221 protein-coding genes, 2 tRNA genes, 2 other RNA genes and 1 pseudogene (1 of these 226 running past the window's edge) are annotated in these 222,866 nt (G+C 62.8%); 123 read left to right on the top strand and 103 right to left on the bottom strand.

Going from position 1 to position 222,866, the window contains the following annotated elements:
* Positions 1-211, bottom strand: partial view of a hypothetical protein gene (locus AC1Q67_RS08700; RefSeq protein WP_492234434.1) — the 5' portion only. 59 nt of this gene lie to the left of the window's left edge; 211 of the gene's 270 nt are visible here — the first part of the coding sequence; the start codon lies at positions 209-211; its stop codon lies off the left edge, out of view.
* A 138-nt stretch (positions 212-349) separates the two neighbouring features.
* Positions 350-1,165, bottom strand: a complete 816-nt coding sequence (locus AC1Q67_RS08695) for a creatininase family protein (protein WP_492234435.1) — start codon at positions 1,163-1,165, stop codon at positions 350-352.
* A 97-nt stretch (positions 1,166-1,262) separates the two neighbouring features.
* On the opposite strand from AC1Q67_RS08695, the gene AC1Q67_RS08690 reads away from it, so the two are divergent.
* Genes AC1Q67_RS08690 through AC1Q67_RS08670 form a run of 5 tightly spaced genes read left to right on the top strand, consistent with a single transcriptional unit; the run spans position 1,263 to position 5,631 of the window.
* Complete coding sequence (locus AC1Q67_RS08690; RefSeq protein WP_492234436.1) at positions 1,263-2,282, top strand: ABC transporter substrate-binding protein; 1,020 nt, start codon at positions 1,263-1,265, stop codon at positions 2,280-2,282.
* 19 nt (positions 2,283-2,301) lie between these two features.
* Positions 2,302-3,117 carry an ABC transporter ATP-binding protein gene (locus AC1Q67_RS08685; RefSeq protein ID WP_492234437.1) on the top strand — a complete coding sequence of 272 codons (816 nt, stop codon included), beginning with the start codon at positions 2,302-2,304 and terminating at the stop codon, positions 3,115-3,117.
* Positions 3,114-3,914 (top strand): ABC transporter permease, encoded by an 801-nt coding sequence (locus AC1Q67_RS08680; RefSeq protein ID WP_492234438.1) that lies wholly within the window; start codon positions 3,114-3,116, stop codon positions 3,912-3,914. The genes AC1Q67_RS08685 and AC1Q67_RS08680 overlap by 4 nt, the downstream gene beginning before the upstream one ends.
* The gene (locus tag AC1Q67_RS08675; protein WP_492234439.1) at positions 3,914-4,897 is read left to right on the top strand and encodes a 2-hydroxyacid dehydrogenase; all 984 of its coding nucleotides are present in this window, start codon (positions 3,914-3,916) and stop codon (positions 4,895-4,897) included. The genes AC1Q67_RS08680 and AC1Q67_RS08675 overlap by 1 nt, the downstream gene beginning before the upstream one ends.
* Positions 4,898-4,899: 2 nt before the next feature.
* Positions 4,900-5,631, top strand: coding sequence for an AprI/Inh family metalloprotease inhibitor (locus AC1Q67_RS08670; RefSeq protein ID WP_492234440.1), 732 nt, complete (start codon positions 4,900-4,902; stop codon positions 5,629-5,631).
* 2 nt (positions 5,632-5,633) lie between these two features.
* On the opposite strand, the gene radC is transcribed toward AC1Q67_RS08670, so the two are convergent.
* The 4 genes from radC to AC1Q67_RS08650 form a co-directional block, all read right to left on the bottom strand.
* On the bottom strand, positions 5,634-6,356 hold the full coding sequence (radC, locus tag AC1Q67_RS08665) for a RadC family protein (RefSeq protein WP_492234441.1): 723 nt from the start codon (positions 6,354-6,356) through the stop codon (positions 5,634-5,636).
* Positions 6,357-6,481: 125 nt separating this feature from the next.
* The gene (map, locus tag AC1Q67_RS08660) at positions 6,482-7,306 is read right to left on the bottom strand and encodes a type I methionyl aminopeptidase (RefSeq protein ID WP_024574491.1); all 825 of its coding nucleotides are present in this window, start codon (positions 7,304-7,306) and stop codon (positions 6,482-6,484) included.
* Positions 7,307-7,435: 129 nt separating this feature from the next.
* Positions 7,436-8,164 (bottom strand): DNA/RNA nuclease SfsA, encoded by a 729-nt coding sequence (sfsA, locus tag AC1Q67_RS08655; RefSeq protein WP_492234442.1) that lies wholly within the window; start codon positions 8,162-8,164, stop codon positions 7,436-7,438.
* On the bottom strand, positions 8,164-9,477 hold the full coding sequence (locus AC1Q67_RS08650; protein WP_492234443.1) for a mechanosensitive ion channel family protein: 1,314 nt from the start codon (positions 9,475-9,477) through the stop codon (positions 8,164-8,166). Before AC1Q67_RS08650 ends, sfsA begins: the two co-directional genes overlap by 1 nt.
* Before the next feature lie 261 nt (positions 9,478-9,738).
* On the opposite strand from AC1Q67_RS08650, the gene AC1Q67_RS08645 reads away from it, so the two are divergent.
* The gene (locus tag AC1Q67_RS08645) at positions 9,739-11,535 is read left to right on the top strand and encodes a potassium/proton antiporter (RefSeq protein ID WP_492234444.1); all 1,797 of its coding nucleotides are present in this window, start codon (positions 9,739-9,741) and stop codon (positions 11,533-11,535) included.
* A 6-nt stretch (positions 11,536-11,541) separates the two neighbouring features.
* On the opposite strand, the gene AC1Q67_RS08640 is transcribed toward AC1Q67_RS08645, so the two are convergent.
* Together AC1Q67_RS08640 and AC1Q67_RS08635 are read right to left on the bottom strand one after the other, a co-directional pair.
* Complete coding sequence (locus AC1Q67_RS08640; RefSeq protein ID WP_492234445.1) at positions 11,542-12,327, bottom strand: ABC transporter ATP-binding protein; 786 nt, start codon at positions 12,325-12,327, stop codon at positions 11,542-11,544.
* Positions 12,324-13,346 carry a FecCD family ABC transporter permease gene (locus AC1Q67_RS08635; protein WP_492234446.1) on the bottom strand — a complete coding sequence of 341 codons (1,023 nt, stop codon included), beginning with the start codon at positions 13,344-13,346 and terminating at the stop codon, positions 12,324-12,326. The genes AC1Q67_RS08640 and AC1Q67_RS08635 overlap by 4 nt, the downstream gene beginning before the upstream one ends.
* Before the next feature lie 71 nt (positions 13,347-13,417).
* Here AC1Q67_RS08635 and AC1Q67_RS08630 point away from each other — a divergent pair, with 71 nt between their 5' ends.
* Entirely contained in the window at positions 13,418-14,290 is an 873-nt protein-coding gene (locus tag AC1Q67_RS08630) for an ABC transporter substrate-binding protein (RefSeq protein ID WP_492234447.1), read from the top strand.
* A 5-nt stretch (positions 14,291-14,295) separates the two neighbouring features.
* Here AC1Q67_RS08630 and modC read toward each other — a convergent pair whose 3' ends face one another.
* The 4 genes from modC to mepA all read right to left on the bottom strand — a co-directional run bounded on the left by modC (position 14,296) and on the right by mepA (position 17,634).
* On the bottom strand, positions 14,296-14,967 hold the full coding sequence (gene modC, locus AC1Q67_RS08625) for a molybdenum ABC transporter ATP-binding protein (RefSeq protein ID WP_492234448.1): 672 nt from the start codon (positions 14,965-14,967) through the stop codon (positions 14,296-14,298).
* 1 nt (position 14,968) lies between these two features.
* On the bottom strand, positions 14,969-15,664 hold the full coding sequence (gene modB, locus AC1Q67_RS08620) for a molybdate ABC transporter permease subunit (protein ID WP_492234449.1): 696 nt from the start codon (positions 15,662-15,664) through the stop codon (positions 14,969-14,971).
* Between the two features lie 9 nt (positions 15,665-15,673).
* Positions 15,674-16,498, bottom strand: coding sequence for a molybdate ABC transporter substrate-binding protein (gene modA / locus AC1Q67_RS08615; RefSeq protein WP_492234450.1), 825 nt, complete (start codon positions 16,496-16,498; stop codon positions 15,674-15,676).
* Positions 16,499-16,689: 191 nt separating this feature from the next.
* Positions 16,690-17,634 carry a penicillin-insensitive murein endopeptidase gene (gene mepA, locus AC1Q67_RS08610; protein WP_492235685.1) on the bottom strand — a complete coding sequence of 315 codons (945 nt, stop codon included), beginning with the start codon at positions 17,632-17,634 and terminating at the stop codon, positions 16,690-16,692.
* A gap of 362 nt (positions 17,635-17,996) precedes the next feature.
* Here mepA and AC1Q67_RS08605 point away from each other — a divergent pair, with 362 nt between their 5' ends.
* Positions 17,997-20,210: a putative bifunctional diguanylate cyclase/phosphodiesterase gene (locus AC1Q67_RS08605; RefSeq protein WP_492234451.1), complete on the top strand. Its 2,214-nt coding sequence runs from the start codon at positions 17,997-17,999 to the stop codon at positions 20,208-20,210.
* 130 nt (positions 20,211-20,340) lie between these two features.
* Here AC1Q67_RS08605 and AC1Q67_RS08600 read toward each other — a convergent pair.
* A pseudogene (locus AC1Q67_RS08600) lies at positions 20,341-20,535 on the bottom strand (YegP family protein); the annotation flags it as partial.
* A gap of 808 nt (positions 20,536-21,343) precedes the next feature.
* Between AC1Q67_RS08600 and AC1Q67_RS08595 the strand changes: the two are divergent.
* Both AC1Q67_RS08595 and AC1Q67_RS08590 read left to right on the top strand, forming a co-directional pair.
* Complete coding sequence (locus AC1Q67_RS08595; RefSeq protein ID WP_492234452.1) at positions 21,344-21,832, top strand: Panacea domain-containing protein; 489 nt, start codon at positions 21,344-21,346, stop codon at positions 21,830-21,832.
* Complete coding sequence (locus AC1Q67_RS08590) at positions 21,832-22,575, top strand: hypothetical protein (RefSeq protein WP_492234453.1); 744 nt, start codon at positions 21,832-21,834, stop codon at positions 22,573-22,575. The genes AC1Q67_RS08595 and AC1Q67_RS08590 overlap by 1 nt, the downstream gene beginning before the upstream one ends.
* 4 nt (positions 22,576-22,579) lie before the next feature.
* Here AC1Q67_RS08590 and lepA read toward each other — a convergent pair whose 3' ends face one another.
* Positions 22,580-24,385, bottom strand: a complete 1,806-nt coding sequence (gene lepA, locus AC1Q67_RS08585; protein ID WP_492234454.1) for a translation elongation factor 4 — start codon at positions 24,383-24,385, stop codon at positions 22,580-22,582.
* 152 nt (positions 24,386-24,537) lie between these two features.
* Between lepA and AC1Q67_RS08580 the strand changes: the two genes are divergently transcribed.
* Entirely contained in the window at positions 24,538-26,253 is a 1,716-nt protein-coding gene (locus tag AC1Q67_RS08580; RefSeq protein ID WP_492234455.1) for a glycosyltransferase family 39 protein, read from the top strand.
* A gap of 175 nt (positions 26,254-26,428) precedes the next feature.
* On the opposite strand, the gene AC1Q67_RS08575 is transcribed toward AC1Q67_RS08580, so the two are convergent.
* The 5 genes from AC1Q67_RS08575 to AC1Q67_RS08555 all read right to left on the bottom strand — a co-directional run bounded on the left by AC1Q67_RS08575 (position 26,429) and on the right by AC1Q67_RS08555 (position 30,445).
* Positions 26,429-26,743 carry an HPr family phosphocarrier protein gene (locus AC1Q67_RS08575; protein WP_024574475.1) on the bottom strand — a complete coding sequence of 105 codons (315 nt, stop codon included), beginning with the start codon at positions 26,741-26,743 and terminating at the stop codon, positions 26,429-26,431.
* Complete coding sequence (locus AC1Q67_RS08570; protein WP_002713595.1) at positions 26,740-27,141, bottom strand: PTS sugar transporter subunit IIA; 402 nt, start codon at positions 27,139-27,141, stop codon at positions 26,740-26,742. The genes AC1Q67_RS08575 and AC1Q67_RS08570 overlap by 4 nt, the downstream gene beginning before the upstream one ends.
* Before the next feature lie 207 nt (positions 27,142-27,348).
* On the bottom strand, positions 27,349-27,795 hold the full coding sequence (locus AC1Q67_RS08565; RefSeq protein ID WP_492234456.1) for an HPr kinase/phosphorylase: 447 nt from the start codon (positions 27,793-27,795) through the stop codon (positions 27,349-27,351).
* Positions 27,792-29,621 (bottom strand): stimulus-sensing domain-containing protein, encoded by a 1,830-nt coding sequence (locus tag AC1Q67_RS08560; protein WP_492234457.1) that lies wholly within the window; start codon positions 29,619-29,621, stop codon positions 27,792-27,794. The genes AC1Q67_RS08565 and AC1Q67_RS08560 overlap by 4 nt, the downstream gene beginning before the upstream one ends.
* 122 nt (positions 29,622-29,743) lie before the next feature.
* The gene (locus AC1Q67_RS08555) at positions 29,744-30,445 is read right to left on the bottom strand and encodes a response regulator transcription factor (RefSeq protein WP_024574472.1); all 702 of its coding nucleotides are present in this window, start codon (positions 30,443-30,445) and stop codon (positions 29,744-29,746) included.
* Positions 30,446-30,689: 244 nt separating this feature from the next.
* Here AC1Q67_RS08555 and AC1Q67_RS08550 point away from each other — a divergent pair, with 244 nt between their 5' ends.
* From AC1Q67_RS08550 to AC1Q67_RS08525, 6 genes are all read left to right on the top strand, one after another.
* Complete coding sequence (locus AC1Q67_RS08550) at positions 30,690-31,424, top strand: HugZ family pyridoxamine 5'-phosphate oxidase (protein ID WP_492234458.1); 735 nt, start codon at positions 30,690-30,692, stop codon at positions 31,422-31,424.
* 415 nt (positions 31,425-31,839) lie between these two features.
* Entirely contained in the window at positions 31,840-33,456 is a 1,617-nt protein-coding gene (locus AC1Q67_RS08545; protein WP_492234459.1) for a phosphoenolpyruvate carboxykinase, read from the top strand.
* 83 nt (positions 33,457-33,539) lie between these two features.
* Positions 33,540-33,749: a TOBE domain-containing protein gene (locus AC1Q67_RS08540; protein WP_492234460.1), complete on the top strand. Its 210-nt coding sequence runs from the start codon at positions 33,540-33,542 to the stop codon at positions 33,747-33,749.
* Between the two features lie 7 nt (positions 33,750-33,756).
* Positions 33,757-34,830, top strand: a complete 1,074-nt coding sequence (locus AC1Q67_RS08535; protein ID WP_492234461.1) for an iron ABC transporter substrate-binding protein — start codon at positions 33,757-33,759, stop codon at positions 34,828-34,830.
* Positions 34,827-35,849 carry a FecCD family ABC transporter permease gene (locus AC1Q67_RS08530; RefSeq protein ID WP_492234462.1) on the top strand — a complete coding sequence of 341 codons (1,023 nt, stop codon included), beginning with the start codon at positions 34,827-34,829 and terminating at the stop codon, positions 35,847-35,849. The genes AC1Q67_RS08535 and AC1Q67_RS08530 overlap by 4 nt, the downstream gene beginning before the upstream one ends.
* On the top strand, positions 35,849-36,622 hold the full coding sequence (locus AC1Q67_RS08525) for an ABC transporter ATP-binding protein (protein ID WP_024574464.1): 774 nt from the start codon (positions 35,849-35,851) through the stop codon (positions 36,620-36,622). Before AC1Q67_RS08530 ends, AC1Q67_RS08525 begins: the two co-directional genes overlap by 1 nt.
* 3 nt (positions 36,623-36,625) lie before the next feature.
* Here the strand turns inward: AC1Q67_RS08525 and AC1Q67_RS08520 are convergent, their stop codons facing one another.
* Complete coding sequence (locus tag AC1Q67_RS08520; protein WP_492234463.1) at positions 36,626-37,477, bottom strand: acyl-CoA thioesterase; 852 nt, start codon at positions 37,475-37,477, stop codon at positions 36,626-36,628.
* 160 nt (positions 37,478-37,637) lie between these two features.
* Here AC1Q67_RS08520 and AC1Q67_RS08515 point away from each other — a divergent pair, with 160 nt between their 5' ends.
* Entirely contained in the window at positions 37,638-37,856 is a 219-nt protein-coding gene (locus AC1Q67_RS08515; protein WP_024574462.1) for a hypothetical protein, read from the top strand.
* Positions 37,857-37,870: 14 nt separating this feature from the next.
* Here AC1Q67_RS08515 and AC1Q67_RS08510 read toward each other — a convergent pair whose 3' ends face one another.
* Positions 37,871-38,362 (bottom strand): GDSL-type esterase/lipase family protein, encoded by a 492-nt coding sequence (locus AC1Q67_RS08510; protein WP_024574461.1) that lies wholly within the window; start codon positions 38,360-38,362, stop codon positions 37,871-37,873.
* Positions 38,363-38,552: 190 nt separating this feature from the next.
* Between AC1Q67_RS08510 and AC1Q67_RS08505 the strand changes: the two genes are divergently transcribed.
* Positions 38,553-38,984: a hypothetical protein gene (locus AC1Q67_RS08505; protein WP_492234464.1), complete on the top strand. Its 432-nt coding sequence runs from the start codon at positions 38,553-38,555 to the stop codon at positions 38,982-38,984.
* 6 nt (positions 38,985-38,990) lie between these two features.
* Here AC1Q67_RS08505 and AC1Q67_RS08500 read toward each other — a convergent pair whose 3' ends face one another.
* The 3 genes from AC1Q67_RS08500 to pyrE form a co-directional block, all read right to left on the bottom strand.
* Positions 38,991-39,779, bottom strand: coding sequence for a DUF2865 domain-containing protein (locus tag AC1Q67_RS08500; RefSeq protein WP_492234465.1), 789 nt, complete (start codon positions 39,777-39,779; stop codon positions 38,991-38,993).
* A gap of 176 nt (positions 39,780-39,955) precedes the next feature.
* Entirely contained in the window at positions 39,956-41,383 is a 1,428-nt protein-coding gene (locus tag AC1Q67_RS08495; RefSeq protein ID WP_492235686.1) for a sodium:proton antiporter, read from the bottom strand.
* Between the two features lie 84 nt (positions 41,384-41,467).
* On the bottom strand, positions 41,468-42,031 hold the full coding sequence (gene pyrE, locus AC1Q67_RS08490; RefSeq protein WP_492234466.1) for an orotate phosphoribosyltransferase: 564 nt from the start codon (positions 42,029-42,031) through the stop codon (positions 41,468-41,470).
* A gap of 110 nt (positions 42,032-42,141) precedes the next feature.
* Here pyrE and AC1Q67_RS08485 point away from each other — a divergent pair, with 110 nt between their 5' ends.
* The gene (locus AC1Q67_RS08485; RefSeq protein WP_492234467.1) at positions 42,142-42,768 is read left to right on the top strand and encodes a glutathione S-transferase family protein; all 627 of its coding nucleotides are present in this window, start codon (positions 42,142-42,144) and stop codon (positions 42,766-42,768) included.
* A gap of 3 nt (positions 42,769-42,771) precedes the next feature.
* Here AC1Q67_RS08485 and AC1Q67_RS08480 read toward each other — a convergent pair whose 3' ends face one another.
* The 3 genes from AC1Q67_RS08480 to AC1Q67_RS08470 all read right to left on the bottom strand — a co-directional run bounded on the left by AC1Q67_RS08480 (position 42,772) and on the right by AC1Q67_RS08470 (position 47,767).
* The gene (locus tag AC1Q67_RS08480; protein ID WP_492234468.1) at positions 42,772-43,392 is read right to left on the bottom strand and encodes a LysE family translocator; all 621 of its coding nucleotides are present in this window, start codon (positions 43,390-43,392) and stop codon (positions 42,772-42,774) included.
* Positions 43,393-43,415: 23 nt separating this feature from the next.
* A complete protein-coding gene (gene polA / locus AC1Q67_RS08475) occupies positions 43,416-46,502 on the bottom strand; it encodes a DNA polymerase I (RefSeq protein ID WP_492234469.1) in 3,087 nt (1,028 codons plus the stop codon).
* 206 nt (positions 46,503-46,708) lie between these two features.
* Complete coding sequence (locus tag AC1Q67_RS08470) at positions 46,709-47,767, bottom strand: acyltransferase family protein (RefSeq protein ID WP_492234470.1); 1,059 nt, start codon at positions 47,765-47,767, stop codon at positions 46,709-46,711.
* A gap of 152 nt (positions 47,768-47,919) precedes the next feature.
* On the opposite strand from AC1Q67_RS08470, the gene AC1Q67_RS08465 reads away from it, so the two are divergent.
* From AC1Q67_RS08465 to AC1Q67_RS08455, 3 genes are all read left to right on the top strand, one after another.
* The gene (locus AC1Q67_RS08465; RefSeq protein ID WP_492234471.1) at positions 47,920-49,230 is read left to right on the top strand and encodes a UDP-glucose dehydrogenase family protein; all 1,311 of its coding nucleotides are present in this window, start codon (positions 47,920-47,922) and stop codon (positions 49,228-49,230) included.
* Positions 49,231-49,334: 104 nt separating this feature from the next.
* Positions 49,335-51,806: an ATP-dependent helicase HrpB gene (gene hrpB, locus AC1Q67_RS08460; RefSeq protein WP_492235687.1), complete on the top strand. Its 2,472-nt coding sequence runs from the start codon at positions 49,335-49,337 to the stop codon at positions 51,804-51,806.
* Between the two features lie 131 nt (positions 51,807-51,937).
* Entirely contained in the window at positions 51,938-52,477 is a 540-nt protein-coding gene (locus AC1Q67_RS08455; protein ID WP_492234472.1) for a TIGR02281 family clan AA aspartic protease, read from the top strand.
* 96 nt (positions 52,478-52,573) lie between these two features.
* Here AC1Q67_RS08455 and AC1Q67_RS08450 read toward each other — a convergent pair whose 3' ends face one another.
* Positions 52,574-53,176, bottom strand: coding sequence for a DUF938 domain-containing protein (locus tag AC1Q67_RS08450; protein ID WP_492234473.1), 603 nt, complete (start codon positions 53,174-53,176; stop codon positions 52,574-52,576).
* 146 nt (positions 53,177-53,322) lie between these two features.
* Here AC1Q67_RS08450 and AC1Q67_RS08445 point away from each other — a divergent pair, with 146 nt between their 5' ends.
* A complete protein-coding gene (locus tag AC1Q67_RS08445) occupies positions 53,323-54,822 on the top strand; it encodes a phosphomannomutase/phosphoglucomutase (protein ID WP_492234474.1) in 1,500 nt (499 codons plus the stop codon).
* A gap of 55 nt (positions 54,823-54,877) precedes the next feature.
* Here AC1Q67_RS08445 and AC1Q67_RS08440 read toward each other — a convergent pair whose 3' ends face one another.
* The 6 genes from AC1Q67_RS08440 to AC1Q67_RS08415 all read right to left on the bottom strand — a co-directional run bounded on the left by AC1Q67_RS08440 (position 54,878) and on the right by AC1Q67_RS08415 (position 59,986).
* The gene (locus AC1Q67_RS08440; protein ID WP_492234475.1) at positions 54,878-55,762 is read right to left on the bottom strand and encodes a LysR family transcriptional regulator; all 885 of its coding nucleotides are present in this window, start codon (positions 55,760-55,762) and stop codon (positions 54,878-54,880) included.
* 8 nt (positions 55,763-55,770) lie between these two features.
* Positions 55,771-56,811, bottom strand: coding sequence for a YeiH family protein (locus AC1Q67_RS08435; RefSeq protein ID WP_492234476.1), 1,041 nt, complete (start codon positions 56,809-56,811; stop codon positions 55,771-55,773).
* A gap of 152 nt (positions 56,812-56,963) precedes the next feature.
* Positions 56,964-57,473 (bottom strand): Lrp/AsnC family transcriptional regulator, encoded by a 510-nt coding sequence (locus tag AC1Q67_RS08430; protein ID WP_024574445.1) that lies wholly within the window; start codon positions 57,471-57,473, stop codon positions 56,964-56,966.
* 92 nt (positions 57,474-57,565) lie between these two features.
* Positions 57,566-58,522 carry a sugar kinase gene (locus AC1Q67_RS08425; RefSeq protein WP_492234477.1) on the bottom strand — a complete coding sequence of 319 codons (957 nt, stop codon included), beginning with the start codon at positions 58,520-58,522 and terminating at the stop codon, positions 57,566-57,568.
* Positions 58,523-58,604: 82 nt separating this feature from the next.
* A complete protein-coding gene (gene nudC / locus AC1Q67_RS08420) occupies positions 58,605-59,546 on the bottom strand; it encodes an NAD(+) diphosphatase (protein WP_492234478.1) in 942 nt (313 codons plus the stop codon).
* Positions 59,547-59,566: 20 nt separating this feature from the next.
* Positions 59,567-59,986, bottom strand: a complete 420-nt coding sequence (locus AC1Q67_RS08415) for an HIT domain-containing protein (protein ID WP_024574442.1) — start codon at positions 59,984-59,986, stop codon at positions 59,567-59,569.
* A gap of 238 nt (positions 59,987-60,224) precedes the next feature.
* On the opposite strand from AC1Q67_RS08415, the gene ffs reads away from it, so the two are divergent.
* The 6 genes from ffs to AC1Q67_RS08385 all read left to right on the top strand — a co-directional run bounded on the left by ffs (position 60,225) and on the right by AC1Q67_RS08385 (position 64,390).
* Positions 60,225-60,321: signal recognition particle sRNA small type (gene ffs, locus AC1Q67_RS08410), an RNA gene on the top strand.
* An 88-nt stretch (positions 60,322-60,409) separates the two neighbouring features.
* Positions 60,410-62,275 (top strand): DNA polymerase III subunit gamma/tau, encoded by a 1,866-nt coding sequence (locus tag AC1Q67_RS08405; protein ID WP_492235688.1) that lies wholly within the window; start codon positions 60,410-60,412, stop codon positions 62,273-62,275.
* A gap of 74 nt (positions 62,276-62,349) precedes the next feature.
* Positions 62,350-62,670 carry a YbaB/EbfC family nucleoid-associated protein gene (locus tag AC1Q67_RS08400; RefSeq protein WP_492234479.1) on the top strand — a complete coding sequence of 107 codons (321 nt, stop codon included), beginning with the start codon at positions 62,350-62,352 and terminating at the stop codon, positions 62,668-62,670.
* Between the two features lie 36 nt (positions 62,671-62,706).
* Positions 62,707-63,312: a recombination mediator RecR gene (gene recR / locus AC1Q67_RS08395; protein WP_492234480.1), complete on the top strand. Its 606-nt coding sequence runs from the start codon at positions 62,707-62,709 to the stop codon at positions 63,310-63,312.
* Positions 63,313-63,330: 18 nt separating this feature from the next.
* Complete coding sequence (locus AC1Q67_RS08390; RefSeq protein WP_492234481.1) at positions 63,331-63,753, top strand: hypothetical protein; 423 nt, start codon at positions 63,331-63,333, stop codon at positions 63,751-63,753.
* 67 nt (positions 63,754-63,820) lie between these two features.
* Positions 63,821-64,390, top strand: a complete 570-nt coding sequence (locus tag AC1Q67_RS08385) for a GDSL-type esterase/lipase family protein (protein ID WP_492234482.1) — start codon at positions 63,821-63,823, stop codon at positions 64,388-64,390.
* A 3-nt stretch (positions 64,391-64,393) separates the two neighbouring features.
* On the opposite strand, the gene AC1Q67_RS08380 is transcribed toward AC1Q67_RS08385, so the two are convergent.
* Together AC1Q67_RS08380 and AC1Q67_RS08375 are read right to left on the bottom strand one after the other, a co-directional pair.
* A complete protein-coding gene (locus AC1Q67_RS08380; protein ID WP_492234483.1) occupies positions 64,394-65,761 on the bottom strand; it encodes an AmpG family muropeptide MFS transporter in 1,368 nt (455 codons plus the stop codon).
* A 174-nt stretch (positions 65,762-65,935) separates the two neighbouring features.
* A complete protein-coding gene (locus tag AC1Q67_RS08375; RefSeq protein WP_492234484.1) occupies positions 65,936-67,144 on the bottom strand; it encodes a DNA recombination protein RmuC in 1,209 nt (402 codons plus the stop codon).
* Between the two features lie 172 nt (positions 67,145-67,316).
* On the opposite strand from AC1Q67_RS08375, the gene def reads away from it, so the two are divergent.
* From def to truA, 3 genes are read left to right on the top strand one after another with little or no spacing between them, the layout of a single operon-like run.
* Positions 67,317-67,832, top strand: a complete 516-nt coding sequence (gene def / locus AC1Q67_RS08370) for a peptide deformylase (protein ID WP_024574435.1) — start codon at positions 67,317-67,319, stop codon at positions 67,830-67,832.
* Between the two features lie 13 nt (positions 67,833-67,845).
* Positions 67,846-68,778: a methionyl-tRNA formyltransferase gene (gene fmt, locus AC1Q67_RS08365; RefSeq protein WP_492234485.1), complete on the top strand. Its 933-nt coding sequence runs from the start codon at positions 67,846-67,848 to the stop codon at positions 68,776-68,778.
* On the top strand, positions 68,778-69,515 hold the full coding sequence (truA, locus tag AC1Q67_RS08360; protein WP_492234486.1) for a tRNA pseudouridine(38-40) synthase TruA: 738 nt from the start codon (positions 68,778-68,780) through the stop codon (positions 69,513-69,515). The genes fmt and truA overlap by 1 nt, the downstream gene beginning before the upstream one ends.
* A 110-nt stretch (positions 69,516-69,625) precedes the next feature.
* Here truA and AC1Q67_RS08355 read toward each other — a convergent pair whose 3' ends face one another.
* From AC1Q67_RS08355 to rpmH, 12 genes are all read right to left on the bottom strand, one after another.
* Positions 69,626-70,186, bottom strand: a complete 561-nt coding sequence (locus tag AC1Q67_RS08355) for a phosphorylase family protein (RefSeq protein WP_492234487.1) — start codon at positions 70,184-70,186, stop codon at positions 69,626-69,628.
* An 11-nt stretch (positions 70,187-70,197) separates the two neighbouring features.
* Complete coding sequence (gene dapE, locus AC1Q67_RS08350; RefSeq protein ID WP_492234488.1) at positions 70,198-71,352, bottom strand: succinyl-diaminopimelate desuccinylase; 1,155 nt, start codon at positions 71,350-71,352, stop codon at positions 70,198-70,200.
* 6 nt (positions 71,353-71,358) lie between these two features.
* On the bottom strand, positions 71,359-71,631 hold the full coding sequence (locus AC1Q67_RS08345) for a hypothetical protein (RefSeq protein WP_492234489.1): 273 nt from the start codon (positions 71,629-71,631) through the stop codon (positions 71,359-71,361).
* 29 nt (positions 71,632-71,660) lie between these two features.
* Entirely contained in the window at positions 71,661-72,506 is an 846-nt protein-coding gene (dapD, locus tag AC1Q67_RS08340; RefSeq protein WP_492234490.1) for a 2,3,4,5-tetrahydropyridine-2,6-dicarboxylate N-succinyltransferase, read from the bottom strand.
* A gap of 273 nt (positions 72,507-72,779) precedes the next feature.
* Entirely contained in the window at positions 72,780-73,490 is a 711-nt protein-coding gene (locus tag AC1Q67_RS08335) for a pyrimidine 5'-nucleotidase (RefSeq protein WP_492234491.1), read from the bottom strand.
* Between the two features lie 172 nt (positions 73,491-73,662).
* Complete coding sequence (locus AC1Q67_RS08330) at positions 73,663-74,658, bottom strand: DUF1036 domain-containing protein (protein WP_492234492.1); 996 nt, start codon at positions 74,656-74,658, stop codon at positions 73,663-73,665.
* A 53-nt stretch (positions 74,659-74,711) separates the two neighbouring features.
* Entirely contained in the window at positions 74,712-75,611 is a 900-nt protein-coding gene (gene argB / locus AC1Q67_RS08325) for an acetylglutamate kinase (RefSeq protein ID WP_006022320.1), read from the bottom strand.
* Positions 75,612-75,693: 82 nt separating this feature from the next.
* Entirely contained in the window at positions 75,694-76,074 is a 381-nt protein-coding gene (locus AC1Q67_RS08320) for a DUF423 domain-containing protein (RefSeq protein WP_492234493.1), read from the bottom strand.
* Positions 76,074-76,739, bottom strand: coding sequence for a ribosome biogenesis GTP-binding protein YihA/YsxC (yihA, locus tag AC1Q67_RS08315; RefSeq protein WP_492234494.1), 666 nt, complete (start codon positions 76,737-76,739; stop codon positions 76,074-76,076). Before yihA ends, AC1Q67_RS08320 begins: the two co-directional genes overlap by 1 nt.
* Positions 76,740-76,909: 170 nt before the next feature.
* The gene (gene yidC / locus AC1Q67_RS08310; protein WP_492234495.1) at positions 76,910-78,751 is read right to left on the bottom strand and encodes a membrane protein insertase YidC; all 1,842 of its coding nucleotides are present in this window, start codon (positions 78,749-78,751) and stop codon (positions 76,910-76,912) included.
* Between the two features lie 53 nt (positions 78,752-78,804).
* A complete protein-coding gene (rnpA, locus tag AC1Q67_RS08305) occupies positions 78,805-79,152 on the bottom strand; it encodes a ribonuclease P protein component (RefSeq protein WP_024574423.1) in 348 nt (115 codons plus the stop codon).
* A gap of 44 nt (positions 79,153-79,196) precedes the next feature.
* Positions 79,197-79,331: a 50S ribosomal protein L34 gene (rpmH, locus tag AC1Q67_RS08300; RefSeq protein WP_008542748.1), complete on the bottom strand. Its 135-nt coding sequence runs from the start codon at positions 79,329-79,331 to the stop codon at positions 79,197-79,199.
* Between the two features lie 326 nt (positions 79,332-79,657).
* Between rpmH and AC1Q67_RS08295 the strand changes: the two genes are divergently transcribed.
* Both AC1Q67_RS08295 and AC1Q67_RS08290 read left to right on the top strand, forming a co-directional pair.
* A complete protein-coding gene (locus AC1Q67_RS08295) occupies positions 79,658-81,136 on the top strand; it encodes a sensor histidine kinase (protein WP_492234496.1) in 1,479 nt (492 codons plus the stop codon).
* A gap of 120 nt (positions 81,137-81,256) precedes the next feature.
* Positions 81,257-81,333 (top strand) — tRNA-Arg (locus AC1Q67_RS08290).
* A gap of 22 nt (positions 81,334-81,355) precedes the next feature.
* Here AC1Q67_RS08290 and AC1Q67_RS08285 read toward each other — a convergent pair.
* Positions 81,356-82,171 carry an IclR family transcriptional regulator gene (locus AC1Q67_RS08285; protein ID WP_024578204.1) on the bottom strand — a complete coding sequence of 272 codons (816 nt, stop codon included), beginning with the start codon at positions 82,169-82,171 and terminating at the stop codon, positions 81,356-81,358.
* A gap of 274 nt (positions 82,172-82,445) precedes the next feature.
* Here AC1Q67_RS08285 and AC1Q67_RS08280 point away from each other — a divergent pair, with 274 nt between their 5' ends.
* From AC1Q67_RS08280 to AC1Q67_RS08270, 3 genes are all read left to right on the top strand, one after another.
* Entirely contained in the window at positions 82,446-84,083 is a 1,638-nt protein-coding gene (locus tag AC1Q67_RS08280) for an MFS transporter (protein WP_492234497.1), read from the top strand.
* Between the two features lie 77 nt (positions 84,084-84,160).
* Positions 84,161-85,123, top strand: coding sequence for a carbon-nitrogen hydrolase family protein (locus AC1Q67_RS08275; protein WP_492234498.1), 963 nt, complete (start codon positions 84,161-84,163; stop codon positions 85,121-85,123).
* 5 nt (positions 85,124-85,128) lie between these two features.
* A complete protein-coding gene (locus tag AC1Q67_RS08270) occupies positions 85,129-85,746 on the top strand; it encodes a flavin reductase family protein (RefSeq protein WP_024574159.1) in 618 nt (205 codons plus the stop codon).
* Here AC1Q67_RS08270 and AC1Q67_RS08265 read toward each other — a convergent pair.
* From AC1Q67_RS08265 to AC1Q67_RS08255, 3 genes are all read right to left on the bottom strand, one after another.
* Positions 85,743-87,476, bottom strand: coding sequence for a bifunctional protein-serine/threonine kinase/phosphatase (locus tag AC1Q67_RS08265; protein WP_492234499.1), 1,734 nt, complete (start codon positions 87,474-87,476; stop codon positions 85,743-85,745). The genes AC1Q67_RS08270 and AC1Q67_RS08265 overlap by 4 nt on opposite strands.
* 60 nt (positions 87,477-87,536) lie before the next feature.
* A complete protein-coding gene (locus tag AC1Q67_RS08260; protein ID WP_492234500.1) occupies positions 87,537-88,361 on the bottom strand; it encodes a formate/nitrite transporter family protein in 825 nt (274 codons plus the stop codon).
* Positions 88,362-88,840: 479 nt separating this feature from the next.
* Positions 88,841-89,728, bottom strand: coding sequence for a transcriptional regulator GcvA (locus tag AC1Q67_RS08255; protein ID WP_024574161.1), 888 nt, complete (start codon positions 89,726-89,728; stop codon positions 88,841-88,843).
* Positions 89,729-89,840: 112 nt separating this feature from the next.
* Between AC1Q67_RS08255 and AC1Q67_RS08250 the strand changes: the two genes are divergently transcribed.
* From AC1Q67_RS08250 to AC1Q67_RS08240, 3 genes are all read left to right on the top strand, one after another.
* Complete coding sequence (locus AC1Q67_RS08250) at positions 89,841-90,056, top strand: DUF1127 domain-containing protein (protein ID WP_492234501.1); 216 nt, start codon at positions 89,841-89,843, stop codon at positions 90,054-90,056.
* A gap of 86 nt (positions 90,057-90,142) precedes the next feature.
* Complete coding sequence (locus AC1Q67_RS08245) at positions 90,143-90,784, top strand: GNAT family N-acetyltransferase (protein WP_492234502.1); 642 nt, start codon at positions 90,143-90,145, stop codon at positions 90,782-90,784.
* 113 nt (positions 90,785-90,897) lie between these two features.
* Complete coding sequence (locus AC1Q67_RS08240) at positions 90,898-92,181, top strand: acetyl-CoA C-acyltransferase (RefSeq protein WP_492234503.1); 1,284 nt, start codon at positions 90,898-90,900, stop codon at positions 92,179-92,181.
* Positions 92,182-92,184: 3 nt separating this feature from the next.
* On the opposite strand, the gene AC1Q67_RS08235 is transcribed toward AC1Q67_RS08240, so the two are convergent.
* The 10 genes from AC1Q67_RS08235 to tkt all read right to left on the bottom strand — a co-directional run bounded on the left by AC1Q67_RS08235 (position 92,185) and on the right by tkt (position 103,421).
* Entirely contained in the window at positions 92,185-92,634 is a 450-nt protein-coding gene (locus tag AC1Q67_RS08235) for a GNAT family N-acetyltransferase (protein ID WP_492234504.1), read from the bottom strand.
* 16 nt (positions 92,635-92,650) lie between these two features.
* The gene (locus AC1Q67_RS08230; RefSeq protein WP_024574166.1) at positions 92,651-93,679 is read right to left on the bottom strand and encodes a peptidoglycan -binding protein; all 1,029 of its coding nucleotides are present in this window, start codon (positions 93,677-93,679) and stop codon (positions 92,651-92,653) included.
* A gap of 13 nt (positions 93,680-93,692) precedes the next feature.
* Positions 93,693-94,688 (bottom strand): flagellar motor protein MotA, encoded by a 996-nt coding sequence (locus AC1Q67_RS08225; protein ID WP_492234505.1) that lies wholly within the window; start codon positions 94,686-94,688, stop codon positions 93,693-93,695.
* A gap of 294 nt (positions 94,689-94,982) precedes the next feature.
* Positions 94,983-95,774 carry an inositol monophosphatase family protein gene (locus AC1Q67_RS08220; protein ID WP_492234506.1) on the bottom strand — a complete coding sequence of 264 codons (792 nt, stop codon included), beginning with the start codon at positions 95,772-95,774 and terminating at the stop codon, positions 94,983-94,985.
* Between the two features lie 83 nt (positions 95,775-95,857).
* Positions 95,858-96,976 (bottom strand): tetratricopeptide repeat protein, encoded by a 1,119-nt coding sequence (locus AC1Q67_RS08215; RefSeq protein ID WP_492234507.1) that lies wholly within the window; start codon positions 96,974-96,976, stop codon positions 95,858-95,860.
* Between the two features lie 6 nt (positions 96,977-96,982).
* On the bottom strand, positions 96,983-97,663 hold the full coding sequence (locus tag AC1Q67_RS08210; RefSeq protein WP_492234508.1) for a thiamine phosphate synthase: 681 nt from the start codon (positions 97,661-97,663) through the stop codon (positions 96,983-96,985).
* 199 nt (positions 97,664-97,862) lie between these two features.
* Complete coding sequence (gene fba / locus AC1Q67_RS08205; protein ID WP_024574171.1) at positions 97,863-98,930, bottom strand: class II fructose-bisphosphate aldolase; 1,068 nt, start codon at positions 98,928-98,930, stop codon at positions 97,863-97,865.
* 59 nt (positions 98,931-98,989) lie between these two features.
* Positions 98,990-100,183 (bottom strand): phosphoglycerate kinase, encoded by a 1,194-nt coding sequence (locus tag AC1Q67_RS08200; protein ID WP_492234509.1) that lies wholly within the window; start codon positions 100,181-100,183, stop codon positions 98,990-98,992.
* A gap of 131 nt (positions 100,184-100,314) precedes the next feature.
* Positions 100,315-101,322 carry a type I glyceraldehyde-3-phosphate dehydrogenase gene (gene gap, locus AC1Q67_RS08195; protein WP_492234510.1) on the bottom strand — a complete coding sequence of 336 codons (1,008 nt, stop codon included), beginning with the start codon at positions 101,320-101,322 and terminating at the stop codon, positions 100,315-100,317.
* Positions 101,323-101,429: 107 nt separating this feature from the next.
* The gene (gene tkt, locus AC1Q67_RS08190) at positions 101,430-103,421 is read right to left on the bottom strand and encodes a transketolase (protein ID WP_492234511.1); all 1,992 of its coding nucleotides are present in this window, start codon (positions 103,419-103,421) and stop codon (positions 101,430-101,432) included.
* A gap of 268 nt (positions 103,422-103,689) precedes the next feature.
* On the opposite strand from tkt, the gene AC1Q67_RS08185 reads away from it, so the two are divergent.
* The 5 genes from AC1Q67_RS08185 (at position 103,690) to AC1Q67_RS08165 (ending at position 106,103) form a co-directional block, all read left to right on the top strand.
* A complete protein-coding gene (locus tag AC1Q67_RS08185; RefSeq protein WP_024574175.1) occupies positions 103,690-104,019 on the top strand; it encodes a DUF4164 domain-containing protein in 330 nt (109 codons plus the stop codon).
* On the top strand, positions 104,016-104,399 hold the full coding sequence (locus tag AC1Q67_RS08180) for a cell division protein ZapA (RefSeq protein WP_019195440.1): 384 nt from the start codon (positions 104,016-104,018) through the stop codon (positions 104,397-104,399). The genes AC1Q67_RS08185 and AC1Q67_RS08180 overlap by 4 nt, the downstream gene beginning before the upstream one ends.
* A gap of 75 nt (positions 104,400-104,474) precedes the next feature.
* Positions 104,475-104,634, top strand: a non-coding RNA gene (gene ssrS / locus AC1Q67_RS08175) — 6S RNA.
* A gap of 57 nt (positions 104,635-104,691) precedes the next feature.
* Positions 104,692-105,282, top strand: coding sequence for a 5-formyltetrahydrofolate cyclo-ligase (locus AC1Q67_RS08170; protein ID WP_492234512.1), 591 nt, complete (start codon positions 104,692-104,694; stop codon positions 105,280-105,282).
* A 2-nt stretch (positions 105,283-105,284) separates the two neighbouring features.
* Complete coding sequence (locus tag AC1Q67_RS08165; RefSeq protein WP_492234513.1) at positions 105,285-106,103, top strand: TIGR00282 family metallophosphoesterase; 819 nt, start codon at positions 105,285-105,287, stop codon at positions 106,101-106,103.
* 1 nt (position 106,104) lies between these two features.
* Here the strand turns inward: AC1Q67_RS08165 and AC1Q67_RS08160 are convergent, their stop codons facing one another.
* Positions 106,105-107,853, bottom strand: coding sequence for a methyl-accepting chemotaxis protein (locus AC1Q67_RS08160; RefSeq protein WP_492234514.1), 1,749 nt, complete (start codon positions 107,851-107,853; stop codon positions 106,105-106,107).
* Positions 107,854-108,072: 219 nt separating this feature from the next.
* On the opposite strand from AC1Q67_RS08160, the gene AC1Q67_RS08155 reads away from it, so the two are divergent.
* The 8 genes from AC1Q67_RS08155 to AC1Q67_RS08120 all read left to right on the top strand — a co-directional run bounded on the left by AC1Q67_RS08155 (position 108,073) and on the right by AC1Q67_RS08120 (position 114,480).
* Positions 108,073-108,819: a YebC/PmpR family DNA-binding transcriptional regulator gene (locus AC1Q67_RS08155; protein ID WP_006022281.1), complete on the top strand. Its 747-nt coding sequence runs from the start codon at positions 108,073-108,075 to the stop codon at positions 108,817-108,819.
* 217 nt (positions 108,820-109,036) lie between these two features.
* Positions 109,037-110,410 carry a magnesium transporter gene (gene mgtE / locus AC1Q67_RS08150; protein ID WP_492234515.1) on the top strand — a complete coding sequence of 458 codons (1,374 nt, stop codon included), beginning with the start codon at positions 109,037-109,039 and terminating at the stop codon, positions 110,408-110,410.
* A 39-nt stretch (positions 110,411-110,449) separates the two neighbouring features.
* A complete protein-coding gene (gene ruvC, locus AC1Q67_RS08145; protein ID WP_492234516.1) occupies positions 110,450-110,965 on the top strand; it encodes a crossover junction endodeoxyribonuclease RuvC in 516 nt (171 codons plus the stop codon).
* Positions 110,962-111,579: a Holliday junction branch migration protein RuvA gene (gene ruvA / locus AC1Q67_RS08140; RefSeq protein WP_492234517.1), complete on the top strand. Its 618-nt coding sequence runs from the start codon at positions 110,962-110,964 to the stop codon at positions 111,577-111,579. Before ruvC ends, ruvA begins: the two co-directional genes overlap by 4 nt.
* 7 nt (positions 111,580-111,586) lie before the next feature.
* Entirely contained in the window at positions 111,587-112,639 is a 1,053-nt protein-coding gene (ruvB, locus tag AC1Q67_RS08135) for a Holliday junction branch migration DNA helicase RuvB (protein ID WP_492234518.1), read from the top strand.
* Between the two features lie 246 nt (positions 112,640-112,885).
* Positions 112,886-113,338, top strand: coding sequence for a tol-pal system-associated acyl-CoA thioesterase (gene ybgC, locus AC1Q67_RS08130; protein WP_006022276.1), 453 nt, complete (start codon positions 112,886-112,888; stop codon positions 113,336-113,338).
* Positions 113,339-113,434: 96 nt separating this feature from the next.
* The gene (locus AC1Q67_RS08125) at positions 113,435-113,902 is read left to right on the top strand and encodes a nuclear transport factor 2 family protein (RefSeq protein WP_492234519.1); all 468 of its coding nucleotides are present in this window, start codon (positions 113,435-113,437) and stop codon (positions 113,900-113,902) included.
* 20 nt (positions 113,903-113,922) lie between these two features.
* A complete protein-coding gene (locus tag AC1Q67_RS08120; protein WP_492234520.1) occupies positions 113,923-114,480 on the top strand; it encodes a TetR/AcrR family transcriptional regulator in 558 nt (185 codons plus the stop codon).
* 94 nt (positions 114,481-114,574) lie between these two features.
* Here the strand turns inward: AC1Q67_RS08120 and AC1Q67_RS08115 are convergent, their stop codons facing one another.
* On the bottom strand, positions 114,575-115,219 hold the full coding sequence (locus tag AC1Q67_RS08115; protein ID WP_492234521.1) for a glutathione binding-like protein: 645 nt from the start codon (positions 115,217-115,219) through the stop codon (positions 114,575-114,577).
* Between the two features lie 87 nt (positions 115,220-115,306).
* On the opposite strand from AC1Q67_RS08115, the gene AC1Q67_RS08110 reads away from it, so the two are divergent.
* The 3 genes from AC1Q67_RS08110 to AC1Q67_RS08100 all read left to right on the top strand — a co-directional run bounded on the left by AC1Q67_RS08110 (position 115,307) and on the right by AC1Q67_RS08100 (position 117,286).
* Positions 115,307-115,966 (top strand): TetR/AcrR family transcriptional regulator, encoded by a 660-nt coding sequence (locus AC1Q67_RS08110; RefSeq protein WP_492234522.1) that lies wholly within the window; start codon positions 115,307-115,309, stop codon positions 115,964-115,966.
* 53 nt (positions 115,967-116,019) lie between these two features.
* Positions 116,020-116,679 carry a TetR/AcrR family transcriptional regulator gene (locus tag AC1Q67_RS08105; RefSeq protein ID WP_024574187.1) on the top strand — a complete coding sequence of 220 codons (660 nt, stop codon included), beginning with the start codon at positions 116,020-116,022 and terminating at the stop codon, positions 116,677-116,679.
* Positions 116,680-116,782: 103 nt separating this feature from the next.
* Entirely contained in the window at positions 116,783-117,286 is a 504-nt protein-coding gene (locus AC1Q67_RS08100; protein ID WP_492234523.1) for a DUF2852 domain-containing protein, read from the top strand.
* 198 nt (positions 117,287-117,484) lie between these two features.
* Here the strand turns inward: AC1Q67_RS08100 and AC1Q67_RS08095 are convergent, their stop codons facing one another.
* Positions 117,485-118,180 (bottom strand): DUF6498-containing protein, encoded by a 696-nt coding sequence (locus tag AC1Q67_RS08095; protein WP_492234524.1) that lies wholly within the window; start codon positions 118,178-118,180, stop codon positions 117,485-117,487.
* Between the two features lie 283 nt (positions 118,181-118,463).
* Between AC1Q67_RS08095 and AC1Q67_RS08090 the strand changes: the two genes are divergently transcribed.
* The 21 genes from AC1Q67_RS08090 (at position 118,464) to AC1Q67_RS07990 (ending at position 142,322) form a co-directional block, all read left to right on the top strand.
* Positions 118,464-119,447, top strand: coding sequence for a Na+-dependent transporter (locus tag AC1Q67_RS08090; RefSeq protein WP_492234525.1), 984 nt, complete (start codon positions 118,464-118,466; stop codon positions 119,445-119,447).
* A 316-nt stretch (positions 119,448-119,763) separates the two neighbouring features.
* A complete protein-coding gene (gene tolQ, locus AC1Q67_RS08085) occupies positions 119,764-120,477 on the top strand; it encodes a protein TolQ (RefSeq protein ID WP_024574193.1) in 714 nt (237 codons plus the stop codon).
* A gap of 37 nt (positions 120,478-120,514) precedes the next feature.
* Positions 120,515-120,967 (top strand): protein TolR, encoded by a 453-nt coding sequence (tolR, locus tag AC1Q67_RS08080; protein WP_492234526.1) that lies wholly within the window; start codon positions 120,515-120,517, stop codon positions 120,965-120,967.
* A 1-nt stretch (position 120,968) separates the two neighbouring features.
* Positions 120,969-121,907 carry a cell envelope integrity TolA family protein gene (locus AC1Q67_RS08075; protein WP_492234527.1) on the top strand — a complete coding sequence of 313 codons (939 nt, stop codon included), beginning with the start codon at positions 120,969-120,971 and terminating at the stop codon, positions 121,905-121,907.
* Positions 121,908-122,056: 149 nt separating this feature from the next.
* Entirely contained in the window at positions 122,057-123,376 is a 1,320-nt protein-coding gene (tolB, locus tag AC1Q67_RS08070) for a Tol-Pal system beta propeller repeat protein TolB (protein WP_492235689.1), read from the top strand.
* A gap of 188 nt (positions 123,377-123,564) precedes the next feature.
* Positions 123,565-125,886, top strand: coding sequence for a putative bifunctional diguanylate cyclase/phosphodiesterase (locus AC1Q67_RS08065; RefSeq protein WP_492235690.1), 2,322 nt, complete (start codon positions 123,565-123,567; stop codon positions 125,884-125,886).
* Between the two features lie 175 nt (positions 125,887-126,061).
* Positions 126,062-126,811, top strand: coding sequence for an N-acyl amino acid synthase FeeM domain-containing protein (locus AC1Q67_RS08060; RefSeq protein WP_492234528.1), 750 nt, complete (start codon positions 126,062-126,064; stop codon positions 126,809-126,811).
* Between the two features lie 255 nt (positions 126,812-127,066).
* Positions 127,067-127,558: a peptidoglycan-associated lipoprotein Pal gene (gene pal, locus AC1Q67_RS08055; RefSeq protein ID WP_024574199.1), complete on the top strand. Its 492-nt coding sequence runs from the start codon at positions 127,067-127,069 to the stop codon at positions 127,556-127,558.
* Positions 127,559-127,748: 190 nt separating this feature from the next.
* Positions 127,749-128,750, top strand: coding sequence for a tol-pal system protein YbgF (gene ybgF, locus AC1Q67_RS08050; protein WP_492234529.1), 1,002 nt, complete (start codon positions 127,749-127,751; stop codon positions 128,748-128,750).
* 155 nt (positions 128,751-128,905) lie between these two features.
* Complete coding sequence (gene tilS / locus AC1Q67_RS08045) at positions 128,906-129,949, top strand: tRNA lysidine(34) synthetase TilS (protein ID WP_492234530.1); 1,044 nt, start codon at positions 128,906-128,908, stop codon at positions 129,947-129,949.
* Between the two features lie 214 nt (positions 129,950-130,163).
* Positions 130,164-132,080 (top strand): ATP-dependent zinc metalloprotease FtsH, encoded by a 1,917-nt coding sequence (gene ftsH / locus AC1Q67_RS08040; protein WP_024574202.1) that lies wholly within the window; start codon positions 130,164-130,166, stop codon positions 132,078-132,080.
* A gap of 164 nt (positions 132,081-132,244) precedes the next feature.
* On the top strand, positions 132,245-133,456 hold the full coding sequence (locus AC1Q67_RS08035; protein ID WP_492234531.1) for a glycosyltransferase family 87 protein: 1,212 nt from the start codon (positions 132,245-132,247) through the stop codon (positions 133,454-133,456).
* 112 nt (positions 133,457-133,568) lie between these two features.
* Positions 133,569-134,333: an AzlC family ABC transporter permease gene (locus tag AC1Q67_RS08030; protein ID WP_492234532.1), complete on the top strand. Its 765-nt coding sequence runs from the start codon at positions 133,569-133,571 to the stop codon at positions 134,331-134,333.
* Positions 134,330-134,647: an AzlD family protein gene (locus AC1Q67_RS08025; protein ID WP_492234533.1), complete on the top strand. Its 318-nt coding sequence runs from the start codon at positions 134,330-134,332 to the stop codon at positions 134,645-134,647. The genes AC1Q67_RS08030 and AC1Q67_RS08025 overlap by 4 nt, the downstream gene beginning before the upstream one ends.
* A gap of 156 nt (positions 134,648-134,803) precedes the next feature.
* Positions 134,804-135,496 carry a TetR/AcrR family transcriptional regulator gene (locus AC1Q67_RS08020; protein WP_492234534.1) on the top strand — a complete coding sequence of 231 codons (693 nt, stop codon included), beginning with the start codon at positions 134,804-134,806 and terminating at the stop codon, positions 135,494-135,496.
* A 172-nt stretch (positions 135,497-135,668) separates the two neighbouring features.
* Positions 135,669-137,162: an FAD-linked oxidase C-terminal domain-containing protein gene (locus tag AC1Q67_RS08015; protein WP_024574207.1), complete on the top strand. Its 1,494-nt coding sequence runs from the start codon at positions 135,669-135,671 to the stop codon at positions 137,160-137,162.
* 69 nt (positions 137,163-137,231) lie between these two features.
* Entirely contained in the window at positions 137,232-138,464 is a 1,233-nt protein-coding gene (locus AC1Q67_RS08010) for an FAD-binding protein (protein WP_492234535.1), read from the top strand.
* A gap of 16 nt (positions 138,465-138,480) precedes the next feature.
* Complete coding sequence (gene glcF / locus AC1Q67_RS08005) at positions 138,481-139,848, top strand: glycolate oxidase subunit GlcF (protein ID WP_492234536.1); 1,368 nt, start codon at positions 138,481-138,483, stop codon at positions 139,846-139,848.
* Between the two features lie 41 nt (positions 139,849-139,889).
* Positions 139,890-140,297: a histone gene (locus AC1Q67_RS08000; RefSeq protein ID WP_492234537.1), complete on the top strand. Its 408-nt coding sequence runs from the start codon at positions 139,890-139,892 to the stop codon at positions 140,295-140,297.
* 398 nt (positions 140,298-140,695) lie between these two features.
* Positions 140,696-141,712 carry a TorF family putative porin gene (locus AC1Q67_RS07995; protein ID WP_492234538.1) on the top strand — a complete coding sequence of 339 codons (1,017 nt, stop codon included), beginning with the start codon at positions 140,696-140,698 and terminating at the stop codon, positions 141,710-141,712.
* A gap of 97 nt (positions 141,713-141,809) precedes the next feature.
* Positions 141,810-142,322 (top strand): HPP family protein, encoded by a 513-nt coding sequence (locus AC1Q67_RS07990; RefSeq protein WP_492234539.1) that lies wholly within the window; start codon positions 141,810-141,812, stop codon positions 142,320-142,322.
* On the opposite strand, the gene AC1Q67_RS07985 is transcribed toward AC1Q67_RS07990, so the two are convergent.
* Positions 142,319-144,061, bottom strand: a complete 1,743-nt coding sequence (locus tag AC1Q67_RS07985) for an ABC transporter ATP-binding protein/permease (protein WP_492234540.1) — start codon at positions 144,059-144,061, stop codon at positions 142,319-142,321. The genes AC1Q67_RS07990 and AC1Q67_RS07985 overlap by 4 nt on opposite strands.
* Positions 144,062-144,362: 301 nt before the next feature.
* Here AC1Q67_RS07985 and AC1Q67_RS07980 point away from each other — a divergent pair, with 301 nt between their 5' ends.
* Positions 144,363-146,027 carry an L-lactate permease gene (locus AC1Q67_RS07980; protein WP_492234541.1) on the top strand — a complete coding sequence of 555 codons (1,665 nt, stop codon included), beginning with the start codon at positions 144,363-144,365 and terminating at the stop codon, positions 146,025-146,027.
* Between the two features lie 166 nt (positions 146,028-146,193).
* Positions 146,194-146,589, top strand: a complete 396-nt coding sequence (locus AC1Q67_RS07975; protein ID WP_024574215.1) for an META domain-containing protein — start codon at positions 146,194-146,196, stop codon at positions 146,587-146,589.
* 7 nt (positions 146,590-146,596) lie between these two features.
* Here AC1Q67_RS07975 and AC1Q67_RS07970 read toward each other — a convergent pair whose 3' ends face one another.
* The 4 genes from AC1Q67_RS07970 to groES form a co-directional block, all read right to left on the bottom strand.
* On the bottom strand, positions 146,597-148,141 hold the full coding sequence (locus AC1Q67_RS07970) for a phytoene desaturase family protein (protein WP_492234542.1): 1,545 nt from the start codon (positions 148,139-148,141) through the stop codon (positions 146,597-146,599).
* A 35-nt stretch (positions 148,142-148,176) separates the two neighbouring features.
* Complete coding sequence (locus AC1Q67_RS07965) at positions 148,177-149,370, bottom strand: hypothetical protein (RefSeq protein ID WP_492234543.1); 1,194 nt, start codon at positions 149,368-149,370, stop codon at positions 148,177-148,179.
* 136 nt (positions 149,371-149,506) lie between these two features.
* Complete coding sequence (gene groL, locus AC1Q67_RS07960; RefSeq protein WP_024574218.1) at positions 149,507-151,156, bottom strand: chaperonin GroEL; 1,650 nt, start codon at positions 151,154-151,156, stop codon at positions 149,507-149,509.
* An 82-nt stretch (positions 151,157-151,238) separates the two neighbouring features.
* Positions 151,239-151,535, bottom strand: a complete 297-nt coding sequence (gene groES, locus AC1Q67_RS07955) for a co-chaperone GroES (protein ID WP_006022237.1) — start codon at positions 151,533-151,535, stop codon at positions 151,239-151,241.
* Positions 151,536-151,855: 320 nt separating this feature from the next.
* On the opposite strand from groES, the gene AC1Q67_RS07950 reads away from it, so the two are divergent.
* The gene (locus tag AC1Q67_RS07950) at positions 151,856-152,389 is read left to right on the top strand and encodes a hypothetical protein (RefSeq protein WP_492234544.1); all 534 of its coding nucleotides are present in this window, start codon (positions 151,856-151,858) and stop codon (positions 152,387-152,389) included.
* A gap of 60 nt (positions 152,390-152,449) precedes the next feature.
* On the top strand, positions 152,450-153,646 hold the full coding sequence (locus AC1Q67_RS07945) for an MFS transporter (protein WP_492234545.1): 1,197 nt from the start codon (positions 152,450-152,452) through the stop codon (positions 153,644-153,646).
* Between the two features lie 55 nt (positions 153,647-153,701).
* Here AC1Q67_RS07945 and AC1Q67_RS07940 read toward each other — a convergent pair whose 3' ends face one another.
* On the bottom strand, positions 153,702-154,472 hold the full coding sequence (locus AC1Q67_RS07940) for a protein phosphatase CheZ (RefSeq protein ID WP_024574222.1): 771 nt from the start codon (positions 154,470-154,472) through the stop codon (positions 153,702-153,704).
* A 290-nt stretch (positions 154,473-154,762) separates the two neighbouring features.
* On the opposite strand from AC1Q67_RS07940, the gene AC1Q67_RS07935 reads away from it, so the two are divergent.
* Entirely contained in the window at positions 154,763-155,590 is an 828-nt protein-coding gene (locus tag AC1Q67_RS07935) for a L,D-transpeptidase (protein WP_492234546.1), read from the top strand.
* 71 nt (positions 155,591-155,661) lie between these two features.
* On the opposite strand, the gene AC1Q67_RS07930 is transcribed toward AC1Q67_RS07935, so the two are convergent.
* The 6 genes from AC1Q67_RS07930 to AC1Q67_RS07905 all read right to left on the bottom strand — a co-directional run bounded on the left by AC1Q67_RS07930 (position 155,662) and on the right by AC1Q67_RS07905 (position 161,729).
* Positions 155,662-156,462 carry a DUF2076 domain-containing protein gene (locus tag AC1Q67_RS07930; protein WP_492234547.1) on the bottom strand — a complete coding sequence of 267 codons (801 nt, stop codon included), beginning with the start codon at positions 156,460-156,462 and terminating at the stop codon, positions 155,662-155,664.
* A gap of 242 nt (positions 156,463-156,704) precedes the next feature.
* The gene (locus tag AC1Q67_RS07925) at positions 156,705-157,562 is read right to left on the bottom strand and encodes a ChbG/HpnK family deacetylase (RefSeq protein ID WP_492234548.1); all 858 of its coding nucleotides are present in this window, start codon (positions 157,560-157,562) and stop codon (positions 156,705-156,707) included.
* A complete protein-coding gene (locus AC1Q67_RS07920) occupies positions 157,559-158,605 on the bottom strand; it encodes a glycosyltransferase family 2 protein (RefSeq protein ID WP_492234549.1) in 1,047 nt (348 codons plus the stop codon). The genes AC1Q67_RS07925 and AC1Q67_RS07920 overlap by 4 nt, the downstream gene beginning before the upstream one ends.
* Before the next feature lie 133 nt (positions 158,606-158,738).
* Positions 158,739-159,716, bottom strand: a complete 978-nt coding sequence (gene hisG, locus AC1Q67_RS07915) for an ATP phosphoribosyltransferase (RefSeq protein ID WP_492234550.1) — start codon at positions 159,714-159,716, stop codon at positions 158,739-158,741.
* Complete coding sequence (locus tag AC1Q67_RS07910; protein ID WP_492234551.1) at positions 159,713-160,855, bottom strand: ATP phosphoribosyltransferase regulatory subunit; 1,143 nt, start codon at positions 160,853-160,855, stop codon at positions 159,713-159,715. The genes hisG and AC1Q67_RS07910 overlap by 4 nt, the downstream gene beginning before the upstream one ends.
* A gap of 118 nt (positions 160,856-160,973) precedes the next feature.
* The gene (locus tag AC1Q67_RS07905; RefSeq protein ID WP_492234552.1) at positions 160,974-161,729 is read right to left on the bottom strand and encodes a 16S rRNA (uracil(1498)-N(3))-methyltransferase; all 756 of its coding nucleotides are present in this window, start codon (positions 161,727-161,729) and stop codon (positions 160,974-160,976) included.
* A gap of 164 nt (positions 161,730-161,893) precedes the next feature.
* Here AC1Q67_RS07905 and AC1Q67_RS07900 point away from each other — a divergent pair, with 164 nt between their 5' ends.
* Positions 161,894-162,598, top strand: coding sequence for a hypothetical protein (locus AC1Q67_RS07900; RefSeq protein WP_492234553.1), 705 nt, complete (start codon positions 161,894-161,896; stop codon positions 162,596-162,598).
* 25 nt (positions 162,599-162,623) lie between these two features.
* Positions 162,624-163,556: a 4-hydroxybenzoate octaprenyltransferase gene (gene ubiA, locus AC1Q67_RS07895; protein WP_492234554.1), complete on the top strand. Its 933-nt coding sequence runs from the start codon at positions 162,624-162,626 to the stop codon at positions 163,554-163,556.
* A gap of 3 nt (positions 163,557-163,559) precedes the next feature.
* On the opposite strand, the gene AC1Q67_RS07890 is transcribed toward ubiA, so the two are convergent.
* Positions 163,560-164,090, bottom strand: a complete 531-nt coding sequence (locus tag AC1Q67_RS07890) for a DUF6101 family protein (RefSeq protein WP_024574232.1) — start codon at positions 164,088-164,090, stop codon at positions 163,560-163,562.
* A 275-nt stretch (positions 164,091-164,365) separates the two neighbouring features.
* Here AC1Q67_RS07890 and AC1Q67_RS07885 point away from each other — a divergent pair, with 275 nt between their 5' ends.
* The 6 genes from AC1Q67_RS07885 (at position 164,366) to lpxK (ending at position 169,891) form a co-directional block, all read left to right on the top strand.
* On the top strand, positions 164,366-165,763 hold the full coding sequence (locus AC1Q67_RS07885) for a TldD/PmbA family protein (RefSeq protein ID WP_492234555.1): 1,398 nt from the start codon (positions 164,366-164,368) through the stop codon (positions 165,761-165,763).
* Positions 165,750-166,571, top strand: coding sequence for a 3'(2'),5'-bisphosphate nucleotidase CysQ (locus AC1Q67_RS07880; RefSeq protein ID WP_024574234.1), 822 nt, complete (start codon positions 165,750-165,752; stop codon positions 166,569-166,571). The genes AC1Q67_RS07885 and AC1Q67_RS07880 overlap by 14 nt, the downstream gene beginning before the upstream one ends.
* 61 nt (positions 166,572-166,632) lie before the next feature.
* Positions 166,633-166,881 (top strand): DUF4170 domain-containing protein, encoded by a 249-nt coding sequence (locus tag AC1Q67_RS07875; RefSeq protein WP_492234556.1) that lies wholly within the window; start codon positions 166,633-166,635, stop codon positions 166,879-166,881.
* On the top strand, positions 166,878-167,591 hold the full coding sequence (locus AC1Q67_RS07870; protein WP_024574236.1) for a lysophospholipid acyltransferase family protein: 714 nt from the start codon (positions 166,878-166,880) through the stop codon (positions 167,589-167,591). Before AC1Q67_RS07875 ends, AC1Q67_RS07870 begins: the two co-directional genes overlap by 4 nt.
* Positions 167,584-168,888, top strand: coding sequence for a 3-deoxy-D-manno-octulosonic acid transferase (locus tag AC1Q67_RS07865; RefSeq protein ID WP_024574237.1), 1,305 nt, complete (start codon positions 167,584-167,586; stop codon positions 168,886-168,888). The genes AC1Q67_RS07870 and AC1Q67_RS07865 overlap by 8 nt, the downstream gene beginning before the upstream one ends.
* Positions 168,881-169,891: a tetraacyldisaccharide 4'-kinase gene (lpxK, locus tag AC1Q67_RS07860; protein ID WP_492234557.1), complete on the top strand. Its 1,011-nt coding sequence runs from the start codon at positions 168,881-168,883 to the stop codon at positions 169,889-169,891. The genes AC1Q67_RS07865 and lpxK overlap by 8 nt, the downstream gene beginning before the upstream one ends.
* A 3-nt stretch (positions 169,892-169,894) precedes the next feature.
* Here lpxK and AC1Q67_RS07855 read toward each other — a convergent pair whose 3' ends face one another.
* Together AC1Q67_RS07855 and xseA are read right to left on the bottom strand one after the other, a co-directional pair.
* Positions 169,895-170,119: a DUF2093 domain-containing protein gene (locus tag AC1Q67_RS07855; protein ID WP_002713413.1), complete on the bottom strand. Its 225-nt coding sequence runs from the start codon at positions 170,117-170,119 to the stop codon at positions 169,895-169,897.
* Positions 170,120-170,213: 94 nt separating this feature from the next.
* Positions 170,214-171,674: an exodeoxyribonuclease VII large subunit gene (gene xseA / locus AC1Q67_RS07850; protein ID WP_492234558.1), complete on the bottom strand. Its 1,461-nt coding sequence runs from the start codon at positions 171,672-171,674 to the stop codon at positions 170,214-170,216.
* Between the two features lie 81 nt (positions 171,675-171,755).
* Between xseA and purD the strand changes: the two genes are divergently transcribed.
* The 3 genes from purD (at position 171,756) to AC1Q67_RS07835 (ending at position 174,516) form a co-directional block, all read left to right on the top strand.
* On the top strand, positions 171,756-173,033 hold the full coding sequence (gene purD, locus AC1Q67_RS07845; protein ID WP_492234559.1) for a phosphoribosylamine--glycine ligase: 1,278 nt from the start codon (positions 171,756-171,758) through the stop codon (positions 173,031-173,033).
* 125 nt (positions 173,034-173,158) lie between these two features.
* On the top strand, positions 173,159-174,067 hold the full coding sequence (locus AC1Q67_RS07840) for an alpha/beta fold hydrolase (protein ID WP_492234560.1): 909 nt from the start codon (positions 173,159-173,161) through the stop codon (positions 174,065-174,067).
* Complete coding sequence (locus AC1Q67_RS07835; protein WP_024574242.1) at positions 174,067-174,516, top strand: GNAT family N-acetyltransferase; 450 nt, start codon at positions 174,067-174,069, stop codon at positions 174,514-174,516. The genes AC1Q67_RS07840 and AC1Q67_RS07835 overlap by 1 nt, the downstream gene beginning before the upstream one ends.
* Before the next feature lie 120 nt (positions 174,517-174,636).
* Here AC1Q67_RS07835 and AC1Q67_RS07830 read toward each other — a convergent pair whose 3' ends face one another.
* Positions 174,637-175,083, bottom strand: a complete 447-nt coding sequence (locus AC1Q67_RS07830) for a nucleoside deaminase (protein WP_492234561.1) — start codon at positions 175,081-175,083, stop codon at positions 174,637-174,639.
* 163 nt (positions 175,084-175,246) lie between these two features.
* Between AC1Q67_RS07830 and AC1Q67_RS07825 the strand changes: the two genes are divergently transcribed.
* A complete protein-coding gene (locus tag AC1Q67_RS07825; RefSeq protein WP_492234562.1) occupies positions 175,247-177,385 on the top strand; it encodes a pseudouridine synthase in 2,139 nt (712 codons plus the stop codon).
* A 58-nt stretch (positions 177,386-177,443) separates the two neighbouring features.
* Positions 177,444-178,013, top strand: a complete 570-nt coding sequence (gene rsmD / locus AC1Q67_RS07820) for a 16S rRNA (guanine(966)-N(2))-methyltransferase RsmD (protein WP_492234563.1) — start codon at positions 177,444-177,446, stop codon at positions 178,011-178,013.
* A 145-nt stretch (positions 178,014-178,158) separates the two neighbouring features.
* Here rsmD and mutL read toward each other — a convergent pair whose 3' ends face one another.
* Positions 178,159-179,976, bottom strand: a complete 1,818-nt coding sequence (gene mutL / locus AC1Q67_RS07815) for a DNA mismatch repair endonuclease MutL (protein ID WP_492234564.1) — start codon at positions 179,974-179,976, stop codon at positions 178,159-178,161.
* Between the two features lie 308 nt (positions 179,977-180,284).
* Here mutL and AC1Q67_RS07810 point away from each other — a divergent pair, with 308 nt between their 5' ends.
* Positions 180,285-180,596 carry a hypothetical protein gene (locus AC1Q67_RS07810; RefSeq protein WP_492234565.1) on the top strand — a complete coding sequence of 104 codons (312 nt, stop codon included), beginning with the start codon at positions 180,285-180,287 and terminating at the stop codon, positions 180,594-180,596.
* 80 nt (positions 180,597-180,676) lie between these two features.
* Here AC1Q67_RS07810 and arfB read toward each other — a convergent pair whose 3' ends face one another.
* Both arfB and AC1Q67_RS07800 read right to left on the bottom strand, forming a co-directional pair.
* Positions 180,677-181,096 carry an alternative ribosome rescue aminoacyl-tRNA hydrolase ArfB gene (gene arfB / locus AC1Q67_RS07805; protein ID WP_024574248.1) on the bottom strand — a complete coding sequence of 140 codons (420 nt, stop codon included), beginning with the start codon at positions 181,094-181,096 and terminating at the stop codon, positions 180,677-180,679.
* Positions 181,097-181,142: 46 nt separating this feature from the next.
* On the bottom strand, positions 181,143-181,934 hold the full coding sequence (locus tag AC1Q67_RS07800; protein ID WP_492234566.1) for a sulfite exporter TauE/SafE family protein: 792 nt from the start codon (positions 181,932-181,934) through the stop codon (positions 181,143-181,145).
* A 95-nt stretch (positions 181,935-182,029) separates the two neighbouring features.
* On the opposite strand from AC1Q67_RS07800, the gene AC1Q67_RS07795 reads away from it, so the two are divergent.
* On the top strand, positions 182,030-182,920 hold the full coding sequence (locus tag AC1Q67_RS07795) for a LysR family transcriptional regulator (protein WP_492234567.1): 891 nt from the start codon (positions 182,030-182,032) through the stop codon (positions 182,918-182,920).
* Positions 182,921-182,939: 19 nt separating this feature from the next.
* Here AC1Q67_RS07795 and hisN read toward each other — a convergent pair whose 3' ends face one another.
* Positions 182,940-183,722, bottom strand: a complete 783-nt coding sequence (gene hisN / locus AC1Q67_RS07790; RefSeq protein WP_492234569.1) for a histidinol-phosphatase — start codon at positions 183,720-183,722, stop codon at positions 182,940-182,942.
* Between the two features lie 545 nt (positions 183,723-184,267).
* Positions 184,268-185,155 carry an N-formylglutamate amidohydrolase gene (locus AC1Q67_RS07785; protein WP_492234570.1) on the bottom strand — a complete coding sequence of 296 codons (888 nt, stop codon included), beginning with the start codon at positions 185,153-185,155 and terminating at the stop codon, positions 184,268-184,270.
* Between the two features lie 232 nt (positions 185,156-185,387).
* Between AC1Q67_RS07785 and cpdR the strand changes: the two genes are divergently transcribed.
* The 3 genes from cpdR to AC1Q67_RS07770 all read left to right on the top strand — a co-directional run bounded on the left by cpdR (position 185,388) and on the right by AC1Q67_RS07770 (position 186,486).
* A complete protein-coding gene (gene cpdR, locus AC1Q67_RS07780) occupies positions 185,388-185,750 on the top strand; it encodes a cell cycle two-component system response regulator CpdR (RefSeq protein WP_002713397.1) in 363 nt (120 codons plus the stop codon).
* Between the two features lie 105 nt (positions 185,751-185,855).
* A tRNA-Val gene (locus AC1Q67_RS07775) sits at positions 185,856-185,930 on the top strand.
* A gap of 328 nt (positions 185,931-186,258) precedes the next feature.
* Entirely contained in the window at positions 186,259-186,486 is a 228-nt protein-coding gene (locus AC1Q67_RS07770; protein WP_492234571.1) for a hypothetical protein, read from the top strand.
* Positions 186,487-186,588: 102 nt separating this feature from the next.
* Here AC1Q67_RS07770 and AC1Q67_RS07765 read toward each other — a convergent pair whose 3' ends face one another.
* Complete coding sequence (locus AC1Q67_RS07765) at positions 186,589-186,909, bottom strand: polyhydroxyalkanoic acid system family protein (protein WP_492234572.1); 321 nt, start codon at positions 186,907-186,909, stop codon at positions 186,589-186,591.
* A 135-nt stretch (positions 186,910-187,044) separates the two neighbouring features.
* Here AC1Q67_RS07765 and AC1Q67_RS07760 point away from each other — a divergent pair, with 135 nt between their 5' ends.
* Positions 187,045-187,242 (top strand): DUF3606 domain-containing protein, encoded by a 198-nt coding sequence (locus tag AC1Q67_RS07760; protein WP_492234573.1) that lies wholly within the window; start codon positions 187,045-187,047, stop codon positions 187,240-187,242.
* Between the two features lie 62 nt (positions 187,243-187,304).
* On the opposite strand, the gene AC1Q67_RS07755 is transcribed toward AC1Q67_RS07760, so the two are convergent.
* The 5 genes from AC1Q67_RS07755 to AC1Q67_RS07735 all read right to left on the bottom strand — a co-directional run bounded on the left by AC1Q67_RS07755 (position 187,305) and on the right by AC1Q67_RS07735 (position 190,988).
* A complete protein-coding gene (locus AC1Q67_RS07755) occupies positions 187,305-187,805 on the bottom strand; it encodes a tetratricopeptide repeat protein (protein WP_024574256.1) in 501 nt (166 codons plus the stop codon).
* A gap of 204 nt (positions 187,806-188,009) precedes the next feature.
* On the bottom strand, positions 188,010-188,378 hold the full coding sequence (locus tag AC1Q67_RS07750; RefSeq protein WP_492234574.1) for a CsbD family protein: 369 nt from the start codon (positions 188,376-188,378) through the stop codon (positions 188,010-188,012).
* 132 nt (positions 188,379-188,510) lie between these two features.
* Positions 188,511-189,335, bottom strand: coding sequence for an alpha/beta fold hydrolase (locus AC1Q67_RS07745; RefSeq protein ID WP_492234575.1), 825 nt, complete (start codon positions 189,333-189,335; stop codon positions 188,511-188,513).
* 296 nt (positions 189,336-189,631) lie between these two features.
* The gene (wrbA, locus tag AC1Q67_RS07740) at positions 189,632-190,231 is read right to left on the bottom strand and encodes an NAD(P)H:quinone oxidoreductase (protein WP_492234576.1); all 600 of its coding nucleotides are present in this window, start codon (positions 190,229-190,231) and stop codon (positions 189,632-189,634) included.
* A 58-nt stretch (positions 190,232-190,289) separates the two neighbouring features.
* Positions 190,290-190,988: a pirin family protein gene (locus AC1Q67_RS07735; RefSeq protein WP_492234577.1), complete on the bottom strand. Its 699-nt coding sequence runs from the start codon at positions 190,986-190,988 to the stop codon at positions 190,290-190,292.
* Positions 190,989-191,152: 164 nt separating this feature from the next.
* Between AC1Q67_RS07735 and AC1Q67_RS07730 the strand changes: the two genes are divergently transcribed.
* Both AC1Q67_RS07730 and AC1Q67_RS07725 read left to right on the top strand, forming a co-directional pair.
* On the top strand, positions 191,153-192,067 hold the full coding sequence (locus tag AC1Q67_RS07730; RefSeq protein ID WP_492234578.1) for a LysR family transcriptional regulator: 915 nt from the start codon (positions 191,153-191,155) through the stop codon (positions 192,065-192,067).
* An 84-nt stretch (positions 192,068-192,151) separates the two neighbouring features.
* On the top strand, positions 192,152-193,729 hold the full coding sequence (locus AC1Q67_RS07725) for a gamma-glutamyltransferase family protein (protein WP_492234579.1): 1,578 nt from the start codon (positions 192,152-192,154) through the stop codon (positions 193,727-193,729).
* A gap of 78 nt (positions 193,730-193,807) precedes the next feature.
* Here the strand turns inward: AC1Q67_RS07725 and AC1Q67_RS07720 are convergent, their stop codons facing one another.
* Together AC1Q67_RS07720 and AC1Q67_RS07715 are read right to left on the bottom strand one after the other, a co-directional pair.
* Entirely contained in the window at positions 193,808-194,131 is a 324-nt protein-coding gene (locus AC1Q67_RS07720; RefSeq protein WP_024574263.1) for a hypothetical protein, read from the bottom strand.
* 133 nt (positions 194,132-194,264) lie between these two features.
* Positions 194,265-195,008: a haloacid dehalogenase type II gene (locus AC1Q67_RS07715; RefSeq protein WP_492234580.1), complete on the bottom strand. Its 744-nt coding sequence runs from the start codon at positions 195,006-195,008 to the stop codon at positions 194,265-194,267.
* A gap of 58 nt (positions 195,009-195,066) precedes the next feature.
* On the opposite strand from AC1Q67_RS07715, the gene AC1Q67_RS07710 reads away from it, so the two are divergent.
* Positions 195,067-196,065 (top strand): tripartite tricarboxylate transporter substrate binding protein, encoded by a 999-nt coding sequence (locus AC1Q67_RS07710; RefSeq protein WP_492234581.1) that lies wholly within the window; start codon positions 195,067-195,069, stop codon positions 196,063-196,065.
* A 15-nt stretch (positions 196,066-196,080) separates the two neighbouring features.
* Here AC1Q67_RS07710 and AC1Q67_RS07705 read toward each other — a convergent pair whose 3' ends face one another.
* Positions 196,081-196,563, bottom strand: a complete 483-nt coding sequence (locus AC1Q67_RS07705) for a YbaK/EbsC family protein (RefSeq protein ID WP_492234582.1) — start codon at positions 196,561-196,563, stop codon at positions 196,081-196,083.
* A 42-nt stretch (positions 196,564-196,605) separates the two neighbouring features.
* Here AC1Q67_RS07705 and AC1Q67_RS07700 point away from each other — a divergent pair, with 42 nt between their 5' ends.
* Complete coding sequence (locus AC1Q67_RS07700; RefSeq protein ID WP_492234583.1) at positions 196,606-196,989, top strand: DUF3175 domain-containing protein; 384 nt, start codon at positions 196,606-196,608, stop codon at positions 196,987-196,989.
* Positions 196,990-196,994: 5 nt separating this feature from the next.
* On the opposite strand, the gene AC1Q67_RS07695 is transcribed toward AC1Q67_RS07700, so the two are convergent.
* Positions 196,995-198,314, bottom strand: a complete 1,320-nt coding sequence (locus AC1Q67_RS07695; protein WP_492234584.1) for a DUF3422 domain-containing protein — start codon at positions 198,312-198,314, stop codon at positions 196,995-196,997.
* 161 nt (positions 198,315-198,475) lie between these two features.
* The gene (locus tag AC1Q67_RS07690) at positions 198,476-199,246 is read right to left on the bottom strand and encodes an IclR family transcriptional regulator domain-containing protein (protein WP_492234585.1); all 771 of its coding nucleotides are present in this window, start codon (positions 199,244-199,246) and stop codon (positions 198,476-198,478) included.
* A 106-nt stretch (positions 199,247-199,352) separates the two neighbouring features.
* Between AC1Q67_RS07690 and AC1Q67_RS07685 the strand changes: the two genes are divergently transcribed.
* The 5 genes from AC1Q67_RS07685 to AC1Q67_RS07665 all read left to right on the top strand — a co-directional run bounded on the left by AC1Q67_RS07685 (position 199,353) and on the right by AC1Q67_RS07665 (position 203,608).
* Positions 199,353-199,829, top strand: coding sequence for a MaoC family dehydratase (locus tag AC1Q67_RS07685; RefSeq protein WP_492234586.1), 477 nt, complete (start codon positions 199,353-199,355; stop codon positions 199,827-199,829).
* Positions 199,830-199,845: 16 nt separating this feature from the next.
* Positions 199,846-200,295 (top strand): MaoC family dehydratase, encoded by a 450-nt coding sequence (locus AC1Q67_RS07680; RefSeq protein ID WP_024574271.1) that lies wholly within the window; start codon positions 199,846-199,848, stop codon positions 200,293-200,295.
* A 16-nt stretch (positions 200,296-200,311) separates the two neighbouring features.
* A complete protein-coding gene (locus tag AC1Q67_RS07675; protein WP_492234587.1) occupies positions 200,312-201,550 on the top strand; it encodes an FAD-dependent monooxygenase in 1,239 nt (412 codons plus the stop codon).
* Positions 201,551-201,598: 48 nt separating this feature from the next.
* Positions 201,599-202,579, top strand: coding sequence for a tripartite tricarboxylate transporter substrate binding protein (locus AC1Q67_RS07670; RefSeq protein WP_492234588.1), 981 nt, complete (start codon positions 201,599-201,601; stop codon positions 202,577-202,579).
* A gap of 63 nt (positions 202,580-202,642) precedes the next feature.
* The gene (locus AC1Q67_RS07665; RefSeq protein WP_492234589.1) at positions 202,643-203,608 is read left to right on the top strand and encodes a tripartite tricarboxylate transporter substrate binding protein; all 966 of its coding nucleotides are present in this window, start codon (positions 202,643-202,645) and stop codon (positions 203,606-203,608) included.
* Between the two features lie 88 nt (positions 203,609-203,696).
* Here the strand turns inward: AC1Q67_RS07665 and AC1Q67_RS07660 are convergent, their stop codons facing one another.
* Positions 203,697-204,725, bottom strand: a complete 1,029-nt coding sequence (locus AC1Q67_RS07660; protein ID WP_492234590.1) for an acyl-CoA desaturase — start codon at positions 204,723-204,725, stop codon at positions 203,697-203,699.
* A gap of 330 nt (positions 204,726-205,055) precedes the next feature.
* Here AC1Q67_RS07660 and ykgO point away from each other — a divergent pair, with 330 nt between their 5' ends.
* The 6 genes from ykgO (at position 205,056) to AC1Q67_RS07630 (ending at position 210,023) form a co-directional block, all read left to right on the top strand.
* A complete protein-coding gene (ykgO, locus tag AC1Q67_RS07655; protein WP_002713372.1) occupies positions 205,056-205,181 on the top strand; it encodes a type B 50S ribosomal protein L36 in 126 nt (41 codons plus the stop codon).
* 136 nt (positions 205,182-205,317) lie between these two features.
* On the top strand, positions 205,318-205,974 hold the full coding sequence (locus AC1Q67_RS07650; RefSeq protein ID WP_024574276.1) for a tetratricopeptide repeat protein: 657 nt from the start codon (positions 205,318-205,320) through the stop codon (positions 205,972-205,974).
* A gap of 112 nt (positions 205,975-206,086) precedes the next feature.
* Positions 206,087-207,055 (top strand): alpha/beta fold hydrolase, encoded by a 969-nt coding sequence (locus AC1Q67_RS07645; RefSeq protein WP_492234591.1) that lies wholly within the window; start codon positions 206,087-206,089, stop codon positions 207,053-207,055.
* 176 nt (positions 207,056-207,231) lie between these two features.
* On the top strand, positions 207,232-207,615 hold the full coding sequence (locus AC1Q67_RS07640) for a hypothetical protein (protein WP_492234592.1): 384 nt from the start codon (positions 207,232-207,234) through the stop codon (positions 207,613-207,615).
* Positions 207,616-207,779: 164 nt separating this feature from the next.
* Positions 207,780-208,181, top strand: a complete 402-nt coding sequence (locus AC1Q67_RS07635; protein ID WP_492234593.1) for a phasin family protein — start codon at positions 207,780-207,782, stop codon at positions 208,179-208,181.
* Between the two features lie 360 nt (positions 208,182-208,541).
* Positions 208,542-210,023: a DUF1254 domain-containing protein gene (locus AC1Q67_RS07630; protein WP_492234594.1), complete on the top strand. Its 1,482-nt coding sequence runs from the start codon at positions 208,542-208,544 to the stop codon at positions 210,021-210,023.
* Between the two features lie 16 nt (positions 210,024-210,039).
* Here AC1Q67_RS07630 and pyk read toward each other — a convergent pair whose 3' ends face one another.
* Positions 210,040-211,476, bottom strand: a complete 1,437-nt coding sequence (pyk, locus tag AC1Q67_RS07625) for a pyruvate kinase (RefSeq protein ID WP_024574281.1) — start codon at positions 211,474-211,476, stop codon at positions 210,040-210,042.
* On the bottom strand, positions 211,473-212,024 hold the full coding sequence (locus AC1Q67_RS07620; RefSeq protein WP_492234596.1) for a DUF1036 domain-containing protein: 552 nt from the start codon (positions 212,022-212,024) through the stop codon (positions 211,473-211,475). Before AC1Q67_RS07620 ends, pyk begins: the two co-directional genes overlap by 4 nt.
* Positions 212,025-212,298: 274 nt before the next feature.
* Here AC1Q67_RS07620 and AC1Q67_RS07615 point away from each other — a divergent pair, with 274 nt between their 5' ends.
* Complete coding sequence (locus AC1Q67_RS07615; RefSeq protein ID WP_492234597.1) at positions 212,299-212,601, top strand: DUF1244 domain-containing protein; 303 nt, start codon at positions 212,299-212,301, stop codon at positions 212,599-212,601.
* Between the two features lie 175 nt (positions 212,602-212,776).
* Positions 212,777-213,049, top strand: a complete 273-nt coding sequence (locus AC1Q67_RS07610; protein WP_024574284.1) for a DUF2312 domain-containing protein — start codon at positions 212,777-212,779, stop codon at positions 213,047-213,049.
* Positions 213,050-213,173: 124 nt separating this feature from the next.
* Here the strand turns inward: AC1Q67_RS07610 and mepK are convergent, their stop codons facing one another.
* From mepK to AC1Q67_RS07595, 3 genes are all read right to left on the bottom strand, one after another.
* Positions 213,174-214,805, bottom strand: a complete 1,632-nt coding sequence (mepK, locus tag AC1Q67_RS07605) for a peptidoglycan L,D-endopeptidase MepK (RefSeq protein WP_492234598.1) — start codon at positions 214,803-214,805, stop codon at positions 213,174-213,176.
* 419 nt (positions 214,806-215,224) lie between these two features.
* Positions 215,225-217,327, bottom strand: coding sequence for a L,D-transpeptidase family protein (locus AC1Q67_RS07600; protein ID WP_492234599.1), 2,103 nt, complete (start codon positions 217,325-217,327; stop codon positions 215,225-215,227).
* 332 nt (positions 217,328-217,659) lie between these two features.
* The gene (locus AC1Q67_RS07595) at positions 217,660-219,174 is read right to left on the bottom strand and encodes a sigma-54-dependent transcriptional regulator (protein ID WP_492234600.1); all 1,515 of its coding nucleotides are present in this window, start codon (positions 219,172-219,174) and stop codon (positions 217,660-217,662) included.
* Positions 219,175-219,328: 154 nt separating this feature from the next.
* Between AC1Q67_RS07595 and AC1Q67_RS07590 the strand changes: the two genes are divergently transcribed.
* From AC1Q67_RS07590 to AC1Q67_RS07575, 4 genes are all read left to right on the top strand, one after another.
* Positions 219,329-221,206, top strand: a complete 1,878-nt coding sequence (locus tag AC1Q67_RS07590) for a M3 family oligoendopeptidase (RefSeq protein ID WP_492234601.1) — start codon at positions 219,329-219,331, stop codon at positions 221,204-221,206.
* Between the two features lie 187 nt (positions 221,207-221,393).
* The gene (locus AC1Q67_RS07585) at positions 221,394-221,546 is read left to right on the top strand and encodes an aa3-type cytochrome c oxidase subunit IV (protein ID WP_024574289.1); all 153 of its coding nucleotides are present in this window, start codon (positions 221,394-221,396) and stop codon (positions 221,544-221,546) included.
* A gap of 71 nt (positions 221,547-221,617) precedes the next feature.
* Positions 221,618-222,745, top strand: a complete 1,128-nt coding sequence (locus AC1Q67_RS07580) for a Re/Si-specific NAD(P)(+) transhydrogenase subunit alpha (protein WP_492234602.1) — start codon at positions 221,618-221,620, stop codon at positions 222,743-222,745.
* The coding region (locus AC1Q67_RS07575; RefSeq protein ID WP_492238153.1) for a proton-translocating transhydrogenase family protein at positions 222,742-222,866 on the top strand (125 nt) is incomplete at its 3' end. The genes AC1Q67_RS07580 and AC1Q67_RS07575, both read left to right, overlap by 4 nt.

Here is a 222,866-nt window from a genome sequence, read left to right as displayed (position 1 = left end):
AGCCGCAGCGGCGATAGCCGTAATAGTCGTTGGCGTAAGCGTTGCTGGCAGCGGCGGCGAACAGCGCGCCGGCGGCGAGGCCGACACCGATGCCGACGCCATGGTGATGATGAAACTTGCCGGCGTGGGCTTCCTGGGTGGTGGCGGCGATGCCACCGGTCAAAGCGACAGCAGCAACAGCGAGGGCGGCAATCCTGGTCTTGATCGACATGAAACTCTCCATCCTTGTTTGGGGCAGTCCGTCTGGACCGCATGCCAATTGGTGGTGAGCTGACGGAATTCGGTTCGAAGATTCTTTTGAAAAATCGAAATCTCAAAAAATCAAATTAATTCAATATCTTGCGTGGCATCACGGCATTTGGGGCCGGTTTGAGAGCCGCGCAAGATCGAACCTGCGGACGTCGTCGAGCAATTCAACGAAGGCGCGCGCGCCATGTTCGATCAGCGCTGCGCCTTTCTCCGCCGTGGCTGTCGTGGCATCGCCGACCGCGCCCAGCGGATTGAGATCCTGCATTGCCCAGGCGAACGGTGCGGGGCGTCCTGCCGAAAGCCAGCGGAAGTCCTTCGTCATCTGTTTTTCTGCAGACTCGAAATTTGCCAGGCGGTCTTTTCTGACCTGATCGGGAAATGCCGCAAGCATGATCGAGGTTTCAACCGCGCCGCCATGAATCCCGAAACGCAATTCATCGGCCGGGAATAATCCGTCCGGCGCGCCGAACCGGCTCCAGCTTGTGGTCACCGCGAGCATCTGATGCTTGGCGCGCAGATCCTGCGCGATCAGCGCCATCGCGGCGCTGTTGCCGCCATGGCTGGTGACAATGACGAGCTTGCGGATGCCCGTTTGCGCGACCGTGTCGCAGAGCGCCATCCACTTGCTGAGCGCGACATCGGTCGTCAGTGTCTGCGTACCGGGATAGTCGGTATGCTCGGTCGAAATGCCCACCTGTTCGATCGGCAGAAACGTGACCGGCATTCTGTCGGGCACGATCGCGCGCACGCGGCCGAGATAGGCCTGCGCGATCAGGGTATCGGTCTCGAGCGGCAGATGCGGCCCGTGCTGCTCGGTTGCCGCGAGTGGCAAGACGGCGATCCAGTGTGCGGCATCGGTCTTGTCGATGCCGGACAGGTCAATTCCGGTCCAGTCATGCGGAGGCTTGGAGATCATCGTGCGCGGGTTTCTTCGAACAGGCGTTTCATTGAATCAATTAGCAGAGTAGCCTTGCGATGCCCATCATGGGCAAAACGCCCAACGGAGTCCAATGATGCCCCCCAGCCACTTGCTGCGCGCGTTTCTCGTCGGGATGGCGCTCGCCGCCGCGCCCGCATATGCGCAGGCGCCGGGGGGGCTGGACAAGGTGTCGTTCGGCACCAACTGGGTGGCGCAGGCCGAGCATGGCGGATTCTATCAGGCTGTGGCGGATGGCACTTATGCGCGTTACGGCCTCGACGTGACGATCGTTCCCGGCGGACCCAACGTCAACAACCGCATCCAGTTGATCGCCGGCAAGATCGAGTTCTTCATGAGCGCGAATACACTGCAATCGTTCGATGCGGTCGCGAACAACGTCCCCGTGGTCGCCGTTGCCGCGATTTTTCAAAAGGATCCGCAGGTTTTCCTGGCGCATCCTCAATCCAAGGTCACCAAACTGGAAGACCTCAAGCCGCTGACGCTGTTTGTCTCCAAAGAAGGGATGCCGACCTACTTCCAGTGGCTGAAATCCGAATACGGCTTCAGCGAGGAGAACGTGAAGCCCTACACTTTCAACGCGCAGCCGTTTCTTGCCGACAAGAACAGCGCAATGCAGGGCTATGTGACGTCCGAACCGTTCGCGGTCGAGAAGCAGGCGAAATTCAAGCCGACGGTGATCCTGCTCGCCGACTATGGCTTCAACGCCTATTCGACGCTGATCGAAACCAGAACCGCCTTCGCCGAGAAGAAGGCCGATCTGGTGCAGCGCTTTGTCGATGCGTCGGTGACCGGCTGGTACACCTATCTCTATGGCGATAACCGCGCCGGCAATGCGCTCATCAAGAAAGCCAATCCCGAGATGACCGACGATCTGCTCGCTTACTCTGTCGAGAAGATGAAGCAGTACGGCATCGTCGATTCCGGCGACACCTTGAAGGACGGCATTGGCGCGATGAGCGATGCGCACATGGCGCAGTTTTTCGGCAAGATGGTTCGCGCGGGAGTGACGCGGCGCGACATCGATTATCGCAAGGCCTACACCTTGCGCTTCGTCAACAAGGCTGTGGGTCTTAACCTGCGGCCGAAGAACTGACGGCGGCGGATTTCCCGGAATGTCCATCCTTGAAGCTGACGATACGCAGGGCAGGCCGCGGGGTGGCGCGGCAGTGTCGCTGCGCGGCGTCACCAAGGTCTACGACAACGGCGTTGCCGCCTTGGGCCCGCTCGACCTGACGGTTCGGGCGGGAGAATTCGTGTCGCTGCTCGGGCCGTCCGGCTGCGGCAAGTCTACGGCGCTGCGCATCATCGCCGGTCTGAGCGAGCCGACATCCGGCGCCGTGCAGGTCGCCGGGCGCGATGCGAGGGATCGTTCGCGCCACACTGTCGGCTTCGTGTTTCAGGAGCCGACCCTGATGCCGTGGGCGAGCGTGCGCGGCAATGTCCAGCTTCCGCTCGATCTGACCGATGCATCCCGCGCTGACGCAACAACGCGCGTCAATCAGGCGCTGGCTCAAGTCGGGCTCGCGGAGTTCGCGGAGGTCTATCCGCGCGAGCTGTCCGGCGGCATGAAGATGCGGGTCTCGCTGGCGCGGGCGCTGGTGACCGATCCGGATATTCTTCTGATGGATGAACCGTTCGCGGCGCTCGACGAAATCACGCGCTTCAAGCTGAACAACGACCTGCTCGCGCTCTGGCGCAAGCTGGGCAAGACCGTCGTGTTCGTGACGCATTCGGTGTTCGAGTCGGTGTACCTGTCGCAGCGCGTGCTGATCATGACATCCCGGCCCGGGCGCATCGCGCGCGAATTTCGCATCGATGCAGCCGAGCCGCGCGGCGAGGAATTCCGTACATCCGCGGAGTATGCAGCGCACTGCCGCGATGTGTCCGCGGCGCTCGCCAGGGCAAGTGGCGCGGGAGTTGCCCCATGACGGCGCGGGAGTCATCGCCGGCACGCTTGCTGAGAATCCTTCTGCCGCTGATCGCCCTGGCTGCAGGCGTTGCAGTCTGGGAGGCTGTGGTTCGCATCAACAATCTTCCGGTCTATGTGCTGCCCGCACCGAGCGTCGTTTTCACCACTCTCGTGCAGGACTGGCCGCTTCTGTTCGGATCGCTACTGACGACGCTGTCGACCACGGTTCAGGGGTTCATTGCGGCGGCGGTCGGCGGCATCGCGCTTGCGGTGTTGTTCAGCCGTTCGAAATGGCTGGAATATGCGCTGCTGCCCTATGCGGTGATCCTTCAGGTCACGCCGGTCATCGCGATCGCGCCGCTGCTGCTGATCTACCTGCCGCAGCATCTGGCTGTCGTGGTCTGCGCCTGGATTGTGTCCTTCTTTCCGGTGCTGTCGAACACCACGCTGGGGCTGAATTCGGTCGATCGCAATCTGCTCGGTCTGTTCGAACTGTACGGGGCCACGCGTACGCAGACCCTGCGGCGCCTGAAGCTGCCTTCGGCGCTGCCGCATATTCTCGGAGGTCTGCGGATCGCCGGAGGACTGTCGCTGATCGGCGCTGTGGTCGCCGAAATCGCTGCGGGCTCGGCCGGGGCCGGTTCCGGACTGGCCTACCGGATCGCCGAGGCCGGCTACCGGCTCAACATCCCGCGGATGTTCGCGGCGCTGCTGCTGCTCTCGATTGCCGGAATTGTCATCTATTTGGGTCTCTCGCTGGCCTCGTATCTTGTGCTACGACGCTGGCACGAAAGCGCGCTTGGAAAGGAAAACTAATGGCTGCGAACGGGTCTCAGGAAAAGATCGATGTGCTGGTGTACGGCCCTTCAAAGCCGGTCATCGATAACGGTTTTCCCGCGAACTTCGTTCTCCACAAATTCGAGAACCAGCGCGACCTTGGCCGGATGACCCCTGAAGTTGCGGACCGCATTCGCGGCGTCGCGGTGACCGGCCTGGTGCAGGCCGATGCGGAGATGCTGGCACGGTTTCCGAAGACCGAAATCGTGTCCAGCTTCGGGGTCGGTTACGACCATATCGATTCGAAATACGCTGCCGGGCACAACATTATTGTCACCAACACGCCGGACGTGCTGACCGAAGAAGTCGCGGACACCGCGCTCGGTCTGCTGATCGCGACATTGCGCGAGTTCATCAAGGCGGACCGGTATCTGCGGGCAGGGCATTGGACCACGAAGGGCTTTCCGCTCAGCCCCGGTTCGCTGCGTGACCGCAAGGTCGGCATGGTCGGCATGGGGCGCATCGGCCAGGCCATTGCGCGCCGCCTCGATGCATCGCTGGTGCCGGTGGTTTATCACTCACGCAATCCCGCGAAGGGCGTGAGCTACAAGCATTACCCGAACCTGATCGAGATGGCCAAGGACGTCGATACGCTGATCGCCATCACGCCCGGAGGTCCATCCACCGCGAAAATGATCAATGCCGAGGTGCTCAAGGCGCTCGGGCCGCGCGGCGTATTTATCAATGTCGCGCGCGGATCGGTGGCGGACGAAGACGCGTTGATCGCGGCGCTCAAGGACGGCACCATCATGGCCGCCGGTCTCGATGTGTTCGCGAACGAGCCGGAAGTGCCGGATGCATTGAAGGCGATGCAGAACGTGGTGCTGCTGCCGCATATTGCATCGGCCTCGATCACCACGCGCAATGCCATGGATCAGCTCGTGGTCGACAATCTCAAGCTGTGGTTCTCCGGCAAGGCGCCGTTGACCCCCATCGCGGAAACGCCGGTGAAAGGCCGCTGAGCATGCTTCGCGCTGCGCTGTCTGGACTCACGAAACGTCTGCTAATTGGGCGGGTTTGCCTGCTCGCATTGGCGGGAGTTCTCGTGATCGTACCGGACGCAGTGGCGCAGGACGCGCGTTCTCTCACCAAGGAAATGGTCGGAGAGTGGGAGTTGTCGACCGCAGGCCGCGACAAGACCTGCATTGTGACGCTGAAGAGCGATTCCACCCCGCAGGGCCTGAAGCTGGAGCTTGATAAGGGATGCAGCGCGGCGCTGCCCTTCACCAAGAGCATCGTGGCGTGGAGCGTAAAAGGACTCGACATCGTGCGGCTGCAGGATGCGGCGGGGCAATCGGTCATCGATGTGACCGAGGTCGAAAGCGGCATCTTCGAAGGCCTGCGGCAGGGCGAGGGCGTGTATCTCTTGCAGAATCTCGCGGCTGCGCGCGCCCTGTCGAAATCCGCCGATCAGCTGATCGGCGACTGGGCGATGGTGCGCGGCAGCGGCAAGGCGATCTGCGGATTGACCCTGACCAATACCGAAGCGACGACACCGGAGAATTTCGCGGTGTATCTAAAGCCGCGTTGCGATCCGCTGGTGACGACTTTCGCGCCGACCATATGGCGTATCGAGCGTGGCGAATTGCTGCTGCAGTCGGCGAAGGGCGAAATCTGGCGCTTCGAGGCCGACGACAACGCGCAGTGGCGGCGCATTCCCGACAGCGCCGATCCGCTGCTGCTGACACGGCAGTAGTTTTAAATCAGCCGCATTCCCTTCAAACTCGCATGCCCGTTCTTGCCGACGATGATGTGATCGTGCACCGAGATTCCAAGCGGGCTCGAAATCGACATGATCGATTTCGTCATCTGGATGTCGGCGGTCGATGGCGTCGGATCGCCGGAGGGATGGTTGTGCACCAGAATGATCGCGGTGGCGGACAGCTCCAGCGCGCGCTTGACCACTTCGCGCGGATAGACCGGCGTGTGATCGACGGTGCCGACCTGCTGCAATTCGTCCGCGATCAACTGATTGCGCTTGTCGAGAAACAGGATGCGGAACTGCTCCTTGTCGGCAAAGGCCATGGCGGCGCGACAATACTCGATCACGTTTGACCACGACGACAGCACGGTCTTTTCTTTGCTGATCTGCCCCTTCGCGACGCGGCTTGCGGTCGCCGCGATCAGCTTGATTTCGGTGATCGCGGAATCCCCGAGGCCGCTGACTTCCTTCAGGCGCAATTCCGGCGCGTGAACCACTTCGGCGAACGATCCGAATTTCCCGATCAGCGCCTTCGCCAGCGGCTTGACGTCACGGCGCGGCAGCGCGCGGAACAGCACCATTTCGAGCAGTTCGTAATCGCTCAGCGCATCAGCGCCCGCCTCGCGGAAGCGATCCCGCAGCCGTTCGCGATGACCATGATAGTGCGGCGCTTCGGAGAAGCCGGATGACGCGGACGGATCGTCGGATTTTGCGGGCATGACGGAATGCGTGCTCAAGTATGCTGCAAGCATCGCCGCGCCCGGCTGCATTTGCAACCGGGTTTATTCCAGTATCAAGAATCCTTGCTGAATGCGGATATGTCCATCCGCGCGAAGCCAGAGCGTCAGACCTTGTAAGGCGGCTTGTCCAGCTTGCCGGGGGAGAGCGTGAAGATTTCCACGCCGTCCTGGGTCACGCCGACCGAATGTTCGAACTGGGCCGACAGCGAACGGTCGCGGGTCACCGCGGTCCATCCGTCGGACAGCACCTTCACATGCGGCTTGCCGAGATTGATCATCGGCTCGATGGTGAAGAACATGCCGGGCTTCAATTCGACGCCCTCGCCGGGGCGGCCGACGTGAATGATGTTCGGTTCGTCATGGAACATGCGGCCGAGGCCATGCCCGCAGAAATCGCGCACCACGCTCATCTGCTGCGGCTCGACGAAGCTCTGGATGGCATGGCCGATGTCGCCGGTGGTGGCGCCAGGCTTCACGGCGGCAATGCCGCGCATCATCGCCTCATAGGTCACGTCGATCAGCCGCTCCGCACGGCGCGAAATTTCGCCGACGGCATACATGCGGCTCGAGTCGCCATACCAGCCGTCGACAATCATCGTCACGTCCACGTTGACGATATCGCCTTCCTTGAGGGGCCGGTCGCCGGGCATGCCGTGGCAGACGACATGGTTGATCGAGGTGCAGGTCGAATAGCGATAGCCGCGATACATCAGCGTCGCGGGATAGGCCTTGTGGTCGAAGGCGAACTTGCGAACGAAATCGTCGATCTGCGAGGTGAAGATCCCGGGGCGGACGATGGCGGCCAGTTCATCGAGACATCGCGCGACCAGGGCTCCGGCCTTGCGCATGCCGGCAAACGCCTGGGGGCCGTGCAGCTTGATCTGCCCGGTCTTTCGCAGCGAGGTTTCGGTGGCTTCGACGTAGTTCATGAGCGAATCTGGCTTGAAATCGAGGAAATTTGAGGGTGCATCCGCCCAATTTAATGGATGCAGCCCCCAGTGCAAGCCGCAGCATCCGCCGGGCTGCCCAGCCCTGTTTTCAGGGCATTTCTGCCCTGTTTAGGTCTCGATCGGAATGGAACGCCCCAGCCTGATATCGCGGTGGGTGAGATCGCATGTCCACGCAAGAGCCTCGACGCCAGCCAGCCGGGCCCTGTCGAAGGCGCGCGCATAGGCCGGATCGATGTCGCGCGCCAGTGCAAACGATTGGGCCGAGCCGATCTGGATCACGAACAGCATCACCGCGCGGGCGCCCGAAGCGACCATCTCCGCCAACTCGTCGAGATGCTTGGCGCCGCGTGCCGTTACCGAATCCGGGAACTCGGCGACGCCTTGGCGCCTCATGAGGTGCACGTTCTTGACTTCGACATAACAGGGTGGCCGCGAAGGATCTTCCAGCAGAAAGTCGATGCGTGAGCCCTTGCCGTTGATGGTGCGGCCGTACTTCACCTCGCGGCGAATGCTTGCATAGCCCGTCAATTCCGGAATCGCGCCGGCTGCGAGTGCTTCGGCGACCACCGGATTGGGATGCATGGTGTTGACGCCGGTCAGCTCAACACCGCTGCCGAAGTCCACCTCGATCAGTTCCCAGGAGTAGGGCAGCTTGCGCGCAAGGCTCGGCGACTTCGACAGCCAGACCCGCGCGCCTTCGGCCTGCAGGCCGGTCATGGCGCCGGGATTGGCGACATGCGCGGTGATGACGCTGCCGTCGGCGAGTTCGACGTCGGCGAGAAAACGCTTGTAGCGGCGGATCAGGGTCGCCGGCATCAGTTCGCTGGCGAAGCGCATCAGCTTTGCACGTCGACAACGGTTTCGACCGGCAGCGCGCCGCCGCGCACGCGGATTTCGCGCACGGGATACGGCACGCGGATGTTCTCGCTCTTGAAGGCGTTCCACAGCTTCAGCATCACCTCGCTGCGAATGTTGTCGGCGCCGACATCGAGGTCAGCCACCCAGAAGGTCAGCGAGAACTTCATGCCGGTTTCGGCGAACTCCGTGAGCAGGCAGTTCGGCGCCTTGAAGGTCGCGACGTTCGCGGTCTGGGTTGCGATGTCGATCGCGAGCTTGCACACCACATTCGGGTCGGCATCGTAGTTGGTCGCGAAGTTGACCTTCACCAGCATGTTCCTGTTGGTATAGGTCCAGTTGACCACCCGCTGGGTCACCAGATCTTCATTCGGAATCAGGATTTCGCGGCCGTCACCCGCCGCGACGGAAATATAGCGCGTGTTCATCGCGCTGATCTTTCCCGAACTGTCGCCGATGGTGATGAGGTCGCCGGGCTTCACCGACTTGTCCGCCAGCAGGATCACGCCGCTGATGAAATTGGCGACGATCTTCTGCAAGCCGAAGCCGAGACCGACGCCGATGGCGCCGGAAAACAGCGCAAAGGCGGACAGGTCGATGCCCGCTGCGCTCATGACCACTGCGAATGCGGCGACCATCAGCGCCAGGCGGACCATCTTGATCAGCAGCACCTGAACCGATGGTGTGAGATCGCGGGAGCGCGAAATGCGGGCTTCGAGGAAGTTGCCGAGGATGTTGACCAGCCATAGCGCGATGCCGAGAGACACCGCGACCTTCAGGACCAGCAGAGGGGTGACACGCAGCGCGCCGAGCGGGATCGCGACCGAGTCCAGCGCGGTCGCCACATCGTCCAGCTTGCCGATAATGCTCAGGGCGGCCACGATCCACGCTGCCACCGAGACCGCACGGACCACGAGTTCATTCCGGATCAGTCCCGTCGCCAGCCGGATGATGACCCACGCGGTCGCCAGACTGGCTGCGGTGGACAGCAGGTAGCCGTGCCGCATCACCTCGGCTTTCACGATGATGGCGCGGGAGATGCTGATCAGCAGCGCGAAGATGATCGTGCCTGCGCGGCTCATCAGGACACGGATCAGCGCGCGCAGCGGCGCCGGAAGCCCCATCGCCAGCGATGTCGGGTTCACCCGCGCGCGCAGGAAGCTCGCCAGAGCCAGTGACAGGCCCGCGGCGGCCAGGACGATGCCCGCCTGCATGTAGAACCAGGGCGATACGAGATAGGCCTCGGCGGATTTGATGCTCGCCTGCAGCGCCTGCTGGATATCATCCCATTCCATGGGCAACTCACCTCAAAAGGAGGCAGGCCGGTTTCGGCTGCCTTGGCTTCGATCTGGGGTCGATTCGATCACTGCGCCAGATTCCCACATTCCGCCGCTATGGGCGTGTGAGAATCCGGCGTGGGGCCGACTTAACACCAGCAAATCCGGCACAACAGGGAAGAGAACGACAAATCGGTTGGCGGCGGGCGGCGGCGACGATATTCATGAATTTGCAGGCATTTCGGGGCTCGTACCGATGCACGGAGAGACACACGGCTAATGGCATCCCTCGACTCGGTCAGTATTGCCATTCTGCTCGGCTCGGTCCTCGTGATGGCGGGCATCCTCTCGAGCCTCCTGGCGCTGCGCTTCGGCGCCCCATTGCTGCTGGTCTTCCTTTTTGTCGGTATTCTCGCAGGCGACAGCGGTCCCGGCGGCATCCGCTTCGATGACGTGCAATCGACCTATCTGGTCGGCTCGGTGGCGCTGGCGCTGATCCTGTTCGACGGCGGCCTGAAGACCCGCTTCCAGAGCATCCGCGCCGTGCTGGCGCCATCGGCGGCGCTGGCCACCATCGGCGTGCTTCTCTCTGCGCTGATTACAGCACCCGTCGCCAAATACGCGCTCGGGATCGGCTGGCCCGAGGCGCTGCTGGTCGGCGCTGTCGTGGGCTCTACCGACGCGGCCGCCGTGTTCCTTCTGGTGCACAGCCAGGGTCTTCGTCTGCGTCCTCGCGTCGGCGCGACCCTTGAGGTGGAATCCGGGACCAACGATCCGTTTGCGATCTTCCTCACCTTGATGCTGGTGGAATTCCTGTCGGTCGGCCAAAGCTCGGCGGGACATATCGTGCTTCAACTCGCACGCGAGAGCGTGCTCGGTGTGCTTTTCGGAGCCATCGGCGGCTGGCTTGTCGTATTCGCGCTGAATCGCATCTCCCTGCCGCAGGGACTGCATGCGCCCTTTGTGACAACCGCAGCACTGGTGATTTTCGGCGTGTCCCAGATCTCGCACGCGTCGGGATTCCTCGCCGTCTATCTCGCCGGCATGATCATCGGAAATCGCCCGACCCGCGCGCACAATTCCGTCGTGGCATTTCTCGACGCCGCGACATGGCTGGCGCAGATCGTGATGTTCGTGCTGCTCGGTCTCCTGGTTTCACCCGAGCGAACCCTGGCGACCGTGCTGCCGGCTGTCGCGGTAGCACTGGTGCTGATGCTGGTGGCGCGGCCGGTCGCGGTGTTTCTTTGCCTCGCGCCGTTCCCGTTCAACTGGCGCGAAAGGACTTTCATCGCCTGGGTCGGCCTGCGCGGCGCGGTCGCGATCTTTCTGGCCTCGATCCCAATGCTGGTCGGGCTGCCGAACGCGCAGGTGTATTTCGACGTCGCCTTCGTGGTTGTCATTATTTCGCTGCTGCTGCAAGGCTGGACCCTCGCTGCGGCGGCGCGTCGCCTGCATGTGGCGTTGCCGCGGGCTGATCGCGGGCCCCGGCGCGTCGAACTCGATCTGCCGGGACAGCTCGAACAGCAGCTTGTGGGTTATCCGGTCCGCGCCAACAGCCTGTTTCTGAAGCGCGGGCTGATCCCGTCATGGTCGAAGCCGACGCTGGTGATCCGCGACGAGAAGATTCTGTCGCCGGTCGAAGCCGAGCCGGTGGTCAAGGGCGATTACCTCTATCTGCTCGCGCCGCCGGAGAAAGCCGAGGCGCTGGATCGCTTCTTTGTCGACATGCCGGTGGTGCCGGCGCCGGACCCGCATCTGCTCGGCGACTTCATGATGCCTGGCGACGTGACCCTCAAGGATGTTGCCGATATTTACGGCGTCACCATCGCCTCCAGCGACGCGCATCTGACACTGGCGGATTATTTCGACATTCATCTCGATCATGCGCCCCGCGTCGGCGCGACCTTGCCGCTCGATTCCATTGTACTGGTGGCGCGGAGCATCGGCGGCAACCGGGTGAACGTGGTCGGTCTGCGGCTGCCGGAGGATGAGGAGCCGCCGGCCCCTGAACTGAGCCGCACCGCTGCCGCCAGACGCAAGCTGTCGCGGATCGGGACCCGGCTGCTCGGGAGCTGAGCCTGTTTAAAGTGCGCGGGACGGCAGCAGCAACGGTCCGTCCGGCGTCTCGACGCGGTTCACCGAGATGCCGAAGATCTCCGCAATGCGATCAGGTGTCAGTGCAAGCTGCGGGGTATCGTTGGCGACGATGCGGCCCTCGTTCATGATGACCACGCGATCGGCGAACCGCATTGCCAAAGCGAGATCGTGAATGATCGCAAGCACGGCGGTGCCGCCATGGGCGATCCGCTGAAGCAGATCCATGACAATCAATTGGTGGCGCTCATCCAGCGAGGTCGTCGGCTCATCTGCGATCAAGACCGACGCTTCGGTGGCGAGGGCCCGCGCGATGGCGACGCGCGCCCGTTCCCCGCCTGACAGTGTCGTAATCAGCCGCGAAGAAAACTCGCCGACAGCGGTTGCCTCGATGGCGCGCTCGATGGCGATCCGATCCCTGATGGAGGTCTGCGAGAACGGATCGGCATGAGGTTCGCGTCCGAGCGCAACGATGCTGTCCACCCGCATCGGCCAGTGAAATTCATGTCCCTGCGGAAGATAGGAAATGGCACGCGCCCGTGCGCGAGGCTGCATACCGTGCAGGCTGACGCCGTCGAAGGCGATTGAACCCTCCGTTCTCATCACACCGGCCACGGCGCGCGCCAGTGTGGTTTTGCCCGCGCCGTTCGGTCCGGCGAGAATTGTGAATTCGCCGGCATTCAAAGTCAGATCGGCATTGTCCACGATCCGGCGTGACCCACGGGTGACCGTGATGCCGGAAGCGACGAGGCGCGGGGCAGCATTCGGTTTCATTGCGTGCTGTCCTCCAGCGCGCGGCGCTCATGGAAGATCATCGCCAGGAAGAACGGCACGCCGATCAGCGCCGTCACCACGCCGATCTTGATCTCGATCACGGCGGGGATCAGACGCACCGCGATATCCGCCGCCATCAGCAGCGCCGCGCCCGCCAGTGATGCCGGCAGCAGCACGCGCGCAGGTTCCGATCCATAGAACCGCCGCACCAGATGCGGCGCGACCAGCCCCACGAAGGAGATGGCGCCAGCGACCGAGACGGCGGCGCCGACGCCGAGCGCGACACCGATCACCACCAGCACGCGCGTGCGCTCGACATTGATGCCGAGCGAGGCCGCGGCGTCTTCACCGAGCGTGAGCGCGCGAAAGGCTGTCGCGTTATACGCCAGCACGAACCAGCTCACGATCATGAAGGGTGCGGCAAGCCAGACGTGCTCCATGCTGCGATCGCGCAGCGAGCCGAGCAGCCAGAATGCAATCTCAAGCGCGATATATGGATTGGGCGCGAGATTGAGGATCAGGGCTATGGCTGCGCCCGCCAGACTGGCGAGCGCGAGGCCCGCCAGCAGCGTCACTGTCAGCGAGGCGCGGCGTCCGGCAATGGCGACCAGTGCGCCGACCGAGAGCAGTGCGCCCGCGATGCCAGCCAGCGGCACCGCCAGCGACAGCGCGTTGGCCAGCCCGAAGGCCATGATCGCCGCTGCCGCAGCCGCTGCCGCCTGCGGCGCGCCGAACAGCGACGGTTCGGCGAGAGGATTGCGCAGCAGGCCCTGCAACGACGCACCGGCCAGCCCGAACGTGGCGCCGATCAGCATGGCCAGGAGAGTCCTCGGCAAACGAATGTCGCGGACGATAATCGACGCTACGCCCTGATCGGAAAACAATGATGCGATGACCGTACGCGGCGAAAAGGATGCAGGCCCGGTCATCAGCGACAGCACGAACAGCACCGCCACCAGAACGGCGAGCGTCGCGGTCAGCAGGGATCCCTGAATATCGCCTCGGCTATCGCTCTTCATTGTGTTCCGGCATATCTCCACGGCAGAAGGGCCGCTGACGCAATACGATTGGCGTGGCATAACAGGCTGTCATGATCAAGAAAACCATCTTCGCGGGCCTGCTTGTTTGGGTCGTTTTTGCGGCGTTCTGCGGCAGCGTGCAGGATGTGCGTGCGGAGGGCTCTCCGAAGCGCATTGTGTCCTTCAATCTCTGCGCCGATCAGTTGCTGCTCGCGCTGGCCGACCCCGCCCAGATCGCGGGATTATCGCCCTATGCTGTCAATCCGCTTCTGTCGGTCATGACGGACAAGGCCGCGGCGTTTCCCCGTCTGGATTGGGACGCGGAGTCGGTCGTGAATCTCAAGCCCGATCTTGTGCTGGGCGGACCCAGCCATCGCCCGATCCATGCCATGCTGAGCGCGATGGGCATTCGCGTGGTGGATGTCGAACTGATCCGCAATCTCGCCGATGCACGCCGCCAGGCCATCGAGGTCGGAAAGCTTGTCGGTCATCCCGAGCGTGGCGAGGCACTGGCGCGGCAAATCGAACAGGCCGAGGCGAGGCTGTCGGCAGTCGCGTTGAAGCCGCCGCTGACGGCGCTGGTGATTCAGCGCGAAGGATACCGGGAAGGTCCGGCCAGTCTGGCATCGGGCATGCTGTCGATCGCCGGATTGCGGCCACCGCAACGCGAATCGGCAGGAGCGGGCGGTTTCATGTCGGCGCAGCAGGGCGGCTTCGTATCACTTGAGCACCTGCTCACTGACGGACCCGACGTGCTGGTTTTGCAGGACCCGCCGCGCGAGGCGCAGGATCAGGGCGCGCTGTTCATCACCCATCCGGCGCTGCTGGCGCGGTATGGCGCGAACCGGCGGATCGATCTCCCCGAGCGCTATACGCTGTGCGGCGGACCGCCGCTATTGCAAGGGCTCGACTATCTGGCGACGGCGATCAAGACGCTGAAGTAACGACCTCAGACCGCCGCTGGCAGAACCTCGATACCGCCGCTCGCGGCGATCTTGCCGCGCTTCAGGATGACCACATTGGTCGCCAGCCGCCGCATCTCGCCGGCATCGTGGCTGACAAACACCATCGGCACGCTGGCTTCATCGCGCAGCCGGACGAAGTAGGGAAGGATCTCCGCTTTCCGCTCCTCGTCGAGCGAGCCGAGCGGTTCGTCGAGCAGCAGCAGGCGCGGTTTCGCGAGCAGGGCGCGGCCGAGCGCCACACGCTGGCGCTCACCGCCGGAGAGTTGGGCGGGGCGCCGATTAAGCAGGTGTCCGATGTCGAGAAGGTCGACGGTATGTTTTTCGGCGGCGGCATCCGGATCGAGCTGGTTCATGCGCCGCCCGTAATCGAGATTCTGCCGGACGCTGAGATGCGGAAACAGCCTTGCATCCTGAAAGACGTAACCGATCCGCCGCCGGTGCGGAGGAATGTGCAGGTGCAAAGCCGTATCGTCGAGCGTTTCCCCGTCGAGCACGATGCGGCCGCGATCGGGCGTCACCAGCCCGGCGATCATGTTGATGATCGAGGTCTTGCCGGCGCCGGAATTGCCGAACAGCCCGGTCACCAGCCCATCGCTTGTGAAGGATGTTTCAAGCCTGAAATCGCCAAGCTGCTTTTCAATGTCGACGAGCAGCATATCAATAACCGTGCAGCCGCGCCGTCGCGCGACGCGCAAGAATTTCAGACGCGATCAGTGCGGCCATGGCAATTGCGATCGATACGATCACAAGCCGCAGCGCAGCCGTATCGCCGTCCGGGGTCTGGGTCAGCGAATAGATCGCCGCCGAGATGGTTTGCGTTTCGCCGGGAATGTTGGAGACGAATGTAATCGTCGCGCCGAATTCGCCGATGGCTTTGGCGAAGCCGAGCACCATGCCGGCCAGGATTCCCGGCAACGCAAGCGGCAGTGTGACAGTCAGGAACACGCGCCAGGGCGCGGCGCCGAGCGTGCTGGCCGCCTGTTCGAGCTTGCGGTCCACCGCCTCGATGGACAGCCGTATGGGCCGTACCAGCAACGGAAACGACATCACGCCGCAGGCAAGCGCCGCGCCGGTCCAGCGGAATGCGAACACGATACCGAGTGTGTCGGCAAGCCACGCGCCGACCAGGCCTTTACGTCCGAAGGTCAGCAGCAGCAGATAGCCGGTGACGACAGGCGGCAGCACCAGCGGCAGATAGATCAGCGCATCAAGCGCCGCCTTGCCCCAGAAGTTCCGCCGCGCCAGAAGCCACGCCACGGCGATGCCGAGGGGCGTGGCGACAAGTGTCGCAACGGCGGCGACCCGCAATGAGAGCAGGATCGCCGTCCATTCTTCGGCGGAGATTTCGGACACAGCGGCTTGTTACGATGTCGGCTTGATCAGAAAGGTGAAGCCGTACTTCTCGAAGATCGACTTCGCCGCCGCCGAACGAAGGAACGCGAGATAAGGCGTTGCGTCAGGTTTTGCACTCGCAGTCGCAGCGACCGGATAGATGATCGCCGGATGCGAGTCCGCCGGGAAGGCGCCGATGATCTTCACGCCGGGTTCGACCTTGGCGTCGGTCTCATACACGATGCCGAGATTGGCTTCGCCGCGCGCCACCAATGCGAGTGCCGCGCGCACGCTCTCCGCCATGGCAAATTTTGGCTCGGCCGCCTGCCACGACCCGAGCTTCTCCAGCGCCGCCTTGGCGTATTTGCCGACCGGCACGGCCTTGACGTCGCCGGTGGCGATCCTGCCGTCGCCCGCGAGCTTGGCGAGATCGAAGCCCTGTCCGATCGTGACCGTCGTGAGCTTGGAATCGTTCGGAACGATCAGCACGATCTTGTTGCCGAGCAGATTGACGCGGCTCGGTTCGCTGATGGTCTTCTTTCCCGCGGAGTAATCCATCCAGTCGGTGTCGGCCGAGATGAAGATATCCGCCGGCGCGCCCTGCTCGAGCTGCTTGGCGAGCGCGGAGCTTGCAGCATAACTTGAGATCACTTTGACGCCGGTCTTGGCGGTGTAAGCGGCATTGGCTTCATCCAACGCATTCTTCATCGAGGCCGCGGCGAACACGGTCAGGGTCTTGCCCTGCACGGCCGCCGGTGGTGCGCCCGCCGGCTTCGCGTCCCGCGCATAAGCCATCGAGAACAGCGGCGCGCAGACAAGCGCGGTCACAACGAGAAAACGGGACATAAAGGTCATTGGGCGCTCCATAGCGGGACGCGCGCAATAGCGCGCGCAAGCCGGCTTTGATCAATTCATCTGACGACAAGCGGAAGCGCCGTTCCGGCAACCCCGGCAGCGCGCAGCATGCTGGAGCATCGTTCGCCCGGACAATATCAGGCGTGGTCGCTGCGTAAAGTCCCGGATCGCTACCCGGTTACGAACTCAGGCTATTTTGCGTCCGGGGCCTGAAGAACCTGCCGGCATTCGGACGGCAGGTTTGCGAGCGTGAGCGGCGGCTTCGGTTTGGGCGGCTTCGGCGGCGGCTTGGGATGCAGCACCGCGTCGCTGAACCAGTAGGCGAGGTCGCCTGCGCTGCAACCCTCACCGTCGGCCGGTGGCGTCTGTGCCTCGCAGTTGGCGCTGCCCGGAGGGCATTTCATGCGGATATGAAAATGGTAGTCGTGCCCGTACATCGGGCGCACTTTGGACAGCCAGCTCCGGTCGCCTTTCGCCTCCCGGCACAGCGCTTTCTTGATCGCGGCGTTGACAAAGATGCGCTCGACCTGCGGCTCCTGCGCAGCGGCGCGAATGACCGTAAGATGTGTCGGCGTCCAGGTGCTGGGATCGATATCGAGTCGATCTTTCCGCACCATCATGACGGCGGATGTTTCTTCGCGCTCCTCGCGGGAGAACTGACGGTTCGGCATCGGCGTCAGCCAGATGTCGGCATCGAGTCCGATCTGGTGGCTTGCGTGCCCGGTGAACATCGGCCCGCCGCGCGGCTGGGACATGTCGCCGACCAGAAGCCCCGGCCAGCCGGCCGTCTTCTGCGCTTTGATCGCCACGCGTTCGAGCAGGGCGATGAGATCGGGATGCCCCCAGTTTCGATTGCGCGACAGCCGCATGACTTGCCACGCCGATCCGTTGATCGGCAACGCGACCGCGCCCGCGATACATCCTTTGGCGTAAAAGCCGATGGCTTGCGGCGCGAGCGCAGCCGGCGCCAGCTTGCGGCCAAACAATTCCTTGGCGGCGATGTTGGGATCGTTGGGATTGGCCAGCGGCGGAAGCGGCTTGGGATTGACGCTGCCCTTGTCCTGCGCCTGTGCCGGACCTGTTACCACGAGAGCGGCCGACATCAGAGCGAGCGCGGCAATCATACGGAATCGCATCATGATTCTCTTATAGCGGAAGGCGGGCCCGGCGACGAGGAGGCGCGATTCTTAACCCGGCATTAGCCATGCCGGAGACTGACGCAAATTGATGCGCAATGCCACCCGCGCGGATATTCGTTGGGCAGATGGCGCATTGGAACCGAGGTATGACCGCGATCGCGGGCGAAAAGCGATTGCGCCCGCTGTAATGGGCGTTCTGTCCTGTCGTTTAAACCTGGATCACGCCTCGCAATTGAGCACCCTTGCAGACCGGTGCAGACGCGGCGTCCACTGAAAGTCGGCCAGCCCGCCAAAGGATACCAATTTTTCAGACACTTATAGCAAAACTGCTGCCCGCAGAATGCAAGGGATGCGGGGCAATGCCGATCAATCGGCCAAAACCAAAAAACAGGACCGGCAAGTCAGCGCTCACAAGGGGAAGATTATCGGTCCGCCGGCCCAAGGCCGCGCCGAAGCTGTCGCCCAAGGGTCGCAAGATCTCCGAGATCAGCGAGATCGTACGCAAGCGCGCGGAAGCCGAGGCGGCGATCGCTGATGCGGCGCGCTCCAACGCGCGTCTGCGCGAGGCGATCGATATTCTTCCGCAGGGCATCGTGTTTCTCGATGCCGAGGGGCGTTACATCCTCTGGAACAAGAAGTACGCAGAGATCTACAACAAGAGCGCCGACCTCTTTGAAGAGGGCGCGATGTTGCGTGATACCCTGAAGGAGGGCGTGGCGCGCGGCGACTATCCGGATGCGATCGGGCGCGAGGATGAATGGATCAACGAGCGGCTCGAGAAGCTTTATCATCCCGGTCATCGCCACGAACAAACTCTGTCCGACGGCCGCTGCATCCTGATCGAGGAGCGCCTCACCGGCGACGGCGGCGTGATCGGGCTGCGCGTCGACATCACCGAACTGAAACAGCGCGAAGCCTCGTTCCGTCTGCTGTTCGATGGCAATCCCGTGCCGATGATCGTTTGCGCACAGGACAGCGAGCGCATCATCAGCGTCAATGACGCCGCGGTCGCGCATTACGGCTACGCGCGCGAAGACTTCGAGAAGCTGAAGGTCTCGGACATTCAGGCCTTCGATCAGGCCTCACCCTGGACCGGCGAGCAGACCACCGAGGAACGCGCCGCGCGGACCTGGAAACACGTGAAGGCCGACGGCGCGCTGATCGACGTGGCGATCTATTCGCGCGCGCTGGTGTTCGAGGGGCAATCCGCGGTACTGCTGGCGCTGATGGACATCACCGAGCGCAAGCGCGCCGAGGCGCGGCTCGCCTTCATGGCGCAGCACGACGGCCTGACCGGACTGCCGAATCGCATGCTGCTGCGGCAGCGGCTGGATGAACTGCTGGCGCACACCCGCCGCAGCGGCGACAAGGTCGCGGTGCTGTTTCTCGATCTCGACAACTTCAAGGCCATCAACGACGCGCTGGGTCATGCGATCGGCGACAAGCTCCTGAAAGGCGTGACCAAGCGCCTGCGCTCCTCGCTGCGCGAGGAAGACGCGATCGCGCGCCTCGGCTCCGACGAATTCGCCATCGTTCAGGCCGGCGTGAACCGTCCCGAGGAAGTGGCATTCCTGGCGCGGCGCCTGATCGACGCCATCAGTGAGCCCTATCTGTTCGAGGGCCACACCATCATCAGCGGCGCCTGCATCGGCATCGCGATCGCGCCCGGCGACGGCGACGACGCCGAGAAGCTGCTCAAGAACGCCGACATGGCGCTGTCGCGCGCCAAGAGCGAAGGCCACGGCACATTCAGCTTCTTCGAGTCAGAAATGGATGCCCGTGCGCAATCGCGCCGCCGCATCGAAATCGATCTGCGCGCGGCGATCGAGAACAACGTTCTGCAGCCGCATTATCAGCCGCTGGTCGATCTCAAGACCGGGCGCATCACCGGCTTCGAGGCGCTGGTGCGCTGGCCCGATCCGGAGCGCGGCATGATTCCGCCGGTGGAGTTCATTCCGGTCGCGGAAGAAACCGGCCTCATCAACGCGGTTGGCGGGCTGATGCTGCGCCGTGCCTGCATGGACGCGGCGCGCTGGCCGGATGATGTCCGTGTCGCCGTCAACCTGTCGCCGCTGCAGTTCCGCGTCGGCAATCTTCTGTCGGTGGTGATGGATGCGCTGAAAACATCCGGCCTGTCGCCGAAGCGGCTTGAACTCGAAATCACCGAAACCCTGTTGCTGGAAAAAAGCGATCAGGTGCTGGCGACGCTGCATGCGCTGCGCGCGCTCGGCGTGCGGATTTCGATGGACGATTTCGGCACCGGATACTCGTCACTGAGCTATCTGCGCAGCTTCCCGTTCGACAAGATCAAGATCGACCGCTCGTTCGTGCGCGATCTCGGCTCCAATCAGGATGCGCAGGCCATCGTCCGCTCGATCATCTCGCTCGGCATGGGTCTTGGCGTGACCATCACCGCGGAAGGCGTCGAGACCGAATGCGAATTGGCCTGCCTGCGCGCGGAAGGCTGTCACGAGGGACAAGGCTTCCTGTTCAGCCGCGCCCGGCCGAATGTGGAGATCACCGCGCTGCTGCAGGCCCAGCGCAACGCGACTGCCAGCGCGCGCGTGGCATGACGCAGCCTGTCGGCACTTCCAATAAAAAACCCCGGTGCTGAGCCGGGGTTTTTCTTTGCGATGATCGATCGCAGAAAAATCACTTCTTCTTGGACTTCTTCTTTTTCTTCGCAGGCTTGGCCTTCGGCGCGGCTTTCACCTTCGAGACGTCGTCGATTTCGGCCTTGGCGACATGCTTCACGATCGACTTGATCGTGCTCTTGGCGGATGCCTTGTTGGAATAGCCTTCCGAGGCGAACATCTTCTCGCCGTTCGGCGCGCGGAAGCGAAAGCGGAATTCGCCGGATTTGTCCTTGTAGATTTCAAACTTGTAGGATGCTGCCATCACTGTCTCCGATGGTTGAAAATTCGAGTCATGCGCACCGTCGATGGACGGTTGCGAAGAGTCAAGCGCGGCTCGCGCTTTTCTCCCCATCGCGCACCCAACAGATTCGACTTGAACGGGCGATGAACGGTGAGTGGCGACCGCGCAAGCGGGAGTCATGCGCGGTGTCACAATTCGTCGCTCGCGCGATTATTCTCAGAGATTGCAACGAGCTATCGCGAGGAGAGATCGTGCGCTCGTCATTGCGAGGAGCGAAGCGACGAAGCAATCCATGTTTCCTTCAAAGGAGTGGATTGCTTCGCTCCGCTCGCAATGACGACAGAGCGAGAACGGCGCCTGAGACTTTCTGTCTTCACGACAGGGTGGTCTACCCGCGAAGGCACGCAGTGACATCCGCTTCACCTGAGGGCGCGGACGACCCGGTCCCGTTTTCATTTACTTTTGAAGAAGAAATGGAGCGCCGGGAGGCGCCAGGGGTGTGCGAGACCCCTCTTGACGAGCCTTTGCGAGAGGCTCGTCCGCGTGCCGTGACGAGAACGGATTGCGAGTCCGTCTCGCGAGGCGCGCGCGTCACAACATCGATGGGGTTGCGAAGCCCACCGCGCGGACGCTGCGCCTCCCGGCGCTCCACCATCCGCACCCCGACATGATGGGGGGCGGCTGCGGTGCTCATCCCTCCGCGTCATGAGCGCGGGAGGATGTGATAGGAATATAATCAGATAGAGGTCAAAGTCAAACATATTTGCGTGGCGCCGATGCAACTAACGAATTAGCACTAACTTACGCCCTGACCTGATTCGAGGTCGTCATGTCTTACGATGTTCGATCAATTTCAAATTACGTGCTCGACATTGCGGATCGAGAAGGCAGGACCGTATCGAATCTGAGCATGAACAAAGTCGTTTTCTTTTTGCATTCTTACTATTTATTGGAATTTAGAAAGCCGCTGGTCTCTGCAAAAATTGAGGCTTGGGAATACGGCCCAGTATTTCGTGAACTCTATCGCGAGTTCAAATCATTTGGCGACCAGCCGATTTTGGGGCGTGCACACCGAATCAATCCCGAATCAGGCGAGCGAGAAGTCTGCAGTTATGAATTATCTAACGAAGACAAGTCTTTCTTGGAGCCTGTTGCCAGTCGTTATGTAAGGTTGTCTGCAAGCACGCTCGTTACCATGTCGCATGTTCCGGGAGGGCCGTGGGATCAAGTGTGGAATCAAGGTACAAAGGGGCAAGCGTCAATGCGAATCTCCGATGAGATGATTCTGGCATGCCACCGGGCTGCTGCGAGGCATTAATGGCTAAAGACTACGCAAAGTTACTCAGGAAGTTGGATCGTCCACCCTCGGGACCCAACTGGGTTCGGTTCATTCACGATGATCCTATTCGAACCGCAAAAGCGATTCTCGCTTTTCTTTTTGGAATTCCGCCGTTCACTTATCAAGGGGCATACAGGGCTGCAAAAGATAGGATTGAGTGGGGGATCAGTGACGAAGCTGCTATCCAAGTCGCGCTTGCTAAATGTTCTCCCATTGGCAGGGCGCACAATGAAGCTTTGATCCGCGCTTTTTTGCGTTATGCGCGTGAGCGGAACTATGCGACCCAGAATCCTATTGGGTTCGAAAACGGGGCATTCAGAATTTCGAGAGGTGTCGTCGTTCCGGTCGCGCCGCTTTCGATCATTAGAGAACATAAGAAGTTTGTTCCGATCTTTATGTGCGGTTGGAGCGCCCTCGCATTAACGCTTCGGCAGCGCCGGCTTTTGATGACGGTCTATGAAGACTCGTTCCTTTCTCTGACGGACTATCAGCAGTCCCCAGCCGAGGTACTTTTCTTTCCTCGAATTGATGCCTCGTCTAAAGAGCGAGAATCGGAGGTTTGGCATCGAGGCGACTATGATTTGCTGAGCCAGCGTGAATTGGATGAGAGCGTAGAGATTTTCTTACTCGCCCGCGAAATCGTCAGAAATCAACTCACTACAGAAGCCGAAGCTCTTAGGACGAGAGCCCATAGGGACGGTTCGTCAGAAGACGGATCGTAGAACTTCAGCTATCCACCTTCAGCGCGGCAATGAAGGCTTCCTGCGGGATGTCGACCTTGCCGAACTGCCGCATCTTCTTCTTGCCTTCCTTCTGCTTCTCCAGAAGCTTGCGTTTGCGCGTGATGTCGCCGCCGTAGCACTTCGCGGTGACGTCCTTGCGCAGCGCGCGCACGGTCTCACGCGCGATCACCTTGCCGCCGATCGCCGCCTGGATCGGAATCTGGAACATGTGCGGCGGGATCAGCTCCTTCATTTTCTCGACCATGGCGCGGCCGCGGCCTTCGGCGCGGGTGCGATGGACCAGCATGGAGAGCGCGTCCACCGGCTCGTTGTTGACGAGGATCTGCATCTTCACGAGATCCGCCGGCTTGTAGTCGGTCAGGTGATAGTCGAACGAGGCATAGCCCTTCGAGACCGATTTCAGGCGATCGTAGAAATCGAACACCACTTCATTGAGCGGCAGTTCGTATTTCACCATGGCGCGGGCGCCGACGTAGGTCAGCTCCTTCTGGTTGCCGCGGCGCTCCTGACAGAGCTTGAGCACGCTGCCGAGATATTCATCTGGCGTGAGGATGGTGGCTTCGATCCACGGCTCCTCGATTTCCTTGATCTGCGTCACATCCGGCATGTCGATCGGATTGTGAATCTCGATCTCGGTGCCGTTGTTGAGGTGCATCTTGTAGATGACGCTGGGCGCCGTCGCGATCAGGTTGAGATTGAACTCGCGGGAGAGGCGCTCCTGAATGATTTCCAGATGCAGCAGGCCGAGGAAGCCGCAGCGGAAGCCGAAGCCCAATGCAGCGCTGGTCTCCATTTCGAACGAGAAGCTTGCGTCATTGAGCCGCAGCTTGCCCATGGCGGCGCGCAGCGTCTCGAAATCGTCGGCGTCGACCGGAAACAGGCCGCAGAACACCACCGGCACGGCGGGCTTGAAGCCCGGCAGCATTTCGGTGATCGGCTTGCGGTCGTCGGTGATGGTGTCGCCGACGCGGGTATCGGCAACTTCCTTGATCGCCGCGGTGATGAAACCGATCTCGCCGGGGCCGAGTTCGTCGACATTGACCATCTTCGGTGTGAAGTAGCCGACGCGCTCGACGTCGTAGGCGGCGCCCGTGCCCATCATGCGCACGCGCTGGCCCTTCTTCAGGACGCCGTCGACAACGCGGACCAGAACCACGACGCCGAGATAGACGTCGTACCAAGAGTCGACCAGCAGCGCCTTCAGCGTCGCGTCGCGGTCGCCCTTCGGCGGCGGCAGGCGGGTGACGATGGCTTCCAGCACGTCGGGAATGCCGAGGCCGGTCTTCGCCGAGATCATCACCGCTTCGGAAGCGTCGATGCCGATCACGTCCTCGATCTGCTGCTTGACCTGTTCGGGCTCGGCGGCGGGAAGGTCGACCTTGTTCAGCACCGGCACGATTTCGAGATTGGCGTCGAGCGCGTGATAGACGTTGGCAAGCGTCTGCGCTTCGACGCCCTGCGAGGCGTCGACCACCAGCAGCGCGCCTTCGCATGCCGCCAGCGAGCGCGAGACCTCATAGGCGAAGTCGACGTGGCCGGGCGTGTCCATCAGGTTGAAGATGTAGGTTTTGCCGTCCTTGGCCTTGTAGTTGAGGCGGACGGTCTGCGCCTTGATGGTGATGCCGCGCTCGCGCTCGATGTCCATGGAATCGAGCACCTGCTCCTTCATCTCGCGCGCCTCCAGTCCGCCGGTGGTCTGGATCAGCCGGTCGGCGAGGGTGGACTTGCCATGGTCGATATGGGCGACGATGGAGAAGTTGCGGACGTTGGAAATAGGGCTCGTTGTCATGGGCGCGGGATAGCATCCGGGCTGCAAAGCGGCAACAAAATTGGGCTGTTCCGCGGCGTACTTCCGCAGAAATCGCAATGATTTGCTGTTGCCGTCGCGGGCTTGGCGCTGCTAGCAAACACCAGCAATCACAGCCGACACGGGTCACTGGAATGTCCGATGCTTCTTCGACCGAGATAGGCCGCCGAACCGGAAAAAATCCCGGCCCGCGCACCGGACTGCGATCCCGCCAGAAGGCACGGTTGCGCCATGTGCCGGTCACGCGCCGCGTGGCGGCCTGGATCGCGGCCGCCGCCCACGATCCGGCGACCTCGCTCAAGTTCGTCATCGGCTTCGCGGTGGCCCATGCGCTGCTCTGGACCATCATCCTCACCGCCCTGAAGGCCGCGCAGGACGTCCACATGGATGTCGCCGAGGCGTATGCCTGGGGCCAGAAATTCCTGCTCGGCTACGGCAAGCATCCGCCGCTGGCGGGATGGATCGCGGGCGTCTGGTTCCGGATTTTCCCCGTCACCGACTGGGCGACCTATGCGCTGGCGATGACGGTGACCGGCATCGGTCTTGTACTCTGCTGGCTGATCGCGGTGCGCGTGGTCGATCATCGCCGCGCGATGTTCACGGTGGCGATGCTGGCGCTCTATCCGATCTTCACCTTCAAGGGCTTCAAGTACAATCCGGACCTGTTGCAGCTCGTGACGCTGCCGCTGTTCGTGCTGGCCTATCTCGAGGCGTTCCAGAAGCGCACGGTGATGTCGGGCATCTGGCTCGGACTCGCCGCCGCGCTGGCGCTGATGACCAAATACTGGGTGCTGACCATGATCGGCGCCGCCGGTCTGGCGGCGCTGATTCATCCGGACCGGATGCGCTTCTTGCGCTCGCCGGCGCCGTGGGTGGCATTCGCCGCGTGCTTCGTGGGCATGCTGCCGCATCTGTGGTGGCTGAAGCAGGTGGATTTTGCGCCGCTGATCTACGCCGACGATGTCTATAGCGGGCGTACATTCGGCACCACGCTGCGGCTGGCGTCGATCTATCTGGTGCACAATCTCGGCCTGCTGCTGCTGCCGGTGGCGTTCGCCGCCATCGCGCTGGCGTGGAAGCTGCAATGGTGGAAATCGATCCGCACCAAGGGCGTCTTTCGCGAGTTCGCCGATTCAGCGGTTCGCCCGTGGATGCGGGGGCCCAATTCCGGCGTGTACCTGACGCAGGCGCGCAACATCTGGATCATCCAGATCATCGTCGCCCTGGTGCCGCCGGTCGCCGCCGTGGTGTTCGGCATCTACATGAAGACCGACTGGGGGATTTCGCTGTTCTTCCTGGTGCCGCTGGCGCTGGTCGCGCTGCCTGCGCTGCGCGTCACGCAGATGGCGCTGATCCGGCTGATGCTGATGTGGCTGTCGTTCACCCTCGTCATGCTGCTGATCTCGCCGATCATCGCGGCGCAGACCGTGCGGCGCGATGGCGATGCTGGCGTTCCGTTCGCGCCGAAATCCGAGTTCGCGCTGCAACTGACCGAGGCGTGGCGCGCGCGCTTCAACAAACGCTGGGCCGTGGTTGCGGGCACCACTGAAATCGGCGAGCCGCTGACATTCTACAGCCCCGACCATCCGGCGCCGCTGACGCCGCGCGAGGTCTGGGGCTCGGGCCTCACCAGTCTCGACGCGGCAAAGCGGCTCGGCTTCATCGGCATCTGCGACACCAAGGATCTCGAGCTTCACAAGTGCGAGGCATGGATGGCCGAGAACGCACCGAACGCGGAGCGCGTCGATCTTACCTCACGGCGCTATTTCCACGGCAAGGCGGGTCCGGCGGTGAAATGGAAGATCTGGATCGTGGCTCCGGAACGGCCGGACGAAGAGGACGATCAGTAGATCGCCAATCTGATTCCGTCATTGCGAGGAGCCATTAGCGCGTTTACGCGCGCCTTCGACGCGCTATGGCGACGAAGCAATCCAGTTTTCTTGAAAGATGGATTGCTTCGCGAAGCCTGTCATCGGGCCGGTGAAGCCGGACCCGTTGGCTCGCAATGACGAAGAAGTGCGAGAGCTAGCCTGCTTCTTCCTCGCCGAACTTGTTGGCGAGCAGTTCGGTGATGGCGTTCATCGCGGCCTCGGCTTCGCGGCCCTTGGCGGCGACGGTGATCGTGGTGCCGATCCCGGCCGAGAGCATCATCAGGCCCATGATCGAGGTGCCGCCGACGCTTTCGCCGTTGCGCGTCACGGTCAGCTCGGCGTCGAACTTTTCCGCCGTCTGGACGAATTTCGCTGAAGCGCGCGCGTGAAGGCCGCGCTTGTTAATGATGGGAAGTTCTCGGACGATAACGCCGGCAGACGAGGACGTATGCTCCGGCGCGGTGCTCATTTCCCGGCGAGCACTCTGCTGGCGATCGTCACGTACTTGCGGCCGGCTTCCTGAGCGGCGGCGATCGCGTCGGGCAGCGGCTTGTCGTCGCGCACCTTGGCGAGCTTGACCAGCATCGGCAAGTTGATGCCGGCCAGCACTTCGACCTTCGGACGGCTCATACAGGAGATCGCGAGGTTCGACGGCGTGCCGCCGAACATGTCGGTGAGAATCGCAACGCCATCGCCGCTGTCCACGCGCTTGACGGCTTCGATAATATCGCTGCGACACAGATCGGCATCGTCTTCGGCGCCAATCGTGATCGCTTCGATTTGTTTTTGCGGACCCATCACGTGCTCAAGCGCGGCCTTGAACTCGTCGGCAAGACGCCCGTGGGTCACCAGTACTAGACCAATCATTCAGAACTCCTCGCGGGCGCTTTGATGCACCGCACGAAAGGGCCACATGTTGACCATCCAGAGCCCCGGCGCAAGGGGGGATCTTGCCGCGTACCCCCTTAAAAAGGGTGTCCGCGCTGGCCGTCGTCAGTGGCGAGGGTAAGGCTTATATGGCGACCAAAGGGGTGCCAGCAATCAGCAGAAGGTCGCGAGTTCGCTTTTGAAACCTTAAACTGTCGTAAGGAACGCCACCACCAGGGGGAGGGCGCTATACCCTCCCGCCACCGGGATTCGCGCGATTTCCAGCCCGGAAACCCGTGTTTTCAGGGCTTCCGGCGGCGGCAGGCGCTCGGCGTCGGCGGCGTCGAGATCCACCACCAGCCCGACGCGGCCTTCGGCCGCAAAGCCGATGGTCCTGATCCCGAGGCCGCGGATTTCGATCATTCCAGCCAGTTCCGGCACACCGCGGACAATCAATTGGCCGCCGTGGTCCGTCAGGCGAACCCGGTCATCGCCGATCAGGGTGGTAAGGGGCAGCTGTCCCGCGCGCCCGGCCAGAATCAGATCGAACGCCAGCCGGGACTTGCCGGAGCCTGAGGGTCCGCGAATCAGGACGGCGCGGTCGCCGACCAGCACCGCGGAGGCATGGATGCTTGCATCGGCGCCCGTCGTCATATGGCGGGCAGCCGGACCGTGAAGCGGGCGCCGGCAATGCGGGCATCGCCTTCGGCATCGAGCGGACCGGCGCGGTTTTCCGCCCAGATGCGTCCGCCATGGGCTTCCACGATCTGTTTGGAGATCGACAGCCCGAGGCCGGAGTTCTGGCCGAAGCCCTGATGCGGCCGGTCGGTGTAGAAGCGCTCGAAGATTTTCTCGAGCGCGCCGGGCCGGATGCCGGTGCCGTCATCGTCGATCACGATCTCGATCTCGGATTTGAGGCGGCGGCAGACGATGCGGACCTTGCTGCCCGGACGCGAGAACGATTGCGCGTTGCTCAGGAGATTCGAAATCACCTGACCGAGCCGCGAGTCGTGTCCCGGCACCGAGAAGCTGTCGGTGGGCTTGCCCTCGAAGCGCGCTTCGACGGTGACCTCGGTGCCGTGCTGGGTTTCGTTGGCGACCGAGACCAGCGTGTTGAGCAGACGGCGCATATCGACCGGCTCGACATCCTGCCGCTGCAACTCGGCATCGAGACGGCTGGCGTCGGAAATGTCGGAGATCAGGCGGTCGAGCCTGCGCACATCGTGTTCGATCACAGCCAAGAGCCGCGAACGGCTGTCGTCGGATCGCGCCAGCGGCAGCGTCTCGACTGCCGAGCGCATCGATGTCAGTGGGTTCTTCAGTTCGTGCGCGACATCAGCGGCGAAGCGCTCGATGCCCTCGATGCGGTTGTAGAGCGCATCGGTCATGTCGCGCAGTGCGCGCGACAGATGGCCGATCTCGTCGCCGCGCGAGGTGAAGTCCGGAATCTCGACGCGGGTCTTGATGCGGCGGCGGACGCGCTCGGCGCTGTCGGCGAGACGGCGCATCGGACCGGCAATGGTCGAGGCGAGCAGCAGCGACAGCAGGATCATCACGCCTGCCGCGATGCCGAACACCTTGAGGATGGCGAGGCGCTCTGCGGTCACGAGCTGGTCGATGTCGTCGCCCTGGGTCGAGAGCATCAGCGCGCCGTGGACCGCGCGGAAACGCTGCACCGGCACCGACACCGAGACGATCACTTCGCCGCGGTCGTTGATTCGCACCATGCTGCCCTTGCGGCCGTCGAGCGCCTGCTGGACTTCCTGATAGCCGTTGCCGTTTTCCGGTCCGAGTTCGCGGTACAGCGGCAGGTCGCCGCGGTTGAGCCAGGTGCGGATCGCGATCATGGTCTTTTCGGCGAAGCCCGGCTTTTCGGCATTCGGCGGCGCCAGTTCGAAGCGCATGACGTCGCCTCGGCCGTAAAGGTTGCGGCTGTCGAGCACCAGCACGCCGTCGCGATCATAAATGCGGGCGCGGGTCTTGGTCGGCGAAATCAGCCGCCGCAGCACCGGCGCGACACGCTCGGGGTTGATCGGGAAATCGATGTTGCTCAGCGTTTCGTCGCTCGGGCCGTAGGTCTCGCCGGGCTTCAGATCCAGCAGACGTTCCGGGTCGACGGTGATGGCGTTGGTCTCGACCGTGGCCGAGGCGGCTATCGCGCCCGAGATGATTTCGGCCTGCACAAGGAGACTCTGCGCGCGCGCGTCGATCAGGCCGGCGCGGAATTGCGACAGATAGAGGATGCCGGCCAGCATCGCGCACAGGCCGATCAGGTTGAGCGAGACGATGCGGCGGGTGAGGCTCGAGAAGGTCAGCGCCGCGAAATAGCGCCCGGCGCGCTTGATCAGATCGAGCGGGCTGCGCCAGCCGCGGCTCGTCGTCTCGGCCGCCGATTCGGCAGGCGCGTCGACGACCGGAGCAAGCGGCGGAGCACCGGCTTCGTCATCGTCGTCGCGGTCATGCTGCGTTCGATCAAGCAATGGCTAGACGCCCGATTGTTCGGTTCGAGATCGGCCAATTATAGCAATCAACCGGCATGCGAGCGACCCGTCACACGGCGCGGTCGCCGGATCAGTTCCGTCCGTGGCGCATGCCGGAACGATCAGGTTTCCTTGAAGCGATAGCCGACGCCGTACAGGGTTTCGATCATCTCGAAATCGTCGTCGGCGGCCTTGAACTTCTTGCGCAGGCGCTTGATGTGGCTGTCGATGGTGCGGTCGTCGACATAGACCTGATCGTCATAGGCCGCATCCATGAGCGCGTTGCGGCTCTTCACCACACCGGGCCGCGTCGCCAGCGCCTGAAGAATCAGGAATTCGGTGACGGTGAGCGTCACCGGTTCATTCTTCCAGGTGCAGGTGTGGCGTTCGGGGTCCATGCGCAGCAGCCCGCGCTCGAGCGCCTTGGCGTCCATTTCCTTCGGCGCGGCGGCGGCGTCTTTCGGCACCGCGCGGCGCAGCACCGCCTTGACGCGCTCGACCAGCAGGCGCTGGGAGAACGGTTTGCGGATGAAATCGTCGGCGCCCATCTTGAGGCCGAACAGCTCGTCGATTTCCTCGTCCTTGGAGGTGAGGAAAATCACCGGCAGGTCCGACTTCTGGCGCAGCCGGCGCAGCGTTTCCATGCCGTCCATGCGCGGCATCTTGATGTCGAGGATGGCAAGGTCCGGCGGGCTTGTCTTGAAGCCGTCGAGCGCCGATGCGCCATCGGTATAGGTCATGATCCGGTAGCCTTCGGCTTCCAGCGCGATCGAGACCGACGTGAGAATGTTGCGGTCGTCATCGACCAGGGCGATTGTGGGCATGGACCTGCTTTCCAAATCGATAGTTTCGGGCGTGGCGACTGTTTACTGACCGGACAAGACCGGACGCCGTGAAATAAGGCGTTCGCTTGGGTGCCAACGAGCAATGCAAGCTGGGCTGAAATGTGACCGAGTTCCCAGCGCGCACGAATTGCGAACCGTGAGCCCCTATATAAACTTGGAACCCACCGAAATAACCCCTTATCGCCGGAAAAAAGCCCCGTTAACCAATGAATTCAGGCCATCCATGGACCCCTCCGTACACGTCAAACCGGCCCGTCTGACCCGTTCGCTGCTCGGCCGCAGCCGTCAGGGGGCGCTGGCGACGTTGATGCCCGGGAGCGGCGATCCCTATTGCTCGCTGGTCAATGTCGCATCAATGCCGGACGGGTCTCCGGTCCTGCTGATCTCGCGGCTTGCGATCCACACCATGAATATTCTGAACGATCCGCGGGTTTCGCTGATGCTGGACGAACGCGTGCCCGGCGATCCCCTGGAGGGCGCACGCATCATGCTCGCCGGGGTCGCCGAGGAAGTGCAGGGCGACGACGCTGAGCTGGCACGGTGGCGCTATCTCGCGGCTCATCCCTCGGCTGAGGATTTCGTCGGCTTCAAGGACTTTTCGTTTTTCCGCATTGTGCCTAAGGACGTGCATCTGGTGGCGGGCTTCGGCCGCATCGTCGATATCGCACCGAAGGATTTCCTGACCGATCTCACCGGTGCCGAGGCCATGCTCGAAGCTGAGCCGGACATCGTCGCGCACCTGAATGCCGATCACGCCGACACGATGAATCTCTATGCAACGAAGCTGCTTGATGCCGGCGCGGGCGCATGGCGCTGCACCGGCTGCGATCCCGAGGGCCTCGACATGCAGGATGACCGGCGCACCCTCCGGCTCGATTTCCCGCAGCGGATCACCACGCCAGGCGCGCTGCGGCAAATGCTGAAGGTGTTGGCCGACCGGGCGCGGGCAGGCGTGTAACGAGCGGCCTGCTCGCGCGGTCTGGCGCAGTTATTTACGGATGTACCGCGATGGCGGAAATCTCCACCTTCGCATCCAGCGGCAGCCGCGCGACCTCCGGCGCGCAGGGATGGGAACAAGGTCGCCCTCCAGCGGCATCGCGCCGCGCCGTCTGCGCTCTGCCGCACTGCGGCAGGCTCGCGGAATACCTGTCCCGCCGCGTCACGCCCCTCGCAAGCCCGTGAAATTCAACCTGTTTTCGGCAGGGCCCGGCGATCTTTACCGCAATATGACGGATCGACTTGGCAAGCTGTGCGTTGGCCACTAATAAGTCGCCGGATTGAGGCCCGGGAGTTATGATCCCCGGCATCCGCGACAGGGGCGTTTGGCGACAGCCGCGCGAAACGATACGCGGTCTTTGTGGGAGATTCTTAAAGTGCAAGAGACGGGTGTGCGCAACGGTGCCTTCGGCGCCGACAAATTCGGTTTCAAAAATCTCAAACAGGTGAACTGGAATCTCGGCACAGCGCCGCTCTACGAGCACTCGCTGCGCAACAATGAAGCCGAGCTGTCCGCCGGCGGCGCGCTTGTCGCGGAAACCGGCGTCTTCACCGGGCGCTCGCCGAAAGACAAGTTCACGGTGCGCGATGCGCTCACCGACAAGACCATGTGGTGGGGCGGCAACCAGTCGATCACCTCAGAACAGTTCGAAGCCCTGTATCAGGACTTCCTCAAGCACTGCGAAGGCATGACCCTCTTCGCGCAGGATCTCTACGGCGGCGCCGATCCGAAATTCCAGATCAAGACGCGCGTGTTCACCGAAATGGCGTGGCACTCGCTGTTCATCCGCACGCTGCTGCGCCGCCCTGAAACGGCTGAGCTTGCCAGCTTCGTGCCGGAACTCACCATCATCGACCTTCCGAGCTTCCGCGCCGATCCGAAGCGCCACGGCTGCAAGTCCGAGAACGTCGTCGCCATCGACTTCACCCGCAAGATCGTTCTGATCGCGGGCAGCCAGTATGCCGGCGAAATGAAGAAGTCGGTGTTCACTACGCTGAACTACTTCCTGCCTGCGCAGGGCGTGATGCCGATGCACTGCTCGGCCAACGTCGGCCCGAACGGCGACAGCGCGATTTTCTTCGGCCTTTCCGGCACCGGCAAGACCACGCTCTCCGCTGATCCAAACCGCACGCTGATCGGCGACGACGAGACCGGCTGGGGTCCGGACGGAATCTTCAATTTCGAAGGCGGCTGCTACGCCAAGACCATCAAGCTGTCGCGCGAGGCCGAGCCTGCGATCTATGACGCCAGCATCTGCTTCGGCGCCGTGCTCGAAAACGTCGTGCTCGATCCGCTCACCCGCGAGCCTGACTTCGACGACGGCTCCAAGACCGAGAACACCCGTTCGGCCTATCCGCTCGAGGCGATCCCGAATGCCTCGCGCACCGGCCGCGCCGGTCATCCGAAGAATCTGGTGATGCTCGCCGCCGACGCGTTCGGCGTGATGCCGCCGATCGCCAAGCTGACCCCGGCGCAGGCGATGTATCACTTCCTCTCGGGCTACACCGCGAAGGTCGCGGGCACCGAGCGCGGCCTCGGCAACGAGCCGGTGCCGGAATTCTCGGCCTGCTTCGGCTCGCCGTTCCTGCCGCGCGATCCCGCCGAATACGGCAAGCTGCTGAAGGAACTGATCGCCAAGCACAACGTCGATTGCTGGGTGGTCAACACCGGCTGGACCGGCGGCAAGTACGGCGTCGGCAGCCGCATGCCGATCAAGGTGACCCGTGCGTTGCTGACCGCAGCGCTGAACGGCTCGCTGCGCAACGCCCAGTTCCGCACCGACAAGTATTTCGGCTTCGCGGTCCCGACCGCGCTGGAAGGCGTGCCGACCGACATTCTCGATCCGGTCAACACCTGGAAGGACAAGGCCGAGTTCGACAAGACCGCGCGCGCGCTGGTCGGCATGTTCCAGAAGAACTTCGAGCAGTTCGAAAAGCAGGTCGACGCGGACGTCCGCGCCGCCGCTCCCGAGGTCAAGCTCGCCGCGGAGTGAGTTCCTTCATACCGGTTTTGAACATATAAAAGGGCGGCTCACGGGCCGCCCTTTTTGTTGCCCCGTCACACGGAGATCACGGAATGAAGATCAGCGCGCGCAATCAGCTCAAGGGCAAGGTCGTCGCCATCGATCACGGCGTCACCACCAGCCATGTGAAGATCGACATTGGCGGCGGCGTTATCGTGACATCGGCCATCACCAGGACCTCGGTTGAGGAGTTGAAGCTCGAAGTCGGCAAGCAGGCCTACGCCATCGTCAAGGCGAGCGACGTCATGGTGGGCATCGACTGAGGCAGCCATGATCCGCATCGAGCGGCGATCGTTCGTGGCCGGCGCCAGCCTGATGCTGCTGGCGCGGCCGGCGCGCGCCGCGCGCACGGTGACGGATTCCGCCGGTCGAAGCGTCGAATTGCCGGATCGTATCGACAAGGTGTTTGCGGCCGGCGGCCCGGCCTCGGTGGTGGTCTATGCGATGCGGGCCGAAACCATGGTGGGCTGGCCGCGCGCGCTTCGCGCCGAGGAGCGTCCGTTCATTGCACCAGCACAGCGCGATCTGCCGGAGGTCGGTTTGCTCACCGGACGCGGCGACACCGCCAATGTCGAGACCGTGCTGAAGATCAGGCCGGATCTGATCGTGGACTACGGTTCGGTGCGGCAGACTTTTGCATCGCTGGCCGACAGCGTGCAGCAGCGCACCGGCATTCCCTATGTGCTGGTCGACGGGCGCTTTGAATCGACGGCATCCTCGTTCCGGCTGCTCGGCACTATCTTTGGCATGCCGGAGCGCGGCGAGGCGCTTGCAAAGTATTCTGACGATTTGTTCAAGAGTCTCTATACGACGCTTGCGGGAATTCCCGAGGATCAGCGTCCGCGTGTCTATCTCGCGCGCGGGCCGGATGGGCTGGAGACAGGACTTCGCGGCTCGATCAACACCGAGATCATCGAACGGGCCGGCGGGCGCAACGTCGCCGATGCGCAGGATCAGCGGCGCGGGATTGCCAATGTGTCGTCCGAACAGATTCTCGCGTGGAATCCGGACGTCATCATCACATGGGATCGCAACTTCCACGACAAGATCGCCAAGGGCGGCGATCCGCTGTGGCAGGGCCTCAAGGCGGTGAAAGAGGGCCGCGTCTATCTAGCGCCGACCGCGCCGTTCGGCTGGATCGACCGGCCGCCGTCGATCAACCGGCTGATCGGGCTGCGCTGGCTTGCCAATCTGTTTCACGGCCCGCGCTTTCCGTTCGATATCCGGCAGGACACGCGCGCGTTCTACAAGCTTTTCTATCATGTCGATGTCACTGATCACGATCTCGATACATTGATTGCATGGGCGGACGGCAAGCCGCCCTCAATCCCGGCGCGCCGATGACGGCACAGCGGACGGCATCGCGAGTCTCTTGGATCATTCCCGGTCTCGCAGTGCTGGCCGTTGCTGCCGCTGCGATCGGTCTGACCGTCGGCGCATTTCCTGTCACGCTCGACGGCTTTTTCCGCGCGCTATCGAACGCATGGTCGGGCGATCTGCCACAGACCGCCGAGCAGCGCGTGCTGTTCGGCATTCGCGGCCCGCGCGTGCTGGCAGGCCTGATCGTCGGGGCTTCGCTCGCAGGCGCGGGCGTCGTCTATCAGGGGCTGTTTCGCAATCCGCTGGTCTCGCCCGATGTGCTCGGCGTCTCGGCAGGCGCGGGCCTCGGCGCGGTGATCGGCATTTTCCTGTCGCTGCCGGTGTTCGCGATCCAGATGCTTGCCTTCGGCGGCGGCCTAGCGACGGTGGGGCTCGTCTATCTGATCGCGGTGGCTGTGCGCGGCCGCGATCCCACTCTGGTGCTTGTGCTCGGCGGCGTGGTGGTCGGCGCGCTGGCAGGCGCGGCGATCTCGCTGCTGAAAATTCTGGCCGACCCTTACGATCAGCTTCCTGCGATTACCTTCTGGCTGCTCGGCAGCCTCGCCAGCGTGCGCGGGGGCGATCTGTGGAATGTCATGCCGGCGGTCGCGATCGGCCTCGTGCCGCTGGTGCTGCTGCGCTGGCAGATCAACGTGCTGTCCCTCGGTGACGAGGAGGCCAAGTCGCTCGGTGTCGAATCCGGCCGGTTGCGCGTCATCGTCATCGCAGCAGCGACACTGATCACCGCGAGTGTGGTGGCGATCTCGGGCGTGATCGGCTGGGTCGGTCTGGTGATCCCACACATCGCGCGCATGCTGGTCGGCCCAAACTTCGAGCGGCTGCTGCCCGCGGTGATGCTGATGGGCGCGAGCTATCTCGTGCTGGTCGATACGCTGGCGCGGTCGCTGGGACGCATTGAAGTGCCGCTTGGCATCCTCACCGCAGTCGTCGGCGCGCCGTTCTTCCTGTGGCTGCTGTGGCGCGGCCGGCACGGGTGGTCGTGATGCGTCTCATCGCCCGCGATCTCGCATTCGGTTATCCCGAGCGGCCTGTTGGCCGGAATTTGAATCTGACCGTCGAGACCGGTGAGGTGCTGTGTCTGCTCGGACCGAACGGCTGCGGCAAGACCACGCTGTTCAAGACCTTGCTCGGGCTGCTGCGTGCACAGGGCGGCCGCGTGTCACTTGGCGACGATGCGCTGTCAGATCTGCCGCGTGCGGAGATTGCGCGCCGCATCGCCTATGTGCCGCAGGCGCAGGACACGGCGTTTCCCTACACCGCGTCCGATCTGGTGCTGATGGGCCGGGTCGCGCATCGCGGCGTGTTCGCGGCGCCGACGAAGGAAGACCGGAAAATCGCACAGGACTCGCTTGCCGAACTCGGCATCGCCGAGCTTGCGTCGCGCGAGGTGACGACACTGTCCGGCGGGCAGCGCCAGCTTGTGATCGTGGCGCGGGCGATGGCGCAGGCCGCGCCCCTGATCGTGATGGATGAGCCGACCGCCAGTCTCGACTTCGGCAATCAGGTCGCGGTGCTGGCTGAAATCCGCAAACTCACGGCGCGCGGCACCGGGATCATTCTCTCCACCCACGACCCCGATCAGGCCTTCGCGGTGGCGAGCCGCGTGGCGCTGATGCAGGACGGTGTGATCGTTGCGCAGGGAACGCCGCTTGAAGTGCTCACCGCCGCACGGCTCAAGGCCGTGTACGGTGTCGATGTCACGGTGGAGCGGCTGGCCGGCGGGCAGACGGTCTGCGCGCCGGTCTATCCGCGCTGATGCTTACGCCTTGAAGTAGACGGTCTGCGACGTGGTCGCGAGCAGGCGTCCGCCCGGGCTCCACAGCTCGCCGGTCTGGTCGCTGAAACTCTTGTGAAAACTCCTCGCGTCGGCGGCGCCGAGCACCACGGTGGTGTCTTCGGCCGCGAGATCCGCCGCATCGGCGTGAAACATGGTCGTCATGGTCACCGTGCCGATCGGCACGATCTCGCCGCGGACATGAAAGATTCGCGCGAAGAAGGTGTCGCACATCGACAGCAGCGACAAAAAGTCGATGCGCCGGGGCAGCGCGTCGCTGAGCCACATTCGCGAATAGGGGCTGCCGAGGGGCTCGCGCAGCCCCTTGCCGTAGCCCGGCGTGCCTTCGACGAAACGAAACCGGTATTGCCGCACCCACGGTGAGATGCCGCTGTCCGGCAACGGTTCGATCGTGTCGAACGGTGGTGCGGGCGGCATCTGCGCGGGCTGGTGCGACCATGACGGACGACGGACCGCGAACACCGCGGTCATGAACGCCGCGACCTCGCCGCCCTGCGACAGCTCGATCATCCAGTGCTGGGTCGAGCGGGTCGCTTTCATCAGCCGCGCAGTCAGGTCGAATGTGCCGCGCGCCACCGGCGCGCACAGGTTCACCGTCACCGACAGCGGATCGCCGGTGCATTCCGGCTGCGCCATGACCGCGCGCAACATGGTCGCGGCGGTGGTGCCGCCAAACGGGCCGACGAATGCGAAGTAATCCTCGCTCGCGGTGCCGCGCCAGCGGCCGTCCATATTGATGGCCTGCGTGGCGCGGTCGAAAGGATGGATAGCGTTCGAAGTTTTATTGGCGGTTGTCTCAGGCGTCTTCTCAAGCATCGAGGGCTCCCAGCTTTGCTGCCGGAAGTGTTCACAGGATTGCCGCGCGATTCAATGACGTGGGAGGTAACGGCGGGCGCTAGAGGGACTCAGGCCCGAGCCGTCATAATATAACCCAGTCGCAAGGCGTGCTATTCTGACTTCAAAACGGGAGGTTCAGATGGCGGATATCGACGGCATCAAGATCGCCAATCTCACGCACGACTTCGTGACGAAGAAGTCGTTTGTCGGATTGGTGTGGGAAAGCGACGCCAGCAAGTCATTGGGGCTGGAGGTGCCATTCTGCTGCAGCCCGGAGCAGCTTCCGGCTGAAGCCGAAAAAGCCGTGCGCAAGCTCTCTCATGAACTCGCTTCGATCCCCATCATGGTTGTGCCTTAAGAGGGGATCGCCGGTCAGCGGATGGACGCAGCGAGTTGTTGTGCGACCTTGCGATGGCCATCTGCCGTCAGATGAATTCCGTCGGGTTGCCGCAGCCCGCTGCGAAGAGCCGACCATACATAGCTGTCAGCCTCGATAATGCGGATGCTGCGGGCATGCAGCCGCTTTCGGATTTCAGACCTGTTGGCAGCAGCTTCCGCTTCGCTGATACCCTTCCGGCGATCGTTGCCGCCGATCTGAAGGATGACGATCCTGGTTCCGTCCGGCGCCGCGCTCGACAATCGCGCCAGCATGCCGCCGGTCGTATCGCCGCTGATGCCCGCGTTGCTCACCGACATCGGCCGGCCCTTCGCGCGCAGAAGTTCCTGCAGGACGGCTGGAAAGGCCGACGACGCGCCGACGCCGTATCCGGCGGTGTTGCTGGCGCCGAGCGCAACGATCTGGGCATTCGACGCCGTGGTGGAGGCAAACGTCAGCAGAACGACAAGGATCAGGCTTCTGAACATGGTCGACGCCCTTTCGCTGAATCAGCGGTGCGATAGTAGCGCTGGTCGGGTTCCCGGAAAATCATCTCCCCGGAGGAAACTGCAATCCCGGAACAAATTAAGAACACTTTAGCAAGTCATTGATATATCATTGTGATTCGGTCCCTGCGGGCCACCACATCTAGGGTCTGTCATCGGTCTTGAGGACTACATGTCCAATATCGCTTTCGACAACACGGCGCTGACGCGCATCGCGGACTTCGCCCGGACGCTTTCCCGTCTTCATGCCGCCGCCCGCACGCGGCTGGTGGACGACGATCATATCGACCGCGAGTTCAACGCGGTCTGCATGTCGGTGTGGGGCTACACCACCGACGATTTCAGCGACGATCTGTTCTCGCTGAAGGATCATGAATTTCTCGACACGCTGGACGAGGCACGGGCGCGCATCTTCGCCGCCGAACACGGCTACGATCTGGTCGATGACACCGGCATTCTCGCCGACTGGTGGGGCTATTGCTGGATGATTCTAGCCGAACATCGCGGCCTGCTGACGCCAGAGATCAAGGCGCGGGCGCGGATGGAGATGGAAGAGAAGTATCTCGCTGCGCCGAATGTGATCGGCGTCATTGTCGGGCGGTGAGTTCTTTTACATCCGCGCGCGAGGCTTCGGCGCGACTTTCGGCATGACGGCGTCCGGCGCCATCGGTTGGGCATATTTCGGTTCAGGCACCGATCCGGTGACATCCTGTGACGAGTATGTGTCTTCCGGAATTTCAGCTGCGACCGGCGCGACTTTCATTTCCCCGAGCCGCGCGCGCAACTCCGATGTCAGGCCCGGATAATTGTTCACCGGCGTGAACTGCGCGATCTGGCCGTTGGCGGAACTGGTGCCGGAGTAGGCCACAAGACCGTTCGAGGTTGCGACAATGTCGCCGGGGCGCAATGTGGTGTCGAGCGACAGATCGACCGGCGCGAGACCCGCGGGATCGCGGCCGTTGCAGGTGCAGTCGGCCTTCAGCGCCTTGCGGTAGGCGAAGGCGTTGGGCGTATCGACATAGCGCTCGCCCATGTTGCCGACGGCGTAGTCGATGCTGTTGCCGGAATAGACCTTGGTTGCGCTTGCCGGGCAGAACGACTGGCACATCTGCGCGGGCGTGCCGCCGCCGCGCGAGGTCAGCGGAAAATAACGGCCGTCGCAGGTCCGCACGCAATAGGTGGTGAAGCGTCCGCCGGGTGAAGCCGACGGTGCGGGTGCAGGATTCGGAGTGGACAGGCCGAACGGATCGGCGAAGGCATTGCTCGGCGGCTGTTGCTGCTGAGGCTCCTGCCGCTGCGGCTTGTCACCGCCGAACAGGAAATCGAAAATGCCGGCGGAGGCCGCGTGGGGCGCAAGCGCCACGGGCATTGCCAGCATGACAGTGAGAACAAGCGTCATGCGGCGCCGCACGCGCGAAATACGCAACTCTGTACGCAACACGGACTGCCCCACTCACGCAACGCTGACGCCTGCGGCAACTTCATGCCGCAGCGTCAACGACCTTAATGCGTGATGGTAAACGCCGAGTTAGGGAGCGGCTTTGCGCCGAACAATTGTGCAGACGGTGGTCGCGCTCACGGCCTGAAAAACAGGAACGTCGCCAGCACGAAAGTCGGCACCAGCACCAGCATCGACCACACCATATAGCCGAAAAAGCTCGGCATTTTCACGCCGGCCTGCCGCGCGATGGCATAGACCATGAAGTTCGGTGCGTTGCCGATATAGGTGTTGGCGCCCATGTAGACCGCGCCGGACGAAATCGCGGCCAGTGTCGCGGCCTTTACTCCCATCAAAACCTGCGGATCTCCGCCGGCGAGCTGGAAGAACACCAGATAGGTCGGCGCATTGTCGAGGAACGACGACAGGATACCGGTCAGCCAGAAATAGGCGGCGGCGTTGTTGCTGCCGTCGGCGTTGGTGACGAGGCCGAGCAGCGCGGCGAACGGGCCTTGCGCCCCGGCCTGCAGCATCGCCATCACCGGCACGATGCAGATGAAAATGCCGGCGAACAGGATCGCCACTTCCTGGATCGGTCCCCACGAAAACCCGTTGGCCTCGCGGTCCGACTTTTGCGTCAGCGCCATGGAGGCAATCGCAACCACGACGAAGATCGCATCGCGCAGCAGGTCCTGAATTTCGAGATCGACGCCGGCGATGTGGAAGGAGATTCCGGGCTTCCACTGTGCGCTCATCAGGATGGCGGCGATGATGACCGCGATCAGTACGAGGTTGATCTTGCCGTGAAGCCTGAGCGGCGAGTCCGGCGTCGGGTCTTTCAGTTTGGTGAACCGGCCCTCGCGGTGATGCACGTAAAGATCGATCACCATGAAAATCGCGAGCACGATCCCGCCGACCACCAAGGTCTCCTGCCACAGGTGTTTCGTGGTCCAGAAGAAATCGACGCCCTTGAGGAAGCCGATAAACAGCGGCGGGTCGCCGAGCGGCGACAGCGCGCCGCCGATATTGGCGACGAGGAAAATAAAGAACACCACGACATGCGCGTTGTATCGCCGGTCATCGTTGGCGCGGATCAGGGGGCGGATCAGGATCATCGCGGCACCTGTCGTGCCGACGATGCTGGCCATCAGCCCGCCGACGGCGAGCAATACGGTGTTGGTGAACACGCTGTCGTGCAGGTTGCCTTCGAGATAGATGCCGCCCGCGACGACGAACAGCGCCAGCAGCAGCAGGATGAAGGGCATGTATTCAAGCAGCGCCGTGTGCGCGAGTGTCGTCATGACGGTGTGAACATCGGCGGTGGCGAACAGTGGAACGACGATCAGCGCCGCCCACAGCGCGGTGAACTTGCCGTAGTGATGCTCCCAGACGTGGGGGTAGAACACCGGACCCGTGGCAATACACAAAAGAATGCCGACGAACGGCAGCGCCCAGAGGACCGAGAGCTTCGCGCCATTCAGCCCTTCGGCGGCGAAGGCCGGCGCGGGGAACAGAGCAAGGGCGAGGGCGGCGGCAGCAAACCCGAAGCGGGCGCGGCGGGTGATAGCCCGTGGCAGGCGCGCATTGGTGTCAGTCAAAAATACCTCCTCGTCGCCCTCGCTCCCGCAGGCAGGGCGAGGGCGCAGATGTCAGCTCTTGAGAAATTCGCCCGCCTTGTAGAGCGCGCGGAACGGAATGCCGGCTTCGGCGAATGCTTCGGTTGCGCCTTCGTCCCGGTCGACCATGGTGAACACCAGCACCACCTCGCCGCCGGAATCCTTCACCGCATCCACCGCCTTGATCGCCGAGCCGCCGGTGGTGGTGACGTCCTCGACAATGACAATGCGCTTGCCGGCGAGGCTTTCATCCTTGGCGAGGCCTTCGACCGCGAGTCGCGCGCCATGTTCCTTCGGCTTCTTGCGCACGAAGAACGCGGCGATCGGATTTCCTTTCAGCCATGACAGCTGCGCGATCGCGCCTGCGATCGGCACCGCGCCCATTTCAAGCCCGCCGATGTAATCGATCTTGTCGTCCTTCAGCGCATCCAGCGACAGTTCGGCGAGCAGCGCCGCGCCTTCGGGGTCGAGCATGGTGGGCTTCAGGTTGAAGTAGAAATCGCTCTTGCGGCCGGAGGCCAGCGTGATTTCCCCGCGCCCGAACGAGCGCTTGCGGATGATGTCGGCGAGGCGGGCGCGGGACGCTGATTTGGACAAGGCAATCTCTTCAAGCTAAGGGGAATTTCGCGGATTTTACGGCTTGCGGCGTGGACATTCCACAGCGGATCGCTCACCGTCAACAGCGCAAGACCAACAAAAGGCGGCAAATGACCATCGACTTTTATGCCTGGAATACGCCGAACGGCCGCAAGATCAGCGTTGCACTCGAGGAAATGGGTCTGCCCTACAAGGTGCACCCCATCAACATCTCCAGGGACGAGCAGTTCGCGCCGGATTTCCTCAAGATCAGCCCGAACAACAAGATTCCTGCCATCATCGATCCGGACGGCCCGCACGGCAGGCCGGTCAGCATCTTCGAGTCGGGCGCGATCCTGCTGTATCTCGGCGAGAAGACCGGACGGTTCCTGCCGAAGGATCTGGGCGAGCGCATTCCGGTGCTGGAATGGCTGATGTGGCAGATGGGCGGCTTCGGGCCAATGCCCGGCCAGGTGCATCATTTCATCGCACTCGAAAACGAGCAGGATCGGCGCTACGGCCTCGAGCGATTTTCAAAGGAAACACGCCGGCTTTATGGCGTGCTGGATCGCCGGCTCGAGGGGCGCGAATTTGTCGCGGACAGGATTTCGGTCGCCGACTTTGCGATCATCGGCTGGGCATGGCGGCATGAGCGTCACAAGGTCGCGCTCGAGGATTTTCCGAACGTGAAGCGCTGGTATGCGGCGATGATGGCGCGGCCGGGGGTCAAGCGCGGCTTTGAGGTGAAGCTGGGATAGATCTCAGCGGCTGGTGCTCAGCGCGAACCAGACGGCGATGGCAGCCAGCAGCACGGCGAGGACGCGGCGAACCGTACGGCGCAGCCCGGGTGTGGCGATCACACTCTGGAGCTGCGAGGCCAGCAGAACGATGATGAGATGGATCGCGGTGGCGATGCCGACGTAGATCGCCGACAGCATCAGTGTCTGCGCCGCCACCGAGCCTTTGCCGATCTGGATGAAGTCCGGCAGCACGGCGACATAGAAGACCGCGGCCTTCGGATTGAGAAGGTTGGTGATCAGTCCGCGCCGGAACGCGGTCCACGGACCTATCCCGCCCTCGACGGCTTCCGGCGCGACGTCGCGCTCGGCCGCCCACGCATCCCATGCAAGCCAGAGCAGATAAGCGACACCGCCCCAGCGTAGCGTCTCATAGAGAAATGCCGAATTGTCGATGACCGCGCTGAGGCCGAGCGAGGCCGCTACGCCATAAACCGAGAGCCCGAGTGCAATTCCGGCAACGGCTGCGATGCCTGCCCGCACGCCTTGCGAGAGCGACAGCGCCGCAAGATAGGCCATGTTCGGGCCGGGCGTGATCTCGATGACAAAGCATGTCAGCGCGAAGGCGAGCAGGGATGTGGACAATCGCTATGACCTCGCGCCGGCCATCAATGCGCCTCGTCCCAGTTGCTGGCGGCGCGTGCATCGACCTGCAATGGCACCGAGAGCGAAACCGCCGGGAATGGCGCGTCCTGCATCACATGCTGGATCACCGGCAGCGTCCTGGCCACCTCGTCCTCGGGCACCTCGAAGATCAGTTCGTCGTGGACCTGCAGCAGCATCTGCGCAGAGAGCTTTTTCTCGGCGAGTGCGTCTTCCATCCGGATCATGGCGCGGCGGATGATATCGGCGGCTGAGCCCTGCAGCCGCGCGTTGATCGCGGCGCGCTCGTTGAACGAGCGGATCGAGGGATTGCTCGCCTTGATGTCCGGGTAGTGGCATTTGCGGCCGAAGATGGTTTCCACGTAGCCATGCTCGCGGCAGAAATCGCGCGTCGCATCCATGTAGGCGCGGATGCCTGGGAAGCGCTCGAAATACTTCTTGATGTAAGCGCCGGCTTCCTCGCGCGGAATGCCGAGCTGGTTGGCGAGGCCGAACGCCGAGATCCCGTAGATGATGCCGAAGTTGATCGCCTTGGCGCGGCGGCGCACTTCTGCGGGCATGTCCTTGATCGGCACGCCGAACATTTCGGACGCGGTCATGGCATGGATGTCGAGCTTGTCGTGAAACGCCTGCTTCAGCGACGGAATATCCGCGATCTCTGCTAGCAAGCGCAGTTCGATCTGGGAGTAATCCGCCGAGACGAGCTTGTGGCCCTTGGTGGCGATGAAGGCCTTGCGGATCTTGCGGCCGTCCTCGGTGCGCACCGGGATGTTCTGGAGATTCGGCTCGTTGGACGACAGCCGTCCGGTGGTGGTCGCGGCCAGCGCGTAGGTCGTGTGCACGCGCTGGGTTTGCGGATTGACGTATTCGGGCAGTGAATCCGTGTAGGTCGATTTCAGCTTGGTGACCTGCCGCCACTCAAGAACGCGCGCCGGAAATTCGTGTCCGGCTTCGGCCAGTTCATCGAGAATCTGCGCGGAGGTCGACCATGCGCCGGTCTTGGTTTTCGCGCCCCCCGGCAGGCCCATCTTGCCGAACATGATGTCGCCGAGCTGCTTGGGGCTCCCCGGATTGATCGGCTCGCCGGCCATTTTCTGGATGTCGGCTTCGACCCGCGCAGCGGTCTGCGCGAACTCGCCGGACAGGCGCGACAAGACCTGTCTGTCGATGGAAATGCCGCGCCGCTCCATGCGCGCGAGCACCGACACCAGCGGCCGCTCCAGCGTCTCGTAGACAGTGTTGACGCGATAGGCCATCAGGCGCGGTTTCAGCACACGCCACAACCGCAGCACGATGTCGGCGCGCTCTGCGGCGTATTCCGTCGCCTTGTCGACCGGCACCTGATCGTAGCTGATGCGGTTCTTGCCGCTGCCGATCAATTCGCCGAAACCGATGGCCTTGTGGCCGAACCAGCTTTCGGCCAGTGACTCGTAATCGTGCTTGGCGCGGCCGGCGTCGAGCACATAGGAAATCAGGATGGAGTCTTCGAGCGGCGCCATCTCGATGCCGTGCTGCGCCAGCACCACGCTATCGAACTTCAGATCGTGGCCGATCTTGAGAACGCCCGCGTTGGTGAGCAGCGGTTTGAGCGCAGCCAGCGCATCGGCCGCCTTGATCTGGTCCGGCGCAAGTCCGCCCGCAAAGAGACCCGAGCCGTCGCCGGGCTTGGTGTGCGCAAGCGGCACGTAACAGGCCTCGTTGATCCCGGTGGCCAGCGAGATGCCGCAGATTTCCGCCTGCATTGGGTCGGCGGTCGATGTTTCGACGGTGATGGCGACCTGACCGATGTCGAAGGCGCGCGCGACCCAGCGCTGCAATTCGTCCACGGTCTTGATGGTCGCGTATTTGGCGCGATTGAACTTCGCGCTGCGCGCTTCCTCGGCGCGCGCATCGGCCAGCGCTTTCGGCGTCTGAGGGCCATTGGCGGATGCCGCGGCCTGCTTCGGCTGCGACCCGCTCCACTGTCCGGCGTTGGACGTTTTCTCGGCCGTCCCGCGCGCGAACAGATCAGGCTCGCCGCCGAGCGGCGGCGTCTTGGGTGAATCGGCTGCGACATCGACGGGCGCGAACGAGCTTTTCATGCTGGCGTCGGCTTCGACGTCCGACGGATCAATCTGCGAATACTCTGCAACACGCCGCGTCAGCGTGGAAAATTCCATCGCTTTCAGGAAGGCGATCAGCTTGCGCGAATCCGGCTCGTGCACCGCAAGATCGTCCAGCGGCACGTCGAGCTTCACGCGGTCATCGAGCTGGACGAGCTTCTTCGAGATGCGTGCCTTGTCCGCGTTCTCGATCAGTGCCTCGCGCCGCTTCGGCTGCTTGATCTCGGGGGCGCGCTTGAGCAGCGTTTCGAGATCGCCATATTCGTTGATGAGCTGGGCCGCGGTCTTGATGCCGATGCCCGGCACACCGGGGACGTTATCGACCGAGTCGCCTGCCAGCGCCTGCACCTCGACCACCTTCTCGGGCGGCACGCCGAATTTCTCGATCACTTCGGAAATGCCGATGCGGCGATCCTTCATAGTGTCGTACATCGACACGCAGTCAGTCACGAGCTGCATCAGGTCCTTGTCGGACGAGACGATGGTCGCGGTCGCGCCGCGCTCGCACGCTTCGCGCACATAGGTCGCGATCAGGTCATCGGCCTCATAGCCGGATTGTTCGAGGCAGGGTAGGTCGAAGGCGCGCACGGCTTCTCGGATCAGCCCGAACTGCGGAATGAGATCGTCGGGGGCCGGGGCGCGCTGCGCCTTGTATTCTGGATAGAGCTCGTTGCGGAACGTGACTTCCGACTTGTCGAAGATGATGGCCAGATGCGTCGGCCGGTTGTCCGGCGGCATGTCGCGCATCAGCTTCCACAGCATGTTGCAGAAACCGAGCACGGCGTTGACCTGCAAGCCGTCGGACTTGCGGTTCAGCGGCGGCAGCGCGTGATAGGCGCGGAAGATGTAGCCCGAGCCGTCCACCAGAAAGACATGATCGCCCTTGGCGGGGGTCTTTGCGGCTGGCGCGCTGGCGGCGGGTTTCGTGGCGGCAGGCTTTTCAGCCTTTGCGGCGGATGACGTTGCGGGCGTTGCGGGCTTTTTCGGCATGGCCGCAACTTAAGGATTTTGGCTGCGAATAACACCCCTCCACGGGACAGATGCGCACTGGAAATTTCGATGTTGCGCTCACAAATCGCGTCGTCCCCGCGCAAGCCGGGACCCATAACCACTGAAGGTCAGGAAAATCGCGACAGGAACCGCTTGCTGAGGGAGTATGGGTCCCTGCCTGCGCGGGGACGACATCGTGGGTGGATTTACTCCGCCGCCTGCAATGTGGGGTGTGCTTGCTTCGGCGCGATCCAGAACATGGCAGGCCGCTCGAACAGGAAATTGAGCCCGGCGCGTTTGGCGCCCCACCACATCAGGAGCGCACCGACCACACCCGCGATGGTGTCGATCAGCGAGACGAGCCCGATGTCGGGCACGATGCCGGTCTTGAGCAGTACCACCCGCACGATCGCCATCGGCAGGAAGAAGGCCAGATAGATCACGATGGAATGCTCGCCACAGTAGCGCAGGAAGCCGAGCCAGTTGGCGCGGGCCAGCAGCGTTCCGGTGACGATGATGGCGCAGGCGCCGGCGAACCCGAGCGCGAGCGAAATCACCGGCCGGTCGCCGTAGCCCGCGAACACCAGAACGCCGTTGGCAACACTCCACGCCGCAAGGGCGATCAGCGCGGTGCCGGGCTTCTCGCGCGCACGGTCCGCCAGCACGAAGACATAGTTCGCAAACAGATAGCCGGAGTAGAAGTAGACAAAGCGCGCGGCGAACTCGTCGATCACGGTCCAGCCGGTGGCGACATGGGCGGTTTCAAGCGCGGCGGCGGCAAGCCAGATCACGATTGCAGGCACGCGAAGGGTGGCCTTGGTCACCACAAAGAAGATCGGCAGCAGATAGATGAACCACAGCGTGCCGAACGGCTCGATGAAAGATTGCAGATACATGACACCGACATGGGTCCAGCCCTGCTCGGCGGCGAACGCGGGGGCCTTGAAGGCGAACTGGATGCTCACCCACAGCACGTAGAAGTAGGCGAAGTGGACCACCTTGCGGTCCAGATAGGTGCGCCAGTCGCGGTTGATCACCCGCGCCAGGAACAGCCCCGAAATCAGGAAGAAATCCGGCATCCGGAACGGTTTTGCGAACTCGACCAGCAGATGCATGAAGCCCTGTTTGCCCGCGGCGGCCTCGACGCCCAGGGTCGAGTGCATCATCACCACCATGACAATGCAGATGCCCTTGGCATAATCGACCCAGTCGATCCGCTCGGAGGCGGGCGACGGGCGCGCGCCGGATGTGCCGTTGCTGCTCATGATGTCCCGTTTCGGTCCAGTGGCGCGCCATCCTGGGGCGCATGGGTTTCATTCTCCTTTATTCATACAAATGTTGTGCCCCATTCACGCCGAATTGCGCTAAAAGCCCCGCGAAACGAAACATTGTTAATGGGTTTTGGAGCGGGTGGTACATGCGGATTGCCATGATCGGCACGGGCTATGTAGGGCTGGTTTCGGGGGCCTGCTTCGCGGACTTCGGCCATCGCGTGACCTGCGTCGACACCGACGCGGGGAAGATCGATGCGCTTAACCGGGGCGAAATTCCGATCTTCGAGCCCGATCTGGACCGGCTGGTCGAGGCGTCCGTCAAGGCGGGGCGGCTCGATTTCACCACCGATATCGTCGGGCCCGTGGGCAAGGCGGACGCGGTGTTCATCGCGGTCGGCACGCCGTCACGGCGCGGCGACGGCCATGCCGACCTGACCTATGTGCACGCCGCCGCCCGCGATATCGCGAAAGCCTTGCAGGGCTTCACCGTCGTGGTCACCAAATCCACCGTGCCGGTCGGCACCGGCGACGAGGTCGAACGCATCATCCGCGAAACCAATCCGCAGGCCGACGTGGCGGTGGCGTCCAATCCTGAATTCCTGCGCGAGGGCGCGGCGATCCGCGACTTCAAGCATCCCGACCGCATTGTGGTTGGCACTGATGACGAGCGCGCACGCAAGGTGCTCGGCGAAGTCTACCGGCCGCTCTATCTCAACCAGGCGCCGATCATGTACACCGAGCGCCGTACGGCGGAGCTGATCAAGTACGCTGCCAACGCATTTCTTGCGACCAAGATCACCTTCATCAACGAGATGGCGGATCTGTCGGAGAAAGTCGGCGCGGACGTGCAGGAGGTTGCGCGCGGCATCGGTCTCGACAACCGCATCGGCCCCAAGTTTCTCAACGCCGGTCCCGGCTTCGGCGGCTCGTGCTTTCCGAAGGACACCCGCGCGCTGGTCAAGACCGCGCTGGACCATGATGTACCGCTGCGGATCGTCGAGGCGGTGCTTGCGGTGAATGACAATCGCAAGCGCGCCATGGCGCGCAAGGTCTCAACCGCGCTCGGCGGCAATCTGCGCGGCAAGACCATCGGTCTTCTTGGGTTGACGTTCAAGCCGGACACCGACGACATGCGCGAAGCGCCGTCGATTCCGCTGGTGACGGGTCTGCTCGATCTCGGTGCGAAAGTGCGCGCCTACGATCCCGCCGGGATGGAGCAGGCGAAGAGCGAGCTGCCGGATATCACCTATTGCGAGGATCCCTATGCCGTTGCCAAGGATGCCGATGCGCTGGTGATTGTCACCGAGTGGCGGCAGTTCCGCGCGCTCGATCTGAAGCGGCTGAAGCGCGAAATGGCCAATCCGGTGATGGTCGATCTGCGCAACATCTACCGCCGCGACGAGATGGAAGCGCTGGGCTTTACCTATGAAAGCGTCGGGCGCGGGGCGGTGTAGGCCCCGGCGTCATTGCGAGGAGCACTTGCGACGAAGCAATCCAGCTTTCCTTAGTGTGGATTGCTTCGCTTCGCTCGCAATGACGGATATATCTTGTCCCGATGATGAACTTCTCCACCCCTCTTCCCATCGATGCTGTTCTCGATGACCTGACGTCGACGCTCGCGCGCAGCAGCACTGCCGTGCTGGTCGCGCCGCCGGGCGCGGGCAAGACCACGCGCGTGCCGCTGGCGCTGCTGGATGCGGGCTGGGCCGGCAAGAAGAAGATCATCGTGCTGGAGCCGCGCCGGATCGCCGCGCGTGCCGCCGCCGAGCGCATGGCGCAGACCTTGGGCGAGAAGGTTGGCGAGACGGTCGGCTACCGCGTGCGGTTCGGCTCGAAGATTTCTCGTGCAACCCGGATCGAGGTGGTCACCGAGGGGATCTTCACCCGGCAGATTCTCGACGATCCCGAGTTGTGCGGCGTCGCCGCCGTGCTGTTCGACGAATTTCATGAGCGCTCGCTCGATGCCGACCTCGGCCTCGCGTTGGCGCGCGATGCGCAGACCGGCCTGCGCGAGGATCTGCGTATTCTGGTGATGTCGGCGACGCTCGATGGCGCGCGGGTCGCGAAGCTGCTCGGCGATTGTCCGGTGATCGCCAGCGAAGGCCGCGCGTTTCCGGTCGACACACGCTATCTCGGCCGCAAGCCGGATGTGCAGATCGAACGGCAGATGGCGGAGGCCATCGCCACGGCGCTGCGTGCAGATAGCGGTTCGGTGCTGGCGTTCCTGCCCGGCGCCGCCGAAATCCGCCGCACCCAGAATTTTCTCAGCGAGCGTGTCAGCGATCCCAACACCGAGATCGTGCCGCTGTTCGGCGCGCTCGATGCCGGCGTGCAGGATCGCGCGATTTCGCCGCCGCCGAAGGGGCAACGCAAGGTGGTGCTGGCCACCTCGATTGCCGAGACATCGCTGACGATCGAGGGCGTGCGCATCGTGGTCGATTCCGGGATGGCGCGGGTGCCGCGTTATGAACCCGACATCGGCCTGACGCGGCTTGAAACCATTCGCGCCTCGCGCGCCGCCGTCGATCAGCGCCGCGGCCGCGCCGGGCGCACCGAGCCTGGCGTGTGCTACCGGCTGTGGGACGAGCCGCAGACCGCATCGCTGGAGGCCTATACACGGCCCGAGATTTTGTCCGCCGATCTGTCGTCGCTGGTGCTCGACCTCGCGCACTGGGGCGCGGCCGATCCTTCGGCTCTCGCCTTCCTCGATCCGCCGCCGCTGCCGGCGCTGACCGAGGCGCGTGCCTTGCTACGTGAACTCAACGCACTCGATGAGGCAGGCCGCATCACGCCCGAGGGCAACAGTCTGCGCGCGCTGGCGCTGCCGCCGCGCCTTGCGCGCATGATCGTGGATTCGCATCGGCTCGGCTCTGGCGATGAAGCCGCGCTGATCGCTGCCATTCTCACCGAACGCGGCCTTGGCGGTGACAGCGCCGACCTCGATGCACGGCTGGATAACTTTCGCCGCGACCGCTCGCAGCGGGCGCAAAGCGCGCGGCAACTGGCGGATCGCTGGGCGAAGCAGGTTGCGGCGAGTGAACCGTTCGACGTCACAGATCGTTCACTCTCCACCGGTCTCATGCTCGCACTCGCGTTTCCGGATCGCGTTGCGCGCAATCGCGGCAACGGCTCGTTCGTGCTGGCCAACGGGCGTGGTGCGAGCGTTGAGCAGACTTCGGCATTGGCGAAATCGCCTTATATCGCCGTGGCCGAACTGACCGGCACGGCGGCGAACGGGCGTATCCTCTTGGCCGCGCCGATCACGCAAGGGGAGATCGAGGCGCAGTTCGCCGATCACATCCAGACTGACGATGAGATCACGTTCGATCGCGCCGCGATGGCGCTGCGTGCCCGGCGCAGGAAGAAACTTCACGCTATCACGCTGTCGGAGCAGACGCTGGCGGTGTCGCCATCGGCGGAAACGGGGCGGGTGCTGGCCAATGGTCTCGTCGCATTGGGATTGGATCGTCTGCCCTGGTCGAAATCACTGAAGCAGTGGCGCGACCGTGTGATGTTTTTGCGCGCGGCATCTCCAGAAGACTGGCCGGATTTGTCCGATAGCGCATTGATAGAGACACACGCGGATTGGCTGGTTCCTGCACTGTTCGACAAGACATCGCTGGCAAATTTTTCCGCAGGCGATCTGTCCGATGCGCTGATGAATCTGCTGCCGTGGGAGATGCGCGCGCGACTCGATCGCGAAGCGCCGACGCATTTCGAGGCACCGACCGGAACCTCGCTGCCGATCGACTATGAGGCCGAGCAGGGGCCGACCATTGCGGTGAGGTTGCAGGAATTGTTCGGGCTCAATGTCCATCCGTCGATCGCGAAGGGCAAAATCCCGCTGGTGCTGGAACTGCTGTCGCCGGCGCATCGCCCGGTACAGGTGACGCGCGATCTGCCGGGCTTCTGGCGGGGGTCCTATGCAGCGGTTCGCTCCGATCTGCGGGGGCGTTACCCGCGCCATCCCTGGCCGGAAGACCCGGCGTCCGCGCCGCCAACCCGCCGGGTCAAGCCGCGCGGAACGTGAGAATTAACGCTTCCCTCACCCTTATTTCGGAAAAAGCGGTCTTTGCGGACGCTGGGACGGTCATGCTTGCGCCCGCCGTCAGGAGGTTCGCGTAAGGTTCGCGCGGGACCGGGTGATGCAGGTGTAGGCGTATGCGTAACATCATGATTCTGGCGGCCCTGCTGATTGTGTTCGGCACGTCCATGGCGAAAGTCGCGGACCAGATGACGTCGCAAAAGGCGCAGGCCCATGCCGTCGACAAGTCGAAGGCCATGAACGCCTTCGCATCGGTGCAGCCGAAAACCACGGGCAATGCCGGCCTGCGGAGTGTCACCATTTCGCGCGACAGCCGGGGGCACTTCCAGACCGATGCGCGCGTCGATGGCCGGCGTCTTGGTTTCATGGTCGATACCGGTGCGTCGGTGATTGCGCTGAACGAGAGTTCGGCGGCGCTGATCGGAATCCGTCCGCGGCCCAGCGAATACACCGCGAATGTTTCAACCGCCAACGGCTCGATCAGGGCCGCACGCACCCGTCTCGCCATGGTCGATGTCGGCGGGCTCGTGGTACGCGACGTCGATGCGCTGGTGCTGCCCGACGACGCGCTGTCGGAAAATCTGCTCGGCATGTCGTATCTGTCGAAGCTTCGCCGGTTTGAAATGGCCGGCGGCAAGCTGGTGATGGAGCAATAGTTCGCTATATCGCGTCATTGCGAGGAGCACTTACGACGAAGCAATCCAGCTTCGTGCCTGCCGCTCTGGATTGCTTCGCTTCGCTCGCAATGACGACTATATCCGCCGAAACACCACGCTCAGATTGTTCGCCGGCATTTCAGTGATCGCCGGTGCCGAGAATCCCTCAGTCCGCGCCAGATCCGCGACAGCTTCCAGATCGCGCAATCCCCATTCCGGATTCCGGGACTTGAGACTGGCATCGAACGCTTCGTTGCTTGGCGCAGTGACCACATCCGCTCGCCGGTACGGTCCGTACAGATAGAGCGGCGCGCCGGTGCGCAGCAGTTTTGCCGCGCCGCGCATCAGGCCTGTCGTCGCCTGCCAGGGAGAAATATGGATCATGTTGATGCAGAGGATGGCGTCGGCGGCGGTCACCGGCCATTGCTCCGACGATGCATCCAGCTTCAGGGGTAACCGCACATTGGAAAGACCGCTGTCCTGCGTCCAGGCTTCGATGCTTTGCAAGGCGGCGTCCTCGGGGTCCGACGGCTGGAACGTCAGGCCCGGAAACGCCCGGGCGAAATGCACAACATGCTCGCCGGAGCCGCTGGCGATCTCAAGCACGAGTCCCGACGGGGGCAACACACCGCGCAGCACCTCAAGAATGGCGTCGCGGTTACGCAAGGTGGCGGGATACTCAAGGCGGCGGTCATTCATGCTGTGTTCAATCCGGACGCGGCATTAAGGCTGCTGCCAATATGCCGCATTTCATTCGTAAATGCTTGGCTCCCGCCTTTCCACGGTTCCAAGCATTCGCTAAAGCTGCTGGATATCGCCCGCCGCATTGTCACGAGGCCATCTGAATGTTTCCGAAGCCAAAGCCCGAACTGATTCCGAACACCTATGCCTATGAATCCGAGCCGATGGTGAAGGCCACGGGCTTCCGCGAATACGATGCGCGCTGGCTGTTCGGCAAGGAAATCAACCTGATGGGCATTCAGGCCCTCGGCATGGGCCTCGGCACCCTGATCGGCGAGATGGGCCAGAAGCAGGAGATGGTCACCGCGCACGATTTCCGCAGCTACTCCGCCTCGATCAAATACGCGCTGATCTCTGGCCTTCTGGCCTCCGGCTGCAAGGTTCATGACATCGGCCTCGCGGTGACGCCGATGGCATATTTCGCGCAGTTCGATCTCGACGTGCCGTGCGTCGCGATGGTGACTGCCTCGCACAACGACAACGGCTGGACCGGTGTGAAGATGGGCGCGAACCGCCCGCTGACGTTCGGGCCGGACGAAATGACCCGGCTGAAGGAGATCGTGCTCAACGCCGATTTCAAGCTGAAGCCCGCGGGCGGATATCAGTTTCACGAGAATTTCCCGGCGCGCTACATCGCCGATCTCACCAACCGCCCGAAGCTGAAGCGCAAGCTCAAGGTTGTTGTCGCATGCGGCAACGGCACCGCGGGCGCGTTCGCGCCGAAGGTGATGGAAGCGATCGGCTGCGAGGTAATCCCGCTCGATGTGGATCTCGATCACACCTTCCCGAAGTACAATCCGAATCCCGAAGACATGGAAATGCTGCACGCGATCCGCGATGCGGTGCTTGAGCACAAGGCCGATGTCGGCCTCGGCTTCGACGGCGACGGCGACCGCTGCGGCGTGGTGGACAATACCGGCGAGGAAATCTTCGCCGACAAGGTCGGCGTGATGCTGGCGCGCGACATGTCCGCGATTCACAAGAATGCGCAGTTCGTGGTCGACGTGAAATCGACCGGCCTGTTCGTCACCGATCCGGTGCTGGAGAAGCAGGGCGCCCACACCACGTACTGGAAGACTGGCCATTCCTACATGAAGCGCCGCACCCATGAATTGAAGGCGCTGGCGGGCTTCGAGAAGTCCGGCCACTTCTTCTTCAACGCGCCGGTCGGGCGCGGTTACGACGACGGCCTCGTCTCCGCGATCGCGGTGTGCGAAATGCTGGATCACGCGCCGGGCAAGACCATGGCGGACCTCAAGGACGCGCTGCCGAAGACCTGGTCATCGCCGACCATGTCGCCGCACTGCTCCGATGAGACCAAGTACGGAATCGTCGCGCAGGTGGTGAAGCATTTCGAGGATCAGAAGGCGAAGGGCGCCAAGGTCGCCGGCCAGCCGATCCGCGATCTGGTCACCGTCAACGGCGTACGCGTCACCTGCGAAGACGGAAGCTGGGGGCTGGTGCGCGCCTCATCCAACAAGCCGGAGCTTGTGGTGGTGGTCGAGAGCCCGGTCTCCGAACAGCGCATGCGCGACATGTTCGAGGCGATGGATTCGGTGCTGCGGACCCATCCGGAAGTCGGCGAGTACAATCAGAAGATCTGACGGAGCGTCATCTCCGCACGTCAGGCGCTGGTCACGATCGGAGCGGACCAGTGTTCTATCGGATGACTTCGATCAGCTTCGCAAATTCCTTCTCTGCCTGTGTCATGTGACGCTCCTTGTGGCGCAGCAGGAAGAAGCTACGGGATGGCAGCGGAACCTTGAGCGCGACGAGCGCTCCCGATGTCAGGGTGTTCGTTGCCACCAGTTTCGACAGGATCGTTGCTCCTGCGCCGGCGATCACGGCGCCGCGAACGGATTCGTTGGACGGCAATTCCAGGACGATGTTGATATCACGGGCCGCGAGACCGAGGCTCGCCAGCGCGGTTTCGAATATCTTGCGGGTGCCGGAGCCTTGCTCGCGCGCGACCCAGCGTACGGCCTTCAGCTCGGCGAGCTTCGGCGCGCGCTTCCCCGCCCAGGGATGCGATGCGCCCACCACCAGCACCAGTTCGTCTTCGCCGACGGCGCGAACCGATAGTGCGGGATCGTCGATTGCACCTTCGACAAGTCCGAGATCCGCGCGGCCGTTCTGCACCCACGAGGTCACCTGATCGGTATTGCCGATCTTCAGATCCAGCGTGATGCCGGGATAAAGGGAATGATAGCGGTGGATCACCTGCGGCAGCCAGTAATTGCCGACGGTCTGGCTGGCGGCGAGCGACAGCGACCCACGCTTCAGTCCGGCAAGATCCGCCAGCATCGCCTCGGCGGCGGCGGTGCGCGCCAGCACGGCGCGCGCTTCGGTCACGAACAGCCGGCCGGCGGTGGTCAGCCTGATATTGCGACCGACCCGGTCGAACAGCCGCACGGCGTGCCGCTCCTCAAGCGCGGCGATGGCCGCGCTGGTGGCCGACTGCGTCAGGTGGAGCGCTTCGGCGGCGCGCGTCATATGCTCCTGTTCAGCGACCGCGACAAAAATCCGGAGTTGCTCGAGTGTCATGCGATGTCCTATGTGGTGATCTTCACGAGCATCAGGCTGAATGCTGCGATGAAGAGGAAGGCCGCGGCGCCGAGCGCCAGTGGCCGCAATCCCTTGGCGCGCAGTTTGCCGATGTCGGTTTCGAGTCCCATCGCGGCCAGCGCCATCGAAAGCAGGACGGTCGTTGCGGTGACGATGATGCTTTTTGCCTCCGGCGGGATCGTAACAATGCTGTTGAGCCCGACCAGCGCGGCGAAGCCCAGCACGAACCACGGCATAGGCGCGCGGCCGCCCGCGCTCGTCACACCCGCCCTGCGGTTGGAGCGGTTTGCCATCAGCCCGAGGGCGATGACCATCGGCGCCAGCATCGCGACGCGGGAGAGCTTGGCGATGGTGCCGAACTCACCGGCCTGCCGGCCGTCCTGATATGCGGCAGCGACAACCTGCGCGATCTCGTGGATCGATGCGCCGCTCCACAGGCCGTAGGCGCGTGCGTCGAGATGCAGCAGTGCCGGCAGCAGCGGATAGACAAACATCGCGATCGAGCCGAACACCGTGACGCAGGCCACCGCATAGGCGACATCCTCGTCACCGGCGTTGGTCACGGTGTTGGTGGCGATCACGGCGGAAGCGCCGCAGATCGATGTGCCCGCTGCGATCAGTTCGGTGAGCTTCTTCTCCACACCCAGCAGCCGTCCGGCCCAGGTTGTGAAGACGAATGTCGCGACCAGCGTCAGTGCGATCACGGCGATACCCGCCGGGCCGACGTCCGCGATCTGCGCCGCGGTGAGTTGCAATCCAAGCAGGATGATAGCGAAGCGCAAAACCTTGCGGAGAGCAAAGGTCACGCCAGCCTTGGCGCGCAACGGTGTGCCGATGGCATTGTGAAAGACCATGCCCAGAACGATGGCGAGAATCAGCGGGCTGAATGTGCTGACGTCGGGCAGTTCGCGCAGGCCGAAGGCCGCCGCCGTAATGAGCGCGGTCAGCAGCAGGCCCGGCATGATCTCCGATGCAACCGGCACACGCTGATGATGGCTTTCCGTATCGGCAAGTGTTTGAGCAGTCATGGCCGAACTCCTTATTTCGGCCGAAAAATCGCAAATCGCTATCGATCAATCAAACTGATTATATCGGTAAATTCAATCGAGAAAATAGATTGTTCAGGACGCAGAAAGCCCGCCGGCGTTTCCGCAGGCGGGCTTTGTGAAATCCGTGCGGCTCAGGCGCCGGAGAGCGCCGGGACCGGCAGCGCCGTCACCGACTTGATCTTTTCCATCGCAAAGCGTGACGTGACGTTCTTCAGCGCCACCGCGCTGATGAGCTTCTTGTAGAAGATGTCGTAGCTCTGCATGTCGGCGACGACCACGCGCAGCATGTAATCGACATCACCGGCCATCCGGTAGAATTCCATCACCTCGGGCATGGCGCTGACGGCGTCGGCGAATTTCTTCAGCCAGGCGTCGGAGTGATCGCCGCTCTCCACCGAGACGAACACCGAAATCCCGAGGCCGATCTTGTTCTGATCGACCAGCGCGACACGGCGCAGGATAATACCTTCGGCTTCCATGCGCTGGATGCGCTTCCAGCACGGCGTCGACGACAGACCGACCCGGTCGCCGATTTCGGCCACCGAAAGGGAAGCATCGTCCTGGAGTACGGTCAGAATCTTGCGATCTATCGCGTCAAGGCGGCGCGGAGCATCAATAATTGCTACAGCAGCGTCAGACATTAGAAGAACTTTCTTCCATAATTGAGGGTTGCATACCTCATATATAGAAAATCATTCTCTGACAAGCCCAGATTTCCGGCTTTAGAGGGCCTCTATGCTGGGAGAGCGACCGTGCTGGAGGCCAAAAGGGTGTCGACCTCGGCGCGCTCCGGGGAGCCGAAGGCGCCTCCGAAGCGGGTGCATTTCAGCGCGGCCGTCGCCGAGGCGAATCGCATCGCCTGCTCGAGCGGTTGTCCTTCCGCCACGGCCAGCGTGAACGCGCCATGGAAGGCGTCGCCCGCACCCAGCGTATCGACGGTATGGACCGGGAAAGCCGGCATGTGTTTCGGCTCGCCCCTTTCGTCCAGCCACTCGACACCTCGGGCGCCGGACGTCACGCCGAGAAACGCGGGGGTCACCTGCGCGAGCCTGCGCAGCGCTGCGATATCGTCGCTCTCTCCGGCCGTCGCCCGCAGCGCCTCCGTCGAAAAGATGATGTGCGAGGCGACCTGCAGCAGTCCTTCACGCATCGACATGATCCGGTCGCCGTCAATGACGACGGGAATGCCGCGGCGATGGGCTTCCGCGCACACATCGGTGCCGAATTCCGCGCAGCGGCTTTCGATCAGAATGGCATCGCAGTCGGCGAGCAGCGTGTCCAATGGCGGCAGCGTCACGGTCCATAGTTTGGGATCGCGGAAGGTGGCGATGGTGCGCTCACCGCTCGGATCGATCAGCACGCTGGAGATCGGTGTGACCACGCCATCGACGACCACGAGGCCGCTGGTGTCGATCCCCTCACTTCTGAATTGATCATCGATGATGGCGTTGCTCGCCGCCAGCAGTCCGCCGATCGGGCCTGTCAGCAGAACACGCCCGCCGAGCCGCGAAATCGAAATGGCGGCGTTGGGCGAATTGCCGCCGGCCACCTCGACGAACTCGCTGGCATATTCTTTCTGGCCGCGCGCGGGCACTTCCGGCACGCGGAAAATAAGATCGCGCACCGGCATCCCGATACAGACGATACGTGGGGATGTCTTGGGTGATTGATGATGGATATTCACTGACACTGCGCCTCGCCGGAAATGCTCGTGATTGAGACAATCGATGACACGCCACGCGGTTCCCGTTCAAGGGAACCGTAAAAATCGGTCAGGCTGTTTCCTTGATCCAGTTCGCCAGAAGGTGGTGCGCGATTGCGACCGGATGAGGGCCCGTCAGGCCCTCGGGGTGAGTCCTGGCGAGCATCGCCACGGCCTCGTCACGGCTGAACCATCGTGCATCTTCGAGTTCGGTCTTGTCGACCACGATGTCGGTGGTGGTGGCGCGCGCGGTGCAGCCGATCATCAGCGACGATGGATAGGGCCACGGCTGCGTCATGTAATAGCGCACGTCGGTGCAGTGGATGCCGGCCTCTTCGAGAATCTCGCGCTGCACGGCGTTCTCGATGGTCTCGGCGGCTTCGACGAATCCGGCGAGGCATGACCACATGGTCGGCGGAAACTGCGACTGACGGCCCATCAGGCATTTGTCGCCCGCGGTCACCAGCATGATCACGACCGGATCGGTACGCGGAAAGTGTTCGGTCTTGCAGCTTGGGCAAATGCGCTTCCAGCCGCCATCCGCCATCGATGAGCGCGAACCGCAGTTGGCGCAGAAGCCGTGGCGCTGGTGCCAGCTCACCAGCGACTTCGCCATCGCGATGGTGGAGAGTTCGCGCGCCGGTATGGCGCCGCTTGCGGCAACCGCCCGCAGATTTTCCACGCCGACGTCCTGCCGGCCCATCAGGTTTTCGGCGGCGGTGGCGCTGATGCCCATGCCGAATATCGCCGCGCCTTCATGCAGCCCGAGAAAGATGGTGCCGGGATTGGCGCCGAACTTGTGCGCTTCCTCCAGCGTCAGCAGTGCGCGGGGACCATCGGCACCCAGGGTGACCACCAGCGAATCGCGATGAACCACATAGGCCCGCGCGTCGCGGTGGGTTTCCAGCGCGAACAGTTTCTCCGCGTCGGTGCGGATATGAGCGGCGCGGTCGATCGGATGCGACACGAAGCCGGGCTGTCCGAGCGGAAAGGGATTCTCTTTTGTTGTCATTGATTTCGGCTCTTTGAAAATCAGCTCAGCCAGATCTTGCGGCGAAGCGCTGCGATGAAGGTATCGACTTCCTGCGGATCGTGGGCCAGGGGCGGCACCACGCCCCAGACCGGCCGCGGCCATGCGGCATCCGAGGTCCGGCGTGCAATGATATGAACATGCAGCTGGGGAACGACGTTGCCCAGCGCCGCGATGTTCAGCTTGTCGGGCTTGGTGACCTCTTTCAGCGCCCGGGCCACGCGGTTGATCTCGGTCATGAGTTGCGCCTGTTCGATCTCGCTGAGGTCGATGATCTCGACTGTGTCCGGGCGGCGCGGCACCAGCAGCAGCCACGGATAATTCGCATCCTTGATGACAAGCACACGCGACAGCGGCAGATCGCCGATGTTGATGGTGTCTTTTTCAAGGGTGGAGTTGAGCGACCAGGCGGAGGCGGACATAGGGTTTCTGAACGTCGGATGCGGAACACGAGCGGTTCCGGCAATTTTGCAGAGTGCAGTGCTGCAAACAACACCTGTCATGCCCGGCTTTGCGCGGGGCTTCCATGCCTTTGTCATGCCGGGGCGGGACCCGTGGCCGCGGGGCCGGAAGGCGGGCCATTTTGCAAGCTGAAACAACGTGGTGCGAAGGCTTCCCGCGCGCTTGCTTTCCGGCGCTTTTGGCCCCAAATAGGGACCGGGAGATTGGCGGTGGACGAGCCACTCGCCAACCGGGTCAGGTCCGGAAGGAAGCAGCCCTAACGAGGTCCGGATCGGGTCGCTCGTCAGTCTCCTACTTCTCTTTTTTCGTGCGTCCGCAGCGGCGCAACGCGCGCCTGGTGCCTAGCGTGCTCAATCGCGGATCGATTGATGACCGATGCTGACATGGCTGGTGCTGATATGGCCGGCGCGATTGCGGACGATCAGCCCGGTTTCGAGCTCGGCGGAACGCCAGCCCCCTCGGCAGGTTCGGGGTCCGGCTATCGCGTGCTCGCCCGCAAATACCGTCCCGGCACATTCGAGGATCTGATCGGGCAGGAAGCGATGGTTCGCACCATCTCGAACTCGTTCGAGGCGGGGCGCGTTCCGCAGGCCTGGATTCTCACCGGTGTCCGCGGCGTTGGCAAGACCACGACCGCGCGCATCCTCGCCCGCGCTCTCAATTACGAATTGCCGGATGGCTCGGTGAAAGGTCCGACCATCCACATGCCGAAGATGGGCGTGCATTGCCAGGCGATCATGGAAAGCCGGCATATCGACATTCTCGAAATGGACGCGGCGTCGCACACCGGCATCGATGACGTGCGGCAGATTACCGACGGCGTGCGCTATGCGCCGTCGAGCGCGCGTTACAAGGTCTACATCATCGACGAAGTCCACATGCTCTCGGAGAAGGCGTTCAACGCCTTCCTGAAGACGCTGGAAGAGCCGCCCGAGCACGCCAAGTTCGTGTTCGCCACCACTGAAATTCGCAAGGTGCCGGTGACGGTGCTGTCGCGCTGCCAGCGCTTCGATCTGCGGCGCGTCGATTCGGATGTGCTGATGGCGCATCTGGCGAACATCGCCAACAAGGAAGGCGTTGCGACCGAACCCGAGGCGCTGGGTCTGATCGCGCGCGCCGCCGAGGGCTCGGTGCGCGATTCGCTGTCGCTGTTCGATCAGGCGATTGCGCATGCCGCTGGCACGGTGCGCGCCGAGGATGTGCGGCAGATGCTGGGTCTGGCCGATCGCACCCGCGTCATCGATCTGTTTCAGTCGCTGGCGAGCGGCGACATCGCGGCGGCCTTCAAGGAATTCCGCGATCAGTACGATACCGGCGCCGATCCGGTGGTGGTGCTCAGCGATCTTGCGGAATTCGTGAATTTCGTGACGCGGGTGAAAGTCGTTCCGGCGACGGCGGACAATCTGGCGCTGGGCGAAACCGAGCGCACGCGCGGCCGCGATTTCGCCGCCAAGCTTTCGATGCGGGTGCTGTCGCGGATGTGGCAGATGCTGCTCAAGGGCATCGCCGAGGTGCAGTCCGCGACGCGTCCTCAGGCGGCTGCCGAAATGGTGCTGGTGCGCATCGCCTATGTGTCCGATCTGCCGACGCCCGACGAGGCGATCAAGATGATCGATGCCGGCGGCGGTTCATCGCCGATGCCTGCCGGCAATGGTGCCGGTGGCGCTGCACCGCGCGCGCCGTCTGCTGCGCTTTCCTCAAGCGGCGATGACGGCTCGCAACTTCGCGCGGTGGGGTCGAGCACGCGGCCCGCACTCGACACCACGCCACGTCCGCAGATGAGCGTTCCTGCGCCGGCCCCGGTGGAAGCGGCGCCCGCGCGGCGGCTGAATACGTTCGCCGAGGTTGTCGCTCTGGCCGGCGAAAAACGCGATTTGCAGATCAAGTCCGCACTGGAATCCGACATGCGGCTGGTGCGGATGGAAGACGGACGGCTCGAGGTCGCGCTCGAGCGCAGCGCTGCGCGTTCGGTGATCAACGATCTGTCGCGCAAACTCGAGTTCTGGACCGGACGGCGCTGGACCGTGATCGTCTCCAACGAGGAAGGTCAGCCGACGCTGCGCGCGCAGGCGCAGGCGGCGAAGGAAAAGCTCACCGACGGCGTGCAGGCCGATCCGCGCGTGCAGGCCGTGATGTCGCGGTTTCCCGGCACGCAACTGGTGGAAGTACGGCGCATCGCGCCGGATACCGGTTCCGGCGCTGATGAGTCCGGACCGGTTGCGGCCGCCGAAGAAGACGACGATCTCTAGGGACATGATCCCGAAAAGTGGAAACCGGTTTTCGGACAAGATCATGTCCGGACATCAACGACAAAGGACCGTTCATGGCTGACTTTCTCGGTATGATGAAACAGGCAGCGCAGCTTCAGTCCAAGATGAAGGCGCTGCAGGATGAACTCGACACCATCGAGGTCGATGGCCTGTCCGGTGGCGGTCTCGTCAATGTGCGCATGACCGCCAAGGGCGAAGTGAAGGCCGTGAAGATCGATCCGTCGCTGATGAAGGCCGACGAGCGCGAGATTCTCGAAGACCTGCTGGTGACCGCGCACAACGATGCGCGCCGCAAGGCCGAAGCCGCCATGCAGGAAAAGATGCAGGCGCTGACCGGCGGCCTTGGCCTGCCGCCGGGGCTGGGTCTCGGCTAGAGCCGCGATGCGCCTTCTCAACGTGAAAATGCTCTGATGGTCTCCTCGGTCGCAGGTCCGGAAATCGAACGGCTGATCCAGTTGCTGGCGCGGCTGCCGGGGCTCGGCCCGCGCTCGGCGCGGCGCGCGGCGCTGCATCTGATCAAGAAGCGCGAAGCCCTGATGACGCCGCTGTCGGCGGCATTGCAGGTGGCGATTGACAAGATTCAGGTCTGCAACACCTGCGGGAATATCGACACACAAAATCCCTGCACGGTCTGCACCGACACGCGGCGCGATCCCTCGATTATCGTTGTGGTGGCGGATGTTGCGGATTTGTGGGCGCTCGAACGCGCTCATGCCACAAATGGATTCTACCACGTGCTTGGCGCCACACTGTCGCCGCTCGACGGCGTCGGCCCGCAGGATCTGACCATCGATGCACTGGTGCAGCGCGCGCTCGATCCGCGCGTCACGGAAATCATCCTCGCGCTGAATGCAACCGTCGATGGCCAGACCACGGCGCACTACATCACCGACCTGTTGCAGGAGGCCAACGTCAAAGTCACGCGGCTGGCGCACGGCGTGCCGGTCGGCGGGGAGCTTGATTATCTCGACGAAGGAACGCTGTCGGCCGCCATGCGGCAGCGGACACTGTTCTGAAACTCAATGGAAAACCGCATGATCTCCCGTCTGTCCGTGAATGCCCCGGCAAAATTAATCGCTGGCTGCACGGCCGTATGCCTTGCAGTTCTCACATCGTCCGGCGCGATGGCGCAGCAGAAAGCCAAGCCGATCAACACCGGTGAGGTCCTGTCCGGCGAACTGACCGCGATGCGTTCGGGACCGAAGAAGAAGCGCGTCATCACGTACCAGCTCACCAGCGAGCCGCGCCGGCTGCCGCCGCCGTCGGGCATGTGCAATCTGGAGACTGGTCCCGAAACATTTCAGATCGTGACCAACAGCGATGCAGAAGCTGCGGCGCTGAAGCCCTTTATCGGTAAAAGCATTGCGCTCAAGGCCAACGAGATTGCCTGTGCGCAGGCCGCCGGGCAGCTCAGCGATGCCATTGTCACAAAGTGGAGCGTCGTGACCAAGCATTGACGCGCTTGACGGTGTTTGGAAACCAGCCCTAGTCTGCTGATTTTAGACATCAGTTTTGGGGCGGGTCATGTCATTGCAGCGAAACCTGTTTGCTTCCTTTTTTCTTGCTGTCTTCTTTCTGGCGGCGCCTGCTGTTGTGCAGTCCGCCTGCGCGCAGGTGCAGGTCGCGGTGATCGGCGACAGCAACGTTTACGGCAAGGGCATCTCGCCCTCGGAGAATTACCCGAGCCAGCTTCAGGCCGCGCTCAATGCCCGGGGTCTGAATGTGAGCGTCAGCAATGGCGGCATTAATGGCGACACCAGTTCGGGCCTTGCGGGACGACTGGATTCAGCGGTGCCGTCAGGCACGCGCGTTGTGGTGATCTGGATCGGCATCAACGATATCAAGCGCGGCGTCAGCATGGCGGAAGTTCAGGCCAACGTCGCCGGTATCGTCAGCCGCCTGCGGGCGAAGGGGATCGACACCTATGTGATCCGGCCGCCGGTTTACAACGTGGCGGATCACAAGAACCCTGCGCTCATTGTCGGCGGCGGGGATGGGCATTTCAATGCGGCGGGCTACAGAAAGATGGTCGGCAAGACCATCGGGCCGGTTGCGGCGCTGGTCTCAAAGGCCGCGAAGAAGAAGGCCGCCTGAGCATTACGCCGCGATGGCTTCGCGCCGTGCCAGCGTCTTGAAGTGCCCGCGCCGCTGTAGCCACGCCAGCAGGATCAAGCTCGGCACCGCGACCAGCACGCTGAGCACGAAGAACGCCGGCCAGCCGGTGGCCTGCGCGACATAGCCCGCGCCCGCGGAGAGATAGGTTCTGCCGATGGCGGCGAAGGCGGTGAGCAGTGCGTACTGGGTCGCGGTGTGCAGCGGACTCTGACACAGCGATGACAGATAGGCGACGAAGATCACTGTGCCGATGGCGCCGGTAAAGTTCTCGACCGTGATCGCCAGCGCCAGCGCCCATTGATTGTGTCCGACAAAGGCCAGCCAGGCGAAGGCGAGATTCGAAATCGCCTGCAGCACGCCGCCGATCCACAGACACGCTTCCAGCGACCATGCGCGCGCGAGAAAGCCTCCGGCAAAGCCGCCGACCAGTGTCGCGGCAAGCCCGACGCCCTTGACGATGGCGGCATAATCGTTGCGCGTGAATCCAAGATCGATCACGAACGGCGCGGTCATGGTGCCGGAAAATGAATCCGTGAACTTGTAGAGGATCACGAAGGCGAGCACCGCCCAGACGTCCTTGCGGGTCAGGAATTCGGTAAATGCGCCGACGGCGGCGCTGACGACGCGGGAGATCGCGTTCTCACCGGAGGTTGCTGCTTCGGCGCGGCGCGACTGTTCGGGTTCGGTGGCGACAAGCGCCGCGATCATCCCGATCAGCACCATCGCGGCCATTGCGATGTAGCCCCACATCCACGCGATCGGCTTGGTCAGGCCGGTGCCTTCGAATGCACTGACCAGAAACAGCGCGCCGGCAGTGGAGATCAGCATGCCGACGCGGTAGGCGGCGACGTACGAAGCCATGCCGGCGGCCTGCTCGCTCTCCGGCAGGCTTTCGACGCGAAAGGCATCGACCACGATATCCTGCGTTGCCGACGCGGCCGCGACAAGCAGCGCACCGAGCGCAACATAGAATGGCGAGCGCGCCGGATCGGTCACCGCCAGCAGCAGGATCGCTCCGATCAAAAGCAGTTGCGCGAACACCAGCCAGCCGCGCCGCCGCCCGAGCAGGCGCGTCAGCAGCGGCACATGCAGCGCGTCCACCAGTGGCGCCCAGAGAAATTTCAGCGTGTAGGGCGTGCCGACCAAAGCGAACAGGCCGATGGTGCCGAGATCGACGCCGGACTCCCGCATCCACACCAGAAGCGTGGAGCCGGACAGTGCCAGCGGCAGTCCCGACGAGAAGCCGAGGAACAGCACGATCAGCACGCGCTTCTGCAGATAGACTGCAAATGCCTCGCGCCACGAGGCGCGGGGAGCTGAGACTGGTTCGGCGCTATCGGGTGCTGTCATGCGATGGTGTTAGCAGATTCTTGGCCGATCACCCCACCCGGCTGACCTGGTCAGCCACCCTCCCCATCGAGGGGAGGGATAGGAGGTGTGGCGAGCACAAAGTCTTTCTTCTCCCTCCCCCGTGGGGAGGGTCGGCGCGAAGCGCCGGGGTGGGGTAAGTCCCGATTGCGACGATTATTCGCCCGCCTGCAATTTGCGGAGCGGGTGGGCCGGGAACAGATCGCTGCCGCCGGTCACGATGCGCGCGTCGGCGGGCTCGCTGCTCTTGCTGAAATCCAGTTCCTCGATGCGGCCGGCGCGCTTCTCGATCTTCTCCGCCGAAATCAGGATCTGGCGGACGTCTTCATTTACGTTGCCGAAATCTTTCTGCAGCTTGAGCACGCGGTCGCGCAGACGGCCGAGATCGTCCGACATGTGCATCACTTCGGTGCGGATCTGGTCGGCGGCATCGCGCATCCGCGCGTCTTTCAGGATCTGCTGCATCACCTGGATCGCCAGCATCAAAAGCGAGGGCGACACCAGCACGATCCGCGCCCGGTAGGCCTTCTGGATCACATCGTCGAAGCCATCGTGGATTTCAGCGTAGACCGATTCCGAGGGCACGAACATCAGCGCCGTATCCTGCGTCTCGCCGGGAATGAGATACTTCTCGGCGATGTCGTTGACGTGCTTCATCACGTCCTGCCGCAGCCGCTGGGTGGCGACTTTCTTTTCCTCGTCGCTGCGCGCATCGCGGAGCGCGGTGAAGGCTTCCAGCGGAAATTTTGCATCGACGCACAGCGGGCGCTGATCGGGCAGGAAAATCACGCAGTCCGGGCGGGTCCGGTTCGAGAGCGTGTGCTGAAAGGCATAGGAGTCTTTCGGCATACCGTCCTGCACGATGGCTTCCATCCGCGCCTGACCGAACGCGCCGCGTGACTGCTTGTTGGCGAGCACGTCGCGCAGGGTCGTCACCTGAGAGGTGAGGTCGGTGAGATTCTTGTGCGCATTGTCGATGATGCCGAGGCGCTCGTGCAGCACCCGCAAGGAGTCCATGGTGTTGCGCGTGGTCTGTTCCATGGACTGGCCGACGCGATGCGTCACCGAATCCAGCCGCTCGTTGACGGCGCGGGCCATCTCCGCCTGGCGTCCCACCAGCGCTTGCCCCATTTCATGGACCCGGCCGGTGGATTCGCTCTGCATGCGCAGGACCTCCGCGAGCCGCTCTTCAAGCTCGTCGGCGCGCACTGCCTGCGCCATGGCCGCCTCAGCACCCTTGCGGCCGGAGCGCGCGATGACGATGGCGATGGTCAGCAGCAGCAGCAGCGCAAGCACGCCGAATGCGATGAGGGCATCGCCTACGCGAACCGGCAGATCGCCGGCCATGAAAAGAATCTCGTTCATGCCCCCTTTGTAACCCGATTCGGTGCTCGACGCGAACGAATAGGGAACATTTTATGGTTAATAACGTCTTGTTTTTTATGGTTAATCGTCGGTTAACGGCATTTGCCTCCAGCCAAGCGCCTGACCCCACAACGGGTTTGACCGCGGCTGGCGCTCCCATTACATCGCGCCCATGGCCAATCGCGACATCATCATCCTTCCCGACAAGCAACTGCGGCTGATCTCCAAGCCGGTTGAAAAGATCACGCCCGAGATCCGGGCGCTGGCCGACGACATGTTCCAGACCATGTATGACGCGCCCGGCATCGGCCTGGCCGCGATCCAGGTCGCCGTGCCGCTGCGCCTGATCACCATGGACCTCTCCAAGAAGGAGGGGGAAAAGGAACCGCGCGTCTTCATCAATCCGGAAATTCTGGCGTCGTCCGACGAGATGTCCGTTTACGAGGAAGGCTGCCTGTCGATCCCCGAATACTATGAGGAGGTCGAGCGGCCGGCGCGGGTGCGGGTGCGCTTCATGGATATCGAAGGCGTGATGCGCGAGGAAGATGCGGAGGGACTTTACGCCACCTGCATCCAGCACGAGATCGATCACCTCAACGGTGTGCTGTTCGTGGACTATCTCTCCAAGCTCAAGCGCGACCGCGTGATGAAGAAGTTCACCAAGGCCGCTAAGCTCGCGGCGAAATAAGCCGGAGCTTCTCATGCCGCTTCGTCTGATTTTCATGGGCACGCCGGATTTCGCGGTGCCGACGCTGCTGGCGCTGGCGGACCACGGCCATGAGATTGCGGCGGTCTATACGCGCGCGCCGAAGCCGGCTGGCCGCGGCATGAAGCTGCAGGCGACACCGGTGGAGCAGGCTGCGCGGCAACTCGGCATTCCGGTGCTGACGCCGAAAACGCTGCGGACGCCGGAAGCGGAGGCAGAATTCCGTTCGCACAATGCCGATGCCGCTGTTGTCGTGGCTTACGGCATGATCCTGCCGCAGAACATTCTGGATGCCGTGCCGCTCGGCTGTTTCAATCTGCACGGGTCGTTGCTGCCGCGCTGGCGCGGCGCCGCGCCGATCCAGCGCGCGATCATGACCGGCGATGCCGAGTCCGGCGTGATGGTCATGAGGATGGACGCTGGGCTCGACACCGGTGACGTGGCGATGGCGGAGCGGCTGCCGATCACTGACGCCATGACCGCGCAGGATTTGCACGATGCGCTTGCGCCTCTCGGAGCGGATTTGATGGTGCGGGCGATGGGCGGACTGTCGCGCGGTGGCCTGCAATTCACGAAGCAGAGCGAAGAGGGCGTCACCTACGCCGCCAAAATCGACAAGGCTGAGGCGCGGATCGACTGGACCAAATCAGCGCGCGAGGTGCTGCGGCATATTCATGGCTTGTCGCCGTTTCCCGGTGCGTGGTTCGAGATTGCCGTCGACGGCGAGCCGGTGCGCATCAAGGTGCTGCGGTGCGAGCTGGCCAAGGGCTCCGGTGCGCCGGGCGATGTGCTCGACGATCGCCTGACCATTGCCTGCGGCGCCGGCGCGATCCGTATTCTGGACTTGCAGCGCGCCGGCAAGCCACCGATGAAGGCCGAGGCCTTTCTCAACGGCACGCCCCTCAAGCCTCCGGCGCGCGTGAACTGATGCCCCGCTACAAGCTCCTCATTGAATATGACGGCGCTCCCTTCTGGGGGTGGCAGTATCAGGACAAGGGCCCCTCGGTGCAGGGCGCGCTGGAAGATGCCGTGAAGGCGATGACCGGTCAGGATGTGCGGGTCAACGGCGCAGGCCGCACTGATGCCGGTGTCCATGCGCTCGGGCAGGTGGCGCATATCGATCTGGCAAAGGACTACAGGGCCGATCGCGTGCGCGATGCGCTGAACGCCCATCTGCGCCCGCATCCGATCGGCGTGCTGTCGGCGGAGATCGTACCGGAAACTTTCGATGCGCGGTTCTCGGCGACCAAGCGGCACTACATCTACCGCATCGTCAATCACCGGGCGAACCTCGCGCTGAAAGCAGGGCACGCGTGGCGCGTGCCGCGGCCGCTCGATGTCGCGGCGATGCAGGAAGCCGCGCAGGTACTGGTCGGCAAGCACGACTTCACGACATTCCGCGACACCGAATGTCAGGCGAAGTCGCCGGAGAAGACGCTGGACGCACTCGATGTGACGCGTGACGGCGATGACGTGAATATCAAGACCTCGGCGCGCTCGTTCCTGCACAGCCAGGTGCGTTCAATGGTCGGCTCGCTGGTCTGGGTGGGGCATGGGCGCTGGACGGCACAGGATTTACGTAATGCGCTCGAGGCGCGCGACCGCACGGCCTGCGGCCCTGTTGCGCCGCCGGACGGACTCTATCTGGTGCGGGTGGAGTATTAGCTCGGTAAATCGTCATTGCGAGGAGCGAAGCGACGAAGCAATCCACTCTTTGTCGGCACATCTGAGAAGATGAATTGCTTCGCTTCGCTCGCAATGACGGTACGAAGCGACTATTGCGCTATATCTTTCATCACATCCCAGAACAGATCTTCGCCACCGGCGACATTCTCGTTCCAGTGATCCGCGGCGTTCTCATCGGCGGCGTCGGTGATGAACTTGAACGCCCGCCACGGCACGTTGTGGCGCTGGCAGACATGGGCAATCGCGAACAGTTCCATGTCGACGATGTCGATGTTGTTCTCGACCAGCCACGGATCGACGGAGGTCACGAAGCTGTCGCCGGTGCCGCAGACGACGCTGCCGTGGCCCGACGACAGCCGGTCCATCTCCGGCGCGAACGGCGTGCGCCCGCGCGGCGCCAGCGGCATCGCCGCCATGTCGCGCTGAACCGTGTGCGCGACTTCCACAAGCCCGTTATGGATATGCGCGATCTTGCCGGCGGTACCGTAATTGACGATCAGCTTCGGTTGTAACGCCATCACCGCCAGCGTCGCGATGCTCGCCGCATTGACCTTGCCGACGCCGGTGTAGATCACCTCGACACCTTCCGGCGCGCGCGCCTTGTTCAGTTCGGTATCGATGGCGGTAAGAACAACGATATGTCCGCTCATGTCCGGGTCATTCATGCGAAATAGCGATCGAGCACGCCGCGATAGATCTTCGTGAGCTTTTCGAGATCGGACACCGGCGTGCGTTCGTCGATCTGGTGCATGGTCTGGCCGACAAGGCCGAATTCCAGCACCGGGCAATAATGCGTGATGAAGCGTGCATCCGAGGTGCCGCCGCCGGTGTTAAGCTCGGGCTTGCGGCCGGTGATGTCTTCGATAGCGGCGACGACGAGATCGGTGAACGGTCCCGGCCTGGTCCGGAACACGTCGGCGTTCGACGGCTCCCAGACCACATGCGCCTTGATGCGGTTGCCGCTCGCTTTGGTCACGCGCTCCTCGATCAGCGCGCGGAGGGCTTCGCGGGTATGGCAATCGTTGTAGCGGATGTTGAAGCGCGCCCGCGCCTGCGCCGGGATCACGTTCCAGGCCGGATTGCCGACATCGACCGAGGTGAACTCGAGGTTCGACGGCTGAAAGTGTTCGGTGCCCTTGTCGAGCGGATCGCCGCTCAATGCGGCGATCAGCGCCGCGATGTCCGGCACCGGATTGGACGCGCGGTGCGGATAGGCGACATGACCCTGCACGCCGTCGACAATGATCGTGCCGGATTGCGAACCGCGCCGTCCGATCTTGATGGTATCGCCCATCTCGTTGACGTTGCTGGGCTCACCCAGCACGCAGTGATCGAACTTTTCGCCGCGCTCCGCCGCCCACTTCAGGAGCTTCACGGTGCCGTTGACGGCGATGTCTTCCTCGTCACCGGTGATCAGAAACGAGATCGAGCCTTTGAGTTTGCCGCCGTTCGCGGCGAGGTATTCAAGCGTGGCGGCGACAGAGCAAGCGATGCCGCCCTTCATGTCCACCGCGCCGCGGCCATAGAGCATGCCGTCCTTGACGTCGCCGGCGAATGCGCCGTGGGTCCACTTGGATTCATCGCCTGCGGGCACCACGTCGGTGTGGCCTGCGAAGGTGATGTGCGGTGCCTCCGTGCCGATGCGTGCGTAGAGATTGTCGATGTCGGCCGCGCCGGGTTCGGAGAAGGTGACGCGATGCACCTCGAACCCGGCATCGCCGAGCAGCTTCTCCACTACACTGAGCGCGCCCGCGTCTGCCGGCGTCACGGAGGGACAGCGCAGCAGATCACGGGCGATGGAGAGGGCGTCAGTCATCAAAACTCAGTACCGACCCAGATCAGGTTCATAGTAGCGCAGCATTCGACGCGTGTTTTCAGCGATTTCAAGAACAAGAAAGAAAAGGGATGCAACAGTTGCTGAGGAGATGAGGCCCGCAAGTGCTCCGAGGCCGAAGCCAATTAAACGGAGTTCAGGTCCTTGAGTTGGACCGAACGAAGCTGCGCCAACAATTCCACCCGCCAGAATCGTGACAATGACGAGTATGACCATCATCACTTCTGCTGTTTTAATAACGAGCCTCCGAATTCCTTTCATCAAATCCCCCTTCAAAATTATCCTTTAATCTAGTCCCGCAGCAGTTCGTTGATGCTGGTCTTCGAGCGGGTGCGCTCATCGACGCGCTTGACGATCACGGCGCAGGCCGTGTTCGGGCCGGGCTGACCGTTCTTCAGCGGCTTGCCCGGCAGCGTGCCGGGAACGAGCACGGCATATTCCGGCACTTCGCCGATGAAGGTCTCGCCGGTTTCGCGATCAACGATCTTGGTCGATGCGCCGAGGAACACGCCCATCGCCAGCACCGCGCCCTTGCGCACGATGACGCCTTCGGCGACTTCCGAGCGCGCGCCGATAAAGCAGTCGTCCTCGATGATCACCGGACCGGCCTGCAGCGGCTCCAGCACGCCGCCGATGCCGACGCCGCCCGAGATGTGCACGCGCTTGCCGATCTGGGCGCAGGAGCCGACGGTGGACCAGGTGTCGACCATGGTCGCTTCATCGACATAGGCGCCGAGATTGACGAAGGACGGCATCAGCACAACGTTCTTGGCGATATAGGCCGAGCGGCGGACGATCGCGCCCGGCACAGCGCGGAAGCCGGCATCGCGGAAACGGTTCTCGCCCCAGTCCTCGAACTTCGACGGCACCTTGTCCCACCACTGCGCGCCGCCGGGGCCGCCGGTGATCGGGGCCATGTCGTTGAGACGGAAGGACAGCAGCACCGCCTTCTTCAGCCACTGGTTGACATGCCACTTGCCGTCGGCCTGCCGCTCCGCCACGCGCGCCTCGCCCTTGTCGAGCAGGTTGAGCGCCAACTCCACGGCATCGCGCACCTCGCCCTTGGTATTGGCGTTGACGGTATCGCGGGCCTCGAAGGCGGCATTCAGCGTGTTTTCAAGCGCGGAGAGAGACATCGGTGTTCCTTGGGGAGTGCGATCGGATTTATTGATTGTCAGTATCTATGCCGACAATCTGCATACGTCTTTTGTGGGTTTTGCGGGGGTTGAGTCAAGCTGGGCGAACTCGCCATAAGCATGGGATGTTTGCGAGGATTGCCCCACCCCGGCGCTTCGTGCCGACCCTTCCCACAAGGGGGAGGGAGAAAAAAGAACCAGTGCTGCCGCATTTCTTGTCCCTCCCCTTGATGGGGAGGGTGGCCGGCCGAAGGCGGGTCGGGTGGGTGATTTCTATTGAGCCCTAATCGCCGCCAAAAACCCGGTCAGATCGTCGGTAATGTGATCGACATAGGCGGCGTCGCGGCCCTCCAGCTCCCAGTCCTCGCGGACCACGTTCTTGGTGCCGTCCGGCACCACCAGAACTGTGGTCATGCCGAGATCGTGCGGCGTCACCAGATTGCGGGCGAGATCCTCGAACATCGCGGCCTTGGCGGGATCCACGCCATGCAGCTTGAGAAACTTCATGTAGGTCTGCCGCGCAGGCTTCGGCTCCAACTCGGCAGCGACGATGTCGAACACGTCCTCGAAGTGACTGCCGATGCCGAGCCGTTCCAGCACCTTGCCGGCATGCGCGCGCGAGCCGTTGGTGAGGATCAACTTGCGGCCGGGGAGTTTTTCGATCGCGGCGCCCATTGCCGGATTGGGTTCGAGCGGCGAGTGGTCGATCTCATGGACATAAGCGAGGAAATCATCGGCGCGCAGCCCATGCTCGGTCATCATGCCGCGCATGGTGGTGCCGTAGCGGCGATAATAGTCCTTCTGGATTTTGAAGGCCTCGTCCTTCGGCACGTTCAGATATTGCGCGACGAAATCGCGAATTCGCACATCGACCTGCTGCCACAGATTGACGTGATGCGGGTAGAGCGTGTTGTCGAGATCGAACACCCATGTCTCGACATGGGTGAAGCTGCGGGGCATTTTTTCGTTTGGAGCGTCTGTCATGTTCTTTTTCTTTACCTCTCCCCGTGGGGGAGAGGTCGCGAGCTAAGCGAGCGGGTGAGGGGGCTCGATTTCATCTTTTGCATTCTACGCCCTCACCCCAACCCTCTCTCCACGGGAGAGGGAGCGCATTGCGATTGGAGCAACGTCAGAGTCGTTATCTTAATACTCAAGGTCATGGCGTTCCGAATCTGAGTGTCTTGCCGGCACCAGCGCCGATCTCAACGCGCTCATAGCCGCTGGCGTTCAATCCCCGCCCGCCGCAGTCGCCCTGTTCGGTGAATTCGAACTGCGTCTCGCGGGTGCAGAGCATGGTGGTGCCGCCCCAGTTCACCGGGCGGCTGTTGATCTTGATGGCGCGGCCGTCACTGTCGACCGCCTCGGCGAAACTGTAGATTCTGCGGGGCTGTCCCGTCACGTCGGGATGTAAGCACTTGCCGGGTTCGATGCGATACCAGCCGCGGCTGGTGACGGTTTTACCGTCATCGGTCGCGATGGAGGCCATCACGCGATACTGGGTGTCGTTGCACCAGGTGAGGCCGGTGGCGGAGGGCTGTTCGACCGCTGCGATCATTGTCTCGAAGAAATTGGGCGCCTGGACTGCATCGGCATTGAGGCCGCGCGCTTTCAGGAATGCGGCGAGGGCGTTCTGTGTTTTCGGGCCGTCGACGCCGTCGATGGGGGCGGCGTCATAGCCTGCGATCACCAGCAGCCGCTGGATCGCGGCGAGGCGCGCCTGCTCGTCGTCGTACTCGGCTCCTTCGGCGAGATACGCGATCTGATGTCCGTCTTCGCCGGTGCTGGGTTTGATTTCGGTAAACGCCGCTGCGGTCTGGCCGCCGCGGCACTGGCGTCCGGCGATGACGAAGTCTTTCGGCGCAATGCAAAGATTGTCGGTGCCGTTCTGCGGCGCGGGCGAGGCACCATAGACCGGCAGGGACCGCGCATGCAGCAGGATGCGCTCCGCGGTGATGTTGCCTTGCGCCACCACACGGCACGTTGCCGGATCGATGCGGAACCAGCCGCGCGTCGCGGTCGCGGTCTTGTCCTCGATGCCGATGGCGGCTTCGACGACATAACTCATGCGATTGCAGATTTTAAGATCGGCGCGGGCGGGGGAGGAAACAAGCAAGGCTGTCATTGCGAGGAGCGCAGCGACGAAGCAATCCATTTTTATCTGTGTGGATTGCTTCGCTGCGCTCGCAATGACGATTTGAGCTGGCATCACTTGTGGATCAGCGTTCCCGTGCCCTGATTGGTGAACAGTTCGAGCAGCACCGCGTGCGGCGTCTTGCCGTCGATGATGACCACGCCTTCGACACCGGCTTCCAGCGAATAGATGCAGGTCTCGACCTTCGGGATCATGCCGCCGGAAATGGTGCCGTCGGCGATCAGCTTGCGGGCGTCCTTGATCGACAGTTCGGGAATGAGCTTCTTCGACTTGTCGAGCACGCCGGGCACGTCGGTCAGCAGCAACAGGCGCTTGGCCTTCAGCGCACCGGCCACGGCCCCGGCAAAGGTGTCGGCGTTGACGTTGTAGGTCTTGCCGTCGCCGGACGAGGCCAGCGGAGCCAGCACCGGAATGAGTTCGTAACCGATCAGCTGGTTGAGCAGCGTGAGATCGACCTTGTCGGGTTCGCCGACGAAGCCGAGATCGACCACCTTCTCGATGTTGGAGCCGGGATCGACCATGGTGCGGGTCGCCTTGACGGCGGTCACCATGTTGCCGTCCTTGCCGCACAGGCCGACCGCCTTGCCGCCGGCTTCGTTGATGTGGCTGACGATCGATTTGTTGATCGAGCCGGCCAGCACCATCTCGACGATTTCCATCGTCGGTGCGTCGGTCACGCGCAGCCCCGCCGCGAATTCCGACTTGATACCGAGCCGCGCCAGCATGGATGCGATCTGCGGGCCGCCGCCGTGAACCACAACCGGGTTGATCGCGGTCTGCTCGAGCAGGACGATGTCGCGGGCGAATTGCCGGGCCAGGTTTTCCTCGCCCATGGCATGGCCGCCGTATTTGATGACGATGGTTTCCTCGTCGTACTGCTGCATGTGCGGCAGCGCTTCCGACAGGATGCGGGCCTGATCCTGTGCGCTGATATTGGTCGGCAGATCGATCATGGGGAAATCTCGTTCAGGCGGGCAAGGATTGGACGAGGGTTTAGCCGATTGGCGCGAGGGTGCAAAGCGTCCGCGGCGCGGATCAGCCTGCGCGCCGCGGCCAGGCCGCAGCGATGGCCAGCACCAGCCAGCTCAGAATAAGGAGTGTGCCGCCGGTCGGCGCGGCCATTGTGAACAATCCATGACCGGCATACTGGCGCATGGTCAGGTCGCCTGCGAACAGCGCCGCGCCAACGATGAAGCCGAAGGTCGCAGCCAGGCCGAGACCGCGTCTGGCGATGCCGTGCCCGGTCAGCAGCGCAGCGCCGATGACGGCGCTGGCGTGGAACAGCAGCATCGATGAGGCGGAGGCCAGACGCGATGCGTCGGGCAGGTGGGCAGACGCCGCCGCCAGCGCGACACCGGCCGCGCCCATCAGCCCGGCGAGGATGGCTGCAAGGCGCAGCGCGCCATTCTGGGTCATCAGATTCTTTCCCTGAGAAGACGGATCATGGCGGCGCGCAGCTCGGGCATGCCGTCGCCGGTGCGCGACGATGTCACCAGCACGTCGGGAAACGCCGCGGGGTGTTTCGCCAGCGCTGCCTTGGTTGCGGCGAGGGTGTCCTCAAGCGCGGTCTTCTTGACCTGGTCGGCCTTGGTCAGCACCACCTGATAGCTGACGGCGGACTTGTCGAGCGTCTTGAGCACGTCGTTGTCGACGTCTTTGAAGCCGTGACGGGAGTCGATCAGCACATAGACGCGGGCGAGGTTGGCGCGGCCCTGCAGGAATTTGTGGATCAGTGTGGTCCATGACGCGACCTTGGCCTTGGGCGCGGAGGCGTAGCCGTAACCCGGCATGTCCACCAGCCGCAGGCCGGCGTCCTTGCCGTCCGCTGGCGTCGGGCCTTCGAAGAAGATCAGTTCCTGGGTGCGGCCGGGTGTGTGCGAGGTCCGCGCCAGACCGTTGCGGCCCGTGAGTGCATTGATGAGGCTGGATTTGCCGACATTGGAGCGGCCGGCGAACGCGACTTCGACGCCCTTCATGGGCGGGAGCGCTTCGATCGACGGGGAAGCCCAGAAAAACTGCCAGTCGCCGGCGAAGATCTTCCGCCCGGCTTCAATCAGCTCCGCATCGGTTTGATCGGTCATGCGAAGGTCTTCCAGTTTTGTCCAATGAGCTGGACCATCATATTTCCTCATAGCCGGGCTTGTCCCGGCCATACACGCCTTACCTTACCGCCTGACAAGACGTGGATGCCCGGGACAAGCCCGGGCATGACGGTGAGAGATATGCGCGGCGCTCGGAGAACGAGCCGTCGCTACGTCGTTTTCTTGCTGCCGGCGAAGGTCGCCTTCACGTTGTCGAACAGTTCGATCTTCGCGCCGTTCTTCTTCATGATGTAGCTCTGCTGCAGCACCGACAGCAGGTTGTTCCAGGCCCAGTAGATCACGAGACCGGCCGGGAAGCCCGCAAGCATGAAGGTGAAGATCAGCGGCATCCAGTCGAAGATCATCTTCTGCGTCGGATCGGGCGGCGTCGGGTTCAGCTTCATCTGGAACCACATCGTGATGCCCATGATGATCGGCCAGATGCCGAGATGCAGGTAGTAGCCGAGAACCGGAAGCTGCGTCGGGTCGAATGCGAACAGGCCGAACAGGTTGAACAGGTTGGTCGGATCGGGTGCGGAAAGGTCCTTGATCCATCCGAAGAACGGCGCGTGCCGCATTTCGATGGTGACGAACAGAACCTTGTAGAGCGAGAAGAACACCGGGATCTGGATCAGAATCGGAAGACAGCCCGCGATCGGGTTAATCTTCTCCTTCTTGTAGATCTCCATCATCTCCTGCTGCTGCTTCATCTTGTCGTCAGGATACTTGTCCTTCAGCGCGGCAAGCTGCGGCTGGACGGCCTTCATCTTCGCCATCGACGCATAGGACTTGTTGGCGAGCGGGAAGAAGATCAGCTTGACCAGCACCGTCACCGCCAGGATGGCGACGCCGAAGTTGCCGAAGATGTGGAAGAACCAGTCGATCGCCCAGAACATCGGCTTGGTGATGAAGTAGAACCAGCCCCAGTCGATCAGGCGGTCGAACTTGTTGAGGCCGAGCTGCTTGTCGTAGGCGTCGACGGTGGCGCTTTCCTTGGCGCCGGCGAACAGGCTGGTCGCCGTGCTGGCGGTGCCGCCGATTGCAATCGTCATCGGATCGAGCAGATAGTCGGTTTGGTAGGTGCGCAGCGTGCCGACGAGGTTGGACGAGAAGCGCGCCTGCACGTTGGCCTTCGGGCTCGGCAGCAGCGTCGCAGCCCAGTACTTGTCGGTGATGCCCATCCAGGCGTTGGTCACCTTGAACTCCACCGCCTTGGCATCGTCCATTTTCTTGTAGCCATACTCCTGCAGGCCCTGATCGCCGAGAACGCCGATCAGGCCTTCATGCAGGATGTAGTAGCCGGAGACGTGCGGCGTGCCGTGACGCGAAATCAGGCCGAACGGATACAGCGTGACCGGAGCATCGCCGACGTTGGAGACGTCGTCCTTGATCGTGAACAGATACTTGTCGTCGATCGAAATGGTGCGCTTGAACGTCAGGCCCTGGCCGTTGTTCCAGGTCAGCGTGACCGGAGTCTTTGGGGTCAGCGCGCCGGTGCCTTCCTGCGTCCAGACGGTGTCGCGGGTCGGCATCTTCGTCGTTGCGCCTGCGGCCGGCACGAAGCCGAATTCGGCGTAGAACGGTTCCTTGGTGCCCGACGGCGAGAACAGTTCAATGGCGGGCGATTTCGGATCGACGGTCTCGCGGTATTTCACCAGCGCGACGTCGTCGATGCGCGCGCCGGTCAGCGCGATGCTGCCGCTGATGTTGGGCGTGTCGATCTTCACGCGCGGGCCGGCTGCAATCGCGGAGGGGCGGCTCTGGATCGGCGCAGCGGAGGCTGGCGTTGCCGGTGCACCGGCCTGCTGGCCGGGAGCGGCGGGCGTCGGCTGGTTCGCGCTCGGCGTAGTGGTCGCGGGCGTCGCCGGACTGGCGGCCTGCTTCTGCGCCAGTTCGGCCTGCTGCGCGGCGCGCTGCTTTTCCATCTGCGGAATGTTGTAGAGGTATTGCCATGCGATCAGCACAAGGCCCGACAGGATGACGGCGAGGATGGTATTGCGATTTTCGATCATCGTTCAGGTCTCGTCATGCGCTCGGGCGTGTTCGGGAAGGACTGTGTGTGGCTTCAGGTCGCTGGCGGTCGGGGCGTCTGGCGCTCGAGGCGGCTGAGCGCCGAGCGCAGATCGTTGAACATGGTTTCAAAGCCGCGGTCCAGCGCGGCACGACGGCCCACTATCACATAATCATGGTGGGGTCGCATGGATATGACATCCAGCCGCTTCACCAGTTCGCGAAGCCTGCGGCGGACGCGGTTGCGTTCCGTCGCGGTGCCGACTTTCTTTGTAACGGTAAATCCGACGCGGACCGGGCCGTCGTCGTCGCGCCGGCGCGTTTGCACCACAAAGGCAGGACTGGCCATGCGTGGTCCGCTGGCCGCGGCGATGAAATCCGCGCGCTGCTTCAACCGGTCCATGATTCCAACCGGCGCATGGGAAAAGGTCCCGGGATAAAGGTCGGTCAGGCGCTCAGACGCTTGCGGCCGCGGGCACGGCGGGCAGCGAGAACCTTGCGGCCGCCGGCGGTCGCGAGACGGGCACGGAAGCCGTGACGGCGCTTGCGCACCAGTTTGCTGGGTTGATAAGTCCGCTTCACGGTCGTTCTCCGCTACCGAAATGCACGTCCGACGGCTCGTCGGAGGCAATTCGCCGATAAATGAGATGAAATCCTGCGATGCCGGCCCTGAAGTGGACCAATTTCGGTCCAAAATGAACCGGCCCGGTCGAGCCGGGCCATCGAGGACAGTTGGCGCGGCTTATACGGGAGCAGCCTGTTTTCGTCAATCTTGGGGTTTTATACCGCGCTCAGGTTGTGGAGCGCGGTCAGAGGCTTAAACCATAACAGTTCCGGGGGTTTGACCCGGGCCGCCGGCAGGCGCATCCTGTGGCGGCAAATCATGAAAATGGGCAGGCGATCACTCAATGGCGGTATCCGGCCAGGAACCTGATCGGACAATGGAAAAGCTCCGGCCCGGGCTGCGGTTCGGGCTGTCGGGAAAGCTGTTGCTGCTGACGATTCCCCTGATCCTGATCGTCGAAATCCTGATCTATGTGCCATCCATCGCCAACTTCCGGGTGAACCGGCTGAACGACCGGCTGGCGGCAGCAAGCACCGCCGCGCTGGTGCTGGATGCGGCCCCGAGCGGCATGGTTCCCGATGCGCTGGCGCGGCAGATTCTCGCCAGCATCGGGGCGCGCGCGGTAGCCATCAAAAGCGGATCGCAGCGGCGGCTGCTGGCGGCGGCCGATATGCCCGCGAAGATCGACCACGACATCGACATGCGCGACACGAGTGCATGGTCGGCCATTGTCGACGCGTTTCAGGTCATGATCGACAGCGGCGACGAGGTGATGCGCGTGATCGGGCCGGCGCCCGGCAGCGGGCAGTTCATCGAAGTCGTGGTGGACGAAAAGCCGCTGCGCGCGGCGATGTTCCGTTTCTCGCGCAACGTGCTGCTGCTGTCGCTGGTGATGACGAGCATCACTGCAGGCCTGATTTACTACGCCCTGCATCATCTGTTCGTGCGGCCGATGCGTCGCGTCACCGCCAATCTCGTCGCATTCCACGAAAATCCGGAAAGCACTGCGCGCATTATCGAACCGTCGAAACGCACCGACGAGATCGGCCTTGCGGAACGCGAACTGTCGGACATGCAGCGCGATCTGGTGTCGATGCTGCATCAGAAGAACCATCTCGCCGCGCTCGGGCTCGCGGTCTCGAAGATCAACCACGATCTGCGCAACCTGCTGGCGTCGTCGCAGCTTCTGTCCGATCAATTGGCCAGCGTGCCCGATCCGCGCGTGCAGCGATTTGCGCCGAAGCTGATGCGCTCGCTGGAGCGCGCCATCGCGTTCTGCCAGTCGACATTGTCCTACGGCAAGGCGCAGGAGGCGCCGCCTGACCGCCGCCGCGTTCTGATCGAGCCGGTGGTCAACGAGGTGCGCGAATCGACCGGGCTGGCCTCCGATACCTCGATCGAGTGGATCAACGCCATCGAGCGTGGCCTGACCGTCGATGCCGATCCCGATCAATTGTTCCGGGTGCTGCTCAATCTGGCCCGCAATGCCGCGCAGGCGCTGGAGAGCGACAAGTCCGGTGACGCCATTGCCAAGCAAATCCGCTTCACCGGCCGCCGCGAGGGGGCGGTGACGATCCTTGAAATCTCGGATACCGGCCCCGGCATTCCCGAAAAGGCCCGCGAACATCTCTTCGAGGCGTTTCAGGGCTCCTCACGGGATGGCGGCACCGGGCTGGGGTTGGCGATTGCAGCCGAACTGATCCGGGCCCATGGCGGCGAGCTCAATCTGGTGGATGGGACCATCGGCGCGACGTTCCGAATCACGATTCCGGATCGGGCCGTCGAGCTGCGCAGCCTGCGGGATGCGCGGGCGCGGGCCTGAAAAACTGCCGTTTTGGCCCGAAATCCATGTCTTATCGATCTTGCAAAGCCGTTCCGGAGCCGGTAGCTATGGCGCTCCTTCGCGGCCCGGCCACCGGCCTCTCTCAAGTCCGCGAAATGCGCGCCCGTAGCTCAGCTGGATAGAGCACCAGACTACGAATCTGGGGGTCAGGAGTTCGAATCTCTTCGGGCGCGCCATTCCTGTTCAATGACTCGCCTCTCAGTCGCTTACCGCTTCCGGCTGCCATCCCGCCGTCGCCGACAGCGCGCGCGCGTGGGCGAGCAGTGTCGTTGCCGTCGAGCCTTTCAGATTGTCGTCGAGAATGCCGATCGGCCCCATCATGGTAATGGCCGCGATCATGAAACCGGTTTGATCGAAGATCGGCGCCGAAAAGGATGTGAAGTTCGGCAACAGGGCATCGCGGCAGCGGCTGATGCCGTCCCGCTGAATCGCCGCCACCATCTCCTCCACCTCGGCCTTCGTGGCAGGCGCGTCGTCGATTCGTGCGTGCCGTGATCCTTCTTCCTTGAGTTCCTGATCGAGCATGTGCGCGGTGATCGAACGCGGCAGATGCGCAAGGAAATTGCGGCCGAGCGCCGAGCGTAGCAGGCTGAGCACGCTACCAACGCGCAGTTCGATGATCGGCCGGCTGGCGCCGCCTTCGACACGGTAGATGATGGTTGGTCCACGATTGCCCCACACGCCGAGGAAGACCGTGTGGCCGATGGTCGTCGCGAGTTCGGTCATTGCAGGACGGGCGGCGGTGAAGACGTCGAACTGCTCGATCGCGGCCATGCCGAGTTTCAGCGCGTAAGGGCCGAGCGCATAGCAGCCGGTATCGGCTTCCTGCCGCACAATGCCCACGGCCTGAAAGCTGACGAGATAATAGTGCACATTGGCTGCCGACATTCCGGTGTTGGCGGCGATCATCTTGAGCGGGACCGGACGCAGTTCGGTGCGCAGATAATCAAGGATCCGGAAGCCGATCTCGATCGACTGGATGCCCCGCCGTCCGCCACGTTCCGTCTTTTCCAATTTGACGGATTTCGACTTTCCGGTCGTCGCGGAGCGCCCGGATGTTGGCGCGAGCGGCCTCTCTGGCGGTTGGTTTCCGCGCGGCTTCCTCACTGAAAATCCTTTTAGATCAGGGTGTTATTTGATTCGAGCCCATGCCGTATTATTGGGCTGGGCGCGCCGTACATTCAAGCTTGTCTAATTTGATAATATCATATCTATCTGACTATATATGAGGCGATCGTTCCGAGCGTCGTAGGGCGGGGCTGACGGAACTACAAACAGGGGAATGACGATGGATGCGGTAACGGCGACGGCAGCAGCGGCCGATCACGATCTCACGCGCAACGAAGAGCGGCAGGTCGTTCTGGCTTCGACGCTGGGCACGGTGTTCGAGTGGTACGATTTCTTCATCTACGGCTCGCTGGCCGTGTTCATGAGTTCGGTGCTGTTTCCGCCGGATAACCCCACGGCGGCCGTGCTGGCGTCGCTTGGCGCTCTTGCGGCCGGTTTCGTTATTCGCCCGATTGGTGCGGTCCTGTTCGGACGTATCGGCGATCTTGTGGGCCGCAAATACACCTTCCTCATCACGATCGTGATGATGGGCGGCAGCACGGCGCTGATCGGCTTTCTGCCGACCTATGCGACCATGGGCCATGCGGCGTGGATTTCGCTGGTGGTGCTCCGTCTGATCCAGGGCCTTGCGGTCGGCGGAGAATATGGCGGTGCCGTCATCTATGTCGCCGAGCACTCACAGCCTCATCGGCGCGGGTTGCTGACGGGCTGGATCCAAATCACGTCATCGGTCGGTCTCGCGCTCTCGATCGCCGTCATCATCGGCACCCAGAGCCTGATGAGCGAAGCTGATTTCAAGGCCTGGGGCTGGCGCGTTCCCTTCATCATCTCGATCCTGATGCTGGCATTCTCGATCTATGTGCGCGCCAAGCTGCATGAATCGCCGGTGTTCGCGCGTCTCAAGGCCGAGCGGCGGCTGTCAAAGAATCCGGTTCGCGACACATTCGGCCGCTGGTCGAGTCTGCGCCTCGTGCTGATCGCACTGTTCGGAGCCACGGCGGGCATGGGGGCGACCTATTTCACCGGTCAGTTCTACGTGATGATCTTCATGCAGCAGGTGGCGAAGATCGATCTGCAGACCTCGTACACGCTCATGGCTGTCGGTCTGGTGATCGGCGCGCCGGCTTTCATCTTCTTTGGCTGGCTGTCCGACCGGGTTGGGCGCAAGTGGCTGATGATGGCGGGTCTCGTTCTCTCGGCTCTGTGCTACCGGCCGATGTTCGCCTCGCTGCTGGAAGCGGGCAATCCGCAACTCGTGGCCGCAACCCAGAGCGCGCCTGTTCTGGTGCATGCGGATACGTCCAGCGAAGGGTGCAGGTTCGGTCTTGCCGCCGCGCTGCTCAGCACGCACGGCGATCACGCCAAACCCTGCGTCCAGGCCAAGAAGCTGTTGATCGCGAGCGGTATCAACTTCAGCTACGCGCCGCCGGTCGACGGACAGGCTGTAGCGATGACGGTCAGGGGGATCACGATTAAGGGTTACGATCCGGGAGGTTACCGCAAGGCGTTGGCCGACGCGGGTTATCCTGCAAAGGCCGACCCGGCCAAGGTGTCGTCCGGCTACATCATCTTCCTGCTGGTGGTCATGACCATCATTGTGGCGATGATCTACGGGCCGGTCGCGTCGTTCCTTGTCGAGGTGTTCCCCGCAAACATCCGGTATACGGCGCTCTCGTTCCCGTATCACATCGGCGCGGGCATCTTCGGCGGCTTCCTGCCGTTCTTCGCCACCTACCTTTCATTGGCAGTCGGCGATGTGTTTGCGGGGCTTTGGTATCCGGTCGTGATCTGCGCCACCGTCGCGGTGATCGGCTCAATCGTGCTGCCGAACAAGCCGAAGCTCGAAACCGACCACTAAATCTCACATCGTAATCCACGGGCTGCCTTCATGGCAGCCCGTGTTTCGTCATCTCTTCGCCTTCCGGGACAGGTGTCATGACTTCAAAAAAGAACAGCAGCTACAAGGCCGCCGTTATTCAGGCTGCATCGAATCCGACCGACACACTCGCATCGGCCCAGAAGGCCGCAAGCCTGATCGAACAAGCCGCGAAGGCCGGTGCAAGGCTGGCGGTGTTCCCGGAAGCCTTCCTCGGGGGCTACCCGAAGGGCAATTCGTTCGGTGCGCCGGTTGGCCAGCGCAAGCCTGAAGGGCGCGAAGCATTCCGCGCATACTGGGAACAGGCGATCGATCTCGATGGCCCTGAAGTCGAAACGATTGCCGCTGCGGCGGCCGCGACCGGACTCTTCGTCGTGATGGGCTGCATCGAGCGCGAACACGGCACGCTGTACTGCACCGTGCTGTTCTTCGATGGCGCCAACGGTCTCGTGGGCAAGCATCGCAAGCTGATGCCGACCGCGGGTGAACGGCTGATCTGGGGCTTTGGCGACGGCTCGACGATGCCTGCCTTTGAAACATCGCTCGGCACCATCGGCGCGGTGATCTGCTGGGAAAACTACATGCCGGCATTGCGCATGCACATGTACAGCCAGGGCGTCAGCATTTACTGCGCCCCCACGGCGGATGATCGCGACACCTGGGTGCCGTCGATGCAGCACATCGCGCTCGAAGGGCGTTGTTTTGTGCTCACGGCCTGCCAGTACATCAAGCGCGGGGCGTATCCCGAAAACTACGAGTGTTCGCTCGGCGACGATCCGGAGACCGTGCTGATGCGCGGCGGCAGCGCCATTATCAATCCGCTCGGCAAAGTACTTGTCGGACCGGATTTCGACGGCGAAACGATCCTCTATGCCGACATCGATCTCGATGACATCGCGCGCGGCAAGTACGACTTCGATGCAACAGGGCACTATTCGCGGCCGGATGTGTTCCAGCTCACTGTCGATACCCGGCCGAAGTCCGCTGTCTCAACGATCCCGGCTTTGCCGGCGAGGAGCTGAGCAGCATGTTCTTCGATATGGGCCAGCTGGCGGCGGACATCCGCTACAAGATTCTCACCGCAACCGTCACCCCGCGCCCCATCGCCTGGGTGACGACCCGCTCACCCGATGGCGTCGCAAACGCGGCTCCGTTCAGCTTCTTCAATGTGCTGGGGCACGAGCCGCCGACGGTTGTGCTCGGGCTGCTGCGCCATCCCGAAAAGGGACTAAAGGACACGGCGGAGAATATTCTTGCGACCGGCGAGTTCGTCGCGCATCTGGTGCCGCACCAGATGGCGGAGGCGATGAACACGACCTGTGTCGATGCGCCGTCCGAAGTTGATGAACTCGTGCTGGCCGGCTTGCGGACAGTGCCATCACAGATGGTTTCGCCGCCGCGCATAGCCGAAAGCCCGGTCGCATTCGAGTGTCGTACACTTTCGACGCATGAGACAGGACCGAGGCAGGTTGCCGTGATCGGTGAGGTCGTGTGCGCTCATGTGGCGGACGAGTTCGTGCTCGATGCTGGCAAAGGCTACATCGATACGCTCGCTCTCGATCTCATCGCCCGCATGCATGGGAGCGGGTGGTATGCGCGTCCGGCGGACCTGTTTCAGTTGGTGCGCCCGGGTTCGACCGCCTAGCGGTGTCCATGCTGAATCGCCAGCAGCACCACGATGATGATCGCCAGGATCGTCGACAGGCCTTTCCAGAACAGCAGGGGATCGCGCTCGATCAGTGGCGCCGGCGATGCGTTCAGATAGCGCGCGTTGGGGTGGCGAAGATCGAAGGTGAATTCCGATAGCGCCTCGTAGCGCCTGAGCGTGTCGGGGTGCACGGCGCGCTTCAGGGTTTCGTCGATCCAGGCCGGGATGCCGCGGCTGTCATCGAGCGCGGACCTGTATCGCAGTTTCCTGAATTGCGATTTTGTGCGCGCCTTCGCGATTTGCGCGCCATAGGGCAGTTTCCCCGTCAGCATCTGATAGGTGATGACGCCGAGCGAGAACATGTCGGAGCGCGGCGAGCCGCTTTCGCCCTGGAAATATTCCGGTGCGGTGTATTGCACGGTGCCGAGAATCCCCGTGTCTGTGGACGGCGCGGCCTCGACAACGCCGGTCACTTTCGTTGAACCGAAATCGATGATCTTCACCGTTCCGGTCTTGTCGATCATGATGTTGTCCGGCCGGATATCCTGATGCAGCATTTCCATCCGGTGGAAGGCGCGCAGGCCCCTGGCGATCTGCTCCACGATACCGCGCACCGTCTCGAGATCCGGTCTTGGATTGTCGATCATCCACTGGGTCAGTGTCTGGCCGTCGATGAATTCGGTGGCGACATAGAGGAAGTTTCGTTTCCGGGATTGCAGGCAGGGCTTCAGCACATGCGGGCTGTCGATGCGCCGGGCGATCCACTCTTCCATCATGAAGCGTTTCAGGTAGCTCGGATCGCCGCGCAGATCGATCGAGGGAATCTTGATGCTGACCAGTTCATCGGTTTCGGTGTCGACCGCCAGATAGATGTGGCTGCGGCTGCTGGCATGAATCTGCCGGACGATCCGGTAGCCGTCGAAAACCATGCGCGCCTCCAGAAGCGGAGCCGGCGGCAGTTCGGACGACTGCCCGAAGACGTCGCTCGCCTCGCTGCGCGGCAACTGGTCGATGCGCACGATCTGGACGGTGAGGTTATCGTTGCTGCCTTGCAGATAAGCCTGTTCGACGATCAGCTTCGCGGCCCGGTCCAGATCGTCGGCGTTGTCGTGGACCGTTTTGGCGACGAAGCGGTCTCCCACGTGTTCATACGCGCCGTCGGTCGCCAGCAGGAACACATCGCCCTTTTCGATCGGAAGCGCCTGATAGTCGATTTCGATCTGCGGATTAATCCCGAGCGCGCGGCTGAGATAATTCTGTTCCGACGAAATGACCACACGGTGGTCGTTGGTCAGCTGCTCGAGGGTGTTCCCGGCGAGACGGTAGATCCGCGAGTCGCCGACATGGAAAATATGCGCGGTGGTGGATTTGATCACCATCGCGCTCAGGGTGCAGACGTAGCCCTTGTCCTTGTCGTAGCGGTACTGGCTTCGCCGTGTTGCGGAATGCAGCCATGAATTCGTCGCCGCGACCACGCGCTGCGCCGAGGTTTTGACCGACCATGATTCCGAGGTGCAGTAATAGTCGGTCAGAAAACTTTTGACGGCGGACTCGCTCGCGACCGAACTGACGGTGCTGCTGCTGATGCCGTCCGCCACCGCAATCGCAATGCCTTTCAGGCTAAGCAGCGGCTCGGTGGGGATCAGGACGCCATAAAAGTCCTGATTGGTCTCCTTGCGACCTTTATCAGAATGCTGCCCGACCGATATCTGCAATTCACGCGACATGGATGATGCCGAAAAAAGGAGCCCCAACTTGTCGGCCGGGGCTCCTTCTTGCAAGTGGGATCAGGAAACCGCGCGAACCGCCGCGCGCTTCGGCGCGGTCCTGACATGGGTGGCGTAAAGGGTCAGGCCCGTGAATGCGAGGCCGCCGACAAGATTGCCGATCACGGTCGGGATTTCGTTCCAGATCAGATAGTCCAGGAACGAAAACTTCGCGCCCAGAAGCAGTCCCGATGGAAACAGGAACATGTTCACCACGGAATGCTCAAACACCATGTAGAAGAACACCAGGATCGGCATCCACATCGCGATCACCTTGCCGGGCACCGTGGTCGAGATCATGGCGCCAACGACGCCGGTCGAGACCATCCAGTTGCACAGCATGCCGCGGAAGAACAGCGTCGCCATGCCGGCTGCGCCATGCGCCGCATAACCGAGCGTTCGCGCTTCGCCGGCGTGGCCGATCGCGGCGCCGACCTTGTCGGGCTCCTGCGAGAAGCCGAACGTCGTGACGAACGCCATCAGGAAGGCGACCGTGAACGCGCCGCAGAAATTGCCGGCAAAGACCAGGCCCCAGTTTCTGAAAACGCCGGCCAGCGTCACGCCCGGACGCTTGTCGATCAGCGCAAGCGGAACGAGGACGAACACGCCGGTCAGCAGATCGAATCCCAACAAATAGAGGATGCAGAAACCGACCGGGAACAACAGCGCGCCGACCAGCGGCTGGCCGGTGTTCACATTGATCGTGACGGCGAACCACGCCGCCAGCGCCAGGATGGCGCCGGCCATATAGGCACGAATGACCGTGTCTCGAGTGGACATGAAGATTTTGGATTCTCCAGCATCCACCATCTTGGTGACGAATTCCGAAGGCGCGAGATAGGCCATCACAGATCCTCTTTGTTCGCAGTAGAAATCAAAAACGTCCGGCGTCCGTGACGGATCGCGGCGTTATCTCGACCGCACGATGTCGATCGCGCGGGCTGGATTCGGGATGACGGCCGTCGCGCGCGACTCGGCAGCAGCGCAGGCTGCGCATGTGGCACGCCTGTTTGCGGTCATTGATGTCGCGTATCGAGAACGTTTGTCCGCGCGTTCGTGCCGTCTGATGCATTGTGTCCTGTCTGCCAATGATGGTCGGCCGAAACAGGAACGCGCATGCGCAGATCAGTCATGGTGACGAATGCGCCGAGCTCCTTTTCGGACCGCAGTCGTCATTGACTGTTCCGCAAGTGGAGCAATCGCCGTGCCAACACCGTTGGCTTTGATCGGGCAATGTTTTTTTGAGTTTCCAGCGAATGCGCTGGGGCGGCGTCACGCGGAATGATGCGAGTCTGTGCAGCATGCCCATCTCGTGGGCATGACCGTTACTGCTTCGACGCGGTTCTCAGCCAGTCGCGAAACAGGTTGAGTTTCGGGGTCGCCGGCCTGTCTTGCGGCGTCACGAAGTAGTAGCCCGCCGACGGCATGGAGACATTGAACGGCACCACCAAGCGTCCGTTCGCAACGTCGTCCGCGACATAGGCGGTGTGACCCATGGCGACGCCGAGACCGTCGATGGCGGCCTGAATGGTCATGAAGGCCAGATCGAATGTCAGCCCGCGGTTTTGCGACAGGTGCGCGGGCAGGCCTGCGGCGGTGAGCCAAAGGCGCCAGTCGTCGATGGTGCTGGACGTATGCAGCAGCGTGGCATGCTCCAGGTCTTCCGGCCGCCGCAGCGCGCGTTCGCCAGTCAGGAGCTTCGGGCTGCAAACCGGAAACAGATGTTCGGCCATCAGCCACTCGGCATCCAGCCCCGGCCATCGTCCCTGTCCGTACCGGATCGCCGCGTCGACATTGCTGGTGCGGAAATCCACCAGTTCGGTCGAGGTGGTGATGCGAACATCGATCTCCGGATGCTGTTCCTGAAAGGACGACAATCTGGGCAGCAGCCATTTCACGGCGAGCGATGTCAGGGTGCTGATTGTCAGCACGCGATCGTCCCCTTTTCGCAGCAGGCGGTCGGTGGCGGTGCGCAAGTCCTGAAATGCGGCGCGGATGCCCGGCAGGTATTCGGCGGCCTGCGGCGTCAGCGCCAGCGCGCGGCTTTGCCGGATGAACAGCTTGATGCCGAGTTCTTCCTCTAGCCGCCGGATCTGGTGGCTGATGGCGGTCTGGGTGACGTTCAGCTCCTGCGCGGCATGGGTAAAGCTGAGGTGCCGTGCGGCGGCCTCGAAAGCGCGCAAACCGTTCAGGGAGGGCAGTCGGGCGGTCATCGGCGCCTCTAATACATGATATTATCTCATAATACAGGGGACAAGCTATCGTTTGTCAATGGGGGTTCGCGAGCAGATATTCGCACCATCAGATTTATTTCAGGAGGCTACGATGTCTGCTTACACCACCAAGTTGATGACAAATCATCATCACTACGACTTCCTCCATCACCCGATTTCGTCGATTTCCGACGTGCTGCATACGTGGCAGCAGCGTTCGCAGCGCCGGGCAGAACTCGCCCGCCTCAGCGACAAGGACTTTCACGACGTCGGCGCGAGCTGGAGCGACTTCGCCTACGAGGCCAGCAAGCCCTTCTGGCGTGCGTAAGGCGCCCTTGCGAGCCTGATCCGTCTCGTCCTCCTCCCCGGATCAGGCTCGCTTTTTCTTTCGCATAGCAGCCGATGGAGCGTGTCATGCTGGCAGAAACCGATCATCGCTTTGTTCTGGGCAACCTCGGCCGCTACACCGATATTGTCCGGCTGAAGGACGGCAGATCGCTGACGGTGCGTTTCATCGAACCGAAGGACGCGGATGCGCTGTCGTCCTATTTCCGGTCGCTGTCGCGACAGTCGCGCTACAATCGCCTGATGAGCGCCGTCAGCGAGTTGCCGCCGTCAGAGCTCGACAAGGCGCTTCATGTCGGCGAGGGCAGCCGCTTTGCGGTGGTTGCCGAAATGAAGATCGACGGCGTCGAGACCATCGTCGGCGAGTCCCGCTACAGCTACGACGCAAGGACGCAGGATACCGAATTCGGATTGTCGATCGGCGATGCCTGGCAGGGACAGGGCATCGGCTCCGCGATGCTGTCGAATCTTGAATGCCGCGCGGCGGCGCTCGGGGCGTCGCGGCTGTTTGGCGAAACCCTCCGCAACAACGAACAGATGATCGGGCTGGCCCGCAGGGCAGGCTATGTCTTCGCAGGCACGCCGAGCGACTGGCGGCAGGTGCGGTTCGAGAAGCCGCTGCATCGGGCCACCGAGATTCCCTGCGAAAGCTGGAAGCAGGCTGCGATGGCGGGCTGGCTGCAGAACGCAGCGCTGCTGGTGGCGCATTGATCCTCCGATCGTTACGGCACGGCAGCCCTGCCGCCGTCGGCTTGTATGCCCTCCGCCGGATCGAATAGTGTCCCGGAAGGCGCCGGTTCCGGCGTTCGATCCGGGAGCAATCGATGGCGCAATCTGTAAAAGGTAATGTCTGGCTGGCGGCAGGGGTCCGCACGCCGTTTGCGAAGGTCGACGGCCCGCTTGGCGGCGTCGACGCCATCTCGTTGTCGGTGCCGGTGGTCAAGCACATGATCGAACGGCTGGGCGGCGGCAAGCCGGACTTTGCGGTGTGGGGCAACGTGGTGCCGAACCTCACCTGGAGCAACATCGCACGCGAAATTCTCATGGACGCTGGAGTCGATCCGACGGTGCCGGCCTATTCCACCGTGATGGCGTGTTCGACCAGCATGATGGGTGTGTTCGAAGCCGCGGGCATGATCGACGGCGAGGTGCGCAATCTCGCGCTGGTCGGCGGCGTCGACAGCCTCAGTCAGGTTCAGCTCGGTCTCGGCATGTCGCTGTCCAACTGGGTGCGCCAGTTTCAGACCGCCCGATCGCTGGGACAAAAACTCACCCACGCGATCGATCTCAAGCTCAGCGATGTGCGTCTCTACATTCCGGCGGTCAGCAATCGCACCACCGGCATGAGCATGGGCGAGCACACCGAGATCACCGCCAAGGTCTGGAACATCTCGCGCGAGGCGCAGGATCAGATCGCGCTGGAGAGCCATCAGCGTGCGGTGGCCGCATGGGATCGCGGCTTCTTCGATGGCCTCGTCATTCCGTTCGACGGCGTGAAGCGCGACACCATTGCGCGCAAGGATACCTCGCTCGAGAAGCTGGCGCGGTTGCCGCCGTCCTTCGACCGCAAGAGCGGCAAGGGAACGCTGACGGCGGGCAATTCGTCGCCGCTTACCGACGGTGCATCGAGCATCTGGGTGGCCTCGAAAAAGGGACTTGAGAAGCTTCCCGCGCAGACACCGCGTGTTAAGCTGATCGACTGGGAAATCGCGTCGGTGGATTTTCGCACCGAAGGCCTGCTGATGGCACCGCCCTACGCGATCCCGCGGCTGCTGGCGCGGCATGCGCTGACCTACGCCGACATTCAGCTCTGGGAAATTCATGAGGCCTTTGCTGCGCAGGTGCTTGCGCACATCAAGGCGCTGGAGAGCCCGGAATTCATCCGCGACAAGGCCGGCGTCAACGCCGAGTTTGGCAAGTTTCCGCGCGAACGCCTGAATCCGAACGGCGGCAGCATCGCGCTCGGACATCCGTTCGGAGCAACCGGCGCCCGGATATTGAGTCAGTCTGTCAAGGAACTGGCGGCGATGCCCAAGGGAAGCCGCGCCATTGTCAGCATCTGCGCCGACGGCGGGCAGGGGACCGTGGCGCTATTGGAAGCGGCCTGACGCTCACGGCTTCCACGCCATGCCGTAGACCTTGCGTCCCGACACCGGATTGACGTCGTCGTGGGTGTGGACGAAGCCGTTGCGCTCGTAGAAGCGGATGGCGCGGGCATTGTCGGTGTTGACCAGCAAGGTGATGCCGCCCGGCGATATCGCCTTGGCCTTGTCGATCAGCACGTTGCCGAGATCCGATCCCCATGCTTCGGGCGCGACCACGAGCTGATCGAGATAGCCCGACGCATCGATCGTGACGAAGCCGGTCATTGCGCCGTTCTGTTCCGTAACGAAAATCTGCGCGGCGGGCACGAGTTCATCGCGCCAGCGCGCGCGCCATCCGTCCAACCGCTGCGCGAAGTCGATCGACGGATAGGCTTGGCTCCAGGTGCGAAACCACAGGTCGATCGCCGCGTCCTCGTCGCTGGCATTGTAGGGCCGCAGCGTGAAGGATGCGCTCATGATCGCGGCACGCGGCTCATCGCTCGGTCAGTTTCAGTTCGATGCGGCGGTTGCGCTTGTAGGCTTCTTCGGTTTTTTCAGCATCGAGCGGCTGGAATTCCGCGAAGCCTGCCGCGACCAGACGCTGCGCCGGGACGCCGAGCGAGACCAGATATTGCACTACCGAGATGGCGCGCGCCGAGGACAGTTCCCAGTTCGACTTGAACTGTGGGCTGTTGATCGGCCGCACGTCGGTATGGCCGTCGACACGCAGCACCCATGCGATCTCAGCGGGAATCTGCTTGTCCAGATCGATCAGCGCGGTGGCAAGCTTGTCGAGTTCAGCGCGGCCTTCCGGCAGCAGCAGCGCCTGCCCGGTGTCGAAGAACACCTCGGACTGGAACACGAAGCGGTCGCCGACAATGCGCACATCCGGGCGGTTGCCGAGAATGGCGCGCAGCCGCCCGAAGAATTCGGAGCGATAGCGTGACAGTTCCTGCACCCGCTGCGCCAGCGCCACGTTCAGCCGCTGGCCGAGATCGGCGATCTTGGTCTGGGATTCCTTGTCGCGTTTCTCCGAGGCATCGAGCGCTTCCTCCAGCGCGGCGAGCTGCCGGCGCAGCGCGCTGATCTGCTGGTTCAGCACTTCGATCTGCGCCAGCGCCCGCGCCGAGACCTGCTTCTCCGAGTCGAGCGCCTTGCCAAGTTCAGTGGCGCGGCCCTGCGCACTCGCGCCCGCACCGGCGAGCCCGTCATAGAGACCCTTGACGCGGTCGCGCTCGGCCTCGGCGGATGCAAGCCCCGCGCGCATCTGCGAGAGTTGATCGTCGAGATTCAGCTTGCCGAGTTTTTCCAGCGAAAGGAGATCGTTGAGCTGTGCGATCTGCGCATTCAGCCGCTCAAGTGCCTTGTCCTTGCCGGTGACCTCCTGTGAGAGAAAGAATTGAACCACAAGGAACACCGACAGCAGGAAGACGATGGCGAGCACCAGCGTCGATAGCGCATCGACGAAGCCCGGCCAGTAATTGAACCCGCTGTCGTTGCGGCGTGAACGCGAAAGCGCCATAGGCTGTCTCCGTTCAGTTGGTCTCGGGCTGCCGCGCGAGGCGCTCCAGAAGCGCCTTGATTTCCTTGTTCTGCTCGCCCTGACCGTCGGCCCATTCGCGGATCAATTGTTGTTCGGTGCGCATGTGATGCACGAGGCCCTGGATCGCTTCGGCGAGATTGGCCATGGCGGTGGTGGAGGCACGGTTCGAGCCCATTTCCTCGACGGCCAATCGCAGCCGGTCGAGCGCCGGATTGAGATCGCCGTTCACCGCCTGGCCGTCGGCGGAATATTCCTGCACGGTTTCCGCCAGCCAGTCTTCGAGGTCGGTGTAGAAACGGTTCTGCGCCTGGCTCGATTGCAGATCGAGAAAACCGAGGATCAGCGACCCTGCAAGGCCGAACAGCGAGGACGAGAACGAAATGCCCATGCCGCCGAGCGGAGCGGCGAGACCTTCCTTCAGCGTGTCGAACACCGAGCCGGCATCGCCGCCGACTTTCAGGCCTTCGATCACCTTGCCGACCGAACCGACGGTTTCGATCAGGCCCCAGAACGTGCCGAGCAGGCCGAGAAACACCAGAAGCCCCGTCATGTAGCGCGACAGGTCGCGCGCTTCATCGAGCCGGGTCGCGATCGAATCCAGCATATGGCGCATGGTCTGCTGCGAAATGCTCATGCGCCCGCCGGTGCGGTGACTGAGCATGGCGGCCATCGGCGCCAGCAGTGTGGGACGGCGGTCGACCGCAAGGCCGGGATCGGAAATACGGAAGCTGTTGACCCACGAGATTTCAGGATAGAGCCGGATCACTTGCCGGAAGGCCAGGATGATGCCGATGGCCAGAACGCCGACGATCAGTGCGTTGAGGCCGGGATTGGCGAGAAACGCCACCCAGATCTGCTTGTAGAGCACCACAAGCAACAGGCTGCACAGAACGAGGAACACCAGCATCCGGACCAGGAAGATGCGCGGTGTCGACAGTTTTGTGACACTGATGTCGGCTGCGGTGCTGGAAGCGGGAGCTTTTGCCATGGCGGATCTTCAATCCTTGTCCGTGGAACGTGTCGGGCATCAATATGGCACAGCGGGGGCGGGAAAAAAGACACCATCGCCGATTTGACCCCAGCTACGGAACCATCGGCCGTGACAACGGCTTCGATCTTGTCGGTGAATGCATGAAGCCGGCCCACCGGTAACTCAGGGTGGGTTGCGTGCGTCTCCTCGTCCGCGTGATGGCGCGGAGCGAAACGAAACGATGTAGGGAAGCCATGCTCGAAAGGTGGATTGCTTTGCCGTGATCGCAATGGCGGTCGATTATTCTTCCGCTCAGCCCAGCGGTTTCAGAATCTTAACGAGCTCGCGCTGGATCGTCTCGTTGCCGCAGACGACATGACCGGTGGCCATTGCGGTGTCGCCGCCCTCGATGCCGCTGACGACACCGCCGGCTTCGCGCACCATGATCAATCCTGCCGCAATATCCCACGGCTGAAGATTGCGCTCCCAGTAGCCGTCGAGGCGGCCAGCCGCGACGAACGCAAGATCGAGGGAGGCCGCGCCGAAGCGGCGCAGGCCTGCGACGCGATTCTGCATTTCCGCCATCTCGCGGCGGGAGAGTTCGTGATCGCCGCGTCCGATGTGCGGCAGGCCGCAGGCGACCACGCATTCGCTGAGTTGTTTGCGGCCGGCGACGCGCAGGCGCTGCTCGTTCAGGAATGCGCCCTTGCCGCGTTCGGCAATGTAAAGTTCGTCATTGGCGGGATTGTAGATCACCCCCGCGATGATCACGCCGTCGCGCTGTAATCCGATCGAGATCGCGAACTGCGGAATGCCGTGAAGGAAGTTGGTGGTGCCGTCGAGCGGATCCACGATCCATGTGTTCGACTTGTCGGTGCCCTCGCGCGTGCCGCCTTCCTCGCCGAGAAAGCCGTAGCCCGGACGCGCCTTGGTGAGATCTTCGTAGAGCATCTGCTCGGCGCGCTTGTCGGCAAGCGACACGAAGTTGGCCGGACCCTTCAGCGACACCTGAAGGTTTTCGATCTCGCCGAGATCGCGCTTGAGGCTGCGGCCGGCGCGGCGCGCGGCCTTGACCATGACGTTGATGAGCGCTGAATGAATCATTGTCTCGGCTTGCTGGATGAAGTGTGGGGCTGGTGTTGCGGGATAAGCGCTGGCGCGTCAAGAGTAATGGCGGTGGTTATTGCTCATTTCGTGCCGAACCATTTCTTGGCGAGGTCTTCGGATTTTGCTTTTTCTATCGGAGATAACTGCGCAAATTTGGCATCGAGGTCGGGATCGCCGTTCCCGGCGGTCTTCGCGATCAGATGCCACTTGAAGCCATGGACCTTGTCGACGGGAGCGCCGAGTCCGTCGACCAGAATGCGCGCCAGCCGGTTTTGCGCGATCGGACTGTTCTGCCGCGCCGCCCTGGTCAGCAGCGCGATCGCGGTGGGCACATCCTTGGGCGTGCCGGTGCCGTTGTAGAGTGCGATGGCATATTCGACCTCGGCATCGAGATTGTCAGCCTGCGCAGCGGCGCGCATCCAGCGCGCGGCCTCTGTGAGATTCTTCTCCACGCCGCGGCCTTCCTTGTAGAAAGTCGCGAGGGCGTACTGCGCCTCGGGATTGCCGGCATTGGCGGCCTGAAGAAACAGTTCGGCGGCGCGCTTGATGTCCTGCGGGAAGACCTGCCCTTCGAGATAAAGCAGCCCGAGATTGTAGGCGGCCGCGGCCTTGCCGAGCTTGGCGGACGATGCCAGGAGCCGCGCGCCCTCGTTGCGATTGGCAGGACCGTCGCGTCCGGCGATCTTCATCATGCCGAGCGCGAACATGGCTTCGCGGTCGCCGCGATCGGCGGCCTGCTTGTACCATTCCGCTGCCTTGGCGTCGTCGCGCTTGATGCCGAGCGCATTGGAATAAAGCTCACCCAGCAGCGTCATGGATTTCGGATCGCCGGTTTCCTGCGCGCGCTTCAGTGCAAGATTGAAAGCGGTGCGATACAGGCCCGACTGGTAGGCGCCGTAAGCGAGATCGGCGTTTGGATTGTCGGGAGCGGCGGGCGCAGGTGCAGCAGCCTTTTCTGGCGCGCTCTTCTTCTGTTTCTGCGTGTCGGCTTTGGGTACGGCCGCTTTCGGCGGAGCTGCCTTGGGAGCGGTGGATTTTGGCGCAGGCCGTGCCGCTTCCGGTTTGATCGGCTCCGGAAAGGGATTTGGGCCCCCCTGCGCCAAAGCATGTGCCGAGAGCGCCACAACACCGGCAGCAACCGATGCAAGCAGTCTTGCATGAGCGGCTGCGAATGGTGTGGCACGGCGAGGCGCGGTCATCGCGGCTTATTCTCCTGCGACGGTGGAGTGTGCGAGCGACGATTCAAAGCCTCGCGCGATGGCCTGACTGGCCTCGGCCAGAGCAGCCTGTGCGCCGCGCGCATCCTGCCAGATGATATCGCCGACCAAGACGAAATCCGCGCCGGCCGCTGCGAACATCTGCGCCTCGTCCAGAGTCGCGGCAAAGCCCACGCATGGAGGCTCGAACAGTTCGGCCCACCAGTCCAGCCGTTCGCAGATCGCGTCCGCCGAAGGTCGTTCGCCGTTTGAATCCGGCTCGCCGAACAGCACGTAATCCGCGCCGGCTTCACCGGCGACCATGGCATCGTGCCGCGTGATGAGCCCGCCGACCCCGAGAATGCGGTCGGGCTTCAGGCTCGGCAGTGCCTCCTGCATTGCCTCGATACCGCTTACGTTCGCGCCGTCCGCGCCGGAGCGCGCCACCTGTCCGAAATGCTGATCGATCAGCAGGGCCGCGCCGGCGTTCTGGACCACAGGCGCCAGCACTTTGGCGCGTTGAATGATGCTGCGCTCGTCGCCGGGCGCCAGCCGCAGCAGGACGGCGGCGATATCCGCCGCCGCAAGCAACGCCGGCAGTTCGGCGACAAGCCGGGCCGGGTCGGCGACAACCGGCGTTGCCAGATAGAGACGAGGCGCGGGGCGCGGCGGGGGAGGTTTGGTGGCCATGATGGCGGTGTGATGCCCCCGGACTGCGGCCAAAAAAGGGGCGGGACCATGTCCCGCTGTTTCAAAATCATTTCAGTAGCAGGCCATCCTTCGAGGCTCGCCGCAAGAGCGGCTCGTATCTCGGGATGACGTCTTACTCAAAACCGTCACCCTGAAGTGCCGTCGCATCGCGACGGCCTCGAAGGGTGATATGCTTACGTCAGGCGATCTTCGGGTTGAGTTCACCCTTGGCGTAGCGCTGCGCCATCTGGGCGGTGGTCAGAACCTTCTTGATCTTGCTGGCCTGCCCCGCGGTGTTGAACTCTTCCAGGCGCTGCTTGCAGAGCTTGGTCATAGCTTCCATCGCGGGCTTCAGATACTTGCGCGGATCGAACTCGCTCGGGTGCTCGCTCAGGATCTTGCGGATCTGGCCGGTCATCGCCATGCGGTTGTCGGTGTCGATGTTGATCTTGCGCACGCCGTTCTTGATGCCGCGCTGGATTTCCGAAACCGGAACGCCCCAGGTCGGCTTCATCTGGCCGCCGAACTTGTTGATGATGTCCTGCAGATCCTGCGGCACCGACGACGAGCCGTGCATCACAAGATGCGTGTTCGGCAGCTTGCGGTGGATTTCCTCGATCACGTTCATCGCAAGGATGTCGCCGTCCGGCTTGCGGGTGAATTTGTAGGCGCCGTGCGAGGTGCCCATCGCAATCGCCAGCGCGTCGACCTGGGTTTCCTTGACGAACTTCACGGCTTCATCGGGATTGGTCAGCAACTGGTCGTGCGACAGCTTGCCTTCGAAACCGTGGCCATCCTCCTTCTCGCCTTCGCCGCTTTCCAGCGAGCCGAGCACGCCGAGTTCGCCTTCCACCGAAATGCCGCCGAGATGCGCCATCGTTGTCACCGTCTTGGTGACGCCGACATTGTAATCCCAGTCGGCCGGCGTTTTGCCGTCGGCCTTCAGCGAGCCATCCATCATCACCGAAGTGAAACCGGCCTGGATCGCGGTCATGCAGGTGGCGGGTTCGTTGCCGTGATCGAGATGCACGCAGACGGGAATGTGCGGATAGATTTCCGTCACCGCGTCCATCATGTGCTTGAGCATCACATCGTTGGCATAGGAGCGCGCGCCGCGCGAGGCCTGGATGATGACCGGCGCATCGACGGAGTTGGCGGCTTCCATGATCGCCAGCGCCTGCTCCATGTTGTTGATGTTGAATGCCGGCACGCCGTAGTTGTTCTCAGCAGCATGATCCAGCAATTGACGCAACGTGATGCGAGCCATGTGTGCTTGTTCTCCGTGATCTTGGCCAGCGCCAAGGGCGCCCGATCCATTTAAAAAATCTAGCGTACTCTAAGAACCTCGACGCCGGGCAAAGGTTTCCCTTCCATCCACTCCAGAAAGGCGCCGCCGGCGGTCGAAACGTAGGTGAAATCCGAGCCCACGCCAGCGTGGTTCAACGCCGCAACGGTGTCGCCGCCGCCGGCGACGGACACCAGCTTGCCGGTTTTGGTGCGCGCTGCCGCATATTTGGCGGCCTGAACCGTGCCGCGGTCGAATGGCGACATCTCAAACGCGCCGAGCGGCCCGTTCCACACCAGCGTCGCGGCGTCGTCGATCGCGGCATCGATCCGCTTGATCGACTGCGGGCCGACATCGAGGATCATGCCGTTGGCCGGGATCGCATCGAGGCCGTAGGCATGCGACGGCGCGTTGGCTTCGAACTTTTCAGCAACCACCGCATCGACCGGCAGGATGATCGCGCAGTTGGTGGAGTTCGCCTTCACGAGAATGCGCAGCGCGGTGGTGGCGAGATCCTTTTCGCAGAGCGACTTGCCGACATCGACTCCCTGCGCATGCAGGAAGGTGTTGGCCATGCCGCCGCCGATCACCAGCGCATCGACCTTGCTGACGAGGTTCTCCAGAAGATCGATCTTGGTCGAAACCTTCGAGCCGCCGACAATGGCGATCACCGGATGGACCGGCTGTTCCAGCGCTTTGCCGAGCGCGTCGAGTTCGGCTTCCATGGTGCGGCCGGCATAGGCCGGCAGCACGCGGCCAAGGCCTTCGGTCGAGGCGTGGGCGCGATGCGCGCACGAGAAAGCGTCGTTGACCCAGATGTCGCCGAGCTTGGCGAGCTGCGCGACAAAGGCCGGATCGTTCTTTTCTTCACCGGGATGAAAACGGGTGTTCTCGAGACAAAGGATCTCGCCGTTCTTCAGGCCCGCGACGGCCTGTTCGGCGATCGGGCCGACGCAGTCGGGCGCGAACTCGACATGGTGCTTCACCACGTAACCCAGCGCGGCGGCGACCGGCTTCAGCGAGTCCTTCGGGTCCGGTCCCTTCGGTCGGCCGAAATGCGCAAGGATAATGACTTTGCCGCCGGCTTCCGACAGTTCGATGATGGTCTTGGCGATGCGCTGCAGGCGCGTGGTGTCAGACACGCGTCCATTGTCCATCGGCACGTTGAGATCCACGCGCAGCAGCACGCGCTTTCCCTTCACGTCGATATCATCGAGGGTGCGGAATCCGGACATTGCGATCTTGCGTTCTTCCCCGTCGCCACCCTGGGGTACGAGCGTCGTCGATGCGAGCCTCGAAGGGTGGAAGTTTGTTCGATGTCATCCTGCGAGGCGCGCGAGTGCGCGCCTCGGGATGATGTTGTTTTTCAGATCAGCTTGCTCATCGCCGCGGCGGTGTCTGCCATGCGGTTCGAGAAGCCCCACTCGTTGTCATACCACGACAGCACGCGCACGAGATTGCCGCCCTGCACCTTGGTCTGGTCGAAGGCGAAGGTGGACGAGTGAGCGTCGTGGTTGAAGTCGATCGATACGTTCGGATGGCTGGTGGTGCCGAGGATGCCCTTGAGCTCCTGGGCTGCGGCGCGCTTCATCGCGTCGTTGATCTCTTCCTTGGTGGTCGCCTTCTTGGCGACGATCTTGAGATCAATCACCGAGACATTCGGCGTCGGCACGCGGATCGCGACGCCGTCGAGCTTGCCCTGCAATTCCGGCAGCACGAGACCGATGGCCTTCGCAGCGCCGGTCGAGGTCGGGATCATCGACAGCGCGGCCGCACGGCCGCGATAGAGATCGCTGTGCATGGTGTCGAGGGTCGGCTGGTCGCCGGTATAGGCATGGATCGTGGTCATGAAGCCGGTCTCGATGCCCACCGTGTCGTTCAGCACCTTGGCGACCGGCGCGAGGCAGTTGGTGGTGCACGAGCCGTTGGAGACGACGAGATGATCTTTGCTGAGCTTGTCGTGGTTGACGCCGTAGACGATGGTGGCGTCCGCGCCGTCCGACGGCGCGGAGACCAGCACGCGTTTGGCGCCTGCGGTCAGATGCGCCGAAGCCTTGGCCTTGGCGCTGAAGATGCCGGTGCATTCCATGGCGATGTCGATGCCGAGGTCCTTCCAGGGCAGGGTCGACGGGTCGCGCACCGCTGTCACCTTGATCTTGCCGTTGCCGAGGCTGATCGAGTCGCCCTCAACGGTCACGGTGCCAGGGAACCGGCCGTGCACCGAGTCATAGCGCAGCAGATGGGCGTTGGTTTCGACCGGCCCGAGGTCGTTGATGGCGACCACCTCGATGTCCGTGCGCTTGGATTCATAAATGGCCCGCAGGATGTTGCGGCCGATACGGCCAAATCCATTGATCGCGACACGGACTGCCATTCTCAAGTTCTCCTCAACGGTTCGGAAATGACGATTTTCGAGGCGGTTTTTGCCCCGAATGACGTTTTGATGCAATCACCTGAAGCCCGAATGTTCGGGAAGGGTTATCAGGCCTTCAGGGCAGCCTGCGCCGCTTCCGCGACCGCCTCCGAGGTGATCCCGAAATGCCGGTACAGGTCCTTGTAGGGGGCGCTGGCGCCGAAGCCGTCCATGCCGACGAAAATGCCGTCGGAACTGATCACGGCATCCCAACCCTGACGAATCGCGGCTTCCACGGCGATTTTCACCGGCGCATTGCCGATGATGGCGGCTTTTTGGGCTTTCGGCAGTTCCAGCAGCAGGTCCATGCAGGGCACCGAGACCACCCGCGTCGGAATGCCGCGTGCGGCGAGCAGCTTCTGTGCCTCGACGGCCAGCGAGACCTCGGAGCCGGACGCGAAGATCGAAACCTTCGCCTCGCCGTCGGCCCTGGAGATTTCATAAGCGCCAGCCGCGCACTTGTTGTCGGCGTCGTTCGCCAGCCGCAATTGCGGCAAATTCTGGCGGGTCAGCGCCAGCACGCTCGGACGCTCCTTTGCTTCAAGGGCCAGCTGCCAGCACTCCAGCGTTTCGACGGTGTCGCAAGGCCGGAATACGTTGCAGTTCGGGATCGCGCGCAGCGCCGCCAGATGCTCGACCGGCTGATGGGTCGGCCCGTCTTCGCCCAGACCGATCGAATCGTGGGTGAGAACGTGGATCACGCGTTCACCCATCAGGGCCGCGAGGCGGAGCGCCGGACGCAGGTAATCCGAGAACACCAGGAACGTGCCCGAATACGGGATCAGGCCGCCGTGCAGAGCCATGCCGTTCATGGCAGCTGCCATGCCATGCTCGCGGATGCCGTAGTTGACGTAGCGGCCGCCGTAATTGTTGGCGGAGATCGCGACCATGCCCTTCACACGGGTGTTGTTGGAGCCAGTGAGGTCTGCGGAACCGCCGATCATTTCCGGCACGGCTGCGGTGAGAACCTCAAGTGCATGCTCGGAGGCGGTGCGGGTCGCGATGTCCTTCGGGCTCGCGGCGAGCGCAGCCTTCATCTTCGCAACGGCCTCGGCGAGGGCCTTGGCCGGGAGATCGCCCTTCGTGCGGCGCTCGAACTCCGCGCGCGCGGCGGCGTCCTTCGCGCCGAGGGTCTTGGTCCATGCCGCATGCGCATCCTTGCCGCGCGATCCTGCTGCACGCCAAGCGTCGAGAATGTCCTGCGGGACTTCAAACGGCGCCGAATCCCAGTTCAGGTTCTTGCGGGCGCCGGCGATTTCATCGGCGCCGAGCGGCGAGCCGTGCGACTTCTCCGAGCCCGCCTTGTTGGGCGCGCCGAAGCCGATCACGGTCTTGCATGCAATCAGGGTCGGACGGTCGGACTTCTGCGCGCGCGTCAGCGCGTCGGCAATCGCCTTCTGATCGTGGCCGTCGACGCGTTCGGCGGCCCAGCCGGCTGATTCAAAGCGTTTCACCTGATCGACGGAATCCGACAGTGAGATCGCGCCGTCGATGGAAATGCCGTTGTCGTCGAACAGCACGATCAGCTTGTTGAGCTTGAGATGTCCGGCAAAGGCGATGGCTTCCTGGCTGATGCCTTCCATCAGGTCGCCGTCGGAGGCGAGCACGTAGGTATGGTGATCGACGATGTCGCCGCCGAACTCGGCCGCCATGTGGCGCTCCGCCAGCGCCATGCCGACGGCGGTGGCAATGCCCTGTCCGAGCGGGCCGGTGGTGGTCTCGATCCCCGGCGTGACGAAATTTTCAGGGTGGCCCGGCGTGATCGATCCGAGCTGGCGGAAATTCTTGATCTGCTCGATGGTCATCGACGAATTGCCGGTCAGATACAGCAGCGCATACAGCAGCATCGAACCGTGACCGGCGGAGAGCACGAAACGGTCGCGATCCGGCCATGCCGGGTCGCTGGCGTCGAATTTCAGGAACTGCGTGAACAGCACGGTGGCCATGTCCGCGGCGCCCATGGGCAGGCCTGGATGGCCCGATTTCGCCTTTTCCACGGCATCCATGGCGAGTGCGCGAATCGCATTGGCCATACGGGAAGGGTCGACACGCACAGTCATGAGATGTCCGCCTGAAATTCGGTGTGGGAAGTGGCCGCATGTCTCAAAAATGCCACGGCCGGGGAAGCGTTCTAGGGGGTGGATAGCATCGCGAAACCCTTGAGTCCAAGGGCATTGCAGCCTTTCCGCCGGGAGTTTTCGCTTTGTGTGCATAGCTTGCGGCCAGCGTTGCGCGCGGCTCTTCCGGGTCGTAAATTTATCCGCCTAAATGCTTGCCGGTCCGCTGCTTTTCATGCCGGGCCAGAGTTCGAAGGGCGTCCGTTCCGTGATGACTGATCGCAGTGCCAACGGTCTTGCCAATCCAGAACCTGCCCCATCCGGGGCGAGTGACATCGAACTCGCGACCCGTCGGCTGGCGGCGGCGCTCGATGCGCTCGAAAGCGCCGTTGAGCGGCGGCGGGAATTCGACCGTGCGGACGACGAACTGGGCGCGCGGATCCAGGCGCTGGGCGCCGACCGCTCGCGTCTGGCCAATGAACTCGACGGGACGCTGGTGCGCTCGCGCGCGCTGGAGCGGACCAACCGCGAGATCGCGGAACGCCTCGATGTCGCCATCGACACCATCCGTTCGGTGATCGAGTCCGGAGAAGCTCCATGAGCCATATCAACGTCACCATCAACGGCCGCCAGTACCGGATGGCCTGCGAAGCAGGGCAGGAAAGCCGGCTGCTGCGGCTGGCGGAAAGCCTGGAAGCCCGCATCGCCAGCCTGCGCGGCAAGTTCGGCGAGATCGGCGATGGACGCCTGACCGTAATGGCTGCGCTCACTGTGGCTGATGAACTCGTGGATGCCGGGCAGCGTATCCGCGCCCTCGAGGAAGAGCTCAACGCGCTGCGCGATGTCCGTGTCGTGGCGGCGGACCGTGCCCGGGCAACGCAATCAGCGGTCGCCAATGCGCTGAATTCGGCGTCCGACCGCATCGAGAAGATGACCCAGGCGCTGAATCGCCCGGCCCGCAACGGGATCGCGATCGGTTAATCCCCGCCGTCCAATCGTCCACACGCCCGAGCGGGATCACTAGCGGTGTGCCCTGATCGTGGTTACATTGTCCGTGCGAGGCTGCGTCGCGCGTCAGAAGCCATATATCCCCGGGGCCTTATCGATCCTTTAGGGAACTGTCCCTGGCCGGGTCCGTGGACCCGATCATATGGTGCCCACCTACTTTCGTAGGTGCTCCGGGATCGAGTGCTTCAACGGCCATCGTGGCTTCGCACTTTCTTTTCGCCTCCGCCCTCTTGCCGCATGAGAGAGGCGACAAGGACTCGCCGCGTTGGATGGAAACCGTTTTCTCGACAATCTGAAAGACGATTTCCGGCGCGGTGCGCTGGCGCAGCGTAACGCCCTGAGCGCCGAAGCGCGCGCCGACGCCGCGCGTGCTGTCGCCGAGGCGCCGCTGCCGGTTGAATTGCCGCGGGGCGTCATCGTTGCAGGCTATTCGCCGATCAACAGCGAATTCGATCCGTTTCCATTGATGCGCGCGCTTGCGGACAAGGGGGCCGTGCTCGCGCTGCCGGTGATCATCGCGCGCGATCACGCCCTGATCTTCCGTGAATGGCAGCCGGAGCAGGGACTGGTGCGCGGACCCTACGGTATCTTTCAGCCGTCGTCGGACGCGGATGAGGTTGACCCTGACATCGTGCTGGTGCCGATGGCGGCGTTCGACCGCGCCGGTCACCGCATCGGCTATGGCCGGGGTTATTATGACCGCACGCTGGAAAATCTCCGCGCGATCAAGAAAATCACCGTCATCGGCGTCGCTTTTGCAGTGCAGGAAATCGAGACAGTGCCGCGACTTCCGCACGACGAGCAACTCGATTGTGTGCTAACGGAACGCGAACTGATCGATCTGCGGAGATTATAATTTTGCGAATTCTGTTTGTCGGCGATGTGGTGGGGCGCAGCGGCCGCGTGGCCCTCAACGAAACTCTTCCGGGACTGATCCGCGACTGGAAACTCGATCTCGTTGTGGTGAACGGCGAGAACGCGGCGGGCGGCTTCGGCATCACCGAAGCGATCTATCACGAATTTCTGGAAGCCGGAGCTGACGCGATTACGCTCGGCAACCATTCGTGGGATCAGCGCGAGGCGCTGGTGTTCATCGATCGCGCGCCGCGTCTGATCCGTCCGGCGAATTTCCCGCCCGGCACGCCGGGCCGCGGCGCCGCGCTGATCGATACACGAAGCGGCAAGCGCGCGCTGGTGATCAATGCCATCGGCCGCGTCTTCATGCAGCCGTTCGACGATCCGTTCGCCATCCTTGATCGCGAACTGAGCGCATGTCCGCTGCGGGAGGCCGCCGATGCCGTGCTCGTCGATTTTCATGGCGAGGCGACCAGCGAGAAACAGTCGATCGGTTATTTCTGCGATGGCCGCGCCAGCATCGTGGTCGGCACGCATACCCATGTGCCGACATCCGACCATCGCATTCTTCCCGGCGGCACGGCCTACATGACCGATGCCGGCATGACCGGCGATTATGAATCCGTGATCGGCATGCAGAAGGATGAACCGCTGGGACGTTTCCTGCGCGGCTATCCGGCGGGACGCTTCGAGGCGGCGGACGGCGTCGGGACGCTTAGCGGCCTTGCGGTCGAAACCGACGACGTTACGGGTCTCGCCACGCGCGTCGCCGCGGTGCGGATCGGCCCGCTGCTGGAACGCGCGGTGCCGGATTTCTGGTGACCTAGATTTTATAAGCCGTTCTGAATCCGCCCCAGTGGCGGCCCCTGACGCGGATCGGCACGTCGATCTCGCGCATCATGATCGTTTTGCCGTTGCCCATGTCGCGGGCGTAGCTCTGGATCAGATACGAGCGGATGTTGCGGCCTGCGGCCAGTCCGGCGGGGTCGTTGAAGATGCGGCGGTTGCGTGAGTTCGCCGTGTTCCATGCGACATCGCCCGCGCGCTGCGGATGCGAGTAAATCTTGTTGTGCACCGGCAGATAGCCGTTGCGGTCGATGGTGGCGCAGAAGGCGGCCCGCGCATCGCGCGCAAGCATGGCTTCCTGGATTTCAGGCAGCGCGCGATCGGCCCAGTCGAGGAAGCGCGTGCGGTATTGCACCGGATCGGTGCCTTCGATCTTCACATAGTTTTCGTCGAACAGATCGTCGATGCTGATGTCGCCCTTGGCGACGGCGTTCTCGAAGATTCTGGAAATGGCATCGCCGGCTTCCATGGCGCGGGTGACGAACTCGGTGTTCTCGTCGTGGATGCTCCAGACCTTGTCCTCGATCCGGTCCTTGAGCGCGGCATCGGGCGAGACAAATGCGGCCTGCGCGCCGCCACTGGTCTGGCCGGTGACGCGGAGGCCGCATGGGCCGATGTCCTGCAGCTTGGCCTTCATGATCTGCTGCAACGGCAGGGACGCCGCGCTTGCGCCGCCAATCAGAATGCCGTCGACGGAAATCTCGAACACCTCCGCCTTGACCGGCGACCGTCCGGTGTCGATCTCGATCTGAAGGCGGCACGGCATCCGTTCGGCCTTGCGCTCTTCGTTCTCGTTCTGGCGGAGCAGCACCGCGCAGCGTGTTTTCAGCTTTTCGGCAAACATCGTCACGGCCTTGCCGGCCTGCGCGACGCTCTCGCCATGGGTTTCGGCTTCCCTGGCGGCGTTGTCGATTTCCGCGCTGCTCGTGCCTACCGATGAGATGAACTGCGACGCCGACGCGGCATTCTGCGTGATTTCGCCGGTGGTTTCGTTCTGCTCGGCGACTGCGCCGTTGACATGCGCGAACACCGGCTTGATCGCGTCGATAGCTGCCGTGATGCGATGGACTGCGTCGAACGATGTCGCGGCGTCCTGCTGCAGGGCGTCGATCTTCTGCTTGATCTCTTCAGTGGCGCTCTGGGTCTGGACCGCCAGCGCCTTCACCTCGGAGGCGACGACCGCGAATCCCTTGCCGGCGGAACCGGCGCGCGCGGCCTCGATGGTGGAGTTCAGCGCAAGCAGCGTGGTCTGCTTGGCGATGGTCGCGATCAGGTTGACGACATTGCCGATGGCGGCGGAGGATTCCCGCAGCCGCTCGACATTGAGGCTGGCTTCCTGCGCTGCGGCGCTGGCCTCATCGGCGAGCTTGCTGGCATCGCGCACCTGCGCGCCGATGCCGTGGGCGGACTGGGTGAATTTTTCCGCGGCCTGCGAGAAGGTCTCGGCGGTGGCCTGCGCATCGCTGGTGCGGTCGGCCAGGGCGTCGGCGCGGTGCCGGATGGCGGACAGGGTGCTGGCGGTGGACTGGGCGCCGCTGGCCACCGAACTGGCCGCGCGTTCGAGCTGGCGGATCATCGCGACCAGTTCGAGTTCAAGCAATTCGAGGATTTCGCGGGCTGAATCGTGCTGGGACGATGCAGTGGGGTCCGGTGTTGCGACCGGCTCGGGGGCAATATCCGGGCTCGCCTGTTCTGGCAGCCGCTTCCGAAAAAGTCCGAACGCCATAAGAGGTCTCTGAAATGGGAGATGAATAGGTAGGCAGTATCGCACCTCGGCATGAACTCATGGTTAACTGTTGCCTGCCGGATGGGCTGGCATCCCACACCGCCGTACCAAAATCGGCCGATCTGCCTTTAAATTTTGCCCATCCGGGCCTATAACGCCGCGCCGCCGGGCACTTACGTTAAGGATGCCTGCGATTCCCGATCCTCTCGAGAGACCCCTATGGCCGGACATTCCCAATTCAAGAACATCATGCACCGCAAGGGCAAACAGGACGCCATGCGGTCCAAGATGTTCGGCAAGCTCGCCCGCGAAATCACCGTCGCCGCCAAGCTGGGAACCCCGGACCCCGCGATGAACCCGCGGCTGCGGCTGGCGATCACCGCGGCGCGCGCGGAAAACGTGCCGAAGGACAATATCGAGCGCGCGATCAAGAAGGCCATCGGCAACGACGGCGAGAACTACGATGAGATGCGCTACGAGGGCTACGGCCCCGGTGGTGTCGCCGTCATCGTCGAGGCGCTCACCGACAACCGCAACCGCGCGGCCTCCGACATCCGCTCCTATTTCACCAAGTCCGGCGGCAACCTCGGCGAAACCGGCTCGGTGTCGTTCATGTTCGACCGCGTCGGCGTGATCGAATACGACGCCAAGGTCGCCTCCGACGACGCCATGCTGGAAGCGGCGATCGAAGCCGGCGCCGACGACGTGGCATCCAGCGAGGACGGCCATGAGGTCTATGCCTCACCCGAAACGTTCCGCGAAGTGGCCAAGGGCCTCGAGGCCAAGTTCGGTGAAGCGCGCAAGGCGGCGCTGATCTGGAAGCCGCAGAATACCATCGCCGTGGACGACGAGACCGGAGAGAAGCTGTTCAAGCTGCTCGACCTTCTGAACGAGCATGATGACGTCCAGAACGTCTATGCGAATTTCGAGGTGTCGGACGCGCTCGCCGCCAAGATGAGCGCGTAAGCTCTAACGGTCCCCTGAAGATTTTTTCTTGACGCCGCGCTGCTGAAGGATCATGTCAGCCGCGGGGGTGCGTTCGCGCGCGTTCGGCGCCCATCACTGGAAACCAATCAACTATGCCAAGCGACAGTCCACGTATTTCGCCGACAACGGTTCCAGTGGTCTAGAGCGCTCCAGCTCACCGATCGCTGCCGTTGCCGGCAGAACCCGAAGGTGAGCTATGACTGATACCCATGCAGCGCACGATGGCGCTTTCAATGCGGCCGTTCTTGCCGCGACGCTGATCGGCGAGCATGCCGCCGACACCGTCGAAATTCTCAACAAGCTTCCTCCGCCGGATGCCGCGGATGTCGTGCGGCTGCTGCCGCGCGATCTGGCGATTGAAATTCTCGACAAGCCCGAGCTGGACTTCGGCGCCGAGATTATCGAGGCGCTGCCCCGTCATGTTGCCGCGCCCCTGCTTGCGGGCATGTCCGCGGACATGGCGGCGGATATCGTGCAGCAGCTTGATGAGCCTGCAAAGACGGAGCTGCTGGCCGGGCTCGATGACGTGTCCCGCGGCGCCATCGTCGGCCTGCTGGCCTATCCGGAGAACACCGCCGGCGCGATGATGACCACGGAATTCGTCAGCGTGCCCGGCAACTGGACCGTCGCACAGACGCTTGAGCATATCCGCAAGGTCGAGCGTTCCCGCGAAACCGTTTATGCGATTTATGTGCTCGACCCCATCACGCGGCGTCTTGTCGGCGCGGTGACGTTGCGCCGGCTGATCTCGGGTGAGCCGTCGGCGAATATCCTGACTCTCGCGCCGACCCATGAGCCGATCACGACATTTCCGCTGATCGACCGTGAGGAGGTGGCGCGCGTCATCACCCGGCACGATCTGCTCGCCGTGCCGGTGATCGACAAGACCGGGCATCTGCTCGGCATCGTGACCGTGGACGACATCATCGACGCGATCATCGAGGAAAGCACCGAGGACGTGCAGAAGTTCGGCGGCATGTCGGCCACCGAAGAGCCTTATATGCAGATCCGGCTGCCGGACATGATCCGCAAGCGCGGCGGCTGGCTGGCAATCCTGTTTGTCAGCGAGATGCTGACGGCGAGTGTGATGCAGCACTTCGAGGGCGAGCTTGAGAAGGCCCTGGTCCTGACGCTGTTCATTCCGCTGATCATGAGTTCGGGCGGCAATTCGGGATCGCAGGCGACATCGCTGCTAATCCGCTCGCTGGCGCTGCATGATGTGAAGCTGGCGGACTGGTGGCGGGTGATGCTGCGCGAGCTGCCGACGGGTCTCATCCTTGGCGGTCTGCTCGGGGCGATTGGCTTTGCGCGGGTCGTGGCGTGGCAGAAGCTCGGCATCTACAACTACGGCGAGCACTGGCTGCTGGTGGGATGGACCGTGGCAGCGGCCCTGGTCGGTGTGGTCACCTTCGGTTCGGTGACCGGTTCGATGCTGCCCTTTGCGTTGCAAAGATTGGGATTCGACCCGGCCAGCGCATCCGCGCCGTTTGTTGCGACCCTCGTCGATGTCACCGGACTGATGATCTATTTCAGCGCCGCGCTGCTGATCCTGCGCGGGACGCTGTTGTGACCCCCGGACGCAGGGGGCGGTTTCGCGTATGATCGGCAGATGGCAACCACCGCGATTCGCATTCTTGGAATTGATCCCGGCCTGCGCCGGACCGGCTGGGGCGTGATCGACATCGACGGCAACCGGCTGATCTATGTCGGTTGCGGCTCGGTGGAATCCCGCGAGGCCTTGCCGTTGGCCGAGCGTCTCCTGGCGATTCATGAAGGCCTTGCCCGGGTGCTTGGCGATTTCAGGCCGCTGGAGGCCGCCGTGGAGCAGACCTTTGTCAACAAGGATGGCGCGTCGACCCTGAAACTCGGCCAGGCGCGCGGTGTCGCCATGCTCGCGCCTGCGATGTTCGGCATTGCCGTGGCTGAATACGCCCCCAACCAGGTGAAGAAGACCGTGGTCGGGGCAGGGCACGCCGACAAGAACCAGATCCGCGTCATGCTCGGTGTGCTGCTGCCGAAAGCGAATCCGAAAACGCCGGACGCCGCCGACGCGCTGGCGATTGCCATCACGCACGCCCATCACCGCCAGAGCGCGATGCTGAAGCTGAGAGTCGCCGGCGCATGATCGGAAAGCTCAAGGGTCTGATCGATTCCTACGGCGAGGACTATGTGATCCTCGACGTGCAAGGCGTCGGCTATCAGGTGCATTGCTCGGCGCGCACGCTGCAGGCACTTCCGCAGCCCGGTGATGCGGCAGTGCTCTCCATCGAAACTTATGTCCGCGAGGACCAGATCAAGCTGTTCGGTTTCCGCACCGACATGGAGCGCGAATGGTTCCGGCTGCTGCAAACCGTGCAGGGTGTCGGAGCTAAAGTGGCGCTCGCGGTGCTCAGCACATTGCCGCCGTCCGACCTGGCCAATGCGATTGCGCTGCGCGACAAGGCCGCGGTGGCGCGCACGCCGGGCGTCGGGCCGAAGGTTGCGGAGCGCATCGTGACCGAACTCAAGGACAAGACTCCGGCCTTCGCCACGGTCGATCCGGCGGTGGTGCATCTGTCCGGCGCGCTCGACGAGAACCGCGCGCCGCGTCCTGTGACTGATGCGATTTCCGCGCTGGTCAATCTCGGTTACGGTCAACCGCAGGCGGCGGCTGCGATTGCCGCAGCCTCGCGCAGCGCTGGGGAGAAGGCCGAGACGGCGCAGCTCATCCGGCTTGGCTTGAAGGAACTGTCTAAGTGAGTGCCGCATGACTTCGCCCCGCATCGTCACTCCCGAGCGCCGCGCCGACGACATCGGCGATACTTCATTGCGTCCGCAGAACCTGTCCGAGTTCGTCGGCCAGCAGCAGGCGCGCGCCAATCTTCAGGTGTTCATTGATGCGGCGCGCAAGCGCGGCGAGGCGCTCGATCATGTGCTGTTCGTCGGCCCGCCCGGTCTTGGCAAGACCACGCTGGCGCAGATTGTTGCGCGTGAACTCGGCGTCGGCTTCCGCGCCACCTCCGGCCCCGTCATTGCCAAGGCGGGCGATCTCGCCGCGCTGCTCACCAATCTCGAGGAACGCGATGTGCTGTTCATCGACGAGATCCACCGGCTCAGTCCGCAGGTGGAGGAGGTGCTCTATCCGGCGATGGAGGATTTCCAGCTCGACCTCATCATCGGCGAGGGACCGGCGGCGCGCTCGGTGAAAATCGATCTGGCGAAGTTCACACTGGTCGGCGCGACCACGCGCGCGGGATTGCTGACCAATCCGCTGCGCGATCGCTTCGGCATTCCGGTGCGGCTGAATTTCTACACCGAGGAAGAACTGGAGAAGATCGTCACCCGTGGCGCGCGGGTGCTCGGCATCGGCATGACGCCGGATGGCGCCAACGAGATCGCGCGGCGCGCACGCGGCACACCGCGCATTGCGGGAAGGTTGCTGCGCCGGGTGCGCGATTTCGCCTCGGCCGCGGATGCCAGTGCGATTGATCGCAAGATTGCGGACAACGCGCTCGGCGCGCTCGAAGTCGACAAGGCCGGGCTCGATGCGATGGATCGCCGTTACCTCACAACCATTGCGATGCATTACGGCGGCGGGCCGGTGGGCGTCGAGACGCTGGCGGCGGCACTGTCGGAGCCGCGCGACGCCATCGAGGACATCATCGAGCCGTTCCTGATTCAGTGCGGCTATCTGCAACGCACGCCGCGCGGGCGGCTTCTGACATCGCACGCCTTCCGGCATCTCGGCCTCGCCGAGCCGTCGCGCGATCCGTCGCAGTTCGGACTATTCAATGGAGACGAGAGCGACGGGGAACCGTAATTCCGCTCCAATTCATGAGCATGGGACGCATCACGATGAAGCGGTCATGATCTCGCGCCGACATTTCTCCGTTTCATCGCCGGTCTCGGGGCCTTCGGCGCTTCGACCACAGCCTAGGGATTCGGCGTCGAGCCGGCCCGGCTCAAGATCACGCGCGACAGCGTCGCGACGCTGGGCGCGCCTGCGGCGAGCTCATAGCGCCGCCCAGCGCTTGCGCTGCTTGGCGTTTTGCGCAAAAGCTGGAACATGACCATTCATCTCGACGGATCGATCCGCGACGGCAAGCACGTCATGCAGGTGCGTGTCTATTACGAAGACACCGATTTCACCGGCATCGTCTATCACGCCAATTATCTGCGCTTCATGGAGCGCGGCCGCACCAACTATCTGCGGCTGCTCGGCGCCGACCAGCACGCGCTGTTCGCGGAAGCGCAGAACGAAGCGCCGGGTTTCGCCTTCGTGGTCCGCTCGATGCAGATCGAATATCTCAAGCCCGCGCGGATGGACGACGTGCTCGATGTCGTGACGGTGCCCGCCGACATCCGGGGCGCGTCGATCACGCTGGCGCAGGAAGTCCGGCGCGGCGACGACGTGCTGGTCGAGGCGCGGGTCAAGGTCGCGTTCGTGTCCGGCGGCCGCGCCCGGCCGATTCCGAAAGCGCTGCGCATCGCCATGAAGGCCGATCAGGACGCGGCCTGAATTTCCCTCACTTCATTGCGATCTTTTGGCTTGGCGCTTGACGGATTGTACTGATTGGTACAAGTTGTACCTATCGGTACAAACAGGAGTTCTCCCATGTCGCGTCCGCCCCTGCCGCCGTTTACAAGAGAAACCGCCGCGCAGAAGGCGCGGATGGCGGAAGATGCCTGGAATTCGCGCGATCCGGTCAAGGTCTCGCTCGCCTACACCGAAGACAGCATCTGGCGGAATCGCTCGGAATTCTTTCAGGGCCGCGCGGCGATCGTGGAATTCCTCACGCGCAAGTGGGCGAAGGAACACGAGTACCGTTTGATCAAGGATCTGTGGGCGTTCGATCGAAATTTTATCTCTGTGCGCTTTCAGTACGAATGGCACGACGATGCCGGACACTGGTTCCGGTCCTATGGCAACGAAAACTGGGAATTCGACGAACACGGCTTGATGAAGCGCCGTGAAGCCAGCATCAACGATGTCGCGATCAAGGACAGCGAGCGCCGCTTTCACTGGGCCGCGCCGGGCGCGCGGCCTGCGGATGTTCCCGGCCTTGCGCCGGTTCCGAAGTGAGCTAGCCGGCGAGGGCTGCGATGGCAAAGACCGAAGCTGCACGCGGAAACATCTTGGCCTCGCTGGCCGAAGTATTCCGCGCGCATGGCTATGAGGGTGCGACACTTGCGCTGATCTCGGATGCGACCGGCCTCGGCAAGGGCAGCCTCTACAATTTCTTTCCCGGCGGAAAAGAGCAGATGGCGGATGAAGTGCTCGCCTCGATCGATCGCTGGTTCGCCGACAATATCTATGCGCCGCTGCGGACAGCCGCCGATCCCGTGAAAGGCATCGCGGACATGTATGCCGCGGCGGATGATTATTTCCGCTCGGGACAGCGGGTCTGTCTTGTCGGCGTGGTTGCGCTCGGCGCGTCGCGTGATCTGTTCGGCGAAAAGGTGAAGGTCTATTTCGCCGGATGGGTGGATGCGCTCGCCGCGGCACTGCGGCGTTATGGCGACGACAAGAGCGCCGCGCGCCGCAAGGCCGAGCATGCGGTGCTGGAAATCCAGGGGGCGCTGGTGCTGGCGCGCGCCTTCAATGATGCGAAAGTGTTTTCCCGGTCGCTGAAGGAATCGGAGCGGCGGTTGCTGGATTGATTGTCCGTCATTGCGAGCGAAGCGAAGCAATCCACTCTTGCAAAAATGGATTGCTTCGTCGCAAGTGCTCCTCGCAATGACGAGACGTCTTCCGTTACGCCGCCGCCTTGTGACGCGCGATTTCGGCCTTGTAGAGCTCGAACTCCTCGGCGAGAGCCTTCATCACGCTCGGACGCGTCTTGAACCGGGAGAGATAATCGTTGATCGCGGGCCACTTCTTCAGGTCGATCGGCGGCGTCGCCATGGTCCAGTTCAGCACGGTGCCGAGATAGGCATCGGCGACGCTGAAATGATCGAGCAGGAATTCACGGCCTTCCAGATGTTTGTTCAGGACATCGAGCCGCGAGAGATACTTCTCCAGCACATATCCCTTCATCTCTGCCGGAGCCTTCCGGTCGAGCAGCGGCAGGAACAGCCCCTTGTGCAGTTCGGTGCCGATGAAACACAGCCATTGCTGCAACCGGCTGCGCTCGATGCCAGCACCCGATCCGATGCCTGCATCGGGAAAGCGATCGGCGACATACTGAAGGATCGCCGCGTTCTCGGTGAGAACCAGACCGTCATCGGTGCTGATGGTCGGCACCAGGCCGAGCGGGTTCACCGAGAAGAAATCGGATTCGTCCTGAAGCACCTTTTTGGATTTCGGATCGACTTCCAGATAGCGGGCGTCGGCGCCGGCCTCATAAAGTGCGATGCGGGTTGCCATCGAACAGGCGAGGGGCGAGAAATAGAGTTTCATGGTGCGTCTCCTTGTTGAAACCGGTCCGTCCTTGATTTTTATACCGTTCCGCATAAATTAAATGCGGTCAAGAGAATTATTTGCGATATGGTACAAAAAAAGCCTCAGCCGGCGAAAGCCTCCTCCAGCGCGCCGAAAAAGCGCGGTCGCCCGCGTGCCTTCGAGCCGGATGTCGCGCTCGGCAAAGCCATGGACACGTTTCGGGATGGCGGCTTCGCAGCAACCTCGCTGGACGATCTCAGCGAGGCAATGGGGATCAACCGGCCGAGCCTCTATGGGACATTTGGCGACAAGCGCGAACTGTTTCTGAAGGCCTATGAACGGTATCGCGCCGAGATGGCGGAAAAGTTCGCCCCTGCTTTCGCGCCTAGGCTGACGCTGCGTCAGATGCTGGAAAAGATCTACGCGACGGCGCTCGATGTCTATCTCGCCGGCGAAAACGGTCCGCGCGGCTGCTTCACCGTGATGACGGCGACCTCCGAGGCGATGGCCGACCCGGAAATCCGCCCCCTTGTGCAGCGGGCTCTCGGCTCGACGCAGCGGACGCTTGCGAAACGGTTTCAGGCTGCGATCGAAACCGGCGAACTGCCGGCGACGGCGAATGTGCAGATCCTGTCCCAGATCGCCGCATCGACCGTCGAGGCGCTGGCGATCCGGTCCCGTGCTCGGGTGCCGCGCGCGGAGCTGGAAGCCATCGCCAAAGGAACTGTCGATTTGATCTGCGGGCCTTCGGGGACAAAGGTTTAGTGACGTCGGGGCCCTACTCATGTAAAAGGACTTTACATGAGTAGATACGCAAGATGAGTTGGAAGAACCGCGGCCGCCGCGAAGGCGGCTACCATCACGGCAATCTGAAAGAGGCGCTGGTGCAGGCCGCGCTCGATCTGATTGCGAACAAGGGCCCGGCGGGGTTCACCTTCGCCGAGGCCGCGCGCTCGGCCGGTGTGAGCCCGGCGGCGCCGTATCGCCATTTCCGCGATCGCGACGAGTTGCTGGCCAGTGTGGCGCAGCAGGGCTTCGAACAATTCGAATCGCAACTCACCGCGGCCTGGGACGATGGCCGTCCCGATACGCCGACCGCGTTCCAGCGCGTCGGCAAGGCCTATCTCGCGTTCGCGCGCGAAAACCCTGCATATTACTCGGCAATGTTCGAATCCGGCGTGCCGCTCGAGGCCAATCCCGCGCTGCTGGTGGCGTCCGAGCGCGCGTTCGCCATCATCCGTGCGGCGTCCGAACGGCTGGTGGCAATGGCGCCTCCGGGCGTGCCGCGCCCGCCCGCGATGATGATGGCGCTCCACATCTGGTCGATGTCGCACGGCATCGCGTCACTGTTCGGACGCGGCGATGCGGCGCGCCGCAAGCTGCCGATGTCGGCGGAGGACCTGCTGGAAGCGGGCGTGCTGATTTACCTCAAGGGCCTCGGGTTCCCGACCGACCACCATCACCGGCCATCCAAATAATTTGCGCGCTCCCCTGAGGGGCCCGCTTGACAAAATCCCGGGATGTTTTATCTATGTAAATGTTATTTACATTCACGGGAACGTGAAAACTGGGAGGACGCCTATGGCGAACACCGCAAACGCCAACACTGCACGTCTCGACCGATGGGGCCGCCCGGATTGGGCCGGACCGCATCACGACAACTACGACTCGCGGCACGACTGGCCGCGGTTTCACCCCGGGCGGATCATCCTGATCGTTGCCGGTTTCATCATCTGGTGGCCGCTGGGTTTGGCCGCCCTCGCTTACTCACTCTGGAGCAGAAACATGGGTTGCTGGTCTCACGATCGTCACGGCCGCTGGGCCGACAAGATGGAGCGCATGCAGTACAAGATGGAGCGGATGCGCAACCGGATGGAAGGCCGCGGCTTCTACGCGCCTTCGAGCGGCAACCGCGCCTTCGACGACTACCGCATGGAGACGCTGCGCCGTCTCGAAGAAGAGCAGACCGAGTTCAAGGATTTCCTCGACCGCCTGCGTCACGCCAAGGACAAGGAAGAGTTCGACGCCTTCATGGCGCAGCACAAGCAGCGCCCGACGCCGCCGAACGATCAGCCGCAGGGATAAGACAAGCCCCGTCTCCCTGACTGGCTAACGAAGCCGCCCACCTGTCGATCAGGTGGGCGGTTTTGTTTTGCGCGTCTACTTACGAAGCACTGGTTGAAGATTCGGATGTTGTCTCGTCGTTAGATCAACAATCCAAGCGATCGGCGTGGAGCAGCCGCACACGAAATGAGATACGTTTTTTAGTCTGCTGAAGAACGCTCATGATGCCACTTTCACCGACTGAGGCTCTTGTCGGGTTGCCCCCATCTGAAACCTGATTTCAATCGTGATCTTGAGCAGCACAAGCACGATCAGCGGTCCTGCTGTGCCGATCGCCTGCGCGACGAACGCGCCGCCCATGATCGCCACATGCATGATCACGATACGGGTATAGAAACCGCCCATGATTTCGCCGGTGTCGGCATTGGCCGGCGGCGTTTTCGCAAACACGAAACGGTTGACCATGTCGTTGACGAAGATCGCGCCTTGACCCACGAACAGCGCCAGCAGCGGGATCCATAAATCCTTGCCGATCACGATCAGGCGGATGAAATCCCGCGCGTCATGAATGCGCCCGGTCCACGGCCCGGCGAACAGCGTGTAGATGAACAGCATGTGCACGGACATGAACAGCCCGGCATGCACGGTGAAGAATCCGGCAAGGGCAAGCGTGCCGGCGATGCTGCGGCCTGCCGCCGATCCCGGATCGCGGGACATCGTCGCGGCGCGCAGAATGGTCCAGAACCCGATCACCGCGGTTTCCAGCCAGTACAGGCAGAGCAGGACGAAGGTGTCCCAACCCCAGAACAGAATTCCCGCCAGCGGCACGAGGTTCGACAGGATCAGGATCGATGAGGTGAGCGCGCCGCGCCGGGATGCGCTTGAGCGGGTCGTTGTGGGGACGGTGGATGTCATCCGCCGATTAAATCCGATCCTGCGCCACAAACAAAGCAGCCACGCGTGGCCGGGCCAATTGCCATCGCAGCCCGGATGGGTTTGAATACAGCATGATCAGGAACGTGATCTCATCGCGCCGCCGCTGGTGGCGAGCCGTGTCGTGTAGCGGCATCTGGTAGGCTGATTCCCGCGATCGCGTGCAGGCGCAATCTTGCGCTCACGCTTCGTTCGTCGCCGCTTTTCTCCGACCTTTCCAATCTTGTCGTCCATGGCCTCGGTTTACTGGGCCTGCGGAGTCATCATGCCTACGACCATGCAGCATCTATTTGCCATGCCCGTGGGGGCGCTCGCCTGGCTTGGCCGTCAGGGCGCGCGCGCCATCGCGGCGCTGGTTTTCATCGGCATTGCCGTTCCGCCGCTCGGCGTCTTGCTGAAGCCTTATGTCACCGAAGCGATATTCCTGCTGCTCTGCATTTCGTTCATGCGGGTCGATGTCGCCGCAATGCGTGGGTATCTCGCCCGGCCGGCGCTGGTGATCGCTGCGACGCTGTGGAGCAGTTTCGCTGTGCCGCTGCTGTTCGGCCTCGCCGGCACGATCGGTGGCCTGGATAAGTCCGCGCCGGACCTGTTTCTCGGCCTGATGCTTCAGGCGGTCGCGTCGCCGATGATGGCCTCGCCCGCGCTTGTTGCGCTGATGGGGCTTGACTCGACGCTGGTGCTGATCACCCTCGTGACCGGGACCGCGCTGGTGCCGTTCAGCGCGCCGTTGTTTGCGTGGCTGTTCTTCGGAGACGCGCTCACGCTCTCGCCGCTGGCGCTCGGGCTGAAGCTGTTCGCGATCCTGTTTGGCGCCGTTCTCGTCGCCGCTGTCGTCCGCCGTCTTGCCGGCGCGGAAACCATCGCCCGCCACAAGCAGCCGATCGACGGCGTCAACATTCTGGTGCTGCTGGTGTTCGTCAGCGCGGTGATGGGACCGGTCGCCGCGAGCTTCTGGGCCGCGCCCCTCCGCGTGCTGGGTCTTCTGGTGCTGGCCTTTGCCCTGTTTGCGGCGCTGCTGGCTGTGACCACGCTGGTGTTCCGCAGGGCCGGCCTCGAGCGCGCGCTGGCCCTCGGGCTGATGGCGTCCCAGCGCAACATGGGCCTGATGCTGGCCGCCGTGGACGGGGCGTTGCCGGGACTGACCTGGCTGTACTTCGCGTTGGCCCAGTTCCCGATTTACCTGTCGCCGCAACTGCTCACGCCGCTGGTGCGGCGGCTGCGGGGCGTTGCCGCGCCCTCGCCATGATCCGGGCCTGGAACCGGCTCCGGTGCTGCCTCACAGGGATGGTTTGCAGGGCATTTTCGGGCCCTGATTGGACTGCGGTAACCCGGCCTTAACCCTGATTAGCGTTTGGTTATATGGGCTGACAGCCCTCGTTTTGACACGTTAGCAGGGGATTCAGAGCCCGGCCTCGGGACAGGCCATCCCACGCGACACGAGACCGGACGGGGCGATCGGCAGCGTTGGCGCTTTCGCTGCGGCGGTCATTGCCTTGCGGCGACCGCGATCAGCGCGTTAGCGCGTGAAATGAAGTGACAATCGCCTTGAGAGGATACCGATCATGAATCCAGCAGACGTAGCGCAGTCGGCTCTGCCGCTGGCCTCCGCTGACGTGTCGCTGATCTCGCTGTTCTGGCATGCGCACTTTGTCGTGAAAACGATCATGCTCGGGCTGCTGGCGTGTTCGGTGTGGGTCTGGGCCATCGCTATCGATAAAATGCTGCTTTACTCGCGCACAAAGAAGGCCATGGACCGCTTCGAGCAGGCATTCTGGTCGGGGCAGTCCATTGACGAATTGTACCGCGCGCTGGCCGCCAAGCCGACGCAGTCGATGGCGGCCTTGTTCGTGGCGGCGATGCGCGAGTGGAAGCGTTCGTTCGAAAGCCATTCGCGCTCGATTGCCGGCCTGCAGATGCGGATCGACAAGGTGATGAGCGTGTCGATCGCCCGCGAGGTCGAGCGGCTGGACCGCCGGCTGCTGGTGCTGGCGACGGTCGGCTCGGCGAGCCCGTTCGTCGGTCTGTTCGGCACGGTCTGGGGCATCATGTCGAGCTTCCAGTCCATCGCGGCGTCGAAAAACACCTCCCTGGCAGTGGTCGCTCCCGGCATCGCCGAGGCCCTATTTGCCACCGCCATCGGCCTGATTGCCGCAATTCCGGCGACAATTTTCTACAATAAGTTCACCTCCGAGGTGAACCGGCAGGCCCAGCGGCTTGAAGGTTTCGCCGACGAATTCTCGGCGATCCTGTCGCGCCAGATCGACGAGCGCGCGTGAAAATGAACGGCTTGAACGACGGCTTGGGATACTTGTCATGGGCATGAGCTTAGGTGGCGGTTCGGGCGGCGGCGGACGCCGCGGCTATCGCCGCGCCAACGTCATGGCCGAAATCAACGTCACGCCCATGGTGGACGTGATGCTGGTGCTGCTCATCATCTTCATGGTGTCCGCGCCGCTCCTGACCGTCGGCGTGCCGCTGGATCTGCCGCAGACCGCGGCCAAGAGCCTCGATCAGGACAAGGAGCCGCTGACGCTCTCGGTCCAGCTCAGCGGCAAGGTGTTTCTGAACAACACCGAGATTCCGATGAATGAGCTGGTGCCGAAATTGACGGCAGTGACACAGGCGCGCGGCGGCATGGACGAGCGCATCTTTGTTCGCGGCGACACAAAAGTGGATTACGGTACGGTGATGCGCGTGATGGGACGCCTGTCTGCCGCAGGGTTCAAGCGCGTGGCTCTGGTGACCGAGGTCGAGCAGGGAAACTGACGTGAAGATCGACAAGACCTTAGCAGCGTCTGTCGCATTGCATGTCCTGGTGATCGGCTGGGGCATGGTGTCGTTTTCGACCAAGGCCTTCGAGTCGATGCCGGAAGATTCCGTGCCGGTCGATATCGTTTCCGCCGAGCAGTTCGCCAAGGCGATGCAGGGAATGAAAACCGGCAAGAAGGAAAACCCGAAGCCGATGGTGGAGAAGGTTGCCGAGCCCAAGCCTCCGGTTGAGGATGCCGTGGGCAAGATCGACGACAAGAAGCCGCCGGTGGTGACCGAGGCGGCCCCGCCGCCCACGCCCAAGCCCGAGGAAAAGCCGGTCGAGAAAAAGCCCGATCCGCCGAAGCCCGTGGTCGAGAACAAGCCGAAGGAAGAACAGAAGCCTGCGGAGAAGAAGCCGGATCAGGCGAAAGTCGATCCGATCGCCGAAGCGCTGAAGAAGGAAGAGTCCAAGAAGCCGCCGAAGCCGCAGCAGGTCAAGGCTGCGCCGCCTCAGCCGCAGAAGCAGCCAACCGAGCGCACCTTCGACCAATCGAAGATCGCCGCTCTGCTCGACAAGCGCGATCCCTCGCGCGAATCCATCACTGGCGCAGCGCTGAACTCGCAGGCCGCGCTTGGCACGGCCAAGGGAAGGGCGGCTGATAACTCCGCAACCTGGGGCGCGATGTTCCGCCAGCAGGTGGAGCGGTGCTGGAAGAAGCCGTACGGCGGCGTCGAGGCGCAGAAGGTGGAAGCGGTTTTCACCATCAAGCTGAAGCGCGATGGCACGCTTGAAGCCATGCCGGTGCCGCTGCCGGGCGGGTCGAGCCCGTATTTCCGCGTCTATCAGGAGAGCGCGCAGCGCGCGATCATCGAGTGTCAGCCGTATAACCTGCCTGCTGCCTATTTCGACGAATGGAAATTTTTCGAGCCCGCATTCACTGAAAAATTTTCGTAACGGCATGATCCCGAAGAGCGGAAACCGGTTTTCGGATCAGATCATGCCCAGACATATAACAAACGGCGACATCGCCAGAATGAAGTTTGGATAGCATGCGAGACTTGAATAACGAAGGTTCGGACGAGTTGCAGGCCAAGTTGAATCCGATGATCCCGACCCGCCGCCAGATGATGACGGGAGCCGCTTCCGCGGGATTGCTGCTCGCGACACCGATGCGCCGCGCGCTCGCGCAGGCTCGCGTCACGGTGACCGAAGGCAACTTCCAGCCGATCCCGATCGCGATTCCGAATTTCGTTCCGGGTAGCCAAGGCGACAGCGAGGTGGCTGCCGGCATCGCGCAGGTCATCACCAACAACCTGAAGCGGAGCGGACTGTTCGCGCCGATCGATCAGGCGGCCTTCATCGAGCGCATTTCCAACATCGACGTGCCGCCGCAGTTTGCGAACTGGCGTCAGATCAATGCTCAAGCGCTGGTCACCGGACGCGCCACCCGGCAGGGTGACGGCCGCCTCAAGGCTGAATTCCGCCTGTGGGACGTGCCGCAGGCGCAGCAGCTCACCGGTCAGCAGTACTTCACGTCGCCGGAATCCTGGCGCCGCATCGCGCACATCATCTCCGATCAAATCTATGAACGCCTCACCGGCGAAAAGGGCTACTTCGACAGCCGCGTCGTGTTCGTCGATGAGACCGGCCCGAAGGATCGCCGCGTCAAGCGCCTTGCGATGATGGATCAGGATGGCGCCAACGTGCGTTACCTCACACGTGGGGCCGATCTCGTGCTGACGCCGCGGTTCTCGCCGTCCACGCAGGAAATCACCTACATGGAATTCGGCCAGGGCGATCCTCGGGTCTATCTCTTCAATGTCGAAACCGGACAACGCGAGATCGTCGGCAATTTCCCCGGCATGTCGTTCTCGCCGCGCTTCTCGCCCGATGGCCAGCGCATCATCATGAGCCTGCAGCAGGGCGGCAACTCGAACCTGTTCGTGATGGACCTGCGCTCGAAGTCGACCACGCGTCTGACCGACACACCGGCCATCGATACGTCGCCATCCTATGCGCCGGATGGCGGGCGCATCTGTTTCGAGTCCGACCGCGGCGGCAAGCCGCAGATCTATGTGATGGGCGCGAATGGCGGCGCGGCGCAGCGCATTTCATTCGGCGAGGGCAGCTATTCGACGCCGGTGTGGTCGCCGCGCGGCGACTACATCGCCTTCACCAAGCAGGGCGGCGGCCAGTTCTCGATCGGCATCATGAAGCCGGACGGCTCGGGCGAACGCATCCTCACCTCCGGGTTTCACAACGAAGGACCGACCTTTGCGCCGAACGGCCGTGTCGTGATGTTCTTCCGTGAAGCGGGCGGCGGGCCGTCGCTGTACACGGTGGATATTTCCGGACGCAACGAACAGAAGGTGCCGACACCAGGCTTCGCTTCCGACCCGGCATGGTCGCCGCTGCTATCGTAAATGAAGTCTTAAAATCCTGGCCCGGTTTCTTCGGTTTCGCCGGTAGGATTTGTTTATTCTGCTGAATTTGCAGGTAGATTTTGTTCGTCGCTGATCGCGGCAAGACATAAGTAACGATGTTCCCTCAGAAAGACTTCATCTGCGGTGGGTAAAGCTTGAGCCGTTCAAAAGGACGTGCGCGCGCCCATATGCAACTGCTTCATCGAAAGAAGAGCCCGGACGAGGAGACCCTGTCGCCGTCGATCTACGCGGCGCTGGTCGATTCCATGTGCCAGAATTCCTGGCCGATGCTGTTCGGGGCTATCTGCGCCGCGGCCGCGGCTTTGATGACGGCACTCAAGACCGGCTACGCTCCGATCTGGCCGTGCGCGCTGCTGATCATCACCATCGGTATCGCGCGAGCGATCCAGATGCGCAAATACGAGAAGCGCACGACGGTTCTTTCCCCTGAACAGGCCGCCGATTTCGAGCCGCGCTACATGCTCGGCGCGATGCTCTACGCCGGAGTGCTCGGACTGTGGTGCGCGATTGTGCTGCTCGGTACCGACGATCCGATCGCCCATATGCTCTGTACGACGGTGACCATCGCCTATACCGGCGGCGGTGCTGCGCGTAATTACGGTCGCCCGCGTATCGTCCAGCTTCACATCCTGCTGTCCTGCGGGCCGATGTCCCTCGCGCTCGCGATCCATGGCGATCTTTACCACATCGGGCTGGCGGGCCTGCTGGTGCTGTTTTTCCTCGGGTTGAAGGACATCAACCTGAGCCTGCATTCGATTTTCGTGAAGGCGCTGCTGGCGAACGAGCGCGAGGCGTCGATCGCCGCGCAGTTCGACACTGCGCTGAACAACATGCCGCACGGTCTTTGCATGTTCGATGCAAACGGCTGCCTCGCCGTGATGAACTATCGCTTCCATTCCATGATGGGGCTGAAGACCGATCTGATCGGCTCTGGCGCGTCCGCGGCCGAAGTCGTTGCCGCCTGTCTCACGGCCGGCACGCTGACGGCGGCCAACGCCGATACGATCATCGCCCAGACCGCGAGACAGCAGCAAGCCGAGATCGTCACACTCTATTCGACCGGCTCCGAGGAGCGGGCGCTGGCATGGACCTTCGAGCCGATGGCGGACGGCGGCACCGTCGTGCTGGTCGAGGACATTACCGCGCGCCGGAACGCCGAAGCCAAGATCGGTCATATGGCGCGGTTCGATGAACTCACCGGGCTGCCGAACCGCGTGCACTTCCGCGACGAAATCGGCCAGATGCTGGCCTCGAGCCGCGCGCCTCTCTCCGCGCTGCTGTTTGTCGACCTCGATCAGTTCAAGCAGGTCAACGATACGCTCGGTCATCCGAGCGGCGACAAGCTGCTCTGTGCGGTGACGGCACGGCTGCGGCGGTTGCTGCGGCCGGAAGACTTCGTCGCGCGGTTCGGCGGAGACGAATTCGTCGTGTTCCAGCGCGGAATCCAGTCCACCGAAGATGCGGCGGCGCTCGCTCGCAGAATCGTCGACCGCCTCAGCGAACGCTATGAGATCGATCATCATCTGGTTGAGATCGGCGCCAGCATCGGCATTGCGATGACCTCGCCCGACGCCAGCGTCGACACCCTGCTGAAGAATGCAGACATGGCGCTTTACCGCGCCAAGGCCGACGGCCGCGGCACCTTCTGCTTCTTCCGCGAAGAGATGGCACACACAGTCGAGACGCGTCGCGTGCTCGAACTGGATTTGCGCCACGCGCTCGCGCATGAAGAGTTCGAGCTTTACTACCAGCCGCTGGTCAATCTGAAGTCCGGCCGCATCTCGACCTGCGAAGCGCTGCTGCGTTGGAACCATCCGACACGCGGCGCGGTTTCTCCGGCCGATATTATTCCGGTCGTGGAAGACATGGGACTCGTCGTCGACCTGGGCCGCTGGATCCTGCGCAAGGCCTGCATGGAATGCATGAAGTGGCCGGACCCTGTCAGCGTCGCGGTCAATTTCTCGTCGCAGCAATTCCATCAGCGCGACGTGATGACCGAGGTCCGCTATGCGCTTGAGGTGTCAGGACTGCCGGCGCACCGGCTTGAAATCGAAATTACCGAGTCGTCCCTGCTGCGCAACACGCAATGGACGCTCGATGTGCTGACGCAACTGCGCGAGGCCGGCGTGCGCATCTCGCTCGACGACTTCGGCACCGGCTATTCGAGCCTGAGCTACCTGCACAATTTCCCGCTTCAGAAGGTGAAGATCGATCGCTCGTTCCTCGAGGATATCGGCAGCAGCCAGCGGCCGCTGACCCTGTTGCGCGGTGTCGCGCGCCTCAGTGCCGATCTCGGCATGTCCGTTGTGGTCGAAGGCATCGAGACCAACGAGCAGCTTGAGCTCATCAGTGCAGAGGGCACCGTCACCGAGGCGCAGGGCTTCCTGTTCAGCCGTCCGGTTCCGGCGCCGCGGGTGCGCGAACTGCTGAAGGCGTCGCACGGGACCGTCAGCAAGGACGTCATCCCGCTCCGCCAAACGCTGCGCTGACACAGCGCGCGGCTTTAACGTCGTCTCCTCAATGGACATGACTGCAATGCCAATTGATTGCGCGCGCATCGGCAGGAGTTAAGGTTAACTCATGCAACGCTTTGCGATTTTGTTAAGAAGGTATTAACCTCTGTTCATGTGACGCGGTACTGTCGTATCGCTCGGAGCATCGAAAATGGTGTCTGCTGTCCGAACGACCGGCCGTTCGTCGGAACGGTTAGCCTATCCGCTGGAAGCCGTTGATTATAAACTCGCCGAAACACAGGCTGAGAAAGAACAACTCTATCGTCTGCGTTACCGCGCCTATCTGCGCGAGGGGACCATCGACCCAAACTCGCAGCAGATGATTCAGGACCAGTACGACGACCTTCCGAACTCCTGGAATTTTGGAGTCTACCGCGACGGCGTCCTGATGAGCTCGCTGCGCATCACGGTCTCGTCGCCGGAAACGCCGGCCTGTCCCTCGCTCGGAGTCTTTTCCGATCTGCTTGAACCCGAAATCGCCAAGGGCCGGGTGCTGATCGATCCGACGCGGTTCGTCGCCGATCCCGATCGCGAATCCCGTTGCCCCGAACTGCCGTACATTACGTTGCGCCTTGCCTATATGGCCTGCGAGTACTTCGATGCGGATATCGGATTGGCGAGCGTGCGGGCCGAGCACCAGGCATTCTATCGCCGCGTGTTCCTGCACAAGTCGATCAGCGAGCCGCGGAACTATCCGAGCCTCACCAAGCCGATTTGCCTGATGGCGGTCGACTATCCGGCGATGCGCGAGCGGGTCTTTGCCCGTTACCCGTACTTCCGCTCGAGCTTCTTTGAGCGCCGCAAGCTGTTCGAGCGCAGCCAGCCGCTTGCGGAGTCCGTACCGGTTCTGACCCTGCCGCAGTTTCCGTTCGCAAAGGCGACCATCGCGCCGCGGCCCTGAGCAGGCTTTGTCGTCGCGTAACGGCTAAAAATTCGCACAAATAAAGGGCCCAGCCGCCGGCGGGGCCCTTTTTGCTTGGCGCATTCACCGTCGCGCCATATTCATACCGCATTAACCATGGGTATCGGTTTTGCTGGATGTGAGGCATTTGAGTGGCTCCGGCAACGCCTCATCAAGGTTGACGGAACGTTCGCTTAACCAAGCCGCTGTAGACCGGACCCCTAGTCATCAGAACCAGAGCGTGGAGGCTCCGGAATGAAACATCAGATGCGTATCCTCCAGGGATTGAAGCTTGCCGCCGTTTTGGCTGTGGCGCTGTCGATGGGCGCCTGCGCCAACAAGACCGGAGTCGGCGGCGATGCCATGGCGAGCGCGGCGGTGCCCGGCAGCCAGCAGGATTTCGTCGTTAACGTCGGTGATCGCGTGTTCTTCGAGAGCGACCAGACCGAACTGTCGCCGCAGGCGATTGCGACCCTCGACAAGCAGGCGCAGTGGCTCCAGCAGTACAACCGCTATTCCTTCACGATCGAAGGTCACGCGGACGAGCGCGGCACCCGCGAATACAACATCGCGCTCGGCGCGAAGCGTGCCCAGTCGGTTCGCAGCTTCCTCGCCTCGCGCGGCATCGATCCGAGCCGCATGCGGACGATCTCCTACGGCAAGGAGCGTCCGGTCGCGGTGTGTAACGACATCTCGTGCTGGTCGCAGAACCGCCGCGCTGTGACCGTGCTCAACGCCAGCTCTTAAGGGCGTTGTCGATAGCTTCTAAAGGCGGCGCCTCCGGGCGCCGTTTTGTTTTGGAGCGGGTGCAGGTATGTCATCGACACAGATCATGCTGAGGCAACGAGCCGCTGTGCGAAGCCATATTTTTGGCGTACTGAACCGCTCAATCTTGGTCGCTTTGAAAAGCGATGCCCTTACTGTTTTTCGGGTCAAAATGTCATCCAGATTTCAAATTTTCGTCTGTGCGGTGCTCGCATTCGCGCCTGCATGGCTGCCTGTCGGCGCGGTCGCGCAGCAGGATCTCGATCCCGAAATGCGTATCGAGCGGCTGGAAAACCAGCTTCGCACGCTGACCGGCCAGAACGAGGAATTGCAGTACCGCAACCGCCAGCTTGAAGAGCAGTTGCGGGCCCTGCAGGGCGTCCAGCCGGCGCAGCCCGGTCAGGCCGCCGCGCCTCGCGCCGCCGTGCCGAACGTCGCCGTCGCTCCGCAGCCCAATGCCGGCTACCAGCCAAATCCGGGTTACCAGACGCCACCCGCCACCGGTCCAGCGCCTGCGGTGATCGCGGCGCCTGTCGCCAGCACCGGCCGACGCGGCGATGCGTTCGATCCGAGCCAGAATCCGAACGCGCCGGGTGTGCCGCGTGCGCTGGGCGGCGGGCAGGCGCCTTTGTCCGGCGGTCAGGTCGGTGCGCCGGGCGGGCGTGACGCAGGCGAGCCGCTCGATCTGTCGAATGTTGGCGGTCCGCGAGATCCTTACGGCGCGCCGGCGCAGCGTCCGGTGCCACAGGCCCCGAACACGACGGCGTCGCTGACCACCCTGCCGCCGTCGGCAACGCCGCGCGACGAGTTCGATCTCGGCATCGGCTACATCCAGCGCAAGGACTATGCGCTGGCCGAAGAGACGATGCGCAACTTCGCGCAGAAATATCCGACCGATGCGCTGCTGCCGGATTCGCAGTACTGGCTTGGCGAGAGTCTGTACCAGCGGCAGAAGTACCGCGACGCTGCGGAAGCCTTTCTCGGCGTGACCACGAAGTTCGACACCTCGGCGAAGGCGCCGGACTCGCTGCTGCGCCTTGGTCAGTCGCTCGCCGCGCTGAAGGAAAAGGAAGCTGCCTGCGCCGCCTTTGGCGAAGTCACGCGCAAGTATCCGCGCGCCTCGAATGGGGTGAAGCAGGGTGTGGCCCGCGAGCAGAAGCGGGTCGGCTGCTAGTATCAATCCGTCATTGCGAGGAGCGCTTGCGACGAAGCAATCCATTCTCCTTAAAGGTGGATTGCTTCGCTTCGCTCGCAATGACGGGGTGGAACGTCTATTCTGATGCCTGCAGTTCTTTCCCCGTCGGGATAAAAACCGGGCTTCTGAACACTATGCCCTCCGCCGAAACGTCGCCTGTTTCAGTTCTGGACGCGAAACGCCTGTTCGCCGACTGGAAGGCTGCGCCCGCGGTGGTGCTTGCCGTGTCCGGTGGCCCGGACTCCATGGCCCTGATGTGGCTGGCCGCGCGGTGGCGGCTTGCGCTGAAAAAGGGGCCGCGTCTTCTTGCGATCACCGTCGACCATGGCCTGCGCAAGGAGGCCGTGCGCGAGGCCCGCGACGTCAAGCAGCTTGCCGGCGCGCTCGATATCGAACATCGCACGCTGCGTTGGCGCGGCGAGAAGCCGAAAACCGGATTGCCCTCGGCCGCGCGCGAGGCACGTTACCGGTTGCTGCTGCGCGCCGCGGCGAGCCACGGGGCGTCTCATATCTTCACCGCGCACACCCGTGACGATCAGGCCGAGACCGTGATCATGCGGCTGTCGCGCGGCAGCGGAATCGCGGGACTGGCGGCGATGGCGCGGCAGTCGGATCGCGGCGGTGTGGTTCTGGCGCGGCCGTTTCTGGATGTCCCGAAATCCCGGCTGGTTGCGACGCTCACGAAGGCCGGAATCGCGTTTGCCGATGACCCGACCAATCACGATCCGCGCTTCACCCGCCCGCGGCTGCGCGCACTGATGCCTGCGCTGGCGGCGGAGGGCGCCGATGCGCGGGGGCTGGCGCGTCTTGCGTCGCGTCTCGCGCGCGCCAACGCCGCGCTCGAAGTCATGACCGATGGCGCCGAGCGTTATCTGGCCAGCATCAACGGCGCGGCGGCCGGCAGTTTCGACCTCGCGGCCTTCACGGCCCTGTCCGATGAAATTCGGGTGAGGCTGCTGATGCGCGCGATTGACCGCGCCGGTCATGAGGGGCCGGCGGAACTCGGCAAGGTCGAGGCGTTGTTACAGGCGATGGACAGAGCCACGGCCGGGAAAAAGCCGAGTCCGGGCGCTCAACTGAAGCAGACGCTGGCCGGGGCCCTCATCAGCATCCGGCAGGGACGCATCTATATTGTTCCCGCACCTCCGAGGGGCCGGCGCAAGGCTGGTCTGTCTTAAAAGACGGCTCGTTTGCCTTAACCACTGTTGAAATAGCCCCGCCAAACCGCCCTTATTTCACCCGGAATGACGTTAAGATGCGTTAAATAGTCCCGAGAGGTTCCCTTGGCATCCGGGGGCGCCACACCTAGATTGTAAAGCAATCCGCACCGAAAAACGTGTTGAAGACCCAAGGACATCAGGCCGCGATCCATGCGGCCACGAAGGAAGCCCAATGAACGCCAATCTGCGCAATTTCGCCCTCTGGGTCATTATCGTCTTGCTGCTGTTGGCATTATTCACGTTGTTCCAGAATCCGGGGCAGCGGGCTGCCTCGCAGGATATTTCGTTCTCCCAGCTTCTGACCGAGGTTGACCAGAACCGCGTTCGCGACGTGGTCATCCAGGGGCCGGACATCAACGGCACCTTCACCAATGGTTCGACCTTCCACACCTATGCGCCGAACGACCCGACGCTGATCAAGCGCCTGTATGACGGCAAGGTGTCGATCACCGCCAAGCCGCCGGGCGACAACGTGCCGTGGTTCGTCTCGCTGCTGGTGTCGTGGCTGCCGTTCATCGCGCTGATCGGCGTTTGGATCTTCCTGTCGCGCCAGATGCAGGGCGGCGCGGGCAAGGCGATGGGCTTTGGCAAGTCACGCGCAAAGATGCTCACGGAGGCCCATGGCCGCGTGACGTTCGAGGACGTCGCGGGTGTCGATGAAGCCAAGCAGGATCTGCAGGAGATCGTCGAGTTTCTGCGCGACCCGGGCAAGTTCCAGCGCCTCGGCGGACGCATTCCGCGCGGCGTGCTGCTGGTCGGCCCTCCGGGCACCGGCAAAACGCTGATCGCGCGTGCGGTCGCCGGCGAAGCCAATGTGCCGTTCTTCACGATCTCGGGTTCTGACTTCGTCGAAATGTTCGTCGGCGTCGGCGCAAGCCGCGTGCGCGACATGTTCGAGCAGGCGAAGAAGAACGCGCCGTGCATCATCTTCATCGACGAAATCGACGCGGTCGGCCGTCATCGCGGCGCCGGCCTTGGCGGCGGCAATGACGAGCGCGAGCAGACCCTGAACCAGTTGCTGGTCGAGATGGATGGCTTCGAGGCGAACGAGGGCGTGATCCTCATTGCCGCGACCAACCGTCCCGACGTGCTCGATCCCGCGCTGCTGCGTCCCGGCCGTTTCGACCGTCAGGTCGTGGTGCCGAATCCGGACGTTGTCGGCCGCGAGCAGATTCTCAAGGTCCATGTCCGCAAGGTGCCGCTGGCGCCGGACATCAACCTCAAGACCATCGCACGCGGCACACCCGGTTTCTCCGGCGCCGATCTGATGAACCTCGTCAACGAGGCCGCACTGACCGCCGCACGCCGTAACAAGCGCATGGTGACGCAGGCCGAGTTCGAGGAGGCCAAAGACAAGGTGATGATGGGTGCCGAGCGCAAGTCGCTGGTCATGACCGAGGAAGAGAAGTTGCTGACGGCCTATCACGAGGGCGGCCACGCCATCGTCGGCCTCAACGTCGTTGCGACCGATCCGATCCACAAGGCGACCATCATTCCACGCGGCCGTGCGCTGGGCATGGTCATGCAACTGCCTGAGCGCGACAAGCTGTCGATGTCGCTCGAGCAGATGACCTCGCGTCTTGCCATCATGATGGGTGGACGCGTGGCGGAAGAACTGATCTTCGGCAAGGAGAAGGTGACCTCCGGCGCATCGTCCGACATCGAGCAGGCCACGCGGCTTGCCCGCATGATGGTCACGCGCTGGGGTCTGTCGGAAGAACTCGGCACGGTGTCCTACGGCGAGAACCAGGACGAGGTGTTCCTCGGCATGTCGGTGTCACGCACGCAGAATGCCTCCGAGGCAACCGTGCAGAAGATTGACAAGGAAATCCGCCGCTTCGTCGAAGAGGGCTACAAGGAAGCGACGCGCATTCTCACCGAGAAGCGCGCCGACCTCGAAACCCTGGCGAAGGGCCTGCTCGAATTCGAAACGCTGTCGGGCGACGAAATCACCGATCTGTTGGCCGGCAAGAAGCCGAACCGCGAATCGGTGCTGGAGCCAACCGGCCCGCGCACCTCGGCGGTGCCGCCCGCGGGCAAGCCGCGTCCGCGTCCGGATGCCGGTCTCGAGCCGCAGCCGCAGGCGTGATGCGCCTTTAGGTATTGCCATAAAGGCCGCCCTTGGGGCGGCCTTTATTCTGGCCGTTTCCGGCGCGGGTTTAAGGGTTCATCAAGTCAAACCGGGCACTTTCCGACGTGGATGCCGCACCCGGAAGCAAATCCGACCATGTTGCAGGCCTGATGCAGACCGCGATGACCAGGTCGGCGCCGATATCCGGCGATGCCGAACACGCCGCGGTTCCCCGAATCGTGGTGCTGGTGTGCGTCGCGCTGTGTATCATGAATGTATTGTCGCTGGTCGGATCGGCGATCACCGGTCAATGGATTCTCGATCTTCAGGGTCTTGGAATTCCGACTGACTTCACCAACGTCTATGCCGCTGGACGGCTCGTCCTCGATGGCTACCCGGCTACGGCCTATGACTGGGATGCGCACAAGCTGGTTCAGGAGACGGTGCTCGGCCGGACGTTCGCCGACTTTTTCGGCTGGCATTATCCTCCACCGTTTCTTTTCGTTGCGGCATCGCTTGCAAAGTTTCCCTACTCGGTCGCGTTCGCCGGATGGGCGGCGATCACCTTCTCGTTCTATATTGTCACCATCCGCGCGCTGACGAACCATCGCATCGGATGGCTGCTGGCCTGCGCGTTTCCCGTGGTGATGTTCAACGCCCTGATGGGACAGAACGGATGCCTCACGGCGGCGTTGATCGGCGGAACGCTTTACCTGATGCCCAAGCGGCCCTGGCTCGCCGGCGTATGCCTTGGGCTGCTTACCTACAAACCACAGTATGGCCTGATCTTTCCCCTCGTGCTGATCGCTGCCGGGCAATGGAAGACATTCGCGTCGGCTGCGCTGACCGGCGCATCGGTCGCGGCATTGTCCTGGTGGGCGTTCGGCAATGTAACTTGGATCGAGTTCTTTCACTGGCTGCCGCGCGCGTCGGCAGCCTTCCTGTCCGATGGCGCCGCCACCTTCGGCAAGATGCAAAGCACCCTGTCACTGGTGCGGTTTCTTGGTGGTGGCGATACGCTCGCCCGCAGTCTTCAGTGGGGCGTGAGCGGGATGGTGGCGCTCGCGGTCGTCATTCTCTGGCGCAGTCGCGTCAGCTACGAGATCAAGGCCGCGGCGCTGGCTACCGGAGCGTTGCTGGCAACGCCATATCTCTATTTGTACGACATGATGGTGCTTGCTATCCCCGTGGCGCTGATTCTGCGCATGGGCATTACGGACGGGTTTCTCGATTACGAACTGCCGGCGCTCGGCGTTGTAACCGTGTTGCTGATGGTCTTCCCGTATGTCGTCATGCCGACCGGACTTGCCGCGGCACTGATCGTTGCGGCGCTGATTGCGCGCCGCGCGTACTTGCAGTGGGGCGACGATCGGGACCCGGTCTTACGGCCTTAAACGCATAGCGCGCATGCATTTCCGTCACATTTATTCGCCGCAGGTCGCAGCCGAAATGCTTGACCCTCCGCCGCATTCACCGCACGCATAAAATCTTCCTGCGGATGAATCGATGACGGCCCCAGTCCCTCCAGATCACTTCCACGCGCCTGCCTACTGGTCGCGTAACGCCATCATGCCGGGCATCGTCGCCATTGCGCCGATGCTGCCGGGCACGCTTGCCTTCGGCATGGCGTTCGGCGCGCTCTGCGCGCAGAAGAATTTCACCCTCACCGAAGTGCAGGTGATGATGGCTTTCGTTTACGGCGGGCTGTCGCAGTTCGTCGCGGTCTCATCCTGGCCCGACATGCTGACGGCGTCGTCCATCGCGACGCTGGCGCTGCTGACGGCGACCGTGAACATCCGTTTCTCGCTGATGAGCGCCAGCCTGCGCCCATGGTTCGGCACGCTGCCGTGGTGGCAATCGTATCCCTCGATGCTGCTGGTGACCGACGGCGGCTGGCTCGCCGCCACGCGCTACCGCAACCATGGCGGCGCGGATGCGTCGTTCTTCGTCGGCGGGGGCATCGTGCTGTACGTCCTGTGGTTCGCGTCGTCGCTGCCGGGGTATCTGCTTGCCGGGCAGCTCAGCGATCCGAAGAAATACGGCGTCGATCTGGTGGTGCCGGCGTTCTACGCGGCGATGCTGGTGCCGGCCTGGAAAGGCCCGCGCCGGGCGATCCCGTGGGCGGTGTCAGGTATCGTCGCGCTGACGGTGCATTGGCTCATGCCGGGCTGGTGGTTCATCATTGCCGGCGCGGTCTCCGGCGCGATCAGCGCCGGGCTGATGGACGATCCTTCGACCGATGATGTGAAGGCGCATGGAGGCGCCGCATGAGCGAACTCATGCGCTCCGATGTGATGATCGCATTCGCGGTGATGACGGCGGTGACGGTCGCTTCGCGTCTCGGCGGCTACTGGCTGATGGGCTATGTCACCATCACCCCGCGTGTGCGCCGGATGCTCGATGCATTGCCTGGTTCGATCATCGTCGCCGCGTCGCTGCCAGTCGCGGTGAATGGCGGCGCGGTCGTACTGTTCGCCATCGGTGCGGCGATCGCCATCACGATTATCCGGCGCAACGAATTCGTCGCCGTGATCACCGGAATGGCGGTGGCGGCACTGGCGCGCGCGCTCGGCTTCAGCGGCTGAGGATTCCGGGAAGAACGGGCCGGTTCCGGCAAGGAATCGAATCCGGAAAAGGAGTATCTTTTTTGCTGCACTGCGAATTTGAATCCGTGTGCACTGAAACGCTTGTCTCCGCTTTTGAACTGGTGTTCACTTCTTTTTGGGAGACGAACGCCATCAATGGTTTACAGGCGAACTCATCAGGTCGTGAAACGCCTTGCGGCACGCCGCAATGCGATCCTTGCAGCAGCCCGCGACGCAGCTGCTGAAGGCGGAATGGCGGCGGTTCAGATCGCGCCGGTGGCCACCCGCGCGAATGTCGCCGCAGGCACGGTCTATCGCTATTTCCCCTCCAAAGCCGATCTGATCTCCGAGTTGATCGCCGATGTTTCGCGGGCGGAACTCACCGCGATCCGGCGCGCCGCCGATGCTGCGCCGGGGCCTTCGTCGGCGCTTGCCGCAGCGGTCACCACCATTGCTGTGCATGTCGTGTCGAATCGCAAGCTGGCCTGGGGCATTCTGGCCGAGCCGGTGGATGTCGATGTCACCGAATCACGCGTTGCCAGCCGCCGGGAGATCGCCGCTGAGGTCGAAACCCGGATTGAGGCGGCGGTGCGGGCAGGGCACCTTCCGGCGCAGGACATCTCGCTGGCTGCCACCGCCCTGATTGGGGCGCTCCATGAATCGCTGGTGGGTCCGCTGGCGCCTGACGATATCGACGACCCGGTGAAGCTGCGCGACTCGGTGCAGGCGATCACGCTGTTCGCGCTGCGGGCCGTCGGCGTGCTCGATGCCCGCGCCCGCGGTCTTGTGGTGCAGGCGGTGATGCCGGTGATGCCGGCGCGGCGGGAGCTGGGTGCTCTGGTCGGATAGACGCCGCCCGATCCAGCCTCACGTTCTCTCGAACCCGAATGTCTCCAAGCATGTGAAATGCGGCGAACTCAGATTCGCTATTCCGGTTTGGAACTGTTCAAATGGTGCAAGACATGCTGATATATCAGAACAGCAAGGCGTGATACGACGCGCCGTTTTTTGGAGTGCGCGTATGTCCATCATGATGCCTGAAGCCGATCAGGCGGTACTCGCCCGCCGTGACGAGATCGTCGCGGCCCTGCAAAAAATCGTGCCGGGTGAAGGCGTGATTTCGAGCGCCCGGGAAATGCAGCCTTATGAGTCCGATGCGCTGACGGCCTATCGCCAGCCGCCGATGGTGGTGGTGCTGCCCGACACCACCGAGCAGGTCTCGCAGGTCCTGAAATACTGCCACGACAACGGCATCAAGGTGGTGCCGCGCGGCTCCGGGACCTCGCTGTCCGGCGGTTCGCTGCCGCTGGCGGATGGCGTGCTGCTCGGGCTCGGCAAGTTCAAGCGGGTGCGCGAGATCGATTTCGAGAACCGCGTGGCGGTGGTCGAGCCGGGCGTGACCAATCTCGCCATCAGCCAGGCGGTCGCGCACGAGGGATTTTACTATGCGCCCGACCCGTCGTCGCAGATCGCCTGCTCGATCGGCGGCAACATCGCGGAGAATTCCGGCGGCGTTCACAGCCTCAAATACGGACTGACTACCAACAATGTGCTGGGCTGCGAGTTCGTCCTCATCACCGGCGAAATCCTGCGGATCGGCGGCAAGGCGCCGGAGACCGACGGCTATGACGTGATGGGAATCATCACCGGCTCCGAAGGTCTGCTCGGTGTCGTCACCGAAGTGACGGTTCGCATTCTGCAAAAGCCGGAGACCGCGCGTGCGCTGATGGTCGGCTTTGCGGAGATCGAAGCGGCCGGACAATGCGTCGCCAACATCATCGGCGCGGGGATCATTCCGGGCGGCATGGAGATGATGGACCGGAATGCCATCCATGCGGCTGAAGCCTTCGTCCATGCGGGCTATCCGCTCGATGTCGAGGCGCTGCTGATCATCGAACTGGATGGTCCGGCGGTTGAAGTGGATGAATTGATCGAGCGCGTGGAGAAGATCGCGCGCGCATGCGGTCAGACGACACTGCAGATTTCGAATTCCGAGCAGGAGCGGCTGTTGTTCTGGGCCGGACGCAAAGCCGCGTTCCCGGCGGTTGGCCGCATGTCGCCCGATTACCTCTGCATGGATGGCACCATTCCGCGCGGCAAGCTGCCGGAAGCGCTGGCCGGCATTCGCGACCTGTCGGAAAAGTACGGCCTGCGCGTCGCCAACGTCTTCCATGCCGGCGATGGCAATCTGCATCCGCTCATTCTCTACGATGCCAACATCGCCGAGGAGATGGACAAGGCGGAAGCCTTCGGCGCCGACATCCTGCGGCTCTGCGTCAAGCTCGGCGGCGTGCTGACCGGCGAGCATGGCGTCGGTGTCGAGAAGCGTGACCTGATGCCGGAGATGTTCAGCGATATCGATCTGGCCCAGCAGCAGCGGCTGAAATGCGCGTTCGACACCCAGGGGCTGCTCAATCCCGGCAAGGTGTTTCCGACCCTGCACCGCTGCGCCGAACTCGGACGTGTCCACGTCCATGGCGGCAAGCTCGCCTTTCCCGACATTCCGCGATTTTAAGCTGATGATCCGGGATCCAGAGAACCGCTTGCCGGGTCAGCTTCGCATGCAAACGAGACAGGATAAGGCGTGGATACGTTGAAGGTACGCGATGCCGGTGATGTGGAGGAGGCCGTGCGCAGCGCGCTCGCCGCCGAGCAGCCGCTTGAGATCGTCGGGCACGGCAGCAAGCGTGCCATTGGGCTGCCGATGGCCACCAATGCGGTGCTGGATCTATCCGCGCTGAATGCGGTGACGTCCTATGAGCCGAATGAGCTGATCGTCACCGTGCAGGCCGGTGCGCCGATGGCCGATCTGCTGTCCCTGATCGATTCCAAGAACCAGCAATTCGCGTTCGATCCGATGGACACCTCGGTGCTGCTGGGAACGCCGCGCGGGGCCGGAACGGTCGGCGGCATGATCGGCGCCGGGCTCGCGGGACCCCGCCGCATCAAGGCCGGGGGCGTGCGGGACCACCTGCTCGGTGCCAACGCGGTTTCGGGCTTCGGGGACTCGTTCAAGACCGGCGGCAAGGTGGTGAAGAACGTCACCGGCTATGACCTCTGCAAGCTGCTGGCGGGCTCATGGGGCACGTTGTCGGTGATGACCGAGGTGACGCTCAAGGTGATGCCGAAGGCCGAAACCGAGCGCACGCTGGTGCTTCGCGGTCTTGACGACGTGGCCGCGAACCGGGCCATGACCACGGCCCTCGGATCGCCCTACGACGTGTCGGGTGTGGCGCATCTTCCGTTATCCGTCTTCCGCGACACCGGAGGCGGGCTCGCCGGTCTGGGATCATCGCAGCAGGCGGTGACCCTGATCCGTCTCGAAGGCATCGGCGCTTCGGTCCCTCATCGTGCTGGCTCGGTGAACAAGGCGCTTGCGTCGTTCGGTGCGGCGGAGATGATCGAGGACGATGCCTCCGCTGCGGTCTGGGCGTCACTTCGCGACGTCACACCATTCGCGGCGTCGGGATCTCTGGGTGCGTGGCCGGTGTGGCGTATCGTCTGTCCGCCGGCTTCCGGCGGTGCATTCGGTCAGGCGCTGGCGCGCGACACCGGCGGCGACGTGATCTACGACTGGGGCGGAGGACTGATCTGGGCGGCGCTGCCGCCTGCGGCCGATGCCCATGCGGCGCTGCTTCGGCAGCGGCTGAAGCCGGTCGGCGGCCACGCCACGCTCGTTCGCGCGGCCGACCAGGTCCGCAATACGGTCGATGTCTTCCATCCGCAGGACGCCGGCGTCGCTGCGCTCGGCCAGCGCGTCAAGGCGAGCTTCGACCCCAGAAACATTCTCAATCGCGGCCGGATGGTGCGCACATGATCCGGAACGGCAACCCATGAAGACCGAATTTTCCCTCGCCCAGCTCGCCGATCCCGACATCCGGGAAGCCGACAAGATCCTGCGCGCCTGCGTCCATTGCGGCTTCTGCACCGCGACCTGCCCGACCTACGTCCTGCTGGGCGACGAGCTCGACAGCCCGCGCGGCCGCATCTACCTGATCAAGGATATGCTGGAGAACGACCGCAAGCCGACGCAGGAGGTGGTCAAGCACATCGATCGCTGCCTCTCCTGCCTTGCCTGCATGACCACCTGCCCCTCGGGGGTGAACTACATGCACCTCGTCGACCAGGCGCGGGTCAAGATCGAGGAAGAGTATGCGCGGCCGTTGCCGGAACGCTTTCTGCGCGGCGTCCTCGCTTATGTCCTGCCGCGTCCGGGCCTGTTCCGGGTCAGCATGATGGGGGCCCGTCTCGCCCGTCCGTTCGCAGCCTTGCTTCCTTCTGCTGCCAAGCATGGGGTTACGCCGACATTCTTTGACCGGCTCCGCGCGATGCTCGCACTTGCACCGAAGCATCTGCCTGCGCCCGGGCCATCCGGCGGCAAGATCTTTCCCGCAGAGGGCCAGAGGCGCGGCCGCGTGGCGCTTCTGCAGGGATGCGCCCAGCAGGTTCTGTCGCCCGGCATCAATCAGGCCGCGATCCGGATGCTGACCCGTCAGGGCATCGAGGTGGTGCTGGTGGCCGACGAGCAGTGCTGCGGCTCTCTGACCCATCACATGGGGCACGATGATGATGCGCTGAAACGCGCGCGGGCGAACATCGAGGTGTGGACAAACGAGATCGACAGAAACGGTCTCGACGCCATCCTCGTGACCACGTCGGGATGCGGGACGACCATCAAGGACTATGGCTACATGTTGCGAGAAGACCGCATGTTTGCAGCAAAAGCCGCACGTATCTCGGCCCTTGCGAAGGACGTCACCGAGTACCTCGCTGGCATCGACATCGCGTGGCCGCAGAGCAAAAACGATCTCGTTGTCGCGTATCACTCCGCATGTTCGTTGCAGCACGGACAGAAAATCACGCAGCTTCCGAAAGAATTGCTTTCCAAGAGCGGATTCGTGGTGAAAGATGTGCCGGAGAGTCATCTGTGTTGCGGTTCGGCAGGAACGTACAACATCCTCCAGCCCGACATTGCGAAGCGACTACGCGAACGAAAGATCGCGAACATCGCATCGACGAAGCCGGACGTTGTCTCTGCCGGCAACATCGGCTGCATGGTGCAGATCGGCTCTGTGGAAAGTACCGATGGAACGTCAGTCCCTGTGGTGCATACGATTGAGCTGCTCGACTGGGCGACCGGCGGTCCTCGACCGGATTTATTGACGAGATCAATGAAGGGCCCCCGCGTTGGGAGTGCCTGAACGCCGGCTGAGATGCGGCCGGCGGAAACAGGAGGACCACAATGGCTAAAGGCAAGAAGAAGAAATCCAAGGGCAAGAAAGCTAAAAAGCTGATGGCGGCCAAGAAGACCGCCAAGAAGGCTGCAAAGAAATCGGCAAAGAAGGCCGCGAAGAAATCCGCCAGGAAGTCGGCGAAGAAAGCCGTGAAGAAGTCCGCCAAGAAGGCGGCCAAAAAATCCGCGAAGAAATCCGCCAAAAAGTCGGCGAAAAAATCCTCCGCCAAAAAGGCCGCTGCGCCGAAGAAGGCCGCTCCGAAAAAGGCCGCGAAGAAGCGCGCTCCGAAGCCCGCTGCTGCTCCGGCCGCCGAGCCGGCACCGGCGTCCGAATCGAGCTGGTCCAGCCCGGCTCCGGCTTCGACCCCCAGCTGGTCATCGGGCTTCGGCTCCGGCGGCGACGACAGCAACAACTGAGATCAGGGCCTGCTTCGGCGGGTTTGCTGGTGCCTTTCGGAAAAGCCGCAGCGGTTTCGCTGCGGCTTTTTTTTCGTGCGCTCAGGGGCGCGAATCGGACCCGGATCCAGAAGGCCCTATGGGGATATCGAGGGGAAACCGGGCGGAAATGCCGGGATATTCCGGCCGGATGGGCAAATTAGGGCTGAAATTTGTTGTCGGAATGCAACACTGCGGCAGAACATCACCCCGAAGCCTCAAAACGCCCAAAAAGGCGGCAGTTGCTTGGGTTTTTTGCTTCACGCAAATGGCATTGCCCATCACATTGATGCCACGAAACGAATTCGCGCAGTCGATTAACGCTTGTCTCTCGGACCTTCGGCAATCGGACTGAATTGTAAACGATGATGGGGATCGTCATGAAGAAAGTAAGTTTGTCGGTCGCAGCAGTTACGATCGCTGCGATGGGTCTGGGTTCGGCTTCCGCCGCCGATCTAGGTAAGGTCTACACCAAGGCTCCGGCACCGGTTGTGGTTTCGCCTTGGGATGTCGCGTTCGGCGCAGCGGTCATGAGCAACTACGTGTTCCGCGGTGTGACGCAGTCCAACAAGAACGCGTCGGTCTCCGCTTACTTCGAACCCCGTTACAACATCAATCCGAACCTGCAGCTTTACGCCGGTGTCGCCGGTGAAAGCATCTCCTTCACCAACCGTGCGGCTGCTGAAATCGACGTCTACGCCGGTATCCGCCCGACCTTCGGCGCCTTCGCGTTTGACTTCGGTGTCTGGGGCTACCTGTATCCAGGCGGGCAGTGCACCGAGAGCTTCGGTGGTCCGGGTGGTGCGGCTGTTTGCCCCGCCGGCTCCAGCTTCGTTCTGCCGAGCTTCAACGGCATGAAGAAGGACGTCAGCTTCTACGAAGTGTACGGCAAGGTGAACTACACCTTTAACGACTACTTCGCGATGGGCGGCAACGTCTTCTACTCGCCGAACTTCCTGAACACCGGCGCTGACGGCACCTACGCCTCGATCACCGCCAAGCTCACCGCACCGAGCAACCTGTTCGGCTCGAGCGGCGTCGGCGCCTATGTGTCGGGTGAATTCGGCCGCCAGTGGCTCGGCACCTCTGACTCGTTCTACGGCACCAACGTGGTTGCCGCCGGCTTCGCCGGTCCGTTCCCGAACGGCATCAAGTACGATGATTACAACACCTGGAACGTCGGTGTTGGCTTCACCTACAAGGTGTTCACCCTCGATCTCCGCTACTCGGGCACCGACCTGTCAAAGGCTGGTTGTAACGCTTTCACCAGCGACTACACCGCCCAGCAGACCGGTTCGTTCAGCGCGATCAACCCGGGTGGTTTCGGCTCCAAGTGGTGTGGCGATCAGTTCATCGCCAAGCTCTCGGCTGACGTGACCCTTGGTGCACTGAAGTAATTGGCGCTCTGAAGTAATCTCCTTCGTCTGAAGGATGTGAGGGCGGCAGAGAAATCTGCCGCCCTTTCCCTTTTGTTCGGTGATGAGCAGGTGGGTCGTGAGCAGGAGTTGGCGAGACAGATCGTCCGGATTTCTTAATGAAGCGGGACAGCGCAGGCTGGCGGCAGGGGTCATTGCAGGCCTCGGCGCAGCGCTGGCCATTGGCGCGATGGAGTTCCTGTCGGTTGCATTGACCTATCCACTGGCCGTGATCCCGTTCGCGACATCGATCGTTCTGGTGATCGGCTCACCCGAGGCCACGCCGGCGCAGCCGCGCGCGCTGATCGGTGGCCATCTGGTGGCGACACTAATCGGGCTGATGGTGGTGCATGCGGTGGGCCCGCAGCCATGGGCCGCGGCGCTTGCGGTCGGCCTCGCGGTCCTTGCGATGTTCCTCACCGGCACGTTTCATCCGCCGGCCGGGATCAATCCGCTGCTTGTGGTGTCGCTCAATCTGCCGTGGACATTCATCGTTGCCCCGGTTCTCGCCGGAGCATTGCTGCTCGCGGCGTTCGCATTCGTCTGGCATCGCGGCGTCCGGCGTCAGGATTGGCCGGAGCGCTGGCTTTAGATTGTCGCGACCCCTTTGCCTTCACCGAGCGTGAACTGCTCGCCGGAGCGCACCAGCGACACCTCGCGCTGATGGAATGCCTCGAGCGTCTTGCGGTGCCCGATCGAGACAATCGTGGTCTGCGGGAGCTTCGCTACGATCAAGCGATAGAGCATCTCTTCGGACGGTTCGTCCAGCGACGCGGTGGCTTCATCGAGAAACAGATACTGCGGCGCGTGCAGGAGCGCACGCGCGATGCCGAGCCGCTGCTGTTCGCCGAGCGACAGCGTCCTGTTCCAGTGTCCCTCCTCGTCGAGCCGCTCCGCCAGCGCGGGGAGGCCGATGAGTTTCAGTACATCGCCGAGCTGCGCCGCGCTGTAGGTGCCATCCTTCGAGGGATAGGTGATCGCCGACGCCAGCGAGCCGACCGGGAAGTAAGGCCGTTGCGGCAGCATCATCAACGACGCGCCTTTGGGGACCGAGATCGTGCCCCTGCCGAACGGCCAGATTCCCGCGATGGCGCGGAACATTGTCGATTTTCCAGAACCGGAGGGACCGGTGACCAGCGTGCGCTCACCGCTTTTCAGCCTGAAGCCGGAGGCCTGAACCAGCGGTCTGCCGTTCGGCAAAGTGAGCAGCAAGTCGTTGAGCGCGACGACATTGCCCTCCGCGGCAACCGGCTGAATCGAGTCCGGGCTCACCGCGAGCGCCTTCGCCGCGTCAATCCCGGCCTCGAAGCCGTTCAGGCGGGCGACCACAGCCTGCCACTCTGCCAGTGAGCGATAGGTCGAGATGAAGAACGACAACGCGCCCTGCACGCTGCCGAAGGCGGATGCGGTCTGCATCATGCCGCCGAGTTGCATCTTGTTGGCGAAGTAAGCCGGCGCGACCAGGATGTACGGGAAGATCACCGAGGCCTGCGCGTAGCTCGCGGTGAAGGCTGTCACCTTCTTGGTGCGGCTCATGATCCCGAGCCAGTTCTCGACCACCGCGCCGAACCGCGTCAGCAGGCGTTGGCGTTCGGCGGCATCGCCGTCGAGCAATGCGATCTGTTCGGAATTTTCGCGGACGCGCACCAAGTTGAAGCGGAAATCCGCCTCGTATTTCTGCTGCCTGAAATCCAGTCCGACCAGCGGCCAGCCGATCAGGTGGGTCAGCCAGGTTCCCAGCGCGGCGTAGATCAGCGCGCCCCAGACCATGTAGCCCGGAATGTCGATGTCCCTGCCGAACAGGTGCAACGGCGCCGCGCTCGACAAGGTCCAGAGGATCACCACGAACGACGCCAGCGTGACGATCGAGTTCAACAGGCCGATGCCGATGTTCAGCGTCCGGTCGACGAACAGCTTGACGTCATCGGTGAGGCGCTGGTCGGGGTTGTCGGCGGCGTCGCCCTGGAGCTGCATCCGGTAATGGTTGGCGTTGCTGAGCCATTCGCCGAGATAGCGCTCGGTCATCCATTTGCGCCAGCGGATCTGCAGCCACTGGTTCAGGTAGAGCTGATAGACCGCGATAATGATGAAGATCGTGACGATGACCGTGAAGTAGATGATCTCGTAGACGAAGCTGTCCCAGTTGCGCTCCTGCAGCGCGTTGTAAAACCGGTTGTTCCATGAATTCAGCAGGACGTTGATGCCGACGGTCGCGAGTTCGATCACGATCACTGCGGTCAGCAGGATGATACCGGCCCATTTGTCTTCGGAGCGGAAATAAGGTGCAGCAATCCGCCACACCGTTTTGAGGGTCGAGCCGATCCCATTCACAGATCTTTTCTCCTTGGGAGGGCCGTAAGGCCCTGAAAGATATTAGAAATACTCAAATACTAGACGAAAGTCGCAAAAGGTCCTGCCTGCGACATCTTGTCCATTGTGCGGCATTCACTCTAGCATGCCGCCGACGGCGAAAGGGCTGGGGAGCCCGTTTCATTTGGCATTGTGAGCGTTTTGGGGCCTCCGCCCGCGCTTACGGTTTTCATCACACGGTTGTGCTCTCCGGCTTGCAGACGCGTTGACCAACCACGCTCTGGTCAGGCGTCGCCAACAATGACGTGGGGAGGAAACTGCAATGTGGAATCAAATCTATAATCCGCTGGGGAATACCGCGCTGTCGACGATCGCGGCCGCCATCCCCGTCGTCACGCTTCTGGTGCTGATCGCGAGTGGCAAGGTCAAGGCCCACATCGCTGCGATCATTGCGCTGATCGTCGCCAACGTCATCGCCATTGCCATCTTCACCATGCCGGCCGGCATGTCGATCCGCGCGTCCTTGCTCGGTGTCGTCGTCGGGTTCTTCCCGATCGGCTGGATCGTGCTCAATGTCATCTTCCTTTACCGCATCACGGTCGAGACCGGCCGTTTCGAACTGCTGCAGCGTGCGATCGGCGGTGTCACCACCGACCGGCGCCTGCAACTGCTTCTCATCGCCTTCTCGTTCGGCGCCTTCTTTGAAGGCGCATCCGGCTTCGGTACACCGGTGGCGATCACCGGTGCGGTCCTGATCGGGCTTGGCTTTTCGCCGCTGGCCGCGTCGGGCCTGTCGCTGATTGCCAACACCGCGCCGGTTGCTTACGGCGCGCTCGGCACCCCGATCCAAGGCCTCGCATCGGTAACGGGCTTCGACCCATACGTTCTCGGCGCAATGGTCGGACGGCAATTGCCGTTCTTCTCGCTGCTGGTGCCGTTCTGGGTGATCTGGGCCTTCGCCGGATGGCGCGGCATGATGCAGGTGTGGCCGGCCATTTTGGTCACCGCCGTCTCGTTCGCGGTCCCGCAGTTCGTGATCTCGAACTTCATCAATCCATGGATCGTCGATATCGGCGCGTCCTTGATCTCGATGGGTGCGCTGATCCTGTTCCTCAAGGTCTGGCAGCCGAAGGAACTCTGGACGTCGCCGGCACTGCGCAGCAATGATGAATCAGCTGCGACGATGGTGCCGGCCAAACCGCTGGACACCACGCCGCTGACGCAGTCCCAGCTCTGGAGCGCGCTGCTGCCGTGGATCATCGTCTGCATCGTGATGCTGATCTGGGGTACGGGCTCGTTCAAGACCTGGGCGAACTCGATCTTCACCTGGAACTATCCTGTTCCCGATCTGCACAACATGATCAACAAGGTGCCGCCGGTGGCTGCGAAGCCGACGCCGGAAGGCGCCGTGTTCTCGTTCACCTATCTGTCGTTCACCGGAACGGGCATGCTGATCGCCGCGATCATCTCGGGCATCCTGATGGGCTTCTCGCCCGCCAGGCTGATCGGAGAATACGGCCGCACGATCAAGGTCTGCGCGATTTCGCTGATCACGATCTCGGCGATGCTGGCGATTGGTACATTGACGCGCCTGTCGGGCGTCGATGCAACACTCGGTCTGGCGTTTGCAGCGACCGGCGTGCTGTATCCGTTCTTCGGCACCTTGCTCGGCTGGTTGGGTGTGGCGCTGACCGGCTCCGACACGGCTTCGAACGTGTTGTTCGGCAACCTGCAGAAGATCACATCGGAACAGCTCGGGCTGTCGCCGATCCTGATGGCGGCTGCGAACTCATCCGGTGGCGTGATGGGCAAGATGATCGACGCCCAGTCCATCGTGGTGGCGTCCACGGCAACCAACTGGTACGGCCACGAAGGCTCTATCCTGCGGTATGTGTTCTGGCACTCGATCGTGCTGGCATGTCTCGTCGGCGGCCTCGTGATGCTGCAGGCCTACGTCTATCCGTTCACGGCGATGGTATTGAAGTAACCCATCGTTGCTGTAACGCGCGAAAGCATCCCCGCGGCGCAAGCCGCGGGGATTTTCTTTGGCTTTTCCGCCCGCGTCATGCGCGTCAATTTGAACAGCGCGCGCACTGGAAAAAACAGTCCTGAACGTCTAGAACCGCGCGCGGTTTGAAACTCGTGAGGTCATCATGACGGTTCTGCGACACGCTCTCGCCGGTCTTGCTTTTGCCATCGGCGTCATCGGTCAGGCTCATGCCAGCGAGTTTCCGTTCGGAGCGGAAATGACCCTCGAAGCGCGCCCGCAGCCGGGATCGAAGAGAATCCCGACGCTTGAGATCGGCGACAACGGCGAGGCGCAGCTCGATCTGTGGTGCAAATCCGGCAAGGGTCAGTTCTCGGTTGCCAATGACACCGTGATCTTCGTGCCCGGCGCGATGGAAGATCGCGGCTGCACGCCGGAGCGTGCGCAGCTTGATGACGCCCTGATCAATGCGCTCGGCGCTGCCGCCACCTGGAAACGGCAGGGCGATTTCGTTTCGTTCATCGGCGCGACGACGCTGCGGTTTCGCATCAGCACGAACTGAGCGCGCTCTAGCGCTCACGCAGGATCATGTCGGCGCAGGCGCCGGCAGACTGGATCACGCCGGTATAGCCGCCAAATCCAGCATAGGCCGAGGCCAGGTACAGTCCCGGCACCGGTGTCGCGGGTGTCTGTCTCAATGCGCGGAACAGCGAGCGCGGCGGTGTCGGTGCGAATCCATACACCGCGCCCTGCGGCGCGCCGAGATACTGGCGCACCGACAGCGCGGTGTTGAAGGTCGATGCGGTGATCGCTTGCGTCAGTCCCGGATAGTGTGCCTCAAGGTAGGCTACGATCGCATCCTGCCAGCGTGCGCGTTTGGCGCGGTAGCTGTCGGGATCGCCATCGGTCCAGTTCGACAACTGGTCAGGCCCGACGACGGACAAAACATACGGCGGCGCCGGTACGCCCGATTCGATTGCGGCATAATCGACGATGGCGAGCGGCGGCATCCGCTCAAGAGGCTCGTCAGCCATCAGGGCGGTCGCCTGCGCATAATCGTTCAGGCTGGTCATCCAGCCGGGCAGCAACTGGGTCGAATAGCTGCTGACACCGACCTCGCGCGGCGGCTGCGACAGGCCGAGTGTCAGCATGAACAGCGAGATCGACCGCTGGCGATGGCCGTAAGCCGCGATGAGTTTCGCGCTGCTGGGCTCAGGCAACAGCGCAGCCAGGGTTTCGGGTGCGGCGTTGCCGATGACGCGCGCGGTCTCCGCGGTCTGCGGATCGCTGCCGTCCCTGGCCGTATGGGTGACGCTTGTGATGTACCCATGTGCATCGATGCCGATGCTGCTGGCGGTCCGCCGCAGGATCACATCACTGCCTGCTGCCTTGATGGCCCGCGCCAGTGCACTGGAGAGGCGCTGCGATCCGCCCTGCACATAGCGCCCGCCGCTGAGCAGGTAGCTGCCCTGGGCGGCCGCAAAGAACATCCACCAGGTCGCCGCCGGATTGTCATTGTAATAGGAGAGGTTCGCAGCCAGCGCGGCCTTGACCGCTTCATTGTTGCCGAAGACGTGGTCGAGCTTCTGCGACAGCGACAGATTCCAGTCCCGGATCGAGGGCAGCAGGTCCCGGAGTGCAACGACGGCTTGCAATGGTGTCTTAAAAACCTGCGCTCCGCGCGACAGCACCCCCGTTGCGGATGCGATCTGTTCCATCTCCCCGAGCAGGCGAACGATGCCCTCGCGGGCCTCCGGAAACCGCTCGATCAGGGCGTGTCGGGCGGCATCGAAATTGTCGGGCAGGGTGAGCGGCGCGCCGACCGGTCCGCCGCGCACTTCATAGAAGGTGCCTGATGGAATCCATTTTACGGCATCGAGCACGCCGGCGCGCGTCAGTGGACCGTGCTTGGGGTCGCGCGGATCATGCGGATCGCTGGTCTCATGCAATGAGCCTTCGACGAACAGGTCGCCGACCTTGTAACTCGACGCCGCACCGCCGACCGAATTGCTGCGCTCGATCACCAGCACCTTGCGGCCTTCGCGCGCGAGAATCGCGCCGCTGGTGAGGCCGCCAAGGCCCGCGCCAATGATCACCGCGTCGTAGCGCGCCATGCGCTAGCGGATCCTGTAACGGGCGGGACGGCGGGCTATTTCCATGATGCCTTGTCGGTGTCCCAGCGCTGGCCTTTCAGTTCGGCGGTGATCGCCTTGATCATTCCGTCGTCGTCGTTGAACGTACTTTCTTCCTCGCCGCCGGAATCCTCGGAGAACTGCAACTGGGGTGCAGCGGTTTCGTCGGTGGTCTTGCTTGAGGGAATGCCGAGCCAGACGATCAGCCGATCCGAGCCGCCTGGCCTGTCGGGGCTGACCAGCGCGGTGATTTCCAGCGTCTCGGTCAGGTCGAGCGCAGGTGCGAGCTGGCTCGGACGCTTGAGTGTGAAGGTGAGTTCGCCGGTGGCCTCGTTCCATGTGGACGTCGCCGGTTTCGCGGCCATCACTTTCGCGGCGATATTGGTGATGGCGGCCGTGAATTTGTCACGGTTCAGTTTGCCGCCCTCGCTCCAGTCGCCGGCGGCAAAACGTACCGCGCGCTCCATGTCGTAAGTGCCGGAGGTCCAACCCGCCGCGACCACGCCGGGAGCGGCCTTCAGGTTTTCAATCAGGGCCGGCGCGCGGGCGGGATCGATGAAGAGGCGCAGCACCTGATGGCCGGAGCGCAGCGCGTTGCAATCGGTTGCGATGCTGTCGAGAGCGATCTGGACGTTCTGGCCCTTGAGGCTTTTGACGAGCGGCACGAAATTTTCACGCTTCACGCGCACGGCGACCGATTGCGGCGACACCTGCGTGAAGTCCTTCGGCGCCTCGCTGAGGTCGTCGTCGACCACCTGCGACTGCTGAAATTCCTTCTCATCGACATCGGCGTTGTCCGGTGACGAGACCGAGGTGAGATGATTGCCGACCGTGATCTTCCCGTCGAACGAGACGGATTTGCTGCCCTTGCGGATCAGGCTGACAGTGACAGGTGTCTTGTTCTCGATGCTCTGTCCGCTGCCGGAAAGTTTTTCGCCTTCCACCTTCAGGTCGATGACAAAGCGGTCCTTCCGGTCCGAGGCGGTGGATACGGAATAGCAGACGTCGAGTGTGGACGAGACCAGCTTCCCGCCCTGGCGCGTCTCCTTGATGAAGGCGTCGACCGGCAGGTCGCCGAGAAGATCGCCGAGCGAATTGAAGTAGCGGACCTCACTCGCGGCCGGTGCCGCCTTCGCATCCTTGGCGGTCTGGGCCTGAACCGGCAACGCTCCTGCCAGTGCGAGAGTGCAGCCAATCATCAATGCGCGCATGAGGTCTCATCCTGAGTCGAATTGGAACCGGACAATCTCAAAAGCGGGCCGGATTGTCGCGGTGATTCTTGAATATGAGACAATAAAAAAGGCCGCCCGCAGGCGACCTTTGATGTCGTTGAGATGAACGGGTGGCTTAGAAGCCCATACCGCCCATTCCGCCCATGCCACCCATTCCGCCGCCCGGCATGGCCGGTGCTGCTTCCTTCGGAATATCGGCAACCATCGCTTCCGTGGTCACGAGAAGACCGGCGACAGAGGCTGCGTCCTGCAGGGCGGTGCGAACCACCTTGGCCGGATCGATGATGCCCTTGGCGACGAGATCGACATACTCTTCGTTCTGTGCGTCGAAGCCGAAGGTCTCGGTCTTGTTGTCGAGGATCTTGCCGACAACGATGGAACCTTCAACGCCGGCGTTCTCGGCGATCTGGCGGATCGGAGCTTCCAGCGCCTTCAGCACGATGTTGATGCCGGCCTGCACGTCGGAGTTGTCATTGTTGATCCGGCCGACGGCCTTCTTGGCGCGCAGCAGCGCGGTGCCGCCGCCAGGAACGATACCTTCCTGAACGGCCGCGCGGGTTGCGTTGAGCGCGTCCTCGACACGGTCCTTCTTTTCCTTCACTTCGATCTCGGTTGCGCCGCCGACGCGAATGATCGCGACGCCGCCTGCGAGCTTGGCCAGACGCTCCTGAAGCTTCTCGCGGTCGTAGTCCGAGGTGGTTTCCTCGATCTGCGCCTTGATCTGGTTCACGCGCGCCTCGATGTCGGGCTTCTTGCCGGCGCCGTTGACGATGGTGGTGTTTTCCTTGTCGATCACGACCTTCTTGGCGCGGCCGAGCATCTTCAGGGTGACACTTTCCAGCTTCATGCCGAGGTCATCGGAGATCAGCTGACCGCCGGTCAGGATCGCGATGTCTTCCAGCATGGCCTTGCGGCGATCGCCGAAGCCCGGAGCCTTGACGGCTGCAACCTTGAGGCCGCCGCGCAGGCGGTTCACGACGAGAGTCGCGAGCGCCTCGCCTTCGATGTCTTCGGCGACGATCAGCAGCGGCTTGCCGGTCTGCACCACGGCTTCGAGCACGGGAAGCATCGCCTGAAGGCCGGACAGCTTCTTCTCGTGCAGGAGGATGTAGGCATCCTCGAGTTCGGCCGTCATCTTCTCGGGGTTGGTCACGAAGTACGGCGAGAGATAGCCGCGGTCGAACTTCATGCCCTCGACGATGTCCACTTCGGTGTCGAGCGACTTGGCTTCTTCAACCGTGATGACGCCTTCGTTGCCGACCTTCTGCATCGCCTTGGCGATCATCGAGCCGATGTTCGAATCGCCGTTGGCCGAAATTGTGCCGACCTGAGCGACTTCTGCGGAGGACGCGACCGGCTTGGCGCGCTTCTCGATGTCCTTGACCACGGCGGTCACGGCGATGTCGATACCGCGCTTGAGATCCATCGGGTTCATGCCGGCGGCAACCGACTTGGCGCCTTCACGCACGATCGCCTGGGCCAGCACGGTGGCGGTGGTGGTGCCGTCGCCCGCGGTGTCGTTGGTCTTGCTGGCGACTTCGCGCAGCATCTGCGCGCCCATGTTCTCGAACTTGTCCTCAAGCTCGATTTCCTTGGCGACGGTGACGCCGTCCTTGGTGATGCGCGGTGCGCCGAAGCTCTTGTCGATGACGACGTTTCTGCCCTTGGGGCCCAACGTCACCTTGACGGCGTTGGCGAGGGTGTCGACGCCGCGCAGCATGCGGTCACGCGCGTCTCCGGAAAATTTTACGTCCTTGGCAGCCATGGGGTTTACTCCTGATGATGTGTGTTTCCGTCATCCCGAGGCGTGAGCCTCGAAGGATGACGGCGGATGAATGTGGCCGTGCTTACTTCAGCACGCCCATGATGTCGGACTCTTTCATGATGAGGAGCTCCTCACCGTCGAGCTTCACTTCGGTGCCGGACCACTTGCCGAACAGCACCGTATCGCCAGCCTTCAGATCGATCGGGATCAGCTTGCCGGCTTCGTCGCGGCCACCGGGGCCTACTGCGACGACCTGACCCTGCGAGGGCTTTTCCTTGGCGCTGTCTGGAATGATGATGCCGCCTTTGGTCTTCTCTTCGGCGTCGATGCGCTTGACGACGACACGATCATGCAGCGGGCGAAAAGTTGTCTTGGCCATCGGATGTCCTTTGGGCGTTGGTTAGGTAAGATTTGACGTGCGGCGGGGCGCGGGTCGTGGATAATGGGTTTAGCTAACCCCTTGAGGGGACGAAGCCTTACCCTTAGCAATCGCGCTCCAAGAGTGCTAATGACGGGGTCGGGAATATGGGTTGCCGCCGATCCTGTCAAGCAAGGCCCTTAAGGCCTTGGTGAGGCCAATATAGGATGATCTGGAAACCATAAAGGGGAACGCTGCGTAATGACGGGGGTCAGTTCACGCAGTGTGACGGCGGGTCTGTCGGTCTGGCAGGCAGCCAAGTGTTCTTGCCGGGAGACACCATGACCACAGTGAGCGAGCGTACCAAAGCCTCCAAGATCGTCACGCTGACAGCCATTTCAATACTTTCGGGTTTTCTCGGTGCCTGCGGCGGCGGCGGCTTCGGCGGGTTCAGCGGTTTCGGTGGCGGACAGGCCACGGTCCAGGAACCGGCCGTGGCGCCCGAAGTCCCAGCCACCATCCGCGCCGATGAAATCGTCGGACGTTGGGGCCTTGCGTCATTCCACAAACCGGACGACCGGACCCGCACCGAAGCTGCGGCGCGCGGGCAGTGCAAAAATCCCTATGTGATCGGGCAGGGCGCCACCGGCGGCGTCATCATGCACCTGCCGGACGAAGCTACCCCGCAGGAATTGCGCCTGAAGGGCAGCCAGAGCGGCAAGAACTACATCGGCCCGGCTGGTCCTGCCGGCGGGGACAAGGATCGCGAGATCGTCTCGTTCGACGGGCGTGTGCTGATGACGCGGTTCATCGACAAGGACGCATCGAGCCGCTATGGGACCATGGTGTATGTCCGCTGCGCGCCGCGCGCATAGCGCATTGGTTTATTGTTCCCGATAACGGATGATTCTCGACGTCGGGGACGTGAACGCGCAATGGCCGGGCTGCAAGTCCTCCGCTCCGGGCCCAGCCGCGCCGTCATCGTTCTTTGCATCACCCAAGTCCTGGGCTGGGGCGCGCTGTTCTACCCGCCCGGGTTGACGATGCCCCACATCGCGGCGGCCCATGGCTGGTCGCTGGCGCAAGCCCTTCTCGGATTTTCGATCGGGCTGGGTGTGTCCGGACTGACCGCCCCGTTCATTTGCAGCCTGATCGAGCGGCATGGCGGGCACTACATCATGGCGGGTGGGGCGCTGATCGGCGCGCTCGGCCTCCTGATCCTGCCGCTCGCCGATCAATACTGGCTCTATCTCGCAGGCTGGGTGCTGCTTGGCATTGCGATGGCCTGCAACCTTTACGATCCTGCGTTCACCGCCCTGACGCGTATTTTCGGCGCGTCGTCGCGGCGAGCGATCACGCTGGTGACATTCGTCGGCGGTCTTGCCTCGACGTTTTCATGGCCGACAACCCAGATGCTGATCGCCCATGGCGGCTGGCGCAGCGTTTATTTCGTGTTCGCCGGCGTGTTGGCTTTCATTGTCGCGCCGCTCTATGCGTTCGCGCTGCCGCGCAACGCCATCTATACGGCGCCGCCGGTGGCGGAGGGCGCTGCCCCCGTCAAAACTGCGGCCATCATCCCATCGATCGGCATGCCGTTCCTTCTGGTCGCTGCGGGGTTCGCAGCCCATGCCATCATGCAATCGGGAACGCTTGCGCATTTGCTGACGATCCTGCAGCGGGGCGGTATCGATGCAGGCACCGCGGTGATGATCGGGGCGCTGTTCGGGCCTGCGCAAGTCCTGACGCGCATCGCGGACTTCATGTCGGGCGGCAGGCTGCATCCACTCTGGCTGGTGCGGATCGCGATGGTGCTGATGGCGTGTGCGTTCATTCTGCTTGTCGCAGCCGGAATCTCGCCCGCCGTTGCAACGGTGTTTGCGCTGATGTTCGGCGCCGCCAACGGCGTCGTGACCATCGCGCGCGGAGCGTTGCCGCTGACATTGTTCGGAGCCGTCGGTTATGGTCGCGTGGTGGGCCGGATCGCGCGCCCGGCGCAAATCTGTCAGGCGCTGTCGCCGTTCGCGCTGGCCTATGTGATCGACCGCTGGTCGGGCCAGGTGGCGCTGGAAATGCTGATCGGCGTCGCGCTGCTGGCGCTGGTCTGTTTCGCGCTGTTGCGGCGGCCGTCCTGAACGACAAGACCCGGAGGCAAGCCTCCGGGTTTTGAATCCGAGAGATCGAATGCGCTCAGTTGAACAGCGCGTCGATGTCGTCCTGCGAGACGTGGCCTTCTTCATCCACGCCCTTCGGGCCGTTCAGCAGGCGGGCATCGCCGACGCGGGTGTCGACGATCGCGGGCGCGTGCTGCTTGATGGCGTCGACGCCGCCCCAGATCTCCATCATGACATTGATGTGATGCTCGATGAACTTCATCGTGGTCATCACCTTGCTGATGCGCTGGCCGGTGAGGTCCTGGAAGTTGCACGCCTCGAAGATGCCGACGACGCGATCCTGAATGTCTTCGCTGAGCTGAGCCTGCTGGTCCGGCGACATCGTCTTGCCGAGGGCGCTTGCGGCCTGATCGATGGCTTCGGCAGCTTCGAGAATCTGCTGGGTGGCTTCCTCGGTGCCGCCAACCACGGCGCCGAGTTCGCCGGTGACCTTCGCCATCTCGTCACCGCTGAAGCTCTTGCCGTGAAGCACGGCGATTTCCTGCTTGGTGCGGTTGATGGCGTCGTGAATGAGATCGAGTTCGACTTTCAGCTTTTCGCACTGTTCGATCTGCGCGCGGTAGCTTCCCAGCAACTGCTGGGCTTCCGTCAGTTCCTGAGCTGATGGATTTTCATCCTGCTCCGCGACAGGGCCGCGGTGATGCGCGGCCATTTGCGCGCGAATGGCGCGAAGTTCGCTCATGATCTGATGATGATGCGGAATGACCTCGCTCTCATCATGATCGAGTATCGGCATGCCGACGGACTGGATTGTTTCAATACGGAATCGCTTGCGCTGAACGGCCATTGGTTTCCCCATCCCTGATGAGGCGTTGTAACCCGGCGTAATTTAACGCGAGGTTTCGCGCGAACCTGTTGTTTCAATGAAGTATCCGGCAGCGCATACCAACGGTTAACCATGCAGGTCTTGCGTTCATCGAAAATAAACGCTGTCGCGAAGAACAGGCCGTGCATACGGACGTGGTGAATCCGAGCGCCGGTTTTGTTTACCAAACCGAGGCGCTTTTAACCTTAAATGTTCGTGTTCAGGGCGCACGCTGTCCGTGCGTCAACGACGAAACAGTACAGAGTACGTCGATGTCCAGAAAAACTTCCCTCGCGCTCGTCGCCGGCGCGGTGTGTTTCGGCGCCAGTTCAATACAGGCCTTCGCATATGATGACGATATGCCTGTCCCCGAGCCGCGCGTGATCTATGCGCAGCCGACGTCAACGCCGCCAATGCCGATCCGCGTCGCCTATAACGAGCGATCCAACTCCAACATGGGCGGTGGACTGATCGAGTTTCTGTTCAGCGGCGGGCAGTCGGGTGATCCGAATTATCAGGCGCCGCGCTACGAACAGCGTTACGAGCAGCGCTACGAACAGATGCCGTCACGCGGCGGGCTGCCGCCGATGGACCCGCAATACCGCTACGACATGCGGCAGGGCGATGTCGGCATCGAACCGGGCCGTCCGGGCATGGACCCGAAGTTCGAAAAGCAGGTCGTCGAGTACAGCGGCCGTCATGCGCCGGGAACGCTGGTGATCGATACGCCGAACAAATTTCTCTATCTGGTGCAGGGCGGCGGCAAGGCGCTGCGCTATGGCATCGGTGTCGGCAAGCCCGGCTTCGAGTGGTCGGGCGTGAAGACGATCTCGGCCAAGAAGGAGTGGCCGGCATGGACGCCGCCGCCGGAAATGCTCAAGCGCCGTCCCGATCTGCCGCGCCACATGGAAGGCGGGCCGGAAAATCCGCTCGGCGCCCGCGCAATGTATCTCGGCTCGACGCTGTACCGCATTCACGGCTCGAATGAACCATGGACCATCGGCACCGCGGTGTCGTCGGGCTGCATCCGGATGCGCAATGAAGACGTCATCGACCTTTACGGCCGGGTGAATGTCGGCACCAAGGTCATCGTGATCTGAGCAAAACCGAACTCGCAAAAAAACGGCCGCTGTTTCAGCGGCCGTTTTCGTTTGTCTGGCTGCGAGTTCAATCAGGCGTAATCGCTGTCGCCGTCATCGAAGTCGTCGTAATCCTCGTCGTCGTCCTGGTCCTGATCCTGGTCCTGATCGGCGTCCGCCTGCGCCTGATCGTAGGAACTCTGGCGCTGGCTGTCGTTACCGCTCTTGCCGACGTCGTTGAGGCCAGCATCGCGCGCGAGGCTGCCCGACGATTGATCGTTGCCCCATGGCATCTTGCTGCCGCCGGACTCGGCGGTGTTGCCAAAACTCTGCTGGCTGCCGCCGCCCATCATGCCCCGGATGCTGTTCATCAGCATCGATCCGCCGATCACGCCCGCTGCGGTCGCCGCCGCCGTTCCGAGAAACGAGCCGCCGCCACCGCCGAACATCCCGCCGCCGGGATTGCCGGCCCTTGGATCATTCATCCGCGGATCGTTCATGCGCGGGTCGCCGCCCATGCGGGCGTCGGCCTGATTGAGCGCCTGACCGCTGTTCCAGACCGGACCGCGCTGCGCGCCGTCACCGGGACGAACGCTCGGTACGGAACCGCGTCCCTGGCCGGGGCCGAGAATCGCATCGCGCATCGAATCGAGAAATCCGCCGGAGGGCTGCGGTTGCTGCGCGCTGCCTTCGAGTTCCTGAATGCGGGCGTCGGCGCGTTTGAGTGCTTCGTCCTGCACCAGCACGGTTTGCACGAGGGCGTAGACGGCGTTCGGCGCGCGGCGCAAACCCTGCATGATTGCGGCCTCCGCGTCCGGCTCGCGCGGTGAATTCTCGACCTTGGCGAGACGGTCGAACAGATCGTCAACCAGTTGGCGTTCCTGCGGTGTCATGATTCCCTCCTCAAGCATCCGGCATGCGAATGCGCGCAAAGATGTAACGCTGCATTGTGTCGGGGTAAGTCCCGGCATGAATTAAATTTAGGAAAGTTGGCGCTTGCGGTGCGACAAAAAGCCGTAAGGACCACATTGAACCTCGTCATCCTGAGGTGCGAGCCGCGTCCGCGGCCAGCCTCGAAGGATGATTGTCCGAATGTCGCCGTCGCCCTTCGAGACGCGGCGCGTTGCGCCGCTCCTCAGGATGTCGGCGGTTCCAGCGTCACGTTGTTTGCCGCCAGCAGGCGGGGGAAATCGTCACTGCTCAGATACGCGAATTCGCGTTCGCGCTGATGCGTGACGTCATCGAGGCTGACAAGCGTTTCGTCGACGAAGCCGGGATGGCACATCACCAAGCCGCGGTCGGGAAGACCGTCGAGAAAGCCTTTCATCGCATCGGCGAATTCGCGGCCACGGACCATGTCATACGCGCCGGAAAATCCCGGATTGAAGGCGATGCCAGCGCGCGCGCTCTTCTTGCGAAACGTTTCGCTCAGCACATCGAGCAGCAGCGCCTTCGGGCTGTCGAGCCGCTGGGCCAGCGGCAATGAGCGGCCGCACTGGCGGACCCAGGCGCCGGGCGCAGCCTCCTTTACCGCAACGAGAAACGCATCGCGAATTTGCGGAAACAGTTGCACGTGCTGGTGTCCGTCGACGTAGTCCGGCGCGCGGCCGAACATTTGTCTGAAGGCGGCGATCTGAGCCAGCAGTTCGGCCTGAATGATTTCCGGGTCCAGCCGCCGCAGCAGGCTCGCACGCAGCAGCCTGCCGAGGGGCAGAAACTGTCCGCCATTGAGAGGGTTGAAGTGCATGGTCAGCGGATGAAACGGCGCAGTCAGCGTCGCGTGCAATCCGATCGCGCAGTCGGGATTGGCCGCAACCGCCTGTGTCAGGGCTTCGATCTCGGTGCGATCCACGGCGGCGCCGACCACCATGACGGAGGTGGCGTTGATCCTTTTCTGAACGATCAGATCGCGGATTGCACGATTGACGCCGGGACTCATGCCGTAATCGTCGGCGCACAACCAGATGTGGCGCGGCGGCGAACCCACGCTCATTCAGCCGCGGTCTGCGGTGTCTTGTCGGCGGCAGCAGACGTGTCGGCGCTTTTCACGCTGTGCTCCGCGACGAAATAGATCGGCCGCGCCTTGATCTCGGACAGGATCTTGCCGATGTATTCGCCGACCACACCGATCATGATGAGCTGCACGCCGCCGATGGTCATCAGGCCAACCACCAGCGAGGGATAGCCGGGGACCGACTTGCCGTCGACAATCGTTTCCCAAAGTATCGACAGGCCGAACAGGAAGGCAACGAACGCGAGCAGCAGCCCGAGCAGGCTCGCCACGCGCAGCGGCGCAACCGAGAACGACGTCAGTCCCTCGATGGACAGACCGAGCAGACGGCCCGGACTGAAGGTGGTGACGCCATGCGCACGCGCATCCGGTTCGTAGTCGACGCGAATCTGCTTGAAGCCGATCCAGGTCGCGAGACCCTTGAAGAAGCGGTTGCGCTCGGGAAGCTGGCGCAGCGCAGCCGCCGCGCGCGGCGACAGCAGACGGAAGTCGCCGGCGTCCTCGGGGATTTTCTGCCGCGAGCCCCAGTTGATCAGCGTATAGAAGGCGCGCACGCCCATGCGCCGCAGGACCGATTCATTGTCGCGGTGCGCCTTCGCCGTGTAGACCACGTCATAGCCGTCATCGATCCAGTGGCTGACGAGCCGCTCCACCAGTTCCGGCGCGTGCTGGCCGTCGCCGTCCATGAACAGCACGGCACCGCGGCGGGCGTGGTCGAGCCCGGCCATCAGCGCGGCTTCCTTGCCGAAATTGCGCGACAGCGACACCACCTGCACGTCGAGATCAGTCGGCGGCAGGCCGCGGGCGATGCTCAGCGTTGCGTCGCTGGAGCCGTCGTCGACATAGACGACTTCGCAGGCGATGCCGTACTTCTGCCTGAGCTTCCCGGCGAGGGCGCAGAGACGTTCGTGCAGCCGCGCCAGGCCTGCCGCCTCGTTGTAAGCCGGCACGACGATCGAAAGGCCTTGCGCAGCCGGGGTGCGGCTGCTGCCTGACAGGTTCGAGACATCGGCACTCGGCGTCATCGGTCGGTTTCCTGAAACATCCTTGGATGCATGATGTCATCCGGCATCACGCGTCCTCAAGTATCATATGGTAGTCGCCGGATGCTGTCGCCACGGTGCGTCAGCAGCGTGCGCTGCCGCAAATCGCCAAACCTTATTGCCCCAGGAATGTCTGGAGTTTGGCGAAAAGCGGATTGTCGCGGTCGTACACATATTCCAGCGACGCGATCGACACCGTTTCCGCGCCGTGGTGGCGCAGGAAGCTGCTGAGCGCGTAAAGCTGCGCCGGCGGGCAGTGCAGCGTCACCATGCCTGACGAGGTCGGCCCGCCGAACGGTGACACCACGCCGAACCGGTTGTGGGCTTCGGCCAGCAAGGCGTCGTTGCACGCCGCGAAGCGGGTGCGGACTTCCTTGTACTTGCGGGCGCGTGCGCTGGCCGCGATGTGATCGAGGATGACCCGCGCGGTTTCGCGCGCGCTGTCCGACCAGTCGGCGTCGCGCGAGGCCACGAGATTGGCATGGCTGCGCAGCATCACGCCGTCGTCGAGCACCTTCAGCCCGTTGGCGGCAAGGGTTGCCCCGGTGGTGGTGATGTCGACGATCAACTCAGCCGTTCCCGCCGCGGGCGCGCCTTCTGTGGCGCCGGCACTTTCCACAATGCGGTAATCGACGACGCCGTGGCTGGCGAAGAAATTGCGCGTCAGATTGATGTATTTGGTCGCCACCCGCATGCGGTGATTGTGCTGGGCGCGGAACGAGGTCGCGACGTCGTCGAGGTCCGCCATGGTGCGGACATCGATCCACGCCTGCGGCACCGCCACCACGACATTGGCGCTGCCGAAGCCGAGACTTTCGATCAGCATGACGCGTTTGTCGGCGTCGTGAATATTCTCGCGGATCAGATCTTCGCCGGTGATGCCGAGGTGCACTGCGCCGCGCGCCAGTTGCGCGGCGATCTCGCTGGCCGACAGATAGGCGATCTCGACGTTGTCGAGGCAGGGCATGGTGCCGCGATACTCGCGCGCGCCGCGAGGCTTGGCGAGGGTGAGATTGGCCTGCGCGAAGAAGGCCTCGGCGTTTTCCTGCAATCGTCCCTTGGACGGAACGGCGACGACGAACGGCGTGCTCATGATGCGCTCCCCTGCGAAAGCGCTTCGATCCAGATTGAAAAGCCCACGGCTGGAATAGGCTCGCGCGCGCCGAGCCGTGTCAGCAGCCCGTCGTAACGTCCACCGCCGACCAGCGGCTCTGCCCCGTTGCCCCTGGCATGCAGTTCGAACTCGAATCCGGTGTAGTAATCCAGGCCGCGGCCGAAGGCCGTGGAGAAGCGGATCGCCTTTGTGTCTATGCCGCGCGTGGCCATGAATCCGGTCCGGCTCTCGAACTGGTCGATGGCGGCGCCCAGATCGAGTTTCGCGTCCGCCGCGAGCGCGCGCAGTTGCGCTGCCGCGTCATCAGGTTCGCCGGCGATGCCGAGGAAACGTTCGATCAGTTGCAGCGCGTCGCGCGGCAACGCGCCGCCCTTCAGTGTCGATTGTTCGAGAAAACGGTCGGCGATTTCCGACACCGTGCGGCCGCCGACATTGCTGGTGCCGGCGATCGACATCAGATCGGTGACCAGCGCCAGCGCCGCCTTGCGGTCGGAGCCTGCGAGCGCTGCGAGCACGCCTTCATATTCATTACGGGTCTTGCCGGTCTCCAGCGTCAGGCGCTGCAGATCCTGCGCGAGGGAAATCTTGCGGTTGAAGTCCTTGATCAGCCGCCGCTTCCACACCGGATACAGGTCGAGCGCGTCGATCAGCGCGGCGAACAGGGCGACGTCGCCGGTGCGGATATCCACGCCGGTCACACCGAAAGCCGCGGCGGCTTCAATCCCGAGACTGAGCATCTCCGCGTCGGCGGCTGCACGGTCCTGACGGCCGAAGGATTCCACGCCTGCCTGGTTGAATTCGCTGGCTGAGCCACCGCGATAACGGAACACCGGGCCGAGGTAATAAAATCCGGCGGGTGCGCCGGCGCGCGATGAGGCGAGATAGTCCCGCGCCACCGGAATGGTGAGGTCCGGCCGCAGGCACAGTTCCTCGCCGCTGGCGTCGGTGGTCAGATAGAGGCTTTTGCGGATGTCTTCGCCGGACAGATCAAGAAACGGTTCCGCCGGCTGCAGGATCGGCGGACGCGCATGGGTGTAGCCAGCCCGCGCAAAAGTCTGCAGCAAGGCCTCCGCCTGTGCGGCGGACCCGGTCGCGGTTGCGGCACTGGTCTGGCTCATTCTTCGGTATCCAACGAGATGTAAAAGGCTTGAATCGGCAGTCCCTTAACACGGGAATACCCGGGTTTCGACGACGATCCGGAAAAGGGCTTAATGAGAGGTCTTCCGGAATGCAACCTCAGCGTGCATCGGGCTTGCCCCAATCGCCGAGGGCCGTCTGTACCACGGCCAGCGCCGCGACCGCAGCGGTATCGGCACGCAGGATTCGCGGTCCAAGAGCGAGTCGCACCACGTGCGGCTGCTTCAGCAACAGGGCGCGCTCCTCCTCGGCAAATCCGCCCTCGGGGCCGATCAGCACGTCCGTGCCCTTTGTGCCGTCGGCGCCGGCGAACGCAGCCATGGGATCGGCGATCGGAGCGTCTTCATCGCAGAACACCATAAGGCGCTGATCGTCGCGGGTACCAAGCCAGCGTTCGAGCGGTTCGGGATCGTGCACCTCGGCGAGGCTGAGAATGCCGCATTGTTCCGCGGCCTCGATGACATTGGCACGCATCCGCTCGACATTGACGCGGCTGGCCTGCGTAAAGCGGGTGGTCACCGGCCGCAGCGCCGAAACCCCCATTTCAATGGCTTTCTGCACCATGTAGTCGAGCCGCGCATGCTTCAGCGGTGCGAACACGTAATGCAGATCGGGCAGGCCGTCCTGCGCCCTGGTCTGCCCGGCGATCTCCGCGCGGTCCGGCCGCTTGCGGCCGGCGAGGGTGGCCTGCCATTCGCCGTCGCGGCCATTGAATACCAGCACGGTGTCGCCTGCGGCGAGCCTCAGCACATTGCCGAGATAATTGGTCTGGTCGCGGTCGAGCGCGATGCCGGTACCGGCCGCAAGCGGTGCATCGACAAAAAGCCGCGGGCTGCGAAAATCGAGTTTGGGCATCACGCCAATCCATTCATTTTTCAGACTTCTAGCCGAATGATTCAGGATTGGCAGCCGTTTGCATGACGAGCCGCCGCGCTGCTGCCAGATTCAGCGGGTTGTTAAGGGGCGGCGAGAATCGTAAAAGTCGCTTCAGGACACCGGAACCCGCCGGAGGAGAATCCGTGACCGCCTACCGTTCTATCGCATTGCTGGCTGCCGCCACCTTCGTCCTGCAGGCTGCGGGTGTCCGCGCGCAGGGCGCATTTCCGGCACCGCTGCCGGGACAGTCGGCACCGGCTCCCGCGAACAACGCGTCGCCGTTTCCTCCCGTCAACAGTGCACCCGCCGCATCGCCCTTTCCGCCCGTGAACGGCGCCACCGCTGCGCCGGTAAGACCGCAGCCGTCGCCGAGCGCCTTCACCTCAGGCGCTCCGCCCGTTGGTGGCGGAGGTTTCGGCGCACCGCCGCAGGCCGGCCCACCGCCGGGTGCGGAGGAATGTCAGAACGGCTTCCTGCCACTGCGGGCGGATGCCGAAGCCAAGGCCAAGCTCATTGCGGCTGCCGGCAAGCGCAAGGCGCCGCCGCAGGAGGCCTGCAAGCTGATCGGCAACTTCGCGCAGGCTGAAACGAAGATGATCAAGTTCGTGGAAACCCATGCGCAGAAGTGCGGCATACCGCCCGAGGTTGCCGCGCAGATGAAGAAGGGCCACGCCAATACCTCCCAGCTGCAACAGCGGGTGTGTGCGGCTGCGACGCAGCAGCAGGCCGGACCGGCAGGTCCAAGCCTGAGCGAGGCGCTCGGCTCCGCAACGCTGCCCGAGGCCAAGCCTTTGAAGCGCGGTGGCAGCACCTTCGATACGCTGAACGGCAACGTGCTGACCCGCTAACTCGCTCGCACTGAAGAGGGTTGCGATGAGCAACGCCGCAGCCCCCGTCGCCGACTCCACCGCCAACTGGGTCGATACCCATGCGCCGCTCTGGATGCGGCCCTATCTGCGATTGTCGCGCTTCGACCGTCCGATAGGCTGGTGGCTGTTGTTGATGCCATGCTGGTGGTCGGCGGCTTTGGCCGCGGGGATCGCGCATGACGTGCGCGGACTGCCGCTGGTTATCGTGCTTTTCTTCATCGGCGCGGTGGTCATGCGCGGCGCGGGATGCACCTGGAACGACATCACCGATCGCAAGCTCGACGCACAGGTTGAGCGCACCCGGTCGCGGCCGATCCCCGCCGGTCAGGTGACGGTCCGGCAGGCGGCAGCCTTTCTCGTGCTGCAGGCGCTGATCGGGCTCGCGGTGCTGCTGCAGTTCAACGGCTTTGCGATCCTCACCGGCATCGGCTCGCTGGTGGTGGTTGCGATCTATCCCTTCATGAAGCGGGTCACCTACTGGCCGCAGGTGTTTCTGGGTCTCGCGTTCTCGTGGGGCGCGCTGATGGGGTTCGCAGTCATTCTGGCGCGGATCGATGCCACGGCGCTGTTCCTCTACGCAGGCTCGATCGCATGGGTGATCGCCTACGACACGATCTACGCGCATCAGGACACCGAGGACGATGTGCTGATCGGCATCAAGTCAACGGCGCTGCTGTTCGGGGAACGGACGCAGCTGGCGCTGACGATTTTCTACAGCATTGCTGTCGTGCTGATCGGCGTCGCGCTGTGGCGCGGCGGCTCGCAATGGCTTGCCTGGATTGGTCTTGCGGCATTCGCGGCACATCTGGTCTGGCAGGTACGGACCATCCGTATCGATGATTCAGCCCTGTGCCTGCGGCTGTTCAAGTCGAACCGCAACGCCGGATTGCTGCTGTTCGCCGGATTGCTCGCCGACGCGGTGCTGCGCAGTTTCTAGATTTTAATTGCGCGCGATGATCTCGCGTTCGCCGCGATGAATGGATCGTTCCATGGCAGGACGGCCAGCCTTGCGGCGCACGAGAAATTTCGGACGGCGATCCTTGATGATGTTGCGGCGGCGGCGGCGCGGCGAAGGCTCGCGGGTGTCTCCCGTTTCGTCCTCGATTTGCGGCAGGGCAAACAGATCGCCCCACATCTGCCAGGCCATATCCAGATGAAGATCGTCCGCAGTGACGAGCAGCGGAACCGACAATGACGGATCGCTGTGAACCAGAACGAGCGCGCGTCCGTCGTTGGTTTCGCGGCAGGCAATGCCGAGAAATTCACTGACGCGGACATTGATCGCCATGCGGATGCCGCCGACGGCACGGCGCACGGTAACGCGTTCGCGGTTGATTTCGATATGCCTGACGCCGCCATCGGCGCGGCCATCGCGCGCCTCAAAGCTGACCGGCAAAGAATGGGGGTCGAGCTGCAACATGCAGCTCGACCCGACGGGTTGCACCCCGCCGACTCCGAATTGACGCCTCACGGCTTTTATCTCCCACGCCGGAATTATGTTCCCGGTCGATGGGAGGAGCATGCCAGAGCCGCGTCCGAATCCGCTTAAGAAGGCTGGTTAATCGTCTCTCACTGTGTTTGCTTCAGTTCTCATGATTGACGAGAGGTTGGCGCGGATGATTGACGAGACCTTGCCGGGGCACTCGAAATATCTGCTCCGCAGACCTCGAAAATGCTTGAAGTCCGCGTAAAACAGGCACATCTCATGTTACGTTGCATTCGTATCCAAGCCTCGGGAAATTGTTTGTGAACTCTTCACCAAACGCTTCATTGTCGCCTTCGCCGAAATCAACGACATCCGGATTGCTCGATCAGACCGCGTTGAGCGATCTGGCGCAGCGGCTTGTGGAAGCAGCGAAGCGCGCGGGCGCGGACTCCGCTGACGCCATCGCGGTGCGCGGCGTGTCGCAGAGCATCGAGGTTCGCGACGGCAAGGTCGAGGAATCGGAGCGATCCGAAGGCGACGATGTCGGACTGCGTGTGTTCGTCGGAAAACGGCAGGCAGTGGTTTCAACGAGCGACATCGGCGGCGATGTTGCAAGGCTTGCCGAGCGTGCGGTCGCGATGGCGAAGGTCGCGCCCGACGATGAATATGTTGGGCTCGCCGATCCCTCGCTGCTGGCAAGACAGTTTCCCGATCTCGATCTGCTCGATCCGCAGGTGCCCTCCGCCAGTGAACTGGAACGGCGCGCGCTGAACGCGGAAGCCGCGGCCCTTGGGGTCAAGGGTGTATCGAAGTCCGGCGGTGCGTCCGCATCCGCAGGTATCGGCGGCATGGTGCTCGTGACCTCGACCGGCTTTCACGGATCGTATCTGCGCTCGAGCCACAGCATCTCGGCGGTGGCGATTGCGGGTGAAGGCACCGGCATGGAACGCGACTACGATTTCACCTCAGCGATTTACGGTTCCGATCTCGAATCTCCGGAAGGTGTGGGGCAGAGCGCGGGCGAGCGCACCGTGGCGCGGCTCAATCCGCGCAAGGTTGCAACCTGCAAGGCGCCGGTGGTGTTCGATCCGCGCGTATCGAACTCGCTGGTCGGCCATCTGGTCGGCGCGGTGAACGGCACGTCGATTGCCCGCAAGACCAGTTTCCTGAAGGACCGGCTCGGTCAGCAATTGTTCGACAAGGGCGTTCGCATCATCGACGATCCGCTGCGCGTGCGCGGGATGCGATCGCAGGCGTTCGATTCGGATGGTGTTGCAACCAGGAAGCAAGCGATCATCGATGATGGCGTGTTGACGACCTGGCTGCTGGATTCCGCGACTGCGCGCGAACTGGGCCTTGCCACCACGGGACACGCCCATCGCGGCGTTTCGTCGTCACCGTCGCCCGGACCCTACAATCTCCATCTCGAGGCCGGATCGCTGTCGCCGGCCGAACTGATGGCCGACATCAAGGAAGGCTTCTATGTTACCGACCTGATCGGGTCGGGCGTCAATGGCGTGACCGGCGACTACAGCCGGGGGGCTGCGGGATTCTGGATCGAGAACGGGCAACTGACCTATGCGGTCAGCGAGGTGACCATCGCGGGTCACCTGCTCGAGATTTTCAAATCGATGGTTCCCGCGAACGACCTCACGTTCAAGTACGGCGTCAACGCACCGACCGTGCGCGTCGGGGAGCTGACGATTGCCGGTCGCTGATTCCGACATGATCAGCGATGCCGCCCTGACGCGTGACGCTGCACTGCTTGAGGGCGTGGTGCGCGAAGCCGGCGCGCTGGCGCTCAACCTGTTTCGCACCGAATTGAAAACCTGGATCAAAGGGAAGTCGTCGCCGGTGTCCGAGGCCGACATCGCCGTCAACGATCTGATCGAGACGCGGTTGCGTTCCGCGACACCGGATTACGGATGGCTCTCGGAGGAAAGCGCCGACGATCCGTCGCGGCTCGGCAAATCGCTGACATGGATTGTCGATCCGATCGATGGCACCCGCGCCTATCTGGCACGGCAGGATGACTGGTCGGTCTCTATCGCGTTGGTTGCGGACGGCTTGCCGCTCCTCGGCGCGGTATTTGCGCCTGCAAGTGACGAGTTCTTTTTCGCAACGCACGGGCGGGGCGCGCAACTGAATGGAGCACGGATCGGAGCGGCGCCCGGCGTCGGGATCGATTTTCCGAAGATTGCAGGGCCCAAACCGCTGGTTGAACGTCTTGGCGGGATGCGCGACGGCGACACGCTCCATCCGAGAATCGGATCTCTCGCCTTGCGGCTGGTGCGGGTCGCGGATGGGCGGCTTGATGCCGCATTTGCGGCCGGGCACAGCCGCGATTGGGACCTTGCCGCCGCCGATTTAATCGTGCACGAAGCGGGCGGGGAAATGACCTCACTGGCCGGAGAACGACTGGTCTATAATCAGACCGACGTTCGTCACGGGTTGCTGGTGGCGGCGGGGCATGCGCGGCACGCGCATATTGTCAAACATTTTCGGGAAAATCCGATTCCGTGGTGATTGCGAGCACGTTTTTTGCTTGAATTCGTGAGCCGGTCACTGGTTTTTGGGAAAAACACTCATGTCGGAAACTGTGCAACCGCAGTTGCTTCACCTCGTCATCGGCGGCGAACTTCTCGACCTCGATCACGTGACTTTCAAGGATCTCGACAAGGTTGAGGTCGTCGGTCTGTTCCCCAACTACGCCACGGCCTATGCGGCATGGAAGAGCAAGGCCCAGCAGACCGTCGATAACGCCCACATGCGTTATTTCATCGTCCATCTCCACCGGCTGCTCGATCCCGGTCAAGATTCAAAGTCCGCCCGTTGAAACGATTCCTTCGAAATCTCGGCCGCTCGAGCTGGGTGCAGCGTGCTGCGGGTGTGACTGCGGCCGAGTTTTTGCGTTTTGTGTGGTGGACCAATCGGTTCACTCTCGATCCGCCGAATGTCTACAAGCACATCGAGCCGGACATGCCGGTCATCATCGCGTTCTGGCACGGCCAGCACTTCATGATGCCGTTTCTGAAACTCAAGCAGTACTCCGCCAGGGTTCTGATCTCGCGTCATCGCGACGGCGAAATCAATGCGATCGCTGCGGAGCGCCTCAACGTCGGGACCGTGCGCGGCTCCGGCGATCATGGAACGGAATTTCACCGCAAGGGCGGGGTCGGCGCGTTCAAAATGATGCTGCGGACGCTGGAAGAGAAGATCAATATGGCGCTGACTGCGGATGTGCCGAAGGTTGCGCGCAAGGCGGGCCTCGGCATCATCATGCTGGCGCGCGAGTCCGGACGGCCGATCCTGCCGGTGGCGATCGCCACCAGCCGGTTCAAGCGCCTCAATAACTGGGATCGCTCCGTCATTCATTTGCCATTCGGGCGCGGCGTCATTGCCGCGGGCGAGATCATCTGGGTGCCGCCCGACGCGGATACCGAGACGATGCAGGCACTGCGATTGCAGCTCGAAGAGCGGTTGAACGACGTCACCCGCCGGGCCTATGAACTGGTCGGACTGCGGGACGAGGGTCTTCATGCCTAGCGCGTTGCCTGCGACGCTTGCGGCGTATCGGCGGCTGTCGGCTCTTGCCGCGCCGCTCGCAGCGCCGCTGATCGCGCGCCGGCTGAAGCAGGGCAAGGAAGATCCCGAGCGGCTCGGCGAACGCCGCGGTGTTGCGAGCATCGAGCGCCCTTCCGGACCGCTGATCTGGATTCATGGCGCGAGTGTCGGCGAGGTGCTTGCGGCGGCGGGACTGATCGAGCGGCTGCGTGCGCTGAATGTCCGCATCCTGCTGACCTCGGGCACGGTCACGTCGGCGGCCATTGTGGCGCGGCGCTTTCCGCCCGACGTCATTCATCAGTATATCCCGTTCGATTCGCCGCGTTTCGTGTCGGCGTTTCTCGATCACTGGAAGCCGGGCCTCGCGCTGTTCATCGAGTCCGACATCTGGCCCAACTTGATCCTGTCGAGCGCCGAGCGGCGCATCCCGATGGTCATCATCAATGGCCGCATGTCGCCGCGCTCGTTTCCGCGCTGGCAGAAACTGCGCGGCACGATCTCCACGCTGCTGGAGTGTTTCGATCTCTGCCTCGCGCAGTCCGATCGCGACGGCGAGCGCTTTGCGGCGCTGGGCTGTCCGAACGTTGTCACGTCCGGAAATCTGAAACTCGATGTCGAGGCTCCGCCGGCGGACGTGAGAAAGCTGGAACGCCTCAGGGAGGCCATGCAGCGCCGGCTGGTGTTCCTCGCAGCCTCCACCCATCCGGGCGAGGACGAAATCATTCTTGACGCCCATCGGCGTCTGGCGGCACGCATGCCGCAACTGTTGAGCGTGATCGTGCCGCGTCATCCCAACCGCGGCGCGGCCATTGCGCGCATGCTGACGGATGGTGGCATGCGGGTGGCCTTGCGCTCGCAGGACGAACTGCCGGGCCCCGAGACGGACATCTACGTCGCCGACACCATGGGTGAACTGGGATTGTTCTACCGTCTGGCGCCGGTGGTGTTCATGGGCGGTTCGCTGGTGGCGCATGGCGGGCAGAATCCGATCGAAGGCATCAAGCTGGGCGCGGCCATCCTGCACGGGCCGCACGTGTTCAATTTCGATGACATTTATGAAGCGCTGAATCAGGCCGGCGGCGCCATTCGTACCGAGACTGGCGAGGACTTTGTGAAGTCGCTCGGGCACTTGCTGGTGAACCCGATTGCCCGGCAGCGTTCCGTGGGAGCGGCGGAAGCCGTTGTTGGCCGGCTCGGCGGCGCATTGGACAAGACGCTTGCTGCGCTGGAGCCATATCTCCTGCAGTTGCGGCTGGAGGGAGGAAGCGCCGATGCGTGAGCCGGCCTTCTGGTATCGGCCGCCATCGTTGTTGTCGCGACTGCTTGCGCCGCTTGGCGCGATTTACGGAGCGATCACCGCGCGGCGGATGTCGCGCGCCGGAGCGTCTGCGGGAATTCCGGTTTTCTGCGTCGGCAACTATCATCTCGGCGGTGCAGGCAAGACGCCGACGACGCTCGCGCTTGTGAAACTTCTGCGAGAGCTGGGCGAGCAGCCGTTCGTGGTCAGCCGTGGCTACGGCGGAACGCAGCCGGGGCCCCTGCGCGTCGATCCGGCGTCGCATTCCGCTGCCGATGTTGGCGATGAGCCCTTGATGCTGGCCTCAAATGTGTCCGTCATCGTATCGCGCGACCGTGTCGCCGGCGCGTCACTGGCGCGAACGTCCGGTGCGAGTGTCGTGCTGCTGGACGACGGCTTTCAGAATCCGGCGCTTGCGAAGGATGCGTCGTTGATCGTGATCGATGCTGCGCGCGGCATCGGAAACGGCGGTGTGTTCCCGGCCGGACCGCTGCGGGCGCCGCTTGAACCGCAGGTCGCGCGCACCAACGCGCTGATCGTGATCGGTGAAGGCGATGCGGCACGTGACATCACGGCGGAAGTGACCAGGCGCGGGGCGCCTGTCCTGCGCGCCCGGCTTGTTCCGGATCAGGCTTCAGTCGGCAGGCTGCGCGGTCAGCGCGTGCTGGCGTTTGCAGGGATCGGCGATCCGGCGCGATTCTTTGCGACGCTGCGTGCCTGCGGCGTGGACGTGATCGAGCAAAGGGCCTTCGCCGATCACCATCCATTCACGCCGGACGAGATCGGGCGGCTGGTGTCGGACGCCACAGCAAAAACACTTAAGCTGGTGACCACCGAAAAGGATATGGCGCGCATCCGCAGCGATGCCCGTCTCGAGGCTTATGCGGACCGCATCGCGACCCTCGCGGTCACGCTGGCGTTCGATGACGAAACGATGCTGCGGAATTTCGTAACGGCGCGGCTGGCAAAAGCGCGCGCGCGGTAACTCTCAGGCCTTCTTCAGTTGCGCGGGATAGTGCCGCTGCAACACGGCTTCCGGCGTCGCGTAAGCTTCCTGCCGGTCGACGCTCCAGTACTTCAGCTCGTCCAGCGGAATATGTTCGCCGGTGATGGCGCAGCGGACATAGGAGCCGGGAGAGGTCACGCGAAAGTCGCCGTCGAGATATTCGACCTGCGCTTCGCCCTGGCCGGAAGGCCCGAATTTATTGAGCACGATAACTGTCCTTGTCGGGTCCGGCAGATTGTCGTCCGGAGAGAGGACTTAAATATAGGCATACAGGAGAGGCGGCGAAACCCTTTTCGGGAGTTCAAAAAAGGTCGCCCTGGACCTTTTTGACGCCGAAATCGGTGGTTCGTTTTGAGGCGGGCTTTGCCGGCGCGGCTTTCGGCTTCGCCGCGGCTGTTCCCTCACCATCCGCTGTCGCGCCAACGCGTCCATCAGAGAACTCGATGGACAGATGCTGGCCGGAACCGACGCTGGCTGCGGCGTGCAGCGGCTGACCGTGTTCGTCGCGCACCAGCGCGAAGCCGCGATCCAGCACGCCCTTGTAGGACAGCGCATTCAAAAGCTGCGCGACATACTTCAGCCGCGTCTCGCGTTGCTGGATATGCAGATCGGCGCAGCGCCGCGCGCTTGTGGCGAGCCGCGCGACCTTCTCCTTGCCGCGATCGATCTGTGTGCGCAACGCGGTCACCGTCAGCCGACCGCCGATGGCAGACAGCCGCCGCTCGTAGACATGCGCATTGGCGCGCAGTGCGCGCGGCAGCTGCGCGCTGGCGCGGTCGAGGCGCTGGCGTGGAATGTTCAGAAGGTCGGCGGCTTTCGGCAGCGCGCGCGCAGCGCTGCGCAGTTCGGCACGGCGGTGTTCGTGGCTGCGTTGCCAGCAGGCGAAGCTGCGGCGTGCAAGGCTGGAAATCTCGATGGCAAGTTCGGCGCGCACCGGGACTGCCATTTCGGCGGCCGCTGTTGGCGTCGGCGCGCGCCTGTCGGCGGCGAAGTCGATCAGCGTGACGTCGGTCTCGTGGCCGACCGCCGAGATCAGCGGGATCATGCTCTCCGCGGCCGCGCGTACCACGATCTCCTCGTTGAACGACCACAGGTCTTCCAGCGAGCCGCCGCCGCGCGCGACGATCAGCAAGTCAGGTCGCGGAATTTTTCCGCCTTCTTCCAACGCGTTGAAGCCGCGAATGGCGGCGGCGATCTGCTCGGCGGAGCCTTCGCCCTGCACGCGCACCGGCCACACCAGCACGCGGCGCGGGAAACGGTCTTCCAGCCGGTGCAGGATGTCGCGGATCACCGCGCCGGTGGGCGAGGTCACCACGCCGATGACTTCCGGCAGCCACGGCAGAAGCTGCTTGCGGGCTTCATCGAACAGGCCTTCGGCGGCGAGCTTCTTCTTGCGTTCTTCCATCAGCGCCATCAGTGCGCCGACGCCGGCCGGCTCAATGGCTTCGATCACGATCTGGTATTTCGACGAGCCGGGAAAGGTGGTGAGCTTGCCGGTGGCGATGACTTCGAGGCCTTCCTGCGGCTTGAACCGCATCCGGCCGTGGACGCCCTTCCAGATCACCGCCTCGATCTTGGCGCTGTCGTCTTTCAGGGCGAAATAGCAGTGGCCGGAGGAATGCGGCCCGCGAAAGCCGGAGATTTCGCCGCGCACCCGCACATGGCCGTAGGCGTCCTCAACCGTCCGCTTCAGAGCCGAGGACAGCTCCGAAACGGTAAATTCCGGTGAATTGGGCAGCGGTTCGGCGGCAGTGGCTTTCATCGCGACTCGAATCTATTGCGGTGATCAAACACCATGTTAAACCCTTCTATCATCCCAGAAACGCCGGTTCGACCATTATCCATGAATATCCTTTTGATCGGTTCCGGCGGGCGCGAACACGCGCTGGCGTGGAAAATGGCGGCCTCGCCGCTGCTGACAAAGCTGTGGTGCGCGCCGGGCAATGCCGGTATCGCCCGCGAGGCCGAATGCGTTGCGCTTGATGTCGCGAATCATGCGGCGGTGATCGATTTCTGCAAGATGAACAAGGTCGACCTCGTGGTGGTTGGCCCTGAAGCGCCGCTGGCAGCCGGCATCGTTGATGATCTCGCCGCAGCCGGCATCAAGGCGTTCGGTCCCAGCAAGGCTGCGTCGCAACTCGAAAGCTCCAAGGGTTTCACCAAGGACATCTGCAAGGCGAACGACATCCCGACCGCGGCCTATGAGCGCTTTCGTGATGCGGACGCTGCAAAGGCCTATATCCGCAAGCAGGGCGCGCCGATCGTGGTGAAGGCGGATGGTCTTGCCGCCGGCAAGGGCGTCGTGGTGGCGATGACGCTGAATGAGGCTGAAGCCGCGATCGATGCGCTGTTCACCGCGGCGGGCGCCGAAGCGGTCGTCGAGGAATTCATGGAGGGCGAGGAAGCCTCGTTCTTCGTGCTGTGCGATGGCGACAGTGCGTTGCCGCTGGCCGCCGCGCAGGATCACAAGCGCGCTTTCGATGGCGACAAGGGTCCGAACACCGGCGGCATGGGTGCCTATTCGCCGGCTCCGGTATTCACCGACGCGGTGCGCGAGCGCACGATGAGCGAGATCATCCTGCCGACGCTGCACGCGATGAAGGCGATGGGCATGCCTTACAAGGGTGTGCTGTTCGCAGGCCTGATGATCACCAAGGATGGCCCGAAGCTGATCGAATACAATGCGCGGTTCGGCGATCCCGAGACGCAGGTGCTGATGATCCGCCTGATGTCGGATCTTGTGCCGGCGCTGCTGGCGTCTGTCGAAGGTGAATTGAAGCATTTCGATCTGCGCTGGTATCCCGAGCCCGCGCTCACCGTGGTGATGGCGGCGAAAGGCTATCCCGGCGACTATGCCAAAGGCACGGTCATCGAAGGTCTTGGTGATGCCGCCAGGGTGGAAGGCGTCGAAATCTTCCATGCCGGCACCAAAGCCGATGGAGACAGAATTCTCGCCAATGGCGGCCGTGTATTGAATATCACCGCGACGGCGAAGACCGTGAGCGAGGCGCAGCGCCGGGCCTATGAAGCGATCGGCCTTATCAAGTGGCCAGAAGGCTTCTGCCGCCGCGATATCGGCTGGCAGGCGGTGGCGCGGGAGGCGAGCGAAAAAACTGGATAGTTACTCGTGGTGCCGTCATGCCCGGATTTGTTCCGGGTATCCACGTCCTTCTATGTCGGCTGATTGAACAAGACGTGGATGGCCGGGACGAGCCCGGCCATGATGAAGATCAACGGGAGTCATTTATGCCCGATCTTGCCGATCTGTTTCCCGGTTTCCAGTCTGAATGGATCAGTACACGCGGCGGGCGCATTTTCGCCCGCGTCGGCGGCAAGGGCCCGCCGTTGCTGCTGCTGCACGGCTATCCGCAGACCCATGTGATGTGGCATCGCGTCGCGCCGATGCTGGCCGACAAATTCACCCTCGTGATTCCGGATTTGCCCGGATACGGCTGGTCGGATGTTCCGAAGACCGACGAGAATCATACGCCGTTCACCAAGCGGGCGATGGCGCAGGTCATGGTCGAGGCGATGGAAAAGCTCGGTCATGTGCATTTCGGTCTTGCGGGTCACGATCGTGGCGGGCGTGTCGCCTATCGGCTGGCGCTCGATCATCCCGGGCGGCTGTCGCGCTTTGCGACGCTCGATATTCTGCCGACCTATGATTACTGGCTGAAGATGGATCGCGCCTTTGCGCTTCGCATCTATCACTGGGCGTTTCTGGCCCAGCCGCATCCGTTGCCGGAAAACTTGATTGCAACGAATCCCGACGATTATTTCGGGCGCACCTTCAAGAGCTGGGCAAAGAAGGATGCGCCCAGTCCATTCGATCCGCGTGCGGTCGAACATTACCTGACGGCGTTTCGCGATCCGCTGCGCATCCATGCCGCGTGCGAGGATTATCGCGCCGGGGCCTATGCCGATTTCGAGCAGGACAAGGCCGACGTTGAAGCCGGCAACAAGATCACGGTGCCGCTTTTGGCGCTGTGGGGCGGGGCGGGCATTGCGTCCTCGGCTTCGAGCCCGCTCGACACCTGGCGTAATTGGGCGACGAACGTCAGGGGACACGCCATTGATGCGGGCCATTTCCTTCCCGAGGAAAATCCGCAGGAAACGGCCAACGCATTACTTGAATTCTTTCAGGGGCAGGATTGATGGCACTACGTGAGGCACGGCGAGAGGATATCCGGCGGATTGTTGAAATGCTGGCGGATGATGAGATCGCGCGCGGGCGCGAGGATTTCTCCAGTAACATGGCGGCATATTGTGCCGCGTTCGACGCCATCGCGGCGGACCCCAACAACACGCTTTATGTGTGGGATCACGAGGGCACGGCGATGGGGTGCCTGCAACTGACCTTCATTCCCGGCATGTCCTATCATGGCAGCTGGATCGCGAAGGTCGAGGGTGTGCGGGTCGACCGTTCGCTGCGGGGGCTCGGCATCGGCGAACAGATGATGGAGGCGATGATCGCCAAGTCACGTGCGCGCGGCTGCAAGCAATTGCAGCTCACGACCGACAAGCGGCGCGTCGATGCGCAGCGCTTCTATGCGCGGCTTGGCTTCGACGCCTCGCATGAGGGCATGAAGATCAATCTGATTTGAAATATTGCGGTTTCGTGCCACGGCCAAGAGCGTTGTCATTGCGAGGAGCGATAGCGACGAAGCAATCCATCCTTGACTTGAGAATGGATTGCTTCGCTTCGCTCGCAATGACGGTTTGGCTTACCGCCGCGCCTTGAAGAAATTCGTCAACAGCGTGGCGGCTTCGCTTTCGCCGACGGACGGATAAATCTCCGGCACATGATGGCAGGTGGGCGAGGCGAAAAACCGGACACCTGAGTCCACCGCGCCGCCTTTCGGATCAGCCGCGCCATAGTAAAGCCGCCGGATGCGGGCGAAGGAAATGGCCCCTGCGCACATGGTGCAGGGTTCCAGCGTGACATAGAGATCGCAATCGGTCAGACGCTCGCTGCCCGTGACGCGGGCGGCCTCGCGGATGGCCAGAATCTCGGCATGGGCGGTCGGGTCGCGGTCGGCGAGGGTGCGGTTGCCCGCCTGCGCGATCACGGCGCCGTCCCGCACGATGACGCAGCCGATCGGCACTTCACCCGCTGTTTCGGCGATTTCCGCCTGTTTCAGCGCCAAATCCATGAAAGATCGTGCCGTCATGCCTCGTTTCCGGCGATAAACTCTGTTACTACGGCGTCTTCAGCAAACGCGAGAACCGGTTTTGCGCGAAAATGCGCCCTGATTTAAAAGGGCGCGTACCGCCAGCCAATTTTCACGTTGTGCGACAGTCCCGATATTCTGCCCAACGCCTGAGAGATCATTCATGCCCCGCGACAACGATAAAAACAACGGCCGTCCGCCGCGCCGTGAAGGCGGCGCAGGCGGTGGCTACAAGGGCGGCGGCAGAGGCGGCCCCGGCGGCGGCTCGCGCAGCGGAGCGGGCTCACGCAGTGGCGGAAGTTCGCGCGACGAGCGGCCGGCACGATCCGGCGGCCCGCGCGGCGGTGACAAGAAATTCGGCGACCGCAAGTTCGGCGACAAGCGGCCCCATGGGTCGAAGCCCTATGCCGGCAAGCGCGATGATTTCCGCAAGGACGGACCGGATCGCGGCCCGCGCAAGGACTTCGGGTCCAGGGATCGGGGCGAAGCGCGTTCATTCAAACCGCGCGAAGATCGTGGCGAAGACCGTCCGTTCAAGCCACGTGGCGATCATTCCGAAGGACGTTCGTTCAAGCCGCGTGAGGATCGCGGAGAGGGCCGTTCCTTCAAACCGCGTGGTGATCGCAGCGAAGGGCGCTCATTCAGGCCGCGTGAGGATCGTGGTGAAGGCCGTTCCTTCAAGCCGCGAGATCGCGACGACCGCGCACCACGCAGCGCCGGTGCCGGACGTTTCCAGGATAAAAAATTCGGAGACAGGAAGTTCGGCGAGAAGCGGCCCTACACGCCGCGCGGCGAAGGCAGAGATGACCGTCCCGCCCGCTTCAACCGGGACGAGCGTCCGCAGCGCGACGAGCGCCCGCGCTTCAACCGCGACGAGCGGCCCGCGCGTGGTGCGCCGGATCGCGGACCGCGCCGGGAGTTCAGCCGAGGTGAGGATCGCGGCAACGAAAAGCCCTGGCAGAAGCGCGGACCGTCGCGCGACGGTGACAGCCGTCCGCCGCGCCGTGAAGGTGCTGGTGGTTTCGACAAGCCCCGTTTCGACCGTGGTGACCGCGATCGCGATTCCAGTGAGCGCCCGCGGTTTTCGCGCCCTCGTTTTGACAAGCCGCGTGAGGACCGCGCGCCGCGTGGCCGCAGTGACTGGCAGGAACATCCGCGCAGCGAGAATCGCGACCGTCCGCGGCGCGACAACGAGGACGACAGCAAGATTTTCGCCAAGCGGCCGGCGTTTGGCGGCCGCGGCGAATACCGCGAGCGCAAGCCCGATTTCGACAGGCGCGCGCCGCGCGCCGCACCGGAAAAGAAAAAGACCGGCGAACGCATCGCCAAGATTGTCGCGCGTGCCGGACTGTGTTCGCGCCGCGACGCCGAGGACTGGATCGTGCAGGGCCGCGTTGCGGTGAACGGCCGCGTGATCAACTCGCCGGCGCTCGATATCACCGACAACGATGTCGTCACCATCGACGGCAAGCCGTTGCCGGAGCGCGAGCGCACGCGGCTGTTTCTCTATCACAAGCCGCGCGGCCTGATGACGACCCACGACGATCCCGAGGGCCGCCCGACGGTGTTCGACAATCTGCCTGAGGGACTTCCGCGTCTTATCAGCATCGGCCGGCTCGACTTCAACACCGAAGGCCTGCTGCTGCTGACCAATGACGGCGGGCTCGCCCGCGCGCTGGAACTGCCGGACACCGGCTGGCTGCGGCGTTATCGCGTCCGTGCGCACGGCGAAGTCACGCAGGCCCAGCTCGACGAACTGAAGAAGGGCGTCGAGGTCGACGGCGTGAAGTATGGTTCGATCGATGCGACGCTGGAACGCGACAAGGCGGCCAACGTCTGGATCGTGTTTGCGATCCGCGAAGGCAAGAACCGCGAAGTCCGCAACGTCATGGCGCATCTCGGCCTCGAGGTGAACCGGCTGATCCGCATTTCCTACGGGCCGTTCCAGCTCGGCGAGATCGAGGAAGGCCAGGTCGAGGAGATCAAGTCACGGGTACTGCGCGACCAACTCGGCGAGAAGATCGTCGCGATGTCCGGCGCGCAGTTCGACAAGCCGGTGAAGCAGGTCGCGGAGGACGAAGACGCGCCGCGCATCAAGGGCCGCATCAAGCCTGCGGGAAAGAAGAGCGGACTGATCGCGGACCGCAAGGGCCGCCGCATCCTGGTGACGCGTGCGGGCAGCGACGAAGCCCGTGCGCGCAACGAGGAAGCAGCCGGCGGCTACGGCCCGCCGCGCCGTCCGCAACGCGGCTACAAGGGCAAGCGCGATCTGAAGCCCAAAGACGGCGTCACGGAAGACTGATGCATGATCCGGAAAAGTGGGAACCGGTTTTCCGATAAGATCATGCTGGGAGTCTAGCATGCGCGTCGTCGGTGGTCGTCTGAGAGGCCGCAACATCGCCTCGCCCGCGTCGAATGACATCCGTCCGACGCAGGATCGTCTGCGCGAGTCGCTATTCAATATCCTGATGCATGCCTACGAGAACCCGATCGACGGCGCGCGGGTGCTCGACCTGTTCGCCGGCACCGGCGCGCTCGGCATCGAAGCGGTGTCGCGCGGCGCGGCATTCACGCTGTTCGTGGACAACGGCGCGGAGGCGCGGGCGCTGCTCCGTAACAATGTCGAAGCGCTGGGGCTCGGCGGCGTCACCAAGGTCTATCGCCGCGATGCGACCAATCTCGGCCCGGCCTATCCGGTCGAGCCGTTCTCGCTGGTGTTTCTCGATCCGCCCTACGGGCGCGGACTGGCCGACAAGGCGCTGGTTTCCTTGCGTGACGGCAAGTGGCTGACGCCGGAGGCGCTTGTGGTGGTCGAGGAATCGAAGGCCGCGGCATTTTCGGCACCGGATGGTTTTGAAGAACTCGAGCGCCGCGTCTATGACGACACGGAGTTTGTATTTTTACGGACGAGTGGCACTGCGATAGCCTGAACTTGCATTCAGACGTCGTGCGTCAAGTTAATTCGGCGGCGTTTCTGACACTGAATCTGAATTCGCCCGGAAGCCGCAATTTGCTCACCACTTCGCCTTTTGCAGCGAAGATCGTCACCGTTTCGCCTTTACGATTTTGGCGGCTTTATCGCCGCCCGAATAGCTTCTCGATGTCGGCGAGTTTCAGTTCGACATAGGTCGGTCGACCGTGGTTGCACTGGCCGGAATTCGGCGTCACTTCCATCTCGCGCAGCAGCGCGTTCATTTCCTCAGGCTTGAGGATGCGCCCCGAGCGCACCGAGCCGTGGCAGGCCATCGTGGCCGCAACATGCATCAGCCGCCGCTCAAGCGGCAATGCCTCGTCCCATTCGGCCATGTGCTCGGCGAGATCGCGCAGCAATGAGGCCGCATCGGTCTTGCCGAGCAGCGACGGCGTTTCGCGCACGGCGATTGCGCCGGGACCGAACGACTCGATGCTCAGCCCGAATTTTTCCAGTTCGCTGGCGCGCGCCACCAGCCTCTCCACGGTGGCCTCGTCCATCTCGACGATTTCGGGGATCAGCAGGATCTGCCGCTGCACGCCGTTGCGTTCAAGCGAGGCCTTCAGCCGCTCATAGACGATGCGTTCGTGGGCGGCATGCTGATCCACGATCACCAGCCCGTCGCGGGTCTGGGCGACGATGTAGTTTTCATGGATCTGCGTGCGCGCCGCGCCGAGCGGGCTGTCGATCAGTTCATGTGCGGGCGCGTGCTCAGTGCGCACGTCGGCTGTCGGTGCGCCGGTGTCGAATGCGGCCTGCGCGGTCTCGGCAAAGATATTGGGCGAAAACGCATTCGCATAAGCCGGCGCGGCAGGAGCCGCGGGGAAATTCGGCGAGCGCCGCCAGTCCCATCCACCGCTGCGTGAAATGCTTCCCGGACGAAAAGCCATGATCGCGGCGCCGTCGGAATTCGCCGCCGTGCGCTTACCTTCGCGTGCGAGGCCGTCTTTCAACGCATGCACGATCAGGGCGCGGACCAGCCCGGCATTGCGGAAACGCACCTCGGTCTTGGCCGGATGCACGTTGGCATCGACCTCCTGGGTATCGAGGGTGACGAACAGCGCGACCACAGGATGCCGGTCGCGCGGCAGATAGTCCGCATAGGCCGCACGCACGGCGCCGAGGATCAGCTTGTCGCGCACCGGGCGGCCGTTGACGAACAGATATTGCCCGAGTGCGTTGGCCCGCGTGAGGGAAGGTGCTGCGGCAAAGCCTTCGACGCTAACGCCATCACGCTCCGCGCGCACCTCGATGGCGCTGGCGCGAAAATCCGCCCCCAGAATATCGCCGAGCCGTGTCAGGCGGCCTGGTGCGCCGGGCAGCGCCGCCGCCCATGTGACGGGCGCGCGTTCCTCGCCGGACAGCGAAAACGCGATGTCCGGCCGTGCCATGGCCAGGCGCCGCACCACTTCGCGGACGGCTTCGGCTTCGGTGCGGTCGGTCTTGAGGAATTTCAACCGCGCCGGGGTGGCGTAGAACAGATCGCTGACCTCGACGCGCGTTCCGGCGGCCAATGCCGCTGGCACGATATCGGACTTCGCCCCCGCATCGACATTGAGCGTCCACGCATGAGGCTCGCTGGCATGCCGTGTGGCAATATTGAGCTTTGACACAGCGCCGATCGACGGCAGTGCTTCGCCGCGGAAGCCCAGCGTGCGGATGCGCAGCAGATCCTCGTCGTCGAGCTTCGATGTCGCGTGTCGGTCGACCGAGAGCGCGAGATCGTCACGCGTCATGCCCGCGCCGTCGTCGGTGATCGCGATGCGCCGGCGTCCGCCACCCTCGGTAAAAATGTCGATGCGCGACGCGCCGGCATCGATGGCGTTCTCGACCAGCTCCTTCACCGCGCTCGCGGGCCGCTCCACCACCTCGCCGGCGGCAATGCGGTTGACGATCTGAATAGGGAGCTGACGGACGGGCATGAGGTTCCAGTGCGACTCGATATGAGGCGGGCGCATTTTACCGGGTTGGACTGATCAAAGGGAACCTCAACCGGGCTCATTTGTCAGGCTTTCACCGCTTCGCACAGGTCTCTTGAACGGCCGCATATGCGGTCAGCATGTGGCGGAATCTCCGCGAAATGGCCCCCAAATCTCTGAACAATGGTCACACGACGCAGTTTGCATGCGTGCGCGTCGTTCGTGAGAAATATCTCGGCGAATCCATCCGGCAGATGGGGACGGCGCACAGAACGAAACCGGATGGGCGTCGCTATTGTAAGGAGAAGTGGATGAAGGTCGTAAAAACTGCAGCCATTGTGCTCGCAACCTCGGCAATGCTGACTGGCGCTGTGCTGGCACAGGGCGTTTCATCTGACACGCGGGTTCGTGGCGGCGCGCAGGGTGGTGTCAGCGGCCCCGCCGGAATCTCCGGTGGCGCCAATACCGGCGCCGGCGTCGATTCCAATGCCGGAAGTTCGGGTGCCAATGCTGGCGCCGGCACGCACACCGGTGCGAAGGGCACGGTCGGGTCGGGTGCGGGCGGAGCCGTCAACGGCGCGGCTGGCGCCACCGGTGGCGCTGCGGGCGGCCTCAAGCGTTAGGCTGGTGCGCTGGTCCTGCTCTTTTCCCCAAGACAAGAACTCCGGCCGCTTCCGTGGCCGGAGTTTTCTGTCGGGTGTGCCTAATCGTCGAAGCTGCGCGTGTTGCGCCTTGCCTTGATATCGCTGCGGCGTTTCTTGCCGTCGAGACGGCGCATCTTGGAGCCGAGGGTCGGCTTCGTGGCGCGGCGCGGTTTCGGACGGACAGCGGCTTCGCGCAGCAGCTCCAGCAGCCGGTCGATGGCGTCGGCGCGGTTGCGCTCCTGGGTGCGGAAGCGCTGCGCGTGAATGACGATCACGCCGTCCCTGGTCATGCGCTGGCCTGCAAGCGTTGTCAGCCGCGTCATCACATCCGGTTCAAGCGTGATACGCCTGACATCGAAGCGCAGTTGCGCCGCGGTCGAGAGCTTGTTGACATTCTGTCCGCCCGGGCCCGAAGCGCGAACGAACGCAATGTCGAGGTCCTTCTCGTCAATCGTGATGTCGCGTGTGACCCGGATCATGCAGCACGCCTAGCACGGTCAGAGCCAACCGGCACCGGTTTTCGCGTCAGTGCGTTGCCGGGACCGCCGTCTCGCTGTGGATTCGGGCCAGCATTTCACCGGCGAGATAGATCCCGAGCAGCAGCATCGCGATCAGAAACCAGCGGCGGAACGTATCGGCATCCATGCGCGAGCGCAGAAGCTGTCCGAGATACATGCCGGCGAAAGCCGTGACCATCGCGACAAGGCCGGGAACGGCAACGGTTGCGTTCAGCAGCCCCGCGCCAGTGAGGTTGAACGCCAGCGCCACGGTCGCGGTCGTGAAAAATACGCCGAGCGCCTGGACCAGTTCGTCCTTCTCCATGCCGATGGCCTGCATGAAGGGCATCGAGGGAATGACCTGCACGCCGGTCGCGGCCGAGATCACGCCGGTGACCAGCCCGACGATGCCGCCGAGCCATTTCTCGTTCCGACGCTCGACGCTGAAACGGACTTTAGATAGCCCGATGATCGCGTAGATCACCAGCAATATGCCGAGCACGATGGTGCCGTAGCGCGCATAGGGGCCTGTCATCAGGCCTCCGCCCGACAGAATGCCGAGCACCGTGCCGGCCATCAGCGGCCACAACCGGCGCACGATGTCGCGCAGATACGGGCCGACGAAGGTCTGCCAGATATTGGTGACGATGGCGGGCACGATCACGATAGCCAGCGCGTGTGCGGGCGGCATTCGCGTGGCGAGCAGACCCATCGCCACGGTCGGCAGACCCATGCCGATGGTGCCTTTGACGAAGCCTGCCAGCAGGAAGACTGCGGCAATGATGATCAGGAGAACGGGATCGGAGAGTGAACTGGACATGGCGCGTACATTGACCGAGGGCGGCAAACTGCACAATCTGGAGGATACGGAGCTAGCCTTCGGCTTTGGCGAAGGCACTGTAAAGGGCCATGGCCATGCATTTCGATCTGGTGGATATGCGGTTGTTCGTGGCGATCGCCGAGGCGCGCAGCATCACCCACGGCGCCGAGCGGTCGGCCCTAGCGCTGGCATCGGCCAGCGCACGCATCAAGGGCATGGAAGCGGCGCTGGGCGTACCGCTGCTGGAGCGGCAGCGGCGCGGCGTCAGGCTGACGGCCGCCGGTGAAAGCCTGCTCGATCATGCCCGGATCGTGCTGCATCAGATGGCGGCGATGCAGGGCGAACTCAGCGCGTACGCGCGGGGCCTGAAGGCGCGCATCCACATGCTCGCCAACACGTCCGGCGCGAGCGAGCATCTGCCGAAGGCGCTGGCGTCTTTTCTGGCGAAACATCCGGCGATCAGCGTCGACGTGGAGGAGCGCGAGAGCGTGGAGATTGCCACCGCGCTGGCCTCGGGCGCAGCCGATATCGGTCTGGCGATCGACGCGATGCTGCCCGAGGGGCTCGACCGGTTTCCGTTCTGCGCCGATCGGCTGGTGTTGATCGTGCCGCCTGGAGACGAGATCGCGCAGCGTCGCCAGACCGGTTTCCGCGATATCGCTGCCCGCGAGTTCGTCGGCCTGACCGAGGTCAGCGCCTTGCAAAGTCACATCGCAACTCATGCCGCACAACTTGGTGTGCGCATGCGGGTGCGGGCGCGGCTCCGGAGTTTCGATGCGATCTGCCAGATGGTGGAGGCCGGCGTCGGCGTGGCGATCATTCCGGAGGCTGCGGCGCGCCGTTACCGCTCCACCCGGATCAGGACAATCAGGATAACCGATCCATGGGCCAGCCGCCGGCTCGCGATCTGCACCCGTAGCCGGCAATCGCTGCCGCGGCCGGTGCAGCAGCTTGCGGATCATCTGAAGATGTTTGCGAAGCTGTGACGCCAAAGCCTGAGAGATCTCAGGCGTTCAGAATCTTCAGTGCCTCTTCATGGACGCGCTTGTCGCCGGCCGCGACGATGCGTCCGCCGGATTGTGCGGGCTTGCCGTCCCAGGTGGTGATGATGCCGCCGGCGCCGGTGACGATCGGAATCAAGGCTGCAACGTCGTACGGCTTCAGCTCGGTCTCGATGATGAGATCGAGATGTCCTGCGGCGAGCATGCAATAGGCGTAGCAATCGCCGCCGTAACGCGACAATCGTACGCCGGCTTCGACGCGCTCGAACTGCGCGCGGTCCGGCGCTTGCATCAGTCGCGGACTGGTGGTGAACAGCGTCGCTTCTGCGAGCGATGCGCACCGCCGCACCTGCAGTTTTCGTTTGCCGGATGCTCCATCGTAGCGCGCGGAGCCGCCGTCGCCGCTGAAACGTTCGCCGATATAGGGTTGATGCATCATGCCGAACACCGGGGTGCCGTTGTGCATCAACGCAATCAGCGTGCCCCAGATCGGCAGACCGGCGATGAAAGACTTGGTCCCGTCGATCGGGTCCAGCACCCAGACATATTCCGCATCGGCGCGTTCGGATCCGAACTCCTCGCCGACAATGCCGTGCAGCGGAAAACTGTCCTTGATCATCCGGCGCATCACCGCCTCGGCGGCGCGGTCGGCTTCGGTGACCGGATCGAGATCGCGTCCGGCGTTCTTGTTCTCGACGCTGAGCGAGGTGCGGAAGAAGGGAAGGATGGTGTCGCCCGAGGCGGTCGCCAGTCGTCCGATGAAAGCGGTGAAGTCGATGACCGTCACGAGGATTCCTTTAGAGCAACCACGATGCCGATGGAGTGTAAGTGCGAACCTGTTACGGCCCTATAAGAGTCCGGGGAGCGGAGCAATCGCCGCAAACTCTGATGGCCGGACACTAACCGGAGTGTTCATTCTTTACTTTGAGATTCCAAAGTGAAGGTGCAAATGAAAGCCTGACAGCCAATAAATTGACATTATTATTCACTTCTTGGGTTCATTTTCATGCTTTTTTGGCAGTGCACAATTGTCATAATTCTTCATAAGGCTTTGATATTTAACAAAAAACTCTTGCTGCTTCGGAGGAGTGATCGCAAGTCTGTCATGCATGTGGAGCATGACTAAATCTTTAAAAATACTTGCCTTGAGTGCGTTGCGGCTGCATATTGTTGCGGTGCGATAACGCCTCGCGTTATTGCTGCCCTCCTTGGGCGTTTCCTCCCTAGACTTGGGCCACTTGCTTTCGCGAGTGGCCCTTTTTTCTTGGGCGGGTGGCGCGGCTAGCGGCCGCCTCTTTGCGCCGGCATGCGAGGACCCGCGGATGGTAACTTCTACTCCGCCGCCGCCTGGAATGGCCCGAGGCTGTCGAGTGGAATCGCAGCCAGCGCCTCTGCCAGCATCATGAAATCGTCGGCGACCTTGCGGAACTGCGGGCCGCGCTCGCGACGCCGTTCGTCCATGTAGATTGCACGGTTGAGTTCAAGCTGGACGGTATGCAGTCCGCTGGCCGGGTTGCCATAGTGCTCGGTGATGAAGCCGCCCGCATAGGGCTTGTTGCGGCCTACCGAATATCCGAGCCCGGTCAGCGTTTCCTCGACGACATCGGGCAGCAGGCCGGCGCAGCTTGTGCCGTACCGGTCGCCGATCACGACATCGGGACGCTTGGGTTCATCGCGGGTGACACCCACCGACGGCATCGAATGGCAATCGACGAGAATGACCGTGCCGAATGCCTGATGCGCCTTGTTGATGAGACGGCGCAAGGCGCGGTGATAGGGCTTGTACAGCGCCTCGATCCGGTTCAGTGCGTCCTCGACATCGAGGCGTTCAAAGTAGATTTCCTGGCCGTCGCCGACGACGCGCGGAATCGTACCCAAACCGCCCGCGACCCGCATCGAGCGCGTATTTGCAAAGCTCGGCAGCCGTCCGGCGAACATGCGCGGATCGAGTTCGTACGGCTCGCGATTGACGTCCACATAGGAGCGCGGAAAATTCACCCGCATGATTGGAAATCCGCGGCCGGTGAGATCCGCGATGATCTCGTCCATGAACGAATCTTCCGAACGCCGCAGCGCCGACTCGTCGATGCGGGACGCGGCCAGAAATTCGCGGGGATAGACCGATCCGGAATGCGGGGAATTGAAGATGATCGGCGCCCGCCAGACCGGCGGCTCGATGATCTCGAACGGAGGCGACAATTCGTCCTCGAACTGGGTCATTGCCACCTCTTTTCCTCGCCATTTTCACCCGCGGCGTTATGCTCGCCGCTGCTGAAATGCCTGCCCGGGCAACACATTTTCGCCGGAAAAGCAGATGTTTCGTTCAGGATCATTGTCCGCAAAGCTAACCGTTCTGCCAAGAGGAAGTTCGCCTTCACCCGAAATTTACTACCCATCGGGCAAATAGAAGGCAGGGGACTTCTCCATTCACGCGATTAAGACGACCGGGACCATGCAGCACAAAATTCTCCTTGCCGAAGACGACAACGACATGCGCCGCTTTCTGGTCAAAGCGCTGGAGAATGCAGGGTTTCAGGTCTCGTCCTATGACAACGGGCTGTCAGCCTATCAGAGGCTCCGCGAAGAACCTTTTGAAATGCTTCTAACCGACATCGTGATGCCGGAGATGGACGGGATCGAACTGGCGCGCCGCGCGTCGGAGCTGGATCCCGATATCAAGATCATGTTCATCACCGGCTTTGCCGCCGTGGCGCTGAATTCGGACTCCGAGGCACCCAAGAACGCCAAGGTCCTGTCCAAGCCGGTTCACCTGCGCGAGCTGGTCAGCGAAGTGAACAAGATGCTGGCGGCCTGAGGACGCCGATTCGGGGGCAAATTTGCCCGAAAACACGGTTTCCCGTCCTTGCCTGCGGCGATCCAAGCCGATATAGGGACGCATCCCGGCACAAGTGGTCTTTAAGGGCGCGTAGCTCAGCGGGAGAGCACCTCGTTGACATCGAGGGGGTCACAGGTTCGATCCCTGTCGCGCCCACCATTGTTCTCAAAACACGCAACCTTGTGATTTTCAGGGAACAGCGGACTTCCAAATCCGCGGTTCGGCTCGTCAAGAATTGTTAACTCTCCCAGACGCCGCCTTACGGTTCCCGCGGGGACTGGGGGATTTCATGACCAAAACAGCCGTTTTATTGGCGATCACGGTGCTTGCCTTTTAGGCGCTGCCCGCATCAGCTCAAACCTCCGATCGTTCGTCGTTCGCCGAACGCGCAGCCGCGATCCAGAATTCGCCATATGGCGAAGTTGCAGGCCGCTTCGGTACGTCGGGTGGCGGCATCGTCGTTTCGCCGCTGGTGGGCACTGCGACTGTGTCAAGGCAGTTTGATCTTGAACAGATTCTTGGCAGTTCGGTGGGCGTCGGTGCGGAGTTCAAGCCCTCGGACAATTTCTTTGTGCGCGGCGAGTATCTTCGCGACACCTATGTCTGGAATCACGCGCCGGTCGGCGGCGTGGGTTTTGGCGGAACGATTGGAAATCTGACGACCAACGCGTTCGCGAGCGCGGGCGGTTCGCACCGCATTGTCAATGAAGCCTAACGCGTCTCACTGGTCTACCGGATGTGGAATTCTCAGGCGAACTGATTGAGCTCCCCGGAAATTTTGACGGGCCTTGTGTGTTCTGTTCGTTGGCGAACGCGACTAAACGTCGGTTTTCTTTTCCAGCATTCGCGTTGCGCGGGAACGGATCGTCGCCTGGATGCCGTGCGCCAGACCGGCGAGCAGCCAGGGCAGCATCACCTCAAGCTTCACATGATCTTCCGCCACATCGATCGTGCCGCTGACCTGCTGTTTCAGCGCGGTCAGCTGGAACGCAAGGCGATCGCCGCTCCAGATTTCTTCGTTGATCTGAAGAATCTTTCCGTATTCCGAACGGACACTGCCGAGCCCCGCCTTCAGGCGGCGGGTCGCTTCTTCCTTCCCAAGCTTGTGGGGGATGGAGACCATGAACGGTTGAGCCAATGCCATGCCTCGACGATGCGTTGGACGCCGATTATAGCAACCGAACCCGATGCGGGCCCACGCAAATTTCATCTTCGTTAACGCTGAGGTGCGCCATCGCGTGTGGGCAGGGCGGTTCCGTGGTAGCATTGAGACATGCTCCGCCTCGTGACAGTCGCGTCCATGCTGTCGTCGAATCTCGGTGCGCGTCCCGCACCTGTGATCGACACGACGGATGACGCCTCCACCGGATACTGGGCTTATCGCCTCAGCGTTTCGCCGCAGGATCTCGCCTCTGCGATCGACGAGGTCGGTCCGTCTGTCGCCGCGGTGCGCCGGCATCTCGGCAAATAAAAGCCCGGCGCAAGGCCGGGCCTGATTTCACAAATCACGTCGTCGCCTGTTTGGCGTTCAGTTCAATCGCACTGCTGATAGCCGGAGGAGGCGCACTTCTGTGCTTTCGCACGTGCTTCTGCGATCTGCTGTGACGTGAGCTGGCTCGACACGGCGGCAAGTTCTTTCTTGGCCTCGTCATTCCCCTGCATCGCGGCGACGTCGTACCACATGTACGCCTTCTCGATGTCTTCGGATTCCTTGCCCTCGCCCGTGTAGTACAGGCTTCCGAGCAGCACCTGCGCCTCCGGATTGCCCTGCTTCGCCGCGAGCCGGCTCCACTTCTGGGCCTGCTTGCGGTCCTTGGAAACACCGAGACCCATTTTGTGCATCAGGGCGATGCGATACTGCGCGACGGCATTTCCCTTTTCCGCAAGCGGGCGAAACAATTTCGCCGCGGCGGCGTATTCCTTGCGGGCGAAGGCCTTCAGGCCGTCTTCCCATGTGCCCGCATGTGCAACGGGAGCGCTGATGATAACTCCGAACGCAACGATCGCCGCGGTCAATCCAGTAAACCTGAACATTGCAAGACCCCCGTCCCGATGAAATTCAGAAAGCTATGGGACTGGATATATCCTGAACGCAGGTAGGGCACAACGCGGACACGCCCGTCCATTGGGCGCAAGCGAGCGCCTGATGGTCCAGGGTGCAGTGCAATCATTTCTCATTTTGCGCAAACACCAACGGGCGCGCGTTACGGCGCGCCCGTTGCATTCTCTTGTCCGCGGTCAGTAATAGCTGCGCAGCGATCGCCGGCGCGGCTGACGGTTCAGCATCAAGGCAAGCGCGAAGCCGACCGCACCCGCAACGAGCAATGCGCCGAGCGGTTGCTCGCGAACGGCGGATGCGACCGCCCTGTTGCCGTCGCGATAAATATCGCTGCCCGTATCGAGAGCTTCCTTCGCATACCCGCTTGCGGCATCACCGATGTCACGGGCGGCGTCCTTCGCCTGGCCGTACAGATTTTGCACCGTTCCGGCGGCCTCGCGTGCACGCCCCGAAGCCTCCGCGGATGCATCGCCCGTTGCGCGCCCGAATGCGCCTTCGATTTTTCCTGCGGCGTCTTTCGCGGCGCCAGTGATCCGATCCTTGTCCATTGTCATGTTCTCCGGGGCTGATGGACCGACAACTGTCTGACCCGCCATGTGTTCCGTCGGCAGACGCGATAATCTCCGAACAACAGAAAAGGCCCGCTCAACGAGCGGGCCTTTTTGCATTGGCAGTCTGCGTCAGCTCTTGATGAACGCCAGGAGATCGGCGTTGATCGTCTCGGCTTCCGTCGTGGGCATGCCGTGCGGAAAGCCCTTGTAGGTTTTCAGCGTGCCGTTCTTCAGCAGCTTGGCTGACAGCGGTCCTGAATCCGCATAAGGGACGATCTGATCGTCGTCGCCGTGCATCACCAGAACGGGAACGTTGATCTTCTTCAGATCCTCGGTGAAGTCGGTCTGCGAGAAGGCGACGATGCCGTCATAGTGAGCCTTGGCGCTGCCCATCATGCCCTGCCGCCACCAGTTCTGGATGATGCCTTCGGATGGTTTCGCGCCCGGCCGGTTATACCCGTAGAACGGTCCGGCCGGCAGGTCGCGATAGAACTGCGCGCGGTTGGTCGCCGTCTGCGCCTGCAGTCCGTCGAACACGTCTTTCGGCAGGCCGCCGGGATTAGATGCCGTCTTCACCATCAACGGCGGGACAGCGGCGATGATGGCGGCTTTTGCGACCCGGCTTTCGCCGTGGCGTGCGATGTAGTGCACCACTTCACCGCCGCCGGTGGAGTGGCCGACATGCACCGCGTTTTTCAAATCGAGATGCGCGGTCAGCGCGGCCAGATCGTCAGCGTAGTGATCCATGTCGTGGCCGTCGGCCACCTGGGCGGAGCGGCCGTGCCCGCGGCGATCGTGGGCGATGACTCGATAGCCCTTGCCGAGGAAAAACAGCATCTGCGTGTCCCAGTCGTCCGACGACAGAGGCCAGCCGTGACTGAAAACGATCGGTTGTCCCGAGCCCCAGTCCTTGTAGAAAATCTCAACGCCGTCTTTGGTTTTAATCGTAGGCATATTCGTTTTGTCCTTTCAGCTTCCCGAGAACGAGCCGGCTAATCGGGTGGCACCCTTGATACGATAGCTCGTTCACTGTTTCGATGACATGAGCGGGTGCCGTTATTTGCGCGGAAAATCCAGGCAGTCTGCTGTTACGCCTGAGAATGTCATATTGGCCTCCTTTTGAGACGCGGGCTTTCGACAAACGCATCGTGTTTTTTCCTTTTTTGCTTTTTCGGGTTTTTGATGCCGGAGCATGAAAAAGGCGGCGCTGCTGCCAGCGCCGCCTTTGCTGCGTGTCTATGCCGCTTCGATCAGCCGTGCAGCTTCTTCGCGGTTTCCGCGATGGTCTTGCCCTGATAGCGGGCGCCCGCAAGTTCGTTCGCGCTCGGCTGGCGGCTGCCGTCGCCGTCGGTGATGGTGGTCGCGCCGTAGGGCGAGCCGCCGGTGACTTCCTTGACGCCCATCTGTCCGGCGAAACCGTAGTTCAGGCCGACTACGACCATGCCGAAGTGCAGCAGGTTGGTGATGATCGAGAACAGCGTGGTCTCCTGGCCGCCGTGCTGGGTGGCGGATGAACTGAACGCACCGCCGACCTTGCCGTGCAACGCGCCCTTCGCCCACAAGCCGCCGGCCTGATCGAGAAAGTTGGCCATCTGCGACGAGATGCGGCCAAAGCGGGTGCCGGTGCCGACGATGATCGCGTCGTAGTTTACAAGATCCTCGATCTTGGCGACTGGCGCGGCCTGATCGACCTTGTAGTACGAAGCCTTCGCGACCTCGGGCGGCACCAGTTCAGGCACGCGCTTGATGTCGACGGTCGCGCCGGCTTCGCGGGCGCCTTCCGCGACGGCATTCGCCATCGCTTCGATATGTCCGTAGGCGGAATAATAGAGAACGAGAATCTTGGCCATGATGGCCTCCTTAGTTTTCAGGGTTGAATGGGGATTGGCGAGAGGGAATGGATGCGGCTTAAGCCGCATCCACGAGAACGAGTTCGGTGTCTTCGAGCGCGGTGACCTTCACCGACGCTTCTTTCTGGACGGCGACGCCGTCGCGGGCATTGGCGCGCACGCCGTTGACCTCAATGCTGCCGGCCGCCGGAACGAGATAGCCGTAGCGGGTCTCGCCGAGCGCATACTCAGCGGTCTCGCCGGCCTTCAGCGTTGTCGCCAGCACGCGAGCGTCAGCGCGGATCGGCAGCGCATCGTTGTCGGCCTTGAAGCCGCTGGCGATGGTGACGAACTTGCCGGAGCGGTCGGCCTTCGGGAACGGCTTCGCGCCCCAGCACGGCTGTCCGCCTTCCTGCGTCGGCTCGATCCAGATCTGGAAGATCTTGGTCGTCACCGGTTCGAGATTGTACTCGGAGTGGCGGATGCCCGAGCCTGCGCTCATCACTTGCACATCGCCTGCCTCGGTGCGGCCCTTGTTGCCGAGCGAGTCCTGATGCGTGATCGCGCCTTCGCGAACGAAGGTGATGATTTCCATGTTGGCATGGGGATGCGCAGGGAAGCCGGTGTTCGGCGCGATCTCGTCGTCGTTCCAGACGCGCAGGCTGCCGTGATTCATATTTTTCGGGTCGTAGTGGCTGCCGAACGAAAAGTGATGCTTCGCCTTGAGCCAGCCGTGATTGGCGCTGCCGAGTTTGTTGAATGGCCGAAGTTCGATCATGGAATATTCCTTCGTTGAATGTGCTTGAGGTGACCGCCGGGTGCGTGATGCACCGTGGGTAACCTCGAATTCGATGGGTTATGGATAAGCGCTACCGAATGGTGCATAAATAGAAACTATGGAAACTCATTGTTTCCATATTTGACACATGAGGGATGGCTCGCATGCCCAGGCTTCCGGACTTCGAAGCGCTGGCGATCTTCGCCAAAGTCGTGGAAATGCGGTCGTTTGCAGGGGCCGCGACCGAACTGGCTCTGTCGAAGGCGACTGTTTCCAAGGCCGTCAGCCGTCTTGAGGACCGGCTCGGCGCACGGCTGTTCAACCGCACCTCGCGGCAACTGGCGCTGACCGATGCCGGCCAGAGACTGTCCGAGCGCGCGGCACGACTTCTGATGGACGGCGAGGCGGCGGAGAACGAAGCGCTGGCGCAATCGTCCGCGCCGCGCGGTCTGGTGCGCTTTGCTGTGCCGATGACCTATGGCGTCCGGGTCATTGCGCCGCTGCTGCCGGAGTTTCTGAGCGCCTATCCTGAAGTGTCCATCGACCTGCATCTGAGCGATGCCATGGTCGATCTGATCGGCGACGGCTTCGACGCCGGCATCCGCATCGCTCGCCTACCAGATTCATCGCTCGTCGCGCGCCGGTTGAGCGACATGCGGCGCTACACGGTGGCGGCGCCGTCCTACCTGAAGAAGTACGGCCGGCCGACGCATCCCATGCATCTCGCTCAGCACAAATGCTTCGGCTACGCATATCTCTCGACGCCGGGTGTCTGGCACTACGTCAATGCGGCGGGCGAGCAGGCGACGGTGCGGCCGTCGGGGCAACTGCGTGTCAACAACGGCGAAGCCATCATGCCGGCGCTGCTGGCCGGGCTCGGGATCGCGGATCTGCCGGATTTCATCGTCGGCGACGCCATTGCGTCGGGACAACTTGAGGTCATCCTCAAGGACTGGAAGCAGCCCGAGGGCGCGGTGCATCTGGTGATGCCGCCAGGCGGCCCGCGCCCCGCGCGTGTCGAAGTGCTGGCGGATTTTCTCGCCGAAAAGCTCGGCCGCGCCAAACGCGCGGCGCGATAGAGCATGCATCACATTCCCGCCGAGGGGTGGATCGGCGGCATAAGTCGGCCTAAAATGTATTTCCGTCCTCGAAGGTTTCCCTGAATGCGCAATTTCATCTCGCCGTCCCGCTCCATCGCAGTGGGGGAACGCGGCATGGCCGCGACCTCGCACCCGCAGGCGACTCTCGCCGCACTCGACATTCTGAAAGCCGGCGGCAATGCGATGGACGCCGCCATTGCGGCGGTTGCCCTGCAGGGCGTGATCGAGCCGCAGATGACCGGGATCGGCGGCGATTGCTTTGTCATCTATTCACCGAAGGCGGGCACGCCGGTGGCGCTCAATGGATCGGGTCGCACGCCGGCAAAGACCGATCTCGCTGCCACGATGGCCAAGGGCGCGAAGGCGCTCACACCGACCTCGATCGAAGGCGTCACCGTTCCGGGTGCGATCGATGCATGGTGCAGGCTTGCTGAGAAGCACGGCAGCAAATCGCTCGAGGAAATCTTCGCACCTGCGATCGATGCCGCCGAGAACGGCTTCCGCATCACACCGCGCGTGGCGTCGGACTGGTCGCGCAACCGTGCGAAGCTCGAAAGCAATCCGGCGGCGACAGCGCATTATCTCCCCGGCGGCGTCGCGCCGTCGATCGGCGACCGGCGCAGCCAGCCGGCACTCGGCAAGACGCTGCGCCGCATCGCGCGCGAAGGCCGCGCGGCATTCTATGAGGGCGAGGTCGCGCAAGAGCTCGCGAGCGTGCTGCAAAGCCTCGGCGGTGTGCACACCGTTGTGGATTTCGCCGCGAACACGCCCGAAGACGTGACGCCGATTTCCACAAGCTATGGCGGCCATGACATTCTCGAATGTCCGCCGAACGGGCAGGGGCTGGCGGCGCTGATGATCCTGTGCACCCTGGCGGGCTACGACATCAAGTCGCTTTCGGAAGTTGATCGCGTTCACCTCTTGGCGGAGGCGAGCAAGGCGGCGTATCGGGCGCGCGATGCGTTCTTCTGCGACCCCGCACACGGCAAGGTCGATGCCGCGCATTTTCTCTCCGACGCGTATATCGGCGCGATCCGCAGCAAGATCGACATGACGCGGGCCAGCGCGGCTGTCGACTGGGACGACATCGAGCACAAGGATACGGTTTACGTCACCGTGGTGGACCGCGATCTCAACGCGGTGTCGTTCATCAACTCACTGTTCCAGCCGTTCGGCAGCGGAATCTATGCGCCGAAGTCGGGCGTGCTGCTGCACAATCGCGGCTGGGGCTTTCGGCTTCAACCCGGTCATCCCAATGCGCTCGGACCGAACAAGCGGCCGATGCACACCATCATTCCAGGCATGGTGATGAAGAACGGACGCTGCATGATGCCGTTCGGCGTGATGGGCGGCCATTATCAGGCGACGGGTCACGGCAACTTTCTCTCGAACGTGTTCGACCTCGGCATGGATATTCAAGCCGCATCCGAAGCGCCGCGCTCGTTCGCATTCGAAGGCGTGCTGTCGCTGGAGCCAACCTTTGGCAAAGAGATCGGCACGGAACTCGCCGCGCGCGGACACGATGTGAAGTGGGCCGATGTCGCCATCGGCGGCTGTCAGGCGATCTGGATCGATCACGAACGCGGAGTCTTGCTCGGCGCCACCGACCATCGCAAGGATGGCGTGGCGCTCGGCATTTGAGCACTCGTTCCGGGCGCACGTCGTGCGCCCGGCGGCACATCAACCGGCGCGGCTATCAGCCGCGCGCGATCGGCATTGTCACGTATTGCCGTACTTCATGAAAAAGCACCGCCTCTCACCCGAGAGGTTGTGACATCGCCATGTCTTGCCGTCTTCGCTCGGTGTCGCCTGCTCGAACGGAACCAGTTCCTTGAATCGTGTCAGCCAGATTCCGTCGGGCCGGACCTGAACCTCGTCGGAACTCAACTGTTCGCAATCGCTCGGTCCGCAACAGTGAACGCCGTCGGAACCTCTGTAGGACCCTTCGGCGATCCAGTTCGGGCGTCCATCCGCGTCATGCGCGAAGCAGACGCGGGTTATCAGCAGTGCCACTGTCAGAAACAAGAAAATGACTGATCGCATCACATCACCTCCTTGAGGAAATGCGAAGCATCAATCGTGCCAGATGGAAGGCTTTTCGATCTCCAGCGGCATGCCTGAACTGCGAAGACAGTGCCGGCGAATCAATTCGGCAACACTGCGGCTTGCCCGCGAATTAGGGGTGTGCGGCGAGCAGCTTCGGCAAATCCGCCAGCGCACCAATGCGATAGTCCGGTTCCCAGCCGAACTCATCCATCTGCATGCGGATCGCCTTGAACATCGACAGCGGCCGCACGAGGTCGGCTTTCACAAATTCGGTAGCCATCGCCCGTGGTGTGACGCGTTCGATCCAGGCCACGTTCAGGCCGAACGCCTTGGCGCCGCAGGCATCGAACGGATTGGAGGAGACGAACAGCACCTCATGCGGCTTCACACTGAGACTTGATTCGATCAGGTCATAAGTGCGCGGCGACGGTTTGAAGATCTTGGTCGTGTCGATGCTGATGGTGGCATCGAGAATGGTGTCGAGGCCGGTGTTGCGCACCAGCGCGTTCAGCATATCGGTGCTGCCGTTCGACAGGATCGCGAGCTTGCGGTCTTTCATCGCCGCAAGAGCTTCCTTCGCATCGGGGTAAAGATCGAGATGGACGTACTTCTCCATGATGCGCTCGAAGGCCTTCTCATCGAACGTCAGGCCGAGCGCATTGAGGGTGAACGTCAGCGATTGCCGCGTGATGACCGAGAAATCCTCGTAGCGCCCCATCAATGAGCGAAGCCAGGTGTATTCGAGCTGCTTCATGCGCCAGATCTGGGTGATGAGTTCACCGTAACCGGGAAAGGCCTCATCGGTGACCGCGGCGACCGACTGCACGTCATAGAGCGTGCCGTAAGCATCGAACACAACGGCCTTGATCGTCATCTGAGCTTCCTTCAGGGTATGGCGACAAAGAATAAAAACAAATTCTCAGGGAGGCATCATGAATCGGCGCGAGCTTCTGAAAGCGGCTGCAGTTGTGCCGCTGTCACAGGTTGCATTGCACACGCTGTCCGGCAACGCCAATGCACAGGCGGCATGGCCGTCGCGCAACATCACCATGATCGTACCGTTTCCCGCGGGCGGGCAGGCCGATCTCGCGGCGCGGCCGGTGGCGCTGGCGCTGGAGCGCATTCTGGGAAAACCCGTGATCGTCGACAACCGCGCCGGCGGCGGCGGCGGTTCGGTCGGCAATGCTGCGGCTGCGCGCGCCGAGCCTGACGGCTACACGCTGCTGATGACACTCTCGTCGCTGGCAGTGCTGCCGGAAGCCGACCGGCTGTTCGACCGCCCGGTGGCTTATGAGATGTCGCAGTTTGCGCCGGTGGCACGGGTGCTCGCCGATCCGACCATGCTGGCGGTACCCGCGTCCGCGCCGTGGAAAACGGTGAAGGATTTCGTCGAGGACGCGAAGGCGCGGCCGGGCCAGATACCCTACGGCTCGTCCGGGCCCTACGGCACGCTGCACATCGCCATGGAGATGTTCGCGGCGAGTGCCGGGATCAAGCTGCTGCATGTGCCGTTTCGTGGTGCCGGTCCCGCACTCACCGGATTGCTGACCGGCACGGTGCAGGCGGTGGCGTCGGCGCCGGGCACGCTGCGTGCGCAGGTTGATGACGGCAAGATGCGCGTGCTGGCCGGATGGGGCGCAAAGCGCGTCGCAAGTTTCCCCGACGTGCCGACGTTTCAGGAGCTCGGTTACAAGGACGTTGAGTTCTACATCTGGGCGGGGTTGTTCGCGCAGACGGCGTTACCCGCGCCGATCATGACAAAACTGCGCGCGGCAATGGGCGAAGCGGTGCGCGCCCCGGAAGTGGTGAAAACATTCGAGACCGCGGGCAGCCCCGTCGCCTACCTCGATGCCCCGGAGTTTACGAAATTCGTGGAAGCCGACAGCGCGCGGCTGATCGCAGCAGTGAAGAAGATCGGCAAGGTGGAGTAGCGCCCGCTCACGCCATCATGCCACTTCGCTCTGCTCCCGGATTTCGCTGACGTCGATCCATTCGGCGCTGGTCAGTTCGGCCATGCGTGCCGGCGAGATGCGAACGGCGCTGTTGATCGAGCCGGCAGCCGGCACGACTTCACTGAAGGCCTTCAGTGAAATGTCGCAATAGACCGGCAGCGGCGTCTTCAGTCCGAACGGGCAGATGCCGCCGACCGGATGGCCGGTGGCCTCGAGCGCTTCCTCGGCGCTGAGCATGCGCGGCTTGCCGCCGAACACCGCGCGCGCCTTCTTGTTGTCGAGCCGGGCCGTGCCGCAGGTGACCACCAGCAGCACGCGGTCGCCCACGCGCAGGGACAATGTCTTGGCGATCTCCGCAGGTGTTACGCCAAAGGCTTCGGCGGCCAGCGCCACAGTGGCGGAACTCTTGCCGGATTCAATGACGGTAATATCGGGCGCATTTTTCGCGAAAAACGCGCGAACCGTTTCGACGCTCATGCTTTGTCCTATGCAATACCGGATTTTCGGAAAGGACCTATCATGTCCACAGCCGCGCGCAAATCGTCCGCAAGACGGACGCGAAGGACCTTATCTGCAGGGAAAGCATCTGCAAGGAAGGCAGGTAAGAGACATACGTCGGCCAAACGTTCCGTCCGTAAATGGTCGGGCCGTGTCACAGCCACCAGCGATGCGCTCGATCTCAAGCATCATCTGTTCAAGCAGCGGAGTCCTGCCGCCATCGCGCGTTCGTTGAAGCGCTCGGCGGAGCGCAGCCATCGCCGCAAGGCCAGCCCGTACCAGTCGGCGATGTCGATGCTGAATTTTTACATCAACCGGGGCGGCAAGAATCTGTCCGCAGCAGAAAAGAAAAAGCTCAACGCCGCGAAAGGCGAACTGCGCAAGGCCTTCGGCAGGGCGGCGTAATCTGCTCAGGCGTGACCGTGGCTGCGCTTGACCCGCCAGAGCAGCACGGTCAACGCGATCACGACGAAGGGAATGCTGAGGCCGGTCGCGGCGGTGGGGCTGACCGGCAGGTAATGCTCTGCCGATTCGAACACGTAGTGAAGCAGGCTTGCGACATAGTAGCTGATGGCCGCAACGGAAAGCCCTTCCACGGTCTGTTGCAGGCGAAGCTGCATCCGTGCGCGCTCGCTCATGGCCGCGAGCAGATCGCGGTTCTGTTGTTCGATCTCGACGTCGATGCGTGTGCGCAGCAGGTTTGCCGCACGGGTCAATTTCTTGTTGAGATCCTGCATGCGCGTGTTGAGCGTCTGGCAGGTGCGCATCGCCGGGTTGAGCCGCCGCCCGAGAAAATCCGCCAGCGTCGGCCAGCCGCCGGACGACTTTTCGCCGATCACCTCGAGGCGCTGGCGCACGATGTCGTCATAGGCCGCGCTCGCCGCGAAGCGATAGCCGGCGATCGCCGCTTCGGCCTCGACGCGTGCCGCGAGCGAGGTGATCTCGTCGAGCAGTTCGCGGTTGATTTCGAGTCCGCCGCCGTCCTTTGTCATCGCGGTCATGATGTGGGTCAATCGATCCTCGGCGTTGCGGATCACCGGCGTGATGCGATGTGCCAGCGGCAAGCCGAGCAGGGCGAAGCAGCGATAGGTCTCGATTTCGAGGATCCGCAGCACCAGGCCGCCGGCCTCGACCGGTGTCAGGCCGTGATTGTGCACCAGGAAGCGGACAAAGCCGCCGGCATTGACCTGAAAATCCGTGGCGAGGGTCGCGTGGCCGTTGAGCACCTGCGAGGCTGCAAGTGACGCCGGATCGAACAGCCGCGCGAGATCGGGCGCGTCGCCGCTCTCCACATGCAGATCGATCGACACCAGATGCGGGCCAGGCTGGCCGATCTCGGCCATGGCCGCGGCAACAGTTGCGGGCGGTGCGTCGCCGCTCGCGCCTTCCGTCCCTTCCAGCAGCCAGGTGTAGGTGGTGAATTCGCTGTGCTGCTCCCAGCGCAGGATGGCGCCAGGCAAGGCAATGCGCCGGTGTTTCGCGGCCGCGGAGAGATCTGTCAGATGATGAGCGGCACAAAACTGCGCGAGGGAGTCAGCGTTGACGCTCATCTGCGCGGCGTCGGTAAGGAACGCGAAGCGGATCGCACGGCATGGCGAGGTCAACGCCTCGAACGGCCGCGCATGCAGTTCGCTGAGCACGGCATCGCGCTCGGCATGCGGCGACAGCACAAGTCCGCCCTGTGGCGCGCCTGTAGGACCGGGATTTCCGCTCTGGTGGATGACCGCCATGGTGCAATCTCTTTTGCCTACCCCGATCATGCAGGCGGCGGCCATGTCTTTGCAACCAGACTTGTGAGGCGCGCGCGAATCCGGCTGCCTCATAGGCATCCGAATTCATATTGGAATCGCCGTTGCCGCTGCGGCGCAGTGCTGCGCGACCCGACGACCAGCTAGCCGTTCGCAGTGGTCTGGGTCCGGATGTCCTGCGCGGTGCGTTTGAGCGCCACCAGAAATTTCTTCTTGGCTTCAGCTTCGGTTATCGTGCCCGAAATGGTGTTGATGCTGACAGCGGCCACGACATGCCCGGCCTGATCGCGCACCGGCACCGCGATGCCGCAAATCGCGGGATCAAGTTCGCCGTCGATCCAGGCGTAACCCTGCTGCTCCACGCGCACGAGTTCCTCGCCGAGTTTGATCGGGCAGGTCAATGTACGGGGGGTCACCTGCTTGAATTCGATGCCGGCGAGATACTGGGTGCGCTGCTCTGGCGGCAGTGCTGCGAGCAGCACGCGGCCGAGCGAGATCAGATGCGCGGGCAGGCGGCTGCCGATGCCGAGATTGGCGGACAGAATGCGCCGCGCCGGCAGGCGCAGCGCATAGACGATCTCGGTTTCATCGAGCACCGCCAGCGCGCAGGATTCTCCGATCTCGTTGCGCAGGTCTTCGAGCGCGCGCTGGGCATAACCCCAGTAGGGCAGCGCGTTGAGATACGACAATCCGAGGCCAAGCGCACGCGGACGCAGGCTGAAGTAACGTCCATCGGCTTCGCAGTAATTCAGAGCCACCAGCGTTGCGAGCATGCGCCGCGCCGTCGCGCGCGTCAGTCCCGCGGCCGCCGCTGTCTCAGACAACGTGTGCCGGCCGGGCGGCCGTCCCAACGCCTCGACCACCGAAAATCCTCTCGCGATGGCGCGGACGAAGCCGTCACTCTCTTTAGGCATTCTGAAATCCTCGGAAAGATCAGGCTTGTCATGCTGGGAAAGCCGGACCATAGTGTTCGTGTGGTGAGTATAAAGTTCGCCTGATGAACATAGATGAGAGATTGCCATGGCGCAAGCACAAGCTTTCGAGACCGACTTCTGGAAGGACGAAAATTTGCGAAAGGTCTGGGACGAGATCGTCCCGGGTGAACCGCGCAAGACGATTCCCTACCTGCTGACCAAGGAAGCCATCGCGCTCCTCTGCAAGGCTGTCGGCGAAACCAACCCGCTTTATCTCGATGAGGCTTATGCGAAGACCACGCCCTGGGGCGGGATCATCGCGCCGCCGTCGATTCACATCCTGCTGATGTTTGCCTGCACGGAAACCAATGACTGGATGCGCTCACCCGGCACCGTGAATGCCGGCCAGTCCTGGAGCTACAACAAGCCCGCACGGCCCGGCGACACGATTACGCTGCAGGCTCGCGCGCTCGACAAGTTCATCAAGCGCGAGCGGCTGTTCGTGGTCCACGACAACGTCTTCTTCAATCAGCACGGCGACGTGATCTGTTCCGGCCGCGGCCAGACCATCCGGCCGATGTAACGCGAGGAGTTCAAACATGACGACCACATTCGAAACCCTCTCGGTCGGCGACAGCATCGACGGCCCGAAGTTCGCGGTCTCGCGCGAATCCATCCGCCTGTTCTGCGATGCATCGCTCGACTACAACCCGCTGCATCTCGACGACAACTACATGAAGGGCGATTTCGGCAAGACCAATTTCGGCGGCATCATCATGCACGGCATGAACAACTTCGGGCTGATTACCCGGATGCTGACCGACTGGGCCTATCCTGCAGGCGCCATTCATCGCCGCCTCGAAACGCGCTGGGTGAAGCCGGTGAAGCCGGGCGATACCATTCAGCCGGTGGGCATCATCAAGGCCAAGCAGACCACCAAGAACTCGCGCTTTGTGCTGATCGACGTGCTGGTGAAGAACCAGAGCGGCGAAAAGGTCGCTGTCGGCGAAGCCATGGTGGAATTCCCGCGCGCAGCCGCGGCTGCCTGACCGGAGTCGAGGCGCGATGTCGGTCGCGATCATAGGCGCAGGAGTTGGCGGACTGACGGCGGCGTTGTCTTTGCACGCCGCCGGCCAGGGCGACATTCTCCTGCTTGAAGCCGCGCGTGAAATCCGCGACGTCGGCGTCGGCATCAACTTGCCGCCGCACGCCGTTCGCGAATTGAGCGAACTCGGCCTTGGCGATGCGCTTGAGAAGGTCGGCGTTCCGACCAAGGAGCTGGCCTACTACGAACCGAAAGGTCAGTTGATCTGGGCTGAACCGCGCGGCCTCGACGCGGGCTATCGCTGGCCGCAATACTCCATTCATCGCGGTACGCTGCAACGGCTTCTTGTCGACGCCGTGCGCGAACGCCTGGGCCCATCGGCGATCCGTGTCGCGCAGCGCGTGACGGGTATCAGCAGCACGAATAACAAGGCCGTCATCGCCGCCACCGATCTGATGGAGGATCGTCCGGTGTCCTATACGGCCGATGTCGCAATCTGCGCCGACGGAATTCGCTCGCCGTCGCGGGACAGTCTTTATGGCGCGGTCACGCCCCTCGCATCGAACGGCTGGGTCATGTACCGCGGCGTCACCAAGGCCGGGCCATTTCTTTCCGGACGCTCGATGGTGATTATCGGGGATGAGACCCAGCGCGTGGTGGTCTATCCGATCGCGGATGGCGTCATCAACTGGTTGCTGGTCCGCCCGAAAGACGCCACGCGCGCCGAGACAGAACTCGGCAACTGGAATCTTCCGGTGCCGACCAATGTGATCGCCGAGTTCGTAAAAGATTACCGCTTCGATTGGCTCGACGTGCATCACCTCGTGTCATCGTCATCCGAGTCTTATGAATATCCGATGGCGGATATCGATCCGTTGCCGCGCTGGATTTTTGGACGATGCGCGCTGCTCGGCGATGCCGCTCATGCAATGTATCCGTTCGGCTCCAACGGTGCGTCGCAGGCGATCCTCGATGCGCGGGTGCTGGCTTATGAGCTGGCGACCGCTGCGACCACCGATGACGCATTGCGCGCTTATGACGCGCAGCGCCGGCCGGTTGCGAGCGAAGTACAGCTCGCAAATCGGCGGCAGGCAGGCGATGTGATGGCGCGGGTGAGCGCGCTGGCGCGCAGCGGAGCGCATGGCGATGCGAAAGCCGAGTTGCAGGATGTCGAACGCCGCTACAAGCAGCTTGCGGGATTCGATGTCGATGCGCTGAACACCCGGAAATCGTGGAGCGTTTCTGACGTTTCGCGATAACCGACAGATCAAGAACCGGAAACAATCCGGAACAGGAGGGAGACGTAAATGCGGTATTTGTATGTGATGCGCTCGGCATTGGTTGCAGTTGGCTTGATGGGCGCGACATCGCAGATCGCCATGGCTCAGGATGCTTATCCGACGCGGCCGATCAGGCTGCTGGTCGGCTTCGCGGCGGGCGGTGCGACCGACACGACATTCCGCAAGCTCGCCGAGCTGGCCTCCAAGGATCTTGGTCAGCCGATCATCGTTGAAAACCGGCCGGGTGCCGGTGCGACGCTCGCCCCGTCGACGATGGCAAAAACCGATGCGCCCGATGGCTACACCATCGCGGCGGCAACGGCCGGACTGCTGCGCTATCCCTACATGCAGAAAGTGGACTGGGATCCGATCAAGGACTTCACCTGGATCGCGGGTCTCGGCGGCTACACCTTTGTGCTCGCGGTCAACGCTGACTCGCCACTCAAGACGCCTGCTGATTTCGTAGCCTATGCCAAGAAGAATCCCGACGTTCTCACGGTCGCGACCGCGGGTGCGGGCACCACAATGCATCTGCTCGCGGAAGCGCTGGCCGGAATGGCGGACGTGAAGATCACCCATGTCGGATACAAGGGCAGCAGCGAAGCCGTGACCGCGGTTCTCGGCGGTCACACCATGTCGACGGTCGATGCTATCGGCACCATTTTGCCTTACGTCGAGTCGGGAAAGATGCGCGTGCTGCTCTCGTTCGATCCGCAGCCGATGGCGTCGCTGCCCGGCGTGCCGACAGCCAAGAGTCTCGGCTATGATCTGGTCTACCCCGCGCCATATGGCCTCGTCGGACCGAAGGGAATGCCGCTCGCCGTCGTCGACAGGCTGTACAAGGCCTTCAAGGCCGCGGCCGACAGCGATGAATACAAGAAGCTGCTGGTGACCCTGGGTCAGACGCAGTGGCAGAAGCCGCCCGGCGAATATCAGCAGTGGGCCGGTGAGTTCTATCTTTCCGAACGCTCGCTGGTCGAGCGCGCCAAGCTGCTGCGCCAGCCCTGAGGCTGGATCAATCCCGCTGGCGAGGACCATGCTCGCTATACAAACTCAAGTCAGGTTGAAATCATGAAGTCACTATTTGCCGCGATCTGCTCCGTGTTCCTGCTGGTCACCACGCCGGGCAGCGCCAGCGAGCAGTTTCCCGTCAACAATGTGAAGATCATCGTGCCGTTCCCGGCCGGCGGCACCACCGACATTCTGGCGCGTTTTGTCGCGCAGTATCTCGGCGAGAGGCTCGGCGTCACGACCATTGTCGAGAACCGTGCCGGCGCGTCGGGCATCATCGGCTCCGAGGTCGTGGCGAAATCGCCCGCCGATGGCAGCGTGCTGCTGCTGACCGCAACCCACCACGTCATCAACCCGAGCCTCTACAAGCAACTGCCGTTCGATCCGCGCAAGGAGTTCTCGCCGGTCGCTCTGGTGGCCAGCGCGCCGAACGCCCTCGTTGTCACCGCATCCTTCCCCGCCAAGAACGTCGGCGAACTGATTGCAATGGCCAAGAAGGAACCGGGCAAGTATTCGTTCGGGTCCGCCGGTATCGGCGGCGCCAACCATCTGTCGGGCGAGTTATTCAAGCAGATGGCCGGTGTCGACATCGTGCACGTTCCCTACAAGGGCGCGGCGCCTGCGATGAACGATCTGATCGGCGGACACATTCCGATCATGTTCGACACGCTGCCGACGGTTCTGCCTGCTGCCTCCGGCGGGACCATCCGCGTGCTTGCGGTGACCAGCAAGGAGCGCGCCGCATCGCTGCCCGACGTGCCGACGCTCGATGAAGCCGGCGTGAAGGGTTTCGAGGCGACCGCGTGGTTCGGCCTCTACATGCCTGCCGCGAATGGCAATGCGGCCTACACCAAGCTGGTTGCGGCGATGAAGGAGATTCTCGCGTCGCCCGCGACGCGCGAGAAGTTCGCCGGGCAGGGCGTCGAGCCCGGAAAGCTTTCCGGCCCGGACTTCACCAGGTTCGTGGATGCCGAGATGGACAAGTGGGCGGGCGTCGTGAAGACCGCCAACGTGCCGCAACAGTAAAGACCGTTTTCCCGAATGCAGAAAGCCCGCTCCGGGATCGTCCGGGGCGGGCTTTTGATTGGTTGCAAGAAAGCGCGGCGTTGTCGCCTTAGTGAGTGGGAGTGCCGTCGGGACCATGCGTTGTGATGGTCTGGCCCGCAGTGGCCCCGGCCTTCATCACATAGGGGCTCGGCCCGACAATGTCGGTGGCAAGTCCAAGCTTCTCGAACAGGCGAATGGTCAGCCAGGTGGTGTCGAATTCCCACCATTTGTGGCCATGACGCGCCGAACGCGGATCGGCGTGGTGATTGTTGTGCCAGCCTTCGCCGTGCGCAAGCAGACCGATGAACACGTTGTTCCGGCTGTCTTCGTCGGTCTGATAATTCCGGTAGCCCCACAGATGGGTGATGGAGTTCACCGCCCATGTCTGGTGCCAGACGAACACCGTGCGCACGAATACGCCCCAGATCAGGATGCTCAGCCCGAACTGCAACGCCTGCATCGCCGTGCCGCCCATCGCCAGTTCAGCGAGGAAGCCGAGGCCGAAAAACACCAGCCATTGAATGAGAATGATCTTGAGCTGAAGCCAGTTGCGCTCGAGCGCGACATAGAATGGATCGCGCAGGATGTCCTTGGCGTAGCGGTCGTAGATGCCGAGGCGATTCAGCTCGGGATTCTTGATGATCAGCCAGCCGATGTGCCCCCACAGGAAGTTCACCAGCGGGCTGTGCGGATCGGGCTGCTCGTCTGCGTGCTGATGATGCCGGCGGTGCACCGCGACCCAGCGGGCCGGCGTGTCCTCCACACAGCAAATGGCGATGACCACGAGCACATGCTCGAACCACTTCGGGCAGCGAAAACCGCGATGGGTGAGCAGACGGTGATAGCCGATATTGATGCCGAGGAGCCCGCTCAGGCGGGCAACGATCACAGCGACGATCAAGCCCGTCCAGCTGAAGGTCCAGGGAAGGAACGCCAGCAGCGCCACCAGATGGTAAAACAGGATAGGGAGGGCTGAGCCCCACTCGATGCGGTTCAGGCTGACGCCTGCGGGCAGCGGCAGGCGGCCTGAGAAGCCAGGCTCTGCGGTGCCGGTCAGGGGGACCGCTTTCGCGGCCGCCGGACGATTGTTAGTCATTTCAGCGGTCAACGGGGGTCCAAACTGCCTTCCGGGTGGGGCCAAGGCCGTGTTTAACGCATGGACCGCCAAAGATGAAGAACGGCGGCTGCGAACGGCTCAGATGTCTGATTAGAGAGAGATTTAGGCCCCGGAAAGTCCGAAAAAGGGTTCCATTCGGGGCAATTTGACCCGGTTGTAGGGCCCTGAATTTGCCTGATCGGATTGACATTTGTGCCCCCGATGGCATAGAAACCGCCCTGTCCCGCGCGGCTTGGCCTGCGGGATATGCCCATCAACCAACGGTTTCATACTCGGCCTGCAACGCGGCCTTCCAGAGAGCATTGTCCCATGAAGGTCCGTAATTCGCTGAAGTCCCTGCGCGGCCGTAACCGCAACAACCGTCTGGTCCGCCGCAAGGGCCGGGTTTATGTCATCAACAAGGTTCAGCGCCGCTTCAAGGCGCGCCAGGGCTGATTCGTCGCCCGATTGTTCGATGATGTCGCCAGCCGCCAGCGGCTGGCAGGTCTAGCCCAGAACTTCCCTCATATCACAGCCGTTTGACGCCGCTTGTGCTTTGCACGCGGCGCTTTCCGCGTTTAGACTTTCCGTCATGGCATCCAAGACGGAATGGACCACGGCTGTCCTGAAACTCGCGATCGTCGCTCTGACGCTCGTGGCGTTCGCTGCGACCCCCGCCGCGGCACAGGCTCCGCAGCTCACACCGCCCGGCAAGCAAAAGAAACTGCCGCAGCCGCCCGCGAAGCTCCCGCGCGTGATCGGCGACAAGGCCAAGAATCTCGATTTCCTGTTCGGCGCACTGAAGGCCGCTCCGGATCAGGAGAGCGCCAAGGCCGTCGAAGCCCGGATCTGGGCGGTGTGGACGGCGACGCCGAGCGATACCGCGGCGCTCTTGATGGCGCGGGCCAAGATCGCGCTGGATAGTAAAGACACCGATGTCGCGCTGAAGCTGCTCGATGCGGTCATCAAGTTGCGCCCCGATTACATCGAAGCGTGGAACCGGCGTGCGACGATCTATTATCTTCAGAACGACTACAGCCGCTCGATGGAAGACATCCGGCAGGTGCTGATCCGCGAGCCGCGCCACTTCGGCGCCCTGGCGGGGCTTGGCATGATCATGCAGGAGACCGGCGACGAAAAGCATGCGCTGGACGCCTTCCGCAAGGCGCTCGCCATCAATCCGTACCTTGAACGTGTCCCCGATCTCGTGAAGACCCTGTCCGAGAAGGTTGAAGGCCGCGATATCTAACCAGTCATTCATTGTATTCTGACCGGCATACCGGCCGGTTTGTTTTGACGTGAAACCTATTCACCGGTCGTTCGTATTTCCCGCCGTGCAGAAAGTTCCCCGGATTCTTTCCATGATTGTTTGGGCTGTTGTAGTCGCGCTGGCGGTGCTGGCGCTGATCACGCAGGCGGGCGTTCTTGCGCTTGAACGTGCCTATCCGCCGCAAGGGAGGTTCGTGGACGTCAAAGGTGCGCGGCTTCATGTCGTGGAATTAGGCCCGACTTACGCGCCTGGTCTGCCGATCGTCCTCATTCATGGCGCGAGTTCGAGCTTGCAAACCATGCGCCAGCCGCTCGGCGAGCGGCTGGCGAAAGATCATCGCGTCCTCCTGATCGACCGGCCGGGCCACGGCTGGAGCACGCGCGACCGCACCGAAGATTCGACGCCCGCGATTCAGGCCCGGATGATCGACGAGGCGCTCGGCAAACTCGGTATCGATCAGGCGATCATGGTCGGCCACTCGTGGGCCGGCGCGATGATGCCGACTATGGCGCTGGACCATCCGCGGCGTGTCGCCGCGATCATGATGCTGTCGCCGGTGGCGTATCCGTGGCCGGGCGGGGTCGGACGGTACAACAGGATCGCGTCCATTCCGGTGATAGGACAGTTGCTCGCCTATACGGTCACGCTGCCGCTCGGGCTCTTCATGGTTGATCCTGGAACGCGGTATGTGTTCGCGCCGCAGACGATGCCGGACGGCTATATCGATGCGACCGCGGTGCGGATGGTGTTGCGGCCGCAGGTGTTTCTCGACAATGCCCGGGACCTCACAACGCTAAAGGCGGAAATGGTCAGGCAGTCGCCAAAGTATCCGTCGATCCGGATACCGGTGACGATTGTGACCGGCGACGCCGACAAGACCGTTTCGACCGACATTCATTCGCGACCATTCGCTGCCGCCGTGCCACAGACCAAACTCGTGGTGTTGCCGAACGGCGGCCACATGCCGCAAGTTTATGCAACAGATCTGATTGTTGCCGAGATCGAAGCGATCGCGGCCAAGGCCCAGGCTTTTTCCGCCACCGCGCGCAAGCCTGACTGATCCGCTCCGAACCGCTCGCGCTGACACGTCGGCGGGAAAAATTACCACGTAATTGAAAGCAATTTTGGTGGTAACGGAACCGGTGCGTTGATTTCTGCTCCCGCCATTGCTAGTTCGGCGTCTTTCGCAGCGGCGCGTGCCGCATTTCTCAATTTTGATTTTGATTGGAGATTTCCGTGAAAGCTTCGTCCTTGAGTTTCTTCGCCGCTGTCATCGCCGTTCTCGTCGGCATGTCATGGGGCATCGTCATGGCGATGTCGCAGGACCATTCCGCCATGCCCGCGCACGCTCACCTCAACCTGCTCGGCTGGGTGTCGTTGTTTCTGTTCGGGATTTTCTATCGCCTTCATCCGGCGCTGGAAGTTTCGCGTATCGCGCTGACGCAGGTATGGATCTGGATCGTCGGCACGATCGCGTTGACCGTGGGTGTTGCGATGCTGCACGCGGGCAACAAGGCGGGTGAGCCTTATGCAGGCATCGGATCGTTTGTCCTGCTCGGCGATATGCTGCTGTTCGGCTGGCTGGTGGTTCGGAGCGAGCGCCGCGCGGCCGCTGGATAGGTCTTTCGTCAGGTTTGGCTCGCGTGCGCAACATGCATGTGCATCGGAGCGCACGAATCTTTTCATTCACGATGCGATGAGCATCATACTGCTGCCATCGATCGGTGATCGAGTGTCATTGTTATACGCGTCCTGTTCTCGCTCCAGCAGAATGAAGGTCGGACATGACAACCCCATCGAACAATGACAATGCTTTCAAGAAAGTCGCGGAAACGATTCCGTTTCCCGATCTCGCGCGCGTCAGCGAGATGAACGGAACCATGCTGAACGAAATCGCGAAGTTCAACGCGCAGGTCAGCACCAACATGCAGGCGGTCGGCAAGGAATGGTCCGAGTTTGTCGGGATGCGGCTCCGTGAGGATGCCCAGTTCTTCCGCTCGATCCACGATTGCCGCTCGTTGCAGGATCTCCAGCAGGTCTATGCTCAATTCTGGCAGACAGCTTTCACCCAGTACGGTGAGGAAGCACAGCGCATGCTGAAGCTCACTCAAGGGACTGTCGAGGATGTGAGCCGCACGGCGCGCGAAATCCGCGATACGGTCATCCATACCGACAAGGCTGCCTGAGATCAGCGTGCACCCGCGCCCCAGCCGTTACGACGCGCCCGACGAGATGCCGGGCGCGCCAATGCTCCTGCACCAAAAACTTCTTGTGTGGTGAGGCTCGGCTGTATCGCCGCGTATCACGCTAATCGATCAAATTTGATGCGCGTTGTCTCGAATGGTCATCCAGCCTGACCTTTCGAATTGCATTCGGTTGCTCGATCGGGAACCGTAGAGTAATTTTCAATGCGGGCGATTTTTCAGAGTGGCTGCGCCAGTGCCCTCTCCGATGCAGCGCACGAATGCCCGTGCTCTCTCTCTCTCTCTCTCTCTCTCTCTCTCAGTATTGCCAAGGGAAATTGAAAATCGAACGGAGGACGTGTGATGCTTACTCCCGTGAAGAAAGCTCATTTCAGCTTGAGACTGTTCGCTGCGCTGGCCGCGGCAGGAACATTGCAAATCCCAATCACCGCAACGGCACAGACCGCGCCGCTTTCCGAGCAGGAAGCCCTCGCGATCGCGACCGACGCCTACATCTATTTCTATCCGCTGGTGACGATGGATGTTACGCGTAAGCAACTGACGAACGCGGAGCCGGGTAAGGGAATTGGCGGACCTGCGAACACGTTTGCCAACATTCCGGAGTTTCCGGCGGCCGACATGAGGGCCGTCGTTCGTCCGAATTTCGATACGCTGTATTCCAGTGGCTATCTGGACATGACGAAGGGACCCGTCGTCGTTTCCGCGCCGGACACAGCCGGCCGCTTTTATCTCCTTCCCATGCTCGACATGTGGTCGGATGTTTTCGCTTCTCCGGGATCGCGCACCACGGGAACGCAAGCCGGAAACTTCCTGATCGTGCCCCCGAACTGGCGGCCTGATCTGCGGGACCGGCTGGTCGAGGAGTTCAAGCTTCCAAAGGAAACGCAGGTCATTCACGCGCCGACGCCGCAGGTCTGGGTCATCGGACGGACCAAGACGGATGGCCCGCCGGACTATGCCGCGGTTCACAAGATCCAGGCCGGCTACAAGATCACGCCGCTGTCGGAATGGGGAAAGCCGGCAAAGCCGGTCGAGGTCAGGATCGACCCGTCTATCGACATGAAGACGCCGCCAAAGACCCAGGTCGATACCATGGCGGCCGGCAAATACTTCGCTTACGCGTCCGAGATTCTCAAGATCAACCCGCCCCACGACACCGACCAGCCGATCATTGCGCAGATGAAGCGGATCGGCATCGAACCGGGGAAGAGTTTCGATATTGCGAGGGTTGATCCGGCGGTGAGGAAGGCGATCGAATCCGCCCCGGAAGCTGCGCGAAAGCTGATGGAATGGAAGGTGCCGACGCTCGCCCGTGTTGTGAACGGCTGGTCGATGAACACCGACACGATGGGCGTGTATGGAAACTATTATCTCAAGCGAGCCATCGTCGCGCAGATGGGTCTCGGCGCGAACCTGCCTGAGGACGCGATCTATCCGCTCAATCTCGCGGACGACACCGGCAAACCGCTCGACGGCGCCCACAAGTATACGATCAATTTCGACAAGGGCAGCATGCCGCCGGTGAACGGTTTCTGGTCGTTCACGCTGTATGATCCTGACGGTTTTCAGGTTGCCAACACTCTTAACCGGTTTGCTGTCAGCAGCTGGATGCCCTTCAAGACCAATCCGGATGGCTCGCTCACGCTGTATTTCCAGAACGAGAGTCCGGGGGCGGACAAGGAGGCGAACTGGCTTCCTGCACCAAAGGGTGCATTCAACCTGACGATGCGTCTCTACGGTCCTCAATCGGACGCGTTGACCGGGAAATGGAATCCGCCGCCCGTGACGCGGGTCCAGGAAACGGTGGGCCAGTCGACGAAGTAGGACGAAGCTATCGTCCTCAGATGTCGGCGTCGCGCTCGGGGCCGACATAGGCGATGCGCACCATGTTCGTCGTCCCCGGCGTGCCAAGCGGCACGCCGGCGACGATGATGACGCGCTGGCCGGCCTTTGCGAAGCCGTCACGGAACGAGATACGCGCCGCACGGTCGATCATGTCGTCCTGATCGTGGGCGTCTTCGGCGATCACGCAATGCACGCCCCAGACCAGCGATAATTTCCGGCCGGTATTGACGCTCGGTGTGATGGCGACCACCGGCGGCTTCGGCCGTTCGCGCGCAACGCGCAGCGCGGTCGAGCCGGAGCTGGTCCAGCAGACGATGGCTGAAAGATCGAGCGTCTCGGCGATCTGCCGCGCCGCGTCGGCAATGGCGTCGCCGGCGGTCGCTTCGGGTTCGGGCCGCTGCGCGGCGATGACGCCGCGATAGGTCGGGTCGCGTTCGCATTCCTCGCCGATGCGGTTCATGGTCAGTACCGCTTCGACCGGGAACTTGCCCGCGGCGGATTCCGCCGACAGCATGATGGCGTCCGCGCCTTCGAATACGGCGTTGGCGACGTCGGAGACTTCGGCGCGTGTCGGCACCGGTGACGTGATCATCGATTCGAGCATCTGCGTCGCGATCACCACCGGTTTGCCGGCGCGCCGCGCCATGCGCGTCATCTGCTTCTGAAGTCCGGGCACCCGTTCGGCCGGCAGTTCGACGCCGAGATCGCCGCGCGCAACCATCAGCGCGTCGGAGGCTTCCATGATTTCGGCAAGACGGTCGATTGCCTGCGGCTTCTCGATCTTCGACATGATCGCCGCGCGGCCGCGCACGAGCTTCTTGGCCTCGATGACGTCGTCTGCGCGCTGCACGAACGACAACGCGACCCAGTCGATGCCGGTTTCTAACGCGGCCTCGAGATCGGCGCGGTCCTTCGGTGTCATCGCCGACACCGGCAGATCGGTGTCGGGCAGGCTGACGCCCTTGCGGTCAGACATCTTGCCGCCTGTCACGACGCGGACCAATGCGTGATCGGGGGATGTTTCCTCCGCGATCAGGCGAAGCTTGCCATCGTCGATCAGCAGCGCATGCCCCGGCCGCAGCGCTTTCAGGATTTCCGGATGGGGAAGATGGACGCGGTTCTTGTTGCCCGGCGTCGTATCCGAATCGAGCGTGAACATCGCGCCGTTGTTGAGTTCGACAAAACCGTTCTCGAAATTGCCCAGCCGCAGCTTCGGTCCCTGAAGATCGACCAGGATGCCGATCGGCCGTCCGTAGCTGCCTTCCACATTGCGGATCGTCGCCACAAGCTCGCGCATCTTGTCGTGCGGCGTGTGGCTCATGTTGATCCGGAACACGTCCGCGCCGGCCTCGAACAGCTTGCGGATGGAGGCGCTGTCCGACGATGCCGGTCCAAGCGTGGCGAGAATCTTGATGCGTCGCAGACGTCTCATTTAGGATTTCCAGGAGCTGCACCGGGAAGTGCGCCGGGTTGTGCAGCCCCCGGCGCATTCGGCATGCCGGGAAGGCCTGGAGTACGCGGGTTCTGTTCGTTGGATTCGGTCAGTTGCACGGTCCATGCCCGCTGTTCGCCGGTATCGACCTCGAAATAGCCGGTGCGGTCGAAGCCGCGTGCCAGACAGTCTTCCGTGCCCTTGATGGTGAATTCCTTGTCGCGTGAACACATGAAGGCTTGCCCCGACCACTCACCGCCGCGGTCATAGTCGATGGCGTAGATATAATAGTATCGTGCGACAAGCGTTCCACGCAGCAGGGTTTCGCAGGCCCGCGACGACACGTTCCACCAGCCCTCCGTAACCCAGCCCTCATTGTCCTTGTAACCAAGCGCGATGCCGACCCGGCTCGAGGTGTTGTTGCAGAGCCGGAAATCCGCAGCCGCCGGTGCGCTCCACGCGCACAGTCCGATCAGCGCGACAAGCCCGGTGAGGGCGGCGGTAATCGTGCGGGAAAGCGTCATGCGGCGGGAAATCGGGGCTGTCATCTAACCAGGTACTATCAACCGTTCGTTGATTTCGCGTAACACATTGACCATGATCGGCAAAAAGCTGAGATTTCATGTCCGGTCAGGTCCCGTCACTATAAGGGGGCTTGGCGGTTTCGCCAAACCGTGCGCAGGCATTAATAGGCCACTTGCCGCGCTGCGGCGCGGGCCGGTTTGGTTTTTTCCGCCATATGGAAAATCACCGGATACGGTCCCATGTTAGAAGCCCTTATGGGACGGCTCATATGACGGATGAAATGGCGGAAAAATGACCATGGCCATGGATGACAAGACCCGGACAGAGTTGGAAGCGGCGGTTTTCCGCCGGCTGGTCGCGCATCTGCGCGGACGGACCGACGTGCAGAATATCGACCTGATGAACCTTGCGGGCTTCTGCCGCAATTGCCTGTCGAACTGGCTGAAGGAGGCCGCCGACGCGAAGGGCGTGGCGCTGAGCAAGGACGACAGCCGCGAGGCGGTCTATGGCATGCCCTACGAGACCTGGAAGGCGACCTATCAGACCGACGCGACACCGGAGCAGCAGGCGGCGCTGAAGAAGAGCCACGCCGGTCACTGAAACACGCAAGCGAAATCGGCGCGCCAGCGCCGGCTTTTCTTTCTTCTGTGGGTCACTGTGGATGACCGTGACTCTGCCTTGACGGGACAGCCCCCACTCTTGAGTGTGACCCGCCAATGACGTGCGGCCGCGCACGCTTTCCTAAAGCCCCATATCGAGTTCAGGAGTATCTCCGATGGCTATGCCTGCCGAGAAAGACAACGACGACACCGCGCATAGCTTCGCCAAGGGTCAGCTCAAGGCCATCATCGAGCGGATCGAGAAGCTCGAGGAAGAAAAGAAGGCCATCAGCGACGACATCAAGGACGTTTACGGCGAGGCCAAGGGTAACGGCTTCGATGTGAAGGCACTGCGGACCATCATCCGCATGCGCAAGCAGGATGCCGACGAGCGCCAGGAACAGGAAACGATCCTGGAGACCTACATGCAGGCGCTCGGAATGCTGTGAGGCATTCACATACTGTTTGTCAGGCGCGGGCTTGACCCGCGCATCCATCCAGAGATCTTGAGAAGATGGATTGCCGGGTCATAGGCGAGCGAAGCGACGCCGGCTATTGCCCGGCAATGACGGTTTACCGCAGCGCGGCGGTGCGCATCGCGAACGATGTGGTCGACAGCGTCGCGGTCGCAGGTCCCGTGAACTTCTCGCAGACGATGCCCATCTGCGGATCTTCGGAGAACGTCATCGCCACCGCCGCGTTCGGCTTGACGAAGTGGACACGCATCACGGTCATGTCCTGATCGCCGAGCGACGAAACGGACAGTGACGTGCTGGCGCTCGGCGCGAGGATCATCGCGCGCATCCAGATGTCGTTGGTCTGGGAGGCCTGCTTGATACGGGCCGCGGTCGCGACCGGGCCCTGACGGGTGGCCTTGATCTCTGCGCCGGACATCGGATTGGGTGCGAGTGCGGCGAGGCGCGGGTTGCTGCGCGGAACGGGCGCGCTGGCGGCGACGATCTGGGCCCGGTCGAGCGGGGCATCCGCGGGCGCATAGGCCAGCGCCTGCGATACGTTCTGCGGCAGGCTGGCGGTGAACTGCGGATCGGAAGCGACCACCGCGCCGCGGGCCTTGAGGGCGGCGATCTGGGCCTGTGCTGCGGCGGGTTTCGGCGCGGGTTCATTGTCCCAGAAGCCGCGCGCGTTGATGATGTCGATGGGGGATTGCGGGGCGTATTCGTCAGACGGAACAGGCTTGAGCGCGGGTTGAGGTTGCTTGGGTGCGGTGACGGTCTTCGTGTCGGCGGACGCAACCTGATAGGACGTCGCGCCTGCGGGCTTCGAGCGGGGCAACGGCACGCGTTCGAGAACCTTCTCGGCGGCGGTGACGGTGGCTTGCGCAGCGTCCTTGGCCTTGTCGGCTGCGGCCATCGCCACCTGCGTAACCTTGCCGCCACGTGCGACATCGTCGTTGCCGACCTCTTCCTCGTCGTCCGCCGTCTTGCGGCCGAACAGCGAGGCCAGGAAACTCTTCGACTTCGACGGCGCGGCGATGTCCTCGCCGTTGCCGCGGCGCTGAATGTCGGCCAGCGCAAGCTCATAGTTCTTCAGCGGCTTGCCGTCGGACGGCACATGCACGGTGCGGCCATCGGGGAACACGCGCGCGAGTTGGTCGTGGGTCATGCGCGGCCAGTGGCGGATGCTGCCGACATCGAGATGCACGAACGGCGATCCGGAGGTGGGGTAGAAGCCGACGCCGCCACGTTGCAGGCGAAGTCCGGCGTAGCGGATCTGTTCGAGGGGCACGCCGGGGATGAAGAAATCCATCGCGTGGCCCTGCATATGCTGGCTGTGGCGCGCCACTCCCGAGGAGCGGCGGCGGAGCATGGCGTTGGTGGCGGGCGAGCGATAGGCGGAGATGATCTGGATCGGCTGCTTGCCGTCGACGTCGCGGTAGACTTCCCAGACGATGTCGAACAGCCGGCGGTCCATGGTGGTGGAGTCTTGGCTGCGCCAGTCGCGCAGGAAGTGATTGAGTTTCTTCAGCGAGGCTTCGTCGTAGCGGCCGTTGCGCTTGAAGGTGACCGTGAGGTCTTCGCCGGAATGGGTGTGGTGGAAGGAGAGGGTGCGGGTGTCGCCGTCGGCGGTGGCGTTGTGGACGGAGCGGGCGTTGGTGGCGACCAGCAGCAGCGAGGCAAGGCCGACGCGCACCGAAGTGCGCGAAAGCCATTCAAAGCCAATGCCGCGTGGAAAACCGCCCGCCACTCAGAATCCCGTCAGCCGTCAGTCTGTTAGGTGATCCCCCGCTACCCCACGCAACGGGAGAGGATGAACATAGTCCTAAGGCAGGAGGGTTAATCGATATTTACCAATCCCCACGCCTTGCAGTCAGGTCTACCCAAGTCTTCGTTTGCCCAAGTCTTCGTTTGCCCAGTCTTCAGTTGCCCAAGTCTTTAGCGATCCCAAGTCTTAGTCAGTCTTGCCCAAGTCAATCTTACCCAAGTCTGTCACAGGCCCGTGAAGGGCCAAGTATGCCGCTGCGAGTATGGCAAAAAAGGGCCGGTAGGCCGATCCGGGGCGGAATGCTTTGTGGGCAATGGTTAACAAAAAGGGCCCCGCCGTAAGCGGAGCCCTGGAACCGGGAAAACCGGGAAAATCAGCCCCGTTTGGCTGAAATCCGGCCCTTAGCGAACCACCCGGCGCTGACCGCGGACCGGGGCCGGCGGCGGGGTCGGCGCCCCGAACAGGCGTTCAAAGAAGCCCATGCCGCTGTTGCTGGCGAAGCTGTCTCCGGGAACCCGAACGTTGGTGGGGCGGACATAGTTCGGCTGGGCATGTGAGACGGCCATTTCCATCTCCTTGCCTTCGCTGCCCTTGAGCATCGAGATCACCCGGGCATCGCGGCCGTAGATGTCCTTGCGGAATTCGAGCTTGCCCGCGTCGTCAACGAACGCCGTCTGATAGGTGATGTTGACCGGGATCGGCGTCGGGAAGTTGATGTTGAGTTCGCTGCGGCCGTACATCGCCTTGATCTTCTCGGGCGTGTAGCCCTCCTTCGGCAGCGCGATGCTCAGCAGATTCGCTGCGTACTGATCCGGGTTCTGCACGCGCATGCAGCCGTGGCTGAAGGCGCGCTCTTCCTTGGCGAACAGGTGCTTGTCCGGCGTGTCGTGCTGATAGACGAGGAACTTGTTCGGGAAGTTGAAGCGGATGCGGCCGAGTGCATTGGCTTCGCCCGGCGGCTGCGAGATGCGGACGCTGCCGTCGGCGGCGCGCGCGAGCTTGAGTCCCATGCGGTCGAGCACGGTCGGGTCCTGCGCCAGCGCGGGCAGGTACTCGTTGTAGATGATCGACGGCGGCACGTTCCACGTCGGGTTGACGGTGATGAACTTCATCGTCTCCGTCAGTTCAGGCGTGGCGTGCTTGCCCGGCTTGCCGACGACAACGCGCGTGGTCCAGACCTGCTTGCCGTTGTGCATCAGCTTCAGCGTGTAATCAGGAATATTGAGGATCACGTAGGCATCGCCGAGCTGCTTCGCGCCGAGCTCACGCGGCAGCCAGCGCCAGCGTTCCATGTTCGCGCGCACGATGTCGATCTTGCGGTCGTTCTTCGGGCCGTTCATGGCGCGGACGGTGGCGTTGTCGAGGACGCCGGTCGCCTTCAGATCGTTGTTCGACTGGAACTTGCGGACCGCATCCGCAACCGCTGCATCGTAACGCTTGTCGTCGGCGTTTTCCGTCACGTGAAGTTTCGCGCGCAGGGCCGGCACGCGCTCGTCTTCCATCACAACCGGGTTCGCATTCTTCTTCGTCGGCTTGACGAACTTCAGCACGTCACCTTCGGCGATATGCTTGGAGGTGTCTTCCGTGATGCCGCGCAGATCGGCGAGCTTCGCTTTCAGGGCCTTGTAGCCCTTGTGCGGCGGGTTGTAGCCCTCGAGTGCCGCCGAGGCATCCTTCGCCGTCGAGACGTTGATCAGGACCTCGACCGGATCGACCGGATGTTCGGGATAGGAGATATCCGCACTGACGCGCGACCAGTGCATGCGGCCGCTCTGGGCGTGGCGCGCATAGTCGAGCATGCTTTCGGTCAGGCGCAGTTCGGCCTCGGCCTGTGCGTCAGGTGTGGAGGCCGCGGCGAAATCCGGCGTCGGATAATCGGCTGGGTTCAGGCCTTCGCTGCTCGCATCCTTGAGACGCGCAATCACGCTCTTGGCGCGCGCGGTGACTGCTCCGGATTCGCTCCACAGCGGCGCGTAGCTGCGGTCCTTGTAGAAGTTCTCGACGGCGGTGCGCTCGTTCTTGCGGTCGAAGTAGCGCGCACCCTTGGTTGCAATCAGGTCGCGCAGCTTGTCGGCGACGGGCTGATCGGCGGCTGCAACAGCGGGAGCGGCTTTGGCGGGCTCAACGGCCGGCGCTGCTGCTGCGGCTGCCGGCGGCGTGGTGGCTGGCGGCGTTGCGGTCGGCGCTGTCGCAGCGGGAGGAACGGTTGCGGTGGTGACCGGAGCCGCGGCGGGGGCAGCTGCCTCTTCCTTCTTCGGAGCTGTCGTGGCCGGTGCAGCCGTCACGGTGTCCAGCTTGAAATCGCTGACCGTCGGCGGCGGCACGTTGGCGGGTTCGGGAAGCGGCACGGCCGCGTCGATGGCGAGATCCGCAGGGCTCTTTGACGGGCCGGACTGAGCGACGGCGGTGCTTGCGGCAACCGTGAGGAAGGTGGCCGCCACGGCCATCAGGACCCGGTCGAAGCCTTGAAGGCCCTTGCGGTGGCCGGTCGAAAAGTCATGCATTCTCGCACCCCTTGGACGACACTGCTCCTGCATGGAACAGCTCATGATGGTTTCCGTCAGTACCTGTTGCAAAAGCGCCGGCTTGATCGGACTTTGCTACGCAATCCCGCATTGAAAACACTGCGAAACGGTACACGCGCCAGCTTGAAGCGGCCAGTCGCTGCCGGATCAACTCGAAGTCAACTCCAAAGAAATGACTTCAATTCGGCATTTCTTGCAACGATTTGCGCGCATTGCCGCGCGCTTTTCCTCTGTCTGTCACCGGCTCGCAACGGTTCAAACAGAGAAGCGAAAAAGCCGTGCATTCGTTCCATGTCAGGGCGTGATTCGCGTTAGCGTGAGGGGGCGATGGGTTCCCTGCCGGAGGCCGCAGCCTCGTCGATTTTCCGGTACAGCGTCGAGCGTCCGATTTTCAGCCGCCGCGCGACTTCGGACATTTGTCCGCGGTAATGGGCGATGGCGAACCGGATGGTTTCGGCTTCCATGTCGTCGAGCGGCCGGACCTCCCCATCCTCGCCCAGCATGGCCAGGGTGCCGTAGATCGGCATAGACCGATGGGGCACAGAAGCAGGAGCGATAGGTATTTCGGCACCGGAAACAACATCAGTCGGCGACGAGGGGGGACTGTCCAAGATCACCGGTTCGGCGTCGGTCATTGGAGCCGCCGGCACCCCACCGGTCTGGGGAAAGTCATCCGGCCCGAGTTGGCCGCCATCGCTCATCACAACCGCGCGGTACACGGCGTTTTCGAGCTGACGGACATTGCCCGGCCAGGGCATCTGTCCGAGCAGCGACATCGCTTCGCCGCTGACGCCGGTGACCGGCCGGTTCTCTTCGGCGGCGATGCGCGCCATGAAGTGACGGACCAGATGCGGGATGTCCTCGCGGCGCGTCCGCAACGGCGGAATCGTCAGCGGCAGCACATGCAGCCGGTAAAACAGGTCTTCGCGGAAGGCTCCGGCCTTCACCTGATTGAGCAGATTGCGATTGGTCGCCGATACGATCCGGACATCGACCTTGACCGGCTTGCGCCCGCCGACGGCTTCGACTTCGCCCTGCTGCAAGGCGCGCAGCAATTTCACCTGCGCCGCCAGCGGCAGTTCGCTGATCTCGTCGAGGAACAGCGTGCCGCCGTTGGCTTCAACGAATTTTCCGGCATGGCGCTCGGTGGCGCCGGTGAACGCCCCCTTCTCGTGACCGAACAGCAGCGACTCCACGAGATTGTCCGGGATCGCGCCGCAGTTCACGGTGATGAAAGGCTTGGCGCTGCGGTTGGAGGAGCCGTGGATGGCGCGCGCGATCAGTTCCTTGCCGACGCCGGATTCGCCTTCGATCAGCACCGGAATCGTGGACGATGCCGCTTTCTTGCCCATCGCGATGACATGATTCATCGTCTCGGAACGGGTAACGATGTCGGCGAAAGTGAGCTTGCCTTCGCGGCGGTGGCGGATGCGCTGCAGTTCGCCTTTCAGCGCACTGGCGTTAAGCGCGTTGCGCAGCGACACCTGCAGGCGCTCGATGCCGACCGGTTTCACCACGAAATCGTGCGCCCCGGCCCGCATTGCGGACACCACATTGTCGATGCCGCCATGGGCGGTCTGCACGATCACGGGCAGATCGAGGCCGAGATCACGAATCTTGGCCAGCACGCCCATACCGTCGAGGCCGGGCATGACGAGATCGAGCACCAGGGCATCGACGGGTTTCGTGTCGGGATCGATCAGATGGGCAAGGGCGGCATCGCCGCTGTCCACTGTCACGGCGTCGTAACCGCAGCGCTGCACCATGTTCTCGACGAGGCGACGCTGTACGGCATCGTCGTCGGCAATCAGAACAGTCGCAACCATGGCATTCCCCGCAACTCTGGACTATCTCAACAACATGTCTCGAATCGGGGCACTCTGGCCGACGCAGATTAACGACCTCTTAAGAGTTGGCTTTGTCCACAACTGCTGCAATCGTCACGCGTCCCGCACGATCTTGAACATCACGGATTGAAATATGGCTTTGCGCACATCGGCTCTCCGCAAATCTCCGGCAAAATCGAAAACTGCTCCCAAGGCCAAAGCTCCTGCCAGGAAGGCGTCCGGTGCGCCGGGCAAGGCAGCCAAATTGCCCGAGTGGAATTTGACCGACCTCTATCCGGCGATCGATGCGCCCGAGGTGACACGCGATCTCGACAAGCTTGATGCCGACTGCGTGGCGTTCGAGAATGCCTATAAGGGCAAGATCGCGGAACAGGTTGCTGCGTCGGACGGCGGTGAGTGGCTTGCCGAAGCGATCAGAAGCTATGAGGCGATCGACGATCTCGCCGGGCGGCTGGCGTCCTATGCCGGGCTCGCGCACGCGGGCAACACGGTCGATGCGGCGATCTCGAAATTCTATGGCGACATCTCCGAGCGCATCACTGCAGCTTCGACCCATCTCCTGTTCTTCGCGCTCGAACTCAACCGCGTCGATGACGAGGTGATCGAGCGCGCGATGGGAACGCCGTCGCTCAATCATTACCGGCCGTGGATCGAGGACCTGCGCAAGGACAAGCCTTACCAGCTCGAGGATCGCGTCGAGCAACTGTTCCATGAAAAATCGCAGACGGCCTATGGCGCGTGGAACAGGCAGTTCGACCAGACCATCGCAGGCCTGCGTTTCAAGGTGGCAGGCAAGGAGCTGGCCATCGAGCCCACGCTGACGCTGTTGCAGGACCGCGCGCCGGCCAAGCGCAAGGCTGCGGCACAGGCGCTGGCGAAAACCTTCAAGGCCAACGAGCGCACCTTTGCGCTGATCACCAACACGCTCGCCAAAGACAAGGAAATCTCCGACCGCTGGCGCGGCTTTCAGGACATCGCGGATTCGCGCCATCTTGCGAACCGGGTGGAGCGCGAGGTCGTCGATGCGCTGGTCGCCTCGGTGCGCGCGGCGTATCCGCGGCTCTCTCACAGATATTACAAGATGAAGGCGCGCTGGTTCAAAAAGAAGACGTTGCCCTACTGGGACCGCAATGCGCCGCTGCCGTTCGCTGCGAAAAGCCAGATCGGATGGAATGACGCCAAGAGCACGATTCTGAAAGCCTACGGAGATTTCTCGCCGCAGATGGCGAGCATCGCGGAACGCTTCTTCGATGATCGCTGGATCGATGCGCCGGTGCGTCCGGGCAAGGCGCCGGGTGCGTTCTCGCATCCGACCACGCCGTCGGCGCATCCCTATGTGCTGATGAATTATCAGGGCAAGCCGCGCGACGTCATGACGCTCGCGCATGAGCTTGGCCATGGCGTGCATCAGGTGCTTGCTGCCAAGCAGGGCGCGCTGATGGCGCCGACGCCGCTGACGCTGGCCGAGACCGCCAGCGTGTTCGGCGAGATGCTGACCTTCAAGCGGCTCTTGGCCCAGACCAAAAACGCGAAGGAGCGTCAGGCGCTGCTCGCCGGCAAGGTCGAGGACATGATCAACACGGTTGTGCGCCAGATCGCATTCTACTCGTTCGAGCGTGCGGTCCACACCGAGCGACGCAACGGCGAGCTCACCGCCGAGCGTATCGGCGAAATCTGGCTCAGCGTGCAGGGCGAAAGCCTTGGCCCCGCGATCGAGATCAAGCCGGGCTACGAGACGTACTGGATGTACATCCCGCATTTCATCCATTCGCCTTTCTATGTTTACGCCTATGCCTTCGGCGACTGTCTCGTGAATTCGCTTTATGCGGTCTACGAGAATGCCTCGGAAGGCTTCGCGGAGCGTTATCTCGACATGCTTTCGGCGGGCGGCACGAAACATTATTCCGAATTGCTCCAACCGTTTGGGCTGGATGCCAAGGATCCCAGGTTCTGGGACGGCGGGCTGTCGGTGATCGAGAGCCTGATCGCCGAGCTGGAGACGATGGGGTAGCCTCTATTTGAAGCAATGGCCCGGTGTGGAGGCCCTCCCGTTCCGCATTGCGGAAATTTTCCGCGGGGCCATTGCATGGCTTGCATGCAGGCGTGTTTAATCCTGAATGCACCTACGACGAAAGTTGCCCTTGTCTCGCAATTGGGCTAATTCGCGTCACAATTGAGGATGGCGCTGGAGGGGATCGATGGCCGACCACAACGAAGTTGCGTACACCACGGCGGATGGCATGGACTATCCCGCGCACGAGCAGACCTACGAAGGTTTTCTCATGATGACGAAGTACGGCACGATCGCCGTCGTCGCCATCGTCGCCCTGATGGCGATCTTTCTCACCTGATTGAAATTCGTTGTACCGGCAGCGTGGCCGGTGATTAAGTCATGCGCGGCCGAACGGCTGCGGGAGGCGTCATGAAAATTGCGATAGCCAAGGAAGTCGATGCGGCGGAGCCGCGTGTTGCGGCGACGCCCGACACAGTCAAGAAATTCAAGGCGCTGGGGATCGACGTTGCGATCGAGCCTGGCGCGGGCATCAAGTCCGGCGTGCTGGACGCGGACTATGAGGCTGCGGGCGCTGTTGTCAGCGCCGATGCGGTGAAAGATGCCGACATCGTCATCAAGGTAAAGCGTCCCGAGGCATCTGAAGTTGCCAGGTACAAGAAGGGCGCACTGGTCATCGCGATCATGGACCCCTACGGCAACGAAGCTGCGTTGAAGGCGCTGGCCGATGCCGGCGTCTCGGCCTTCGCGATGGAGCTGATGCCGCGCATCACCCGCGCGCAGGTGATGGACGTGCTGTCCTCGCAGGCGAACCTCGCGGGCTATCGCGCCGTGGTCGAAGCGGCTGAAGCCTTCGGCCGCGCCTTCCCGATGATGATGACCGCGGCGGGCACCGTGCCTGCGGCGAAGGTCTTCGTGATGGGCGTCGGCGTCGCCGGATTGCAGGCGATCGCGACCGCGCGCCGTCTCGGCGCTGTGGTCACCGCGACCGACGTGCGGCCTGCGACGAAGGAGCAGGTTGAATCGCTGGGCGCCAAGTTCCTTGCCGTCGAGGACGAGGAATTCAAGAACGCGCAGACCGCCGGCGGCTATGCCAAGGAAATGTCGAAAGAGTATCAGGCCAAGCAGGCCGCGCTCACGGCGGAGCACATCAAGAAGCAGGACATCGTCATCACCACCGCGCTGATCCCGGGCCGCCCCGCGCCGAAGCTCATCACCGCCGAGATGGTGGCGTCGATGAAGCCAGGCTCCGTGCTGGTCGATCTCGCGGTCGAACGCGGCGGCAACGTCGAAGGTGCGAAGGCCAATGAGGTGGCGGATGTCGGCGGCGTCAAGATCGTCGGCTACACCAATCTCGCCGGCAAGGTCGCGGCCTCGGCATCGAGCCTTTATGCCCGCAACCTGCTGTCGTTCATCGAGACGCTTTACGACAAGGCCGCCAAGTCGCTCGCCGTGAAGTGGGACGACGAACTGGTGAAGGCCACCGCCCTGACCAGGGACGGCGCTGTCATCCATCCGAATTTCCAGCCGAAAGCATAAGGAGAGCCGACATGCATGGAATTGAGGCTGTCGACCCGTTTGTCTTCCGGTTGTCGATTTTCGTTCTCGCGGTTTTCGTGGGTTATTTCGTGGTGTGGTCGGTGACGCCTGCGCTTCATAC

It is taken from the genome of Afipia sp. GW823-FHT06G09, assembly GCF_058794875.1.
The sequence above is the reverse complement of the archived record's forward strand: the minus strand, read 5'-3'. Positions and strand labels throughout refer to the sequence as shown.

Coding starts and splice junctions, on each gene's coding strand:
- AC1Q67_RS07695 (WP_492234584.1), bottom strand. CDS start 198,314: ATGGCGGTCATCCACCAGAGCGGAAATCCCGGTCCTACAGGCGCGCCA.
- AC1Q67_RS08210 (WP_492234508.1), bottom strand. CDS start 97,663: ATGGCCACCAAACCTCCCCCGCCGCGCCCCGCGCCTCGTCTCTATCTG.
- argB (WP_006022320.1), bottom strand. CDS start 75,611: ATGATCGATCTGCCGACCAATATCAGCGCACAGGATCAGGCCCGCATC.
- AC1Q67_RS07665 (WP_492234589.1), top strand. CDS start 202,643: ATGAAGTCACTATTTGCCGCGATCTGCTCCGTGTTCCTGCTGGTCACC.
- tolQ (WP_024574193.1), top strand. CDS start 119,764: ATGAATCCAGCAGACGTAGCGCAGTCGGCTCTGCCGCTGGCCTCCGCT.
- AC1Q67_RS08450 (WP_492234473.1), bottom strand. CDS start 53,176: ATGAATGACCGCCGCCTTGAGTATCCCGCCACCTTGCGTAACCGCGAC.
- AC1Q67_RS08640 (WP_492234445.1), bottom strand. CDS start 12,327: ATGAAACCGAATGCTGCCCCGCGCCTCGTCGCTTCCGGCATCACGGTC.
- AC1Q67_RS07675 (WP_492234587.1), top strand. CDS start 200,312: ATGTCGGTCGCGATCATAGGCGCAGGAGTTGGCGGACTGACGGCGGCG.
- AC1Q67_RS08465 (WP_492234471.1), top strand. CDS start 47,920: ATGCGGATTGCCATGATCGGCACGGGCTATGTAGGGCTGGTTTCGGGG.
- AC1Q67_RS07865 (WP_024574237.1), top strand. CDS start 167,584: ATGCCTAGCGCGTTGCCTGCGACGCTTGCGGCGTATCGGCGGCTGTCG.
- AC1Q67_RS08670 (WP_492234440.1), top strand. CDS start 4,900: ATGCTTCGCGCTGCGCTGTCTGGACTCACGAAACGTCTGCTAATTGGG.
- AC1Q67_RS07685 (WP_492234586.1), top strand. CDS start 199,353: ATGGCGCAAGCACAAGCTTTCGAGACCGACTTCTGGAAGGACGAAAAT.
- hisG (WP_492234550.1), bottom strand. CDS start 159,716: ATGAGCACGCCGTTCGTCGTCGCCGTTCCGTCCAAGGGACGATTGCAG.
- sfsA (WP_492234442.1), bottom strand. CDS start 8,164: ATGCGCTTCGCCAGCGAACTGATGCCGGCGACCCTGATCCGCCGCTAC.
- wrbA (WP_492234576.1), bottom strand. CDS start 190,231: ATGGCCAAGATTCTCGTTCTCTATTATTCCGCCTACGGACATATCGAA.
- AC1Q67_RS08470 (WP_492234470.1), bottom strand. CDS start 47,767: ATGAGCAGCAACGGCACATCCGGCGCGCGCCCGTCGCCCGCCTCCGAG.
- yihA (WP_492234494.1), bottom strand. CDS start 76,739: ATGACCGATCAAACCGATGCGGAGCTGATTGAAGCCGGGCGGAAGATC.
- AC1Q67_RS08275 (WP_492234498.1), top strand. CDS start 84,161: ATGACTTCAAAAAAGAACAGCAGCTACAAGGCCGCCGTTATTCAGGCT.
- AC1Q67_RS07710 (WP_492234581.1), top strand. CDS start 195,067: ATGAATCGGCGCGAGCTTCTGAAAGCGGCTGCAGTTGTGCCGCTGTCA.
- AC1Q67_RS08635 (WP_492234446.1), bottom strand. CDS start 13,346: ATGAAGAGCGATAGCCGAGGCGATATTCAGGGATCCCTGCTGACCGCG.
- pyk (WP_024574281.1), bottom strand. CDS start 211,476: ATGAGACGTCTGCGACGCATCAAGATTCTCGCCACGCTTGGACCGGCA.
- AC1Q67_RS08225 (WP_492234505.1), bottom strand. CDS start 94,688: ATGGCAAAAGCTCCCGCTTCCAGCACCGCAGCCGACATCAGTGTCACA.
- AC1Q67_RS07700 (WP_492234583.1), top strand. CDS start 196,606: ATGTCCACAGCCGCGCGCAAATCGTCCGCAAGACGGACGCGAAGGACC.
- rsmD (WP_492234563.1), top strand. CDS start 177,444: ATGCGCGTCGTCGGTGGTCGTCTGAGAGGCCGCAACATCGCCTCGCCC.
- AC1Q67_RS07875 (WP_492234556.1), top strand. CDS start 166,633: ATGTCGGAAACTGTGCAACCGCAGTTGCTTCACCTCGTCATCGGCGGC.
- AC1Q67_RS07760 (WP_492234573.1), top strand. CDS start 187,045: ATGCTCCGCCTCGTGACAGTCGCGTCCATGCTGTCGTCGAATCTCGGT.
- AC1Q67_RS07830 (WP_492234561.1), bottom strand. CDS start 175,083: ATGACGGCACGATCTTTCATGGATTTGGCGCTGAAACAGGCGGAAATC.
- AC1Q67_RS07660 (WP_492234590.1), bottom strand. CDS start 204,725: ATGACTAACAATCGTCCGGCGGCCGCGAAAGCGGTCCCCCTGACCGGC.
- AC1Q67_RS07670 (WP_492234588.1), top strand. CDS start 201,599: ATGCGGTATTTGTATGTGATGCGCTCGGCATTGGTTGCAGTTGGCTTG.
- AC1Q67_RS08345 (WP_492234489.1), bottom strand. CDS start 71,631: ATGAAAGGAATTCGGAGGCTCGTTATTAAAACAGCAGAAGTGATGATG.
- AC1Q67_RS08160 (WP_492234514.1), bottom strand. CDS start 107,853: ATGGCGTTCGGACTTTTTCGGAAGCGGCTGCCAGAACAGGCGAGCCCG.
- xseA (WP_492234558.1), bottom strand. CDS start 171,674: ATGAAAGCCACTGCCGCCGAACCGCTGCCCAATTCACCGGAATTTACC.
- AC1Q67_RS07725 (WP_492234579.1), top strand. CDS start 192,152: ATGCGCAATTTCATCTCGCCGTCCCGCTCCATCGCAGTGGGGGAACGC.
- ruvA (WP_492234517.1), top strand. CDS start 110,962: ATGATCGGAAAGCTCAAGGGTCTGATCGATTCCTACGGCGAGGACTAT.
- dapD (WP_492234490.1), bottom strand. CDS start 72,506: ATGTCTCTCTCCGCGCTTGAAAACACGCTGAATGCCGCCTTCGAGGCC.
- mutL (WP_492234564.1), bottom strand. CDS start 179,976: ATGCCCGTCCGTCAGCTCCCTATTCAGATCGTCAACCGCATTGCCGCC.
- tilS (WP_492234530.1), top strand. CDS start 128,906: ATGCCCTCCGCCGAAACGTCGCCTGTTTCAGTTCTGGACGCGAAACGC.
- groES (WP_006022237.1), bottom strand. CDS start 151,535: ATGGCCAAGACAACTTTTCGCCCGCTGCATGATCGTGTCGTCGTCAAG.
- AC1Q67_RS07600 (WP_492234599.1), bottom strand. CDS start 217,327: ATGCATGACTTTTCGACCGGCCACCGCAAGGGCCTTCAAGGCTTCGAC.
- AC1Q67_RS08180 (WP_019195440.1), top strand. CDS start 104,016: ATGAGCCATATCAACGTCACCATCAACGGCCGCCAGTACCGGATGGCC.
- AC1Q67_RS08455 (WP_492234472.1), top strand. CDS start 51,938: ATGCGTAACATCATGATTCTGGCGGCCCTGCTGATTGTGTTCGGCACG.
- AC1Q67_RS08565 (WP_492234456.1), bottom strand. CDS start 27,795: ATGACGACGGGCGCCGATGCAAGCATCCATGCCTCCGCGGTGCTGGTC.
- AC1Q67_RS07690 (WP_492234585.1), bottom strand. CDS start 199,246: ATGCCTAAAGAGAGTGACGGCTTCGTCCGCGCCATCGCGAGAGGATTT.
- AC1Q67_RS08015 (WP_024574207.1), top strand. CDS start 135,669: ATGTCCATCATGATGCCTGAAGCCGATCAGGCGGTACTCGCCCGCCGT.
- lpxK (WP_492234557.1), top strand. CDS start 168,881: ATGCGTGAGCCGGCCTTCTGGTATCGGCCGCCATCGTTGTTGTCGCGA.
- AC1Q67_RS08095 (WP_492234524.1), bottom strand. CDS start 118,180: ATGACATCCACCGTCCCCACAACGACCCGCTCAAGCGCATCCCGGCGC.
- AC1Q67_RS08355 (WP_492234487.1), bottom strand. CDS start 70,186: ATGAGCGGACATATCGTTGTTCTTACCGCCATCGATACCGAACTGAAC.
- AC1Q67_RS07970 (WP_492234542.1), bottom strand. CDS start 148,141: ATGGCGCGCTACGACGCGGTGATCATTGGCGCGGGCCTTGGCGGCCTC.
- AC1Q67_RS07975 (WP_024574215.1), top strand. CDS start 146,194: ATGACGGTTCTGCGACACGCTCTCGCCGGTCTTGCTTTTGCCATCGGC.
- arfB (WP_024574248.1), bottom strand. CDS start 181,096: ATGATCCGGGTCACACGCGACATCACGATTGACGAGAAGGACCTCGAC.
- AC1Q67_RS07715 (WP_492234580.1), bottom strand. CDS start 195,008: ATGACGATCAAGGCCGTTGTGTTCGATGCTTACGGCACGCTCTATGAC.
- AC1Q67_RS07795 (WP_492234567.1), top strand. CDS start 182,030: ATGCATTTCGATCTGGTGGATATGCGGTTGTTCGTGGCGATCGCCGAG.
- AC1Q67_RS08405 (WP_492235688.1), top strand. CDS start 60,410: ATGGCTGGTGCTGATATGGCCGGCGCGATTGCGGACGATCAGCCCGGT.
- AC1Q67_RS08115 (WP_492234521.1), bottom strand. CDS start 115,219: ATGAAACTCTATTTCTCGCCCCTCGCCTGTTCGATGGCAACCCGCATC.
- AC1Q67_RS08030 (WP_492234532.1), top strand. CDS start 133,569: ATGACGGCCCCAGTCCCTCCAGATCACTTCCACGCGCCTGCCTACTGG.
- AC1Q67_RS08550 (WP_492234458.1), top strand. CDS start 30,690: ATGGACCCCTCCGTACACGTCAAACCGGCCCGTCTGACCCGTTCGCTG.
- AC1Q67_RS08440 (WP_492234475.1), bottom strand. CDS start 55,762: ATGACACTCGAGCAACTCCGGATTTTTGTCGCGGTCGCTGAACAGGAG.
- dapE (WP_492234488.1), bottom strand. CDS start 71,352: ATGACTGACGCCCTCTCCATCGCCCGTGATCTGCTGCGCTGTCCCTCC.
- AC1Q67_RS07645 (WP_492234591.1), top strand. CDS start 206,087: ATGATTGTTTGGGCTGTTGTAGTCGCGCTGGCGGTGCTGGCGCTGATC.
- AC1Q67_RS07580 (WP_492234602.1), top strand. CDS start 221,618: ATGAAAATTGCGATAGCCAAGGAAGTCGATGCGGCGGAGCCGCGTGTT.
- AC1Q67_RS07840 (WP_492234560.1), top strand. CDS start 173,159: ATGCCCGATCTTGCCGATCTGTTTCCCGGTTTCCAGTCTGAATGGATC.
- AC1Q67_RS07925 (WP_492234548.1), bottom strand. CDS start 157,562: ATGAGCGTGGGTTCGCCGCCGCGCCACATCTGGTTGTGCGCCGACGAT.
- AC1Q67_RS07930 (WP_492234547.1), bottom strand. CDS start 156,462: ATGACACCGCAGGAACGCCAACTGGTTGACGATCTGTTCGACCGTCTC.
- AC1Q67_RS08020 (WP_492234534.1), top strand. CDS start 134,804: ATGGTTTACAGGCGAACTCATCAGGTCGTGAAACGCCTTGCGGCACGC.
- AC1Q67_RS08590 (WP_492234453.1), top strand. CDS start 21,832: ATGGCTAAAGACTACGCAAAGTTACTCAGGAAGTTGGATCGTCCACCC.
- AC1Q67_RS08220 (WP_492234506.1), bottom strand. CDS start 95,774: ATGATTCATTCAGCGCTCATCAACGTCATGGTCAAGGCCGCGCGCCGC.
- AC1Q67_RS08685 (WP_492234437.1), top strand. CDS start 2,302: ATGTCCATCCTTGAAGCTGACGATACGCAGGGCAGGCCGCGGGGTGGC.
- AC1Q67_RS08215 (WP_492234507.1), bottom strand. CDS start 96,976: ATGACCGCGCCTCGCCGTGCCACACCATTCGCAGCCGCTCATGCAAGA.
- tolR (WP_492234526.1), top strand. CDS start 120,515: ATGGGCATGAGCTTAGGTGGCGGTTCGGGCGGCGGCGGACGCCGCGGC.
- AC1Q67_RS08540 (WP_492234460.1), top strand. CDS start 33,540: ATGAAGATCAGCGCGCGCAATCAGCTCAAGGGCAAGGTCGTCGCCATC.
- AC1Q67_RS08575 (WP_024574475.1), bottom strand. CDS start 26,743: ATGAGCACCGCGCCGGAGCATACGTCCTCGTCTGCCGGCGTTATCGTC.
- tolB (WP_492235689.1), top strand. CDS start 122,057: ATGATCCCGACCCGCCGCCAGATGATGACGGGAGCCGCTTCCGCGGGA.
- gap (WP_492234510.1), bottom strand. CDS start 101,322: ATGGCAGTCCGTGTCGCGATCAATGGATTTGGCCGTATCGGCCGCAAC.
- AC1Q67_RS08520 (WP_492234463.1), bottom strand. CDS start 37,477: ATGCTTGAGAAGACGCCTGAGACAACCGCCAATAAAACTTCGAACGCT.
- AC1Q67_RS07745 (WP_492234575.1), bottom strand. CDS start 189,335: ATGCCTACGATTAAAACCAAAGACGGCGTTGAGATTTTCTACAAGGAC.
- AC1Q67_RS07650 (WP_024574276.1), top strand. CDS start 205,318: ATGGCATCCAAGACGGAATGGACCACGGCTGTCCTGAAACTCGCGATC.
- AC1Q67_RS07595 (WP_492234600.1), bottom strand. CDS start 219,174: ATGGTTGCGACTGTTCTGATTGCCGACGACGATGCCGTACAGCGTCGC.
- modA (WP_492234450.1), bottom strand. CDS start 16,498: ATGACCTTTATGTCCCGTTTTCTCGTTGTGACCGCGCTTGTCTGCGCG.
- AC1Q67_RS07905 (WP_492234552.1), bottom strand. CDS start 161,729: ATGCCCAAACTCGATTTTCGCAGCCCGCGGCTTTTTGTCGATGCACCG.
- ruvB (WP_492234518.1), top strand. CDS start 111,587: ATGACTTCGCCCCGCATCGTCACTCCCGAGCGCCGCGCCGACGACATC.
- AC1Q67_RS07995 (WP_492234538.1), top strand. CDS start 140,696: ATGAAGAAAGTAAGTTTGTCGGTCGCAGCAGTTACGATCGCTGCGATG.
- AC1Q67_RS08025 (WP_492234533.1), top strand. CDS start 134,330: ATGAGCGAACTCATGCGCTCCGATGTGATGATCGCATTCGCGGTGATG.
- AC1Q67_RS08650 (WP_492234443.1), bottom strand. CDS start 9,477: ATGGAATGGGATGATATCCAGCAGGCGCTGCAGGCGAGCATCAAATCC.
- AC1Q67_RS08580 (WP_492234455.1), top strand. CDS start 24,538: ATGTCCGATGCTTCTTCGACCGAGATAGGCCGCCGAACCGGAAAAAAT.
- AC1Q67_RS07590 (WP_492234601.1), top strand. CDS start 219,329: ATGGCTTTGCGCACATCGGCTCTCCGCAAATCTCCGGCAAAATCGAAA.
- hrpB (WP_492235687.1), top strand. CDS start 49,335: ATGAACTTCTCCACCCCTCTTCCCATCGATGCTGTTCTCGATGACCTG.
- AC1Q67_RS08240 (WP_492234503.1), top strand. CDS start 90,898: ATGGCGCAATCTGTAAAAGGTAATGTCTGGCTGGCGGCAGGGGTCCGC.
- AC1Q67_RS08270 (WP_024574159.1), top strand. CDS start 85,129: ATGTTCTTCGATATGGGCCAGCTGGCGGCGGACATCCGCTACAAGATT.
- AC1Q67_RS08245 (WP_492234502.1), top strand. CDS start 90,143: ATGCTGGCAGAAACCGATCATCGCTTTGTTCTGGGCAACCTCGGCCGC.
- AC1Q67_RS07945 (WP_492234545.1), top strand. CDS start 152,450: ATGGCCGGGCTGCAAGTCCTCCGCTCCGGGCCCAGCCGCGCCGTCATC.
- fmt (WP_492234485.1), top strand. CDS start 67,846: ATGCCGCTTCGTCTGATTTTCATGGGCACGCCGGATTTCGCGGTGCCG.
- AC1Q67_RS08060 (WP_492234528.1), top strand. CDS start 126,062: ATGGTGTCTGCTGTCCGAACGACCGGCCGTTCGTCGGAACGGTTAGCC.
- AC1Q67_RS07720 (WP_024574263.1), bottom strand. CDS start 194,131: ATGCGATCAGTCATTTTCTTGTTTCTGACAGTGGCACTGCTGATAACC.
- AC1Q67_RS07750 (WP_492234574.1), bottom strand. CDS start 188,378: ATGGACAAGGATCGGATCACTGGCGCCGCGAAAGACGCCGCAGGAAAA.
- AC1Q67_RS07635 (WP_492234593.1), top strand. CDS start 207,780: ATGACAACCCCATCGAACAATGACAATGCTTTCAAGAAAGTCGCGGAA.
- AC1Q67_RS08110 (WP_492234522.1), top strand. CDS start 115,307: ATGGTACAAAAAAAGCCTCAGCCGGCGAAAGCCTCCTCCAGCGCGCCG.
- AC1Q67_RS07610 (WP_024574284.1), top strand. CDS start 212,777: ATGGCTATGCCTGCCGAGAAAGACAACGACGACACCGCGCATAGCTTC.
- purD (WP_492234559.1), top strand. CDS start 171,756: ATGAATATCCTTTTGATCGGTTCCGGCGGGCGCGAACACGCGCTGGCG.
- mepA (WP_492235685.1), bottom strand. CDS start 17,634: ATGCGATTCCGTATGATTGCCGCGCTCGCTCTGATGTCGGCCGCTCTC.
- AC1Q67_RS07785 (WP_492234570.1), bottom strand. CDS start 185,155: ATGACCCAGTTCGAGGACGAATTGTCGCCTCCGTTCGAGATCATCGAG.
- AC1Q67_RS08335 (WP_492234491.1), bottom strand. CDS start 73,490: ATGACAGACGCTCCAAACGAAAAAATGCCCCGCAGCTTCACCCATGTC.
- AC1Q67_RS08125 (WP_492234519.1), top strand. CDS start 113,435: ATGTCGCGTCCGCCCCTGCCGCCGTTTACAAGAGAAACCGCCGCGCAG.
- AC1Q67_RS07705 (WP_492234582.1), bottom strand. CDS start 196,563: ATGAGCGTCGAAACGGTTCGCGCGTTTTTCGCGAAAAATGCGCCCGAT.
- AC1Q67_RS08535 (WP_492234461.1), top strand. CDS start 33,757: ATGATCCGCATCGAGCGGCGATCGTTCGTGGCCGGCGCCAGCCTGATG.
- AC1Q67_RS08570 (WP_002713595.1), bottom strand. CDS start 27,141: ATGATTGGTCTAGTACTGGTGACCCACGGGCGTCTTGCCGACGAGTTC.
- AC1Q67_RS08265 (WP_492234499.1), bottom strand. CDS start 87,476: ATGTCGCGTGAATTGCAGATATCGGTCGGGCAGCATTCTGATAAAGGT.
- AC1Q67_RS08375 (WP_492234484.1), bottom strand. CDS start 67,144: ATGAACGAGATTCTTTTCATGGCCGGCGATCTGCCGGTTCGCGTAGGC.
- lepA (WP_492234454.1), bottom strand. CDS start 24,385: ATGACAACGAGCCCTATTTCCAACGTCCGCAACTTCTCCATCGTCGCC.
- AC1Q67_RS08430 (WP_024574445.1), bottom strand. CDS start 57,473: ATGTCTGACGCTGCTGTAGCAATTATTGATGCTCCGCGCCGCCTTGAC.
- AC1Q67_RS07825 (WP_492234562.1), top strand. CDS start 175,247: ATGCCCCGCGACAACGATAAAAACAACGGCCGTCCGCCGCGCCGTGAA.
- AC1Q67_RS07980 (WP_492234541.1), top strand. CDS start 144,363: ATGTGGAATCAAATCTATAATCCGCTGGGGAATACCGCGCTGTCGACG.
- glcF (WP_492234536.1), top strand. CDS start 138,481: ATGAAGACCGAATTTTCCCTCGCCCAGCTCGCCGATCCCGACATCCGG.
- ftsH (WP_024574202.1), top strand. CDS start 130,164: ATGAACGCCAATCTGCGCAATTTCGCCCTCTGGGTCATTATCGTCTTG.
- groL (WP_024574218.1), bottom strand. CDS start 151,156: ATGGCTGCCAAGGACGTAAAATTTTCCGGAGACGCGCGTGACCGCATG.
- yidC (WP_492234495.1), bottom strand. CDS start 78,751: ATGATCGAAAATCGCAATACCATCCTCGCCGTCATCCTGTCGGGCCTT.
- AC1Q67_RS08090 (WP_492234525.1), top strand. CDS start 118,464: ATGCCTACGACCATGCAGCATCTATTTGCCATGCCCGTGGGGGCGCTC.
- AC1Q67_RS07940 (WP_024574222.1), bottom strand. CDS start 154,472: ATGGCCGTTCAGCGCAAGCGATTCCGTATTGAAACAATCCAGTCCGTC.
- AC1Q67_RS08530 (WP_492234462.1), top strand. CDS start 34,827: ATGACGGCACAGCGGACGGCATCGCGAGTCTCTTGGATCATTCCCGGT.
- mgtE (WP_492234515.1), top strand. CDS start 109,037: ATGACTGATACCCATGCAGCGCACGATGGCGCTTTCAATGCGGCCGTT.
- AC1Q67_RS08105 (WP_024574187.1), top strand. CDS start 116,020: ATGAGTTGGAAGAACCGCGGCCGCCGCGAAGGCGGCTACCATCACGGC.
- AC1Q67_RS08595 (WP_492234452.1), top strand. CDS start 21,344: ATGTCTTACGATGTTCGATCAATTTCAAATTACGTGCTCGACATTGCG.
- truA (WP_492234486.1), top strand. CDS start 68,778: ATGCCCCGCTACAAGCTCCTCATTGAATATGACGGCGCTCCCTTCTGG.
- AC1Q67_RS07800 (WP_492234566.1), bottom strand. CDS start 181,934: ATGTCCAGTTCACTCTCCGATCCCGTTCTCCTGATCATCATTGCCGCA.
- AC1Q67_RS07810 (WP_492234565.1), top strand. CDS start 180,285: ATGAAGGTCGTAAAAACTGCAGCCATTGTGCTCGCAACCTCGGCAATG.
- AC1Q67_RS08260 (WP_492234500.1), bottom strand. CDS start 88,361: ATGGCCTATCTCGCGCCTTCGGAATTCGTCACCAAGATGGTGGATGCT.
- AC1Q67_RS08280 (WP_492234497.1), top strand. CDS start 82,446: ATGGATGCGGTAACGGCGACGGCAGCAGCGGCCGATCACGATCTCACG.
- AC1Q67_RS08510 (WP_024574461.1), bottom strand. CDS start 38,362: ATGTTCAGAAGCCTGATCCTTGTCGTTCTGCTGACGTTTGCCTCCACC.
- tkt (WP_492234511.1), bottom strand. CDS start 103,421: ATGACTGTGCGTGTCGACCCTTCCCGTATGGCCAATGCGATTCGCGCA.
- AC1Q67_RS07920 (WP_492234549.1), bottom strand. CDS start 158,605: ATGACGCCGAGTGCCGATGTCTCGAACCTGTCAGGCAGCAGCCGCACC.
- map (WP_024574491.1), bottom strand. CDS start 7,306: ATGAACTACGTCGAAGCCACCGAAACCTCGCTGCGAAAGACCGGGCAG.
- rnpA (WP_024574423.1), bottom strand. CDS start 79,152: ATGGACCGGTTGAAGCAGCGCGCGGATTTCATCGCCGCGGCCAGCGGA.
- AC1Q67_RS07680 (WP_024574271.1), top strand. CDS start 199,846: ATGACGACCACATTCGAAACCCTCTCGGTCGGCGACAGCATCGACGGC.
- cpdR (WP_002713397.1), top strand. CDS start 185,388: ATGCAGCACAAAATTCTCCTTGCCGAAGACGACAACGACATGCGCCGC.
- AC1Q67_RS08645 (WP_492234444.1), top strand. CDS start 9,739: ATGGCATCCCTCGACTCGGTCAGTATTGCCATTCTGCTCGGCTCGGTC.
- radC (WP_492234441.1), bottom strand. CDS start 6,356: ATGCCCGCAAAATCCGACGATCCGTCCGCGTCATCCGGCTTCTCCGAA.
- AC1Q67_RS08385 (WP_492234482.1), top strand. CDS start 63,821: ATGTCATTGCAGCGAAACCTGTTTGCTTCCTTTTTTCTTGCTGTCTTC.
- ykgO (WP_002713372.1), top strand. CDS start 205,056: ATGAAGGTCCGTAATTCGCTGAAGTCCCTGCGCGGCCGTAACCGCAAC.
- AC1Q67_RS08155 (WP_006022281.1), top strand. CDS start 108,073: ATGGCCGGACATTCCCAATTCAAGAACATCATGCACCGCAAGGGCAAA.
- AC1Q67_RS08680 (WP_492234438.1), top strand. CDS start 3,114: ATGACGGCGCGGGAGTCATCGCCGGCACGCTTGCTGAGAATCCTTCTG.
- AC1Q67_RS08200 (WP_492234509.1), bottom strand. CDS start 100,183: ATGTCCGGATTCCGCACCCTCGATGATATCGACGTGAAGGGAAAGCGC.
- AC1Q67_RS08035 (WP_492234531.1), top strand. CDS start 132,245: ATGACCAGGTCGGCGCCGATATCCGGCGATGCCGAACACGCCGCGGTT.
- AC1Q67_RS08675 (WP_492234439.1), top strand. CDS start 3,914: ATGGCTGCGAACGGGTCTCAGGAAAAGATCGATGTGCTGGTGTACGGC.
- AC1Q67_RS08605 (WP_492234451.1), top strand. CDS start 17,997: ATGCCGATCAATCGGCCAAAACCAAAAAACAGGACCGGCAAGTCAGCG.
- AC1Q67_RS08695 (WP_492234435.1), bottom strand. CDS start 1,165: ATGATCTCCAAGCCTCCGCATGACTGGACCGGAATTGACCTGTCCGGC.
- AC1Q67_RS08255 (WP_024574161.1), bottom strand. CDS start 89,728: ATGACCGCCCGACTGCCCTCCCTGAACGGTTTGCGCGCTTTCGAGGCC.
- AC1Q67_RS08120 (WP_492234520.1), top strand. CDS start 113,923: ATGGCAAAGACCGAAGCTGCACGCGGAAACATCTTGGCCTCGCTGGCC.
- AC1Q67_RS08295 (WP_492234496.1), top strand. CDS start 79,658: ATGGCGGTATCCGGCCAGGAACCTGATCGGACAATGGAAAAGCTCCGG.
- AC1Q67_RS07630 (WP_492234594.1), top strand. CDS start 208,542: ATGCTTACTCCCGTGAAGAAAGCTCATTTCAGCTTGAGACTGTTCGCT.
- AC1Q67_RS08235 (WP_492234504.1), bottom strand. CDS start 92,634: ATGAGCGCATCCTTCACGCTGCGGCCCTACAATGCCAGCGACGAGGAC.
- AC1Q67_RS07755 (WP_024574256.1), bottom strand. CDS start 187,805: ATGTTCAGGTTTACTGGATTGACCGCGGCGATCGTTGCGTTCGGAGTT.
- ybgC (WP_006022276.1), top strand. CDS start 112,886: ATGACCATTCATCTCGACGGATCGATCCGCGACGGCAAGCACGTCATG.
- AC1Q67_RS08390 (WP_492234481.1), top strand. CDS start 63,331: ATGATCTCCCGTCTGTCCGTGAATGCCCCGGCAAAATTAATCGCTGGC.
- AC1Q67_RS07735 (WP_492234577.1), bottom strand. CDS start 190,988: ATGATCGAACTTCGGCCATTCAACAAACTCGGCAGCGCCAATCACGGC.
- AC1Q67_RS08100 (WP_492234523.1), top strand. CDS start 116,783: ATGGCGAACACCGCAAACGCCAACACTGCACGTCTCGACCGATGGGGC.
- AC1Q67_RS07615 (WP_492234597.1), top strand. CDS start 212,299: ATGGCCATGGATGACAAGACCCGGACAGAGTTGGAAGCGGCGGTTTTC.
- AC1Q67_RS08525 (WP_024574464.1), top strand. CDS start 35,849: ATGCGTCTCATCGCCCGCGATCTCGCATTCGGTTATCCCGAGCGGCCT.
- AC1Q67_RS07935 (WP_492234546.1), top strand. CDS start 154,763: ATGTCCAGAAAAACTTCCCTCGCGCTCGTCGCCGGCGCGGTGTGTTTC.
- AC1Q67_RS08630 (WP_492234447.1), top strand. CDS start 13,418: ATGATCAAGAAAACCATCTTCGCGGGCCTGCTTGTTTGGGTCGTTTTT.
- AC1Q67_RS08485 (WP_492234467.1), top strand. CDS start 42,142: ATGACCATCGACTTTTATGCCTGGAATACGCCGAACGGCCGCAAGATC.
- def (WP_024574435.1), top strand. CDS start 67,317: ATGGCCAATCGCGACATCATCATCCTTCCCGACAAGCAACTGCGGCTG.
- AC1Q67_RS08230 (WP_024574166.1), bottom strand. CDS start 93,679: ATGGCGCTTTCGCGTTCACGCCGCAACGACAGCGGGTTCAATTACTGG.
- pal (WP_024574199.1), top strand. CDS start 127,067: ATGAAACATCAGATGCGTATCCTCCAGGGATTGAAGCTTGCCGCCGTT.
- AC1Q67_RS07950 (WP_492234544.1), top strand. CDS start 151,856: ATGACCACAGTGAGCGAGCGTACCAAAGCCTCCAAGATCGTCACGCTG.
- AC1Q67_RS07835 (WP_024574242.1), top strand. CDS start 174,067: ATGGCACTACGTGAGGCACGGCGAGAGGATATCCGGCGGATTGTTGAA.
- AC1Q67_RS08690 (WP_492234436.1), top strand. CDS start 1,263: ATGCCCCCCAGCCACTTGCTGCGCGCGTTTCTCGTCGGGATGGCGCTC.
- AC1Q67_RS08320 (WP_492234493.1), bottom strand. CDS start 76,074: ATGACCCAGAATGGCGCGCTGCGCCTTGCAGCCATCCTCGCCGGGCTG.
- AC1Q67_RS08000 (WP_492234537.1), top strand. CDS start 139,890: ATGGCTAAAGGCAAGAAGAAGAAATCCAAGGGCAAGAAAGCTAAAAAG.
- modC (WP_492234448.1), bottom strand. CDS start 14,967: ATGCTGCTCGTCGACATTGAAAAGCAGCTTGGCGATTTCAGGCTTGAA.
- AC1Q67_RS08505 (WP_492234464.1), top strand. CDS start 38,553: ATGTCCAATATCGCTTTCGACAACACGGCGCTGACGCGCATCGCGGAC.
- AC1Q67_RS08415 (WP_024574442.1), bottom strand. CDS start 59,986: ATGTCCGCCTCCGCCTGGTCGCTCAACTCCACCCTTGAAAAAGACACC.
- AC1Q67_RS08400 (WP_492234479.1), top strand. CDS start 62,350: ATGGCTGACTTTCTCGGTATGATGAAACAGGCAGCGCAGCTTCAGTCC.
- AC1Q67_RS08065 (WP_492235690.1), top strand. CDS start 123,565: ATGCAACTGCTTCATCGAAAGAAGAGCCCGGACGAGGAGACCCTGTCG.
- ruvC (WP_492234516.1), top strand. CDS start 110,450: ATGGCAACCACCGCGATTCGCATTCTTGGAATTGATCCCGGCCTGCGC.
- AC1Q67_RS07585 (WP_024574289.1), top strand. CDS start 221,394: ATGGCCGACCACAACGAAGTTGCGTACACCACGGCGGATGGCATGGAC.
- AC1Q67_RS08500 (WP_492234465.1), bottom strand. CDS start 39,779: ATGACGCTTGTTCTCACTGTCATGCTGGCAATGCCCGTGGCGCTTGCG.
- AC1Q67_RS08330 (WP_492234492.1), bottom strand. CDS start 74,658: ATGGATTGCTTCGTCGCTGCGCTCCTCGCAATGACAGCCTTGCTTGTT.
- ybgF (WP_492234529.1), top strand. CDS start 127,749: ATGTCATCCAGATTTCAAATTTTCGTCTGTGCGGTGCTCGCATTCGCG.
- AC1Q67_RS07965 (WP_492234543.1), bottom strand. CDS start 149,370: ATGCGCGCATTGATGATTGGCTGCACTCTCGCACTGGCAGGAGCGTTG.
- recR (WP_492234480.1), top strand. CDS start 62,707: ATGGTCTCCTCGGTCGCAGGTCCGGAAATCGAACGGCTGATCCAGTTG.
- AC1Q67_RS08445 (WP_492234474.1), top strand. CDS start 53,323: ATGTTTCCGAAGCCAAAGCCCGAACTGATTCCGAACACCTATGCCTAT.
- nudC (WP_492234478.1), bottom strand. CDS start 59,546: ATGACAACAAAAGAGAATCCCTTTCCGCTCGGACAGCCCGGCTTCGTG.
- ubiA (WP_492234554.1), top strand. CDS start 162,624: ATGAGCAACGCCGCAGCCCCCGTCGCCGACTCCACCGCCAACTGGGTC.
- AC1Q67_RS08250 (WP_492234501.1), top strand. CDS start 89,841: ATGTCTGCTTACACCACCAAGTTGATGACAAATCATCATCACTACGAC.
- AC1Q67_RS07910 (WP_492234551.1), bottom strand. CDS start 160,855: ATGAGCCAGACCAGTGCCGCAACCGCGACCGGGTCCGCCGCACAGGCG.
- fba (WP_024574171.1), bottom strand. CDS start 98,930: ATGGCTCGCATCACGTTGCGTCAATTGCTGGATCATGCTGCTGAGAAC.
- polA (WP_492234469.1), bottom strand. CDS start 46,502: ATGCCGAAAAAGCCCGCAACGCCCGCAACGTCATCCGCCGCAAAGGCT.
- AC1Q67_RS07730 (WP_492234578.1), top strand. CDS start 191,153: ATGCCCAGGCTTCCGGACTTCGAAGCGCTGGCGATCTTCGCCAAAGTC.
- AC1Q67_RS07620 (WP_492234596.1), bottom strand. CDS start 212,024: ATGACAGCCCCGATTTCCCGCCGCATGACGCTTTCCCGCACGATTACC.
- AC1Q67_RS08515 (WP_024574462.1), top strand. CDS start 37,638: ATGGCGGATATCGACGGCATCAAGATCGCCAATCTCACGCACGACTTC.
- AC1Q67_RS08555 (WP_024574472.1), bottom strand. CDS start 30,445: ATGCCCACAATCGCCCTGGTCGATGACGACCGCAACATTCTCACGTCG.
- AC1Q67_RS08185 (WP_024574175.1), top strand. CDS start 103,690: ATGACTGATCGCAGTGCCAACGGTCTTGCCAATCCAGAACCTGCCCCA.
- AC1Q67_RS08380 (WP_492234483.1), bottom strand. CDS start 65,761: ATGACAGCACCCGATAGCGCCGAACCAGTCTCAGCTCCCCGCGCCTCG.
- AC1Q67_RS08435 (WP_492234476.1), bottom strand. CDS start 56,811: ATGACTGCTCAAACACTTGCCGATACGGAAAGCCATCATCAGCGTGTG.